A 181,630-nucleotide genomic window follows, 5' to 3' on the forward strand; every position below is an offset into this window, starting at 1 on the left:
TCGTATTCGGGGGGTTTGATACCGGAAACCAGCTGGAGGAGTTCCGGGGCGAGTGCGGGCTCGTTCCGGATCAGTTCCAGTGGCACCTCGTGATCTACGGATGGCACGCGGCGGACGCTATCGGTGTTCGTGTGGACGCGGAGGGTGAAAGTCGTTACTTGGGGTAATGGTGGGGGTTGTCGCTTGAGTCGGGGGTGTGGTGGTGGGTTGTAATTTGTCTTTCGGTGATCATGGGGGGTGCTTGGAATTGTCGTTTGGTGAGTGTTTTTTGGGTGGTGATGCGTGGGGGTGGGGTGGTGGGTTACCTTTTATTGGGCCTTTTTGGGTGAGGGGAGGGGTTAATGACGGGGACCCTCGCCGGGCGTCGTCCTGGGTCGATTCCGCCACAGGTCATCGCCATTCTGAGTGCCGAGCTGCCGTCGCTGGCCGAAGAGATCATCGCCGAGGTGCGGCGGTCGGTGCCGGAGTACGGGCGGCAGGACGGGGCGTCCAAGCCGCCCGCGTTCCGGATCACGGTCGAGCAGGCCATGGCGGCGTTCGTCGACCAGGTGTCGGGAGGCGGGGACGGTACCGAGCGGCGCGACGAGCTGTGCCGGGAGCTCGGCCGGAGCGAGGCCTACCAGGGGCGCACGCTGGACGCGTTGCAGGCGGCGTACCGGGTCGGGGTGCAGGTCGCGTGGCGGCGGGTGGCGAACGTCGCGCGGGAGAAGCGGCTGCCGGCCGGGGTCATGACGCGGCTGGCCGACGCGCTGTTCGCCTACATCGACGAGCTGGCGTCGCTGTCGGTCGAGGGCTACCTGGAGGTGCGGTCGTCGGCCGACGAACTGCCTGGTGATCATCGGCGGCTGCTGCGGCTGGTGCTGGGGCCGGGCGTGGCGAGCGGCGCGCTGGTGGAGTCCGCGGCGGCGGTGGGGTGGGAGGTGCCGAGCGCCGTGACGATGGTGGCGATACCGGCCGGGGTGCGATGCGTCCGGGAGGCGCTGGACGAGGATGTGCTCGCTGACCTCGCCGACGCCGAACCTCATCTCTTGATACCCGGGGCGTACGACGAGGAGCGTGCCGCGATGCTGGAGCGGTCGCTTCCGGATCGCCGGGCGGCGGTGGGGTTGGGCGTGCCCCTGGCGGAGGCGGGCGACTCGTTGCGGTGGGCGCGGCAGGCCTTGGCCTTGGTGGAGGCGGGCGTTCTGGAGGACGGCGGGCCGACGCTGTGCGAGCGGCACCTGCTGGAGCTGTGGCTGCTGTCGGACAGGGCTCTGCTCGATCAGCTTGCCCGGCGGGAACTGGCCGTGCTGGCGGGAATGACAAGATCACGTCGAATGCGCATGACCGAAACTCTCACCGCGTGGCTGGAGGCGCAGGGAAACGCCGTCGAGGCGGCGCGGATGCTGCGGCTGCATCCGCAGACGGTCCGCTATCGGATGCGGCAGATCAGCGAGACGTTCGACGAGCAGTTGACCGATCCGTCCGCGCGTTTCGTCCTGGACGCGGTGCTGCGGGCGCACCGGCTGCGGGAACGGAGTCCGTCCTCGAGATGAACTGTCCTTTATCGGACGCCGAGTGTCACTGCAAAGCGACAGTATGGTGATTTTACTTTCTCTTTGCATTAAGCCCTAGTTGATCTGATCTAACTTCGTTGTGGTCCGGCTCACAGATCGCGGGGGGTGTGCAGGGGTCCCCCGCTCGGCGCGCCCTCAGCGTCACGCCGTACCGCCGACCGTCCGGGAAGCCGGGTGCCCCCGCCCGGCGAAACGCCAGGACCGCGACGGCGGCGTTCTCGGAGGTGTGCCCATGACACGGACTCTGACGCCGGAGCACGCGCAGCGGCGGGCGAGGCTGCCGCGGCGGCTTGCCCTGCTGATGCGGCCGGAGCTGCCCAGTCTCTCCCAGGAGATCATCGAGGAGGTGCGCAGGTCGATCCCCGAGTACGGGCGTCCCCTGCGGGACCCGCACGTGGAGGCGCTGCGGATCGGGGTCGAGCGCGCCCTGATGGACTTCGTCGACCAGGTCGCCAACCCCCACGCCCCGCGCGAGCGCCACCACGAGACCTACCGCCGGCTCGGCCGGTTCGAGGCGCAGGAGGGCCGGACGCTCGACACGCTCCAGGCCGCGCTGCGCATCGGCGCGCAGGTCGCGTGGCGCCGCATCATGAAGGTCGGCCCGCGCCGGCGCGTGTCGCCCGAGGTGATGGCGCAGCTCGCGGACGCTCTGTTCGCCTACATCGACGAGCTGGCCGCGCTCGCGCTGGAGGGCTACATGGACGCGCGGCCGGACGGCGAGGCCGAGGAGCACCGGCGGCGGTTACTCGAACTGCTGCTACGCCGGGCCGGGTCCCGCATGCTGGCCGAGGCCGCCGAACGGGCGCGCTGGACGATCCCGGACGAGGTCACCGCCGTCGTGGCCCCGTCGGGCGCACGGTACGTCCGCGGCGCCCTGGACGATGACGTCCTCGCCGACCTCACCGCCACCCAGCCGTTCCTGGTCGTGCCCGGGAGGCCGACCCCCGAGCGGCGGCAGGCCCTGCTCCGCGTCCTGCCCGACGGGCAGCTCGTCACGGGCCTCACCGTGCCGATCACCGGGGTCGCCGATTCGCTGCGGTGGGCGCGGCACGCGCTCGGCCTGGTGGAGACGGGGGTGCTCGGGGACGCGCCGGTGACCGACTGCGAGGAGCACCTCGTCACCCTCTGGCTGCTCTCCGACCAGGCCCTCATCGACCAGCTCGCCCACCGCCACCTCGGTGAGATGGACGGCTTCAGCCCCCGCCAGCGCGACCGGCTGCTCGACACGCTCCGCGCCTCGCTGGTGACCCGCGGCACCGCCACCGACATCGCCGGCGAGCTCGGCATCCACCCCCAGACCGTCCGGTACCGGATGCGGCAGGTCGAGGGCATCCTCGGCGACCGGCTGGCCGACTCCGAGGCGCGCTTCGCGATCGAGGCGGTGCTGCGCGCGATGCGGCTGCGCGAGCGCGCCTCGCGGGCGGGCGCCGGACGGGACGACAACGCACCCGAATAATCAACCGTTGATAATCGCCAATTGTCGTCTCGGCGGGAAATGAGCACCTGACACGGACCTTGACGCGCAGGGTTGATCCGCCGATTCGGCGCATGCTTCCATCCAATTCAGTGCAATTCGGCGGGATGGGTGCGTGGAGGTGCGTTCGGTGCGCTCACGATCGGCTTCGCTCCTGGCCGGGCTCGCCGCGGTGGCGCTCATCGGCACGGTGGGCGTCCACCCGGTGCTCGCGGAGCCGACCCCCGCTCCGAGCACGACCGTTACCGATGAACCGACCGACCCGCCGACGGAGACGCCCACGGATCCGCCTACAGATCCGCCGACCGACCCGCCGACCGATTCGCCTACGGACCCACCGACCGACCCTCCGACCGACCCGCCTACAGATCCGCCGACCGACCCGCCCACTGATCCGCCCACGGACCCTCCGACCGACCCGCCTACGGATCCGCCCACGGACCCGCCGAACGAGCCGGGCACTCCCAAGACCCCGGTGCTGTCCCTCGGGCTGTCGGTCTCGTCCGCGACGATGCGTCCCGGTGGCTCGATCACCGCGACCGTGCGGGTGTCCTCGGCGAAGGCGACCGCGACCGGCACCGTCCTGCGGATGTCGGCCGCGGGTGCGGGGGTGAGCCCCCGGACGCAGAACCTCGGCAGCGTCGGGAGCGGCGGGGCGTCGGCGCTCGCGACCGTGCGGGCCCCGTCCACCGCGAAACCCGGGCTGATCACCCTGCGCGCGTCCGTCTCGGCGGCCAGGGCCAGGACGGTGTCCCGCAGTTACAAGCTGATCGTCACGGCCGCGTCCGGGGCGCTGCCGCCCGGGATCAGCCCGACGTCGCTGCCGCCCGGGGTCCCGCCGCTGACCGCGTCCGGCTTCGACCCGCTCGCGGGCATGACCGGTCCGCAGGTGGCGCTGCCGCCGATCGTGCCGGACACCCCGCAGATCGCGCCGGCCTCCGGGCCGCTCGTCCCGGTGTCGAACCTGCGCGAGCTCCCCGACGAGCGGTTCACCGTCGCGGACCTGGTCGCGCTCCAGGCGGGCTTCCTGGCCGCGCTGGCGGTCGTGGTGACGCTGCTGCTGCTCCGGCTACGGCTGGGCCGCCGGGCCGGCACCCGCGCCCGGCGGGCGGCACGCCGGCGGCTGCGCGCCGCGGGCTCGCGGCTCGCGGGCAAGCGGCCCACCGCGGCGAGGCTCCGCACGCTCCCGCCGCAGCCCGCCCGCGTCCGCACGGTCCGGCCCGCCTGGCTCCCGGCCGGGCAGGTCCGCGCCGCCCGCCCCTGAACGGGGCGACGCGGCGGCGTGGGGTCAGCGGGCGAGCCGGATCAGGATGCGGCACACCTCGTCGATGATCTCCGCGGCCTCGTCCTCGTTCTCGGCGGTGGCGATCTCCCGCCCGGCCTCGCCGATCACCGTGGTGAGCACGAGGCTCAGCACCTGCTCGGCGCGTCCGGCGGGCTCCCCGGAGGACGGGCCGCGCAGCAGCTTGGTGTTCTGCGCGATCCAGTGCTGGGCGCGGCTGCGGCGCATCAGCGACGACCCCGCCGGGCCCTCGCCGTCGAGGAAGAGCCGGGCCGCCTCCCGCCGCTCCCAGCACACCCGCAGGTAGGCCCGGGCCCCGGCGGTGAACAGCGCGATCGGGTCGGACTCGCCCTCCTTGCGGGCGGCGGACACGGCCTGCGCGGCGCTCGCCTCCTGCTCGGCGCTGAGGTCCTCCCACAGCGCCACGTACAGCCCTGCCTTGCCGCCGTAGTGGTGGTAGAGGCTGCCGACGCTGATGCCGGACCGCTCGACGATCTCGGCGATCCCCGCCGCGGAGTAGCCGCGGTCGGCGAAGACCCGCAGCGCCGCGCTCAGCAGCGCCTGGCGGGTGGCGTCGGCCCGCGCCCACTGGCGGCCGCCCCCCGCGGCGCCGCCGCCCTCCCCATTCGCCTCACCCGCGCCGCCGACCTGGCGCGCCCTGCTCGTCCGCATGCCTCCATGGTGCCAGCTCGGGCCTGCCGGGACGCGGCCGAGCGCGGGTCCGGCGGGGGCTCAGTACCAGTTGTGCGCCTGCCACCAGTCCCAGGCGCCGCACGGGTCCTTGTAACGGGCCTTGATGTAGCCGAGGCCCCACGCGATCTGGGTGGGGGAGCTGGTGCGCCAGTCGGCTCCCGCGCTCGCCAGCTTCGAGCCGGGCAGCGCCTGCGGGATGCCGTAGGCGCCGCTGGACGGGTTCTCGGCCCGCTCGTTCCAGCCGCTCTCGTGCATCCAGAGCGTCTCCAGGTCCGCCCAGCAGCGGCCCCAGCCCTTGAGCGCGTTCATCTTCTTGCCGTACGCCTTGTTCTGCGCGGCGCTCGGGTTCGACTTGGCGAGCCGCTCCCGCTCCTGCTGGGCCTTGAGCTTCGCCCGCGCCGCCGCCTCCTTCTTGGCCTTCTCCTTGAGCCGCTTCAGCTCCCGCTGGTGCTCCTCGTAGGCGCGCTTCTTCGCGGCGGCGATCGAGTCGGCCAGGATCGGGTCCATGTCGGACGCCGACGTCAGCTTGGCGAGCATGTCGTTGGTCGACAGGCCGGCGGCGGCCGCCTTCGGCGGCTTGGTGCCGTCGTCCACGAAGCTGCCGAGGTCGACCATCGTCAGCGCCGCGCCGAGCGCGCCGATGGCCACGATCATGATGGTGACGTTGCTGGTGAGCACCCGCCGCAGGCGCCCGCGTCCGCGCGGCGCGTCCGGGCGTTCCTCGGGCGATCGACGCGGCTGCGGCACCCGTGCGGAACGCCGGGTGGAGGGACGTCTGCGCGTGCCGTGACTCTGTGGCATAGGAGAAGACTGCCTTATCGCCCGGGTCTCGTGTCGTCGAAGACCAAGTACGCGGCCGGGACGCCGCGCGGTTCACCCATCGCCGCGTGCCCTGCCCTGGCCCTGGCCGGGGTTCAAGAGTTCCACATCGCCGGCCGCGAGCCGGGCGGGTTGCAGCGCCTCGAACAGGTCCCGGTGCATGCCGTCGAACGCCGCGAGGGCGCCGCCGGGGGCCTCCAGCGCCAGGCTCACCTCGTTGGCCCGCTCCCGTCCCGCGTCGGTGATCTCCACGAGGGTGGCGCGCCGGTCGCGCGGATGCCGGGCCCGGCCGACGAGCCCGGCCGCCTCCAGCTGGTCGACGGTGAGCTTCACCGTCGTCGGATGCATCATCAGGATGCGGCCCAGCGTGCTCAGCCGCGCCCGCCCGTTGACGGAGAGCGCGAGGGTGGTCAGCAGGAAGTAGCCGGTCCGGGTGAGGTCCAGCCGCTTCAGTTCGATGTCCAGGGCTTTCGTGAGCAGCTGGTTGAGCCGCCCGACCGAACAGATCGCCAGGAACGGCCACGGATCACCGCGCAGCCCCTGGTCCTTCCAGCGGTCCCGGACGCCCATGACCAGGGGGTCCACGCCGTCGTCCATGACTTCTTCGATGCCTCGTCGCGCCTTGGTCTGCACCGGCCGATCGTAGCTTCGAACAAAACCAGATGTAAGTACTCGCTTCTTAGACCTTCTTCCAATAGAGTGCCTCAAATCACAGGCGGTGCCGGTGTGCTCTGAAGGGTGCGCGGGGTCGCATGTGGTACCGGGCCGGCCGGCAACGGCGGCGCCAGCGCACGACATGGCGGCGCCGCGCACGGCGGGCTCCGGGGTTTCGGATGGGCGCCGACGTCCGAGCACAAAGGAGGCTGGAGTGAACCTTCACCAACCCCCCTTGGGGGAGGTCACCGGCTGATGGCCCTGAGCCTGACCAAGGCCCCGGACCTGGCACGCAGACGCGTCGAGCGAGCTCTCGACGAGACCGGACTGCTGTGCGTGACCCTCCTCGAAGGGCTGCGCCGCACCTGGGACCTGCGCCAGTGGTGGGGCGAGTTCATCGAGCAGTGCTGGTTCCTGGCGCGGGTCACCAGCGTGCCGGTGATGCTCATCGCGGTGCCGCTCGGCGCGACGATCTCGCTCCAGGTGGGCGACATCGCCCGGCAGCTCGGCGCGCAGTCCGGCACCGGCGCGCTGCTCACCGCGGCGATGATCCAGCAGGTGGCGCCGCTGGCCGCGGCGCTGCTGGTCTCCGGCGTCGGCGGCTCGGCGATCACCGCCGACATGGGCGCCCGCAACATCCGCGACGAACTCGCGGCCATGGAGGTCATGGGCATCAACCCGATCCACCGCCTGGTCACCCCCCGGCTGTGGGCGGCGAGCATGGTGTCCGGCCTGCTCTGCTCGGTGGTGATCCTCGCGGGCATCGTGGGCGGCTACTACTTCAACGTCATCCAGCAGGGCGTCAGCCCCGGCGCGTTCTTCGACGGCGCCACGACCCTGCTGCAGTTCTCGGACCTGATGATCACCCTGTTCAAGGCGTGGGTGTTCGGGTTCATCGCCGCCGCCGTCGCCTGCTACATGGGCATGAACTGCGACTACGGCCCGGTCGGCGTCGGCCGCGCGGTCAACCGGGCGGTGGTCGTCACCTCGATCGTGGTGTTCGCGACGAACTACATCCTCACCATGATCTACCAGGTCCTGTTCCCCCCGAGGTTCTGATGGTCGCCATATCCCCCGTCCGCAAGCTGGGCCGCGCCGTCAGGGGCCGGACCGCGGGCCTCGCCGCGTCGGCCAACCTGCCGGTGTTCCTCGGCCGGGTCCTCTACCACCTGCTCTTCGACATCGTCATCCGGCGCAAGTACGGCAAGACGCTCGCCAAGCAGGTCAGCGACATCACCGTCGGCGTCGGCGCGCTGGTCATCGGCGGCGGCATGATCTTCGTGATCGCGACGATGTCGCTCGCCACCGGCGCGATGGTCGGCCTGCAGGGCTACCCCGGGCTGGAGCGCATCGGCGCCGAGGCGTTCACCGGGCTGGTCGCGAGCTACTCCAACGTCCGCGAGGTCACCCCGATCATCGCGGGCGTCGCGCTGGTCGCCCAGGTCGGCACCGGGTTCACCGCCGAGATCGGCGCGATGCGGATCTCCGAGGAGATCGACGCGCTGGAGGTCATGGGCATCAACTCGCTGGCCTACCTGGTGTGCACCAGGGTCGCCGCCGGCGTCATCGCGCTGGTGCCGCTGTACCTGGTGTCGCTGTTCATGGCGTTCTTCGCCACCAGGTTCATCACGATCCAGTACTTCGGCCTTTCACCCGGCATCTACGACTACTACTTTCACCTCTACCTGCCGCCGATCGACGTGTTCTACAGCGTGATCAAGGTCGCGGTGTTCGCCTTCATCGTCATGTTCATCCACTGCTACCGCGGCTACTACGCGGCGGGCGGACCGGTCGGCGTCGGCGTCGCCGCGGGCCGCGCGATCCGGGAGTCGACCATTCTGATGATCCTGATGAACCTGGTCCTGTCGTACATCTTCTGGGGCCACGGCAGCACAGTGAAGTTGACCGGATGAGCGACGAGACACTCTCCAAGCGCTCCCGGACCCTCTTCGGGCTGACCGGCGCGGGCGTCATCGCGGCCGCCGCGGCGTTCGTCGCGATCGGGTCCACCCCGTCCCACGCGGGCTCCACGTACTACGACGCGACGTTCGGCAGGGCCGGGCAGGGCCTCGACCCCGGCAAGTCCGAGGTGAAGGTCCGCGGCATCGCGGTCGGCGAGGTCGACGACATCCGGCTGGCCGACAGCGGCCGGGTCACCGTCCGGATCCGGGTCGACAAGGGCGTCCGGATCGCCGACACGACGGTCGCGACGGTCGAGCCGGTCTCGGTGTTCGGCCCGAAGGACCTCTCCCTCGACCTCGGCGCGCACGAACTGTCCGGCCCCTTCCTCGACGACGGCGGCAGGATCGCGAAGACCAACGACCCGAAGGAGCTGTCCGACACCGCCTGGCCCGCCTACAACCTCACCAAGGCGATCAATCCCGACGACGTGGCGACGATCCTGCACACGTTCGGCGCCGGGCTGTCCGGCCAGGGGCCGGCGCTGCGCCGCACGATCGAGAACGGCGCGATCGTCGTCGACGCGACCTACAGGGACCGGGCGGCGATCCAGGCGCTGCTGAACGACATCAACGGCCTGTCGGGGACGTTCGCCTCCCGCGGCGACACCATCGCCCGCTTCGCCGGCGACTTCAACCAGCTCTCCCGGGTCGTCACCGCCAAGCCCGACAAGGTCTCCCAGCTGCTGGACGAGTCCGGCCGGCTCGGCGAGACCCTCGGCACGAACCTGCAGCGGCACGGCGGGAACCTCGGCAAGATCATCGACACCGGCGGCCAGGTCGTGCGGGTGGTGAACGGCCAGCGCCGCAACGTCCCGGTGCTGATCGACGGCCTGAACGGGTTCTTCGCCCTGCTGTCGCAGATCATCCGCGTCCCCGGTCCGGAGGGCACGCTGATCGCCCAGGCCCGCGACGACCTCCCGCTGGACATCTGCCAGATCATCATCGACGTCTGCCCGTCGACGCCGCGGACGACGGCGTTCGACGCGCAACTGCCCAAGGGGCAGCAGGGCGCGCCGGCCGGGAGGAGGCCGTGAGCCCGCGGATGCGCGGCAAGGCCGCGCGCGGCCCCGAATACACCACGATCCTGAAGTTCCTGGTGTTCGTGGTGCTGACCGGGCTGCTCACCTTCTACATCGGCCAGCAGATCCTCGGCACGAGCTTCAAGGCCCGGTACGAGCTGACCGCCACCTTCGACGACGTCACCGGCCTGCTGGAGGGCGACCAGGTGAAGGTCGCGGGCACGCCCGTCGGCCAGGTCAAGAGCATCAAGGTGGTGCGCGGCAAGGCCGTGGTCGGCATGGCCGTCGACAAGGAGGTCAAGGTCCCCGCCGACTCGACCGCCGCGATCCGCTGGCGCAACGTGATGGGCCAGCGGGTCGTCTACCTGGAGCCGGGAACGAGCCAGGGCAGGCTCGGCGACGGCGACCGCGTCCCGCGCACCCGGTCGGCGGTGGACCTCGGCGACATCGTCAACAGCCTCGGCCCGCTCACGAGGAACCTGGACCCGAACCAGCTCAACAAGATCCTCTTCTCCTTCTCCCAGGCGCTGGAGGGCAACGAGCAGAACATCTCGCTGCTCACCGACAACCTGGACCTGCTGCTGCAGACGTTCGCGGCCCGGAAGAAGACGATCAAGGGGATGATCGACGACTACGAGACGGTGAGCGACGCGATCGCCACCCGGGACCGGCAGATCGCCGCCAGCGTCGACAACCTGGAGTCGCTGACCAAGGTGTTCGCCGGCAACCGCAGGCTGCTGGAGAGCGCGGTCGTGGAGATCTCCGGCGTCACCACCAACCTCAACGCGGTCCTCGGCGGCAACGACGCGCAGCTCGCCCGCATCATCCAGAACCTCGGCAGATTCAGCGAGACGTTCCGGCTGAACGTCGACCAGCTGGAGAAGATGGTGCAGCAGCTGCCGCTGACGCTGCGGCAGCTGTTCTCCACCGCGAACGGCGGCCACTTCCTGCGCACCAACGCCCTCTGCCTCAACGTCGTGCAGGGCCCGTGCCCGTTCCCGATGGAGCTGCCGAAGGCCCCCGGCACGGGCCAGCCCAGCAAGGACGATCTGGACAAGCTGCGGAAGATGCTGCTGGGGGTGGGCGGCTGATGGCGCTGAAATCCCTGCGGGACGTCAACCACAAGGTCGTCGCGATCGTCACCCTGTCCGCGCTCGCCGCCGGCTGCGTGTTCGCGTTCGCCATCGGCCAGCTGCACCTGCTGGACCGCGGCTACACGATGAGCGGCGAGTTCAGCGACGCGGCCGGGCTGAAGAAGGGCCAGGACGTGCGGGTGGCCGGCGTGAAGTCCGGCCGGATCACCTCGGTCGAGCCCGACTTCCGGCACGGCAAGGTCATCGTCACCTGGCATGTGAACGCCGGCATCGACCTCGGGCCGAAGACCCGCGCCGACATCCAGACGACGACGCTGCTCGGCGGCCGGTACCTGCGGCTGTCCGGCCCGGTCTCCAAGCCCTACATGGCGGACGTGCCGGAGTCGAAACGGCGGATCTCGCTGGCGAACACCAGCGTCCCGTTCACCGTCCCGGAGGCCCTGGAGGGCGCGCAGAACATCGTCGGCAAGCTCGACCAGAAGAGCATCGACCGGCTGCTCACCCAGGTCAACCGGATCAGGTCGCCGGGCGCGGCGAAGCTGCACCGGATCCTGGTCAACATCCAGGAGCTGTCCCGGACGCTGAACGACTCCTACCCGCAGATCCAGAGGCTGATCGAGAACAGCAAGACGATCACCGGCACGCTGGCCGGGAAGGACCAGGAGCTCCGCGAGATCATCAACGCCAGCCAGGTGCTGCTGCAGACGCTGGTCCGCCGCCGCAACGAGCTGGCCGCGACGATCGGGCAGGGCAACCGCACCGTCCGGACGCTGTCCAACGTGATCTCCAAGAACCAGAAGCAGCTCGACACGCTCCTGGACAACCTGCACCTGCTGACCACGCGGCTCGCGCCGAACATGGACGCGCTGAACACCGACTTCTCGCTGCTCGGGCCGACGTTCCAGCAGGTCGCCAACCTCAAGGGCAACGGCCAGTACATCGAGGGCCTGCTCACCGGGCTCGGCCCGCTGCAGCCGCCCGGCCCGATCTCCACGCGGCGACCGCAGGGAGGCAACTGATGGCCCGCCAAAGCCGGACGAGGGGGATCGCCGTCGCGCTCGGCCTCGCCATGACCGCTTCGCTCGGCGGCTGCTCGCTCGCCCCGTCCGCGAGCGGCGACCGCACCATGGTGGTCTACGTCCCGAAGGCCCGCTCCTTCTACGAGGAGTCGAAGGTCAAGGTCATGGGCGCCGACGTCGGCCTCGTCGACAAGGTGGAGAGCCAGGGCGACAGGGTCAAGGTGACGTTCCACCTGCGCCGGGACGTCCCGCTGCCGAAGGGCGTGCAGGCGTCGATCGTCCCGCTGAACCTGATCGGCGAGCGCAACCTCGTCCTGCACCCGGCGTGGAGGCCGGGGCAGCCGAAGGAGACCGCCGACGTCATCCCGATCGAGCGCACCCACGTGCCGGTCGAGGTGGACGACGCGCTCAGCTCGTTCACCAACCTGGCGAACGCGCTCGACCCGACCAAGATGCAGCAGGCGCTCGGCACCGCCGCCGACACCGTCCGGGGCAACGGCAAGGAGTTCAACGCCACCCTCGAACAGAGCGCCCGCCTCGTCGAGAACGTCGCGGGGCAGGACAAGGAGCTGATCGAGGTCGCGCGGAACCTCAGCCGGCTGGCCGGGGTGGTGCGCGGGCGCGAGCAGGTCCTCGGCTCGGTGATCCGCGACTTCGGGACCGCGAGCCAGGTGCTCAGCTCCGAGCGCGGCGAGCTGCAGCAGCTGATCAGCGGCGTCCTGGAGCTGTCGAAGAACGGCGACAAGCTGCTGAAGAAGTACAAGGGGACGCTGCCGTACGACCTGGCCGTCCTCACCAGGACCGCGCTGGTCCTCAAGGGCAACGCCAAGCAGCTGGCCCAGCTGCTCAACGTGCTGCCCGGCATCAACGAGGCGCTCATCGGCGGCTACAACCCGAAGAACAAGTCGCTGCAGATCCGCTTCGCCACGGACGCGTTCCTGCGCACGTGGCTCAAGGGCCTGATGAACAGCGACGAGGTCGACTGCCCGCTGCCACCGCCCAACTCCAACTGTCCCTGGCAGAACGGAGGCAACTGATGGGCCGGAGCAGACTGCTGGTGGTGCTCATCACGGCCGTGGCGCTCGCCGTTTCCGGCTGCTCCTACAAGACGGCGGGCGCCCCGAAGGGCGACCTGACGCTGACCGCCACGTTCGATGACGCGCAGGGCCTCGTCGCGGGGCACAGCGTGAAGATGTCCGACATCACGATCGGCACCGTCACCAAGGTCGAGCTCGCCGGCTACCGGGCGAAGGCGACGCTGTCCATCGAGGACGACGTCAAGATCCCCAAGGGCACCCGCGCCGAGATCAAGGTGACGTCGCTGCTCGGCGAGAACTACGTCGAGCTGCAGATGGCGCCCGGCGCGAGCATGGACCGCGGGCCGTTCCTCGCGACGGGCGCCGCGATCACCGACACCAGCGTCCAGCCGGCGTTCGAGCAGGTCGTCGGGCAGGCCGGGCCGCTGATCCAGGCGCTGGCCGGGGACGACGTGGCGACCGTGGTGAACGCCGGGGCGACCGCCCTGGACGGCAACGGCACGAAGCTCAACACGACGATCGCGCAGGCGGGCGCGCTGCTGCGGATGTTCGCCGAGCAGCGCCGGGAGCTGGGCGAGTCGGTGGACCGGTTCGCCAGGCTCGGGCGGTCGCTGGCCAAGGGGAGCGACGCGCTGAGCGAGACCCCCGAGCAGCTCGAACGCACCACCCGGCTGCTGAACGACGACAAAGACAAGATCATCAAGACGGTCGACCGGCTCACCATGATGGCCCGCGAGCTGAACGACAAGGTGCTGGAGGGACGCATCGGGAGGTTCCGCGCCCTGCTGCGGGACCTCGACCCCGTCCTGCAGCAGCTCGGCGACAACCGCAAGCGGCTCACCGACCTGGTGAACAGCCTGGTGACGTTCACCGAGAAGATCCCGCGGGCCAGCTACGACGGCCAGCTGCTGCTCTACCCGATCCTCCGGATCGTCTGGCCGGACGGGACGCCGATCTTCCCCGGCCTCAGCGAGCCGCCGCGGAAGAAGAAGTCCGCCGGGACACCGGAACTCCCCGATGAGCTCCAGGGCGCCCTGCCGGACCTCAACGAGCTCCTGGAGCCGCGCCGATGACCAGACGACTGACGATCAACCTGGTGGCCTTCGGCGTGCTCGCCGCGGTGATGGTCGTGTGGGCGTTCAACAACGTCATCCGGTTCGACTTCATCGACCGGCCGTACAACATCACGGTGGAGTTCGAGTCCTCGCCCGGCCTGCACCCGAACTTCGAGGTCGACTACCTCGGCCTGCGGATCGGCAAGATCGACTCGGTGCGGCTGGAGCGGAACAAGGTCGTCGTCAAGCTCGACATCGAGCGCGGCGTCAAGATCCCGCAGGGCGTCACCGCCGCCGCGGCGCGCAAGTCGGCGGTCGGCGAGCCGGTCGTCGAGCTGACGCCGGGGGCCGGGAAGAGCGACGCCCCGGCGATGAAGCCGGGAACCGTCATCCCGGTGTCGCAGACCAAGGTGCCGCCGAAGTACGGCGACCTGTTCGGCGCGGTCATCGACTCGCTCAAGGCGATCAACCCCGACGACGCGAAGGTCCTCACCCACGAGCTGGCCGAGGGCTGGGCGGGGCGCGAGGACTCGCTCCGTCAGATCATCAACGGCGGCGACGACCTCACGCAGACGTTCGCGGAGAACACCGAGCTGCTCGACGGCCTGACCAAGGACCTCGGCCGCATCACGCACGTGCTGAACCAGAACCGCGGGTCGCTCGGCGCCGGCGTCGACAACCTCGCCGCCCTGACCGCGGCGCTCAGCCAGGTCCGCGGGCAGATCGCCGAGCTGCGCGACCGCGGGCCGGGCCTGCTGAAGACGGTCAACGGCCTGCTCGACAAGACCGCCCCCGACTTCGGGTGCACCGTGGACATGCTCGGGAACCTGGGCGTGGCGGGGTACAACCCGGACTACCTGAGCGACCTGCGGCAGATCCTCGTGCTGGCGCCGCAGTTGCGGGTCGTCCTCGACAACGTGATCGGGCGGGACCAGGGCAAGCCCGTGCTGAACGTCGTCTTCCAGGTCACGACGAAGAGGCTCGCGGCGCTGGAGTACAAGTACCCGCTCGCGCAGCCGCGGGTGAACAAGGTGCCGACCTGCCCCGGCGGGCGGACCCCGGCGGTGACCGAGCAGAAGCCGTACAAGGCCAAGAACCCGGGCGAGACGATCCCGACGCACGACCCGGCGCTCAACGAGCAGGGCGTCCAGGCCAGGAAGGCCGCGAACAACGACGGCTCTTCTGGCGGCCCGCCGGTGTGGCTGGTGTACATTCCTCCGGTCATCGCCCTGCTGATCCTGATCAGGGTCATGATGGGCTCGGTGCCCGTGGTGTCCCGCCTGTCCCGACGGCGTCGGAACAAGGACTGACCCCAACCCCGAGGAGTGCCCGAAGTGACAGCCAAGACCGGCAAGCACGACGTCGACGAGGTCGAGGCGGTCCCGGCCGGCGAGGAGACGGCGGCCGGAGAGGCGGCGGCCGAGGAGACCGAGGCCGTGGAGAGGCCGGCGAAGCCCGCCGCCAAGCGAAGGCGCCGGGTGCGGGTCATCGAGGTCATCGACGACGAGGACCTCGACGAGGTCCTGGAGGCGCTCGACGCCGAGGACGAGGCGGACGGCGAGGCGGAGGACGAGCCCCCGGCGCGTCCGGCCAAGGCCGCCAGACCGGCGGTGAAGACGACCAAGGCGACCACGACCAAGGCGACCACGACCAAGGCGACCACGACCAAGGCGGCGGCAACCGAGGCGACGACCGCCGCGAAGCCGCGTCCGTCCCGCCTCGAACCTCCGGAGGAGGAGGCCGAGGAGGAGGCGCCGAAGAAGGCCCCGGCCCGCGCGAGCGCGGTGCGGGAGGACGAGCGGCCGGGGATCCTCGGTCTCGGCGTGCCGCAGGCGGTCGTGGTGGTCGTCCTGGTCGCGCTGCTGGCGAGCCTGGCGATCTGGCAATGGAGGAGCGCGAGCTCGGCGTCCGGCAAGCAGGAGGAGCGGGACGCCGTCGCCAAGGTCGCCTCCGCCTACGGCGACGTCGCGCTGAACTACAACGCGCAGAACTACCAGACGCAGATGGACAAGGCGCAGAAGCTCATGGGCGGCGACCTGCTGGAGAGCTTCAAGAGCACGACGCTGCCCAGCCTCGGCGAGACGTTCAAGAACAACCCCGAGCTGTCGCTGACGTCCAAGACCAACCAGGTCTTCGTGGGCACCGTCGACGGGAAGTTCGCCTCGGCCGTCGTCATGGTCGACATCGACGTCCGGATGAAGGACGGCGCCACCGCCGCCCCCGCCACGCTGCTCCGGCTGGCCCTCGCCAAGATCGACGGTTCCTGGAAGGTCACCAAGCAGTACGCGTCCGGGACCAACGACCAGAACCAGAACCAGCAGGGGCAGCTTCCGGCCGTCCCGGGCGGCGGGGCGTCGGAGTCGCCGAAGGCGGAGACGAGCGAGAAGCCCAAGAACTAGGAACGCCCGCCGCGCCTCAGCGGGAGTAGTGCTCGACGACGAGCTGCTCGTCGCAGATGACGGGGATCTCGCTCCGCGCGGGCAGCCGGGTGAGCTGCGCGGCGAGCGCGTCGTGCCGAACGTCCAGGTAGGGCGGGACGGTCTCGGCGTGCCCGCCGGCCGCGGCGACCTGGAACGGGACCATCGAGCGGCTCCGCTCGGCGACCGTGATCACGTCGCCTGGGCGAAGCCGGTACGACGGGCGGTCGACGCGGCGCCCGTTCACCAGCACGTGCCGGTGCACGACGAACTGCCGCGCCTGGTAGATCGTGCGGGCGAAGCCGGCGCGCAGGACGAGCGCGTCCAGCCGGCGTTCGAGGTCGACGAGCAGGGCCTCGCCGGTCTTCCCCTCCGCCTTCGCCGCCTTGGCGAACGCGTTGCGGAGCTGCGCCTCGCGGATGTTGTACTGCGCGCGCAGCCGCTGCTTCTCGCGCAGCCGCACCTTGTAGTCGGTCTCCTGCTTGCGGGCGCGGCCGTGCACCCCGGGCGGGTAAGGGCGGGCCTCGAAGTACTTCACGCTCTTCGGCGTCAGCGGAATCCCGAGCGCCCGCGAGATCCGCACCTTGGGACGGGGGTTGTTCATCACGCTCCTTGGTGGTTAGGTATGCCTAAGTTAGGTAAGCCTAACCTCTCACGTCAAGGAGGCACGGTGCGGCGAGCGGAGACCAGGCAGGTCACGGAGGGGCCGACGGCGGCGGAGCGGGCGCGGACCCTCGCCTACGGCATGGCGGACGGGGTCCTCGTCGCGCCGGGCGTGCCCTACGCGCCCGTCCCGGCGCACACGACCGACCGCGACGGCAGGCCGCTGCTGCTCGTCCCGGCCGCCTCGCCGATCGTGGCGGCGCTCAGGGCCGAGCCGGAGGACGTCCCCGCCACGCTGCGGATCTCCGACGTCGCCCCCGTCACCTTCCCCGACCGGGTGCGCGGCCGGGCCTGGCTGCACGGCTGGCTGACCGAGGTCCCGGACGGCGAGCTGCGCGCCGCCGCCCTCCGCCTCTCGCACGCCCACCCGCGTCCTGAACTGCTCGACCTCGGCGCCGACGCCCTTCGAGGGGGGACGACCCCGCACACCCCCCGGAGCGCCTCCGGCGCCGAGAGGGACGGCGTCCGGGAGTGGACGATCCTGGCCCTCGAAGTCGCGCAGGTCGAGATCGACGACGCGTGGGGGAGCGCCACCCTGGAGCCCGAGGAGTACGCGGACGCCGCCCCCGACCCGTTCGTCGCCGTCGAGGCGGGCATCCTCACCCACCTGGACGCCGCCCACCGGGACGAGCTGCCGCGACTGCTGCCCGAGTCCGTCCCCGGCGGGCCGGTCCGGCCGCTGGCGCTCGACCGGTACGGCATGTGGCTGCGCTGCTCCGCCCCGCCACCGGACGGGCCCTCGTCGTTCGACGTGCGGCTCGCGTTCCCCTCGCCCGTCAGTGATCTCCACGGTCTGCGGTGCGTGTACCGGCGGCTGTTCGCCCGCGCGACCCCGTAACCGGTACGTAGTACTCGCGCCCGCGGCCCCGTAGGGCCCGTCCGGCATTTGGCGGTGGTACCCCGGATGGCGGGAGGGGCCCTCGCCGGGTGATGCTCGGGTCTCCGGCCGAGGGACGCCGATCGCCACCCCGTCCGGGACGACCCCGATCGCCGGTCCGCCCTCGCGGGGTGGGTGGGCAGGCGGCGGGACCGTACCGGGCGGCCGGCGGCGCCGGCGCCCCGGCCGGGCCGGTGGTCCGGCTCCGCGACGCACGGCAGCGGGGGGCGTGGTCCGGGCCACTGGTCGGAATTGGCCGTTTCCGCCGCTCGGGCGGCGGGCACAGGCTGGGACCATGACCGGACACCATCCGCAGACCCGCGCCGTCCACCCGCCCGTGATCACGCCGGAGGGCAGCCGCCCGCTCGGCGTCCCGATCTACCAGGGCCACCTGTTCTCCTTCGACGCCGCCGACGAGCTGGCCGCCGCGTTCCAGGGGCCGGACGAGGCGTTCTTCTACGCCCGGATGGGCAACCCGACCGTCCGCTCCCTCGAACGGGCGCTGACCGAGCTGGAGGGCGGCGCCGGCGCGCTCGCCACCGCGTCCGGCATGGGCGCGGTCAACGCCGTGCTGATGGGGCTGCTCCGCGGCGGCGACCACGTCATCGCGCAGACCGCCCTCTACGGCGGCACCTACGCGCTCCTCCAGGACCTCGCCGCACGCTGGGGCGTCGACATCACGTTCATCCCCGGCGACGACCCGGCCGAGGTCCGCGAGGCGCTGCGCCCCACGACCCGCCTGCTCTATCTGGAGACGGTCGCCAACCCCACCACGCACGTGACGGACCTGCCCGCGTTCACCGAGGCCGTCCGCGGGACGGGCGTCCTCACCGTCGTCGACAACACCTTCGTGCCGCTGCTCTGCCGCCCGATCGGGCACGGCGCCGACATCGTGATCCACTCGACCACGAAGTACCTCGGCGGCCACGGCGACATCATCGGCGGCGCCGCCGTCTTCGCCGACCCGGCCGTCCACCAGCGCGTGTGGGACCACGCCGTCGAGCTGGGCGCCACCGCCGACCCGTTCGCCGCCTGGCTGGCCGTCCGCGGTCTCGCCACGATGCCGCTGCGCGTGGCGCGGCAGAGCGCGTCCGCGCTGGACCTCGCCCACCGCCTCGCCGCGCACCCGTCCGTCACCCGCGTCCACTACCCGGGACTGGACGACCACCCCCAGCACGAGGTCGCGCGCCGCCTCCTCCCGGACGGCGCCGGCGGCGTCCTCGCGTTCGAGCTGACCGGGGGCCGGGACGCGGGCCGCACCTTCTCCGAGGCCGTCGAGCTGATCTCCCTCGGCCCGTCCCTCGGCGCCGTCGCCACGCTCGTCATGCACCCGGCGAGCACGTCGCACCGGCAGATGGACGCGGCGTCCCTCGCCGCCGCCGGCATCGGCGAGGGAACGGTGCGCCTCTCCGTGGGCTTGGAACACCCGGGCGACCTCTGGGCCGACATGGAGCAGGCCCTCCAGAAGGCCACCTAGCCGCTCAGAGGTAGAAGCCCGTGTCCGTGGCAGGGGCGCTCTCGGACTCGGGGCGCTTCTCGCCCTTGCGGAGGGCGGCGAGCTCGGCGAGGGTCGCGCCGTCGGCGCCGATCTCGGCGGCCGATACGTCCGTGCCGTCCAGCCAGGAGAGGGACTCGGCGCGGGTGAGGCGGCCGACCTCGATCTGCGCGAGGCAGCGGCCGGGGCGGACGACCGCCGGGTGCAGCATGGCGAGGTCCTCGTTGGTGGTGATGGCCACGAGGACGTCCCGGCCCTGGCCGAGCATCCCGTCGGTGAGGTTGAGCAGGCGCGACAGGCCCTGGCCCGTCGACTGCTTGGCCTCGCCGCGGATCAGCTCGTCGCAGTCCTCCAGGATGAGCAGCCGCCAGCGGCGGTTCTCGTCCTCGTCATCGCCGACCGCGACCTCCATGAGGTAGCTGGGCGTGCCGAACAGCGCCTCGGGATCGAGGACGCAGTCCGCCTGGCACCAGTCCTTCCAGGAGCGGGCGAGGGCGCGCAGCGCGGTGGTCTTGCCCGTTCCGGGCGGACCGTGCAGGAGCAGCAGGCGGCCGGAGACCTCGTCGCGGGTGAGGCTCATCACCTCGTCCAGCGCCTCGGCGACGGACGAGGTGTAGTTGCGCCGGATGCCGTCCCAGGAGTCGGCGGTGATGGCGCGCTCGCTGCGGACCGGGCCGTGCGTCCCCATGTGCCAGAAGCCCATCTCGACGCTGGTCTCGTCCACCTTCGGCGGCTCGGTCGCGTCCTTCACCGACGCGTCGAGGACGGTCTCGGCCAGCTCTTCGGTGACGGCGGACACCGCGACGTACGCGACGCCGCTCTTCCAGCGGTTCGTCAGCAGCGTCCAGCCGTCACCCTCGGCCAGCACCGACTCCTTGCCCTTCTCGTGCGCGACCCGCACGAGCCGGGCGTCGTCCGGGCGCAGCGGCGCCTCGGCCCGGACGTTCTCCAGCCGCGTCGACCGCGACCAGGGCTGCTCACCGGACGCGAACGGGCGCAGCGACAGCACGTCCATCACGTCGGCGGGCGAGTTGTTGTCGGACAGGTTGAAGACCACGGGCAGCGCCGGCTCCGAGCCCAGGGCGGTGCTGGGGGCCGTCGTCCCCTCAGCGAGATCCGTGACGTTCCCCCCGGGCTCGATCAGATGCAGGACCTCCTGCGGCCTCTCCCGCGACATGGTCATGGCATCGATGATCACGCGCGGTGGCGGACCGCGTCCACCGAATTAGCCGGGCGGGCCGACCGTCAGGCGCCGCCGTCCTTGTCCGCCTCGCCGGCGGCGCGGTCCGCCTTGCGGGCCTCGGCCTCCTCCATGTCGAGCTTGTCGGCCTCCTCCGGCGTCGGCGCCGTCCCGCCGAGGTAGGCGGGCTGCCACCACGTCTCGTCCGAGCGCGGGACGTCGGGGTACTCGCGCTGCGCCTTCTCCAGCAGCTCCGACATCCGCGCGCGCAGGTCGCGGGCGACCTGGTCGTAGTCGTCGCCGCGCTTGGGGTGCATCGGCTCGCCGACGAGGATCGTCACCGGTACGTTGCGCTGGAGCAGCCGGCGCTTGCGGCCCTTCGTCCACAGCCGCTGCGGGCCCCAGAGCGCGACCGGGACGAGCGGCGTCTTGGACGCCACCGCCATCCGCACCGCGCCGCTCTTGATGTCCTTCACCGTGAACGACCGGCTGATCGTCGCCTCCGCGAAGACGCCGACGACCTCGCCGCCCTTGAGCGCCTTCAGCGCCGCCGCGTACGAGGAGGCGCCCGCGTCCCGGTCCACCGGGATGTGGTGCATGCCGCGCATCAGCGGCCCGGCGATCCGGTTGTCGAAGATCTCCTTCTTCGCCATGAACCGCACCAGCCGCTTCGCCGGGTGGGCGGCGACGCCCGCGAAGATGAAGTCGAGGTAGCTGACGTGGTTGCTGACGAGCACCGCGCCACCGGTGCCGGGAATGTTCTCGGTCCCTTCGATACGGAACTTGATGTTCAGGGCCTTGAACACACCGAGGGCCGTCTTGATCACCGGTGGGTACACGATTTCGGACATGTGAGCACCGTACTTGAGCAGCTCATGATCAGCGAGTGTGAGCCGGGGATGTCGATGCATCGCACAACCGGCCCCAAACCTGAGAAGGTGGGGAGTGACGTGATCCGCCGATGGCTGAGGGAGGATGAGCCTCATGGAACCGTTGGACGCGGCGGCGGACGTGCACGCGCTCATCCGCGACGTGCTGCCCGCCCTGGCGCCCAGCGCCTGGTTCGACCCCGGCACCTCCGAGGTGGTGCTGCCCGTGGGCCGGTCGGAGGCGCGCGCCTCCAGCTGGACGGTGCTGGAGCGCTGTGCCCGCGAGCCGCGCTCGGCCTGGCCGAAGGTGGTGGACGAGTGGGTCCGCGAGGTCGGCGACCGCGCCTTCCTCGCCGTCGGTGAGATGGAGCTGTTCGGCGACGTCCGCGAGCTGCTCCGCCTCCGCATCGTGCCGAAGCTCGCGCCCCGCGACCGGGAGGGCCTGGTCGTCGTCCCGGCCGGCGACCACTTCGACGCGATGGTGATGATCGAGCACCCGCGCTACGGGGGGCCGCTCACCAAGGCCCGCGCCGGTCTCCTCGGCCTCCACAAGCTCGGCTATGTGATGACGAACACCCACGACCGGGAGCTGGCCGACGTCTCCGTCCACGACCAGCCGCTGCTGCCGGGCCGCAACGTCCGGGTCGTCACCAAGCCGGGCAGCCGCTACGTGTCGGCGCTGCTCAGCGAGGTCGACCAGTTCCTCCCGTGGCCGAACGAGCACGGCGCCCTGGTCGGCGTCCCGTGCCACAGCACGCTCCTGCTGTACCCGATCACCTCACGCTCCGTCCGCGACGTGCTTCCCGTCTTCGCCGACGTCGTGGAGGAGATGCACGCCGCCGCCGACGACCCGTGCGCTCCGGGCGTCTACTGGAGCCACGGCGAGCGCCGCCTGACCCCGCTCCCCGCCCACCTGCCCCCCGAGGGCACCGACGAGTTCGCCCTCCTCCTCCGCAAACTCCCCGAAGACTGATCCAGGCGCTCGCCCTCCCGGGCGAGCACACACTTCGCACCCTCTTGGACGAGGACAGTTCACACCCTCTTGGGGTTCGAAGCTCAGCCGGGGTCACGGGCAGGCGCGTGGAGCGAGCGCAGCGAGCGGAGCGCGCATGCCCGTCGAGCCGGGCGACCGCAGCGACACGTCACAGACCTGCACGGTCACAGAAGGCCGCACCGTGGCGTGAGGATCGACCGGCTCGCAACGGGGGTTCCAGGGGGTCGCCCCCCTGGGAGTTACGGCAACTTCCAGTCGACCGGTGGGGCGCCCTGTTGCTCCAGGAGCTGGTTGGCTCGGGAGAAGGGGCGGGAGCCGAAGAAGCCGCGGTCGGCGGACATGGGGCTCGGGTGCGGGGACTCGATGCACGGGACGTCGCCGAGCAGCGGTTTGAGGTTGCGGGCGTCGCGGCCCCACAGGACGGCGACGAGGGGGCGGCCGCGGCCGGCGAGGGCGCGGATGGCCTGCTCGGTGACCTCTTCCCAGCCCTTGCCGCGGTGCGAGCCGGGCTTGCCGGGCATGACGGTCAGGGACCTGTTGAGGAGGCAGACGCCCTGCTCCGTCCACGGGGTGAGGTCGCCGTTGGAGGGTTCCGGGTGGCCGAGGTCGGCGCAGTACTCGCGGTAGATGTTCACGAGGCTGGCGGGCAGCGGCCGGACGTCCGGGGCGACGGAGAAGCTGAGGCCGACCGGGTGGCCGGGGGTGGGATAGGGGTCCTGCCCCATGATGAGGACGCGGACGTCGTCGAACGGCTGGGTGAACGCGCGCAGGATGTGGTTCCCGGCGGGCAGGTAGCGGCGGCCGGCGGCGACCTCTGCGCGCAACCAGTCGCCGGCGGCGGCGATCGTCCCGGCGACCGGCTGCAGCGCGGCCGCCCACCCCGCTTCGACGATCTCCGAGAGTGGTCGTGCCGTCATGGCGCACCACCCTAGTGCGATGATCTTGGTGCCACCCGGAGAACACCCCTTTGAGCTGGGTTGTGAAGTTTTCTGACCACATGAGGTCGAGAGCCGGGCAAATGTTTTCAAGGCCCGCGGAAAGTGGCCGGTGAACTGGGTGAAACGCCCCGTTAAGTCGCTGTTACTTCCTGGCGGCCCACGTTGACCTGCGCTCCTGGAGCGCATAACTCTCAGAGAGGTAAGGACGGCGCAGGACGAGCGGACGGGACGAGAGCATGACCCAGCTGACAACCGTGGACGCCACCTTCCTCCATGCCGAGAACGGCACCACGCACGCCCACATCGCCGGGCTGGGCATCGTCGACGCGGCGTCCTGCACCGGGGGGCGGCTCACCGTCCCGCTCGTCGCCGAGCTGATCCGGAGCCGCGCGCACCTCGCGGCGCGGCCGCTGCGGCAGCGCCTCGTCCAGGTTCCGTTCGGGCTGGACAACCCGTACTGGGAGGACGACCCGGACTTCGAGCCCGAGCGGCACATCTCCGAGATCGGGCTGCCGCAGCCCGGAACGGCCCGGCAGCTCGGCGACATCGTCGCGATGCTGCACGAGCAGCCCCTCGACCGGTCCCGCCCGCTGTGGGAGATGGTCCTCATCCAGGGGCTCGCGGGCGGCCTGACCGCCGTCTACGTGAAGGTGCACCACGCCGCGGTCGACGGCGTGATGGCCGCCGAGACGCTCGCCGCCCTGCTCGACCTGTCGCCCGAGCCCCGCGACCTGCCCGCGGACGAGACCGCGCCCGCCCGCGCCCCCGGCACGGCGGGGATGCTCGGCACCGGGCTGCTGAGGGCCGCGCTGCATCCCGTCCGGTCCGCGGTGGCGGCCGCGCGGACCGCCCCGTACCTGGACGAGATCCCGGGGCTGTCGTCCGTCCCGGGCGTCGGGCTCGTGTCGTCGGCGATGCAGGGCGCCCTGCGCCGCCCCGAGCTGCCGAGGGCGCCCCGGGTGAGCGCGCCGCCGACGCCGTTCAACCGGCCGATCGGGCGCCGCCGCTCCGTCGCGTGCGGCGAGCTTCCGCTGGAGGAGATCAAGGAGATCCGGCGGGCGCTCGGCGGCAGCGTCAACGACGTGGTGATGGCGCTGTGCGCGACGGCGCTGCGGCAGTGGCTGGACAAGCGCGGCGACCTGCCGGAGACGCCGCTGGTCGCGGCCGTGCCGGTGTCGCTGCGGCGGCGCGCCGGCGCGGCGGCGGTGCCGGGCAACCAGGTCTCGATCATGACGGCGCCGCTGGCCACGCACGTCCCGGACCCGGCCGAGCGGTACGAGCTCGTCCGGCGCGACATGGACGTCGCCAAGCGGCGCTTCACCGGCACGTCGGGCGGCTGGGTGCGGGACATGAGCGGGCTCCTCCCGCCGCCCTTCGCCGGCGCGGTCACGCGCCTCGCGCTGCAGGCCGCGCCCGCGGTGTCGCTGCGCCCGGTCAACCTGATCATCTCGAACGTGCCGGGCCCGCAGTTCCCGCTGTACCTGTGCGGGGCGAAGGTGCGTGCCTACTACCCGATCTCCGTCATCACGGACGTCTCCGGCGGCCTGAACATCACCGTGTTCTCCTACGACGGCAAGGTGGACGTCGGCATCGTCGCCTGCCGCGACCTCGTCCCCGACCCGTCGGAGATCGTGGACCACCTGGTGGACGCGCTGGACGAGCTGAAGGCGCTCAGCCGCGCGTGAGCCCGAGCGCCGCCCGGTGCCGCCACGCCAGGCGCAGCGCGGCGGCGCCGGCCGGCTGCATCGGCCGCGGGACGGTCCCGTCGAACGCCGCCGTCGACACCTCGCCCTCGTCGTTGACCGCGACCAGGCCGCCGAAGAGGTCGGAGAACAGGGCGGCGTCCATGACGACGGCGGTCAGGAGGTCGAGCGCGAACGTGAGCGGGTCGACGCCGAGCCCGAGGAAGAAGGCGCGGATCCGCCCCTCGGACCGGGCCGTGGTGAGCGTCCGGTGGAAGGGCCACTCGTCCTGGACGAAGCCCTCGCCGTAGTCCTCCGCGCCACCGAGGAACTCCTCGGCGTACTCGCGGACCATGCACCGCCACATGTCGGGCGCCTCGTCGCCGAGCGGCTGGAAGACCCCGACCGGCATCACCTGGTAGAGCCCGCCGGCGTGCGCGACCTTCGCCGGGTCGCGCCAGTGCAGGACGTACTCCGCGGACGTCGTCACCGTCACCGTCGTGATCGCGGGCAGCGCCGCCCGCCGGGCAAGGTCGCACGGGTCGCCGACCCGGGTCCGCAGCGGCAGGCCGTCCGCCCCGGCCGCCAGCTCGTGCGCGGCGGACTCGCCCACGTTCACCGCGTCGAAGTAGCGGGCGGGTCCCAGGCGCAGCACGGAGGGAGCGGCGGCCAGCAGCCGGTAGCTCGGACGGTCTTCGAAGACTCTCGGCGGCGCGAGGGCGGCCATGGTCTCGGCGTACGTGCGGTAACCGGGCGGCAGGCCGTCGGACGGGTCGGCGACGGCCGGAGCGGAGGGACGGGCCTCCCACTCCAGCCGGACGTCCTCCAACGGAACCGGTGCGTCCGGAATCCATCCGTCCCGGCACAGCAGCGAGGTTCCCGCGACGCGCGGCACGTCCGGATACAGGCCGCTCGCGACCTCGCCGAGCCGCCCGCGACCGGCGTCGAGCGCCGCCCGCGCCCGCCGCCACCCCCGCTCGTCCACGCCGCCCACCCTAGGCGGCGATCTTGCGGGCGACCTCCTCCTCGACGAGGTCGGCGTTGACCATCGCGGCGGCCATCGCGCCGGCGGCGGCCGCCATGATGACCTGGCCCGCCGGGAGCACGACGTTGCCCGCCGCCCACACGCCCGGGACGCTGGTCCGCCCGGTCGCGTCGACCTTGACGAAGCCGTCGTCGCCCGTCTCGCAGCCGAGGTCGGTGAGCGGCCCGTCCTTGGCGACCCATTCCGGCGCGAGGAACACCGCGTCGCAGGGGAGCGCCGGCCCGCCCGCCAGTTCGAGCCCGGTGAGCCGGTCGTTCTCGACGACGGCGCGCTTCACCTCGTCCGCGACGACCGGGATGCCGCGCGCGTCCAGGCGTGCCGCGTCCTCTCCCTCGGGGGGCCGCGAGGCGACGAACGTCACGTCCGCCGACCACTGCCGCACCAGCGACGCCTGATGGATCGAGTTCGGGGACGTCCCCAGCACCACGATCTTCTTGTCGCGGACCTCCCAGCCGTGGCAGTAGGGGCACATCTGCACCTCGCGCCCCCACCTCTCCTGGAGGCCGGGGATGGCGGGCAGGACGTCGGTCACGCCGGTGGTGACCAGCAGGCGGCGGCCCTTGAGCCGGCTCCCGTCGGCCAGCGTGAGGACGAAGCCCTCCTCGGCGCCCCCCTCCGCGCGCGTGACCCTCCCCTCGACGATCTCGCCTCCGTAGCCGCGCACCTCGGTGCGGCCGGTCTCCAGCAGGAGGCCGGGCGGCATGCCGTCCCTGGTGAGGAAGCCGTGCATGTGCTCGGCCGTCGCGTTGCGCGGCTCGCCGGCGTCCACGACGGTGACGGTGCGGCGAGCGCGGGACAGGGTCAGCGCGCCGCTCAGCCCGGCGGGCCCGCCGCCGATGATCAGTACGTCTCGTTCGCTGTTGTCGGTCATGCCGCGAGCGTGCGCGGTGGGCCGCGGATTTGACAAACTTCTTTGCCGATCCTGCAATTGCCGCATGGAGACCACCGAGGACGTCCTCGCCGGGGTCGGGCCGAGGCTCCGGCGCCTGCGCCAGGAGAGAAACGTCACACTGGCCGCGCTCGCGGAGACCACCGGCATCTCGGTGAGCACGCTGTCGCGGCTGGAGTCGGGCAAGCGGCGGCCGAGCCTGGAACTGCTGCTCCCGCTCGCGCAGGCGCACCAGGTGCCGCTGGACGAGCTGGTCGGCGCCCCGAACGTCGGCGACCCGCGGATCAGGCCGCGCCCGCAGCGCATGAACGACATGATCGTGCTGCCGCTGACCAGGCGTCCCGGCGGCGTCCAGGCGTTCAAGATGATCATCCCGGAGCGGCTGCCGGAGCCCGACCCGCGGGTCCACGAGGGCTACGAGTGGCTGTACGTCCTGAACGGCCGGCTCCGCCTCTACCTGGCCGGACGCGACATGGTCCTGGAGCCGGGGGAGGCCGCCGAGTTCGACACCCGGCTGCCGCACTGGTTCGGCGGCGCCGGCGGGACCGTCGAGGTGCTCAGCCTGTTCGGGCCGCAGGGCGAGCGGCTGCACCTGCGCGCCCGGCCGCGACAGTCGTGACATACATTGGGTATCCGTGCATACCGCCCAAACCCCCCTGGCATCCCTGGAAAAAGAGAAGGCCGCCCCGATCGCGTGGGCGCTGTGGAGCGTCGGCGTCGTCGCCTACGCCGTGGCGGTACTGCACCGGACATCGTTCGGCGTCGTCGGCCTTGAGGCCGTCCACCGGTTCGACGCCTCAGCCGGGATCCTCGCGTCGTTCACCGTCCTCCAGCTGCTCGTCTACGCGGGCCTGCAGATCCCCGTCGGGCTCCTGCTCGACCGCCTCGGCCCACGCCGGATGGTCGCCGGCGGCGCGCTGCTCATGGCCGGCGGGCAGGCGCTCATGGCCGTCTCCACCGACATCGGGACGGCCGTCGCCGCCCGCGTGATGGTCGGCGCCGGCGACGCCATGACGTTCATCAGCGTCCTCGGCATCGTCGCGACCTGGTTCCCCGGCCGGTACGTCCCGGTCGTCACCCAGCTCACCGGCCAGCTCGGGCAGCTCGGCCAGGTGCTCAGCGCGATCCCGCTGGTCGCGCTGCTGCACGGGCCCGGCTGGGGCACCGCGTTCGGGTCGGCCGCCGCGCTCGGCGCCCTCATGGCGGTGCTGTCCGCCGCCTTCCTGCGAAGCGGGCCGGGCCGCGCCGAGGTGCCCACGCTGCGCCAGACGGGCGCCAACCTGGCCGCGGCGTGGCGCCACCCCGGCACCCGCCTAGGGCTCTGGTCGCACTTCGTCACCCAGTTCCCGGCCCACACGTTCGCGCTGATGTGGGGCTACCCGTACCTGGTGTCGGGGCAGGGCATGCGGCCGTCGGCGGCGTCGACGCTGCTGACGCTGTTCGTCCTCGTCAACGTCGTGTCCGGGCCGCTCATCGGACGGCTCGTCGCGCGCTACCCGCTGCGCCGGTCGTGGCTCGTCCTCGGCATCGTCGCGCTCGGCGTTGGCGCCTGGACCGCCGTCCTCGCCTGGCCGCCGCCCGCGCCGTCCTGGCTGCTGGTGCTGCTCGTCCTGTGCGTCGCGCTCGGCAGCCCCGGCTCGATGATCGGCTTCGACTTCGCCCGGACGTTCAACCCGCCCGGCCGCCAGGGCACCGCCACCGGCATCGTCAACGTCGGCGGCTTCTGCGCCTCCCTCGTCACGATCCTGCTGATCGGCATCGTGCTGGACGCGCTGTCGCCGTCCGGCGAGTTCACGCCCGGCGCGTTCCGGGCGGCCTGGACCGTCCAGTTCGCGATCTGGGCGATCGGCGTGGCGGGCGTCCTGCGCACCCGCACGCTCGCCCGCCGCCGCCTCGCCGTCGACCGGCGCTAGGAGCGCAGCTCCAGCGTGCAGCACTTGGGGCCGCCGCCCGACTTGCGCAGCTCCGACAGGTCCACCGGCACCGGCTCGTACCCGTGCTCGCGCAGCGTGCCGATCAGCCCGGCCGCCTCGGCGTTGACGACGACGTTGCGCCCGTCGGACACCGCGTTGAGCCCGAGCACCGCCGCGTCGTCCTCGCCCGCCAGGATCGCGTCGGGGAACAGCCGCTCCAGCACCGCGCGGCTCCCGGGCGAGAACGCGCCGGGGAAGTACGCCACGTTGCCGCCGTCCAGGGGGAAGAGCGCCGTGTCCAGGTGGTAGAAGCGCGGGTCGACGAGCCGGAGCGTCACCACCGGGCGGCCGAGGAACTCCTGCGCCTCCTGGTGCGCGGCGATCTCCGTCCGGAATCCCGTCCCGGCCAGGATCACGTGGTCGAGCGTGAGGAAGTCGCCCTCGCCCTCGTTCGTGTACTCCGGCTCCAGGACCTCGGAGAACCCGTTCTCCACCATCCACTTGGCGTACGCGGGGCCTTCGGCGTACCGCTCGGGATACATGAACTTCGCCCCGTACACCCGCCCCCCGACGACCAGCGCGCCGTTGGCCGCGAACACCATGTCGGGCAGCCCCTCGATCGGATCGATGAGGCTCACCTCGTGCCCGAGCGCGTGGTACGCGGCCCGCAGATCCTCCCACTGCGCGACGGCCTTCGCCGCGTCCGCCCCCGCCGCCGGATCCATCCACGGGTTGATCGCGTAGGTGACGGCGAAGTGCTCGGGCCGGCACATCAGGTAGTGCCGCCGCAACGCGGTCCGGACGGTGCTCGGCTCCGCTGCGGGCATCACGGTCATAGGTGTCTCCAGGGCTTCCGGGAAGGTGATCGCTCGATCGGAAGCCTAAGAAGAGCGAGACGGGAATCCAATGCGCCAACCTTGCGCTGACCAGGCATTTCGTTGCGTGTTCGACCGCCATCACGGCGTTTCGTTGCGCGCTCGGCCCCGGTCGAGGAGGGCGGTGAGCTGGAGGCGGAGGGCCAGGCGGGTCCGGGAGGACGAGAGGTCCGCCGGGGTCACCTCGGTCATCCGCCTCAGCCGGTGGCGGAGGGTGTTGGGGTGGACGTCCAGGGCCTCGGCCGTGCCCTTCGGGTCGCCGTAGTGGTCCAGCCAGGCGGCGAGGGTCGGGAGGAAGGCCGTTCCGTGCTTCTCGTCGTGGGCGCGCAGGGCGGGAAGCGGGCCGCCCGGAAGGTCGGCGCCCACCGCTCTCCTGGCGCGTTCGACGGTGACGGCGTCCCAGGCGTCCTCCAGCAGGACCGTTCCGGGGGAGAGGCGGCCGGCCGTGATGAGGGCGGCGAGCTCGGCGGCCTCCGCGCGGGAGCGGGGCAGGTCGGCGGGGGAGTGCGCGAGGCCGCCCGCCGCCGCGTACAGGGCGCGATCGTGCGCGCGGACGCGGGTCAGGGCGTGCCGCAGCCAGGGCATCGTCCCGGCGGTGTCGCGGCCCGGCGGTTCCGTCAGCACCGCGAAGAGGGTGCCGTCGAGGTCGGTGAGCAGCGGGCGGTGCCAGCCGAAGCGCTGCACGACGGCGTCCCACAGGTCGAGGCGCCGGCGGACGTCCTCGCTCTCGTCCCGGCCGCCGAGGACCACCGCGCGCCACGGCGGCGGTTCCGGGACGGGCCGCGTGCCGTCCCGCAGCGCGGCGCGCAGCTGGTCCGCCGACACGCGGCGCGCGACGCCCGCCTCGGCGCGCAGGCGCAGCAGGTGCAGGGCGAGGACGGACGCCAGGTCGGTGAGCCGCCCGACCCGGTCCGGCGGGATCGGCGTCCTCGCCACCACCCAGATCGAGCCGAGCCACTCGCCTCCGGCGCGGACCGGGATCACGAGGCGGGGCAGCATGCCGTCCGGGCCCTCGGGGACGAGGATCGGGTCGCTCGACCGCGCCAGCTTGCGGAACACGCCGGAGGCGCGCAGGTGCGCGATGACCTGCGGCGGGACGCGCCGCCCGACGATCGTGGACACGCGGGCGGGGTCGGTGCTGTCCTGGCGGCCCGAGTAGGCGAGCACGCGCGACCGGGCGTCCTCGACCGTGACCGGGGCGTCCGCGATCTCCGCCGCGGTGTCGGCCAGCGCGAACAGGTCGTCCTGGGGGCCGGACCGGCCGGGGAGCGCCGCGTGGGCGCGGTCGACGGCGCCGCGCACGAGCCAGATGACATGCGTCCAGGAGGCGTCCCGCTGCAGCTCGATGAGCGCAGGCCCGAGCCGCCGCGCGGCCTCGACGACCTCGGGTTCGGCGGCGAGCGGCGCCTTCAGCACGACGCCGGCCGCGCCCGCCGCGCCGGCCCGCTCCAGCAGCTCGACGGCCTCGGCCGGGCCGGTCACGCCGGCGCCGAGGACGATCTCGCCCGGCTGCCCGGCCGCCTCACCCGGCTCGGCGAGGACGACGTCGTGCACCTGGGCGTCCCGGCCGGACGCCACCGGGCGCAGCAGCCCCGGGCCCAGCGCGTCGACCAGGCCGGTCACGCTGATCATCGGCGACCTCCTCCCCTCCATTGTGCGCTTCGCAACACGACGGCCGGTCATATTGGCCGAACTGAACAGAGGCATCGGCGCGCGGGCGTACCACCATCGAGAGTGACGAGGTTCACGAGGAGAGGAGTCGCCATGGCCGCCGACGCGGCGCCGCGCCGGGTCGCCGTGGTGGGCGCCGGCATGGTCGGCCTGTCCACCGCATGGTTCTTGCAGGAGCACGGTGCCGACGTCACCGTGTTCGACAAGCGGGACGTCGCCGCCGGGGCGTCCTGGGGCAACGCCGGCTGGCTGACGCCCGGCCTCGCGACCCCGCTGCCCGAACCGGCCGTCCTCTCCTACGGCGTGCGCGCGGTGCTCAGCCCGTCGTCGCCCGTCTACGTCCCGCCGAGCGCCGACCCGAACCTGCTCAAGTTCCTCGCCGGGTTCGCCCGCAACAGCACCGCCGCGCGGTGGCGGCGCGCGATGGAGTCGCTCGTGCCGATCAACGGCCGGGCGCTGCCGAGCTTCGACGCGCTGGTCGAGGGCGGCGTCGACGCCGAGACCCGCGACGCGGCGTCCTTCTTCGCCGCCTACCGGACGGCCGGGGAGCGGCGCGTCCTGCTGGAGGAGATCGAGCACATCCGCGCGGCGGGGCAGGAGCTGGAGTACGAGGTCCTGGACGGCGACGCGGCCCGCCGGCTGGAGCCCGCCCTGTCCGAGGAGGTCGGCGCCGCGATCCTGCTGCGCGGCCAGCGCTTCATCGATCCCGGGGTGTTCGTGCACGCGCTCGCCGACTCCGTCCGGGACCGGGGCGGCAAGATCCGGACGGGCGCGGCGGTCACCGACATCGCCCACCAGAAGGGCAGCGTCTCGGTCCGCACCACGGGGAGCGACTTCGAGAAGTTCGACACGGTCGTGCTGGCGAGCGGCGTGTGGCTCGGCGACCTCGCCCGGCGGTTCGGCGTCCGCTCCCTCGTCCAGGCGGGCCGGGGCTACAGCTTCAGCGTGCCCATGGACCGCGTCCCCGACGGCCCGGTGTACTTCCCCGCCCAGCGCGTCGCCTGCACGCCGCTCGGAGACAGGCTGCGCGTCGCCGGGATGATGGAGTTCCGCCGCCCGGAGGCGCCGCTCGACCCGCGCCGGATCAGGGCGATCGTCGACGCCGCCCGCCCGCTGCTGCGCGGCGCCGACCTGGACGCCCGGCAGGACGAGTGGGTCGGGTCCCGGCCCTGCACCCGCGACGGCCTGCCCCTGATCGGCGCGACCCGCTCCCCGCGCGTCTTCGCCGCCGGCGGGCACGGCATGTGGGGCATCACCCTCGGCCCGGCGACCGGGAACCTGCTCGCCGAGATGATCGTCACCGGACGCCGCCCGCGCGAGCTGGACCCCTTCGACCCGCTCCGCTGACGCCCGGGACGGCTGGGGGATATTGCCGGTTTCGTCCCGGACGGCGCTGTACCGTCACTGGGTGATCTAGACACCCCCGTGGCGGGAGGAAGCGATGGACGAGGCGCGGACGGTCGAGCCGCTGACCCGGGCGCAGCGCGTCCTGGCCGGGGTCGGCGGCCTGTTCTTCGCCGGTCTCGCGGGCCTGGGCGGCTACGGCTCGTTCGCCTCCGTCCAGGACGTCGCCGAGCCGTGGTTCGGCGACCAGGCGTGGATCGTCCCGGCCGGGGTCGACCTCGGCATCCTGGCCCTGGTGTCGGTCGCGCTGCTGCTGGAGTGGCTGGCCATGCCGATGCCGGCGCTGCGCTGGATGGCGTTCGCGTTCACCGCCGCCACCGTCTGGCTCAACGTCTCCGCCGCGCACGGCGACGTCACCGGCATGGTCATGCACGCCGCGATGCCCGTGTTGTTCATCACGTTCATCGAGGCCGTCCGGCACGCGATCCGCCGCCGCGCCGGCATCGCCGCCGGGACCGTCCGCGAAGGCATCCCCGTCGCGCGCTGGCTGCTGGCACCGTTCTCGACGTTCCGGCTGTGGCGCCGCATGGTGCTGTGGCAGATCACGTCCTACCCGCGGGCGCTGACCGCCGAGCAGCGCCGCCGCCACGCCCTGGCGCTCCTGGAGTCGCACTACGGCCGCAAGTGGAAGGCCAGGGCGCCCGCCGACGTCGTCTGGATGCTGTCGGACGGCGTCATGCTCGACCAGGCCCTCGCCCGCGTCACCGAGCTGACGGCGCCGAAGCCGGCACCGGAGCCCGTACCGGAGCCGGCACCCAGGCCGCAGCGGCGGAAGGCGCCGCCCAAGAAGACCCAGCGGGTCCCGCGCAGCGTCGCCACCGACAACGAGGCCCGCGCCCTCGCCATCATCGACGCCGAGCCCGGCATCACCGGCGCCGAACTGGCCCGCCGCCTCGGCATCAGCTCCCGTCAGGGACAGCGCCTGCTGAGCCGGCTCGCGAGCCCGGCGCCCACGTCCTGAGCGCCACGTCCTGAGCGCCACGTCCTGAGCGGTCACGTTTCCTCCTCCTGCTCCGTCAGTGCAGTGAACGAAGGAGGAAACGTGAGCAATTACGAGTGGACCCCGATGTACGCCATGCACGATGCGCTGCGGCGGGAACTGGAGCGCCTCGCGAAGGCCACCGCCCGCATGGGCGACGACCCCCGGCGCGTCCTGGCCGCCGCCGCGGGCTGGGAGCTGTTCAAGACGGCCCTGCACGCCCACCACACCGCTGAGGACCAGGCGCTCTGGCCGGTGCTGTCCAAGTCGCTCGCAGACCGTCCCGACGACCTGGCGCTGCTGGAGGCGATGGAGGCGGAGCACGCCGCCATCGATCCCGTCATCGAGGCCATCGACACGGGCACCGGACCCGTCGCCGACCTGGTCGACGCCCTCGCCACCAACCTGACCGCGCACCTGGCCCACGAGGAGAAGGAGGCGATCCCGCTTATGGACGCCACCCTGACCCTCGAACAGTTCCAGAACTTCGGCAAGGTCCACGGCGAGCGCGTCGGACCCGACGCCCCGCGCGTGATCCCGTGGATGCTCGACGGCGCCGGCGACGCGGTGGTGGCGTCCCTGCTCGGGGTCGCGCCCCCGCCGGTGCGCGCCGCCTACGAGGGCGAATGGCGCCCCGCCTACGAGGCCCTGACCCTCTGGCCCGCCTCCTGAGAGGCCCTCCTGTAGAAGAAGGGCCGCCGCCGCGGATCCCGTCCGCGGCGGCGGCCTCTCGTCTCCGGACCTCAGAGGTTGATCATGTGCCCGGCCAGACCGTGCACGGCCTCCTTCATGGCCTCGCCCAGGGTCGGGTGGGCGTGCACGTTGCGGGCCACCTCGTGGACCGTCAGGTCCCACTGCTGGGCCAGGGTCAGCTCGGGGAGCAGCTCGGTGACCTCGGGGCCGATCATGTGGGCGCCGAGGATCTCGCCGTACTTGGCGTCGCTGATCACCTTGACGAAGCCGTCGCCCTCGCCCATGCCGAGCGCCTTGCCGTTGGCGCTGTAGGGGAACTTGGCCGTCTTGACGTCGAAGCCCTGCTCCTTGGCCTGCGCCTCGGTGTAGCCGAAGCTCGCGACCTGCGGCTGGCAGTAGGTGGCGCGCGGGATCATGATGTACTCGAGCTCCATCGTCTCGGCGTCCGCGATGGTCTCGGCCGCGACGATGCCCATGGCCTCGGCGGCGTGCGCGAGCATCAGCTTGGCGGTGACGTCGCCGATGGCGTAGATGTGCGGGACGGACGTGCGGCAGCGGCCGTCCACGTCGACGGCGCCGCGCTCGGTCAGCGCCACGCCGGTCTTCTCCAGCCCGTACCCCTCCACGTTCGGCTGGAAGCCGATCGCCTGGAGCACCTTGTCGGTCTCGATGACCTGCTGGGCGCCGTCCTTGCCGGTGACGGTGACCTTCACCTTCTCACCCGAGTCGTCGATCGCGTCCACCCGGGTCGAGGTGAGGACGTCCACGCCGAGCTTGCGGTACCGCTTCGCCAGCTCCTTCGACACGTCGGCGTCCTCGTTCGGGACCATCCGGTCGAGGAACTCGACGATCGTGACCTTCACCCCGTAGTTGTGCAGGACGTAGGCGAACTCGACGCCGATGGCCCCCGCGCCCGCGATGACGATGCTCTCGGGCAGCTCGGAGCTGAGGATCTGCTCCTCATAGGTGACGACCCGCTCCGACAGGGACGTGCCCGGCAGCAGCTTGGTGTGCGCGCCGGCCGCGATGATGCAGTTGTCGAACGTGACCGTCTCGCTCGACCCGTCCTGCCGCGCGACCTGCAGCGTGTTCGGGTCGGTGAACGTGCCCCGCCCGTCATAGGACGTGATCTTGTTCTTCTTCATCAGGAACTGGACGCCCTTGACGAGCTTCTCCGAGACCTGGCGGCTGCGCTGGTAGGCGACGCCGTAGTCGAAGGACACGCTCCCCTCGACGTTGATCCCGAACGTCTTCCGCTCCTGGGTGACGATGTGCGCCAGCTCCGCGTTGCGCAGCAGCGCCTTCGAGGGGATGCACCCGACGTTGAGGCACACCCCGCCCCAGTACCTCTCCTCGATGATCGCCGTCTTCAGCCCGAGTTGCGCCGACCGGATCGCGGCGACATATCCACCCGGGCCCGCGCCCAGGACCACGACGTCAAAGTGTTCGCTCATGTCCATGGACGATATTCGCCCCGAGCTCGTGTTCGCATCCCGGCGGTGTGAGCCGGGTGCCCGGGGCGCCGCGTGGGAGGCGAGGGTCACGCCCTGTTAGTGTTTCGAACGGTCTCCCGCCGGTCATCATGTCGCGGGAGCGGGGCGGCGCGCCGGCGGCGCGAGCCCGGGCCGTCCCGGCCGCGGAGCCCGGCGGTGCACTCAGGATCAGCGGTGCCGCGGTGTGGAACATCCTGTCGCGGCCCGCTCGTTGTTCCCGTTCTGAGCCGAGTGGAGGAGAAGGCGAGTGAGGATTCCCAAGCGCGTGAACGCCGTCCTGGACTGGATGGAGCAGCACTTTCTCGCGCTTGCGATCGTGGTCGCCCTGGTCGTGGTCGCGCTGGTGGCCCTGCTGGCGCCGACGGCCGTCGGCTTCCCGGTCGCGGGCTTCGTGCTCGGCGCGGCGGCGGGCGGCCTGCTCGTCCACGTCCGGCTGAGCCGCCGCATCGCCCGCGCCCGCGCCGACGTGGACAACCTGCTCCGCGAGAACGGCGCGCTGCGGCACCGCAACACCGTCCTCGCCAGCGGCGTCATCACCCGGGAGGCGCAGGAGACGCAGGCGCTCGTCGCCATTCCCGAGGACGACCTCCTGCTGGACGAGCCGGACGCCGACCCGCAGAAGACCGCCACCCTCGACGAGCTGCTCGACGGCGGCGACGACCCGCAGACCACCGACGAGCTGCCGGACCAGGACGCCGCCCCCGAGACGGAGGAGCCCGAGGCGGTGGAGCCCAAGGGGGAGAAGCCCGAGGGCGAGAAGTCCGAGGCGAAGGAGCTCGGCGACGGGGACCCGCAGCGCACCACCGTCCTCCCCGAACTGCCGGGCCTCCTCGGCGGCGGCGAGGAGGAAGAGGACACCGTGCGCACCCGGCGCAGGACGCGCAAGGCCTGACCTGCGCTCGGTGACCGTGCCACGGCAGGGCGTTAGCTTCGCCGATCATCGGGCAGATGCAGCGCGTGAAAAACACGGTGAACGCGGCTGCCGGACAGGGCCCCGAGGATGGTGAGGGCGTCTCCCTCTCCAAGGAGCAGAAGTCGAGCGAGCAGGCCGTGCACAAGGCCGTGATCGCCTCCGCGATGGGCAACTGCATCGAGTGGTTCGACTTCGGCGTGTTCAGCGCCGGGGTGATGACCGCGATCATCGGCACGGTGTTCTTCCCCGAGGGCGCGAGCGGCAGCGCGTCGCTGCGCTCGTTCGCGCTGATCGCGGCCGCGTTCCTCGCCCGCCCGTTCGGCGGCCTGTTCTTCGGCCCGCTGGGCGACAAGCTCGGCCGCAAGCGGGTGCTGGCCGCCACGATCATCCTGATGTCGGGCTCCACGTTCGTGATCGGCATCCTGCCCGGGTACGGCACGATCGGGATCGCCGCGCCGCTGCTGCTCCTCGCGGTCCGGCTCGTGCAGGGCTTCTCGACCGGCGGCGAGTACGGCGGCGCCGCCACGATGATCGCCGAGTACTCGCCCACGCACCGGCGCGGCTTCTTCGGCAGCTACCTGGAGCTCGGCACGCTGAGCGGCTACATCCTCGGCGCCGGGCTCGTCCTGGCGATGGACCTCGCGCTCAGCGAGGAGGCGATGAACGGCTGGGGCTGGCGGGTGCCGTTCCTCATCGCGCTGCCGCTCGGCGCCGTCGGCCTCTACGTCCGGACGCGGATCGAGGACACTCCGGTCTTCCAGCACATGGAGCAGGAGGGCAAGAAGGCCCAGTCGCCGCTGAAGGAGACCCTGGCGCGCTACTGGCGCATGATCCTGATGCTGATCGGGATCGTGTTCCTGCTGAACGTCGCGGACTACACGCTGCTGACGTTCATGCCGTCCTACCTCGTGGACTTCCTGGACATGAACGACACGACCGCGCAGCTCATCACCATCGGGGTCGAGGCGGCGATGATCGTCGTGATCCTGCCGCTCGGCGCGCTGTCCGACCGGATCGGCCGCAGGCCGCTCCTGATCACCGCCGCGGTCGGCTACCTCCTGCTCTCGTGGCCGGCGTTCGCGCTGATGCAGACCCACAGCGCGTTCGGCGTCGCCGCGGGCTACGCCATCGTCGGCGGCCTGCTGGTGCTGATCCTCGCGGTGATCGGGGCGACGTTCCCGGCGATGTTCCCGACCCGGGTGCGGTACGGGGCCTTCGCGATCGGCTACAACATCTCGACGTCGCTGTTCGGCGGGACGGCGGCCGTGCTGATCGGCTCGCTGATCGACGTGACGGGCTCCAACTACGTCCCGGCCTACTACCTGATGATCGCCGCGCTGGTGGCCCTGGTGCCGATCCTCAAGATCCCCGAGACCGCGGGGGTGCCGATCGAGGAGGCCGGGAACGAGCGCGTCCCGGAACCGGCGGGTTCCGGGACACGGTGAACGGAGCGGTCAGCGGGACCGGGCGAAGCGCCGGCGGGCCCAGCCCGCCAGCGAAGCCGCGATCACCAGGCCGGCACCGGTCTCGATCGCGAGTGCTGTCCATACCGCCGTCACTGCGGGTCTCCCTCCGGTTTCCGCCGGGCCCGTCCTGTCCGGGCCCGATGCTCTCCGTGGCTAACACCCCGGCGCGGCGGATCTTTCCTGGCCCGCGCCGCGTGGAAGGGTGATCTGCCGCACCTCGTCCATGAGGGTCCAGCCGTCGATCTCGACGCTGGAGTCGAAGCCCTCGCCGTGTGCCAGCACGACGTCCAGCAGTGCGCGGATGACTCCGGGCCGGTGCAGGTTAAGCAGGGTCTCGTCCTCGGCACGGGCGACGCCGCCGCTGTGGGTGTACGGGCCGCCGTCCGGGACGATCCTGCCGGGGCCCGCCCGGAAGACGACGGTGACGCGCCCCGGGCTCCCCTCCTTGCGGAGCAGCACGGACTCGCGGCAGTCGCGCAACCTTCCGCCCTCGCGGCCGTGCTGGTGCGCGACGCGCCAGCGGTAGGCGTCGGGGCCGACGAGGAGCCTGCGGTAGCGGCGCCGTCCCATGTCACTCTCCCGCGTCGAGGTGCCGTTCCAGGGCGTCCAGCCGGGCCTCCCAGGCGCGTCTGTACGGCGTCAGCCACGCGTCCACCTCGGCCAGGGGCTCCAGGCGGACCTCGTAGACGCGGCGCTGCGCGTCCTGGCGCGCTCGGACGAGGCCCGCGTCGCGCAGCACCCGCAGATGCTTGGACGTCCCCGGCTGGGTCAGCCCGAGGTGCTCGACCAGCTCGCCCACCGGACGGGGACGTTCCAGCAGCAGGTCGAGGATGTGGCGGCGGGTCGGCTCGGCGAGCACGGCGAACGCGGACGGCATGGCGCCAATCATAACCGCCGGTTCATATGCCATTCGAGGCATGTAGACGGGATGTCACGTACCGGTGCTACTTGTGTGGCGCAGTGGCGAAGCAGAGGTGGGGGCAATGGCCCGTTGCACACATCTGATTACCGTCTGTAGCTTCATCGTTGGCCCGACAGGGCCGCTTCCCGCAGACCCACGACGAATCGGTGGTGTGGACGTGACGGAACAGCAGCAGCAGTTGAGCCTCGGTACCGCGGCGGCACGGAACCTGGCGACCACGACCAAGTCCGTCCCGCAGATGCAGGGCATCACCTCGCGATGGCTGCTCAAACTGCTGCCCTGGGTGCAGGCGGCCGGCGGCGCCTACCGCGTCAACCGGCGGCTCACCTACACGCTGGGCGACGGCCGGGTGACGTTCGTGACGACCGGCGCCGACGTCCGCGTCATCCCGCGCGAGCTCGGCGAGCTGGCCCCGCTGCGCGGCTACGACGACGACCTGACCCTGGACGCCATCGCGGGCCGGTTCACGCAGCAGGAGTTCGAGCCCGGCGACGTCATCGTGGAGCGGGGCCGCCCGGTCGACCGCGTCGTCCTCGTGGCGCACGGCAAGCTGAGCAAGGTGGGCGCCGGGGAGTACGGCGCCGAGGCGGTGCTGGGGACGCTCGCCAACGGCGACTTCTTCGGCGAGCAGGCCCTTCTCGGCACGGAGGAGGGGGAGGAGCCGGCGACCTGGGAGCACACGGTCAAGGCCGTGACCGCCTGCACCATCCTCAGCATGAGCGACACCGACTTCCAGGAGACGCTCGGCCAGTCCGCGTCCCTCCAGGCGCACCTGGAGGAGTACCGGGCGAGCCCGTCCCGCGCGCACAACGCGCACGGCGAGGCGGCGATCGACGTGGCGTCCGGGCACGACGGCGAGCCGGTGCTGCCCGGCACGTTCGTCGACTACGAGGCCTCGCCGCGCGAGTACGAGCTGAGCGTCGCGCAGACCGTCCTGCGCGTCCACACGCGCGTCGCCGACCTCTACAACGAGCCGATGGACCAGGTCGAGCAGCAGCTCCGGCTGACCATCGAGGCGCTCCGCGAGCGGCAGGAGCACGAGCTGATCAACAACCGCGACTTCGGGCTGCTGCACAACGCCGACCTGTCGCAGCGCGTCCACACCCGCACCGGCCCGCCCACCCCCGACGACATGGACGAGCTGCTCACCCTCGTCTGGAAGGACCCGGCGTTCTTCCTCGCCCACCCGAAGGCGATCGCCGCGTTCGCCCGCGAGTGCAGCGCCCGCGGCGTCTACCCCGAGGGCGTGGACGTCGGCGGCCACAAGGTCCCCGCCTGGCGCGGCGTGCCGATCTTCCCGTGCAACAAGATCCCGGTCAGCCGGACGCGGACCAGCTCGATCCTGCTGATGCGGACGGGCGAGGCGGCGCAGGGCGTCATCGGCCTGCACCAGGTCGGGCTGCCCGACGAGTACCAGCCGGGCCTGTCCGTCCGGTTCATGGGCATCGACGACAAGGCGCTCATCTCCTACCTGGTCAGCGCCTACTACTCGGCCGCGGTGCTGGTGCCCGACGCGCTCGGCATGCTGGAGTCCGTCGAGATCGCGCACGGCGGTGCCGGCGCGTGACCGAGCGGCACGCCCTCAGCACGCAGGCCGCGCGCAACCTCGCGACGACGACGAAGTCCGTCCCGCAGATGCGGGGCATCACCCCGCGGTGGCTGATGGCGCTGCTGCCGTGGGTGCGGGCGGACGCCGGCGTCTACCGGGTGAACCGCCGGCTCACCTACCGGCTCGGCGACGGCCTGGTGACGTTCGTCAACGACGGCGCCGAGGTCAGGGTCGTCCCGCCCGAGCTCGCCGAGCTGCCGCCGCTGCGCGGCCTGCCCGACCCCGCGGTCCTGGACGCCCTCGCCGCCCGGTTCGCGCAGCGCGAGTACGTCCCCGGCGAGGCGATCGCGGTCGCGGGACGTCCCATGGACGCGGTCCACCTCATCGCGCACGGCAAGGTCGAGCAGGCCGGGCCGGGGGAGTACGACGCCGACTCCCGGATCGACGTTCTCGCGGACGGCCGGTTCTTCGGCGACCGCGCGCTCCTGGACGTCACCGAGGAGTGGGAGCACACCTTCCGCGCGCTGACCCCGGCGACCGTCCTGTCCCTGTCGCGGGAGGCGCTGGAGGAGGTGGCCGGCGGGTCCGAGGCGCTGCGCGCGCATCTCCAGCAGTTCCGGGACGCGCCGGCTCCGCCGCAGACGAGGCACGGGGAGGCGGCGATCGCGCTGGCGTCCGGGCACGACGGCGAGCCGGTGCTGCCCGGCACGTTCGTCGACTACGAGGCCTCGCCGCGCGAATACGAGCTGGGCGTCACCCAGACGCTCCTGCGCGTCCGCACGCGCGTCGCCGACCTCTACAACGGGCCGATGGACCAGGTCGAGCAGCAGCTCAGGCTGGTGATCGAGGAGGTCAGGGAGCGGCAGGAGCACGAGCTGATCAACAACCGGGACTTCGGCCTCCTGCACAACGCCGACCTCCGGCAGCGCATCCAGACCCGGGACGGCCCGCCGACCCCGGACGACATGGACGAGCTGCTCGCGCGCCGCCGCAAGACCCGGTTCTTCCTCGCCCATCCGCGGACGATCGCCGCGATCGGCCGCGAGGGCACCCGCCGCGGCGTGTACCCGTCCGTCCTGGAGATCGACGGGCGCCGCGCGCGGGCGTGGCGCGGCGTCCCCATCTACCCGTGCGACAAGATCCCGGTCACCCCGGCCGGGACCAGCTCGATCCTCGCGCTGCGCACCGGCGAGGACGACCGGGGCGTCATCGGCCTGCACCGCACCGGGCTGCCCGGTGAGGTCCGGCCGGGCCTGTCGGTCCGGTTCGCCGGGATCGACGACCGGGCGCTGCTGACCTACCTGGTCAGCGCGTACTACTCGGCCGCCGTGCTGGTCCCCGACGCCCTCGGCGTCCTGGAGAACGTCGAGATCGCCCGCTGACGAGAGGGGACGTGCCATGCCCGCCTGGAGAGAGGACCCGGCCGTGGTCCGCTGCGGCCACCGGCCGGGGCCGGACCACCGCCCCCGCACGGCGGCCGAGGTGCTCGCCCGGACCCGCCGCATGGTCGACCCCGCGCTGCGGCGCGCGGCCGAGGCCATGCCGGACGCGACGGGCCGCATCGCCGCGTTCCACTTCGGCTGGCGGGACGAGCGGGGACGTCCCGCCACGGGGGCGGGCGGCGGCAAGGCGATCCGCCCGGCGTTCACGCTCCTCGCCGCGGAGGCGGCCGGCGGGACGGCCCCGGCCGCCCTCCCGGCCGCCGTCGCGGTGGAGCTGGCGCACAACTTCTCGCTCCTGCACGACGACGTGATGGACGGCGACCGCACCCGCCGGCACCGCCCGACCGCCTGGACCGTCTTCGGGGCGAACGCCGCGATCCTCGCCGGCGACGGGATGCTCGCCGCCGCCTTCGAGCGGCTCGCCGACGAGCGCTCCGCGGGCGTGGCGGTCGGGGTCGGCGTCCTCGGCCGCGCCGTCGTCGAGCTGGTCGAGGGCCAGAGCGCCGACCTGGCGTTCGAGCGGCGCTCCGACGTCACGCTCGACGAGTGCCTGGCCATGGCGGGCCGCAAGACCGGCGCGCTCCTCGGCGCGGCCTGCGCGCTCGGCGCCGTCTCCGCCGGCGCCGGCGCCGGCCGGACCGCCCGGCTGCGCGCCTTCGGCGAGCGCCTCGGCCTGGCGTTCCAGCTCGTGGACGACCTGCTCGGCATCTGGGGCGAGCCGGCGGTCACCGGCAAGGCGGCCCAGGCGGACCTGCGCGCGCGCAAGAAGTCGCTTCCCGTCGTCGCGGCCCTCACCTCCGCCACCCCCGCGGGGGAGGAGCTGGCCGGGCTGTATCTCCGCGACGAGCCGCTCACCGGCGAGGAGGCCGCCCGCGCCGCCGAGCTGGTCGAGGCCGCCGGTGCCCGCGCCTGGGCGGCGGCCCGCGCGGAGGCGCTGCTCGGCGAGGCCCTGGACGAGCTGGACGCCGCCGCCCCGGCCCAGCCCGCCGCCGCCGAACTGCGGGCCCTCGCCCGCTTCGTCACCCGGCGGGACCACTAGAGGTTCGACAGTATGTTCGACTAGGCTGGGGGCCGTGCCGACCAGCGAGACCATGCCGACCAGCGATCACGTGCCGTTCGTGTGCCCCGCCGGGCACCGGCTCGGCCCGGGGCGGGTCATCGTCGGCTGGTCGCCGTGCGTGTGCCCGCCCTGCGACCGGCGCGGCCGGGGGCTGCGCGGCCACCGCACCTACCTGTGCCTCGCCTGCAAGGACGAGCACGTCACGACGAAGTGCTACCTGCCGCACCACGTCCCGTCCGAGGACGCCGTCTACCGCTGGCCCTAGCACGGCGGGTCGCGGTCCGGCGGCGTCCCCGGGGAGGGGCCGGCCCCTCCGTCAGCCCTTGATCTGCGTCCAGGCCTGGGCCCAGCGGGAGTACTCGACGCACGTGTTGCCGCGGTCGTCGCCGCAGTCCTTCACCGGCGTCTTCCAGAACGCGATCCGCTTGTAGAACTCCGGATCGCCGACGTGGTAGGTCGAGCAGAAGCCCTTGGCGGTGTACCTGCACGCCTTCGGGTTGGCGGGCGCCTCACCGAACCACTGCGCGATCTCGGCCTGGATCTTCGGCGTCGAGATCCAGTTCATCCACTTGTACATGCATGTCGGATGCTGGGCCTTCGACGAGATCATCCAGGTGTCGGACCAGCCCGTCGCGCCCTCGGACGGCAGCGTCGTGGCGACCGGCGCCTTGTCCGTCATGGCCAGGTTCGCGGTCACCTGCCAGGCGGTCCCGGCGTAGTTGTAGCCGCTCTTGAACGACTGGAGCTCGTCCAGGTAGTTCGCCCAGTACTGGTTGACGTTGGGGCGCTGCTGCTTCAGCAGGTCGATCGCCGCGTCGAACTGCTTCTCGTCCAGCTCGTAGACGTCGGTGATCTTCAGATCGGGGCGGTGCGTCTTCAGGTACAGCGCCGCGTCCGCGATGTAGATCGGAGAGTCGTAGGCGACGACGTGGCCGGCCGCGGGGGAGTCCTTCTCCCACACCACGCTCCAGGAGGTCGGACGTTGCGGGATCTTGTCCGTCCGGTACATCAGCATGTTGGCGCCGTAGCCGTGCGGGATGCCGTACATCTGGCCCTTGACGGAGTTGTACGGCTGGTTCTTGAGGTACTTGGCGATGTCCTCGTAGTTGCTGAGCAGGCCGGTGTTGACGGGCGCGACCGTCCCGCCGTAGATGAGCCGGAGGCTGGCGTCGCCGGAGGCCGACACGCCGTCGTACCGGCCGCTCTGCATGAGGGCGACCATCGAGTCGGAGGTGTCGGCGACCTTCGTGTACACCTTGCAGCCGGTCGCCTTCGTGAACGGGGTGACCCAGTCGACCTTCGGGTCGGTGGAGCCGTCCTCGGCGTAGCCCGTCCAGGCGACGAGGTCGAGGCGGCCTTCGGGGGTGCCGAGCTCCTGGAGCATCGGGACGTCGGGCGGCGCCGCCGCTCCCTCGGAGTCGCCGCTGCATCCGCCGGTCAGCGCCGCGGTCAGCAGTGCGCCGGCGGCGAGCAGGGTGCGGCCGGGGCGGGCCGGTCGCCACGCGCTCTTCGTCGCGTGTGGAGTACGAACCATCACGCTCAGGCATGGTAGGGGTATTTAGACCTCTTCGTGCATACAAAACGTGATGATCTGGAAACTGTCGACACACGACTGCGTACGGTTCTAGGCTCTGCTGCGTTCCACGCGTGCGGTGCCGCGCGGTCGACCCCGACCGTTCCGCGCGGTCGCCCCGAGCCGTCTCCCAGCCGTCCGCCCGAGTGAAAGTTCAGCCGCAGTGCCAAAACGAGGCCGCAACACGGACTCAGCCGCCGGCCACCGGCGGGCTCCCAAGGCCGCGCGATTTCGGTCCATCCGCTTCAAAGTCGTCCTCATGGTCACCGTCTCGGTGGTCTCCCTCGGCGTCCTGTGGGCGTTCGCCGCGAGCATCGCGCTCGGCGAGGGACTCAACCTGAGGGGTGTCAAGACCGTCCAAGACCACTACGGCTACCCGGCCGGCGCCCTCGGCAGCGCGCTGCAGGCCGAGCGCCGCCTGTCGATGGTCTACCTCGGCGGCCGAGTGGAGGGCGATCGCGCCTCCATGGAGTCCGGCCGCCTGGTCACCGACCGGCAGGCCGACCTGTTCCGTCGGCTCGCCGCCGACGACGGCGCCCGCGACGCGGCGCCGGAGAACACCCGCCGGCTCGCCGACAAGATCATCAAAGAGCTGGACGGGCTGGACGACCGGCGCCGCGCCATCGACACCCTCCGCACCGACCGCTCCCGCGCGTTCGCCGACTACACCGCGCTGCTGAACGACGTCGGCTCGCTGCAGGGCTCCCTGTCCACCCTCGACAACTCCGAGGTCGCCAAGGACGCTCGCAACGAGGCGTCGCTGAACCGGGCCCGCGAGGTCCTCGCCCAGGAGGACGCGCTGCTCGCCGGCGCGATCGCCGCCGGCCGCATGACGGCCGAGGAGCACGCCCAGTTCGTCAAGCTCGTCGGCACCCAGCGCACCCTCTACGACTACTCGGCGTCCGAGCTGCGGTCCGCCGACCAGGCCTACTACCAGCGCGTCGTCGGGATGCCCGAGTACAGCCGGTTCCGCACGCTGGAGGACCACTTCGTCGCGTCCGCGAACCTGGTCAGGACCTCCGGCCCCAACGCCGGCGTGCTGTGGAAGACCACCGCGGACTCCAACCTGACCCGGCTCCGCGGCCTGGAGCTGGCGGTGTCCGCGGGCGCCGAGAAGCGCGCCGCGCCGATCTCCGACGGCATCATCACCCGCGTCGTCCTCGCGGGCGTGCTCGGGCTGGTCGCCGTCATCGCGACCCTCGTCCTCGCGATCTGGGTCGCCCGGTCCGTCATCCGCGAGCTGGCCCGGCTGCGCCGCGAGGCGATCGACCTCGCCGACGTCCGGCTGCCGAACGTGATCCGGCGGCTGCGCCGCGGCGACGAGGTCGACGTGGCCGCCGAGGCGCCGCCGCTGGCGTTCGGCACCCGCGAGATCGACCAGGTCGGCGAGGCGTTCAACGCCGCCCGCCGCACCGCCATCCAGGGCGCGGTCGAGGAGGCGACGCTGCGCCGCAACGTCAGCGACGTGTTCGTCAACCTCGCCCGCCGCAGCCAGACGCTGCTGCACCGCCAGCTGAAGCTGCTCGACTCGATGGAGCGGCGCATCGAGACCCCCGACGACCTGGAGGACCTGTTCCGGGTCGACCACCTCGCCACCCGCATGCGCCGGCACGCGGAAGGCCTGATCATCCTGTCCGGGCAGGCGCCCGGCCGCGGCTGGCGCAGCCCCGTCGCGATCGTGGACGTCGCCCGCGCCGCCGCGTCCGAGGTCGAGGACTACACCCGGGTCAACGTCGCGCCGATGACCCGGGCGGCGATCGTCGGCCCCGCCGTCGCGGACGTCATCCACCTGCTCGCCGAGCTGATCGAGAACGCCGCCACGTTCTCGCCGCCGCACACCACCGTCCAGGTGCAGGGGCAGGCCGTCGCGCACGGCTTCACGCTGGAGGTCGAGGACCGCGGCCTCAGCATGGACGAGACGAGGCTCGCCGCCGCCAACCAGCGGCTCGCCACCTCCGCCGAGTTCGACCTGTCCGACAGCGCGCAGCTCGGCCTGTTCGTCGTCGGGCGCCTCGCCCGCCGGCACGGCATCAAGGTCACGCTGCGGACGTCCCCATACGGCGGCATGACCGCGATCGTGCTGCTGCCCGAGGACCTCGTCGTCCCGGACGAGGGCGACCCCGTGCAGGGCGCGCCCGCCCTCACCACCCGCCGCGCCGAGGACGCGCTCGTCCCCGTCGGCACGGTCGTCGGCGCCCACCACGGCGCCGGCGGCGGCCAGCAGCCGGGGCTGGAGCAGGGCTACGACCAGGGCGGCTACGACCAGGACGGCTATGACCAGGGCGGCTACGACCAGGGCGGGTCCGTGCTGCGGCTTCCGTCGGGGCGGCACGCCGCGGCGGCGCCCCCGCGGGAGGAGGACCCCCTCGCCCGCTCGCCGCAGCCCGGCAGCCCGTTCGGCCCGCCGTCCGGCGTGTCCGGCGCGTCCGGCCCGGCCCCGAGGCCTCCCTCCGGCGGCCTTCGGCCGGAGGACCCGGACGCGCTGACCGGGCCGATCCCGGTGTTCGAGGAGCCGGCGCAGGGGCCGGTGCCGACTCCGCGCGGGGCGCCGTCCCCGTGGGGCGACCCGCCGTCGGTCCCCGAGGCCCAGCCGGCGCAGCCGGCCGCGGCGCCCGCCGCGCCCGGCGTGCCGCGCTCGCCCCGCGAGGTCCGGCGCCGCCCGCCGGGCGGCTCGGGCCGCGGCCGGCCCCCGCTGCCCAAGCGCGTCCGGCAGGAGAACATGGCCTCCCAGCTGCGCGAGGACCGCTCCGCCGCGGCTCCGCCCGCCGCCGAGCCGCGGGCCGACCGGTCGCCCGAGCAGCTGCGGTCGATGATGTCGTCCATCCAGCAGGGCACCCGGCGTGGCCGCGCCGAGGCTCTCGACAACGAGGAATCGTGACGGACCATGAGTGGTCCTGGCAGCGAATGGCTCGACGACGAGGCCGGCCCGATCGTCCGCTCGTACGCGCTCACCCGCGGCCGGGCGAGGCCGGCGACCGGCGAGGCGTTCGACATGATCACGATCGTCTCGACGGCCGCGCGGCCCCGGTCGGGCTCGCCCGGCATCGGCCCGGAGCATCTCGACATCCTGGAGATGTGCGTGCAGCCGCAGCCGGTGGCCGAGATCGCGGCGCGGATGCGGCTGCCCCTGGTCGTCGTCCGCGTCCTGCTCGGTGATCTCCTGCATCACCGGCTCATCACCGCCACCCGTCCCCAACAGGAGAGCCCGCTCTCCAAGGAACGTCTGCTGAGGGAAGTGCTTCATGGTCTCCAGGCACTCTGAGAGCGCGGGGTCGCCGCCCCAGGAGGACGCCTCGCCGGTGGCCCCGGTCGCGGTGAAGATCCTCGTCGCCGGGGGATTCGGGGTGGGCAAGACGACGCTCGTCGGCGCCGTCAGCGAGATCCGGCCCCTTCAGACCGAGGAACTGCTCACCGACCGGGGCGTCGGCGTCGACGACACCGAGGGCGTCGAGCAGAAGACCACCACCACGGTCGCGATGGACTTCGGCCGGATCACGATCCGCGACGGCCTCGTCCTCTACCTGTTCGGCACCCCCGGCCAGGACCGCTTCTGGTTCATGTGGGACGAGCTGTCCTACGGCGCGCTCGGCGCCGTCGTGCTCGCCGACACCCGCCGGCTCTCGGACTGCTTCCCCGCCGTCGACTACTTCGAGAACCGCGGCCTGCCGTTCCTCATCGCGGTGAACTGCTTCGACGACGGCTACGACTACGAGCCCGGCGAGATACGGGACGCGCTGGACCTCAGCGACGCCGTGCCCGTCGTGCTGTGCGACGTCCGGGAGCGCGGGTCCGGCAAGGAGGTGCTGACCACCCTCGTGAAGCACCTTCTGGCCGTCCACGAGGCGGAGACTCGGGCGGACCTGTCGGCGCTGTAGGCTTCCGGGCGAGATGAACCGGACACGCGCACGGCTGTCGGACGGCCGCGAGATCGTCTACTACGACGAGGCGCCGGGCCGGGTCCCCGTCCCCGACCCGCGCGGCCTCCCGCCCGCCGAGCCGGTGTGCGAGACCCGCCGCGACCCGCTGACCGGCGACCACGTGACGATCACCGCGCACCGCAACGACCGCACGTTCCTGCCGCCGCCGGACCAGTGCCCGCTGTGCCCCGGCGGGCCCGCCTCGGAGATCCCGGACCCGTCCTACGACGTCGCGGTCTTCGAGAACCGGTTCCCGTCGTTCGACGTCCGCACCCCGCCGGTGCCGCCGGAGATCGACGGTGTGGAACGCGCCCGCGGCGCCGGTCGGTGCGAGGTCGTGTGCTTCACCGACGAGCACTCCACGTCGATGGCGCGGCTGCCCGTCTCCCGCGTCCGGACGGTCATCGACGCGTGGGCCGACCGCACCGCCGAGCTGTCCGCGATACCGGGCGTCGAGCAGGTCTACGTGTTCGAAAACCGCGGGGTCGAGATCGGCGTGACCCTGCACCACCCGCACGGGCAGATCTACGGGTACCCGTTCGTCGCCCCGCGCACCGGCCGCATGCTGGCGACGGCCGCCGCGCGCCCGGACCTGTTCGCCGCCGTCTTGGCGGCCGAGCGCGCCGGCGAGCGGGTGGTCCTCGCCGGCGAGCACTGGACGGCCTACGTCCCCGCCGCCGCCCGCTGGCCGATCGAGGTGCACCTGACGCCGCACCGCCACGTCCCCGACCTCACCGCCCTGGACACCGCCGAGCGCGACGAGCTGGCCGTCCTCTACCGCGACCTGCTGCGGCGCTGCGACGCCCTCGACGACGGGCCGCTCCCGTACGTCGCCGGCTGGCACCAGGCCCCGGTCGGCGCGGGCCGCGACCTCCTCCGCCTGCACCTGGAGCTGTTCTCGGTCCGGCGCGCCCCCGGCAAGGTCAAGTACCTCGCGGGCTCCGAGTCGGGCATGGCCGCGTGGATCAACGACGTCCCGCCGGAGTCGGTCGCCGGACGCCTGCGCGCCGTCACTGCCGGCTGAGCGTCCGGGTCACCCCCGCGGCGATCGTCGTCGCGAGCACCCAGCCGGTGATGATCAGCGTGTAGGCGAGCCACTGGTACCAGCCGGCCGTCTTGAACGCCTTCTCCTGCCCGAAGTCGATGATGGGCAGCAGCAGGTCCAGCGTGTAGAAGAGCGCGTTGAACGGCGGGTGCTCGCCGGCCTTCAGCGGTTCCGGCGCGTGCAAGCCGAACACAGTCGTGCCCACGGCGAGCAGGCCGGCCAGCCACGCCGCCGCCCAGCGGGGCCGGAACCCGTACCCGACCGTCACGTCCTGCAGGTAGCCCCACATCCGCGAGTACCACGGACGCGTCGAGCGGTGGCGGCGCTGCTTGGCGAGCTGGACGTTCCGCGCCGCCCGGTCGTCCCCGGCCTGCCGGTAGGCGGCGGCCAGCTGCTCGTACGCGTGCGGGACGTAGCCCTCGGCGTCCCGCTCCAGCATCGCGATGCGGACCTTCGCGGGCAGCCGGGGGGTGAGCGACCCGTACGTCAGGCCGTCCAGCCACACCTCGCCGTCGCCGAGCGCGCTCGGAGCGACATGGAGCAGGCCGAGCCTGCCGCGGAGCATGTTCACCGGCCCGTCCACCCGCGCCTCGCGGAACCAGAGCTCCCCGATCGCGGCGCTGGTCGTGCGCAGGGCGCACCCGCCCGGATCGGACAGGGACGCCTGCGTGAACACCAGCAGCCCGGGGACCGTCGCGCCGCGCAGGCTGACCTCCCCCTCGAACCGCGCCCGCGTGGCGTTGACGTCCGACCCCACGCTCAGGTTCTCGGCGTCGACCGCCCGCCCGCCCGGGTTGCGGAGGACGGCGCCGACGAGGCTGATCCGGCCCGAGACCGATGCGCCGTTCAACCGGATCTCTCCGCGCACGACCAGGCCGGGGCCCCAGACGTCGTCCTCGATCACGGAGTGGTTGAGGTGGAGGACCTCCTCCTGCGCGCCCCGCTCCCCGAGCCGTGCCCGCTCCAGGAAGAGGGCGCCGGACAACCGCGCCCCGCCGAGGCGGACCTGCCCCGGGATGCGGCAGCCGGTGATGCGCAGCACCCCGTCGACGTGCAGGGTCGCCGCGTCCAGGCCCGGCAGGTAGGAGTCGCTCAGATTCACCTGCCGGACGCGTGCCCCGTACAGGACGGGGGTCTCCTCGAACCGGCACCCCATCAGCCGGATCGGGTGCCCGACCGTCGCGTAGGCCAGGTTCAGCACCCCGGTGATCCGCGCGCCCGTCACTCGCAGCGCCGAGACCTCGCCGTCCGCCGGCGACCTCAGCAGCAGCTTCCGCAGAACCTCTGCCCGGACCGTCCGCGCGGCCCCCCACGCGTGCCCCTCCTCGGGATCGTCCGTGCCGTCCCTGAGGTCGACCGGGACGCCGGTGGGGAACGCCCGCCACACGCGCCGCTCGACGGGGGAAAGATCGATCGGCTCCACGATGAGGGAACCTACAACAGCCCCGCGGCGGCCGAAAACGTCACAGCTCGGCCGAGTTCTCGCGACCGTATAGAACGATCTCAGCGGTGTGGCCTAACCTCCCACGCATGCCGGAAAGGGTGCTGGCCGAAGGGTCCTTCGACGGGGTCGCCGCCGCGGCCGAGGGGCCGCCGCTGGCGTACGCGTCCCGGTCCGGTCAGGGCGTGAACACCGGGCAGGCGTGGGACCTGGCGGCGGGGTCGGCGCTCGGGCCGCCGATCCCCGACTTCCCGGTCGACCGCGCCGAGTGGGCGTTCGGCGTCCCGGCCGGCTCGCCGGTCGTCGCGTGGACGCACCGCGACCGCGTGCACGTCCTCGACCTGCGCACCGGCGACGAGCTGACCCTGGACGGCCGGCCCGACCTGCTCGGCCTCGCCGTCCACCACGGCCGCGCGGCGGTGGTCGCGGCCTCCGGCCCCGCGAACGACGCCGAGGTCGCCGTGTGGGACGCCCTCACCGGCGAACGCCTGGCCGACTTCACCCTCTGGCTCGGCCACCGGACCGCCCTCGGCCGCTGGATGCTCCACACGCCCCCCGCGACCGGCCCCCTCATCGGGCTGCCCGGCGACTCCGCGGTCGCCCTCTGGGACGTGGAGCGCGGCGAGGAGATCGCCGCCGTGCCGCCCGCCAGCGCGGCGCTGACCCCGTCCCCGGACGGCCTCGTCCTCATCGAGCCCGCCCCGTCGGAGCTGCGCGTCCTCGGCTTGGACGGCGACCGGCTCACGACCCTTCCCCTGCCCGCCCCGTCCGCCCACGTGGCGGCGGCCTCCGCGGGCGGCCGCCTCCTGGTCGCCGCGGCCCTCCGGGACGCCTCCGGCACGGTCCTCGTCTGGGACGCGGCGGGATCCGTCCCGTCCCACCGCGTCGAGGCGCCGGCCCACGTCAACGACCTGGCCATCTCCCCGGACGGCACCCTCCTGGCCGCGACCGACGCCGGCCTGCTGACCGTCCCATGTGGCTAGGCGACGTCCCCCGTCCCGGCACCCGCAAGGCCAGGCCACTGCTTTACCTGGACGTCGACGGCGTCCTGAACCCGGAGGAGCCGCGGCCGGGCTTCGCCGAGCACGCGGTCGGACGGCTCACCGTCCGCGTCAACCCGGTGCACGGGACGTGGCTCCAGGACCTCTCCGCCCGCTACGACCTCGTCTGGGCGACGACGTGGGAGGAACACGCCAACGAGTACATAGGTCCGCTCGTCGGCCTGCCGCCGCTGCCGCACGTGGAGATCTCCGCCTACGCGTCCCGGGACGGTGATCCCCGCACCCCGCTTCTGCAGCTTCTCCGCATGCGCAAGTGGGCGCCGATCCTCCGGCACGCGGAGGGGCGCCCCTTTGCGTGGGTGGACGACGTCATCCCGCTGACGGTCCGCAGGCAGGCGTTTCCGCACCGCCGAGCCCTGCGCCTGATCCCCGTCCGGCCCGAAGTGGGCTTGACCCGCCACCACGTGGACGCCCTCCACCGCTGGGGCGCCCGACTGGAACGGCGTGGCTTTCGCGCCTGAAGGGCCGCCGGCGCCTTGGGGGCGCCGGCGGCGTTCGATCAGTGGCGCGCGAACTTGTACTGGATGGCCGCTTCCTTGGCGGTGATGGCCCGGTTGAGGAACATCAGGCCGTCCATGCGGCAGTTGCAGGGGTTCTTCTCCTCGTCGTTCTGCGGGAAGCTGCCGCCGATCTTGATGCCGCGGGGGTCCGTGGCGGACGTGAGGTCGGGTTCCGGGGCGCCTTCGAGCTTCCAGGGGTCGCCGGAGACGGTGTAGAAGCCGGGCAGCGGCCTGCCGTCCTTGTACAGCGCCATCTGCCCGGTGTCGTAGTCGAACGTGGCCGCCAGGTGCACCCACGTGTGCTGCGGGAGGATGCTCCGCCAGTCCTCGCTCGCGGCGAACGTCTGGGAACTGCCCCCGTCCACGCGGCGGCCCAGCGCGACGACGTGCAGGGTGCCGCCGACGTCGATGATCTCCAGCAGGGCGCGCACGGCGTGGCCGTCGGAGTCGCCGGTGAGCAGGCCGGACAGGCCGATCGCGTTGTAGACGTCGTCAGGGTTGGAGGTCTCGGTGTTGGGGCTCGGGTTCGTCCCGGTCATCTTGAACCAGCCCATGAGGGTGGCGCCCTTGGCGGCGTTGAACGCGCGCAGGGACGGGACGCCTGTCGCGGAGTAGATCCCCGCCTTCCAGTCGTCGGTGCCCTTCGCGGACTGGTTCACCTGCTTGATCTGGACGGCGTGCCGCCGCGCGCCGTCCCGGACCCGCATGACCGCGCCGCCGTTGATCAGGTCGATCGCGGTGCCGGACCGGCCGCGGTCGGCCTCGCGGGACGGGTCGCCCGGCACGGGGTGCTCGAAGTCGTAGTAGGAGACCAGGTTCTTCTTCAGGGGCGGGAAGACGCCGCCGTGCCCGGACGACGCGGACGCCGGGGCGGCGACGGAGAAGGAGGCGCCGAGCAGCACGGTCACGAGTGCGGCGGGGCCACGACGGATCAGCATGTGCAGACTCCTTGGAGCCCTCCGGGCGGGCGGCGGTGCCCGTCGCCCGCCCGGAGGAGGGCCGTTACTTCGCCGGGGTCCCGCGGACCGTCAGGTCGCGGAGCCGGCCGATGTTGTCGAACGAGCCGAAGCCCACCCGGCCGGAACCGAGTGTCGTGTCGATGGCCGTGAAGACCGGGCGGGTCTTCCCGTCCACGTACACGGCCGTCTCACCGGTGCCCGCGCAGTGCGTCACGCTGACGCGGTGCCACGCCTCGTCGGTGATGGACGGGGGCGCTCCGTGCGACCGGTTGGCGTTCCACTGCTGGTCGATCCGCAGCCGGTCCGCGCCGTTCACCAGGTAGATCCCGTTGTGCGGGTAGATGGTGTTGTCGCTGGAGAGATGGGCGTAGTAGAAGTGCGTGTCGTCCTGGTAGCCGAAGACGACGATCACATCCCGGTTGCTGACCGACACCGGTGTGTCGAGCCGCACCCGCGCGTCGATCCGCGTCGAGGTGAACGCCGGCCCCTTCTTCAGGACCGCGTACTCGAACGGGCGGCGCGGCCCGGGGCGCTCCTCACCGGCCTCGGCGAGGATGACCTGGTCGCCGGGGAACTTCCACTTGGACGGGGTCACCGGCGCCCAGTTCTTCCCGGCCATGGCGTGCCCGACCCTGACCGGGCCGGCCTTGCAGTCCGCGAACCGCTTGGTCCCGACGATCTTCCAGATCTTGCCGTTGGCCTTGGCGAGCAGGTAGGGCTCGCCCTTGGCGTCCGAGCCGTAGCGCAGGTCGACCCGCTCGTCGCCGGCCAGCTCCTTCATCGTGACGGGCTTGCCGGAGGTGTCGTACGCGGTCATCTCGTAGATCTGCGCGCGGTTCCTCCCGGTCGCGTCGTGCTTCATCTCCGACTCTTCGGTGTACATGAGCCGGCCGTCCACGATGTCGGTGAACAGGTACTTGCCGCGCAGCGCGGGCAGCTTCGAGCCCCGGTAGACGTAGCCGCCGGAGATGGCGTGGCCGACGTCGCTGGAGCAGTTCCAGTCGGGCGGCGGGTCGTGGTCGTACGCCGCGAGCGGGTACTCGTAGTCGTACTTGTCGTCGTCCGCGGGCAGCGGGTACAGGTGGCAGCGGTCGTCCTTGCGGAACGTGAACGCGCCCTCCCGCTCGCTCCACCCGATGTTGGCGCCGGGGTACAGCTCGTGGATCGACTCGATCTCGTGCTCGCCGATGTGCGCGAGGAACATCCGGTGCGTCCCGCCGGTGTCCCAGCTGAACCGGTGCGGGTCGCGCATGCCGTAGGCGTAGATCTCGCCGACCTTGCCGGCCTGCCCGGCGTACGGGTTGTCGGCCGGGATGCCGTACTTGCCGTTGGCGCTGTCGTTCCCGGACGGGTCGATCCGCAGGATCTTGCCCTGCGGGACGCCGAGGTTCTGCGGGTCGCCGCCGTTGTCGCCGACGTTGCCGTTGCCGCCGTCGCCGACCGACAGGTAGAGCTTGCCGTAGTCGGCGTCGCCGGGACGCGCGTTGGGGTTGAAGTCGATCTGCTGGAGGTTGTGGATCCGCCCGGCGAACCCGATGCGCAGCAGCTCCCGGTGGGTGCCGGAGAACGTGTTCGCCTTCGGGTCGGACGCCGTCCACTCGTCGATCACGCCGTGGTAGCCGGTCTTCGGCTGCGGCGTGAGGTCGGGCTTCTTGGTCGTCAGCGCGTCCCCGGCCTCGACGTGCGCGGTGTAGAACTTCCCGTTCTTCGCGAAGTCGGGGTGGAACGCGACGAACCCGAAGCCCTGTCCCAGCCCGGCCTGGGAGAAGAAGTCGGGGGCGAACGTGGCCGCGACGTCGAGGTAGACGTGCGGGGTGCGGGTCTTCTTGTCGAGCAGGTACAGGTTGCCGTTCAGGTCGGGCACGTAGAGGCGGCCCGACCGGTCGGGGACCTCACCGACGTAGTTGATGCGGTTCCACCGCAGCAGCCGGGGGTCGGTCGGGGTGCCGGTCGGCTTCGACTTCGGCAGCTGCGCGACCTCCTGCAGCACGAGGCCGAGCCCGGAGGGGGCGGGGTCGTCGGGGATCGGGTCGAGGATCGGCGCGTCGTCGCGCGCCTGCGCCGCCGGCGGCGCGGCGAGCAGCGGCAGCAGCAGCGCCGCGATCGTGAGGAGACACCAATGAAGTTTTCTTCGCATTCCGGCCGTCCAAGGGTGGGGGTCGAGCGGGCCTGGAAAGCGCTTTCTGGAAGCGCTTTCACGAACGTACGACCGGCCTCGCCGGACGTCAAGAGACAATTCGGCCCTGCCGCATGTGGACATCGCGTCACGACCGAACCCGCCGCCGCCATCCGTGGACGGCCGTAGCGGCCGCGGACACCACGAGCCCGACGGGCGCGGCGGCCGAGTGCCCCGCCAAGGTCAGCGCCATGGCCACGACCGCCCCCGGGGCCCAGATCCACGTCGCCACCGGACGCCCCGCCCGCCCCCGCCGCCGACGCGCCGCCTCCGCCGCCATAGGCGGCACGAGCGCCGGCAACGCCGCCGCCAGCACCGTCAGCCAGTCGAGCAGCATCCGATCCACCCGCAACGCCGCCAGCACGGCCCCCGGAACCGAGATGGCCAGAACCGCCACCACCTGCCGTCCGTCAACCCGCCCCCACCACCCCCGGCCCCCATCTCCAGCAGGGCTGGGGGTGGGGAGGAAGCGGCGGACGGCGAAGACGCCGGAGTGGACGGCGGCCAGGGTGGGGGCTATGACCGAGGCGGCGACGAACAGGTTCGCGGCCGGGAGGCCGTCCGGGCCGGCCAGGACGGCGACGACGTCGGTGGAGCCGCTGGCCGCCGCGACCCCGGCGCCCACGACGGAGGCCGCGAGCGCGGGGCCGACGAGGAGGGCCACGCAGGCCGCGAGGTCGCCGCGCCCGCGCAGGCCGACGGTGAAGTCGGGGGCCCGGACGGCGAACACCGACACGTAGCCGATGTAGCCGGCGAGGTCGGCGATCAGGACTCCGGGCGGGCCCTCCCGGGAGAACGTCACCGGCGACGTCGGCGGAGCGAGCCGCACCGCGACGATGCCGATCAGCGCGATCGCGGTGAGGGTGGTGGCGACCGCGACCGCGTTCCACCGGCCCCCGCCGGCGATCAGGATCGCGACCATCGGGACGGTCAGCGCCACCACGCCGGCCGCGTCCGGGACGCCGCCCAGCGCGGCGGCGGCCGCCCCGCCGAGCCCGACATTGAACCCGAACCAGCCGACCATCGCGGCCGCCAGCAGGGCGGTGAACGCGCGCTCGGCCATGGGCGGCAGGTAGCGCGGCGCCAGGTCGGTCATGCCCGCGTCCTCACCGGCGGGCGCCCGCAGCCCGAGCCGCCCCTGCGCGGCGAGCAGCGCCGCCATGACGGCGCCGCCCACCACGAGGACGATCAGGGGCAGCGCGCCGTCGTGGCGGCCGCCGACCTGCGCGCCGAGGACGAGCGCGCCCGGCGCCGTCCCGATGCCGAGCCAGGCGCCCGACGCCGCCCGCCACGTCCGGACCTTCGATGAGCGCTGCGTCATGCCCGGCCCGCCCGTTTTGTCGGCCCGCCGCGACCGGGCGAAGGGGTGTGCCGCGGGCCGGCACGAGGTTCCGGGACGGGGTCCGCGCGCACGTTCCCGCGCGGGGTGTCGGGCCGGTCCGTCACGCGACGTGCTCGTGGTAGCGGGAGAGGGTCAGGTCCAGGGCGTCCGGGCCCGGCATGGCCCAGACGGCGTCGTTGAAGATCTCCACTTCGATCGGGCCGGTGTAGCCGGTGGCGTCGACGGCCTCGCGGAACCGCCGCAGCTCGACGCAGCCGTCGCCGAGCATGCCGCGTCCGGTGAGGACGCCCTCGGGCAGCGGCGTCACCCAGTCGGCGACCTGGAACAGCGACAGCCGGCCCTCCGCGCCCGCGCGGGCGATGCCGGTCCAGGCGTCCGGGTCCCACCACAGGTGATAGGTGTCGATCATCACGCCCACCTGGGCGGACGGGAAGGGCGCCGCGATGTCGAGCGCCTGCGCGAGGGTGGAGACCACGCACCGGTCGGAGCAGTACATCGGGTGCAGCGGCTCCAGCGCGAGCTGGACGCCGTGCTCGCCCGCGTAGGGCGCGAGCTCGGCCAGGACGTCGGCGACACGGGAGCGGGCTCCGTCCAGGTCACGGGACCCCTCCGGCAGCCCGCCGCTCACCAGGCACAGTACGGACGTACCCAGTTCGGCGGCCTCCTCGATGGCGCGGCGGTTGTTCTCCACGGCGTCCTCCCGCTGGAAGAAGCCGCCCCGGCACAGGGACGTGACCGTCAGGCCGTGCTCGCGCATCAGTTTGGACGTGCGGGCCACGCCGTACTCGCCGACGGGCTCCCGCCAGAGGCCGACGCCCGTGACCCCGGCCGACGCGCAGCCGGCGGCGAGGTCGGGCAGGGGCCAGTACCGGGTCGTCCACTGGTTGAGGCTGAACCTCATCACTCGGCTCCTTGGACGGTCAGCCAGGCGCGCATCCTGTGCGCCGCGAGACCGGGGTCGGGGAAGAGCCCCGCGGCGTCGGCGAGCTGGAAGAGACGCACCATGTGCGGGACGGAACGAGCGCCCTCCAGACCGCCGACCATCCGGAAGTGCTTCTGGTGGCCGGTCAGCCAGGCCAGGAACACCACACCCGTCTTGTAGTAGTAGGTCGGGGTCTCGAAGAGGTGGCGCGCCAGCGGGACCGTCGGCGCGAAGATCTCCTCGTAGGACGCGGTGTCGCCGCCGTCGAGGGCCCGCAGCGCCGCGGCGGCGGCCGGCGCGATGGGGTCGAAGATGCCGAGGAGCGCGTCGCTGTACCCCTCGGCGTCGCCGCGGATCAGTTCCGGGTAGTTGAAGTCGTCGCCGGTGTAGAGCCGGACGCCGGGCGGCAGGCGCCGGCGGAAGGCGATTTCCCGCCCCGCGTCCAGCAGCGAGATCTTCACCCCGTCGACGCGGGACGCGTGCTCGCCGATCAGGGCGAGCAGCGCCTCGGCGGCGGTGTCCAGGTCGGGCGAGCCCCAGTAGCCCTCCAGCGCCGGGTCGAACATCGGGCCGAGCCAGTGCAGCACCGCGGGCCGCTTGACCTGGGGCAGCAGCCGCCCGTAGACCGCGGCGTAGTCGTCCGGCCCGCGCGCCGCGGCGGCCAGGTGGCGGCTCGCCATCAGCACCGGCACCGCGTCCACCGACTCGATGACGGCGAGCTGCTCCTCGTACGCCGCCACGATCTCGTCGAGGGAGGCAGGCTCCGGCGGCAGCTGGTCGGTGCCCGCTCCGCACACGATGCGGCCCCCGACTGAAAGCGCTTCCCGGCCGCTCCGCACGATGAGCTCGCGGGTCGCCGCCCAGTCCAGGCCCATGCCGCGCTGCGCGGTGTCCATGGCCTCCGCGACGCCCAGCCCGTACGACCACAGATACCGCCGGAACGCCAGCGTCGTCTCCCAGTCGAGGAATTCGCCGCCGGCCACCACGTGCGCGGCCGCGTAGGCGACCCGGGACGTGCTGGGACCGGAAGGCGGCGGGTAGGAGCGAGGCTCGCCCATCGTGTGCGGGGTCAGCGAACCCGGCAGGTCGATCTTCACAGCTCCGGTACCTCCAGGCGCCGGCCCTCCCGCCACGCCCGCAGCCCGAGCTCGGCGAGCTGCACGCCGCGCGCGCCCGCGTAGAAGTCCCAGGGGAAGTCCCCGTCGCCGGCGATGTGCCGCAGGAACATCTCCCACTGGGTCTTGAACCCGTTCTCGAACTCGACGTTGTCCGGGATCTCCTGCCACTGCGAGCGGAAGTCCTCGGTGGCGGGCAGGTCGGGGTTCCACACCGGCTTCGGCGTCATCGACCGGTGCTGGACCCGGCAGCGCCGCAGCCCCGCCACCGCGGACCCCTCGGTCCCGTCCACCTGGAACTCCACCAGCTCGTCGCGGAACACCCGGGTCGTCCAGGACGAGTTGATCTGCGCGACGATCCCGCCGTCCAGCTCGAAGATCCCGTAGGCGGCGTCGTCCGCGGTGGCCTCGTACGGCTTGCCGCCCTCGTCCACCCGCTCGGGGATGTGCGTCGCCCCGAGCGCCTGGACGGAGCGCACCGGCGCGATGGAGTCCAGCACGTACCGCCAGTGGCAGAACATGTCGAGGATGATCCCGCCGCCGTCCTCGGCGCGGTAGTTCCAGCTCGGGCGCTGCGCCTCCTGCCAGTCGCCCTCGAACACCCAGTAGCCGAACTCGCCGCGCACCGACAGGATCCGCCCGAAGAACCCGCCGTCGACGAGGCGCTTCAGCTTGAGCAGCCCCGGCAGGAACAGCTTGTCCTGGACGACCCCGTGCCGCACCCCGGCCTCGTCCGCGAGCCGCGCGAGGGCCAGCGCGCCCTCCAGGTCGTCGGCCAGCGGCTTCTCGGTGTAGATGTGCTTGCCGGCCGCCACGGCGGCGCGGATCGCGTCCGCCCGCGCGCTGGTGACCTGCGCGTCGAAGTAGACGTCGATCTCCGGACGCGCCAGCGCCTCGGCCAGGTCGGTCGTCCAGGCGGTGAGCCCGTGCCGCTCGGCGAGGTCGCGCAGCTTGTCCTCGCTGCGCCCGACGAGCACGGGCTCCGGCCAGAGCACGGTGCCGTCGCCAGTGCGCACCCCGCCCTGCTCCCTGATCGCGAGGATCGAGCGGAGGAGATGCTGGCGATACCCCATCCGGCCGGTGACGCCGTTCATGACGATCCCGATGGACCTGCGTGCCATCCCGTTCCTTCCTAGCCTGTCGTGTAGTGGCCGTGGCCTTCGCCCGCGGTGCTCCACCGCGGGCACCGGTCAGTCCGCCGCCCCGCCCGCGCCCAGGAGCCCCCGGACGCGGTTGGTGACGCGGGCGAACTCGGGGCGGGCCATCGTGGCGGCGTAGTCGCGCTCGGCCGGCAGGTCGACGTCGATGATCTCGGCGATCGAGCCGGGCCGGTCGGTCATCACCACGACGCGGTCGGCCAGGTAGGCCGCCTCCGCGATCGAGTGCGTGACGAGCAGGACGGTCGTGCCCGTCTCCCGCCAGATCCGGTTCATCTCGACGTTGAGCTGCTCGCGGGTGAGCGCGTCGAGGGCGCCGAACGGCTCGTCCATCAGCAGGACGGGCGGCTCGTGCAGCAGCGCCCGGCACAGCGCGACCCGCTGCTGCATGCCGCCGGACAGCTCGTGCGGCAGCGCGTCCTCGAAGCCCGTCAGGCCGGTCATCTCGATCAGCTCGGCGGTCCGCCTGCGCGCCTGGTCGGACGGCATCTTGCGCATCTCCGCCTGGAGCAGGATGTTCTTGCGGGCGCTGCGCCACTCCAGCAGCGCGGCCCGCTGGAACACGTAGCCGATGTCGTGCCGCGGCCCCGCGACCGTCTCGCCGCGCAGCCGCACCCCGCCGGACGAGGGCTTCAGCAGCCCCGCGACCAGCTTCAGCAGCGTGGACTTGCCGCAGCCGGACGGGCCGACGATGGCCACGAACTCGCCCATCGCGACGTCCAGCGACACCTCGCGCAGCGCCGTGACGTCCCGCTTGCGGGTGCGGAACCGGACCGCGACCTCGTCGAGGCTGACCGCGCTCTCCCGCGCGGTCGCGCCCGGCCCGTCCGTCCCGGTGGCTGACTTGCTCATGATCCTCATCGCTCGTCCCGTCATCCCTGCGGTGCGGCCGACGCCTGCCAGTACTCCGACGGCGGCTTCGCCTCACCGATGACCCCGGCCTGCTGGAAGGTGGCGATCGTCGTCTTCCAGTCGCCCTCGGCGTTGACGCCCGGCGCCTTGCCCTGCGTCGCCGGCGTGTGCAGCAGCGTCAGCGTGGTCTTGAACTGCTCGGTGATGACCTTGTCGGGTGGGAGCTGCTCGGACGCGCCCGCCATGCTCGCGACGGCGCCCGCCTGGTCGCCCTCCGCCGCCGTCCACGACTCGCTGGTGGCGGCGACCATCTTCTTGACGACGTCGGCGTCGCTCTTCAGCTTCCGCTCGCCGACGATCAGGCCGTTGGAGAAGAAGTTCAGCCCGAAGTCGGCGTACCGCAGGTACGAGACCTCCTTGCCGGACTTCTCGGCCATCGTCGGGCCCTGGTCGTTCGCGAAGCCCATCAGCCCGGCGGTCTTGCCGGACAGCACCGCGGCCATCTTCCCGGCCGGGTCGGTGTTCTGGACGGGCACGTCGCTCTCGCTGATGCCGTTCTTCTTCAGGAACACCGGGAAGGTGCGCGCCAGCGCGTCCCCGGCCGTCCCGGCGATCTTCTTGCCCTTCAGGTCGGCGGGCTTCTTGATGCCGGCCGTGGTGAACGACTGCACCGACGCGGGCGTGGTCTGCAGGAACACCCCGACGCTCTTGACGGGCATCCCCTTGTCGACGGCCGCGAGCAGCGCGGGCGTGTCGGCCCAGCCGAAGTCGGTCTGCCCGGCGCCGGTGGCCTGGACGGTCTTCTGCGAGCCCTGGCCCGCCTTGATCTCCAGGTCGATGCCGTGCTTCTCGTAGATGCCCTTCTTCTTGCCGTAGTAGAACGGCGCGTGCTCGCCGTACGGGTACCAGTTGAGCGTCAGCGTGACCTTGGTCAGCTTCTTGCCGGACGCGCTCGTGGTCTCGTCGGAGTCCCCACCGCAGGCGGTGCCGGTGAGCGCCAGGGCCGGGACCATGGCGGCGATGGCGAGAGTGCGGAGTTTCATGAGGCGGCCCTCCGTAAAGGGGTGGGTTGTCTCGGCCGGTGGTGTCGGACGTCCCGCCCGGCGGTTCCGGGCGGACGGTTCGGTGGCGGGGGGGGGCCGGATGTCGGCGTGCGTCCGGCGTGGGGCGGTGTCGTCAGTACGTCGTGGTGACCGCGTCGCCGCGCCGGCTGGCGTGCCAGGGCAGCAGCAGCTTCTCCGCGATCTCGACGACGACGAACAGCACGACGCCGATGGCCGACATGACCAGCAGGCCGGCGAACAGCATCGGGGTGTCGAGGTTGCCGTTGGCCTGCAGGATCACGTAGCCGAGCCCCTCGTTGGCGCCGACGAACTCGCCGACGACGGCGCCGGTGACGGCGAGCGTGACCGCGACCTTCAGGCCGGAGAACAGGTGCGGGAGCGAGGCCGGCAGCCGGATCTTGGCGAACGTCGCCAGCGGGCTCGCGCCCATGGTGGCCGACAGCTGCAGCATCTCCGGGTCCACCGCCTTCAGCCCGGCCACCATCGAGATCACCACCGGGAAGAACGCGATCAGCACCGCCACGACGATCTTGGGGCCGATGCCGAAGCCGAGCCACACCACGAACAGCGGGGCGATCGCGATCTTAGGGATGACCTGCGCGAACAGCAGGATCGGGTAGAGGGTGCGCTCGACCGTCGCCGAGTAGACCATGATCACCGCGGCGAAGACCCCGATGAGCACCGCGAGCGCGAAGCCGATCAGGGTCTCGTACGTGGTGACCCAGGTGTGGTGCCAGATGTAGCCCCACTTGTCGGCCATCAGGCGCAGCGTCGCGCCGGGCGACGGGACGAGGTACGCCTCCACGATCTTGAAGGCGCTCACGGCCCACCAGGCCGCGAAGCAGGCGATCAGCAGCGCGACGGGCCGCCACGACCGTTCCAGGCCGTCGCGGACCCGCTCGCCCACGCCGGGCCGGCCGCGTTCGACGACGCCCGCCGCGTCCGCCTGGGGCGTCGCGGCCGTCGTGCCCTGACTCACCATGGGTTCCTCCGGGACGGTGGCTGGGAAAGCGCGTTCAGAAAGCGCTTTCTGATGTACCGTAAGAAGCGGCGCATGGCGCGGTCAAGAGGGTCTTCGCAGGAAACCCGCCGCGTGCACCCCGCGTCGACCGAGGGGGCGGTGATGACGGAAGCGGCCGAGGAGCAGCGCGCCGGCGACCGGGCCTACGTGACCCTGCAGGACGTCGCGCGGGAGGCCGGCGTCTCGCTGGCCACCGCGTCCCGCGTCCTGAACGGGACCTCCCAGGTGCGCGCCGACCTCCGGGAACGCGTGCTCGCCGCTGCGGCGGAGCTCAGCTACACCCCGAACGCGCACGCGCAGGCGCTCGCCAGCTCGTCCAGCAAGTCCGTCGGCGTCATCTGCCACGACGTCAGCGACCCCTACTTCGCCGCCATCGCGCACGGCGTGATGCGCACCGCCGCCGAGCACGGGATGCTCGTGATGCTCGCCAGTACGTTCCGCGACCCGTCCCGCGAGGTCGAGTACGTGGCGATGCTCCGCGCCCAGCGGGCCCGCGCGATCCTGCTGATCGGCTCCGGCTTCGAGGACCGCGACTGGGAGCGCCTGATGGCCGCCGAGCTCGACCCCTACCAGCGCACCGGCGGGCGCGTCGCGGTCCTCAGCCGGCACCGGAGCCTCAAGGTGGACGCCGTCCTGCCGCAGAACCGGGAGGGCGCCGCCGCCCTCGCCCGCGCGCTGCTCGACCTCGGCCACCGCGACTTCGCCGTGCTGACCGGTCCCCGCGCGCTCACCACCGTCGCCGACCGGCTCGGCGGGTTCACCGACGCACTCGCCGACGCCGGCGTCCCCGTCCCGCCTGAGCGGATCGTCGAGGCGGCCTTCACCCGCGACGGCGGCTACGCGGCGGCGATCGAGCTGCTCCGCCGCGGGACCCGCCCGACCTGCGTGTTCGCCGTCACGGACGTGATGGCGATCGGCGCGCTCGCGGCGTTCCGCGACAACGCGGTCTCCGTGCCGGGCGACATCTCCCTCGCCGGCTTCGACGACATCCCGATCGTCCGCGACCTGACCCCGCCGCTCACCACCGTCGCGCTCCCGCTGAACGCGATGGGGGAGCGCGTGATGGGACTGGCGCTGCGCGAGCCCGCCACCCGCCGGAGCCGCATCGAGCGCGTCGCCGGCGAGGTGGTGCTGCGCGCCAGCACGGCCCCGCCCAGCTGACCTCGCGGCGCGCCCGCCGTCCCGCCGTCCAGGGACGCCGCCCAGGCTGTTCCCGGTGACAGGGCGCGCCGCCACCTTCCGGAGGGTGCGATGAAGATCGAACGGGTCGAGACGTTCTGCGTGGCGCTGCCGACGCGGCGGTCGTTCGGCGTGTCCGGCGGCGCGGTCGCCGTGGCCGGGCGGCCCAGCCTGCGCGTCCTGGTCAAGGTCAGCGCGGACGGCGCGCACGGCTGGGGCGAGGCGACCCCCATCCCGGCCTGGACGTACGAGACCGCCGAGTCGATCGTCACCACGATCGACCGCTACCTCGCCCCCGTCCTGACCGGCCGTCCCGCCTGGGACCTGGACGGCGCCACGACCGCCTTCGACCGGGCCGTCAACCGCGGCTTCAGCATCGGCGCGCCGCTGGCCAAGAGCGCCGTGGACGTCGCCCTCCACGACCTGCTGGGTCGCGCCGCCGGCGTCCCGCTCGGCATGATGTGGGGCGCGCGGCGCCGCGAGACGATCGACCTGGCCTGGATCGTGTCCGGCCAGTCGCCGGACGAGGTGGCCGACAGCGTCGCCGAGGGCCGCGACCTCGGGTACGGCGCCTTCAAGGTCAAGATCGGCCTGCACGCCGACGACGCGGCCGTGGTCGAGGCCGTCCGCCTGCACGCGGGCGACGACGCCGACCTCTGGGTGGACGCCAACCAGGGCTACACGGTCAGCGGCGCCCTGCGCATGGCGCGGCGCCTGGAGGACCTCGGCGTCACGGCGTTCGAGCAGCCCCTCCCGGCCAACGACATCGCCGGGCTGCGCCGCCTCCGCGACACCTGCCCGATCCCCGTCGCGCTGGACGAGAGCCTCCGGCACCCGTCCGACCTGGCCACGTTCGTCCGCCTCGAAGCGGTCGACATCGCCATCGCGAAGGTCCAGCGCACCGGCGGCCTCACGCTCTCGCGCCGCCTCTGCTCGCTCGCCGAGGACGCGGGCGTCTCCCTGATGGGCTCCGGCCTCACCGACTCCGACCTGGGCCTCGCCGCGTCCCTGCACCTCTTCGCGGCGCACGGCCTGGACACCCCGGTCGACCTGAACGGCCGGCAGTTCATCGAGTCGCCGTACGCGGGCCCGACGGTGCGGGTCTCGAAGGGCACGGCCGAGGTCCCGTCCGGTCCGGGCCTGGGCGTCGAGGTGGACGAGAAGACCGTCCGCGACCTGGCGGTCTCCGTCCTCTGAGAACGAAAGAACCCGCCCGGAGCTCCGGGCGGGTCCTCATCTATCGTCAGCGCGCGGCGATCTCGTCCGTGGTCGCCTCGGTCTCCGCGGAACGTTCGGAGTCCGCATCCGCCGGGCGCCGCTCGGGCCACGCGACGATCTGGGTGCGACGGGGGTTCGCCAGGGCCTTGTCCATTGTTACCGCTGTCCTCCTGTTCGGGCCGGGCCGAATTAGACAATGGTCCCGACGTCCAGCCCGCTTTCGCAAAATGGTCTAGACCGCACCCTCTGACCAGGGCCGCGGCACTTCTCCCAACAACGCCGGTCGATCTGCCATTCCCCTCCGAAACCCGCTGGCCGGACACGTCCACCGGCTGGCACCCTCGTCCCATGGACGTCGCCGAGCTGTCCCGCCTCCAGAACGAGGGCACGCGCCTGAAGTTCCTGTTCTTCTGGGGCCACCGGACCCCCGGACCCGGCTATCTCAGCCAGTGGTGGCCGTCCCCCTTCACCGTCGACGGCACCACCTACGCCACCGCCGAGCACTACATGATGGCCGGAAAGGCCCGCCTCTTCGGCGACGAGGAAACGGCCGCCGCGATCATCGCGGCGTCCCATCCGCGCCGCGCCAAGGACCTCGGCCGCCGCGTCCGCGATTTCGACGAGCAGACCTGGCAGGACCATCGTGTGGCGATCGTCACGAAAGGCAACGAGGCCAAGTTCGCGCAGAACAAGGAACTTCGCGATTACCTCCTCGGCACCCACGCCCGCATCCTCGTCGAGGCGAGTCCTTTGGACCGCGTCTGGGGCATCGGCCTGGCCGCCACCGACCCCCGCGCCGAAGACGTCTCAGCCTGGCAGGGCGAGAACCTCCTCGGCTTCGCCCTGATGACCGCCCGCGCCACCCTGGCCTCGTAGCCCGGGCAGCGCGGCCGCGTCGTTCGTCGTCCCCTAGGGCTTCCCCGGTACTGGCGGAGCCGCGGGCGTCCCGGCGGGCTCGGTAGGCTCGGGGCCTGCGAAGAGGAGGACCTGGTTCTTGGCCCAGGGGACCGCGTCGTGCACGTACCAAGTGGCCGGGACCTGGCCAGGAAGCATCTTCTTGCTCACGTTGCCGTCCATGACGCGGTATTCGGGGACCGTGACGTTCCGCTTCTTCAAGGCGGCCAGCACTTCGCCGACGCGGTGGCCCCGGAAGGTCATGCCGTGCATGGCCTCGCCCGGCGCGGTCACGGGGGCGCTGCTGGAGTACTGCTCGCCCGGACGGGCCGCCCGGCCGAAGGTGATGTCGGCGGTGCCCTGGTAGCCGGTGCGGATCCGGACGCCGACCGGGCAGACGTCGCCTCCGCCGCCGGTCTCGCACCCGCCCATGGCGGTGATCGTCCTGATGTCGTCCTCGGTCGTGCCCTCGCTCGTGCTCATCGCGATCACCGTGCCGACGATCGACGGGGACGCCGGCACCAGGGACAGCCTGACCTTGAGGCCGTGCTCGGCGAACTCGGCCTGGTACCGCTTCGGGTCGGCCAGCGGGTCGCGGACCCGCACGTCGATGTGGTCGCCCTTCCGCGTGAAGGACAGCGCCGCCACGAGAGCGGTACGAGGGCTCGCGGTCGTGGTGCCGACCGGCGGGCGCCGCGTCCCGTCGTCCCGGACGATCACGGCCACGGCCGCGCAGGCCAGGCCCGCCGTCGCCAGCGGGAGGCCGATGAGAAGGACCGGCGAGCGCCGCCGCCTACGCCGCTCGGGCGCGACGGCGGTGGCGGTGATGCGGTCGGACAGGGCGGCCGCCGCGTCCTCGGGCAGCAGTTCCCCGGCCCGCTGGTCGGTGACGGTGGCGAGCCCGCCGATCAGCGTGTCGATCTCGCGGTTCATGTGTGCTCTCCGTTCGGGATCCGCACGGCGGCGGGCAGGGAAGGGCCGGGGCTCTCGGCGTCCAGGCGCGCCAGGGCGCGCGCGAACCGGCGGCGGGCGCGGTGCAGGCGGATCCGCAGCGCGTTGCGGGAGCAGCCGAGGACGGTCGCGATCTCGGCGTGGTCGAGCCCTTCCCAGCCGACCAGGGACAGCAGTTCGCGGTCCAGCTCGGGCAGGCTCCGGAAGGCGGCGGCGACGCCGGTGAGGTCGTTCCCTGCCGCGTCCTGGACGGGCGCGGCGGCGCGGAGCCGGGAACCGAGGTCGGCGGCCAGCGCGGACCGGCGGCGCTCGCCGCGGTGGTAGTTGGCGAGGACGCGGCGGGCCACCCCGTACAGCCACAGCCGCGCCTGGTCGCCCGGCGGGATGTCGTCGAGCCGCCGCCAGGCGGTCAGGAACGTCTCCGCCAGGACGTCGGCCGCGTCCTGCGGATCGGTGGTGCGCCGCAGCGCGTACCCGAGGAGCCGGGCGCGGTTGGCAGCGTAGATCTCCTCGAAGCGGTGCCGTCTCTCATCGGGCAGGGACTCCTCCGCGGGGGATGGCAAGCCATCTCCTCTCCTCACGCGCCGCGAGGCGCGAGCGAATCAACCGGACGCACCCCACATGTCCGCACACCCCCCAGCATTTCGAGAGAACCGAGCACCGCAGAATCCGCCCACCCGTCCAGGCCCCCTCGCCACATCCGGACGCGCACGGAGCCGCACGGACGCGGACTTGGCGGCGGGCGCGGTGGCCGGGGGCGCTGGCGGTGGCGGTGGCGGTTGGAACCGTCCCCGGCGTGGGGGAGTCGTCACCGTTGCACCCCGGACTACTGCCCCACCTGGCACACCCGTGGAGCGCAACGAGACGGCGGCGCTACGAGGCCACGCCACATCCTGTGGTCACCAGCCTGATCCCCGACGGCACCCGCGCCGCCTCGATCTTGCGGAAAGTCGACACCCCGCCGGGTGCCTGGCCGTTCACGGCCGCCGGCGAGTAGCCGGCAGGGCGTCGTCGTCCGTGGTGGTGTCGAGACCATAGAGGCGGATCCAGCCTTCGAGGTAGGTCCCCTTGACCCGGCATGTGACCCGCTCGTACTCGGAGGCGTGCATGTGGTCGGGGACGACCACCTCGTCGTAGAGGGGCCGGGACGCGATGACGCCGAGGTCGGCGCCGGTCGTGGTGAGCCGGTCCTTCAGCGGCGGGGCGTCGAGCAGCCGGGCCGCCGTGATGATGGATGATCCGGACATGCCGGGCGGATCGGGCATCGCTCGGCCGACGTGCACCGCGACCCTGAGCTGGATGCGGAGGGCTCCGCTCGACTCGCCGTTGTGCCGTCCCAGCCGCGCGGCGAGCGAGCTCAGCATCGGGTCGATCACGGCGGCGGGTACCTCGGTGGGGACGATGATGAGCGCGCCGTCGCCGCGGTCCTCGATGTGGGAGGCGTCCCAAGGGATGGCGGCGTCCTCGAACGCCTTCTTGAGGGCTCGGTACATGGCGCGGCGTAGATCGATGCGGACGACGTCGCTTTCGAATGAGCTGAAGCCCACGATGTCGGTGAAGAGGATGGTGCAGTTCGAGCCTGACCAGGGTGACCTGGCCTGGCTCGGCGAGTTGGTCGGCCTGGGCTGGGGCGGCCCGTTCTCGGACGGGTCGGTGCGCTGATCCGGCAGCGTGCTGGGAGCCGGGTGTGCCGCCGGGTCACCGATCGGCATCGGGTGAGGGATGGCGAAGCCCCGCGGCGCGTCATGCGCGGCTGGAGTGCGGTTCATCAACATCCGGTCGTACATCTCGTGTTCCAGGACGGCCACGACGCGCGGGTGGTCGCTGAGGTAGGCGACGAACTCCTGCGTGGACAGGAGCAGGGCGTGCAGCGTGTCCATCGCGACGACGGTGGCCGAGCGGCGGCGCAGCATCAGCGCGGCACGTTCGCCCAGGATGTCGCCGGGGCCGCGGATGGCGATGATCCGCTCGCGGCCGTCCCGCTCGACGCTGACCCGAGCCGAGCCCGACTTGATCACGATGATGTGGTCGGCGGACTGGCCCTCGGCCCACAGCACCGCGCCGACCGGGTGCACGACCTCCCGCGCGGACGCGAAGAGCGCGTCCTGCTCCGGGAGGGTGAGCTGCTCCAAGAAGCCTGGTTTCGGGGCATGAGCGAAGCCAGGTGTCGGCGATGGGCCGATGTCGGAGTTCTGTCGGCCCGTTGTCGCGGCGTCGGGCCGTGGACGCTGTGCGGCACTCATCCAGTCGGTCAACCGGCCGAGTTCGGCTTGGACGTCGTAGCTGGGGGGATTCTGCTGTGCCTGCTCCAGAACCCGCCGGTACAGTTCTGCGCCCCGCTCGTCGAAGGGCTCATCGGCACTCACCGGGGCCGCGGAAGCCTCGGCGGCGTGCAGGTCGCTGCCCCGTGTGTTCTCGTCGGTGCCCTTGCCGGGGAGGTAGATGTGGCCGCGGTAGACGGTGTTTTCGACAACCGTACGAATGGGGCGGAACTGCTCTGGAGGCAGTGCGCACAAGCCACTGCGGACCACGTTGCGGAAAATCAGATCGGACACGATCAGCGCGACGTTCCGCTCCGGATGGACACGCAGGTACCTGCGAAGCGGACGGGAGCTGAGCAGCCGTTGGACGACCACGTCCGCGGCGGGGCCGAGAGATGCGTCCGATGTCAAGATCTGCGGGCCGCAGTGGAGTGCGAGCCGTACGCGCGGCGAACCGGACGCGCCGGCGTCCTTGCGCATCGCCGCCAGTGTCCGTTCGAGGGCGGGAGCGAACCGGCCGACGACGGTGACAATGTCGACGTCGTGCGGCAGCACTGTCGGCTGGCCGTCACCGTTGACCTGCTGCAGCCACCGGCCTCTTTCGAGCTCGGCGTCTTCGGCCGCGGTCTCCATCGCGTTCAGCAGCGTCTGTTGCGCCTTGAGTTGCTGGCGCGGCCCCCTGGCGCTGTACCCCTCGATGTCGACCGCGAGCAGCGTCCGAAAACTCGAGCGCACAGGCGGGGCGGCGGGCTCGATACGGGATTCGATACTGCTCATGATGCCGTCCCCCTTCCCCATCCTTCTTCTTCAGAATCGTCGATGAACGGGACCTGTGGTCCCACCCTCAACAACAACTCGCTGCGCGCCTTCATTATGTGACCGCGGACCGTGCTCGCAGCGATGCCCAGCCGATCGGCGATCTCGCGAGTGGTCCAGCCCTCTCCCCAGCGCAGATGCGCCACGCGGGCACGATCCGGCGGCATCTTGGCGATGAGATTCCAGCATTCTTGGAGCGCGGCCGTACACATCACCTGATGGCCGACGTCCAGGCTGTCGTGATCGATGGGATCGTCGGTCTCGACCTCGTCCACTGGGCACACCCGCCGCTGTTTGCGCCACTCGTCGATCGCCTTGTACTTGAGGACCTGATACAGCCATCTGCGCTGTCCTTCGGTGTCTCGTGCCGCCAGGTCGGCCCAGGCCACGATCGCCGCCTGAAACGTCTGCTGGACCAGATCCCTGGCCGTCTCGGCGTCGCCTTGGGTGAGCGCGGCCCACGCGAAAGCGAACAGCCCCTCCGCCTCCGCGCGGAACAGCACGCAGACGGCGGCCTGTTCCTCCGGGCTGATCACGGTGAGCCCGGTGACGGAGGTGAGGGCGGCGGGGGCGTGTCCGGCTGGTCGCTCGCCCAGATCCGCACGCGCTGGCCGTCGGGGCCGTCCTCATACACGACCACGGTCCCGGCCGAGGCGCGCGACAGGACCTCCCGCAGCGCCGCCTGCCGTTGCCTCTGCACGACCAGCCGCCACCCGCCCCAGCTGACCAGCACACCCAGCGCCATCAGCCCCACCTGCCAGGAAACGACGAAGGTCGCGTTCGACGCTATCGCCGCAAGGACCTCCGGCGAGGTTCTACGCAGATCTCTCCATGCCCTCACGCATCAACGTCGTGTCACCCCGCCAAAGCGTTTGAAGGAGGCCGGGAAATTTGTACGGCGAGCCCGACTACCGGGCGCGTAACGATCGGGCGGCCCGCGTGTAGGACGCCGCGACCGGCATCCACGTTACGGCGAGACGATGACTTCGTCGCGGACATGCTCGCGACAGGGGGCTTGAGTCATGCCGGGCCGGGTGACCTGGCGCCCACCGACCAGCGGTCGGTGGGCTGGGTGAGCGGGGGCTTCATGATCCTGGGCTTGCGGTTCGGGGGGCCGGGACGGTCGGTGGGCTGACCGTGCGGGTGAAGAGGTGGACGGCGGAGGTGCCGAGGCCGGTGGGTTTCGGGAGGCGCGGGGTGGGCTCGCGTTCGTCGTAGCGGTCGGATTCGCGGTGCCATTTGAGGATGCCGGTCATCCAGTCGCGGAGTTCGTCGATGTAGGACGCGAGGGCCGTGCGGGCCGGGGCGTCCAGGCCGAGGTCGTCGCAGAGGGCCGGGAGCTCGGTGGTGGCCAGGTGTTCGAACTGGCGGCGGCGTGAGGTGATGAGGTCGTTGACGATGGGCAGGGCCTCGTCGCGGCCGCAGCCGAAGAAGTTCTCTACGGCGAGGATGCCGTTGTTCAGCTCGCCCTCGTACTCGATCTCCTTCTGGTAGGAGAAGCAGTCGTTGAGGAGGCAGCCGACGTCCATCGCGGAGGCGTCGATCTCGCGGAGCGTGCGGGTCTGGAAGACGTGTGCGGGGATCTCGGGTGCGCGCTCGATGCGGGACAGGCTCATCGTGAGCTGGGAGCCGAAGGTGCGGCGGCGCATCTCGATGTAGTCGACGGGGTCGGGGACGCGGGAGTGGAGGTGGTTGTTCAACTCCCACAGCCAGCTTTCGGTCATGTGCTCGACGGCGGCGCGGAACTCGCGGCGGGCGGTGTCATCCATGGGGGTGGCGGTGCGGTGCCACAGGTCGGCGAGCGCGGCCTCGAAGGGGTTCTCCGGCGGCGGGCTCGCGCCGCGGTCCAGGGGCATGAAGGACGGGACGCGGGCGTGGAACAGCTTCGCGCCGGCCATGTCGCGGTCGCGGTTGAAGACGGCGGGGAAGTAGTCGTCGCCGAAGGTTCCGCAGGCCAGCCACTGGGTCGCGAGGTCGAGCGCCTCGGGCTCCGCGTCCGGGGCCAGGGACGCGGCACAGACCTCCAGAGCCATCCCGGTGAGCCTCTCGGCGCTCCAGACCGGGACGGGCGTGCGCGGCTGCGGGTCGAACATGCCCATCTCGCGGGCCCAGGCGATGACGTTGCGGCCTGCGTTGGCGCGGTGCGGGTTCACGCGGGGCGGGTACGGGATGTCGAACTCGGGCAGGGGTGTTGGGCCGACTCGCTGGAATGGGACGTGGGGCAGGCTGATCCTTGCGGAATTCAGCAGCGCCGGGATGCGGGCGGCCGACATGCCGATGGACTTCTTGTTCATGTAGCGGCTGGAGCGCAGGTGCCACTCGTGGCCGCCGGACTGCCAGTCCTGGAGGGCCTTCACGTAGGCCGCGACGCGAGCGCGCTCGACCGGGTCGAGCGCGTGGTCCTCGACGATGTGCGGCAGTTCGGTCAGCGCGGTGTTCTCGAACTGGCGCAGGCGCGAGGTCAGCAGGTCGTTGACCGTGTCCGCGGCGACCTGGGGCGCCACCGACAGGAAGTGCTCCATCACCAGGACGCAGTTGTTCACCTCGCCCTCGGATTCGGTCTCCCGCTGGTAGGAGAAGAGGTCGTTCCGCAGGTGCACGGCGTCGGAGAAGGTGTCCTTGAGGACGCGCAGCGGGCGCGTCCCCACGACGCGTTCGGGCAGTTCGACGCCCGCCGCGAGTTCGGCGAGGTCCGCCGACCAGGGCGCGCCGCCGACCTTGCGGCGCATCTCGATGTACTCGACGGGGTTCGGGATCCGCCCGGTGCTGATGTTGGACAGCTCCCACAGCGACTCGCGCAGCAGGTTGAGGGTGCTGGCGGAGAAGCGGCGCCGCCAGGCGTCCGACCTCGACGGGACGGTCCGCGCCCACAGGTCGGCGAGACCGCGCTCGACGGCGTTCACCGGCTCCGGCGGGTCGAGCGACATGAACAGCGGCAGCCGGTCGAGGTACGACCGCGCGCCCTCCTGGTCGTGCGGCTTCTTGAAGACCTCCAGGAAATGGTCGTCGAAGTAGAACACCCAGACGTACCAGTCGGTGACGAGGTCGAGTTCGGGCCCGTCGCAGTCCGGGTGCGTGTAGGCGCACAGGAGCGGATAGTCCATGGCTTCGAGCGCGCGTTCGTCCCAGATGTCGGGGGTGCCGGGGTCCCGGTGCTCGTCCAGCATCCGCATCTCGCGCGCCCACGCCATCGTGTGCGCCCGCGCGCTCTCCAGGTGCGGGTTCAGCCGCGCGGGGTACGGGACGTAGAAGTCGGGCAGCTCGAACGGTTGCATCCACCGGCCTCTCTGTCGGGTCCGGCTCGGTAACCTACAGCACACGTAAAGTCACTTGAAGTGACACTTTGCTCGCCCGATTCTCATCCCCATCTGCGGGTAAGGCGAGGTCATGACGGAGTCGCGCGAACCGGTGGAGGCCGGCGACCCGCTGGAGCAGAACCTCGTGCTCGCCCGGCGGGTGGTCGAGGCCGCGCAGCAGGAGATGATCGACAAGGCCAGGCAGCGCGTCCCGGCGCTGCGGCTGGGCGCCGTCGCGGGGGCCTTCGGGGTCCTCGCGACCGCCGCCACCTACCGGATGAACGTGCTGCTCCTGGAGCGGAAGCTGCCGCCCGAGCTGGCGTCCTTCGTCGCCGCGGCGGTGTACGGGGGAGGGGCGGGCGCCGCGGCGGTGGCCGCGTCCCGCAAGTGGAAGGGCCTCCCGGCGCCGCTGCCCACCGAGACGGCCCGCCAGGTGGTGGAGATCCTCTCCGACTCCGACCGACCGGCCGATTGACACGGCGAGGTGATCATCAGCAGACTCGGCGGCGTGCGCATCAGCGACCTGGCCGACGTGCGGGCCGCGCGGCCGGAGGCGATCGCCGAGGCGGCGGCGCGGCGGGTGCGGCGGGACGCGCCGCCCGGCGAGTCCGGCCGGCTGATGATCATCGCGGCGGACCATCCGGCGCGCGGCGCGCTCGGCGTCGGCGGCGACCCGGTGGCGATGGCCGACCGCGCCGACCTGCTCGACCGGCTGTGCGTCGCGCTCGACCGGCCCGGGGTGGACGGCGTGCTCGGCACCCCCGACGTCCTGGAGGACCTGATGCTGCTCGGCGTCCTCGACGCCCGGCTGGCGATCGGGTCGATGAACCGGGGCGGCCTCGCCGGGACGTCCTTCGAGATCGACGACCGGTTCACCGCCTACGACGCGGACGCGATCGCCGCGGCGCGGCTGGACGGCGGCAAGATGCTGCTGCGCGTCGACGACGCCGACCCGGCGACCGCCCGGACGCTGGAGGGCTGTGCGCGGGCGGTGTCGGGGCTCGCGCGGCACCGGCTGATGGCGATGGTGGAGCCGTTCGTGGCGCACCGGATCGAGGGCCGCGTCCGGAACCTGCTGACGCCCGAGGCGATGATCCGGGCGGTGTCGGTCGCGTCCGGGCTCGGTGTGACGTCGGCGTACACGTGGCTGAAGGTGCCGGTCGTCCCGGAGATGGAGCGGGTGATGGCGGCGACGACGCTGCCCGCGCTGCTGCTCGGCGGCGAGGTCGCCGGTGACCCGCGCGCGGTGCGGGACGGGTGGCGGCGCGCGATGCGGATCCCGGGGGTGAAGGGCCTCGTCGTGGGACGGTCGCTGCTGTATCCGCCGGGCGGCGACGTCCGGGGCGCCGTGGACGCCGCCGTCGAGGTCTTGTGACCGATCGATGATCCGGGGTAGGCAGTCGGGCATGGACAGCGAAGCCACCCCGGTACACGCCGACATCACCCTGCGCGTGAACGGCACGGAGCACCGGCTGAACGTCGATACGCGGGCGTCGCTCCTGGACGTCCTGCGTGAAGACCTCGGGCTGACGGGTTCGAAGAAGGGCTGCGACCACGGTCAGTGCGGTGCGTGCACCATCCTTCTCGACGGACGCCGTGCGAACGGATGCCTTGCCCTGGCCGTCGCCCACGATGGGGCGGAGATCGTCACGGTCGAGGGGCTGGCGCAGGGCGACGGACGGCTCAGCCCCGTGCAGGAGGCGTTCGTCGAGAACGACGCGTTCCAGTGCGGTTACTGCACACCTGGCCAGCTCTGCTCCGCGACGGCAGTACTGGACGAGGCAGAACGCGGCTGGCCGAGCGCTGTGACCCGCGACCTTCGCTCCGATCCCGTCCTGGACGACGACGAGATCCGTGAACGCATGAGCGGCAACCTCTGCCGGTGCGGTGCGTACGTCGGCATCGTCGCGGCCGTGAAACAGGCCGCGCAGCGCAGGGAGGCGGCCGGAGCATGAGGCCCTTCGCCTACGAGCGCGCCACCAGTGCCGAGGACGCCCTCCAGCGGCACGAGGCCGGAGCCGTCTATCTGGGCGGCGGGACCAACCTCGTGGACCTGATGCGGCTCGGGGTGGAGGAGCCGGCGAGGCTCGTCGACGTCTCGCACCTGCCGCACGACCAGATCGAACTGCGGCCTGACGGGAGCCTCATCATCGGTGCGGCGGTGAGCAACAGCGCGCTCGCCGCGGACCGGACCGTGCGCGAGGGGCACCCCGTGCTGGCACAGGCCGTCCTCGCGGGGGCGTCCGGCCAGATACGCAACCTGGCGACCGTCGGCGGCAACCTGCTCCAGCGCACCCGCTGCTCCTACTTCCAGGACGCCTCCAAGCCGTGCAACAAGCGGAACCCCGGCAGCGGATGTCCCGCACGGGAGGGCGAGCACCGCAACCTGGCGATCCTGGGCCACTCGGAGGCGTGCGTGGCGACGCACCCGTCCGACATGGCGGTCGCGCTGGCGGCCCTGGGCGCGTCCGTCCGGGTCCACGGGCGCGGCGGGGAGAGGACCGTCCCCTTCGAGGATCTGCACAGGCTCCCCGACAACGAGCCGGAACGCGACACCACGCTCGAACCGGGCGACCTCATCACCGCCGTGGAGGTTCCTCCGCTGGGCATGCCGTCCCGCTACCGCAAGGTCCGGGAACGCGCGTCGTTCGCCTTCGCCCTGGTCTCCGTGGCCGCCGCCCTGGACGTGGACGACGGTCAGGTGCGGGACGTGCGGCTGGCCCTGGGCGGCATCGCCCACAAGCCGTGGCGGGCGCTGCGCGCGGAGGAGGCGCTCCGGGGCGCCCAGGCGACGAGGGAGTCGTTCCTGCGCGCCGCCGAGGCCGAACTGGAGGCCGCCGAGCCCCTGCGCGACAACGCGTACAAGGTGCCGCTGGCGCGCAATCTGATCGTCCGGACGCTGACCGAACTGGGGGAGGCCTCATGACCGACCGGCTGGAGAGCCGCGAGAAGGTCACCGGAACGGCGCGGTACGCGTTCGAGTACCCGGTGGAGAACGTCGCGTACGCGGCCGCGGTCCAGGCGAGCGTGGGCAAGGGCAGCGTCACGTCCGTCGACACGGAGGCCGCGCGGAGGCTGCCCGGTGTGCTCGCCGTGCTGTCCTGCGAGAACGCGCCAGAACTCGCCGACGTCTCCGACGGTGAGCTGGCCCTCTTCCAGTCGCGGACGGTCTCCTACCGCGGCCAGTTCGTCGCGGCCGTGGTCGCCGAGACCCTCGAAACGGCGAGGGAGGCGGCACGTCTCGTCCACGTGGAGTACGCGGAGGAGGAACCGGACGTCACGCTCCGCGCCGGCCATCCCGGGCTCTACAAGCCCGACAAGGTGAACCCCGTCTTCCCGGCGGACACCGAGCAGGGCGACCCCGAGGACGCCTTCGGGGACGCGGCCGTGCGGATCGACGTCACCTACACGACCCCGGCCGAGCACAACAACCCGATGGAGCCGCACACCACGATCGCCCAGTGGAACGACGACGGCACCCTCACGCTCCACGACTCGAACCAGGGGGCGTCGACCGTCCAGGCCACCATCGCCAAGATCTTCGGGCTCGATCCGGGGCAGGTGCGCGTCGTGTCGCCCCACGTCGGCGGCGGGTTCGGCTCCAAGGGGCTGCCGCGGCCGAACGCCGTCCTCGCCGTGATGGCCGCGCGCGCGGCGAACCGTCCCGTCAAGTTCGCCGTCCCCCGGCAGCAGATGTTCGCCACCACCGGCTACCGGACGCCGACCATCCAGCGCGTCAGGCTCGGCGCCGGCGACGACGGACGCCTGAACGCGATCATCCACGACGCCGTGGAGCAGACGTCCACGGTCAAGGAGTTCGCGGAGCAGACCACGACGCCGACCCGCGTCATGTACCAGGCCCCGCACCGCCGCACGACCCACCGCGTCGTCAAGCTGGACGTCCCCACGCCGTCCTGGATGCGCGCCCCGGGCGAGACGCCCGGCATGTACGCGCTCGAATCGGCGATGGACGAGCTGGCCGTCGCGGCGGGCGTCGACCCCGTCGAGCTGCGGATCCGCAACGAGCCCGACCGCGAGCCGGAGAGCGGCCTGCCGTTCAGCTCGCGCAACCTCGTCGCCTGCCTGCGGGAGGGCGCCGCCCGTTTCGGATGGGACGGACGCGACCCGCGACCGGGCGTCCGGTGGGAGGGCCGCAAGCTCGTCGGCACGGGCGTGGCCGCGTCCACGTATCCGGCGTACCAGCGCCCCAACCGGGCGACTGCCCGCGCCGAGCCCGACGGGACGTTCACCGTCCGGATCGCCGCCGCCGACATCGGCACCGGCGCCCGGACCGCCCTCGCCCTGATCGCCGCGGAGACGCTCAAGGAGGACCTCGGCAACGTGCGGATCGAGATCGGCGACAGCTCGCTCCCCAGGGCCTCCGTCGCCGGAGGGTCCGCCGGGACGGCGGGGTGGGGCACGGCCGTCGTCCGAGCCTGCGAGGCCCTTAAGGACGAGCTCAACGGCGGGGTTGCCGGGGGGCGTGGGGGGTCGTCCCCCCACAGGGAACACGGCGGGGTTGCCGGGGGGCGTGGGGGGTCGTCCCCCCACAGGGAACACGGCGGGATCCCGTCTGAGGGGGTCGAGGCGTCGGCCGACACGACCGCGGAGCTGAAGGCGCGGGACGCCTACGCCCGGCACGCCTTCGGCGCGCAGTTCGCCGAGGTCGAGGTGGACGCCGACACCGGCGAGATCCGCGTCCGCCGCATGCTCGGCGTGTTCGCCGCCGGCCGGATCATCAACCCCAAGACCGCGCGCTCCCAGTTCATCGGCGGCATGACGATGGGGCTCGGCATGGCGCTGATGGAGGAGAGCGTCATGGACGCCGAGTTCGGCGACTACCTGAACCGCGACCTCGCGCAGTACCACGTCCCGGCCTGCGCCGACGTGCGGGACATCGACGCGGCGTGGGTGGAGGAGTCCGACCCGCACCTGAACCCGATGGGCTCCAAGGGCATCGGCGAGATCGGCATCGTCGGGGCCGCCGCCGCCATCGGCAACGCGGTCCACCACGCGACCGGGATCCGCGTCCGCGACCTGCCCATCACCCCGGCCCGGCTCCTGCGCGACCTCTGACTGTTTGAAAAGTTCACTATCAAGGTGATCCGCGTCATGCGGATGGGTATCGATCATCTGCTCGGGGGCGTGCTCCCTACCCGCGAGGTGATCGCCGTGTACCAGCAGGTCCTCGATCCCGTCGCCGACTCGCTCGGCTGGAGTTCCCTGGTCGCCGCGCTGCCGCTGGCCGTGCTGTTCGTCCTGCTCGGCGGCGTCCGCATGCGCGCGTGGCTGGCGTCCCTGATCGCGCTGGCCGTCTCCCTACTGGTCGCCGTCTGGACGTACGGGATGCCCGCCGACCAGGCGTTCCTCGCCGCGACCGAGGGTGCCGCGTTCGGCTTCTACCCGATCCTGTGGATCGTCATCAACGCCCTCTGGGTCTACAACATGACCGTGACGACAGGGCACTTCGACGTGCTCCGCCGGTCGTTCGCGCAGGTCAGCGACGACAGCCGGCTGCAGGCCGTGCTGATCGCGTTCTCGTTCGGCGCGCTGCTGGAAGCGCTTGCCGGGTTCGGCACGCCCGTCGCGGTCACCTCGGTCATGCTGATCGCGCTCGGCTTCCAGCCGATCAAGGCCGCCGTCCTCGCCCTCACCGCCAACACCGCGCCGGTCGCGTTCGGCGCGATGGCGACGCCGATCCTCACCCTCGGCAAGGTCACCGGCGAGTCCAGCGACACGCTCGGCGCCATGGTCGGCCGGCAGACCCCCATCCTCGCCGTGTTCGTCCCGCTCGTGCTCGTCTACATCGTGGACGGGCGGCGCGGCTTCCGCGAGACCTGGCCCACCGCCCTGCTCTGCGGCGCCGCGTTCGGCGTCGCGCAGTACATCACCGCGAACTTCATCTCGGTGCCGCTCGCCGACGTCGTGGCGTCGCTGGTCTCGGCCGCCGCGGTCGTGCTCGTCGTCCGGCTGCGGCCCTCCGCGACGCCCGCCCAGCCCGCCCCCGTCGCCGGCGGCGCCGCCGACGAGCCCACTCCCGAGTTCGCCGCCCGCGTCGAGGGCGGCGCCAAGGACGAGCGCGCCAAGGACTCGCGCGCCGAGGTCGCCCGCGCCTACGCCCCCTACGCGATCATCATCGCGGTCTTCGTCGTCTGCCAGATCGACCAGGTCAAGGACCTCCTGGACAAGGCCACGCGGACGTTCTCCTGGCCCGGCCTGGACCTCACCGGGCCGACCGGCCGGCCGCTGACCCTGCCCACCTTCAGCTTCAACTACCTGACGACGCCCGGAACGCAGATGCTCGTCGCAGGGCTGATCAGCATGGCCGCCCTCGGGATCGGCTTCGGCAAGGCCCTGCGCGCCTACTGGACGACCCTCGTCCAGCTCAAGTGGGCGATCGTCACCGTGATGGCCGTGCTCGCCCTCGCGTTCGTGATGAACGCGTCCGGGCAGACGGTCACGCTCGGCACCTGGATGGCCGGGGCAGGCGCCGGGTTCGCGCTGCTGTCGCCGATCCTCGGCTGGCTCGGTACCGCCGTCACCGGGTCGGACACCTCGTCCAACTCGCTGTTCGGTGCCCTGCAGGTCACGGCCGCGAACAAGGCCGACCTGTCGACGGTGCTGATGGCCGCGACCAACAGCTCCGGCGGCGTCCTCGGCAAGATGGTGTCCCCGCAGAACCTCGCCATCGCCGCCGCGGCGGTGGGCCTGGACGGGCGCGAGGGGGACATCTTCCGCCGCGTCGTCCTCTGGAGCCTGCTGTTCCTCGCCGGGATGTGCCTGCTGTCGGGCCTGCAGTCGACCGGCGTGCTCGGCTGGATGGTCCCGTGAGGGGTTACCGGCAGGGTCCCGTGAGGGGTCACTGGCGGTAGTTCTCGACCTCCGCGGCGGGACGGACCTCGGCGTCGTCGGGGTTCTGTCCCGCCGCGATGCGGGCCCGCCGCTGCCGCAGGAGATCCCAGCACTGGTCGAGCGCCACCTCCAGCCGCCGCAGCCGCTGCTGCGCGTCGGCATTGCTCGTCTCGGCCCGCTCGTGCGCCTGCCGGAGCGCGTGCTCCTCCTCGATGAACTCGTTGATACGTTCCAGAATCGCCTTCTCGTCCATGAAATCCGCCCGGTGGGGTTCAGAAGGTGCCGACAGGTGAGAGCCTGGCATATACGGGGCCGCGCACGGTAGCGGCGCCCCGTCGAGGGCGAGGAGCGGATGACGGTCTGGCGGATCACCGACGGCGAGGGCGGCCTCGACTCCGGGGCGCGGGCGGCGGCGCCCCGCTACGACATCGTCGAGCACGACACGGCGCTGCTGCGCATCGCGGCCGCGTCGGCGTCGCCCCGGCTCCAGATGTCCGGCGAGATCGACGTCTCCAACGCCCCGGACGTCGGCAATGCCCTGCACGCCGCCCAGGCCCGCATGCCCGGTGACCTGCACGTCGACCTGACCGCCGTGGAGTTCGTGGACGTCGCCGGCCTGCGCGCCTTCACCAAGGCCGCCCGCGACCTCGACGAGCACGGCCGGCTGCTCGTCCTGCACGCGGTCTCGCCGCACATCGACCGGCTCTTCGCGATGATCGGCTGGCACACGTCCCCCGGCCTGCAGATCCACTGCCGTCCGCGGCGCTGACGTTCATCGGATCCCCACGTCGGTTCGAATTCTCCGTAAATGTCCCCGTTTGTACCGGGGAAAGGTGAATGTCCGACTGTTTGGTCGCCAATACCCCGGTTAGGGACGCATTTACAGCTCTCCGAATTCCACAGGGGGATCTCATGGCAAGGCGTAAAGAGCGTGCCGCCCCGCCGGCGCCCGGCGAGCACACCGGTCAGGGCGCGGCCGGCCAGGGCATGTCGGGCCAAGGCATGTCAGGTCAGGGCATGGCCGGCCAGGCGGGGGGCATGGCGACTCCCGGCGCCGCCACGGCCGCACCCGGCCGGGGCGTGGACGAACCCGGCGAGCACGCGTTCTGGGAGGACCGGACCCGCATCTTCCTGCAGCCCATCGCGGCACCGTCCATCCTCGGGCTGTTCGGGCTCGCGACGGCGACGATGATGGTCGGAGCCTGGGAGGCCGAGTGGTACGGCGGCCCCCTCACCCCGCTGATCCTGTGGCCGCTGGTGCTCTTCGCCGGCATCGCCCAGATCCTGGCGGGCATGTGGGCCTACCGGGCGCGCGACGGGATCGCCACCGCGATACACGGCATGTGGGGCGCGTTCTGGACGGCCTGGGGCCTGCTGTTCGCGCTGGTGAGCGTGGGCGCCTTCCCCGCGGCACTCGCTCCGGTCCCCGGGAACCCGAGCGAGGGCTTCGCGTTCTGGTACATCGCCCTCGCGGCGATCACCGGGCTGTGCGCGCTCGCCGCGCTGGCCGAGAACCTCGTGCTGGCGGTGCTTCTGGCGTGCCTGTCGGCCGCGGCGGGCTTCACCGCCGGCGGCTTCTGGGCCCCGTCCGACTGGGCGTCGGACGTCGGCGGCTGGCTGTTCGTCGTCACGGCGGTGCTGGCCCTGTACGCGGCGGCGGCGATGATGATGGAGAACACCTTCGGGCGGACGATCCTGCCGCTCTTCCGGGTCCGCGGCGCGGCCGAGGCCCGCGGCCGGCGAGCCGCCCGGCCACTGCAGTACCGGCAGGGCCAGCCCGGGGTGAAGATCGGGCAGTGACCCCCGGCGTTTCGCCTTGACATTCCCGTTGCCATATCCTGGGCCGAATACGAACGTACGGCTCCGGGGGGAGCGGGAATGTCATCGGCGATCCGGCGGACGTGGCGAGGCCTCGTCCAGACCTACACGCTGCTCTGCGCGCGCGACGACGCCGCCGCGCGCGGCTTCACCGTGCCGAGCGGCGTATGGGCGTGCGAGCGCTGCCACGAGCCGCACCTCGAACTGGCGACCCTCGACCTCCACCTCCGCATCGACCACGCCTGACGGTCAGGCCAGCGAGCGCCGGGCGACGAGCGCCGCGTGCAGCAGCCGGAGGTCCCCGGGGCACGACGGGTCCAGGCCGGTGAGGGCGCTGATGCGGCGGACCCGGTAGGCCACCGTGTTCGGGTGGACGTGCAGGGCCGCACCGGTCGCCCGGCGGTTCAGGTCGCAGGCCAGGTAGTGCTCCAGGGTGCGCAGCAGGTCGGGCTTGCGGTCCAGCGGCGCCAGCAGCCCGGCGAGCGCGGGCAGGGCGCCGCTCGGGCGGCTCAGCTGGTAGTCCAGCAGGACGTCGGCGAGCCGGTACAGGCCGGGCGGGCGGCCCGCGCGGCGCACCAGCTCCATGATCTCCGAGGTGCGGGTGACGGCCGCGGGGACCCCGGCGGGGCCGGTGATCTCCGCCGCCGCCGTGACGCCGATGCCGGCCGCCTTCGCCGCCGCCGTCACCAGGTCGCGCAGGACGTCCTCACCGGCGGAGAAGGGGAGCAGGGCCGTCCCGCCCGAGGCGTCCAGGGCGGTGAGGGCGGGCTCGTCGGCGACGTCGTCCAGGACGGTGCGGACGCGGCGGATCTTGCGGCGGGCCGCGATCCGGGCGCGCCGCCCCGCGCCCAGCTCGTCCGGATGCGGGGCGAACGCGAGCGTTAGGACGGCGTAGCGGGGCGCCGGCCGGTGGCCGGTGGCGTCACCGTCCAGGAGCGCGGTCATCAGGGCGTGCCGGCCGCCGTGCTCCTGGCTGTCGAGGATCTGCCGGACCTCCAGGTAGGCGGCGCTGACGGCCGAGATCAGCAGCCGCTGGAAGTCGAGGAAGTAGCCGAGCGCCTCCTGGAGGGCGGGCAGGTCGGCCGGCTCGGCGCCGGCGGTCAGCTCGTCCCACGCCATCGCCGCGCCGATCTGGTACGCGGCGAGGATCGCGTCCAGCGGCACGCCCTCCTCGGCCCGCAGCGCCGCCGAGTCGCGCTGGCGGGCGAACTCGCCGGGCGCGGCGGGCCGGCGCCGCTCCAGCACGTCCGCGAACTGCCGCAGGCTGTGCTGGACGATCCCGGCGACGTCCCCGGCGACCTCCTCCTGCGGCAGTTCCGCGTAGACGGGCAGCTCGGCGAGCAGCCGCGCGACCACGCGGCGGGTCAGCCGCGGCGCGCGGGCCCGCAGACGGGCCGCCATCGGCCGTCCGGCCATGCACAGCGGCGGCAGGTTGTCCCGCGTCACAACGGCTCCCGGAAGAGTCTGTTTTCACGCCAATTGAACGGTGTGTCCAGATTCTGGACGATCACGGCGACATCGTCCATGACGCCGGGAGTCACCATGAAGCGTCTGTTCAACGGCATGGTCGGCGCGATCGTCCTGGCCGGGGCCGCCCTCGGCGCGGTCGCGGCGCCCGTCCAGGCGGCCACCGTGGAGTACGTCGCCCTCGGCGACTCGATGGCCTCCGGGCCCCTCATCCCCGACATCACCGGTCCGATCGGATGCGGGCGCTCCACCCGCAACTACCCGCACGAGCTGGCCGCCGAGCTCGGCGCCTCCCTCCGGGACGTCACGTGCAGCGGCGCGAAGACCTCGCACATGACCGCCCCGCAGAGCACCAGCGTCGGCGGCGTCGACACCGGCACCGTCCCGCCCCAGCTCGACGCGCTCCGCCCGTCCACCACGCTGGTCACCCTCACCATCGGCGGCAACGACGTCGGCCTCGTCGGGGTCGCCGAGGACTGCGTCAATCTCGACCCGACCGCCACCCCGTGCAAGGGCGAGTTCGAGGAGCGGGTCGCCCAGCGCACCCGCGACCTCGGCCCCCGGCTCGCCGCCGTCCTGGACGGCATCCGCGCCCGCTCCCCGCAGGCCCGCGTCGTCGTCACCGGCTACGGCCTCTACATCAAGAAGGACGGCTGCTGGCCCGTCCAGCCCGTCCTGCCGGTGGACGCCAACTTCCTGCAGGGCGCCGTCAACGCCTTGAACGATGTCATCCGCCGGGAGACCGCCGCCCGCGGCGCCACCTACATCGACCTCGTCGCCCCCAGCGCCGGGCACGACGCCTGCCAGTCGGCGTCCAGGCGCTGGATCGAGGGCTACGTGCCGCTCAACGCCGCCGCCCCGCTCCACCCCAACGCCCGGGGCGAGGCCGCCTACGCGACCGTGATCGGCGGCGCCCTCGACGCCTGAGCGCCCTGGGCCGTCCCGGCCGGGCGCTCCGGCCGGGGCGGCTCTAAGCTCGTCGGGCAGATGGAGGCTGACATGACCGAGATGCAGGCCAACACCGCCGCCTACGAGCAGACGCTCCGCTCGGCCCTCGCGCTCGCGGGGACGCTCGGCGAGGCCGACTGGGACCGGCCGACCGAATGCCCCGGCTGGACGGTCAAGGACCAGTTCGCCCACCTCGCCGGGGTGGAGCACGACCTCCTCGGGGACCCCGCCCCCGAGGTCGAGCTTCCCGAGTCCGAGCACGTCCGCAACGACTTCGGCCGGTACCTGGAGATCGCGGTGCACGCGCGGCGCCCCGTCCCCGGGCCGGACGTGGCCGCGGAGCTGGCGGACGTGCTGGAGCGCCGCCTCGCCCAGCTGCCCGGCCTGGACCCCGACAAGATCGTCATGTGCCCGGACGGCAGGGAAGGCCCGTACTCGCGGCTCATGAAGTTCCGCGCCATGGACTGCTGGACCCACGAGCAGGACATCCGCCGCGCGGTCGGCCGTCCCGGCAACCTGGACGCCCCGGCGGCGCACTGCTTCTGGGAGCTGATGAGCCGCGGCCTGCCGCTCATCGTCGCCCGCCGCGCGAAGGCCGGGCCCGGCCGGTCCGTGAGCTTCGCGATCACCGGCCCGCCCGACTTCCGCGCCGCGGTCACGGTGGACGAGGACGGCCGCGGCCACCCGTCCGATCCCGGGTCGCCCACCGCCGAGCTGGCGATGGCCTGGGAGACCTACGTTCGCCTGACCGCGGGGCGCTGCGCCCCGGACGCCGTCACCGTCGAGACGAAGGGCGACGACGAGCTGGCCGCCCGCGTCCTCGCGGCCATGGCCATCACCCCCTGACGGAGCGGTTCCGCGGGGCGGGGCCGCCCCGGATCCCCCGTTTCTGACGCAGCGGCGCCGCACGGATCCGCCTGGTGACGGCTCGTCCAATACCGGCCAGTATTCCCCTGGTCGCGCACGGGTTTCGTCATGATCACCGTCGTTATGATGCGGCGATCACTGGATGGAACGTTCCCGGGGGAGTCTCATGACGGAGGTCCATCACTTCGCCTACGGGCCGCTGACACCGGCGGCCGCCTATGTCATGTCGTTCGTCGGCTCGCTGCTGGGGCTGCTGTGCACGACCCGCGCGCGGGCGTCCGCCGGCGGCTCGCGCGCCTACTGGCTGGCGCTCGCCGCGCTGGCGATCGGGGGCACCGGCATCTGGGTGATGCACTTCATCGCGATGCTCGGCTTCAGCGTCGCGCACACCGAGATCCGCTACGACGTGCCGCTCACCCTGCTGAGCTGCCTCACCGCGATCGCGGTCGTCGCCGTCGGGCTGTTCCTGGTCGGCTTCGGCGGGTCGGGGACGCCAGTGGTGATCGCCGCCGGCCTGATCACCGGGGCCGGCGTGGCGAGCATGCACTACACCGGCATGAAGGCCATGAACATGTCCGCGCACGTGGGCTACCGGCCCGCCCTGGTCGGGCTGTCGGTGGTGATCGCGCTGGTGGCGGCGACCGTCGCGCTGTGGTTCAGCGTCCGGGTCACCGGCATGGCGGCGACCGCCGGCGCGGCGGCGATCATGGGGATCGCGGTGTGCGGCATGCACTACACCGGCATGGCGGCCATGCGGGTCGAGGCGCACCACGGCACCGAGTCGCCCTCCGGGGCGGGGGCGATCGACTTCGTGCTGCCGCTCGTGGTCGGCGTCGGCGTGGTGGCGACGGTCCTGCTGCTCATCATCGCCATGTCGCCGACCGAGGAGGACGCGCGCGCCGAGGCCGAGCTCCGCGAGCGCCTCGCCTCGCGCGGGCGGCCGCAGGGCGCGCCGGACGCGGGCGGGACGCGCGACGCCGTCCCCGAGCCCCCGTCCCGCTCCGCCGGCGAATGGTTCGGCGGCGGCCGTCCATGACGCGGCGGGGCGTGCCCGCCCCGTGAGTAGGAACACGTTCTATCACCGCACACGGCCCGACCTGGGACGCGGCACGGACCGCCGGATCTCCGGCTGACCTGGACTTACGGCACCCCTTCCGTCTGGACCAAGCGATTGCTACATTCCTGGTAACAAGAATTCATTTCAGTCATGTTCCAGGAGGTGCGATGACCGAGGCCCTGACGCCGGAGGCAGCGACGCCGGAGACCATGACGGCCGGGCCGGCGCGCCGCGAGTCGCCGCCGTCGATGATCGAGCGGATGACCCTGATCCTCGACGCGTTCAACGGCCCGACCGCGCGGCTCACCCTGGAGGACGTGGCCCGCCGCACCCGGCTGCCGCGCTCGACCGCGCACCGGATCCTGGACCAGCTGGTGAAGCAGCGCTGGCTCGCGCACCACTCGTTCGGCTACGGGCTCGGCCAGCGCGCCCTCGGCCTCGGCGGCCAGGACGGCGGGCACGGCAAGATCCGCGAGGCCGCAGCGCCGCTGCTGCACGAGCTGCAGGTCACCACCGGACTCGTCGCGCACCTGGCCGTCCTGGACGGCGCCGAGGTGTTCTATCTGGACAAGCTCGGCGGGCGCCTGGCCGCCTCCGTCCCGTCGCGGGTGGGCGGGCGCGCCCCGGCGCACTGCACGGCGCTCGGCAAGGCGATGCTGGCCTGGCTGGAGCCCGAGCGGGTGGACGCGCTGCTGTCCGCCGGGATCAGCCGGTTCACCAGCCGCACCATCGGGGAGCTGGGCACGCTCCACCAAGAGCTGCACCGGGTCCGGCAGCGCCGCGGCCTGGCGTTCGAGCGCGGCGAGTCCTACCCGGGGATCTCCTGCGTGGCCGCGGCCGTCCGCGGCGCGGAGGGGCCGGTCGCGGGGATCTCGCTGGCCGGCGACATCCGCGCGCCGCTGGAGAACGTGGCGCCGCTGGTGGTGACCGCCGCGCGGGAGGCGTCCCAGATCCTGTTCCCCGGCTCGGCGCCGGGCGCCCGCGCGGGCGCCCGCGGCCGCCGGCGCGGCGGCTCCCCGGCGGGCGAGGAGGCGTCCTGGTCGCCGGAGACGATGAACCGGCTGCTCGCGGTGGACGGCCGTGGCGACTGGATGTGAGGGGCGACTGGATGTGACGGGCGACCGGAGGTGACCTCAGCCCCAGCCCCAGCGGTCGCCGATGCCCCAGGGGTCGGGGGCGATGGGCGCGTCCGGCTCGCCGACCCCGAACCTGCTGCGGAAGAACACCATCGGCCGCCGCCAGACGCCGTCCACCACCTCGTGCCGCTCCACCGCGAGCACGCGGCCGATCACCACCTCGTGGTCGCCCGCCTCGTGCACGTCGTGCACCACGGCGTGCACCGCGAGCAGCACGTCCGGCAGCGTCGGGGCGCCCCACCGCGACACCTGCCAGTCCAGGCCCTCGAACTTGGCGCCGCGGCTCGATCCGAAGCGCTCGCACAGGTCGCGCTGCTCCTCGGCGAGCACGTTCACGCAGAACCGCCCCGCCGACCGGATCCGCGGCCACGACCGGCCGCGCTTGTCGGCGCAGAACAGGATCAGCGGCGGTTCGAGCGACACCGACGCGAACGACTGGCAGGCGAAGCCGACCGGTTCGCCGTCGTCGACCGCGGTGACCACGGTGACGCCGGTGGCGAACTCCGCCATGGCCTTCCGGAAGTCCACCGGCTCCGGCGCGGCCGTGGCGGCCTCGGGGGCGGACGTGAGCGCTGGCTCGGCTGGCATCTGGTCACCTCGGGGCTGCGAACGGTTAGGGCGTCATATCAAATATGCGACATGTCCAATAGGTGGGGCGAGCGCGGGGCCGGCCAAGGAGCGGCCGGTGAGCCCCGAACGTAGGCACGTCCCGCGCCGGCCACGCGCCCGCGTCCCGATGAGTGGAAGCGGGCGCCGCGGCGGGCCGCCGGGGCCGCGCCGCACAGCACGTCCCGCTGATCGGGATCCATCGCGTGACCGTGCCGCCCCGCCGATTACGTTCCGGACAAGCCACCGTCGAAGGACTGGGAGATCATGCCTGCGGAGCTGACCTACGAGTCGACGTTGCGCGAGCTCGCCACCGACCAGGGCGTCCTGCGCTACCACGAGGCGGGTGAGGGCCCGCCGCTGCTCCTGCTGCACGGGTCCGGTCCCGGCGTGACGGGCTGGCGGAACTACCGCGGCAACCTCGCCCGCTTCGCCGAGCACTTCCGGTGCCTGGTCCTGGAGTTCCCGGGCTTCGGGGTGAGCGACCCGACCGGCGAGCACCCGATGATGGCCGCGGGCGGCGCGGTCGTCCGGTTCCTGGACGGCCTCGGCCTCGGCCAGGTGGACGTGATCGGCAACTCGATGGGCGGCATCATCGCGACGCAGGTGGCGCTGCGGCACCCGGACCGCGTCGGGCGGCTGGTCACCATCGGCGGGATCGGGACCAACCTGTTCAGCCCGGCGCCCGGCGAGGGCATCCGGCTGCTGGCCGAGTTCACCGACAACCCGACCCGCGAGGGCCTGGTCCGGTGGCTGAACTCGATGGTCTTCGACCCGCGGACGGTCACCGAGGAGATGGTCGAGGAGCGCTGGCGGCAGGCCACCGACCCCGACACGCTCGCCTCCGCCCGCCGCATGTACGGGTCGAAGGCGATGGCGGCCCGCGCGAAGGCGATGGCCGCGTCCGGCGAGCCGCCGTACTGGGCGATGCTGCACAGGCTCAAGGCGAAGACCCTCATCACCTGGGGACGGGACGACCGGGTCAGCCCCGTCGACATGGTCCTCGTGCCGATGCGGACGATCCCGGACGTCCAGGTGACCATCTTCCCGAACTGCGGGCACTGGGTGATGATCGAGGCGAAGTCCGCCTGGGAGAGCGCCGTGCTGGCGTTCCTGACCCGGAAGGACGACCTCTAAGAATGAGCGAAGCGAACCGGGGGGAGCGGGGGGTCGTCCCCCCGCAAGAGACACTGAGCGAAGCGAACCGGGGGGAGCGGGGGGTCGTCCCCCCGCAAGAGGCACTGAGTGAGTGGGACCACGAGTACGACCTGGTGATCGTCGGAAGCGGCGGCGGCGGCATGACGGCCGCGCTGACCGCGCACGACGAGGGGCTGAGCGCGCTGGTCGTCGAGAAGGGCAAGAAGTTCGGCGGCTCCACCGCGCTGTCCGGCGGCGGCATCTGGATCCCGAACAACCCGACGCTGAAGGCGCGCGGCCACGACGACAGCCGCGAGTCGGTCCGCCGCTACCTGGACCTGCTCACCGAGGGCCGCGTGGCCGCGGCGCGGCTCGACGCCTACGTCGACAACGGCCCCGCCGCCATGGAGCTCATCGGCAAGAGCAAATGGGTGAGGTTCTTCTGGACGAAGGGCTACGCCGACTACCACCCCGAGCTGGAGGGCGGGCGGCCGCTCGGCCGGTCCGTCGAGGCCAGGCCGTTCGACACCCGCAAGCTCGGCGAGGACGAGAAGTACCAGCGGCCGAACAACATGAAGGGCCCCCTCGGCCTGTGGGTCACGGCGAAGGACTACCACGACCTCGCGATGGCCAAGCGCACGTGGGCGGGACGGCGCGCGTCGCTGGTGGCGGCGTGGCGTGTCTCGTCCAACATGGTCCGGCGCCGGCACATGGCGACCGGCGGGCGCGCCCTCGTCGCCCGGCTCCGGATGGCGCTGAAGGACGCCGGCATCCCGCTCTGGCTGCGGACCGCGATGACCGAGCTGGTCACCGAGGACGGCCGCGTCACCGGCATCGTCGCCGCGAAGCGCGACGGCACGACCCTGCGCATCCGGGCCCGCAAGGGCGTCCTGCTCGCCACCGGCGGTTTCGACCACAACCAGGAGATGCGCGACAAGTACCTCCCCAAGGGCGGCCAGGAGGACTTCGCGATGGGCGCCCGCGAGAACACCGGCGACGGCATCCGCGCGGGCGAGCGCCTCGGAGCGGCGCTGGACCTGATGGACGACGCGTGGTGGATGCCCGCCGTCCGGCACCCGGCCGGCGCGACGATCCCGCTGGTGTCCGAGCGCGCGATCCCGCGGCAGGTCATCGTGTCGCACGACGGGACGCGGTTCACCAACGAGGCGGCGCCGTACGTCAACTTCGTCCACGACCAGCTGGAGGGCGGGCACGTCCCGGCGTGGTTCGTGATGGACGCCAAGGCCCGCGCCCGCTACCCGTTCGCGCAGATCCTCCCCGGCGCCCCGATCCCGAAGGCGTTCTACGACAAGGGCATCGCCTTCAAGGCGGACACGCTCGCCGAGCTCGCCGGGAAGATCGGCGTCCCCGCGGACGCGCTGGCCGAGACCGTCGAGACGTTCAACGGGTACGCCCGCGCGGGCAAGGACCCCGACTTCGGTCGCGGTGACTCCGCCTACGACCGCTACTACGGCGACCCGAACCTGAAGAACCCGAACCTGGACGTCCTGGAAACCGCGCCGTACTACGCGTTCCGGCTGGAGGTCGGCGACCTCGGCACCAAGGGCGGCCTCGTCAGCGACGAGCACGCCCGCGTCCTGCGCGAGGACGGGACGGTCATCGAGGGCCTGTACGTGACGGGGAACTCCTCGTCGTCGGTGATGGGCAACGAGTACGCGGGACCGGGCGCGACGATCGGCCCGTCCATCGTGTTCGGCTACATCGCGGCCCGGCACGCCGCGGGCGCGCCCACCGGGAAGGCCACCTGACGGTCATGACGGCACTCAAGGCGCGGGTGGTGGAGGTCGTCCACGAGACGGCCGACGCGCACTCGCTCGTCCTCGAACCCGCCGAGGGCGACCGGGACCGGTTCACCTACCGCCCCGGGCAGTTCCTCACCGTCCGGGTCCCGGCCGAGGACGGCTGGGTCGCGCGCTGCTACTCGCTGTGCAGCTCGCCGCTCACCGACGACCGGCTGAAGGTGACGGTGAAGCGGGTCGCGGACGGTCTCGGGTCCAACTGGATCTGCGACAACGTCACGGCGGGCGACGTGCTGGAGGTGCTGCGCCCGGCGGGCACGTTCACCCCGCCCTCGCTGGACGACGACCTGCTGCTCGTCGCGGGCGGCAGCGGCATCACGCCGGTCATGTCGATCCTCAAGTCGTGCCTGGCCGGCGGCACCGCGCGGGTCGCGCTCCTGTACGCCAACCGGGACGAGCGGTCGGTCATCTTCGCCGCCGAGCTGCGGGAGCTGACCGAGCGGTACCCCGAGCGGCTCACGGTCGTCCACCTGCTGGAGTCGGTGCAGGGGCTCCCGACGGCCGCGGCCGTCCGGTCCCTGGCCGGCCCGTACGCGGGCCGCCCCGTCTTCGTGTGCGGGCCCGAGGTCTTCATGGACCTGGTCACCGAGACGCTCGCCGGGCTCGGCGCGCGGGTGCACGCCGAGCGCTTCTTCTCGCTGGAGGGCGACCCGTTCGAGAACCCGGAGGCCTCCGAGGAGGCGCCCGACGACGGCGACGCGGGCGAGATCGAGGTCGAGATGGACGGCGAGACGCGGACCGTCCCCTGGCCGAGGTCCGAACGGCTCCTCGACGCGCTGCTGCGCGCGGGCGTCGACGCCCCCTTCTCCTGCCGCGAGGGCAACTGCTCGGCGTGCGCCTGCGTGAAGCTGGAGGGCGAGGTCACCCTCGACGCCAACTCGGTCCTCGACGAGCGGGATCTCGCCGACGGCCTCATCCTCGCCTGTCAGGCGAGGCCGGTCACCGACCGGCTGAAGATCACCTACGACGGCTGACGACACATACGGGAGACAGGCGATGGCGAACCGCGTGCTCGACACGATCATGGAGAGGGCGGAGCAGATCCGCGAGCTCGGCCCCGCCAACGAGGCCCTCGGCAGGCTCGACGACAAGGCCGCGCAGATCCTGAAGGACGCGGGCGTGATCCGGCTGCTCCAGCCGGAGGCGCACGGCGGCCTGGAGGTGCACCCCCGGGAGTTCGCCGAGACGGTCATGGGCATCGCCGCCCTGGACGGCTCCACCGGCTGGATCGCCGGCATCGTCGGCGTCCACCCGTGGGAGCTGGCCTACGCCGACCCGAAGGTCCGCGAGGAGATCTGGGGCGAGGACCCCGACACGTGGATCGCGTCCCCGTACGCGCCGATGGGCATCGCCCGGCCGGTCGACGGCGGGTACGTGTTCAACGGCCGCTGGCAGTTCTCCTCCGGCACCGACCACTGCGACTGGATCTTCCTCGGCGGGATGCTCGGCGACGACGAGGGCAAGATGGCGATGCCGCCCCGCTCGCTGCACCTCATCCTGCCGCGCTCGGACTACGAGATCGTCGAGGACTCCTGGGACGTCGCCGGGCTGAAGGGCACCGGCAGCAAGGACATCATCGTCCGGGACGCGTTCGTCCCCGCGTACCGGACGCTGGAGTACACCAAGGTCGTGGACGGCTCCGCGCCGCGCGAGGCCGGGCTGACCAACCCGTCCTACCTGATGCCGTTCTCCTGCGTGTTCCCGCTCGGCATCTCCGCCGCGGTGATCGGCATCGCCGAGGGAGCGCTGCACCACCACCTGGAGTACCAGCGCAACCGCGTCCAGATCACCGGCACCAAGATCAAGGACGACCCGTACGTGCTGTACGCGATCAGCGAGGCCGCCGAGGAGATCAAGGCGTCCCGCACCGCGCTGCTCGACAACTGCTCGCGGATGTACGACATGGTCGCCTCCGGGCACGTGCCGACGTTCGCCGAGCGCGCCGCCGGCCGCCGCACGCAGGTCCGCGCGGCGTGGCGGGCGGTGCAGGCGATGAACGAGATCGTCGTCCGGTCCGGCGGGAACGCGATGCGGACGGACAACCCGATCCAGCGGTTCTGGCGGGACGCGCACGTCGGGCTGGCGCACGCCATCCACGTCCCGGGCTCGGTTTACCACGTCTCCGCCTTGACGGACCTGGACATCGAGCCCCCGCAGGGCCCGATGCGCTCGATGATCTAAGGGAGTGAGAGGAATGACGCAGATCCGAGGGCTGGGCTATCTCAGGGTCCAGACCCGGCACATCGACCGCTGGCGCGAATTCGCCCTCGACGGGCTCGGGTTCGCCGAGGGGACCGGCCCCGACCCGGACGGGCTGTACCTGCGCATGGACGAGCGGCGGTCGCGCCTGCAACTGCTGCCCGGGGACGACGACCGGGTGCTGGCCGTCGGCTGGGAGGTGCGCGACCAGTACGCGCTCGCCTCCGTCCGCGAGGCCGTCGAGAAGGCCGGGACGGCCGTCACGGCGCTGAAGCCGAAGGAGGCCGCCGAGCGCGACGCCGAGGAGGTGATCGCGTTCACCGACCCGGGCGGGACGCCCGTCGAGGTGTTCTTCGGCCCGGTGCTCGACCACAGCCCCCTGCGCACCGGCTTCGCGCAGAAGTTCGTCACCGGCGCCATGGGCATGGGCCACGTCGTCCTGCCGACCCCGAACTTCGCCGAGACCACCGCGTTCTACAACGAGGTCCTCGGGTTCCTGCCGCGCGGCGCGATGAAGGTCGGCGGCAGCCCGGTCCGGATCCGGTTCATGGGCGTCAACCAGCGCCACCACAGCGCGGCCATCTGCCCGGCCCCGCACGACGGCGCGCCCGGCCTCGTCCACCTGATGGTGGAGGTCGACTCGCTGGACGCGGTCGGCATCGCGTTGGACGCCGTCACGGCGAAGGGGTTCTCGATCTCCTCCACGCTCGGCCGGCACACCAACGACAAGATGGTGTCGTTCTACGTCCGGGCGCCCGGCGGCTGGGACATCGAGTACGGCTGCGAGGGGCTGCTCGTGGACGAGGCCTACTACACCGCCGAAGAGATCACCAAGGACAGCTACTGGGGCCACGACTGGTCCGGCTCCGAGCCGCTGGCCGCGTTCACGCCGCGGAAGAAGGGCTGACGCCGGTGGCGAGGCCTTCGGTGGAACCGGTCCCCGCCGCCGAGGTGGACGTCGACCACGAGTGCGACGTGCTGGTGGTCGGCTTCGGGGCCGCCGGCGCGGCGGCGGCGTACGAGGCCGCGGCGGCGGGCGCGGACGTCCTCGTCCTGGAGCGGTCGAGCGGCCCTGGCGGAACGTCCGCGCAGTCGGGCGGGGAGCTGTACCTCGGCGGCGGCACGCGGGTGCAGAAGGCGTGCGGCTTCGACGACACGCCGGACGACATGTTCGCCTTCCTCAAGGCGGCGCTCGGCCCGCACGCCGACGAGGAGAAGCTGCGCCTGTACTGCGACGGGAGCGTCGAGCACTTCGAGTGGTTCCGCGCGCGCGGCGTCCCGTTCAAGGAGAGCCTGTTCGACGCGCCGGGCTGGATGCCGCACACCGACGACGGCCTGATGTGGCTCGGCGAGAACGCCTGGCCGTACAACACGATCGCCCGGCCCGCGCCGCGCGGGCACCGCCCGGAGACGCCGATGTTCGCCGGCGGGATCCTGATGGAGAAGCTGATCGCGGCCGTCGCCGAGGCGGGCGCCGCCACCCACCGGGACACCTACGCCACCAACCTCGTCGTGGACGGTGACGGCCGCGTGGCCGGGGTCGTCGCGCGCGCGTTCTCCGAGCGGGTCGCCTACCGGGCGCGCAGGGGCGTCGTCCTCACCTCCGGCGGGTTCGTCGACGACGAGGAGATGCTCGCCGACCACGCGCCGGTGCTGCTCGGGCACGACAAGGTCAGCGACGGCACCAGCGACGGGTCCGGCATCCGGATGGCGGCCGCGCTCGGCGCCGCGACCCGCCGGATGGCGACGGTGGAGATCGCGCTCACCGCCAACCCCGCCGTCGTCTGCCGGGGCATGCTCGTGGACGGCCTCGGCCGCCGGTTCATCAACGAGGACGTCTACCCGGGCCTGTTCAGCCACCGGGCCGTCCAGCACCAGCCCGGCCCCTACTGGGCGATCATCGACGAGGCCGGGTACGACGAGATCGCCGAAGCGGACATGTGGGGCGTCCACCCCAAGCACGCGGCGGAGACGATCGCGGAGCTGGAGGAGTCCCTCGGCCTGCCGTCCGGTTCGCTGGAGCAGACGGTCGAGACCTACAACCGGTACGCCGAGAAGGGCGAGGACCCCTACTTCCACAAGGACGCCAAGTGGCTGCGTCCGCTGAAGGGGCCGTTCGCCGCGATCGACCCGCGCGACGGGTTCTTCGGCGCGGGCAGGCACGGCGCCGGAACGGGAGCCGGCGGGTTCACCCTCGGCGGCCTGGACACCACCGTGGACGGCGAGGTCCGCGACCTCTCCGGTGAGCCGATCCCCGGCCTGTACGCGGCGGGGCGCACGGCTTCCGGCATCCACGGCGAGGGCTACGTCAGCGGGACGTCCCTCGGCGACGGCACGTTCTTCGGCCGCCGCGCCGGGCGCGCCGCCGCCGCGCGGCTCAAGGGGAGCGGGTGAGGTACGCGGTCCTGCTCCCCGTCGCGGCCGGCGTCACCGCCGATCCCGCGTGGATCGGCGAGTACGCCCGGCACGCCGAGGCCTGCGGGTTCGAGTCGGTCGGCGCGGTGGAGCACGCGGTGGTGGCGAGCGGCTACACCAGCGTCTACCCCTACGACCCGTCCGGGAGGATGGCGCTGCCGGACGACCTGGACATCCCCGACCCGCTGGACCTGCTGGCGTTCCTCGCCGGCCGGACCGCGCGGATCGGGCTCGCCACGGGCGTCCTCGTCCTGCCGGACCACCACCCGGTGGTGCTGGCGAAGCGGCTCGCGACGGTCGACGCGCTGTCGGGCGGGCGGCTGCGGCTCGTCGTCGGCATGGGCTGGATGCGGGAGGAGATCGAGGCGTGCGGCGCGGAGTTCGCCTCGCGCGGCCGGCGCGGCGACGAGCAGATCCACGTGCTGCGCGCGCTGTGGGCCGACACCGCGCCTGACGGAGCGACCCACGAGGGGGAGTTCTTCCAGTTCACCGGGGCGATGAGCTACCCGAAGCCCGTCCAGCGGGGCGGGATCCCGATCCACGTGGGCGGGCACACGAAGGCCGCCGCCCGCCGCGCCGGCCGGTACGGCGACGGCTTCCAGCCGCTCGGGGTGGCGGGGGAGGAGCTCAAGGCCCTGGTCGCGCTGATGCGCGAGGAGGCCGAGAGCAACGGCCGTGACCCGGACGCGCTCGAACTCACCCTCGGGCACTCGCTGCGGGCGGTCACGCCGGAGAAGGCGGCGAAGCTCGCCGCTCTGGGCGCGGACCGGCTCGTCCTGAGCGGCCGGCCGACGAAGGACCTGAACGAGGCCAGGGACGAGCTGTCGGCCTGCGCCGAGCGCCTGGGACTGCCATGACGCTGGACGTCGCAGACCGGCTGGCCCTGGGCGACCTGGTCGCCCGGTACGCGCTGCACGCCGACCGCCGCGAGATCGGCGCGATGGCGGGCCTGTTCGCCGAGGACGCGGTGCTCGTCCTGCCCGACGCCCCCGCCGACCTCGACCCGGTGCGCGCCTTCACCGGACGCGCGGAGATAGAGGACACGCTGGCGGTGCTGAACGGCATACCGGTCACCTTCCACGCGCTCGTGGGGCAGGTGTTCGACACAGGGCCCGAGCCGGGCACCGCCACCGGGGAGATCGCCTGCGTCGCCCACCACCTGACCGGCGCGTCGGACCTCGTCTGGCACTGCCGCTACACCGACGCCTACCGGCTCGACGCCGGGACCTGGCGTTTCGCCCGCCGCGAGCAGCGGATCGACTCGATCGAGACACGTCCCGTCCGGAGGTGGCGCGGTGACTGAGAGGACGGCCGTGCTGGGCGACGACCGGCCGGCGCGCGAGGCCGCGTTCGCCGAGCTGGTCGCGGCGCGCGGTGACGACGACCGCACGGGCCTGTGCTTCGAGGACCGGTCCTGGACGTGGCGCGAGGTCGTGGAGGAGTCCCGGCGCCGCGCCTCCCTCGTCCGCGATCTGGACGGGCACGTGGGCCTGTTCCTGGAGAACGGCCCGGAGCACCTGTTCTGGCTGCTGGGCGCGGCGCTCGCCGGAGTCCCGGTCGTCGAGCTGAACCCGACACGGCGGGGTGCGGAGCTGGCCCGCGACATCACCCACACCGGCTGCGCCCTGCTGGTCACCGAGACCTCCCGCGCGCCCCTCCTGGAAGACCTCACCGACGTCCCGTCCCTGAACGTCGACGACCTCGCGTACACCGAGCGCGTGTCGGCGCCGCCGGCCGCGATCTCCCCGGTCGCCCCGGAGACGATCTTCTCCCTGGTGTTCACCTCGGGCACCACCTCCGCGCCCAAGGCGGTGATCTGCACGCAGGGCAGGCTGGGCCGGATCGCCGTCCAGCAGCGCGACCGGCGCGGCCTCACCCGCGACGACGTGTTCTATGTCGTGATGCCGATGTTCCACTCGAACGCCCTGATGGCCGGGATCGCCCCCGCAGTCGCCACGGGCGGGCGCGTCGTCCTGCGCCGCAAGTTCTCGGCCTCGGGCTTCCTGCCGGACGTCCGCCGCTTCGGCGTCACGTTCTTCAACTACGTCGGCAGGCCGCTCAGCTACATCCTGGCCACCCCAGAGAAACCGTCCGACGCCGACAACACTCTCCGCATCGCCTTCGGCAACGAGGCGAACGAGCGCGACATCGCCGAGTTCGCCCGCCGCTTCGGCTGCACGGTCATCGACTCCTACGGGTCGAGCGAGGGCGAGATCCGGCTCAACCGCGTCCCCGGCACGCCGCCCGGGTCCCTGGGCGTCGCCGAGGCCGGCACCATCGTGGTCGACCCCGCGACCCTCCGGGAGTGCCCGCGCGCCGAGTTCGACGCCGACGGCGTGCTCCTCAACGCCGACGAGGCCATCGGCGAGATCGTCGACACGATGGGCGCCGCCAAGTTCGAGGGCTACTACAACAACCCCGAGGCGACGGCCCGGCGCGTCCGGGACGGCTGGACCTGGTCGGGCGACCTCGCCTACCGCGACGCGGCCGGCTACTGGTACTTCGCCGGCCGCGACGACGACTGGCTGCGCGTGGACGGTGAGAACATCGCGGCGGCCCCGGTCGAACGCCTCCTGTCCCGCTTCGAGGCGTTCTCGGACGTCGCCGTCTACGCCGTCCCGGACGAGCACGTCGGCGACCAGGTGATGGCGGCCGTGTCCCTGGCACCGGACCACACCTTCGACCCCCCGGCCTTCACGGCGTTTCTGGCGGCGCAACCGGACCTGGGCACGAAGTGGACGCCCCGCTACGTCCGCATCGTCGAGGAACTACCCCGCACCCCGACCAACAAGGTTCTCAAACGCTCCCTGCGCGCCGAAGCCCTCAACACCCGAGACCCCCTGTACGAACACCACAACGGCACCTACGAACACGTGCCGCGCTAGGAGTGCGGGTGCTCGGCGCATAGGCAGGCAACGCCCTTCTCTATCCAATCCCGGCCCTCCCACTCGGGGTGCCGATCGAGCATGAGGGCCCTGACCTCCTCGATGATGGTCTCCTCGCTCATCGCGGAGTCGCGGCGGACCCAGGTCTCGTCACGGAGGAGGCGCAGGTAGTCGCGGACGTCGGCCAGCAGCCGCGGGCCGCCGATGTGGCCGTGGCCGGGGACCACCGTCCGGGGCCTTGCGGCGGCCAGCCGCTCCATCACCGCGATCCAGCGGACGCCGGACACGTCGGTGTCGTGCGGCGGGAACCACGGGAAGATCGCGAACTGGCCGGACTCCACCAGGTCGCCGGTGAACATCACCCCGGCGTCCGGCACGGTGACGACCTGGTCTCCCCTGCTGTGCGCCCGGCCGGCGGCGCGCAGCTCCACGCGACGTCCGCCGAGGTCGAGGTCGTAGGAATCCCGGTAGACGACGTCCGGGGCGACCACCTCGACGCCCTCCAGGCGCCGGGCGACGGTTTCGGCGAGCCCCGTGAACATGCCGAGGTAGCCGGCGCCCTTCGTGGCGAGATCGTCGGCCTGCGCCTCGTTGGCCAGGTACATGGCCTCCTCGCCGAACACGTGGGCGCCGAACGCGTGCTCGGGGTGGAAGTGCGTCGTGGTCAGATACAGCTTGCGGCCGCCGGCGTGGTCGGCGGCGAACTTGAGGACGGCCTCGGCGTTGTCCGTGCCCAATCCGGTCTCGACGACCAGGACGGAATGCGTCCCCCCGATGACGCCGATGTTGGGCACCAGCGGGACGCGCCGGTTCGGGATGACGAGGAGGTCGCGGTCGATCTCCTCCGCTCCGGTGACCTGCACGGCGGGGTCGGGCAGCACGTATTCGGCCATGACGGACTCCTCAGAAGGCGACGCCCCGTCCACCTCATCGCGGACGGTGCCGGGGCGTCCAACACCGATCCGGCACCCCCGATACCACGCGGGTATCATCGCCGCTGATGGACCTACGTGCGCTGCGCTACTTCGTGGCCGTGGCAGAGGAGCGGCATTACGGACGCGCCGCCGCCCGCCTGCACATGACCCAGCCGCCGCTGAGCCGGGCCATCAAGCAGCTGGAGACCGATCTCGGTGCCGTCCTTCTGGAGCGCTCGCCGGCCGGTGTCGCGCTCACCGCGGCGGGGACCGTCCTCTACGGCGAGGCGCGCACGCTGCTGGAGCGGGCGGAACGGGCGCGTGCGCGGGTCGCCGCCGCGACCGGCGGCGCCGCCCTGACCATCGGCACGCTCGCCGACAGCGTCCAGCAAGGCGGTACCGGGCTCGTCGCCGCGTTCCGCCGGCGTCACCCGGAGGTGCGCGTCCGCATCCGCGAGGCCGACTTCGCCGATCCGACCGCCGGACTGCGGGGCGGCCTGGCCGACATCGCGTTCACCCGGGCGCCGTTCGACGAGAGCGGCGTCAGTACCCGCGTGCTGCGCACCGACCCCGTCGGGGTGGTCCTGCGCACCGATGACCCGCTCGCCCACCGGGAGGCCCTCCGCCTGGACGATCTGGAGGGCCGCCGATGGTTCCGGCTGCCCGAGGGGACCGATCCCGTCTGGCGTGCCTACTGGACGCCCGCCGGCGATCTCCAGGAGGGGCCGGTGGTCCGCACCGCCCACGAGTGCCTTCAGGCCGTCCTGTGGAACGGGACGATCGGGCTGATGCCGCTCACCCATCCGTCGCCCGAGGGGCTCACGGTCGTCCCCCTGGACGACATGCCGCCCAGCCGCCTCGTCGTCGCCTGGAACAGCGCCGACACCGACCCGCTCATCCGCTCGTTCGCCGGAATCGCCGCGGCGGAGTACTAGAGCGCGCCGTCCATCAGAAGGACGACCTTGCCGCGGCCGTGGCCGGTCGCGACCTCGCGGTGGGCGTCGGCGGCGCGGTCGAGCGGGAAGGCTCCGCGCACGTGGATGCGCAGCCGCCCCTCGTCGTAGAACCGGGCGGCCTCGGCGACGCGGGCGGCCGAGCGCCGGTCGGGCGTGATCCGGATGCCCAGCTCGGCGGCGCGGCCGTGCTCGACGAGCGTGATGATCCGGCTCCGGTCCTTGACCAGACTCAGGGACACGTCCAGGGCGTGGCCGCCGGCGCCGTCGAGGGCGGCGTCGACGCCGCCCGGCGCGAGGGCGCGCACGCGCTCCTCCAGACCGTCGCCGTAGGCGACGGGGGTCGCGCCGATCGACCGCACGTACTCGTGGTTGGCTTCGCTCGCCGTGCCGATGACCGAGGCCCCGGCGATGCGGGCGAGCTGGACGGCGACCGTCCCGACCGCGCCCGCCGCCGCGTGCACGAGCAGCGTGTCGCCGGGACCGACGCCCATCTCCTCCAGCGCGATGTGCGGGGTCATCACGGCGGCGGGGAAACCGCCCGCCACGTCCCACGGCATGCTCGCGGGTTTGGCGGCCAGCGCCCCGGCGGGGACGACGACGTACTCGGCGTAGGCGTTGAGCCGGCAGTTGCCGACCACCTCGTCGCCGGCCCGCACCCCGGTCACCTCCGCGCCGACCTGGTCGACCACCCCGGCGAACTCGTTGCCGGGCACGCGCGGGAAGCCCTCCGGCGTCCCCGGCGGCCTCCACCCCTCCCGCACGGCCAGATCGAACGGCTGCACCCCGGCCGCCCGCACCCGCACCCGCACCTCCCCAGGCCCGGCCTCGGGCACCGGCAGGTCAAGGATGCTCAGCACGTCCGGCCCTCCTGGCTCGGTGAACCCCGCAACCCGCATGCCGTCCCCCTTCATCGTCGATCAAGTGGAACGCTAGAACCTCAACCAATCTTGAGGTCAACCCCCTGCCGCCGCCACAGCGGAGAACCCCGGACGTCCAGGCCACCGGCCGAACACACCCGCTCGGTGTGCATCCGCAACGAAGCGGCGCAAGCGGGCCGAGCCTGGATCACCTACCGAACGGCCTGACGATCGACCGTTCCCACGCCACCTGCGGTCGACCGGTATTGCGTCGATCGACCGCAGGTGGTCGAGATCGCCTTCGCTGACCGTGGCTCTCCAGCGATCCGGGCGAGCTTCACGGCGGCCGACCAACGGGCAGCGCGTCACCTGGCCCGGGTGCGGGACGAGGCGGCGGCCCTCACCCGGCTGGATCGGGCTTCGGGTCGGATTTCGCCGGGGTGATCAGGAGGCCGATCGAGTTCGAGCTGCGCACCCAGGCGCCGGTGACCCGGCGTCCGGCGTCCGGCTGCCACCCGGCGGGCGCGTTCCGCATGTAGCCCGAGCCGTCCGCCTTGAACTCACCGAGCGAGAAGGACGCCGTGAGGCCGCGGCGGCGCAGGTCCGCCAGCGCCTCGCCGACGGTGCGGCCGGTGAGGCGGAGGCTCTCCGGGTGGTCGCCGCGCGCCGGCGTGGCGTCCGCGTAGACCTCGCCCGGACGGGCCTTGCGGCCGATGACGACCTCGCCGCCCTCATGCCGGAAGAGCGCACCGCCGAGCCGCACCCTGAGCGGGCATGTGTCACGGCCGGGCGGGCAGTCCAGGACCATGGTGAAGGTGCCGCGCACGCCTCCCGGCGAGACGGGGCCGCCGCCGGAATCGGGCAGCGAACCGACTCTGATGATCTCGCGTTCGCGAGCCGGGGACACCGGCACGATGCTCAGCCGGGCGTTGAGCCCCACCTTGGCGAACGCCTCACGGAACTCCTCCTGGCCGGCGTAGGCGTCCTTGATCTCCACCTCGTACCCGTCGCCCTCCACGTCGATCCGCACGGCGGCGTTGGCGTAGCTGCGCAGGGGCCCGGAGTCCTGACCGGACAGGACGACGACGGTCGCCGTGGCGGCACCCGCCAGCACCGCGCCGCCGATCGCGACGCGGGCCCGGCGGGGGAGGCGGCGGCGCCGCGGCGCCGGGGTCTCCCCGGTGGTGACGTCGGCGAGCAGCGCCCGCCCGGCCGCGCCGGACGGCTCGCTGGTGATCTCGTCCTCGTGCACGGGGTTCAGGCTCGCCACGAGTTCGTCGATCGGGGACGTCATGTCAGCTCACTCCTCTGCAGGACGGGCCGGGACTGCGCGGCGGCCTCGAAACGGTCGATGCCCGCGGCCCGCAGGGCGCGCGCGAAGCGCCGCCGGGCGCGGTACAGCCGGATGCTCGCCGCGTTGCGGGAGCAGCCGAGCACCGTGGCGATCTGGGCGACGGACAGGCCCTCCCAGGCGACCAGGGCGAGAAGCTCGCGGTCGCGGTCCGGCAGGGCGCGGAAGACGTCGCTCACCGGAGAGGCGTCTTGTGCCGGCGCGGCCGCGCGCAGTTCGGCGCGCAGCGCCGCCGTCTTCCGTGAGTGGCGCAGAACGCCGCGCCGGTGGTTGGCGAGGACGCGGCGGGCCACCCCGTACAGCCACAGCCGGGCCTCGTCGCCCGCCGGCATGTCGGCGACGCGCCGCCAGGCGGTCGCGAACGTCTCGGCGACGACGTCGGCGGCGTCCTCGGGGGTGTCGCAGCGGCGCAGCGCATACGCGAGCAGTGCCTTGTAGGTCGCGGCGTAGACGGCCGCGAATTCGTCCTCATCCGTCATCGGGGGTCCTCGGCATGTGGCCTCCTGTGGTCGGTGGTCACCTGCTCATGTCGGGGTGCCCCCGAATCTTTCACCTCCGCTCAGAGAAGCTCGGGCGGGGCGGCGGCCATCACGCCGTGCCGCGTCCGCCACGATTCCGGCCAGCCGTGCAGGAACAGGTACGGGTGGCCGGACGGGTCTCCCGACTTCGCGACGTGCAGGGAGAGACCCGCGACCGGGACGTGGGCATGGCGAACCGTCTAGTGGGGCCCGGTCGTCACTCCATGACCCTGATGGCGCCGGTCAGGGCCGCCTCCTGGATCGCCGAGCGGAGCGCCGGGCACGTCGCGTGCGGGTCGTCCAGGCCCGTGCACGCGGCCCTGGCCTCGGCGTTCCACTGGATGCTCGTCTGCTCCCAGGTCGACTTGCGCACCAGCACCTCGGCCGCGCAGCGGCGGCACCGGACCGGCAGCAGCGGGCCGTCCAGCAGGCGCTCGTCCTGGCGGACCGTCACGCCGAGGCTCCCTGGGCCTCCCGGCGCGCGAGGTTCTCCTGGACCTCGCGCTCCCACGACTCGACCGGGCGCGTCGTGTCGATCTCGAACTCGAACCGGTCGGTCATCTCCGGCGTGACGTCCGCGACGTCCACGTAGAACTGCCGGTACCAGCGGCGGAGCTGGTAGACCGGGCCGTCCTCCTCGCACAGGAGCGGGTTGTCGATGCGGGCCTTGCGCTTCCAGATCGCGACGTCCTGCTCGAAGCCGGTCAGGATGAACTGCGACAGCTTCTGCGCGCTCGCCTCGGCGGCCTCGGGCGACAGCCTGTCGCTGTGCTGGACGATGATGCCCGAGTGCAGCGAGAACGAGTTCTCGTCGATCGGGTAGTGGCAGTTGATCAGCACGGAGTTCAGGTCATAGCCCTCGTAGTGGTACGTCAGCTCGTCGATCATGAACGAGGGGCCGTGGTAGGACGCGACGGAGGAGTTGCCGAGCATCCGCGGCCCGCCGCCGCCGCTGCTCTCCCGGCGGGCGTCGTCCCGGCTCCGGCCCTTCATGATCTGGGTGGCGGTCTGCCCTTCGAAGATGTTCTTGAAGTACGTCGGGAACGACTGGTGGATGTAGAAGAAGTGCGCCATGTCGACGACGTTGTCGATGATCTCGCGGCAGTTGGTGTGGACGACCTGCTCCGTCCAGCGCCAGTCCGTCCAGTCGTCGCGGGTCGCGCCCTCGATCACCGGGATCGTCACGTCCGCCGGCGGCGGGTTCCCCTCCGGGTCGTTCCAGACGAACAGCAGCTGGTCCTGCTCCATCGTCGGCCACGCGGCGGTCCGGGCGCGCAGCGGGACGCGGCGCGCGTACGGGATCCGCTTGCACCGCCCGTCGCCGCCCCAGCGCCAGTCATGGAACGGGCACGCGATCTCGTTGCCCTTGACGGTGCCGTCGGACAGGTCGCCGCCCATGTGCCGGCAGTAGGCGTCCAGGACGTTCGTCGTGCCGTCCTCGCCGGTGAAGACCACGAGCTTCTGCCCGAACGCGTCGACCGTGTGGGGCTTGCCGTCCCGGTACTTCTCGGCCAGGCCGAGGCAGTGCCATCCCCGGGCGAAACGGCGGGTGATCGCCTCCGCCTCGATGGCGCGGACGGCGTCCGACTCGGTAGCGGTCACGTGGATCATCCCTTCGGCGATACATGGGTGATTCGAACATTAGGTCGCGGTCCACCGGCCCGATCGGCGAGTCCCGGTGGCCGGGACGCGCGTCCTCGCGGCGACGCGCGAGCATGGTCTCCTGCAATGGCCGGAAGAGGGAAGGAACGGGATGAGCAACGAGGTCCTGGACGCCGTGCGCGAGCTGCTGCCCGGTATCGCCGAACGGGCCCGGTCCGTGGACGAGAAGGGCGGCATCCCCGCCGAGACGATCCGCGAGCTGACCGCCGCCGGCGTGTTCCGGATGCTCCAGCCCGTCCGCTACGGCGGCGCCGAGGACGATCCCGTCGCGTTCTACGAGGTCATCCGCGCGATCTCCGGCGCGTGCGGCTCCACCGGCTGGGTCGCGGCGATCCTCGGCGTCCACTCCTGGCACGTCGGCCTCTTCGCCGACGAGGCGCAGCACGAGGTGTGGGGCGCCGGCCCGGACACCCTCGTCGCCTCGTCCTACGCCCCGATCGGCCGGCTCACCCCGGTCGACGGCGGCTACGAGGTGAGCGGGCGCTGGTCGTTCTCGTCCGGCTGCGAGTTCGCGTCCTGGGCGCTGCTCGGCGCGCTCGTCGTCGGCGCGGAGGGCCGTCCGGTCGACTTCATGACGGTGCTCGTCCCGAAGACCGACTACGAGATCCGCGAGGTCTGGGACTCGATGGGCCTGCGCGGCACCGCCAGCGACGACATCGTCGTGGAGCGGGCGTTCGTCCCGGCGCACCGCGCGATGCGCAACTTCGAGCAGGCGCAGCTCCGCAACCCCGGCCGCAAGGTCAACACCGGCCCGCTGTACCGGATGCCGTTCGGCACGATCTTCACCGCCACCGTCACCGCCAGCGTGATCGGGATGGCGGCCGGCTGCCACGACCTGTACGTGGCGCGGATGCGCGACCGGATCCGGCTCAGCCTCGGCGGCGGACGCTTCGTCGAGGACCCGTTCGCGCAGGTCGCCGTCGCCCGCGCCGCGTCCGAGATCGACGCCGCCGTCCTGCAGACCGACCGGAACGTCCGGGAGATCCACGAGTACGCGCTCCGCAACGAGAAGATCCCGATGGAGCTGCGGCTGCGCGCCCGCCGCGACCAGGTCCGCGGCACCGAGCGCGCCATCGAGGCCATCGACATCCTGTTCAAGACCGCCGGCGGCAACTCCCTGCACCGCGGCAACGTCATCGAACGCGCCTGGCGCGACGCCCACGCGGGCAGCGTCCACGTGGCGAACGACGTCGAGCACGCCCTGTCGATGTACGGCCGCGGCGAGTTCGGCCTGAAGGTCGAGGACAACCTCGTCTAGACGGCTTCCGCGGCGCGCTGGAGGGCGGTCGTCACGGCGCCGACGCGCGGGTCGCGGCCGCTGCCGGTGCGGACGGCCATCGAGATCGTCCGGGTCAGCTCCAGGCCGCTCACCCGGGTCAGGTGCACGCGGGACGCGAGCGGCTCGGTGACCAGGCGGGGGAGCAGCGACACGCCCACCCCCGCCTCGACCAGCGACATGATCACCGTGTAGTCGTCGCTGGTGTAGTCGATCCGCGGCTCGAATCCGGCCGCCTGGCAGGCGCGCTCCAGCACGGTGCGCAGTGCCGTGTCGCTGCGCGGCGCGATCCAGGCGCGGTCGCCGAGCTCCGCCAGCGCCGTCGGGCCCTCGGCCGGTGGCAGCGCCGCCAGGAGGGGCTCGCGGAGGAGGGGCCGCACCTCCACGCCCTCGTCGCGGATCCGGGGGAGCAGGTTGTACTCGTAGACCAGCGCCACGTCACAGGCGTGGTGGCGCAGGGCGTCGACCGACTCGTCGGGTTCGGTCTCGTCCAGGACGATCCGAAGGTCGGGGTGCTCCGCCCGGCAGGCGGCGATCGCGGGAGCGGCCAGCGCGACCGCCGCGCTCGGGAACGCGCCGAGCCTGACGGTGCCGCGGACCTCCCCGGTCAGCCCCGCCACCTGCGCCCGCGCCTCCTCCAGCTCGGCCAGGACCCGCTCGGTGTGCGCGACCAGCACGCGCGCCGCCTCGGTCAGGACGACGCGGCGCCCGTCCCGCAGCAGGAGCGGGGTACCGACCTCGCGTTCCAGCAGGCCGAGCTGCTGCGAGACCGCGGACGGCGTGAGATGGCATGCCTGCGCGGCCGCCGCGATGGTGCCGTGCGCCGCGAGCTCGCGGAGCAGCCTCAGCCGCCGCACCTCGTAGACCATGTAGCCACGCTAACGGCGCACATCGGAAAAGCTCGCTGGTCGCGGGACTTCCCGCCGCCCCACACTGGCGCCATGACCGCCGAACTCATCATCGCCGTCCCGCAGGACGAGCACCGGACGCGCACCGGCAGGCTCCGCCAGGTCATGCGGCGCCGGGGCCTGGCCGCGGTGGCGCTGACCAGCCCGGAGAACCTGTACTACCTGCTCGGCCTGGACCACCTGGGCTACTTCGCGTTCACCATGGCCGTCGTCCCGCTCGACGGCCCGCCCGTGCTCGTCGCGCGGCGCATGGAGCGGCACACGCTGACGGCGCAGGTGCCTTCCGCGCGGCAGGCGCTCTACGGGGAGACGCAGGACCCGGCGAAGGCGGCGGCCCGGGTCCTGGCGTCGGTGACGCCGCCCGGCTCGGCGATCGGCGTCGAGGAAGGCTCGATGACGCTGCCGCCCGCCGTCCTGGCCCGCCTCCGCCAGGCGCTGCCCGACCGCACCTACACGGACTGCACGGCCCTTCCCGCCCGGTTGCGGACGGTCAAGTCGGCGTCCGAGATCGACCTCGTCCGCTGGGCCGCCGACATCTCCGGGACGGCGATGCACGCCGCGCTCGACGCCGCCGGAACGGGCGTCAGCGAACGCACCGTCGCCGCCCGCGCCCAGTGGGCGATGACCTCCGCGGGCGGGCACCAGCCGGGCTTCGCGCCCCTCGTCCGCTCCCTTGACCGCCTGGCGCAGGAGCACGTCACCTGGCGGGAGCACCACCTCCGCCACGGCGAAGGCCTGTTCGTGGAGCTGTCGGGCTGCGTCCACCGCTACCACGCCCCGATGAGCCGAACCGTGTACTGCGGCGAGGCACCCCCGGACGCGGCCGAGGCCGCGTCGGCGGCCCATGCCGGGCTGGAAGCGGCCCGCGCGGCGTTGGTGCCGGGCAACCTCACCGGCGACGTCTACGCGGCCTGGGCCAGCACAGTGGCCGCGGCCACCGGACGGCGCCCGCGCCGCCACCACTGCGGCTACCTCACCGGCATCGGCTTCCCGCCGAGCTGGGTCGGCGGCGCGTCCGTCCCCGGCATCCGGGCGGGCGGCCGCACCCGGATCCGGGAGGGCATGGTCTTCCACCTCATGTCGTGGATCGACCGCCCCGGCCACGTCGTCTCGGACACGGCCCTCGTCGAAGCCAATGGCGCCGTCCTGCTCACCGACGCACCTCGCTCGCTGATCGTCCGTCCCTAGGAGACGCCATGCGCATCACCGCCCTCCGCGCCACTCCGGTCGCCGTCCCCTACCGGACCGACGAGGTGTGGGCCTTCGGCCGCCGCTCCGGCCTCGTCTCCGTCATCGTCGAGGTGGACACCGACGAGGGCCTCACCGGCCTCGGCGAGGCCGCCGCGTACCCGTCCGCGGACGTCGTGCTGGGCGTCCTGCGCAGCCTGGAACCCCTGGTCATCGGCTCCGACCCGCTGCGCATCGAGCAGTTGATCCAGCGCATCGACGTCGTCGGCACCTGGCACCACATCGGCTCCAGCAGCCCTGCCATCGCCGCCGTCGAAACGGCCTGCTGGGATCTCCTGGGCAAGTCGTGCGGCCGTCCGATCGTCGACTTCTTCGGCGGACGTTTCCGCGACGAGGTCGAGTTCTTCCACTACGTCGCCGCCTCCGACCCCACCGAAGTACGCACCGAGGCCCGCCGCGCCGCCAAGTCAGGCGCCCGCCTCTGCTACCTCAAGGTCGGCGCTGACACTTTGGAAGCCGACATCGAACGCGTCGCCGCCCTCCGCGACGGCGCAGGCCCCGAAATGGGCATCCGAGTCGACGCCAACGAGGCATGGTCCCCAGGCGCAGCCATTCAAGCCACACGAGCCCTGGAGCCGTACGGCTTGGAAATGGTCGAACAACCGGTGTCGGGTCGGAACCTCCCGGAAATGGCCTACGTCCGCAGCCGCCTGAACACCCCGCTACTGGCCAACGAAGCCTCATGGACGCGCACCGACCAGTTGGCCGTCATCCACCATCGGGCCGCGGACGCCCTCTCCGTCGACAACCAGATGGACGGCGGCCTCCTCAACCTCAAACGCTCAGCCGGAATCTGCGCCGCCGCGGGCCTCCCCGTCGTCAAACACAGCCTCGGCGAACTCGGCATAGCCCTGGCAGCCGCCGTCCACGTGATCGCGGCAACCCCCAACTTCCGCTACCCCAACCAGGCCTACGGCGCCCTACTAACCGACGACATCCTCCGCACCCCCTTCGCCGGCCCCCTGGAGAACTACACGAACGGCCGACTCCCCGTCCCAACGGCCCCAGGACTGGGCGTAGACCTGGACTCAGAAAAGGTGGCCCGCTACGCCGACCTCTACCGCACCTCAGCAGCCGACTTCACCTTCCACGACCCGAGGGCCCTAACTACCGCCCCAGCCCTCCCCAAGAGATGAGTCGGCGGGCGGGGTCGGCAGTCGCGCGAGTGCGGCAGGTCGCGGTCAGGCCGCCGCTGAGGAGGCCTCCTCGTGGGGGATCGAAATGACCTCCACCTCGATGCCGTAACGGGAGAGCGTCCGCGCCAGATGCGCGAGCGCGATCTGCGCGTTAGGGAAGAGCGTCGCCGGCGTCAGCGGCGTGCGGCGGTCGACCTTCATCGCGAGGACGACCTTCTCCGGGCGCCAGCCGTCCGGCAACGCGCGCCTGCCCAGGCTCGTCTGCTCGACGAGCTCGGCGAAGGACGCGCGGGCCTCGGGACGGAGGTACAGCGACTCGGCGGAGACAAGGGCCTGGCTGAACATATGGCTGAAGGGCTGGGTGCGCTTGCCGCCCTTGACGTGGATGAGTTCGTTTCCCGGCCCGAGCAGGTCGCACGGCTCGAACCCGTGCGAGCCGTGGAACTCGGTGCGGGCACCCGTCCGGTCGAGGCTGAGGAAGCGGTCGACACCGAGCGAGTCCTGGACCCACTCGTTGTAGACGGCCTCGCCGCGCTTCTTCGATCCGGGCGGCGGCTTGAGGTCGCGGCTCCAGACCGGAAGGTCAAGGCTCGGCACGGACCTGAACAGATCTGCGATCCGGCGCTGGACGGAGGTGAAGTACTCGGTTCCGCCCTCGTACCAGGTGCCCTCCACGAGGAAGTACTCGTGCTCGTCCACCCGGACGGAGGCCGCCAGCCACTTGTCGGCCGCCGCCCTGCCGAGGACGCGCTCCCCGTCGTCGTCCTCGCACATCCGCACCTCGCCGCGCCGGAGTGCCTCGATCGCAGCGAGCGCCGGGACGCGGGGCTGGAACCGGCAACGGCGGAGGACGGAGTCCACATCGAGGTCTCCCCGGTGGCGGATCAGGGCGGACCCGATCTTGATGGCGTAACCCTGAGCCTCGTGGACCTGGTCCGCGAGGTCCATCGGGACGGCGGCGGCCAGCCGCATCCCGCCGTCGTGGCCCGGCTCCGCGCGCAGCCGCGCGTCAAGGCGCCTGTCGAGGTCGGTGAGGCGCCAGTCGTCCCGGACGGGCGTGATGGCCTCGACGAAGGCGAAGTCGTCCGGCACCCGCCGAGCGCGGATCTCGGAGATCCTGCGCAGGAGCGCGACGAGGCGTCCGCGGTCGAGCGGAACCCGCAGCCGGAGCCCGGCGGACCCCTCGACGCGGATCCGCCGGGTGCCGGAGAGACCGAGGTCCGCGGGATCGACCATGCCCGCGAGCCTGCCGACGATCTCGGTGTACTCGCTGAGGCCGATGTGCCCGATGGGGATGCCGGACGGGACGTGGGTGGCGTCCTGGCGCCCGAGCCCGGTCATCGAGCGCCGGACGACGGAACGGACCTGCTCGGCGTCCACGGCCCGGATGGTGAACCCGAGCCCGAAGCGGTGGTCCTTGAACTGCTCGGGGATGGTCCGCCAGCCGCCGCCGAAGCCGATCGCGTACCTGACTCGGTCCACGTCGAGCAGCAGCAGGGCGCCGCAGTCGTTGTTCCGGTAGTCGTCGGGGAGCGGTCCGATGAGGTGTCTCGCCGCGTTCATCCAGTGCGGTGACACGGGGTCGCGCTGCCAATGGAACGCGACGGCCGTGGCGTCCGGGTACTCGGGGAACGCCATGTCACTGGACGCGGCCTCGTCCAGGTACGTCCCCTGCAGCGTTTCGAGGAACGCGGCCTCGTCAGGGGCCGCGTTGGAGATGCGGTAGATCGTCAATTCATGGGTCGACGCGGACAAGGTGAACCTCCGGGGAAGACGGCCCCGGCCAGGCGACCGTGGGCTGGAGAAGGGCGCGCGGCGGGTTCCCGCGGTGGATGCCGCGCTCGACCTGCTGTGTAAACAGAGTCGGGCATCTTGTTAGCGTTGTCAACGCGATTAATGATTGATCAAATGCTCACAGCCGTGTACGTTGCCGTTATGGCTGATGAAGAGCCGCTGGTTCCACCGGCGGAGATCGCCCGGATGGCCGGGGTGACCCGCGCGGCCGTGTCGAACTGGCGGCGCCGCCACGCCGACTTCCCGGAACCCGCGGGCGGTACGGCGTCGGCGCCCCTGTTCTCGTTGCCGGACGTCCGCCGCTGGCTGGAACGGCAGGGCAAGGGCCAAGGGGTGGCTGACGAGGTCAGGCTGTGGCACGCACTCCGCGCCGAACGCGGCGAAGACATGATCGGGGCGCTCGTCGCCGTCGCGGCCGAACTGCGCGGTGAGCGGGTGGAACGTCCGCTGAGCGGGCCCATGGCCGAACTCGTCTCCCAGATGGCGGGTGACCGAACCCCCGGACAGCTCATCCGGGATCTCGCCGCGCGGTTAGTGGCATCCGCGAGCCATAGCGGTGGAGAGCACGTGTCGACGCCCGCGCTCGTCCGAGCCGTCCGACACTTCGCGGGCGAGACGAAGGGCGTGGTCTACGACCCGGCCTGCGGGATAGGCGACCTGCTGCTGTCGGTCGGCGGCGCAAAGGTGTCAGGACGGGTCGGGCAGGACCTGGCAAGGGGGTTGCCCGAGTTCGTCATGGCACGGGCCGCGCTCGAGGAACGCTCCGGCACTGTCGAGGTCGCTCAAGGCGATACGCTCCGCGACGACCGCTTCCCCGGCCTCAAGGCCGACCTCGTGGTGTGCGATCCACCGACCGGCCAACCCGACTGGGGGCGCGACGAACTGCTCCTCGACCCACGCTGGGAGATGTCGCTACCGCCCAAGGCGGAGGGGGATCTCGCCTGGCTCCAGCACTGCCACTTCCATACCGCGCTCGGCGGGCGAGCCGTGATCGTCCTGCCGGCGTCCGCCGCCTACCGGCGATCGGGCCGCCGCATCCGCGCCGAACTGGTGCGCGGCGGCACCCTGGACACTCTGGTGGCGCTGCCCGGCGGGCTCGCCGCGGGGCATTCCGCGCCGGTGCACATCTGGGTGCTCCGACGCTCCGAACGCGCACCCGGTCCGGACGCCCCCGTCCGCATGATCGACCTCACGGACACCGACCTCCGCGGCCCGATCGATCCGTCCGCCGACCAGGTCGCCGAGGTACCGGTCATCTCCCTGCTGGACGAGGACGTGGATCTCACTCCGGGCCGCCACGTCGCCGCCGGACAGCCCGGCGCCGCCGCGTACGCGAAGGCCCGTGCCCGGTTCGAGGAGATGCTCGACGCCCTGCGCGGCGCGTTGCCTCACCTGCCCGAGGGACAGGAGGAGCTCGCCGCCGGCGTCAACGTCTCCGAGCTGATCCGCGGCGGCCTCGTCCAAGTCGAGGACGGACGCCCGGTCTCCACCACTGACCAGCTCGACACGGACTTCCTGCTCGGATTCCTCAAAAGTGCTGTCAACACCCGCAGGAACACGTCCGGCTCCGGCACTCACCGCACCGACCCGCGCGGAGCCCGCGTCCCGCAGATGGACCCGGACCGGCAGCGGACCTACGGGGCCGCGTTCAGAGAACTGGAAACCTTCGTGCAGCGCCTCGAAGAGGCGGCCAAGATGGGACGTCGTGCCGTGCGACTGGCGCACGACGGTCTCACGAGCGGGACACTCGAACCACCCGGCCAGAAAGGCGAGGGCGGCGAGTGAGCGTTCGTCGACAACTAGTTGGACGGCGGCCTCCTCAACCCCCAACGTCCGCTACTGGGGGACGGTGGAGAACTCGGCGATCTGGTCGGTGAGCTTTTGCGGTGCGTCGAGCTGGACGAAGGTGCGGGCGCCCGGCACCTCGATGAATTCCGCGTCGCGGAATGCTTTGTGGAGCCGCCGGCCGAGGCTGGGCTTGAACGCGCGGTCGGCAGTGCCCCACACGATGCGGACGGGCCCCTGGAAGTCCTTCAGTCGGCTGGAGACGTCGAGCAGGTCGCGCGGATCGGCGGCGCGCAGGAACCGCACGGCGTCGTCGCGGATGCCCTGCTGGGTGATCGCGGGCTCGATCCACGATCGGGTCAGCTCGGCGTCCAGCTCGTTCGCGAGAAGCCCGAAACCGAGCGGTGAGTGCCGGAGCAGGCGGCTGCGCATCGGAAGCAGGTTGAACCTCATCAACCGGGGGCCCTTGAGGAGCGAAAGGACGATGTTGAACGGGAAGGGCGGGAAACTGTCGAAGGCGTCGCAATTGGTCAGCACCACGCGTCCGACCCGGCCGGGGTCGGTGTCGAGGAGGAACTGGACGAGCGCGCCGCCGGTGTCGTTGCCGACCAGTGTGACGTCGTCCAGGTCGAGCGCCTCCAGGAAATTCGCGATCTGCCGGGCGACGCCCCGTGGCGATTGATCGGCGTCGGGACGCAGTGGAGTTCGGTGCGCACCCAGCGGCCAGTCCGGGGCGTACGACCGTATGCCCCGCTCGGCGAGGAGGTCGGCGACCTTCGACCACACGGCGCCGTTGACGAGGAACGCGTGGACGAACACGACCGGCGGTGCCGCGGACTTCTCGGGACCGGTGACGCGGTAGTGGACGGTCCCGCTCGGAAGATCGATCGTCTGCATGCGCGGACTCCTCTTCGCCGAGTGAAGTAACATACAGTGTGCATGTAACTTACGGGCAGAGTGTATGAAAAACTCGCGGCGAACACAAGCGGACCGGACGGCGGCGACTCGCGCCGCCCTGATCGCGGCGGGGCGCAAGCTCTTCGCCGAGCACGGCTACGCGGGTGTGGGCACCGAGACCCTGACCCGCGAGGCGGGCGTCAGCCGCGGCGCTCTCTACCACCAGTTCGGCGACAAGACCGAGCTGTTCGCCGATGTCCTGGCCGACGTGGAGGCCGACGTCACCCGATCCCTCATGGAGGCGGTGCCGTCCGGCGACACCGACCTGGTCGCCGTGATGACACGCGCCATGGAAATGTGGCTCGACGCCTGCGAGAAGGCGGAGGTGCGCCGGATCGTCCTGATCGACGGCCCCTCGGTGCTCGGCTGGGTCCGCTGGCGCGCGATCTGCCAACCGCACATCCTCGGCCTGATCGAGGCGGTCCTGGCCCAGGCCGTGGAAGAGGGCGCGCTGCTGCCATTGCCGGTGAAACCCCTGGCACACGTCCTGCTGGCAGTAGCCGACGAAGCCGCCCTATATGTGGACGCGGCCCCCAACCGCCCCGAAGCCCGCCAAGAAATGCTGGAAATCGTCAATACCCTGGTCCAAGGCCTAACCACCCCCGACAAGCGCTAAGCGATTAGCATGGGTGGAGGAGCGCAGGCATCGGGGACGGCAGCGCCCTGGGATTAGCGGTGCTTCACCGCTGGGCGCGGTCTCGGACGCGGTGTGCTGCCCGCGCCTGGTGGCCGTGAGCGTCCAGCGGTGGAACGACGTCGCTGCGGTGGTCTGTGGCCGGCTGCTCGGTGCTTACCGACGTAGCCGATGTCTGCGACGGCCATGCCGATCAAGATGATCAGCATCCACAGGGCGAGTATCGCGACGAGTGACGCGCCGGAGATCGCTAACGCGACGATCACAGCGTCTCTTCGATCTCGCGTTGGTGGGCGAGGGCCTCGCTCAGCAACTCGTAGGAGTCTTCGACGAGGGTCGCGCACAGGCCGTAGTAGATCTCCCTCTGGGTGAGAGGACGGCCGAGGCGCGTGGCCACTAGGCACTTCATCGTCGGAGGCCTGCGGATGTGCCAGGCCTTGTACTGCTCCTGGAGAAGCGCTCGTTCTTGATCGTTCATGGGTCGGGGTTCCCTGCGGGTCGGTTCGGCTTATGACAGGCGACCCTTGCAGGCAAGAGTTACTCTGAGCTACGAACCGCTCACCCCCCGGCGAGCACCCGAGCAAGTGAGGCGACACCCCCGAACCAGCGGGCCGACACCCGGGAGACACCCGATGGCACCCTCGCGTGACACCAGCCCCTCCGCGTACCAGGAAGTGTTCGTCAACGAGCTGCGTGCGCGGCGCGAAGCGTCCGGCCTCTCCCGCAACAAGCTCGCGGCGGCACTGGGCTGCACCCCGCAATGGCTCGCCAAGGTCGAGACCTTCGAGAAACCCCCGTCCGAAGGCCTCGCCGACGACCTGGACACCTACTTCGAGCTCGGCGGGACTTTTCGTCGCATGTGGATGAAGCACCAGGAGGCGCGGAAACGTGGCCTGATCCCTACGGGATTCAGACCGTTGATCAGTGCTGAGAAAGAGGCGGCACAGATCAGCATCTACGAGCCTGTGTTGATCACCGGTCTGTTCCAGACCGAGGAGTACGCCCGGCTGGTGTTCAGCAAGGGGCCAAAGCAAGACAAGATCGATGACCTGGTTGCCATCCGTATGGAGCGCCAGGCGGTCTTAACAAGTCCCAAGGCGCCGATGGTATTTCTACTCATCCGGGAGTCTGTTCTCCGGGACGTCCCATCAGAAGTTCGCGGTGGGCAGTGCAAGCGGCTGCTGGACTTGGCCGGTCTCTCGAACGTCTCCATCCAGGTACTGCCCGCCTGTGCATGTGTCTTCGAGGCAACCGGGTTTCAAATCTTGACATTCGGAGGATCGACGGACGTCGCTTATGTGGAAGGCGCGGGCGGAAATGGTCAGATGCTCTCGGACGCCACAGAGGTTCAGAAGCTTGCCGTACTCTTCAATCTGGCAAGATCTGAGGCACTGTCGGCGTCGGGATCCGCCGCCCTGATACAGAGCATCATGGAGGACACGTGAGCACCCCCGACCTGTCATCCAGCAACTGGCGTAAGAGCACGTACAGCGACTCCTCTGGGGGCAACTGCGTGGAAGTCGTGGGAGTGGCCCCAGGCGTGGCCGTCCGGGACTCGAAGGACCCGGACGGGCCGAGGTTGGCGTTCGGGCGTGCGGCGTTCGGTGCGCTGGCGCGTGACATCCGGGCCGGCCGCTACGATCGGTAAGCGGGTACGCAACGGCAGCGGTCAGGGCGGCCGTCTCAGTTGGCTGCCTGTATCAGTGGCTCAATCCGCTTGGTGATAGCCGGAACGTCATCGAGGGCGTGCGTTGCTATGTCCAGGACGGTCGCGAACAACTCGTCCTCCGCCGCAGGATCGAACCGCGCTCCGTTGAGCTTGAGGAAGACGTCGGTCACAGCGAAGGCGACCCGCTTGTTCCCGTCAGTGAACGGGTGCGAGGTGGTGAGCGAGTGCAGCAGCGCAGCGGCCTTCTCCGGCAGGGTGGGGTACGGATCCAGACCGAAGGCTTCGGTGGACGGTCGGGCTGCGGCGGACGCGACAAGGCCGAAGTCACGGACGTTAAGGTTCTCGTCCACGATCCGGCGCCCGATGGAAATGATCTCTTCAGCTGTCAGGTACCGCATGCTTATGCGTCGCCGAGCCGATCCAGCAGGCTCCGATGGTCTCGACCGGTCTCGTCGGCGAGTTCCAGCACGTGGGCGAGTTCGCGGCGCTGACGGTACTCTTCCAGCGCGGTGATCAAAATCGCGTTCTTGGACCGATGCTCGGCTGTGGCGACTTCGTCGAGCCATGCGTCCAGATCGGTGGGCAGACGTGCTGCGAAGGCCACGGTGGACTCCCTCAAGGTCTTGGATGCTGTGGTACCACAGATGGTACCAATGGCTGTGGGCTTCCGGCTTCGGCGGTGCGGCGTCGCGTTCGGGTTGGTCCTTGCGCACCGAACACGACGCCGCGTAATGCAGAAGCGTTAGGAGACCGGGGTGGTTCTGTGGGGGGATGCCAGGGCCTCTTGGTAGGCGGTTTGGAGGGCGGTCAGGATTGGGCCGGGTTTGCCGTTGCCGATCTTGCGGCCGTCTACCTCGACTACTGGTACTAGGCCGCCGGCGGTGCTGGTGAGGAATAGCTCGTCGGCGGTGTAGGCGTCGTAGAGTTCCAGGTCGGTCTCGCGTACTTGAAGTCCTCTCTCGGTGGCCAGTTCCAGGGTCGTTTCTCTGGTGATGCCGCGGAGGATGTCGTGTTGCGGGGTTTTCAGCACCTCGTCGGTGACGACGAAGATGTTGAAGCCCGGTGCCTCGCACAGGCGGCCGTGCACGTCGAGCATCAGCGCCTGGTCGGCGCCGGCGGCCTTGGCCTCGACCTTCGCCATGACCAGGTTGAGGTAGTTCAGGCTCTTCACGTGTGCGTCGAGCACTTGCCCTGGCGGGCGGCGCACCGCGACGGTTTTCACGCGGAGGCCCGCTTGCGAGGACCGGTCTATGTACGGGCGCGCCATGATGATGAGGTTCGGCACGCAGCCGGTGGGGTCCATCAGGGGCGTGCCGTTCGAACCCCTGGTGAGGATCCACTTGATGTAGGCGTTCTGCAGTTCGTTTCGGCGGACCGTCTCTATGACCAGGTCCTTCAGGTGCTTCTCGGTGACGGGGCAGTCGAGGGCGACCGCCGCGCAGGACTTCAGGAAGCGCCGCACGTGGGCGTCCAGCTTGAAGATCCGGCCCTCCCAGGCGACCACGGTCTCGAAGACGCCATCGCCGTAGAGCACCGCGTGATCCAGGATCGACACCGACGCCTGCGATTCGGGGACGAATTCGCCGCCCGCGTAGGCGATTCGTTCATCGGTGTTCATATGGGTACCTCGTTCTCGGTATTTGGGTCGGGCTATTCGCCGATTACGATCATTTCTTCGGTTCCTACGGCGTCGGAGAGGACCACCGGGGCGTCGTCGGTGATGAGGACCATGTCCTCGATCGAGAAGCCGCCGAGGTCGGGGTCCTTTCCCATGGGCTCCAGCATGATCACCATGCCGCTCTCGTACTCGCCCTCCGCGAAGGGGGTGAGGACCGGGAACTCGTGTTGCCCCACTCCGAGGGAATGGCCGATGAACGGCATGTCGCAGTGCATGCCGCGGCGCTCGTACTCGCGGACGCAGACCGAGTACGTGTCGTGTACCGGGCGTCCGGCCCGCATGGTGTCCATGGCCGCGTAGTGGACGTCGCGGTTCCTGCGCCACGCGTCCCGGAGGCGGGTGGACGGCGTGCCCGCCACCGCGGTCCGGTGGATGTCGGAGCGCCAGCCGCCCATCGTGCCGCCCATGTCGACACGGAGCATGTCCCCGCGCTGGAGGGGCGTGTCGCCCGCGACGCCGTTGAGGATGTCGCCGCGGCCCCGGGCGAGGGTGACGAATTCGAGCGTGTCGAATCCGTGCGCGAACAGCTTCTGGATCGCGCGTTGGCGTATTTCCACCTCGGTGTCGCCGATGCTTGTTTCGGCATAGCATTCCGCCAGTGCGCGCAGGGTGGCGTTGGCTCGGTCTTGCAGTTGCCGCTGCTCTTCCGGTGATTTGATGGACCGCATCTCGTGCAGGGCGGGTGTCGCATCGTCGATCGTCACGCCGGGGAGGGCGCGGGTGAGCTCCTCGTAGTAGCCGGCGCTCAGGTGGTTCTTCTCGACGAGGATGCGCCGGTTCGGGAGCCCGCGTTCCCGCAGCGCCTCGACCAGCGCCTCGATCGGCGACTGGCGGTACTCGGTGTAGACGACGAGGTCGCCGATGTGGCGGCTCTGGCGCCGGATCACGTCCCGGGTGATGTCCGCGATGACCCAGAACGGCTCCGCGGACGTGTGGAACACCGGCATCAGGAGGCGCTCGGGCAGCAGGCGCAGGGTGGGCGGGACGACGTCCGCGACCAGGAACACGTTCTGCGGCTCGCTGACGATCAACGCGTCGGCGCCGTCGAGCAGCCGGCGGATCGGCCCGTCGAGAAGGCGGTCGAAACGAGTGGTCATGGTGGCTCCTTCGTGGGTGTCAGACCGGCCGGTCTCCGGGCCGGACCTGGAGCGTGCGGTTGTCCACGCCGGGCAGCATCCGGGCGGGGTCGCGGGTCACGACGACGTCGACGACGGTCGGCGCGTCGTGGGCGGACATCGCCTGCTTCAGCGCCGGGCCGAGGTCGTCCGGGTGCTCGACCCGGTGCCCGTGGCAGCCGAAGTTCCGCGCGAGCTCGGCGTAGTTCGTCTCGATCAGGCTGGCGGACTGGTAGTTGCCCTCGCCGTAGACGGCGTGCTGGAGCGCCTTGATGTATCCGGACGCGGCGTTGTTGACGACGACGAGGGTGAAGGCGACGCCGGCGCGGCGGGCCGTCTCCAGGTCCCCGATGGTCATGTTGAGGCCGCTGTCGCCGGTGATGCTCACCACCGGGGCGGCGCTGCCGCACTCGGCCCGGACGGCCAGGGCGGCGCCGAGCGCCCCCGGCAGGCCGTAGCCGATCGAGGCGAAACCGCGGTCGGCGACGAATCCGCGTCCCGCGCGCCTGGTGTCGTGCAGGAGGCCCGCCCAATGGCTGGCGAAACCGCCGTCGGCGATGAGCACCCCGTCCTCGGGGAGTGCCCGGTTGATCTCGCCGACCACGCGGCCCATGTTGACCGGGACCTCGTCGCTCTCGTACCGGGGGCGGGCTTCGGCGTCCCAGGCGGAGCGGCGTTCGCGCAGCTCGCGCAGGTACGCCGACCGGTCGGCCGGCTTCGCCGACTCCAGCGCCGTGGCGAGGTCGGACAGGCCGGAGTGCGCGTCCCCGAAGAGCCCGACCTGCGTCGGGGCCCAGCGGCCGATCTCCTCGGCGACGATGTCGAGGTGGATGAGCGGGGTGCCCGGACGGGGGAGGGCGTAGCGTTTCGTGGCGATCTCTCCGAGCTTGCACCCCACCACCAGCAGGCAGTCGGACGACTCGATGAGCTCGTTCGCGTACCGGCTGTACCGTCCGAACAGGCCGACGGACAGGTCGTGGACGCACGGGATGGCGCCCTTTCCGCTCAACGTGTGCGCCACCGGGATCCCCGCTCCTTCGGCAAGGCGCAGGAGGGCATCGTGGGCGCCCGAGAGATGCACGCCGCCCCCGGCGAGGATCAGCGGGCGCCGGGCCTGTGCCAGCAGTGCCGCCGCGCGGTCGACCTCGAACGCGTCGGGACGGGGCCGCCGCGCCGGCACGCGGGCGGTGGCGGGATCGGCGAAGAAGTCCTCCGCGGCGAACACGTGCTCGGCATGCGCGACGTCTTCCGGAACGTCGAGCACCACGGGCCCCGGACGCCCCGACGTCGCGACCGAGAAGGCCCGCCGGACGAGTTCGGGGATGCGCTCGACGGCCTCGACGCGGATCAGTTCCTTGACGGCCGGACGCAGGATCTCCACCTGCCGGGCCTCCTGCGTCATGTTCTTCCAGGAGTGGCCGCGATGGGTGTTCCCCGTCAGCGCGATCACCGGGACGCCCGCGTTCAGCGACTCCACCAGTCCCGTGACCAGGTTGGTGGCCCCGGGCCCGAGGGTGCCGTCGCAGATCCCGGGACGTCCCGTCAGGCGGGCGTAGGCGTCGGCCGCGAACGCCCCGATCCGCTCGTCGTTCACCAGGTGGTGCTCCATGCCCAGCACCCGGACGGCCTCGTAGTACGGGAGCAGCTGGAAGCCGGCCATGCCGAACATGGGGCCGGCACCGTTGATCCGGAGCATCTCCGCCAGGGCTCGCCCCCCGGACATGGGCCCGCCGGGCGACGACCGCGGCCCTGCGTCGTCCCGTCCCTCGGTCGTCATGGTCATCGCGGTTCTCCTAGTCCAAGGTGGTCGTTTTCCAATGAAGCCAGCACGAGGCCGACGAATTCGGACGTCGGCATGCCCGGACGGGCGCCGAGGCGCGCGGCGGCCTCGTTCCGCGCCGACAGCACGCCGTCGTGGTAGGTGGAGCGCCCGTCACCCACCCGGGCGGACGTGGCGGACACCGTGGCCGCCGCGATGCCCCGCGCGTCCAGGGCCGGCAGCCGGCCCAGCCCGGCCGCGTCCCTGCCGACCCCGGCGTCGTTGAAGACGGCCGCGGCCGCCGCCGCGCGCAGGGCGGTGGCCGGCGTGCCGCCGAGCAGCCCGCCGTGGGAGCCCGTGACCAGCACGTCCCCCTCGTCATCGGGGCCGGCCAGCGAGGCGGAGTCCAGCGCCCAGACACGCGGGCGGCCGTCGCGCAGCAGGTGCCGGGCCTCCTCCGCCGGAGCGGGAGGCACCGGTGCGGCCACCGACCCGGCGAGCGTTCGGACGGCCTCCTGGCAGGGCATGCCGACCTCGCAGCCCAGCGCGCGGGCGGGCGCGTTGACGGACGAGACCGTCCCGTGCCGCAGCGTGTCGCCGCCGTCCCCGATGCGGGCGGTCACGTGGCTGACGGCCGCGGCCGGCACCCCGAGGTCGCCGAGATCGTCCAGGCCGCTGACGCCCGCCCGGTCCCGCCCGACGCCCGCGTCGTTGAACACGATCGCCCGCACTCCGGCCCGGGCCGCCAGCCGGGCCGGGTAGCGGCCCCCGTGCGAACCGACGACCGCCACCGCCGACGCGTGGCCCCGGTCCAGTTGCGTGGCGCTGTCGACGACGACCAGGTCGTCGGCGTAGCACGGCCCGCCGCTCACCGGCCCCTCCCCGCGGGGACCGGCGTCCGGGTCACCAGGAAGGTGAGCAGCGCGGCGATCATGATGAAGCCGCTCATCACCACGAGCCCGAGCCGGGTGTCGCCGGTGAGGTCGGTCAGCAGGCCCAGCACGTAGGGGCCGACCAGGCCGCTGATGTTGCCGAGCGAGTTGATGAACGCGATGGCCACCGTGCAGAGGGCGCCCGCGAAGACCGTCGAGGTCCGCGCCCAGAACAGCGGGCTCGCCGCCTGGATGCCGCCCGCGGCGAAGCACAGGCAGATCAGCGCCACGATCGGCGACCCCACGAGCGTGCTGGCGAGCAGCGTCAGGCCCCCGACCACCAGGCAGACGATCATGTGCCAGCGGACGTCGCCGGTCCGCGTCGAGGAGATGCCGACCAGGAACATGACGACGGCGGTGAAGGCCCAGGGGATCGCCGAGATGAGTCCCGCGCCGACCGTGCCGACGTCGAAGTGCTCCTTGACGACCGTCGGAAGCCAGTACGTGATCGTCCAGAACCCGACGATCATGCAGAAGTAGAGCACCGCGTAGATCCACACTCGCGGGGTGCGCATGACCTCGGCCAGCGCGCCGCGCCGGTGGGCGCCGCCCGGCTCGGACGCCTGGGCGTGCTCCAGCAGGTAGCTCCGCTCGTCCGGCTTCAGCCACTTCGCGTTCTTCGGGCCGTTCGGCAGGACGAAGAACACGATGACTCCGAGCACGATGGCCGGCAGGCCCTCGATGAGGAAGACCCATCGCCACCCGGCCATTCCCAGGGCGCCGTGCATGAGCAGGACCGCGGACGTGATCAGGCTGGTGAGCGCCAGGCCGACCGGGACGGCGAGCTGGAAGGTCGAGTACGCGCGGGCGAAGAGGCGTCCGGGGCACCAGAACGTCAGGTACAGGATGACCCCGGGGAACAGGCCCGCCTCGGCGGCGCCGAGCAGGAACCGGAGGATGTTGAGCGAGACCGGGCCCGTGACGAACATCAGGGCCACGGTCACGATCCCCCAGGTGATCATGATCCGGGCGATCCAGACGCGGGCGCCGAACCTGTGCAGCGCGACGTTGCTGGGCACCTCGAAGAGCAGGTAGCCGAGGTAGAACAGGCCCGCGGCGAGCCCGAACGCGCTGCCGCTGAGGCCGAGGTCGTCCGACATCGGGGTCGCCACGACCCCGAGGTTGGCCCGGTCCATGAAGTTCACGAACAGGATCAGGACGAGCAGGGGGAACAGGCGCACTCCCAGCCGCCTGAAGATGCGCCGTTCGAGCGCCTGGTCTTCCTTCGGCGTCATTGCCGTGTCTTCTACCGTCACTGCTTCCGTCCAATCGCCCTGACGCCGCCCTCATGGCGGTGGGCACCTCGTTGAGCTGGTCGGTTCCGTATGACGATACTGAGTTCCGAAATAGTGTCAAGAGTCGTGCGACGGACTCGGCAGCTGATCGGCCGGATGCCCCGCCACCCTCGGCAGGCGTTTCGACGGCTGTCACCGGCAGCGCCGATCGATCCGGAAGGTTCTGCCTCGTCAGGCCGTGCGAGGCCGGTGGGGGCCGGGCGCGCCGCCCGCACCGCCGGCGGCGGGCTAGATTGGGCGAGCGAGCACGGATCCAGGTGTGAGGGGGCTCGGTGGAATCGGTCCAGAGTGTGGAGCGCGCGGTGGCGATCCTCGTCTCGCTGTCACGCGGCGGCCGTGACGGCCGGAGGCTCATCGACGTCGCCGCCGACACCGGCCTGCAGAAATCGACGGCGCACCGGATCCTCAACACGCTGGCCCAGGACGGGATCGTCGAGCAGGACGAGGTCGCCGGACGCTTCCACCTGGGATTCGAGCTCTTCGCGCTGGGCTTCGCCGCGGTCAACCGCTACGGGCTCATCGACCTGGTCAACGACTCGCTGCTGCGGCTGGCGGCGGAGACGGAGGACACGGTCTTCCTGTCGGTGCGCAACGCGGCCGAGGCGATCTGCGTGGACCGTGCCAGCGGCGCGTTCCCGATCAAGACGCTCACCCTGCGCATCGGCGACCGGCGCCCGCTCGGCGTCGGCTCGGGCAGCCTCGCGCTGCTGTCATGGCTCCCGGACGACGAGGTCAAGCGCGCCCTGGACGCGAACGCCTCGAAGCTGGGCAGCTACCCCAATTTCGACGTCGACACCCTGCTCCGGCTGGTCGAGGAGAGCAGGAGCCGCGGCTACACGTTCAACGACCAGATGCTGGTCCCCGGCATGCGCGCCGTCGGCGTCCCGGTGATCGGCAAGGACGGCCGGGCCGTCGCCGCGTTGAGCATCGCCGCCATCGAGTCGCGCGTGGACGAGGACCGCCGCGCGGAACTGGCCCGGCTGCTGGCGGAGGAAGCCGAAAAGGTCGGAAAGCGCCTTGAGGAGACCACCGACGGACTGACCGAGTCCAGCATCCGCCGTCTCCTTCCCGATCTGGCATAAACCGTCCGCGACGGGGCGCCGGCGTCCTCATCCGGCCGAGGGAAGGCGGGAATACCCGGCTAGGATGCGCCATTATGAAAGCAGCGGTGCGCAGCCGGTACGGGCCGCCGGAACTGGTCCGGATCGCCGAGGTGGACACGCCCGCGATCGGTGACGGAGACGTCCTCGTGAAGGTGCACGCGACGACGGTCAACCGGACGGACTGCTCTTATCGCGCGGCCAAGCCCTTCTTTATGCGCGCGATCACCGGCCTGGCCCGCCCGCGGCGTCGCATTCTCGGCACCGAATACGCGGGAGTGGTGGAAGCGGTCGGCGCGGACGTCACGTCCTTCGCGGTGGGCGACCGTGTGTTCGGGTACAACGAGGGCCCGTTCGGAGCGCATGCCGAGTACCTGAAGGTTCCGCAGGACGCTCTCATCGCGATCATGCCGGAAGGCCTGACGTTCGAGAAGGCCGCTGCCGGTACCGAGGGCTCGCATTACGCCCTGTGGTTCGTCCAGGTGGCGGGCGTCGAGGCGGGAAATGACGTCCTCGTCTACGGCGCGACCGGCGCCATCGGTTCGGCCACGGTGCAGCTCCTGAAACACCACGGCGTCACCGTCACCGCGGTCTGTGCAACGGCGCATGTGGAGCTGGTGAAAGGCCTGGGCGCGGACCGGGTCGTCGACTACACCGTCCAGGACTTCACCCAGGATGAGCAGACCTACGACGTGGTCCTCGACGCGGTCGGCAAGAGTTCGTTCAGGCGTTGCAGAAAGTTGTTGAAACCGCGCGGAGTGTATCTGTCGTCGGAACTCGGCGCCGGATGCCAGAACGTGCTATTGCCGTTCATCACGCCCCTGTTTCGCGGCAGGCGGGTGAAGTTCCCCCTGGGAAAGACGAACCAGGAGACGATCCGGTATCTCGCGAAGCTGATGGAAACAGGAGAATTCAAGCCGGTCATTGACCGGCGGTATCCGCTGGAGCAGATCGTCGACGCCTACCGGTACGTCGAGACGGGGCAGAAGGTCGGCAACGTCGTCGTCACCATCGTCCCGCCGGATCCGAGCTGAGCGGAGACGGCCGGGTGAACCCTGGGTTCGTCCAGCCTCCGAACCGGACGTCCGAGCGCCCTGGACGTCGCGCGGCCCACCTGACCTGGAGGTTGTCCCTGGTAGAGGGGGTATGTGCTCGTCTGGCCACAAATTTTTCCCGCGATCTGGACGAGGTGATGTCGAGACGGCCGGGGCGGCTCCGACCTTCTCGTGACGGTGCCGGAAGGCGGCGCCGATGGATCGAAGGAGCACTGCGATGTCCGAAGTCCGCGTCCACAACTTCACGATCTCGATCGATGGCTTCGCGACCGGCGAGGGGCAGGCCCCGGACGCTCCGTTCGGGCACGCCGGCGAGCGCCTGCACGAGTGGATGTTCGCCACCCGGTTCTGGTACGAGATGGGCGGCGGCCAGGGCGGCAGCGTCGGTGCCGACAACGCCTTCGCCGTGATGCACGGCCACAACATCGGCGCCGAGATCATGGGCGCCGGCAAGTTCGGCCCGCCCAACTGGCAGGACGACCCCGACTACAAGGGCGCCTGGGGCCCCAACCCGCCGTTCCACACGCCGGTCTTCGTCCTCACCCACCGGCCCCGTCCCTCCATCGAGATGGAAGGCGGCACCACCTTCCACTTCCTGAACGCCTCGCCCACCGACGCGCTCAAGGCGGCCCGCGAGGCCGCCGGCGGCAAGGACGTGCGCCTGGGCGGAGGCCCCACGGTGGTCCGCGACTTCCTCACCGAAGGCCTGGTCGACCACATGCACGTGGTCCAGGTCCCGATCCTGCTCGGCCGGGGCGTCCGGCTCTGGGACGGCCTGGAGTCACTGGAAGAGGCCTACGAAATCGAAGCGGTCTCCACCCCCAGCAACGTCACCCACCTGACCTTCACCGCCAAGCGCCGGTAACGCGAGGAGCGATGAGTTCCGGGGGCGGCGCTGGTCGAACCCGATGAGCACCACGCGATGTCCAAGGAGGACCGACAATGCGAAAGATCACCGCAGGGCTGTTCATCTCGCTCGACGGGGTCGTCGAGGACCCGCAGGACTGGCATTTCCCGTACTTCAACGAGGAGATGGGCCAGGCCGTGGACGGCCAGCTCGGGGCGGCCGACACGCTCCTGCTCGGCCGCAAGACCTACGAGGGCTTCGCAGAGGCCTGGCCGGACCGGGAGGAGGCGGGTGGCGAGGACGCCGAGTTCGCCAAGAAGCTCGGAGACGCCCGCAAGATCGTGGTTTCCCACCAGGAACTGGAGCTCACCTGGCGCAACTCCGAAGTGCTCCGCGGCGACCTCGTCGAGGCGGTGACCGCGCTGAAGAACGAGCCGTCCACGTCCGACATCGGGATGAGCGGGTCGGTGTCGGTCGTCCGGCAGCTTCTGGAGGCGGGCGTCCTCGACGAGCTGCACCTGCTGGTGCACCCGATCGCCGTGCGCAAGGGCATGCGCCTGTTCGAGGACGCCGACACGCCGCTGCCACTGAAGCTCCTCTCGTCCAAGACCTTCACGACCGGCGTCCTCCACCTGGTCTATGCCCTGGACGAGGACGCCCCGACCGGCGACTACGAGAAGGCCAAGGCAAGCCTCCCGAAGACCGACGCCTAACCGCCGCCCCCCTCCGGCGCACCACCGCCGCCAGTGACCAGTCCGCCCTGAAGGACGGCGCCAAGCCGCCGGAATGGTCGATGATCGTCCGGAGCGCCGGACCCGGATTCGCGTGCCGAATCGCCGGTACGAGCACGGTGCGGAAGATCGCCGCCTTCGAGGGGGGCCACGGCATGGACGGCATATGGCGGCGGGGGATCTTGACCGCCGGCGGGGACGCGCGCACTCCCTTCGACGTGTACGCGATCCAGAGCTATCTGGCCGACGCGGTGGGCAAGGGCACGCCGCCGTTCGCCGTGGCCTCCGTGGACCGCTGGTTCCAGGGCGGCGCAGTCATCGACACCTTGATCCCGTTTCTGGCCCGGCGGGGGCTGCGGACCGCGCGTGTCGGCCTCCTCGGCTGGTCAATGGGCGGCGACGGAGTGCTGCGGCTGGCGGCCGAGCACGGCCGCTCGCTGGTGGCCGCGGTGGTGGCGACCTCCCCGGCGATCACCGACAGGACGGCGCGCTCGTACGCGCGGCGGCCGGCCGGGATTCCGGTGTGGGCGGCCTGCGGCAGCCACGACTCCTTCTCCGGCCCGACCAAGGAGTTTCTCGCGACCGTGCGCGACGGGGGCGGCCACCCGGAGGGCGGGATCTACTCCGGCTGCCATGACACGGCGTTCCGCCGGAAAATGCTCCCGCGCCAACTGGCCTTCCTCGGCTCTCACCTGACCTGAGCCGACCGCCGCGGGCGTCACCCACCACGGTGAGCCACTAGTGTCCGGCTGTGATCGATGAGCTTGTCGACCGGATCCTGCAGGGCGATGATCTCGCGGTGGAGGACCTTGAGGTTCTGATCCACGGCGACCCGGCGGTGCTGGAGCTGCTGCGTCCGCAGCTCGTCCGCCTGATCGACGCCCCGCTGTACATGCCCGAGACGCTCTTCAGCGGGGCGGATGAGGACTTCCAGCGTGAAGCCGTCCGGCGGGTCGACTCGGGTGAGGGATCCGGGCAGGATCTCGTGGCGATCCTCACGGCGATCCGCGGCCCGGTCGCGGACGAGGCGCTGCACCGCTGGTCGATGCGGCCACCGACCGGGGCGGATCCGGACGGTTTCGTCCGGTTCCTGCGCCGGTACGGCTGCGAGTTCGACGACCGCGGACGTCGGCGCGAGATCTGCGGAGATGTCGCGTACCGGCTGGTGCCCGAGCCCTTGAACGCTTCAGAGGACGCGCGATGCCCATGGTGCTCTTCCCCGCTGTGGACCGCACTCGACGGCGGCACTTCCGACGGGCGGTCCGCCGCCGCTCTCGCCCACACCGGATGGAAGGGACGGCTGAGAGTCGTCGCCTGCTTCTTCTGCTCGACCTACGCCACCGTCTTCACACAGGTGACTCCGGACGGCGCCGCGACCTGGTCCGCGTTCACGACCCGGCCGGCTCACCTGGAAGGGCGGACGTTGACGCAGGAAGATCCGCCTGCCGTGCGGCTCGTGCCCGGAGAGGAACGGCAAGGCGACTACGAGGGGCACGACTGCGAGGGCGGGTCCACGCTCGGCGGGCGTCCCGGCTGGGTGCAGGACCCGGACTACCCGGACTGCCCAGCCTGCGGAAAGCTGATGGACTACGTCGGCGCGGCGGCCGGCGGCGACACCATCGGAATTGACCACGGCGTCCTTTTCCTGTTCCTGCACGCCCCTTGTGGAATCGTGGCCGTGGTCAGCCAGTTCGACTAGAGGCTGGACGAGTCACGAAGCGCAGGCGAGGCAGGTTCGGGTGGCGGGGCGGGCGGTCAGGCGTTCTGCGGCGATCGGGGCGCCGCATTGTTCGCAGATGCCGTAGGTGCCCTGGTCGAGTCGGCGCAGTGCGTCGTCGATGTCGGTCAGGTGGGTGCGGGCGCGGCTCAGGGACGCATCGATCCGGGCGCGTTCGAAGGCGATGGTGGCGCCTTCCGGGTCGTGTTCGTCGTCCACCCCGGTCTGCGTCGACGCTTCGACGAGGCCGTCCCAGTCGCCGCTCAGCGACGCGATGAGCTTCACCGTGTCGTCGCGGTCCGCGATCAAGCGTTCCTTCGCCGTGGTCATCTCATCCCGAACGCCCACCGCCCTGCCCCCATTCCGGCGGGGCTACCCGTCGCCGGAGGCAGCCGGGTCGGGGTCCAGGCGGGCGAGGGCGATGCGGGCCCTTTCGAGCTTGTGGTCGTGCAGCTTCCGGGACAACTCGGCCTCGGGACGGTTGCCTTCCATGTCGCTGATGTAGTCGCGGAGCACCGCGATCCCGCGCGGGTCGCCGAGGTCGGCGAGCAGGTGGGCGGCGTACGTCGGGAGGTAGCCGTGGCGCAGGTGCTGGGCGAGGAGTTCCACGGCACGGTCGTCCTTCATCTGCACCAGCCCGGCGAGTGCCGCGCCGTCCTCGTGGTCGCGCAGGTGCTCGCGCGCGTACCGGACCAGCGCGTCGGCCACCCGTGGTTCGTGGAAGGCGGCCAGTGCCTCCACGGCGGCGTTCCGGAGCTTCTTGCCCGGTGCCGCACCATGCGGTCGCGTGCCGTCCAGGATTCCGAGCAACGGGTCGATCGCCTCCGTCGCGCGCAGGTCGGCGAGTACCGTGGCGGCGCGGGCGCGGATGTCGTCATCGCGATGGTCGAGCGCGCGCAGCAGCCGTCTCGTGTCCCCGGCTTCCTGCAATGCGGCCACGTCAGGCGGCCCCATCAGTCCACCGGGCGGTGGCCATCGCCGACCGGCACGCTTTTCGTGCCGGTCGGCCAGGGCCCGCAACTCGGGCGCGACCCTGCGGGACCGTTCGAGAAGGTGCCGGGTCGCGAGGAGACGCTCGTACGGTGCGAGGTACTTACCGGAGATGTAGGCCGCTCGGCGGAACACCTCGCCGTACTCGGCGTCGATCCGCGCGATGGTCTCCAAGCAGTCGGCGGCCACGGCATCGACGACGTCGGCCGCGTCCCGGAGGGCCTTCGCCGTCGCCGTGGGCCCGAGCCGGCCGTCCAGCAGCGCGCCCAGCCGGGCGCCGACATCGGCCGGATCGAGCTCCAAGCCTTCCGGACGCCGCCCCGCGTACCACAGCCGGTACTCGGCGGTGAGGGCGATGGTCCTGCGCCGCAACCGCATCCGTCCAAGATCTACGATGTGGCGCATGCCGGACAAGGGGCGTGCGCGGCGCCGGTGGTTCCCTGTGGCCGGCGTGGTCCTGCTCGTGCTCGGTGGGCTCGTGGCCGGGCAGGTGGACGCCGCGCTGGGGTTGCGAACCGCGCCTGCCGGCGTGCCGGCGGAGCGTATGGTGGCGGGGACGGCCGCACCTGCCGCCGGGCCTCCGGATCTCACCTCGATCGTGCTGCCCGCGGACGGCCCTGACCTTGACCGGCGGCGGGAGCGGCTCGCAGCCGAGGCGGTCGCCGCCGCGCTGGCCGGGCGCGGACGGCCCAGGCCCCAGGTCGGCACGGTCAGGAAGGGCACGGCGCTCCGGGTGGAGAAGGCCGCCTCACTGGCGGCACCGGCCGGCAAAGAGGATGAGGCGTTCCGGCTCCGGAAGCGGGACGGCGGGCTGCTCCTGCAAGCGTCGACGTCCGCCGGTGCGGCCAACGGGCTCTACGCGATCGCGGACCGGATCCGTTCGGGAGCCGAGGTCCTCCCTGATGACCAGGACGGACGGGTCGTCGCGCCCGCGTTGCCGCTGCGACTCATCGACCACGGGTCCGTGGGCTTGACGGCCGACGAGCCGGCGTTCGCCAAGGGAGACGACTACGGGCTCAACACCGATGTGGTCGGGCCCGCGGTGCTGAAGCGCGCGCCGTGGGTGGACGCGTCGGCGGCGGCGGCGATCGGGCACCAGTTCCGGCAGTTCGTCGACCATGCGCTGGCGGACGGCTACAACGGCGTCGTCGTGCCCGGGTTCCTGGAGTACGTCACGTTCAGCGGCGTCGGTGACGGCCACGCCGTGTACCGCGAGGGTGACCCGCACATCGCACGGGCGCAGGCGATGCGCGCCGCGTTCGGGCCGGGCTGGAAGTACGCCCACGACATGGGCATGAAGGTCTACTTCCAGACCGACATGCTGGCGCTCTCCCCGCCTCTGGAGAAATACCTCGGCGACCTCGACACATCGAGTGCCCGGCTGTGGTCGGTTTACCGGGCCGGGCTGCATGAATTGTTCACGACCATGCCCTACGTCGACGGCCTGGTGGTCCGCATCGGGGAGGGCGGCGAGGACTACAAGTTCGCCGGCTGGGACTACCGCTCCGAGATCAAGGTGACCACGGTCGAGCAGGTGCGCGCGATGCTCACCGCGTTCCTGCGCCAGGCGGGCGCGGACGGCCGCGACATCGTCTTCCGCACCTGGAGCGTCGGGGTCGGGGCGGTCGGCGACATGCACACCGATCCCGCGTCCTACCACGAGGTGCTGGACGGCATCGACGACGAGCATCTGATCGTCTCGACCAAGTACACGCTCGGCGACTTCTACAGCCACCTGCCGCTCAACACGACGCTGCTGACGGGGAAGCAGAAGAGGATCGTCGAGTTCCAGTCTCGGCGGGAGTTCGAGGGCTTCGGGGCGCTGCCGAACAATCTCGGCGGCCTCCACCAGCAGGCATTGAGGACGTTCCTCGCCAAGAACCCCAACATCGTCGGCCTGTGGAACTGGACGCAGGACGGCGGCCCCCTGCGGGCGGGCCCCATGACCCTCTACCTGCGCACCGGGTTCTGGCAGATGTGGGACGTGAACGTCTACCTGACCGCCCGCCTGGCATGGGACCCGGACCTGGACGTCGCGAAGGCCACGAACGACTGGATCCGCCGGACGTTCTCCGACGACCCCGAAACCGTGTCCGCGATCGCGCAGGTCATGGCGCTGTCCCGGACCGCCGTCGGCAAGGGCCTCTACATCGGCCCCTACGCGGACACCACGGTCAAGGCGCTCGGCCTGGAGCCGCCGCCGATGATGTGGATCTTCGAGTGGGACATCGTCACCGGGGACAGTGCGGCGCTGGACACGATCTACCGGGTGGCGAGGCCCAGGCTGGAGGAGGCGATCGGCGAGGGCGAGGACGCGGTGGGGCTGGCCCGCCGGATGCGGGCGCTCATCGACGGCACCGAGGCGGAGTCCTGGCGCGACCCCGCGCTGCGGCAGCGGTTCGCCGACACGATGGCCTACCAGGTCGACCTGTTCGGCACCCTCGCCGCGTACCGGACGATGGTGTTGCGGCACGCGCAGTGGCTCGACACCGGCTCGGCCTCCGCCCGGACGGCCTGGCGCGCGGCGGAGAAGCGCTTCAAGACGGCCGCCGCCGCGCACGTGCGCCGCTACGGCGGGAACACCGCCCTCCCCGCGTACAACTTCACCGCCGCCGAGATCGGGATGAAGCGCGCGGACCGGGACGAGGCCATGGCCTGGTTCGCGCGAACCCTCCTGGCGGGCCTCGCCGTCGTCTTCGTGCTCGGCGGTTCCCTCGGGCAGCGGCTCTTGCGGGGAGCGCCCGGATCGGCCGCGTTCCGGGGCCTCTGGCTCGGCCTCACCCGGCCCTGGCGCGTCGCATCGGTCGAGCCTGCCGGACGCCTCGACCGGGTCCTCGTGTGGCTCGTCCCCGCGGCGGTCCTCGTGCTGAGCCGGGCCGTCTACACCTGGTTCGCGGCCCCGGCTCACCTCGTCCTCGTCCTCGGCGCCTGGCTGGCCTTCGCTCTCGCGCTGCGGTGGCTCACGCGCGGCAGCGACCGGTTCGCACTGAGCGCCGCGATCGGCGGGGTCGCCCTCGGCCGGACCGTGATCCTGCTGGTCGCGCTGGCGGGACGAGGCCCCGGCCGGTACTGGTACGACTTCTGGACGGAACCCGGCCTGCGCTCGCTCTACATCACGGTCGCGTTCGCCGCGTTCTGCTGGACGTTCGCCATCGCCTACCGCGTCCTCCGCGACGCCTACGGCCTGTCCGTGCGCCGCGCGACCGGCGTGACCCTGATCGGTGCCGGAGCGCCGCCGGCCGCGCTCGGCTCCCTGGTCGCGGCGATCGGCCTGGAGGACGCCATGACGATGTGGAACGACCAGCTGGCGCTGCTGCCGTGGGGCCTGTCCCGCATCCTCGGCATCACGACGTACCTCGGCATCCCGGCCGCGCTCCCGGCGATCACGGCCGGGGCGGGCGTGGTGCTGGTGGCGTCCGGCGCGCTCCTCGCCGGGCGTACGGCGGCGCGGGCCGAACGCGCCTGAAAGGCCGGATGCGGTCTTCGCCATTCCACAAACCGACTGGCCGGTATGTAATGCGGGGGAACCGCCAGAGGAGCATCATGCGCATCCGAGCCCTCACCGCCCTCGCCGCCCTCGTCCTCGCCTCCGCCGTCCCGACGAGCTCGGCCCGGGCCGACCGCGTGCCCGGCGACCGGCCCCTCCCCGGGTACACGATCGACAACCCGCCGCTTCCGCCCGTCCAGGTGCACGGGAAGCCGTCCCGCGTGTTTCAGGGCGTCCACCGCCATGCGGCCTACGACATCGAGGTGCCGCCGCGCTGGAACGGCAGGCTCGCCCTCTGGGCGCACGGCTACGCCGGCCAGGGCTTCGTGCTCACGGTGAGCCCGCCGCCCTTCGGCCTGCGGCAGCGCCTGCTCGACCAGGGATACGCATGGGCCGCGTCGTCCTACTACCGCAACGGCTACGACGTGCGGGCGGGCGTCCTGAGCACCCGCGACGTCGCCGACCTCTTCGCCGCCAAGGTCGGACGGCCCGAGCAGCGCATCATCGTCGGCGCGTCCATGGGCGGGCACATCATCGGACGCTCGCTCGAACAGTTCCCCGGCTACTACGACGGCGCCCTCCCCATGTGCGGGGTGCTCGGCGACCACGAGCTGTTCGACTACTTCCTCGACTACAACCTCGTCGCACAGGACCTCTCCGGCGTCCGCGAGTACCCGGTCACCGACCAGTACGCGACGGTGACCGTCCCGAAGATCGAGGCGGCGCTCGGCCTGACGGACCTGCGCCCCGGCGGCCCGGACACCACCAACGAGCGCGGCAGGCAGTTCCGCTCCATCGCCATCAACCGGACGGGCGGCGCGCGTCCCGGCGACGTCCAGTCGTTCGCGTTCTGGAAGGACTTCCCGTTCACGCTCGCCACGCCCGAGCCCCCGGACGCGACTCTGGCCGAATATCCGGGCCAGTTGGCGACCAACCTGTTCACCCGGTACGAGCCGAACACGCCGGTGAACGTGAACAGGTCGGTGCAGCGCGTGCGGGTCGCCAACCTGCCGGCGCGGCTGTCGAACCGGCTGTCGCAGGTGCCGCGCGTCAACGGGCGTCCGAACGTCCCGGTCCTGAGCCTGCACGGGCTGGGGGACCTGTTCGTGCCGTTCTCGATGGAGCAGATCTACGCGAAGGAAGTCGCCCGGAACCACCGGTCGCGGCTGCTCGTCCAGCGCGCCGTCCGCACGGTGCAGCACTGCGAGTTCTCGAACGTGGAAGCGGGAGCGGCCTGGGACGACCTCGTCCGGTGGATCGACAAGGGCAGGCGTCCGGCCGGTGACGTGACCACGAAGCCGTCGACGGTGGCGCGTCCGGACTACGGCTGCCGGTTCAGCGATCGCGCCGCCTACGCGGCCGGGGCGGGGACGCGGCGGCTCTTCCCCGCCTGCCCATAGACGGTCCCACCCGAGGCCTATGGTCGGACGATGAGCATCCGACGGGCGGTACCCGACATCCACACCGACGACATGCGGGCCAGTAGCGAGTTCTACGAGCGGCTGGGCTTCCGGGTGGACATGGACATGGGCTGGGTCCGCAACCTGGTCTCCCCGTCCAACCCCACCGCGCAGGTCATCCTCTACGGCAAGGACGCCACCGCTCCCGTCAACCCCGACCTCAGCGTCGAGGTGGAGGACGTGGACGCGGTGCACGCCGCGATGCGCGCCGCGGGGGCGGAGATCGTGCATCCCCTGACCGACGAGCCGTGGGGCGTGCGGCGCTTCTTCGTGCGGGACCCGAACGGCACGGTGGTCAACGTCCTGAGCCACTGAAGACGGCCACCGAAAGACGGCCCCTGGAAGTCCGGCCACACGCGCCCGTGGCCGGATCCCGTCAGCGGGTGGTCACAGATCGGTGGCGATGATCTTCTCGATGTTGCGTTCGGCGAGGGCCGTGATGGTGACGAACGGGTTGACGCTGGTGTTGCCGGGGATGAGCGAGCCGTCGATGGCGTAGAGGCCGGGGTGGCCGTGCAGCCGGCCGTAGTTGTCGGTGGCCCGGTTCAGGACGGCGCCGCCGAGCGGGTGGTAGGTGAGGTGGTCGCCCCAGATCTTGTAGGCGCCGAAGAGGTCGGTCCGGTAGATCGTCCCCTCCTTGCTGTTGATCTTGTCGAAGATCGACTTGGCCATGGTGATGCCGGCCTGCTTCCAGGAGGTCTGCCAGCTCAGGTCGACCCGTCCCGCCGAGGCGTTCCAGGAGAACTCGGCGCGGTGCGGGGTGTTGGTGATCGACAGGTAGAACGAGGCCCACGTCTCGATCCCGGTCGGGATCGGCGCGACCTCGGCGAACGCGCCGCCGGCGTCCCAGTTGTCGATGCCCGCGGTGGGGATGGACGACTGGAGGGCCCCGGTCGGGTCCCACAGGTGGTTCGCGCGCCCGCACATGACGTTGCCGTTGTCGCCCCACCCCTTGCCGACCTCGCCGCTCAGGTTGGGCAGCCTGCCGGTCGCCCTCATCTTGACCAGCAGCTTGCTGGTGCCGACGCTGCCGGCCGCGAAGAACACCCGGTCGGCGGTGACGTTCTTGGTGGCCGTCACCGTGCCGGCCGTGTCGAGCTGCTCGATCACGACCGCGTACCGTCCGCCGGACGCGGGCGCCACCGACGTCACCCGGTGCTGCGACGAGATCGCGACCCGTCCCGTGGCCTTGGCCTGGGCGAGGTAGGTCTTCTGCAGCGACCTCTTGCCGTGGTTGTTGCCGTAGAGGATCTCCGCCTCCAGCGCGGACTTCGTGACGGTGCCCGCCGCCTCCCGCTCCATGTAGTCGAAGTCGTACACGTTCGGGACGTAGACGAACTCGAACCCCGACCGCTGGGCGTGCTTGCGCCCGACCCGCGCGTACTGGTAGCAGGCGGTGGTGTCGAACCAGGACTGGTCGATGGTGTTGACGCCGAGCGTGGCGTTGGCGCGCGGGTAGTACACGCCGTACATCTCGTCGGCGTTCACCGAGGGCAGGACGGACGCGAACCGCGACCGCTTCGGCGTGACCGCCATGCCGCCGTTGACGAGCGATCCGCCGCCGACGCCGCGTCCCTGGTAGACGGTGATGCCGGCGAAGTCCTCGGCGTCGAGGATCCCGGTGTGGCGCGGGACGTCCTTGTCGAGCGGGAAGCCGAGGAAGTTGCTGATGGGCTGCTTGGTCCGCGTCCGGAGCCAGTAGGACCGGTAGTCCGGCGTCCTGGTGTTGGCGAAGATCTTGCCGTCCGAGCCCGGGGTGTCCCAGGCCTGGCCCATCTCGACCATGTGCACGTCGACGCCCGCCTGGGCCAGCCGCAGCGCGGCCACGGACCCGCCGTAGCCGGTGCCGACGACCAGGACCGGGACGTGGGCGCCATTGCCGATGGGCGCCGGCACGGGGGCCGCCGCGGCACCGGTCCGGCCGAGCAGGCCGAGCCCGACGATAGAACCGGTTCCAACGATGAAACCGCGACGGGACACGCCATGGGGCGTGCTGGAGTCACTCATGTGACCTCCCTCACATACTAGACTGAAACGTGTTCTATATCAGAATGTGAAGTGCGTCACGTGGTCGCCACTGTCCACAAGTGGCTACCAAGTGCTTGCTTGGGATCTGTTAGATTCCGGCCATGGTCTCCGTGATCGTCTGGGGCACCGGCAACGTGGGGCGGCTGGCCGTCCGCGCGGTGCGGGCCCATCCGGCGCTGCAGCTCACCGGCGTGATCGTCCACGATCCCGGCAAGGTCGGACGGGACGCGGGGGACCTCGCCGGCCTCGGCCGCGCCCTCGGCGTCACCGCCACCGACGACGTCGGCGCCGCCCTCGCGACCGGCCCGCAGGCGGTGGTGTACGCGGCGTCCGGCGACATCCGGCCCGACGACGCGCTCGCCGACATCCTCCGCGCGATCGGCGCCGGCGCCGTCGTCGTCACGCCCGCCCTCTACGCGCTCTACGACCAGCGCAACGCGCCGCCGGAGATGCGGGACGCGGTGCTGGACGCCGTCGCCGAGGGCGGCGGCTCGCTGTTCGTCTCCGGCGTCGACCCGGGCTGGGGCAACGACGTCCTGCCGCTGCTCGTCAGCGGCGTCGCCGGCACGATCGACGTCGTCCGCTGCCAGGAGATCTTCGACTACTCCACCTACGACCAGCCCGACTCCGTCCGGTACCTGGTCGGCATGGGGCAGCCGATGGACTACGAGCCGCCGATGCTCGCGGCGACCGTCCCGACCATGGTGTGGGGCGGGCAGGTCCGGCTGATGGCCCGCGCCCTGGACGTCGAGCTGGACGAGATCCGCGAGATTCTCGACCGCCGCCCGCTCGACGAGACCGTGACGACCGCGTCCATGGGCGACTTCGAGAAGGGCACCCAGGGCGCGGTGCGGTTCGAGGTGCAGGGCATCGTCGGCGGCGAGCCGCGCATCGTCGTGGAGCATGTCACCCGCATCCACCCGTCCTGCGCGCCCGACTGGCCCGCGCCCCCGGACGGCGACGGGGCGCACCGCGTCGTCATCGAGGGGGAGCCCCGCATCGAGGTCACCGTGGAGGCCACCGACGCGGCCGGGAACCGGGCCGCGGGCGGGAACGCGACCGCCGCCGGGCGCCTGGTGAACGCGATCGACTGGCTCGTGGACGCCGAACCCGGGCTCTACGACGCGCTCGACGTCCCGGTGCGTCCCGCCGCGGGCAAGCTCGGAAGGACCCGCCCGTGAACATCGACGTCCCGGAGGGCAAGGACCCGATCCAGTACGCGTGGGGGGAGATGGTGCCGGGCATCGGCCCCGCCGCCTCGAAGCTGTCCCTCGCCGTCTACGCGCACACCACGCTCGGCCTGCGCGAGTTCGAGGCCGCCCGGCTGCGCGTCGCCCAGATCAACGGCTGCCTGTTCTGCCTCGACTGGCGCACCGAACGCGACGGCGAGAAGGTCGAGGAGGGGTTCCTCGACGCGGTGACCGAGTGGCGCACCACCGGCGCCTTCGACGACCGCACCCGCCTCGCCGCCGAGTACGCCGAGCGGTACGCCCTCGACCACCACGGCCTGGACCAGGAGTTCTGGGACCGGATGACCGCGCACTACACCCAGGCCGAGATCGTGGAGCTGAGCATGTGCATCGGCTCGTGGCTGGCGTTCGGCCGGCTCAACCACGTCCTCGGACTGGACGCCATGTGCGTGCTGCCCGAGATCCGGAAAGCCTGAGAAGGGGGCGGGCCCGGCGCCACCCCGCACCGGGCCCGGGTCCTCGGACGGGTCAGGCCGCCTTCACGGCCGGGGTGTAGCCGACGCCTCATCGCCCTCGACGCGGTAGCTCTGTTCCGCACCGAGTACACGGGCCGCACGCTGCGCGAGCACTACGGCCTGCCCCGCCCGGCCGCCTGACCTGCGGCCCACGGCTCGTCACGGCATGTCCCGGACCGGACATTCCTTGACGAGTCCCCCTCATCTGTATCATTCTAAGTCGATCAAACATGTATGAAAAGTCTGAGAGATGAAGATGTGCGCACGCAAGACCGGAGTCGTGCTGGGCCTGGCCGCGCTCGCCGCGGGAGCGGCGGCCTGCGGGGGGTCGGGCTCCTCCGGCGGCAAGGTCCGGCTCTCGCTTGTGGCCTACTCCACGCCCCAGGCCGCCTACGAAGCGATCATCAAGGAGTACCGGAAGACGCCGGAGGGCAAGAAGGTCACGTTCACCAGGTCCTTCGGCGCCTCCGGCGAGCAGAGCCGGGCGGTGGCCTCCGGCCTGAAGGCCGACATCGTCGGCTTCTCCCTGGAGCCGGACATGACCCGGCTGGTGGAGAACGGCCTGGTCGACGCGAACTGGAACAGCGGTCCGGAGAAGGGGATGATCACCAAGTCGGTGGTCGTGCTCGCGACCCGCAAGGGCAACCCCAAGAACGTCAGGACGTGGGACGACCTCGTCCGGCCCGGCGTCCAGGTCATCACCCCGAACCCGTTCACCTCGGGCGGGGCGCAGTGGAACATCATGGCGGGCTACGGCGCCAAGGCGAACAAGGGCGCCGACAAGGCGGCCGGCACCGCCTACCTGCACGCGCTCTTCAAGAACGTCCCGGTGCAGGACTCCAGTGCCCGCAAGTCGCTGCAGACCTTCTCAGGCGGGAAGGGCGACGTCCTTCTCGCCTACGAGAACGAGGCCATCTTCGCCCGGCAGAACAACCAGCCGCTCGACTACACGGTGCCCGAATCCACGATTCTGATCGAGAACCCGGTCGCGGTGACCAAGAAGAGCGCGCACCCGGCCGAGGCGCAGGCCTTCCTGAAGTTCCTGCGCGGCAAGAAGGCGCAGGAGATCTTCGTCGAGAACGGGTACCGGCCCGTCGCGGACGGCGTGCCCGGCGCCGAGAAGTTCCCGAACCCGTCCGGGCTCTTCACGATCAACGACCTCGGCGGCTGGCCGAAGGTCAAGAAGGAGTTCTTCGACCCGAAGGGCAGCATCATGGCCGACGTCGAGAAGGGCATCGGCGTCTCGGTGGAGGGCTAGATCCCTTGTCGACGATCGAGAAGACGACAGCCGCGCCGGCGCCCCCGCCCGGCCGCCGGATCGCGGCGCCCGCGTGGAGCGGCACGGCGCTCGGCGTGGGCACCGCGACCATCTTCCTGAGCGCGGTGGTCCTGATCCCGCTCGCCGCCGTCCTGTGGGAGGGCACCTCCCAGGGCCCCGCCGCCTTCTGGGACGCGATCACCACCCCGGACGCGTGGGCCGCGCTGAAGCTGACGGTCATCGCCTCATTGGTGGTGGCGCTGATCAACCTGGTCATGGGCACGCTGATCGCCTGGGTGCTCGTCCGCGACGACTTCCCCGGCAAGGGCCTGATCGACCTGCTGATCGACCTGCCCTTCGCGCTGCCGACCATCGTGGCGGGCCTGGTCCTGCTGACCCTGTACGGCGACGACAGCCCGCTCGGCGTCTCGCTGGCCTACACCCGGGCCGGCGTGGTCGTCGCGCTGCTGTTCGTGACCCTGCCGTTCGTGGTCCGGACCGTCCAGCCGGTGCTGCTGGAGCTGGACCGGGAGATGGAGCAGGCCGCCGCCTCGCTCGGCGCCGGCCCATGGACGATCTTCCGGCGGATCATCCTGCCGAACCTGGTCCCGGCGATGCTCGCCGGGACCGCGCTGGCCTTCACCCGTGCGATCTCGGAGTTCGGCTCGACCGTGCTGATCTCCGGGAACGTGCCCTTCAAGACGCAGGTGTCCGCCGTCCACATCTTCGGCCAGATCGAGAGCGACAACACCGCCGCCGCCGCGGCCACCTCGACCGCCCTGCTGGTGCTGTCGCTGGTGTTCCTGCTCGCGATCGACCTCGTCCGCCGCTGGGGGGCGCGCCATGGCTAAGTACGGGCTGCGCGTGATCGTGTTCGCCTACCTCGCGTTCCTGCTGGTCATCCCGGTCGGGTTGATCTTCTGGCGGACGTTCGGGGACGGGTTCGGCGCCTTCGCGGACGCCCTCACGACCCACTCCGCACTGCACGCGTTCAAGGTCACCCTGATCGTCGCGGGCTGGGCCGTCGTGCTCAACACGCTGTTCGGCGTGCTGGCCGCGCTGCTGCTCGTCCGGCACCGGTTCCCGGGCAGGCGGCTGTTCGACGCGCTGATCGACCTGCCGCTCGCGGTCTCCCCGGTCGTGGTCGGGCTCGCCCTGGTCCTGGTCTACGGCGCCTTCTCCCCGTTCGGCGGCTGGCTGGAGGGCAACGGCATCCAGATCATCTTCTCCATCCCGGGAATGGTGCTGGCGACGGTGTTCGTCTGCCTGCCGCTCGTGGTGCGGGCGATCGTCCCCGTCCTGGAGGAGCTGGGGGACGAGCAGGAGCAGGCCGCGCGGACCCTCGGCGCGGGCGGCTGGCAGACCTTCCGCCGCATCACCCTGCCCGGGATCCGGGCCGCCCTCGGCTACGGCATCGTCCTGTCCCTGGCCCGCGCGCTCGGCGAGTTCGGCGCGGTCGCCGTCGTCTCCGGCCGGACCGTCGACGAGACCCAGACCCTGACCCTGTTCGTCGAGGAGCGCTTCGAGAACTTCGACGTGCACGCCTCGTACTCCGCCGCGCTCGCGCTCGCGGCGATCGCGGTCGCCAGCCTGCTGGCGACCAGGCTCCTGCGACCCGAGGACGGCATCTGATGGCGATCGAGATCCGTGATGTGAACAAGTCGTTCGGGGAGGCGCCCGTCCTGCGGGACGTCTCGGTCGACATCGCGTCCGGCTCGCTGACCGCGCTGCTCGGCCCGAGCGGCGGCGGCAAGTCGACCCTGCTCCGCGTGATCGCCGGGCTGGAGCGCCCCGACTCGGGCCAGGTGCTGATCTCCGGGCGGGACGCGACGCGGACGCCGCCGCAGCGCCGCGGCGTCGGGTTCGTCTTCCAGCACTACGCCGCGTTCAAGCACCTGACGGTGTTCGAGAACGTCGCCTTCGGCCTGAAGATCCGCAAGCGGCCCAAGGACGAGATCCGCGGGCGGGTCGGCGAGCTGCTGGAACTCGTCCACCTCGACCGGTTCGCCAAGCGGTACCCGGCGCAGCTGTCGGGCGGGCAGCGGCAGCGCATGGCCCTCGCCCGCGCCCTCGCCGTCGACCCCGAGGTGCTGCTGCTGGACGAGCCGTTCGGCGCGCTGGACGCCCAGGTCCGCAAGGAGCTGCGGGCCTGGCTGCGGCGCCTGCACGACGAGGTGCACGTCACCACCGTCTTCGTCACCCACGACCAGGAGGAGGCGATCGAGGTCGCCGACTCGATCGTCGTGCTGGCCGACGGTGCCGTCCGGCAGGTCGGCACGCCCGGCGACATCTACGACAACCCGGCCACCCCGTTCGTGATGCGGTTCCTCGGGCCGGTGACCGAGATCGGCGGCCGGCTGCTGCGGCCGCACGACGTGGAGGTCTCGGCCGAGCCGGGACCGGGCACCGTCCCGGCGGTCGTCACCCGCGTGGTGCGGCTCGGGTTCGAGGTGCGGGTCGAGTTCGAGGTCCGGGGGGCCGAGGGCGGGGATCCCGCCTGGGCGCAGATGACCCGGGAGTCCGCGGGACGGCTGGGCGCCGAGGCGGGCACCGAGATCCACGTGCGGGCCGCCGGCCAGGCCGCCACCGTTCCCGCGAGCTGATGTACGTCACCGCCCGCACCACCTACGCGATGCGCGCCCTCGTCGCCATGGCCCACGCCCGGCCGGCCACGATCAGCGCGCCCGCGCTGGCGGAGGCCGAGAAGATGCCGTTCACTTTCCTGCAGACCATCCTCGGGGAGCTGCGGCGGGCCCGGCTGGTGGTCAGCCAGCGCGGCAACGACGGCGGCTACCGGCTCGCGCGGCCGGCGATCCAGATCACGGTCGGCGAGGTCGTCCGCGCCATGGACACCGCCTTCGCGCCGTTCGGGGAGGAGCGCGAGCGGCCGGCCCCGCCGGAGGCCGCCGCGCACCTGGAGGAGCTCTGGCACGCCGCGGACACCGCCCTGCGCTGGGTCCTCGACGAGACCACCCTGGAGGACCTCACCCACGGCCGCCTGCCCGCCCACGTGCGGGCGCTGGCGGACCTGGCGCGCGAGACCGGGGGACCGGCCGGCCACATCACGATCAACGTGAACTGACGCTCACTCCTCGTCGATGTGGGCGAGCTTGTCCGGGTTGGTGACGGCGTAGACGCCGCGGACGCGGTCGCCGTCCGGGGCCAGGTCGAGGACCATGACGGCGAACGGCGCGTCCTCGTCGAACAGCACCGCCGACGGGTCGCCGTTGACGGTCCGGTACCGGATCGCCAGGTCCTTCGGCCGGCGGGCGGTGGTCCCGACGATGACGCGGGCCACCCGGTCGCTGCCGTGGACGGGACGCAGGGCCGCCCGCCCCCGGGACTTCCCGCCGCCGTCCGTCCAGAGCGTCACGTCCGGCGCGAGGATGTCCATCAGCGCCTCCAGGTCGCCGCCGAGGGCGGCCTGGAGGAAGCGCTCCGTCGCCTGCCGCTGCACCTTCGGGTCCGCCTGGTAGCGGGGGCGGCGGGCGTGGACGTGCCCCCGGGCGCGGTGCGCGAGCTGCCGGACCGCGGACGGGTTGCGGTCCAGGATCGCCGCGATCTCGGTGTGCGCGTAGCCGAACACCTCGTGCAGGACGAACACCGCCCGCTCCAGCGGCGTGAGCGACTCCAGGACGACCAGCAGCGCCAGCGAGACCGCCTCCGTGCGCTCGGCGGCGTCGCCCGCGTCGCCCGCGTCGGCGTGCTCGACCAGCGGCTCGGGCAGCCACGGCCCCACGTACGTCTCGCGGCGCCGGCTGATCGCCGCCTGCCGGGACAGCGCGGTGTTCACCGCGATCCGCACCAGGTAGGCGCGCGGATTCTCGATCCCCCCGGCGCCGCCGCTGCGGGCCGCCCACGCCAGCCACGCGTCCTGCAGGACGTCCTCGGTGTCGGCGACGCTCCCGAGCATGTTGTAGACGACCGAGAACAGCAGCTCCCGATGGTCGGCGAACACCCTGGTCGCGGTGTCCTCTGCGGTGTTCCCGGCGGTGCCTTCGGGCATGGCCCGACCTCCTTTGCGCTCGCCCCCTCAGAGCGCGGCCGACCCCCAGAGTGTGACATCGCCGCCTGAAATGTGATGTGGGCCTCACTGGCGGGCCGCCACGTCACACTCGCGCGCTCCGATCCGCTCATTGGTCGCGACACAGCACCGGCACGAAGGAACGGAAATGAGCGAAGAGCGCGACCGCGTCGACGTGACGTTCATGTACGCCGTCCACGACGCGTTCCAGCGCGACCTCGGCCGCCTCGCCGCCATGGCGGACGCCGGGGACGCCGCCGGACCGGCCGTCCAGGCCGGCTGGGACCGGTTCAAGAGGTTTCTGCACATCCACCACACCGCCGAGGACACCCACCTGTGGCCCGTCCTGCGGGCCAAGGCCGCGGACCCGGCCGTCCTGGACCAGATGGAGGCCGAGCACGAGCGCCTCGACGGCCTGCTCGACGCCGTCGACGCGGCCGTCCGGGCGGGGGACGCGGCCCGGCTGGCCGTCCAGGCCGAACGGCTCGCCGACGGGCTCGGCGCGCACTGCGAACACGAGGAGGAACTGGCGCTTCCCCTCGTCCAGGACCTGCTCACCAAGGCCGAATGGGACGCGTTCGGCGGCGAGCAGCGCCGCCGGCTCGGTGTGAGCGGCGCGGCCTCGTTCTTCCCCTGGCTGCTCGACGGCGCTGGAGAGGACACCCGCCGCAAGGTCCTCGGCGTCGTCCCGCCGCCCGTCCGGTTCCTCTACCGCGCGGTGTGGCGCCCCCGCTACCTGCGCACCCCCCGCTGGCAGTCGCCGGCGCGGGCCCACTGAACGGAGACCCACCCATGACGGACTCGCAACCGTCCTTCCTCGCGACCGGGCGCGGCAAGCTGACCCTGACGCTGCTGTGCGCCATCGCGTTCCTGGACTTCATCGACGCCTCGATCGTCAACGTGGCGCTGCCCGCCATCCGCAGCGACCTGGACTTCTCCGTCCAGGACCTGCAATGGGTGCCGTCCGGGTACCTGCTCACCTACGGCGGGTTCATGCTGCTCGGCGGCCGGCTCGCCGATCTGCTCGGCCGCCGCCGCGTCGTGGTGACCGGCACCCTGCTGGTCACGCTCTCCTCGATCGCCGGCGGCCTCGCCACCACGTCCGGGATGCTGATCGGCGCGCGGCTCGCCCAGGGGGCCGGGGCGGCGCTGATGCTGCCGGGCGCCCTGTCGATCCTGACGACCATGTTCAAGGAGGGCGGCGACCGCAACAAGGCGCTCGGCGTCTGGGGCGGGGTGGGCGCCGCCGCCTCCGCCGCGGGCGTGCTGCTCGGCGGTCTCCTCACCGACGGGCCCGGCTGGCGCTGGGTGATGCTGGTGAACGCCCCCGTCTGCGCGCTGGTGATCGCCGGGCTGTTCCTGCTGGTCGAGGGCGACCGGCGCAGCGCCCGCCTGGCGAACTTCGACGTCCTCGGCACGGCGCTGGTCACCGGCGGCATGCTGCTGCTCGTCTTCACCCTGGTCAAGGCGCCGGAGGTCGGCTGGGACGCGGCCCGCACGATCGGCGGCCTGGCCGGCGCCGCCGTCGTCCTGCTGGCGTTCGTGCTCAACGAGCAGCGCTCCCGCAACCCGCTGCTGCCGCTGTCGATCTTCCGGATCAAGGGCCTCGCGGCGGCGGACGTCACCCAGCTCGTCGCGCTCGCCGGGTTCCTGTCGATGTTCTTCTTCCTCAGCCTCTACATGGTGAACGTCCTCGGCTACTCGCCGCTGGAGACCGGCTCGGCCTACCTCCCGCTCTGCCTCGGCGTCGGCATCGCCGCGGGCGGATCCTCCCAGCTCATCCCGCGCATCGGCACCCGGCCGCTGATGATCGCCGGGCTGCTCATCGCGGCGGCCGGCCTCTACTGGCTGTCGCGCATCCCCGTCGACGGCCACTACCTCCCCGACCTGCTGCCCGGCCTGATGGTCACCTCCTTCGGGCTCGGCTTCACGTTCGTGGCCGTCACCACCGCGGCCAACGCCAACGTCCCGCCGGACAAGGCCGGCCTCGCCGCGGCGCTCCTCAACGCCTCGCAGCAGATCGGCGGCGCGCTCGGCCTGGCGATCTTCTCCGCGCTCGCCACCGCCCGCACCGACGACCTGGTCGCCGGCCGGACGCCGATGCCCGAGGCGCTCACCGCGGGCTTCTCGCGGGCCCTGCTGGCCGGCTCCCTCTTCCTGGTCGGCGCCGCGGTCGTCGCCCTGTGGGCCGCCAACAGCAGGGGAGAGGCGTCCGCCGCGCAGGCGGCGGCGGAGCCCGACCCCGTACCGGTCAGGTAGGCGACACCCGCGCGGCGTCCGGGGTGCGGATCAGGAACGTCCCCAGCAGGACGATCAGCCCGGACGCCGCCAGCACGAACTGGCCCGGGGCCATGCCGAGCGGGGACGCGCCGGCCTGCCGCAGGAGGTCGGCCGCGCCCCCCGCCAGCAGCGCCGCCAGCGCCAGCCCGAACCGCAGCACGGCGTGGAACGCCGTGAGCGCCAGGTTCCGCTCCACCCCGCCGAGCGACTCCTGGAAGAACGTGATCCCGCCGACCAGGGCGCTCGTCGCCGCGGCACCGAACACCACCGCCCCGACGAACGACCACACCGGCGACCCGAGGCCCCCCATCAGGGCGATCACGATGCCCTGCGCCGCCGTCCCCGCCCGGACCTGCGTCATGAGGTCCCCCGCCTTGCGGTGGATCAGGAGCAGCCCGGCGATGGCGCCCACCCCGAACAGCACCACCAGGGCACCGAAGCCGACCGCCCCCGCGCCCAGGACGTTCCGCACGAACACCACGCCCAGCGAGAACAGCGCGCCCAGCCCGAGCGCCACGACCGCGACGCCGGGCAGCACCCCCCGCACCACCGGAAGCCGCAGCGCCGCGAGGAACCCGGCGTGCGGCGCCTCCCGCGCGGTCTCCCGCCGCTCGCGCGGACCCGGCCCGAGATCGGGGATGGACCGGATGGCGGCGTACGACACCAGATACGTGGCGGCGTTCAGCCAGAACACCAGCACGTACCGCCAGTTGCCCTCCCAGCCCGCGGAGTTCGACAGCCACAGCAGCAGCCCGAACGCCCCCGCGCCCACCGGGATCATCCCGTACGACGTCGCCATCGTGATGCCGTTGGCGATCTCCAGCGTGCCGGTGTCGTGCTCCTCCTCGTCGTCCTCGATGAGGAACGGCACCGCCGCGTCCCGGGCCGGCAGGAACACCAGGCCGACCACCTCGATCAGGAACGCCCAGAAGTACACCCACACCAGCCACGGCACGACCGGCAGCGCCAGCGCCATGCCCGTCCTGATCAGGTCCGACCACAGCATCACGCTGCGCCGCCGCCACCGCGTCACCACCCGGGCCGCGACCGGCGCGCCCAGCGCCGACGGGAGCAGCCGCAGAACCAGCACTCCACCGACCGCCGTCGTGGAGCCGCTCAGCTCCAGGACGAAGTACATCAGCGCCAGCGTGCCCATCCAGTCGCCGAACGAGGAGACCGTCTGGCCGATGATGAGCCGCCGGAAGTCGCGCCTGTTCAGCTGCTCCTTGAGTCCCATGCGGGCTCCATCCCCGGAGTGTCGTGCGGCGCGGCGAGGGCGGAGCCGTTCAGCAGGGCGGCGAGCCGGGCCGCGGCGGCGTCCCAGCTCCAGCGCTCGCACGTCCAGCGCCGCCCGGCGGCGCCCATCGCGGCGGCGCGGCGGGGGGACGCGAGCAGCCGGTGCAGGGTGAGCGCCAGCTCGTCCGGGCCAGACGCGTCGAGCAGCACGCCCGTCCGGCCGTCGACCAGAGACTCGGGGCTGCCGCCGGACCGCCCGACCACCACCGGCAGCCCCGCCGCCGACGCCTCCAGCACCGACAGGCCGAGCCCCTCGGTCTGCAACCCGCGCCGGTCGTCACGGCACGGCAGCGCGAACACGTCCGCGGCGGCGTAGTAGCGGGGCAGGTCGGCGGCGGACACGGGCCCGGTCAGCGTGACCGTCCCGGGCGCCTCCCGGTCCGCCAGCTCGGCCAGCCTCCTGCGCATCGGACCGTCCCCGACGATCACCAGCCGCGCGTCCGGGCGCCTGCGGACCACGTCGCCCCACGCCCGGATGAGCACGTCGTGCCCCTTGCGCCGGACGAGCCGGGCGACGCTCAGCACCACCGGCCCCTGCCCGAGGCCGTGCCTCCGGCGGACCGACAACCCGTCCAGGTCAGGCCGGAACCGCAGCGTGTCCACCGCGCCGGCGAGCCGCACCAGCCGCACCCTGTCGCCCACGGCGTCCGCCAGCTCCGGCAGCGTCGTCGCGCTGAGATGCGTGAGAACGTCGAACGACCGCGCCACCCCCCGCAGCGCCGCCCGCGTCGGCGGCGCCCGCAGCCACCCCAGCTCCTGCCCATGCGCCGACCCGACCAGCCGCCGCACCCCGGCCGCCCGCACCAGCGGCCCGTACAGCCCGAACGGCGCCACCGCCGTGATCCACCCGGCCTCCAGCCGATGCCGGACGACGAGCCCCCGCAGCCCCCGGAACAGCAGGTACCCGTGCCGCCGCACGACGGGAAACCCCAGCCCCGCGTCGAACTCCGCGGCCCCTGGCCACGCGGGCGCCACGACGACGAGCCGGTCGGCGGGCAGCCGCCGCACCAGCTCCCACGTGAACGTCTGCACCCCTCCGGGCTCCGGCGGAAAGTGCCCGCTCACGACCAACGTCCGCGGGATCTCCATGCCGACACGATTTCCCAGCAGAACGCGTCCCAACCAACCCCTTGCCCGCCCCGCGAACCCCCGGCATACGCCATTTACCCGCCCCTGACCAGCACTTTCAGAAAGAGGCCGCCCCATTGGTGACGATCTAGCCGAACGGCCCCTGGAAGTGCCCCGCCGTTCCCCCCACACCCACGGACTGATCAACAAGACGTCCAGTCCGCGAGGATCACGCTGTCATGGACGACGGCCCCCTGACGCCACCGGGCACGTCCGGCCCGCGCCGGGAGACGGGCCAGTTGCCGGGGTCATCTGCGAAAGGCCGAAGCGTGGGCGTGGAGCATCCCACCGGAACCGACACCAGGCCCGCGAAGCCGGACCACCCCAAGCCCCCGGCACAACCCCGGTTCCCCCGGCCAACCATCCCGCACAGAGAGCCGATCCCGCTCCCAAGAACCCGTCCAACAGCAGCCCCAGAACTATCGCTCGGGAGTGGGCCATTCCTCGGCCAGGAGCGCGTACGAGAGACCGTCGAGCCATCCCTTGGCGCGGTGGAGGGAGTCTTTCACCGTGTGCTGTTCGCGGCGCATCCCAACCCGCTCCATCAGCCGCCACGAAGCCTCGTTGTCGTAGAAACACTCCGCGTGCAGGCGGCGCAGGCCAAGACGGCGGAAGGAGACGTCGATGAGGGCGCGTACCGCTTCCGTGGCGTAGCCCTTGCCGCCGTAAGAGGGGTCCAACGTCCACCCGAGCTCTCCTTGGACGCTTTTCGCCTGGTCAGCGACCTCCTCCTGGGCCCAGGCGTCCTGGACCTGCAGCGTCAGGTCGCCGATCACCCGGCCGTCCAGCTCGATGACGAGCAGGTCTGCGAGCCGCTCCTCGCGGAGAAAGCGCTCACGGTAGTCGTCGTACGTCGTCGTGGCGGCCGTGACCCATTCATGGACCTCCGGCAGTTGCCGGAAGGCCCAGGTCGCGTCCAGGTCGTCCGGGGTAGTCCGGCGCAACAGCAGTCGGTCGGTGGCAATCGGCCAGTCCAGCGAGTCAAAAGGGTGGCGCATGAGCTTCATGCTTACAGGTAGGTGTGGTGACGCACAAAACTGATTACTGCGTGCGACGTCCCCGACAACGACGCGGGCGATCGCCCTACGCGACTCGCCTCAGCCGATCGTGGTGGTGGGCGCGGGGTGTGGATGCAGCCGAGCTTGCCCACCAACTGGCTTCGGGGCGGCTTGGAACCGAGTGCCACCTCGGAGGGTCTAACAGGGGCGAGTGGTCCTGGCGAGCCGACGACACAGGCAAGGCTTCGGCGAATGCGCAGGTCACAAGGGTAGGGAAAAAGTCGTTGACGGGTCGGGGCTATGTGCCCTTTCATGTATATAGACGTTGAGAAGAGACCAGGAAGGGATGAAGCAAGGTGATCAGGTTGACCGCCGAACCGAAGCTGTGGAACTGCGCGTTCCAACGGCGTGGCGGTTGCGTCATCTCCGGAGTCGCTTCTGGATAGGGACATTCAAGGTTCCTTCAGAGGCCGCCCCGGGAGACGTTCCCGGGGCGGCCTCTTGCATGTGGGTGAGCCAATGGTTAGGCGGCCGGTCTCCAAAACCGGCGGGATGCAGGTTCGAGTCCTGCCACCCATGCGACCCCCGCTTACGAGCGGCGGACTTGTAGCGAACTCGTTCGCATTGATAACTCCACAGTGGAGAACGCAAAGCTGGGAACACTTCCGTTCCCAGTCCGATGTCGGCTGCACCTCGGGGTGCCGCCGACGTTGAGAAACCTTGCGCCTCTCGCCTTGCGAGAGGCGCCATGGGCCGGTAGTGACAATGGGATCACGCCTGTTTTGCACACAGGAATTCCGGGTTCGAATCCCGGTTGGTCCACGTCAGGGGATCGCGTTGGGTCGGGTGGACCCGGGCTCGGCGCAGCGAGACCTGCAACGGGATGAAGGGGATGAGGTGCCCCGCCTGCCTTGGGAGCAGGAGACACGCGGTTCGAGTCCGTGCGTCCCGACGGAGCAGCCACGAGGAGGCGGATGGTCACTGGCCGGCCGGCACGGTCCTTTAGCTCATGTAGTAGAGCACCGGAGTGAAGAGCACCCGGCTCTTAACCGGGATGGTGTGGGTTCGAGCCCTACCGGAGGCGCGCGGGAGTGGCGAAATGGCGAGACGCACCGGGCTCAAACCCCGGCGAGCAGCAGCTCATGCAGGTTCGACTCCTGTCTCCCGTACTTGGCTACCAGGGGGAGCCCGGCTGGTATTCCATGAGCCAGGCCAGGTTCCCCATCGGGCCGGACGTTTGTCGGTGCCGAACTGGCCCATCGCGATGCCGGATCGTCTAATTGGTAGGACACCCGCCTCTGGAGCGGGCAGTTGCAGGTTCGAATCCTGCTCCGGCAGCTCAGCACCATGCCGCCGTGCACGGCTTGCGGCCCCGCCTTCGTACGGCGGGCGGTCCGGTTCGACACCGGGGGGCGGCTCCACGGTCCGGAAAGCCGCGACGGAGTCGGCAGCGTGACTTTGGATCACGTCCTCGCAGGTTCGAGTCCTGCTCCCGGAGCGCGTCAGGCCCTCGACGTCCCCGAGGTGGGGGCACCTCCTTGGTATGGAGGAGACGGCGGGTTCGACTCCCGCCGGGGGCTCGCATGTGGGTGAAGTGTTGTCGGTGGCACCCCGGCTTGCCATGCCGGGAGGGCGGGTTCGATTCCCGTCACCCACTCCAAGCCGTCCTAGCCCAATCTGGTAGAGGCGCCTGGGTCAGGTCCAGGAGGTTCAGGGTTCGAATCCCTGGGACGGTACGCAGCACCATTCAGGGAAAGCGTCCGGTTGGTCGAGGAGCGCCGTTGGAAGCGGCGTACGCGGTGACACGTCGCGGCGGGGTTCGAATCCCCGGCTTTCCGCCAAGGAGGAGCAAGCCGATCGGTGACGGCGCTCGTCTCGAAAACGAGTGAGCGGTGAAGGCCGCCTTATGGGTTCGACTCCCCTCTCCTCCGCGTTCTCGCCGCTCGCGCCTGTTGGGACGGGGCACCGGTCTCTTACGCCGGGGTGAAGGGGTTCGAATCCTCTGGGCGGCACGGCCCGTTGGTCTAGCCAGGTAAGGACGTCCGGTTCTCAGCCGGAAGGACGTCGGTTCGAATCCGACACGGGCTACAAGAAAGCGTGCGTCGATCGCCGATGGCCCCGTCGACCATGGGTTAGGTTGCGAGGTTTTCACCCTCGCGGAGCGGGTTCGAGTCCCGCCGGGGCTACCAGCCGCGCCCGTCGCGAGACGGGACGGGCGCGCGGTGCGGAGTGGACTGGAGGTGGTTCCAGCCGGGCCTCATAAGCCCTGCGACGCGGGTTCGACTCCCGCCTCCGCTACTGAACTCGCCGACCCGGCGGGTCATCGCCGATCCGGTGTCGCCCACTCCGGCAGGGCAGCGGGCTGTTAACCCGTCAGGCGCAGGTTCGAATCCTGCCACCGGAGCCGCACTCACCTGGATCCGCTATTGCGCACACCCTCTTAGCTCAGGGGACAGAGCGCCCGGCTCCGGACCGGGAGGCCGCAGGTTCGATTCCTGCAGGGGGTACGTGGCATCGATCGTGATGTCGGCCTGAGTCCGAAGACGTTCTCCACTGTGGAGTCTGCACGTGCATGCCGAGTCGTCTTGGCATGATGTCGGCCCAGGCCGCCTGCATCCGTGTGGCGTTGGCCCCCAGCCGCAGCAGCGCTCGGACGGCCGCCTTGCACCGCGCCAGGACACGACCTCGGGCTTGGCGCCATTATGGAAGACCACTGGCACCAGCGGGCACTCTAGAAATTGTCCGAATCATTGCCCTCCGCTGATCCTGCTGGTGTGGATTGGGGAGTCGAGATGACAGCAGCAGCGGCGCCTTCGCGGAGTGGTCATCTGCCGATCAATGGGTTGAGCCTCTACTACGAGGTGTATGGCGACCTCGGGGAGGCGGGAAGTACTCCGTTGCTGCTCATTCCGGGCTCGTTCATGGCCACTGACCCGATGAGGCCGTGGGTGTCTGCCTTTGTGGGCGAGCGTGTTGTGATCGTCTTCGATCAGCAAGGGCACGGACGCACTCCGGATACTTCCCGCAGGATGTCCTACGAGCAGTTCGGTGACGATGCCGCTGCGCTGCTGCGCGCGTTGAACGTGGAGCGCGCGGACGTGATGGGCTACTCGCAAGGCGGCGGGGTCGCGCTACAGCTCGCACTTCGTCACCCGTCGCTCGTCAATAAGCTGATCTCGCTGTCCGCCGCCTACCGTCAGGACGGCTGGTACCCGTCGGTGATGGAGGCCATCGCGGATCTCGATGCCACGGCGTTCGCCGGTACGCCCGTCGAGGAGGCGTTCATGCGCCACACGCCGGACCGTGCGGCGTTCGATGCCTATGTGGAGAAGATGAAGGTCCTGGGCATCGAAGACCAGAACATCAGCGACGCCGAGATGCGTTCGATATCCGCGAAGGCGCTGGTCGTCGTCGGTGACGCGGATGCCGTGAAGCCGGAGCACGCTCTGGCGATGTTCAAGCTGCTCGGCGGCGGAGACGAGGAGGCCGCAGCGCCGGGGACGTTGCAGGATGCTCCGGCCGCGCGATTGGTGATCCTGCCGGCGACATCGCACATCGGCGTCTTCGGGCAGTCGGCGGTACTGGTGCCGATGGTGACCGCGTTCTTCGACGACGTGACTCCGCCAACCCCGTCCCTCTTCTGAGGTCGAGTGCGGTGAGTCGCTCATGCGATGACCCCGTCCTGGATACGGTGCGTCCGTGAGTGGCGGTGACCAGCCGGACCTGGATGAGATCGAGGCTTGGCTCGCCGCCGTGGCCGGTGGGCGGGTGAGCCGCGGTGCGGCTGACTTGTGGGCCGGGCGCTGGCTCCTCGATGACGAACTCGAATGGGACGAACTGTCCCGCTGGGCGCTTGATCTCCTCTGCGGAATTGATCTGAGGGCGGGGCCCGGAGGGCCTTACCTGCATGACGACGAGCAGGTGCGGGGGTGGCTCGAAGGGTTGAGGCGGCGCCGCGTCGGGTGACACACCGCGACTGTCCTGTCCTTGCCCGCCCGTTGCCGCCAGGTTGTCCGCCTATGGCAGAGCGGGTGCGGGTGCGGGTGCGGGTGCATGAGATCGAAACGTGCAATTTCCAAGCTTTCACGCTTTCATGGTCGGCGATGTGGCCGGATGCCCGCCCCTGCTTCACCGGGCACTGCCGGTTCGTGAGAACGAGGCGAGGCCGGCCGTCGCCGGGGATCAACTGCGGAAGGGGCGAAGCGTAGGCATGGACCGTCCCACCGGGACCGACACCAAGGTTGAGAACGCCGACCAGCCCGAACCGCCTGGCAAGCCGCCCGCGCCTCCGCCTGATAAACCCGGGTCGCCCGGTCAGCCGTCCCGCCTGGAGAGCCTCGCTCGTGCCCGCCAACCCGTCCAGCAAGAGGACGGGACGCAAAAGACCGAGGACAATGACAGCAGCGCCGGGCCCGCCGGTGAACGTCGCTGCAAACCGGCACAGGCCGGGAGTGGCGAGGTGAAGACGGACGGTTCAGGTGAGCCAGGGCCCGCGTCCGAGGGTGAGAAGCAAGACGCCGTCAAATCGCTGACAAACGAAGGTGAGCGCGGCGCCGGAAAGAAATCCGATGCGGGCGGCGAGGACGCATCAGATGAGCAGCCGTCCACGTCACGGGCCGACACCCCTGGCTCTCCCAGCAGGGAGTCGCGGTTGGAGAGCCTTGCCCGAGCCCGGGAGCCCGCCCGACAAGAAGGCGGGTCGCAGGAGCCTGATGAGGTCATGGCGCCTGCTGAGGGCGGCGGCATCGCCGCCGACACTCCGGACGACTTTGACAGGAGGATCTCGGGCGATGGACCTGCCGACGACGACGGGCGCATGGCCGAGTCCGACGAAGTCGCTCTCGAACGCGGTATCTCGGATCGGCTGAAGCAGATCGCCGCCAAGTTGGAATTGAGTGATAAACACAAAGAGTTGGCAGGTACGGTCGACCGGCCAGACTTTCAGGATCCCAAGGGGGATCCACTTCTGACTCCCGATCGTTACGGCGCGCCGCTGGAGCGTGCCGATGGTACTCGCACACCGCTCTTCAAGGGAGAGCCCACGCGTGAACAGACGCAGCAGGGGACGCTCGGTGACTGCGGCATCATTTCCACGTTGGGGGCCGTCGCCGGACACAGTCCCGAGGCGATCCGCGACCGCGTTCGGGAAACCGGCGACGGCAACTATGAGGTGAGCTTGCACGAGGCGAAGTACTCGCCTTCGAAGCAGTGCTATGTGCCGACCGGACGCCCGATCACATTGACGGTCACCCCCGAACTCCCGATCAAAGATCAGGAACCTGATACGCCTTCTTTCGCCAGGACGACTTCGGCAGGTGTGGCTTGGGCGCCGGTGCTGGAGAAGGCGATCGCGGGGGCGGATCAGACCTGGAGCGCCCGGCGCCAGGCACGGGCGACCGAACTCTGGAACGTCCAGGGCCATCCCGGGGATGCGCCGACAGGCTATGTGCGACTGAATCAGGGCACTAACCCTGGCGAGCGCGCCGAACTGCTCACGCAACTCACTGGACGTCCCGCCAAGACGGTACGATTCCCTAACGGATACGACAACCAAGGCCGTAGCGCGGACCGTCGACTCCATGACGAGATCGCGGGGCAACTCTCCCAGAACAAGCCGATACTGGTCGGAAGCCGAGAGTTGCTTAAAGGTGAATCAGCGCTTCCCGCAAAGCTCGTTGCGAACCATGCCTACGAGGTGACCAGGATCGACGATCAAGGGCGGCTGCACCTGCGTAATCCTTGGAACGAGAGGCATCCTGCGCCGTTGACTCTCCAGGAGTTCAAGACTGCAATACGGCCTCGCTACACCACACTGGAGTAACTGTGGCACTAGAAGAGATTGGTGTACAGCAGGGAACCCTGGCTGAACTTGACTCGGACATGAAGATAGGCTTGGTTTATGCACGCGAAGCACGTGATGACGTACCTCCAGAGATCGTCCTTTTCATCAAGGACGACGGCGAACGTGACGTGACCCTGCACCCAGGGGATACGTTCCCCATCGGCGAGCAGACATGGCGATTCGACCGTGTCGTGAAAGCTGGAGGGAACAGGCTGGGGGCCGTGTTCGCGCGGATCGAATAGGGCATCCAGTGCATCGAGCCTCTTGTGTCACGCCCCGGTCCTCTGTCGCCTTGATAGCGTGCGGTCGCGCGCCGCCGACGTTGTGGCCAGGGGAGTGAGTCTCTGGGCGAGGAGTTCCGGGGACGGGGCTTCGATCAGGCTGTCCGGACGGCCGGGGACGTAGGCCCACCAGGACCGGGTGTAGAGCCCGTACCAGACTTGCAAGCCGGGGATCCAGCACTTCAGGCCGACGTCCGGGTTCATCGGGTCGGTGCCCCGCCGTTCGGCTGGACGGCCAGCGCCGCGCGCAGCTCGTCCTCGGAATCCGCGATGACGGTCGGGGGCAGTGTCGACCTCGGGTCACGCCGGACGGCGCCCCAATACGCACCTTTGTGGGACACCCACACCATCCACGCGGGGAAGTCCTGTTCGATCCCGGCCGTTCTCGCGTTCTTCATCGGTTGCCCTGCCCCTTCGCGGCCGAGCGGTTTCGGCCTTTGTTTCCGGTTCACGGGACAGAATGCCGTCGATTGATTACTGTCGGCTACGAAGCAGCTTTAACCGGACGTCCACCCCCGGCGTCCCCTCGTCAACCACGTGCCGGAGGCCCCCGCCATGGCCAGCGACCAGCGTGATCCCGACGCCCTGCGTGTCCACTTCGGCGAGGAACTACGGCGGATGCGCATGCGCGCGAAGCTGTCCCAGAGACGACTCGCCAGTGTCCTTGGTTGCACGCCGCAGTGGATCTGCCAACTGGAGAAGGCCGACAAGACCGTCTCCGAGCAGACGGCCCTTGACCTGGACACACACTTCAAGACGGACGGTTGGGAGCAGGAGGACGGCCACTTCCTCCGGATCTACACCACGATCCGCCGCGCCGGCCGCCACCGTGTCCTGCGACCCGGTTTCCAGGCTTACCTTCAATTCGAGCCGCTGGCCATAGGCATCCGGTGCTTCGCAGCTCAAATCCTGCCGGGCCTGCTGCAGATAGAGGACTACGCTCGCGCGATCATGGACCCGAGCGAGCCGCAAGGGACTTTGAACGTCCGGGTCGCTAGCCGCATGGAGCGGCAAGCACTCATCACCCGTGAGAAGCCAGCGATGGCAACCTTCATCCTGGACGAGTCGGTACTTCGGCGGCCCGTCGGTGGGCCGGAGGTGATGGGGAGACAGATCGACCAGCTCATCTCCATGGCGCGACTGCCCCACGTGCAGTTATTGATCATGCCGTTCGAGCGAATCACGCCCGAAGCGCTGTCGGGCGGCCTGATTCTGCTGAGCTTTGAGAAGGAGCCGGACCTCGTCTACATCGAGTCAGGGGTCATCGGCCAGCTGATCGACAACAAGGATGAGGTCTTCATGACGGGCGTATATTTCAACCGGATGATGGGCGACGCGCTGAGTCGGCTCGAGACGATCGAGTTCCTGCGCCAGGCCAAGGAGGCTTACCTATGACCACGACCGACCACGAAGCCGTGCAATGGCGCAAAAGTACCTACAGCAATGGTGTGGGTGGCGAGTGTGTCGAGATGGCCGTCCTGCATGGCCACCTCTCTATCCGAGATTCCAAGGACCCGGGTGGCCCTCAGCTTGAGCTCACCCAAGAGGTGGCGCGTGACCTGATGAGGCAGTTGCGAGGGGAGTAGCTGTGAGTCGGCCGGACCTGGGGCGTCTTCGTTGGCGCAAGAGCAGCTACAGCAACGGCATGGGTGGCGAGTGCGTTGAGGTTGCCGCAACCCCGGAAGGGCTGCTGGTCCGTGACTCTAAGGACCCTGACGGACCACGCCTGGAGCTGAACCGGGCGGCGGCACGTGACCTGATCAGCCGCCTGCGCGGAGAGTCGTTGTGAGTCGCCCGGGTCAGGTTGCTTTCGGGTGGCGTAAGAGCAGCTATAGCGATGCGACGGGTGGCGAGTGTGTGGAGCTGGCTGGCGTGCCCGGATACGTTCTGCTCAGGGACTCCAGGGATCCGGACGGGCCGGTCATCTGCCTTGACCTTGCGGCTGCTCGTGGCTTCATGAGCCGCGTGCGTCAGGCGTCCCAAAGCTAGGTGCCCTGGTGGCCTGCGTTCTTGGGCGGGGTCACTTGATGATGACGTTGTCTTTGGGGGCGTCTTTGTCTTCGGTCCAGCCGTCGTGGCCGGCCTTGGACTGCCAGTGCTTGCCGGCGTAGCGGACTTCGGTTAGGCCGTAGGGCTGGGCGTGGGTGACGGCCCAGGTGGCTACGGCCCAGCCCACGCGGGGGTTCGTCACCTTGACGGCGTTCCAGGAGTCCGGACGGGACGGGGCGTTCGCGGTGAGAGGGCCCGGGCCGCCTACGCGCAGGCGGCTGCCGAAGGCGCGGCGCATCTCGCGGAGGGCCTCCGGGCGGCGGGACGCGGTCTTCTCGTCCGGCGGGTACCAGCAGCGGGCCGTGGCGGGCTCGCGGCCGGTGAAGGCCGTCGCGAGGAGCTTGCCGTCCGGTTCGTGCTGCGCGTAGGCGTCGCCGTCGGCGCTGCGCTGGACGAGCTGGGCCGCGTCGTGCAGGTCGCGGTCGAGGTAGCCCTTCACCTTGACGAGCGCGTCGAAGAACTTGCTGGTCGACTGGACGGGGTCGCGGAGCTTGTCGGGGGTGCCCCAGCCCTGGGACGGGCGCTGCTGGAACATGCCCACCGAGTCGCGGTCGCCGCCCGGCAGGTTGTGGATGTGCGACTCCTGGATCGCGGTCGCGTAGGCGATCACCGCGGCCCGTTCGGGGAGCTGCTTGCGGAACGCGACGGCGGCGATCGTCGCGGCGTTCGCGCCCTGTTCGAGGTCGAGGGGCATCTTGCCCTGGCTCGTCCGCACCTCGCAGCCCGAGCCGTGCAAGTAGGGGCGCGCGCGGTCGAACGCGATGTAGGTGCCGACGCCCAGGACCAGCAGGACGGTGGCGACCGCGCCCATCGCCCACCACCGGCCGCGGTGGCTCCCGCCACCTTCCGTCTCCTCCTCGGGACGCGACCTCTTCCTCGACCAAACAGCCACGCGAAGAAGGTACCGGGAGATCGGCCCCACTAAGCTCAGGAGGCATGACCGAAACGTTCACCAGCCCGATCTCCGGCGACATCGACGAGCTGTGGGAGCGGCGCGCCGACCTGACGCCGGACGACGCCGGGGCGCGCGCGGCCATCGTGGCCGCCGTCGACCAGATCGACTCCGGCGAGGCCCGCGTCGCCCGCATCGACCCCGCGACCGACGAGGTGCTCGTCGACGAGCGGGCCAAGCGGGCGATCCTGCTGAGCTTCAAGGTCCTCGGCATGGCGCGTTCCCAGGTGGGCGACTTCCGGTACCACGACCGCATCCCGCTGAAGACGCGGCTGGACGGCGTCCGCGTCGTGCCCGGCGCCATCGCCCGGTGGGGGGCCTTCCTGGCGCCCGGCGTGGTGCTGATGCCGTCGTTCACCAACATCGGCGCCTACGTCGACTCCGGGACGATGGTCGACACGTGGGCGACCGTCGGGTCGTGCGCGCAGGTCGGCAAGAACGTCCACCTGTCCGGCGGGGTCGGCATCGGCGGGGTGCTGGAGCCGCCGAACGCCAAGCCGGTGGTCATCGAGGACGAGGCGATGATCGGCAGCCGCTCGATGATCGTCGAGGGGGCCCGGGTCGGGCGCGGCGCGGTCGTCGGGTCCGGGACGAACCTGTCGGCGTCCATGCCGGTGATCGACGTGGAGACGGGCGAGGAGATCGGCCGCGGCCGCATCCCCGACTGGTGCGTCGCCGTCGGCGGCACCCGCTACAAGGAGTTCAAGGGCGGCACGTTCGGCCTGCCCGCGGTGCTGATCCTCAAGCGCCTGGAGGAGGGGCAGCGCCACGACAAGGCGTCCCTGAACGACATCCTGCGCGACCACGGCGTCAATACGTGACCTCGTTGACCTTGAGGGGCCGGTCGGTGAGGACGGCCGCCGCGGCGGCGTAGCCGGGGCCCGGGGTGAGGTCGGTGAGGCGGACGGGGGAGACCGCCGCCTCACCGTCCCACGCGACGACCGCGGCGGGCTCGTCGGGCGCCGAGACGTGGATGGACGTCATCGGGGCGGCCAGGCCGTGGCCCGTCGCCTTCAGCAGGGCCTCCTTGCGGCTCCAGTAGGTGTGGAAGCCGCGTCTGCGATCGGCCATCGCGGTGAGGGCGTCGCGTTCGGCGCCGGTCAGGACCATCTCGGCGAGCCGGTCGATGTCGCGGTCGCTCTCGCGTTCCACGTCCACGCCGACCTCGGCGCCCTCGGCGAGGACGAGGACGACGCGGTCGCCGGAGTGGGAGAGCGAGAAGTCCAGGTCGCTGCCCGGCAGGCGGGGCTTGCCGTGCGTGCCGCCGCAGTGCGGGCAGCCGGTGGTGAAGCGGATGCTCTCCGGGGCGAGGCCGGTCGCCTCGGCGAGGACGGTGCGGGCCAGGTGGCGGCCGGTCACGAAGCGGGCCTTGTCCTCGGCGCGCAGGAAGCGGTCGTAGCGGGCGCGTTCCCCGTCGTCCAGGAGGGCGCGCATCTCGGGTTCGTCGACGGGACGCGCCCAGTGGACGGCGCATTCCAGCACAGGCATATCCACGATCGTGATGATAGGACTTGGGCATGGGGCTCGATCTCTTCGCGGACGTGGCGGACCTGACGGCGGCGATCGTCGACATCGAATCGGTGAGCGGCGCCGAGGGGCCCCTCGCCGACGCGGTCGAGGAGGCGCTGCGGGCGCTTCCGCACCTCAGCGTGGAGCGTGACCGCAACAACGTCGTCGCGCGGACCGATCTCGGACGCGCCGAGCGGGTCGTGCTGGCCGGGCACCTCGACACCGTCCCGCTGAACGGCAACCTCCCGTCCCGGGTGGAGGGCGACCGGCTCTACGGGTGCGGCACCACGGACATGAAGAGCGGCGTCGCGGTCGCGCTGCGGCTCGCGGCCACGGTCACCGACCCGACGCGGGACGTCACGTTCGTGTTCTACGAGTGCGAGGAGGTCGGGGCCGAGCTGAACGGGCTCCGCACGCTCGCGGCGGAGCGTCCCGAGCTGCTCGCGGGCGACTTCGCCGTGCTGATGGAGCCGACGGGCGCGCTGATCGAGGGCGGCTGCCAGGGCACGATGCGGGTCGAGGTGACCGCGAGGGGGGAGCGGGCGCACAGCGCGCGGGCCTGGATGGGCTCGAACGCCATCCACACCGCCGGGCGCGTCCTGGACGTGCTGCGCGCCTACGAGCCGACCCGCCCGGTCGTGGACGGCCTCGAATACCGCGAGGGCTTGAACGCCGTGCGCATCTCGGGCGGCGTCGCCGGGAACGTCATCCCGGACGAGTGCGTCGTCGAGGTGAACTACCGGTTCGCGCCCGACAAGTCGCCGGCCGACGCGGAGGCGTACCTCCGGGAGATCTTCGCCGGCTTCGAGGTGACCGTCACCGACAGCTCGCCCGGGGCCAGGCCGGGGCTGACGCACCCGGCCGCGGCGGCGTTCGTCTCCGCCAGCGGAGCCGAGGTCCGCGCGAAGCTCGGCTGGACGGACGTGGCCCGCTTCTCCGAGCTCGGCGTCCCGGCCGTCAACTACGGCCCCGGCGAACCCACCCTCGCCCACACCAGGGACGAGTTCGTCGAGATCCCCCTCATCGCCGAGTGCGAGCAACGTATGCGCACGTGGCTGGAGGGTCCCACTACCGTGGGCCCATGACTCTGAATCCTGATTCTCCCTCGCGCCGGCAGGGCCCGGCCATGCTGCGGGGGCGGGCGGTTCCGGCGACGACGACCGACCAGCGGCTCCTCGACAGCCGCGGCCCGGCCGACTGGGTGCACGCCGACCCGTGGCGGGTGCTGCGGATCCAGGCGGAGTTCGTCGAGGGCTTCGGGCTCCTCGCCGAGCTGCCGAAGGCCGTCAGCGTCTTCGGCAGTGCCCGCACCAAGCCCGACTCGCCGGAGTACGGGCTCGCCGTCGACATCGGCGCCCGCCTGCACGACGCCGGCTACGCCGTGATCACCGGCGGCGGTCCGGGGATCATGGAGGCGGCGAACAGGGGCTGCGACGAGCGCGGCGGGCTGTCGGTCGGCCTCGGCATCGAGCTGCCGTTCGAGCAGAAGCTCAACGACCACCTCGACATCGGGCTGGAGTTCCGCTACTTCTTCGTCCGCAAGACGATGTTCGTGAAGTACTCGCAGGCGTTCGTGGTGCTGCCGGGCGGCTTCGGGACGCTGGACGAGCTGTTCGAGGCGATCACCCTCGTCCAGACCGGGAAGATCACCCGCTTCCCGATCGTGCTGGTCGGCACCGAGTTCTGGGGCGGGCTGCTCGACTGGGTGAAGAAGTCCATGCTGACCAGCGGCAAGATCTCGCCGCGGGACATCGACCTGATCCACCTCACCGACGACCCGGACGAGGTCGTCCAGATCATCCGCGAGGGCCACACCCGGGCCGAGCAGGAGATCATCGAGGCCCGCGCCCAGGCGGAGGCCGCGGAGAGCGCCGGCGAGTGAGGGGTCACGGGGGCCCGGCGTAGCGGGGGTTGGTGGCGTGCCACTCGAAGCCGCCGCCCATCCACGCCCGCAGCCCCCGCAGGAAGCGCTGGAGTTCGGGGGAGGCCACCGGCGCGAGGTCGCGGTGGCCCGCCTCGAAGTCGCGCACGAGGTCGTTGTGGAGGGCCACGGTGATCTCGGTCGCCTCCTCGACGGTGCAGTCCCGGTCGGCGGCGATCAGCAGGACGACGTTGCAGACCGGGTTCGCGTCGGCGGCGTCCTTGGCGACCGAGTGCAGGTCGTTGACGATGACGCTCGCGGTCCCCGCCTGGAAGGCGGCGCGGCGGACGCGCGGGTCGTAGTACAGGTGGGCGGGGACCTCGTAGCCGCCGACGACGTCGATGAGCGTCATCGAGGTGTAGAAGCTGTCGTGCTGGCGTGCCGCCAGGTACTCCCAGGCGTGCGGGTGCTCACCGGTCTCGCGCCAGGCCGCGTAGGCCGTCCAGCTCACGAACATCGCGAAGGTCGAGTAGCAGATCCGCTGGACCTGCACCGGCGTGGCGTGGCGCGCGAGATGGTCGACGGCCGACTCGAACATGCGCAGGACGAGGTCGTCCTGGAGCGCCTCGCGCAGCGGCGGGGTGAACTCGCCCAGGGGCGGGACGGGGTCCATGGCCGACATCACCAGAGTCAGGCGCTCCGGTAGCCGGGCGGGCACGGCGCCGAGGGCGGTGTCGTCGGCGTAGTAGTCGTCGGCCGCCCACCACGAGGCGTTGAGCTGCGCGGCGACGAGGAGCGCGTCGGGATCGTCGGTGCCCGGGTGGGCGAGCGTCACCAGCCGTCCGAACGCCGCCTTCGCCAGCGCGTCGAGTTCGTGGTCCTCGAATCCGCGGTCGCGCGCCCAGGAGACCAGGCGGGAGTCGACCTCGCCGGCGAGGGCGTCGTCGGTGCGCTCGGGGACGGGGCAGTAGAGCGGCGAGTGCGTCCCGTCCCCCCACGAGCGTGCGACGTAGCCGGGACCGGGCGCGGGGGCCGCCCCCGAGAGGAGGTCGCCGTAGGGCACCTCGCGGCTGGGACGCGCCGCGGCGATCAGCGACGGCAAGACCGCCGCGACGGTCCCGAGGCCGGCGGGCCCCGCGGGCAGGACGCCCGCGGGCGGTGCGGACGGCCGCTGCGGGCCGCCGCAGCCGTGGTGTGTCGCTTCCATGCCTTGCTCCTGCCTGGACGGGGCCCGGGACGGGGTCAGATGCGGTCGGCGGCGATGAGCAGGTACTGGAAGCTGCCGTCGCGGTAGGCGTCCAGGAAGGCGTCCTCGATGCCGGTGGCGACCGACGACTGCCGGCGCAGCTCCCAGTACGGGATCGTGTCGGCGGTCAGGTCGACGACGGCGGCGGGCACGAGCCGGTTGGCGGCCATGGCGCGGAAGTAGGCGCTGCGCGGATGGATGTCGCAGACGTAGTGGGCGTTGATCGTGGAGACCGCCTTGGACGGCAGCCCGTACACGTCGTTGTAGCAGCCGGTGATGGTGACGTACCGGCCGCCGCGGGCGAGGAGCCGGGAGTGCGCCGCGAAGAGGTCGTCCAGGACGGTGTACATCGTCGACTCGTTGTTCCAGATCGCCTGGAACGCGCCCGCCTCGAAACCGGTGTCGAGCATGTTCTTGAAGTGGAACCGGACCTTGCCGGCGACGCCGTGCCGCTCGGCCTCGGCGTTGGCGAAGTCCACCTGGGTCCGGGAGATGGAGACGCCGTCGACCCGGCAGCCGAAGGCGGCGTTGGCCATGATGCTGGTGCCGCCGCGGCCCGACCCGGCGTCCAGCAGGCGGTGCCCGGGCGCGATGTCGCCGAGGTGGGACAGCAGCAGCCGCGCCTGGGCGTTCTCCAGCCGGTGCATCTCGGCGATGATCGCCTTCTCGCGGCCGGCCTCCGCCGTCTCCAGCACGGACCAGTCGACCTCGCCGACCCCGTAGTGGTGGTGGTAGATCCCGGACACGTCGCCCAGCCGGAGGTTGACCGGGTTGCGTTCGGAGTTCCAGTAGTCGGCGACGTCGCTCTGGTAGACGCTGGCGATGGCCGTCATATGTGATCTCCTTCGTCCGCGGTTCCTGCGCTGAGTTACGGCACGAAAGCTAACGGTGACGTTCCGTGCGCGGAAGTGGACCTGTCAGCACAGAAACCAGTCACGGCGTCCCGTGAATGTGCCGTCCCGGATAGTCGGCCGTCCCGCCCCGGGTCGGCGGGACGGCCCATGGGGTTCAATGCGGCCATGGGGAGCGAGCGCGCGGGGAGCCGGCCGGCCCGGGCGACGATCAACGACGTGGCGCGGGAGGCCGCCGTGTCGCCGGCGACCGTGTCCCGGGTGCTGCCGGGCGCCAAGGCGGTCTCCGCCGACCTGGAGCGGCGGGTCCGCGCGGCCGTCGAGCGGCTCGCCGTCGTTGCCTTCAGCGACCACGTGGCGCTGGGGGTGCTGGCCCGGCTGGACGAGCTGGGCGTCGGCGTGCCCGCCGAGGTCTCCCTGACCGGGTTCGACGACACCTCGCTCAGCCGGCTGGTCACCCCGCGGCTGACGACCGTCCGCGTCCGCAAGCAGGACCTCGGCCGGCGGGCCTGGGAGCTAAGCTGCTCACCGGGCCGGGCCGCGACGTCGTCACGGTCGTCCCGGACCTCGTCGTCCGGGCCTCCACCGCGCCGCCCGCGCGCTGATCCGGCTCAGCCGGCGCGGTGCCGCTCCGCCGCCTCGTGCAGCGCCTCCAGGGCCCGCGCGATCGGCGGCTGGCGGTCGCTGCCGCGCCGGACGATCGCGATGACGCGCCGCGACGGGACCACCTCGCCCCGCAGCGGCACCCGCACGACCGCGTCCGCCGGCGGCAGCGGGGCGAGCCGGGGCACCAGGCCGACGCCGAAGCCGGCGGCGACCAGCGCCGAGACGGCGAACCACTCGTTGGCCTCGTGGGCGATGCCGGGCGTGTAGCCGGCGGCGCCGCAGGCGGCGAGCATGAGCCGGTGCTGGTCGATCCGGGCCGGCGAGCCGATCCAGGGCTCGGCGGCGGCGTCGGCGAGCCGGGCCGTCCCGCCGGCGGCGAGCGGGTGCCCCCGCGCGACGAGGAGGTCCTGCGGCTCGTCGAGCACCGGCCACTGCGCGAACCGGGCGTCGTCCGGCGCGGGGGTGTGCCCGCCGGGGATGACCACGGCGACGTCGAAGTGCCGGGCGAGGAGCAGGTGGGCGGCGTCCTCGCTCTCCCGCTCGCTCATGTGGACGGCGACGCCTGGGTGTCGCTCGCGGAGCCGGGCGGCGGCCGGGGCCACGAGCGCGGCGAGGGCGCTGGAGACGCTGCAGAACCGCACCTGGCCGGACGTCCCGGCGCGGTGCCCGGCGAGGTCGGCGCGGGCGCGCTCCCACTGCGCGGACAGGACGTCGGCGTGCCGCAGCACCGTGTGCGCCGCGGCGGTGAGCCGCACCCTCCGCCCCTGCGCCTCCAGCAGCTCGACGCCGAGGTCGCGGGCGAGCTGGCGGAGCTGCTGCGACACCGTGGAGGGCGTCAGGTGCAGCGCCTCCGCGGTCGCGGTCACCGTGCCGCGCTCCCGCAGGACCCGAAGCGTCTGCAGGCGGTGGTCGATCATGCGGCCATTCAACACGATGGTGTGCGGATTCTTTCGATGGACGCGAACGGTCGACGCCTCGCAGGGTGGTCGTATGGCCATCGGAAAGGACGCGAGCCGGCGCGTTCCCGCTCCACTGCTGATCCTTGGCAGCGTGGTCTCGATCCAGGCGGGCCAGGCCTGCGGCAAGGCGATGTTCGGGCTCGCGGGCGCGCCGGGGGTGGTGGTGCTGCGGCTGGTGTTCGCGGCGCTCGTCTTGCTCGCCCGCCGTCCCCCGCTGCCGCGCCGGGGCTCGCTCGGCCTGATCGCCGCCCTGGGGACGGCCATCGCCGGGATGCAGCTGATCTATCCGGCGATCGAGCGGCTCCCGGTCGGGGTGGCCTCCACGCTGCAGTTCCTCGGCCCGCTGACGCTCGCGCTGGTGAGGGCGCGGCGCCCGGCCGACCTGGTGTGGGCCGCGCTCGCGGGGACCGGGGTGTTCCTGCTCTACGGGCCGTCGGGCTCGCCGGTCCCGCTCGCGGGGGCCGCGTTCGCGCTGGCCTCCGGCGCCTGCATGGCCGCCTACCTCGTCCTGAACAAGCGCGCCGGCGTGCTGGACGGGGCCCCGCTCACGTGGGCCGTGGCGTTCGCGGCGGTCCTCGTCCTGCCCCTCGCGCCGTCGGCCCCTGACGCGCTGCTGCGGCCGGAGGTATTGCTCGCGGGGCTCGGCGTCGCGCTGCTCTCGGCCGTCGTCCCGTGGTCTCTGGACATGGCGGCGCTGCGCCGGCTGCCCGACCACGTGGTCGCCGTGATGGTCAGCCTGGAGCCCGCCGCCGGGGCCCTGGCCGGTCTCGTCCTGCTGGGCGAGCACCTGTCCTGGGCGTCCTGGCTCGCCGTCGGGTGCGTGTCCGCGGCCTCGGCGGGCACCGTCCTGTCGAACCGGCCCTGTCCCGACCGGCGGGCCGGCGCAGAAGTCTTGCGACAAGGCGGCGAAAACGTGACCTCACCCGCGCCTGTTCCCCGGAGCGGGGGAAGTGTTCACCCAGGAGGTGGACATGGACGCGAAAGTGAGGGCGTGCGCGCTGGCGGCGGCGGGGACGCTGGCACTCGCCGGATGCAGCGGGAACGGTGAGGAGGCCGGCTCGGCGAGCGCGCGGACGACGGCGCCCGTCTCGGGGGCGGCGGCGGACCTGCAGCAGCAGTACGAGAAGGTCGTGGACGCCGTCCTGCCGTCGGTGGTGAAGATCCAGACCGACCAGGGGCAGGGCTCCGGCGTCGTCTTCGACGACCAGGGGAACATCGTCACGAACGCGCACGTGGTCGCCGGAGCGAAGAAGATCGAGGTCACCTCGTCCGGCGGCGGCTCCCCGCTGGCGGCCTCGCCGGTGGGCGCGTTCGCCGCCGACGACCTGGCCGTCGTCAAGGTGGACGGCGGCTCGCTGAGGCCGGCGTCGTGGGGCGAGTCGGGCAAGGCCAAGGTCGGCCAGATCGTCCTCGCGATGGGCAACCCGCTCGGGCTGGCCGGGAGCGTGACCAACGGGATCGTCTCCGCGCTGCACCGGACGGTGTCCACGAAGGGGGAGGGCGCCTTCCAGGGGTCGACGATCGCCGACGCCATCCAGACGAGCGCGGCGATCAACCCGGGCAACAGCGGCGGCGCGCTGGTGACGCTGGAGGGGCAGGTCATCGGCATCCCGACGGCGGCGGCGTCCGACCCGCAGATCGGCGCCGCGGCGGCGGGCATCGGCTTCGCGACGCCGAGCGACACGGTGAAGCGGATCGTCCCGCAGCTCGTCCGGACGGGGAAGGTGTCCAACTCCGGCCGGGCCGCGCTCGGCGTGGTGGTGCGCACGATCGTCGACCCGCAGAGCGGGCAGCGGACCGCGGTCGCCGTGGCCGAGGTCCAGCAGGGCGGCGGCGCCGCGGCGGCGGGCATCCAGGCCGGGGACCTGATCCTGTCGGTGAACGGCACGCCGACGCCCGACCAGACCGCGCTGTCGTCCGTCCTCGCGACCCTCAAGCCCGGTGGCACGGCGCAGGTCGAGGTCCAGAAGGCGGACGGTTCGAGGAAGCAGGTCCAGGTGAAGCTCGGCGAGCTGCCCGGCGGCTGACCCCGCGGCCCTCCCGCCCCGTTGACAGGGGCCTGTACCGATGTACAGTGTACAAGCGTACAGGTTACTGAACGTCGGTACAGGGGTGGAGCATGGCGCCGAGCGAGCGGGCCGAGGATCTGACCGGGCGCGCCCGCATCCGGGACGCGGCCCTGGCGGAGTTCGCCGAGCACGGGGTGAAGGGCGCGACGATCCGCGGCATCGCGAAGGCCGCCGGGGTGTCGCCCGCCCTCGTCCAGCACCACTACGGGACCAAGGAGGCGCTCCGCGAAGCCTGCGACGCCCACGTGATCGAGGTCATCCGCGAGACCAAGAGCGAGGCGCTCCGCGGCGGCATGGCCAGCCCGAACTTCCTGTCGATCGCGATGCGGACGGCCCTGCCCATCCAGCGCTACGTGGCCCGCGCCCTGACCGACGGTTCGGCGGCCGCGGCGGCGCTGTTCGACGACGCGGTGGAGTACAGCGAGGAGGTCCTCGAACGCGGGGCCCCCGGGATCGACAAGCCGCGGACCGACGACGTGCACGGCTACGCGACCGTCATGACCGGCATGAACTTCGGCCTGATCGTCCTGCACGAGCACATGTCCAGGGCGCTCGGCGCCGACATCCTCACGGGCGACGGCTACCCCCGGATGGCGCTCGCGATGCTGGACGTCCTCACGGACAGCCTCATATCGCCCGAGCTGGCGGCGCAGACGCGCGCCGCCCTGAAAGCCCTGCCCGCGGCCGGCGGGCAGTCCCCCCGCGAGGAGGACCGGTGACCACCGACACGCCCCCCGTCTCCGTCTCCGGCCTGGTCAAGAGCTTCGGCCGGACGCGCGCGCTCGACGGCCTCGACCTGACCGTCCGGTCCGGCGAGGTGCACGGCTTCCTCGGCCCGAACGGCGCGGGGAAGTCGACCACCATCCGCGTCCTGCTCGGCCTGCTGCGCGGCGACGCCGGCACCGTCCGGCTGCTCGGCGGCGACCCGTGGCGGGACGCGACCGAGCTGCACCGCCGCCTCGCCTACGTCCCCGGCGACGTGACGCTGTGGCCGAACCTGTCCGGCGGCGAGGTGATCGACCTGCTCGGCCGGATGCGCGGCGGCGTGAACCCGCGCCGCAAGGCCGAGTTGCTCGACCGGTTCGAGCTCGACCCGCGCAAGAAGGGCCGCGCCTACTCCAAGGGCAACCGGCAGAAGGTCGGGCTGGTGGCCGCGCTGGCGTCCGAGGCTGAGCTGCTGCTCCTGGACGAGCCCACCTCCGGCCTGGACCCCCTCATGGAGGAGGTGTTCCAGGAGTGCGTCAGGGAGGAGCGGCGCGACGGCCGGACGATCCTGCTGTCCAGCCACATCCTGTCCGAGGTCGAGGCGCTCTGCGACCGGGTGACGATCATCCGCAAGGGCGTCGCGGTGGAGAGCGGGACGCTCGCCGAGCTGCGGCACCTGACCCGCACGTCCATCGACGCCGAGCTGGCGTCCCCGCCGGACGGGCTCCCGCTGCCGGGCGCGCACGACGTCCGCATCGACGGCAACAAGATCCGGTTCGAGGTGGAGACCACCGCGCTGGACGCCGCCCTGCGGCAGCTCACCGAGGCGGGCGTGCGGAGCCTGGTCAGCCGGCCGCCGACGCTGGAGGAGCTGTTCCTGCGCCACTACAAGGACGAGCTCCCCGCGGAGGCCGTGCGATGACCGCGCTCACCGGGACCGGCGGCCTCGTCCGGCTGATCCTGCGGCGCGACCGGTTCGTCCTCCCGGCCTGGATCGTGGTGCTGACCCTCATCCCCGTCAACTTCGTCGAGGCCACCGAGAGCCTCTACCCGACCGCCGCGGACCGCCTCCAGTACGCGCACACCTCCGGGACGAACCCGACGTTCCTCGCGCTGTACGGGCCGTTGTACAGCCCCGACCTCGGCGGGATCATCGCCCAGCGGTGCGGGTTCATCCCCGTGATCATCGGGCTGATCAGCGCGCTCACGGTCGTCCGGCACACCCGGGCCGAGGAGGAGGCGGGCCGCCGCGAGCTGCTCGGCGCCACCGTCACCGGCCGCGGCGCCGGCCTGGCCGCCGCGCTTCTGGTGACCATGGCGGCGAACCTCGTGCTCGCCGCGCTGCTCACCGCGGGCATGGCCGCGCAGGGCCTGCCCCTCGCGGGCTCGCTGGCGTTCGGACTGCAACTGGCCGCGGCCGGATGCGTGTTCGCCGCCGTCGCGGGCGTCACCGCCCAGCTCAGCGAGGGGGCCGGCGCCGCCCGCGGGACGGCCGTCGCCGCGCTCGGCGCCGCGTTCACGGTCCGGATGGCCGCCGACGTCGGCGGCGTCGGCAACGGCCTGTCGTGGCTGGGCTGGCTCTCCCCGCTCGGCTGGGGCACCCGCGTCCGCGCCTACGGCGGGGAGCGCTGGTGGACGCTCGCGCTCGTCGCAACCCTCGTCGCCGTCCTGGTCGCCGCGGCCGGTGTGCTGTCGGCCCGGCGGGACGTGGGCGCGGGCGTGCTGCCGCCGAAGCTCGGCCCCGCCGACGGGCCCCGCCGGCTGTCGGGGCCGTTCGGCCTCGGGTGGCGGTTGCAGAGCCGTCCCCTGTACGGATGGCTCGCGGGGTTCGCCGTGCTCGGCGTCGTGTACGGCGCGGTGGCGGGCGGCGTCGGGGACATGATGAAGGACAACCCCGACCTGGAGGAGATCTTCACTCGCATCGGTGGTGAGAGGGGGTCTTCTTCCATTGAAGGCGGTGGGTGGGGGCTGGAGGACGGTGGGATCATCGACGCCTACTTCGCCTCGGTGATGAGCACGCTCGGCCTGATCGCCGCCGCCTACGCGGTCTCGGCCACGCTGCGGCTGCGCGCGGAGGAGGCCGCGCAGCGCGCCGAGCCGCTGCTCGCCACCCCGGCGGGACGGCTGCGGTGGGCGTCGAGCCACCTGGCGTTCGCCCTGCTCGGGCCGGTCGCGGCGCTCGGCGTCGCCGGCCTGGCCGCGGGGCTGGCGCACGGCCTGGACACCGGCGACCCCGGCCGCGAGGTGCCGCGCGTCCTCGGCGCCGCGCTCGCGCAACTGCCCGCCGTCTGGCTGGTCGGGGCGATCGGGCTCGCGCTGTTCGGCCTCGCGCCCCGGTTCACCGGCGGGGCCTGGGCCGCGGTCGCGGTGTTCGCGGTCGTCACCCTCTTCGGCGCCGGGCTGAACCTGGACCGGTGGGCGCTCGACGTCTCGCCGTTCACCCACATTCCGAAGCTGCCGGGCCGGTCGTTCACGGCCGCGCCGATGATCTGGCTGGTCGCGCTCGCGGCCGCGCTCTCGGCGGTCGGCCTGGCGGCCTTCCGCCGCCGCGATATCGCGTCGAGCTGACCGCCCCGAGCCGTTAGATTGGCCGGGTGACCTCTCGGAAATCCCTCGCCATCTGCGTGTTCTGCTCCTCCAGCGGCAAGATCGACCGCCGCTACGTCGATCTCGCCGCGGAGGCCGGCGCCGAGCTGGCCCGGCGCGGCCACAGCCTCGTCAGCGGCGGCGCCCAGGTCTCGTGCATGGGCGCCGTCGCGCGCGCCGCGCGGGCCGGCGGCGCCCGGACGGTCGGCGTGATCCCCGAGGGGCTCGTCAGCGTCGAGATCTCCGACGAGGACAACGACGAGCTGATCGTCACCGGTGACATGCGCTCCCGCAAGGGCGAGATGGACCGGCGCAGCGACGCCTTCCTCATCCTCCCCGGCGGCATCGGGACGCTGGAGGAGCTGTTCGAGGTGTGGACCGCCCGCGTCCTCGCCATGCACACCAAGCCCGTCGTCATCCTCGACCCGACCGGCGTCTACGAGCCGCTCCGCGAGCTGATGAGCGGCCTCACCGACCAGGGCTTCGCCCGCCCCAAGATCTGGGACGCCGTCGGCTGGACGGACTCCGTCCCCGAGGCCTTCGACCTGCTGGAGCGGTCGCAGCCCCGCATCGACTTCTCCCCGGAGGACTACGCGGAGGCCGAGCTCTAGTGCCCGCGCCCCGGCATGTTCTCGTACATGTCGGTGAGCTTCTGGCGGAAGCCGCGGGCCGCGATGCCGATCTTCTGCGGGTCCTTCATCCCGGCCTTGATCGCCTTCTTGGCCTGGTCCTTCATGATGTGCGGCGGGATCGGGGCGATCTCGCTGTCGACCACGAACTCCAGCACGACCGGACGGTCACTGGCGAGGGCCTCCCGCCACGCCTCGGTGACCTTCCCGGGCTCGTCGCAGTAGATGCCCTTCAGCCCCGCCAGCTCGGCGTACTCGGCGTACGGGAAGTCGGGGATCGACTGCGAGCCCTCGAACTTGGGGTCGCCTCCCATCGCCCGCTGCTCCCAGGTCACCTGGTTGAGGTCCTGGTTGTTGAACACCGCGAAGACCAGCGGCGCTGAACCGGCCATCCGCTCGGCGTACCGCTTCACGGTGATCATCTCGTTCATGCCGTTCATCTGGAACGCGCCGTCGCCGACGAAGCAGATCACCGGCCGGTCCGGGAAGGCGAACCGGGCCGCGATCGCGTAGGGGACGCCCGGGCCCATCGTGGCGAGCGTCCCCGACAGCGACGCGCGCATCCCGTCGCGGAGCTTGAGGTGCCGGGCCCACCAGTTGGTGGCCGACCCGGAGTCCGCGGTGAGGATCGCGCCGTCGGGCAGCAGCGGCGACAACTCGTGCGCGACCGCCTGCGGATTGATCTTGCCCTCGAAGGTCTGGCCCGCCCGCTTGTCCATCACCGCGTCCCAGGCGCGGACGTTCTCCTCGATCTCCTCCCGCCAGGACCGGTCCTCCTTGCGCCGCAGCAGCGGGATCAGCTCGCGCAGGGTCTCCTTCGCGTCCCCGACGACGTGCGCGTCCATCGGGTAGCGGATGCCGATCATGCGGCCGTCGATGTCGATCTCCACGCCCCGGCAGCTTCCCTCGTCCGGCAGCCACTCGGCGTACGGGAAGCTCGTGCCGATCATGAACAGCGTGTCGCAGTTCATCATCATCTCGTCGCTGGCCTTGGAGCCGAGCAGGCCGATCGGGCCGGTGACGAACGGCAGGTCGTCGGGCAGGACCGCGCGGCCGAGCAGCGCCTTGGCCACCCCGGCGCCGAGCAGCTCGGCGGTCTCGATCACCTCGGCCTCGGCGTCCGCGGCGCCCTGGCCGACCAGCATGGCGACCCTGCCGCCCTCGTTGAGGATGTCCGCGGCCTTCCGCAGTTCCTCCCTGTCCGGCAGCACCCGGGGCCGGCTCCACCCCACGCTGGAGTAGACCGAACCGTGCTCCTTCGGCGGCGAGGGCACCGCGTCCGCCTCCTGGACGTCCTCCGGGACGACGATCGTCGCGACGCCGCGGGTGGTCAGCGCCGTCTTGAACGCCCGGTCGATGACGTGCCGCATCTGGCCGGGATGCATCACGATCTGGCAGTACTCCGAGACGTCCGAGAACAGGTTCTCCAGGTTGACCTCCTGCTGGTAGTGCGTGCCCTGGGCGAGGCGCTTCTGCTGCCCGACGATCGCGACCACGGGCTGGTGGTCCAGCTTCGCGTCGTAGAGGCCGTTCAGCAGGTGGATCGCGCCGGGCCCGGACGTGGCGACGCAGACGCCCGCCTCGCCGGTGAACTTGGCGTGCCCGCAGGCCATGAAAGCGGCCATCTCCTCGTGCCGCGCCTGGATGAACTCGGGCCTGCCGTCGGCCCGGTCGAACGCGCCGAGCAGCCCGTTGATGCCGTCGCCGGGGTAGCCGTAGACCCGGTCCACACCCCACTCGGTCAGCCGCCCGAGCACGTAGTCGGCCACTTGCTGAGCCATCGCTCTCTCCTCTTCGTCAGGGCATCGAGCCGTCAGCGCCGCAGCAGCCTGGCCGCGCCCACCGCGGCGCCCGCGGCGGCGCCGGCGGTCGCCGCGCCGACCAGGTACTTGTGCCGCCCCGCCCACATCTGCGGGCTCCGGGCGTGAGCCTGCGCGTCGAACCGGCCGTGTCCGCCGTGATCGGTGTTCTCGTCGGCCGGCTCCCAGAGGTTCTCCGGCCGGTCGTCGCGGGCGCGCTTCTCCGTCTGCTGGGACGAGAACCCCGTCCGGGCCAGGTAGCGGTCCAGCAGCCCGGCCGCGACCCGGTCGGCGAGGATCGTCGCGACCGTGCTTGCGCCGATCCAGTACTCCCGCCGCCCCGGGTGCTCGGCGGCGTGGACGAGCGCGTCCGCCGCGATCTCCGGCTGGAAGATGGGCGGGACGGGCTGAGGGCGGCGCGGCAGCCGGTTCAGCACCCAGTCGAACTGGGGCGTGTTGACCGCCGGCATCTGCACCATCGTCACCTTCACGCCGCTGCCCTCGTGCATCAGCTCGGCCCGCAGCGAGTCGTGCAGCCCTTGGACGGCGTGCTTGGCGCCGCAGTAGGCGCTCTGCAAGGGGATCCCCCGGTAGGCCAGCGCCGACCCGCACTGGACGATCACGCCGCGGTCGCGCGGCATCATCCGCTTCAGCGCGGCCCGGGTGCCGTTGGCGTAGCCGAGGTAGGTGACCTCGGTGGTGCGCTCGAACTCGTCCGGTCCGATCTCCCAGAACGGCGCGAACACCGAGGAGAACGCCACGTTGACCCACACGTCGATGGGGCCGAGCTCGTCCTCGGTCCGCCGCGCGGCCTCGTCCACGCGGGCGGCGTCCGCCATGTCCACGCCGATCGAGAGGGCGCGCCCACCGGCGGCCTCGACGTCGGCGGCGGCGCCGTCCAGTCCCTCCGCACCGCGGGCGAGCAGGGCGACGCCGGCGCCGCGCTCCGCGAACGCCCGCGCGGCGGCGCGGCCGATTCCGCCCGTGGCGCCCGTCACCACGACGACGGTGTCCTGGCCGATCTTGTGCTTCATCTCATCCCCACGGCGGCGACGCTGCATCCGGCACTAGGACCCCACTGCCCGTGGTGAAGTCCCTGTAACGCGGGCCACGCCCGGCCCTCGACTACCGTCGACGGTGTGCGCGCCCGTGGCCTGCGGGTGCCCCGCCGTACGCACCGACAGAAGGAGCCGAATGAACGCCGACGTCCCCGCCTCGCGGGAACTGGCCGGAATCGCCGAGCTCGCCGCCCGCGCCACCGGCGACCGGCTGCGGACGGCGTTCCGCTCGCGTCCGCAGGTCGACCACAAGAGGGACTTCCACGACCCGGTCACCGAGCACGACCGCGCGGCGGAGGAGACCATCCGGGCCGTCCTCGACGAGCACACGCCCGGCAGCGTCGTCGTGGGGGAGGAGGGCGGCGTGCAGGGTGACGGGTCCGGCGGCGTCCGCTGGTACGTGGACCCCATCGACGGCACCGCCAACTTCGCCGTCGGCCTGCCGTTCTTCTGTGTGTCCATCGGCGCGGTCAGCGGCGGCGAGCTGGTGGCGGGCGTGGTGTACGACCCGGTGCGGGACGACATGTTCACCGCGTCCCTCGGCGGCGCCACCTGCAACGGCGAGCCGATCGAGAGCCGCGGGGCCTCCCGTGACCGGGGCGCCGTCGTCGCGACGTCCTACCCGAGCCCGCACGACCTGCGCGGCGGGCGCGAGGAGGTGCTTCGGCGCTACGGCCGGATCGTGGACGCCTTCGCCACCGTGCGCCGCCCCGGCAGCGCCGCGCTGACCCTCGCGCACGTCGCCGCGGGCTGGGCGGACGTCGCCTACGACTCCTCCATCAACGCCTACGACATCGCCGCGGGCCTGCTGCTGGTCAGGCAGGCCGGCGGGACGTACGTGCCGATCGGCGGCGAGCCCGGCGGCGACGACTGGGACGCCCCCGGATACCTGGCGTGCGTGGGCGGGTTCGATCTCGGTGGCTCCGTCCTCGCCGAGATCGCGGACCTGAAGGGCGCGGGCACCCGCTGACCGGAGCCGCCGCGCCCGGAAAGGCAAGATTGTCCTGGGGGTTTGCCCTCCGGACGATGATCGTTCACCGCCGGTTCAGGGGCGGCGACCAGGCTCCCGCGTGATCCCCTCACGTGAAGGAGTGCCCATGTCCGTGACCCGTCGCGGAGTCGTCAAGGGCGGCGCGGCCGGCGCCCTGTCCATCGCCCTCGCCGGAAGCCTGGACGGAATCTTCCAGACCTCCGCGGGCGCGGAGACCGGGGAGGCCTACGGCTACGGTCCGCTGATCCCCGACCCCAAGGGCGTCCTCGACCTGCCCAAAGGCTTCTCCTACAAGACGCTGTCGGTCGAAGGCGACCCCATCTCCGACGGCGTCGTCGTCCCCGGGCACCACGACGGGATGGCCACGTTCCCCGGAAGCAGGCACGGCCGGACCCGCCTGGTGCGCAACCACGAGCAGAGCGACAACGGCACCCGCGCCGTGGCGCCCCCCGAGCTGACCTACGACCCGGCGGCCAACGGCGGCACCACCACCCTGGAGGTCGACAGCCGCGGCAACCTGCTGTCGCAGTACGTCAGCCTCGCCGGGACCGCGGTGAACTGCGCGGGCGGCCGCACACCGTGGGGCGCCTGGCTGACCTGCGAGGAGACCGAGGGCTTCGGCGGCGAGACCAAGAGCCACGGCTGGGTCTTCGAGGTCGACCCGCGCGGCCGGCGCACCGAGCCCGTCCCGCTGAAGGGGCTCGGCCGGTTCGCCCACGAGGCCGTCGCCGTCGACCCGCACACGCTCACCGCCTACCTGACCGAGGACGCCTCCAAGCCGTTCGGGCTGCTCTACCGGTTCCGGCCGCGCGCCCACCGCGGCGGCTACCACGCCTACCGGTCGGGCGGGAGGCTGGAGGCGCTGTACGTGCGCGGCGTGCCGGACCTGTCGGCCGTCCAGGAGCCGGGGACGCGGCTGCGCGCCCAGTGGGTGGACGTCCCGGACCCGGCGGCGAAGCGGACGTCCGTCCGCGAGCAGTTCGACAAGATCACGCGGAGCCAGAAGCTCGAAGGCGCCTGGTGGGGGCACGGCAAGGCGTACTTCGTCTGCAGCTTCTCCAAGACCGCCGACGGCGGCGCCGCCGACCACGCCGGGCAGGTCTGGACCTACGACCCGCACCGGAACGAGATCGAGCTGCAACTGATCTTCGCGGCGGGCGGGCGCTTCGACGGCCCCGACAACATCACCGTGTCCCCGTTCGGCGGCGGCGTGATCCTGGCCGAGGACGGCGACGGCGAGCAGTACCTCGTCGGCACCACCCGCAAGGACCGGCCGTTCGCGATGGCCCGCAACGCCCTCAACGGCAGCGAGTTCACCGGCGTGACGTTCTCCCCGGACGGGCGGATCCTGTTCGCCAACCGCCAGTCGGACCCGGGCGCGACGTTCGCGATCACCGGGCCCTGGCACCGCCTGCGCGGCTGACCCGGCCGCTAGGCGAGGCCGCGGCGGGCGACCGCGGGAGGGCGGGTGCCCTGGATGGACGCGACCATGTCGAGCACCTGGCGCGTCCCGTCCGCCTGCGACTCCGGCACCCGGAACAGCGTCGCCCCGAGCCACGCGTAGACGGACGCCGCGGCGAGCAGCCCGGGATCGGGCTCCCGCGCGTCCGTCTCCAGGGTGACGAGCACGGCGCCCCCCGACGCGGCGAGCCGTTCGACGCGGTCCGCCGGGGGCGCCGTGCCGGCGTCCGCGGCGCCGGCGGGAACCGGCGCGTCCGGTGCGAGGACCTTCCGCTCTTGCAACCCCATGCCTCCAAGCGTGGCACGATCGGGGGCGGGGATTCGTCCTCCAGATGGGGTGCCGTCAGATCGGAGCGTGATCGTGGTCGTGGTTCTCGTCCTGGCCGGCGTGGCCGTGCTGGGCGCCGTCGTCGCCCTCGCCATGGGCAGGGGCGGCGAGCTGGCCGAGACCCATCCCGACTACCCGCCGCTCCGGGTGGACGCCGAGGGCCGGCCCGTCGTCGGGCCGAGGTCCTCGCCGCTGCGGTTCCCCGCGACCTTCTGGGGCTACCAGATGCAGGTGACCGACGAGGCCGTCGGGCGCCTTACCGAGGCCCTGCACGAGCGCGACGCCCGCGTCGCCGAACTGGAGCGGCAGCTCCGCGACCTCCGGCGCCGCCTGGGCGAGGCGGAGCCGTCCACTCCCATCGGGGCCCTGCACGGCATCGAGGACACCGGCAACGGGGTGCCGCTCCGCAAGGAGTCCGTGGAACCGGACGGCGCCAAGGAAGAGCACGCGTGAGCGAGGTCGCCGTCCACGCGGAGGCCGTCTCGGCGGCCCCGCCCGACCGGGTCTTCGAGGTCCTCACCGACTGGCCGAGGCACGCCGACTGGATGCCGTTCACCCGCGCCGAGGGCGGCGACCGGGTGGGCGACGAGCTGAGGGCGTGGACGGGCGTCGGCCCGGTCGGCTTCCTCGACACCATGGTCATCACCGACTGGCGGCCGGGCCGGCGCGTCGCCGTCCGGCACACCGGCCGGGTGGTGCGCGGCGAGGCCTTCTTCAAGGTCGTCCCCGAGGGGGCGGGCAGCCGGGTCATCTGGGCGGAGCGCGTCGACCTGCCCCTCGGCCCCCTCGGCCGGGCGGGCTGGCTGGTCGCCGGCCCGGTCGTGAAGGCGTTCATGGGCCTCGGGCTGCGGCGCCTCGCCGCCTTGGCGCAGGCGTAGGGCCGCACTGTCGCAGGCATGAGGTAGAAACGGCGGGGTGAGCACCGCGATTCTCGGCGAGGACGGGCTGGCCCGCTGCCCGTGGGGGCTGTCGGCGCCCGACTACGTCGCCTACCACGACGACGAGTGGGGCCGTCCCGTCCGCGACGACCAGGGCCTGTACGAGCGGCTGTGCCTGGAGGCGTTCCAGTCCGGCCTGTCGTGGCTGACGATCCTGCGCAAGCGCGCGGGGTTCCGGGCCGCCTTCCGCGGCTTCGACCTGGAGAAGGTCGCCGCGTTCGGCCCGGACGACGTCGCCCGGCTGATGGCCGACGCGTCGATCGTCCGGAACCGCGCCAAGATCGACGCCGCGATCGCCAACGCCCGCGCGGCCCTCGACCTGCCCGGCGGCCTGGCCGCGACGGCGTGGCGGTACGCCGACCCCGATTCCCCGGTCTACACCGACACGGCCGACGTCCCCGCCTACACCGACGCCTCCAAGGCCCTCGCCAAGGAGCTGAAGAAGAACGGCTTCCGCTTCGTCGGACCCACCACCGCCTACGCCCTCATGCAGGCCTGCGGCCTCGTCGACGACCACCTCAAGGACTGCCACCGCCATCGCGCCTACCGGTGACTACTCGGCCCGGGTGGCTTCGAGAACAGGGACGGCGGCGGCCCGGCGGGACGGGAGGGCCGACGTCGCCAGGGTGACGGCGGCGGCACCGCCGACGACCGCGATGAACAGCCACCACGGCGGGTGCGGCGCGAGGAACGAGCTGCCCGTGGCCAGGTGCATCAGCAGGACGGTACCGAGGGCCGTGCCGATGCCGAGGAGGCTGCCGAGCAGGACCACCGTCGCCGCCTCCCAGCGGACGATCGAGCGGATCTGCGTCACCGTCGCGCCGACCGCGCCGAGCAGCCCGAACTCCCGGGTCCGCTCGGCGACGCTCATCGAGACCGTGGTCGCCATGCCGAACAGCGCGAGGACGAGCGACATGCCGATGAAGCCGTAGATGACGCGCATCCCCGTCCGCATCGCGTCGGCCGCCGACTTCACGTAGGCGGCCTTGCCGAGCACCCTCACGCCGGGCACGTCCGCGAACGCCCGGGAGAGGGCCTGCTCGGAGCCGCCGCGGACCAGGACGACCCGCGTGGACGCGTCCGGGTCGAGGCGGTCCATCGTCGCCGCGGAGACGACGGCCTGGTCGGCGAACAGGTGGGACGGGTCGTGGTAGGCGGCGGCCACCCTCAGCGCGACCCTGCCCCGGGCCCCGCGGACGACGATCCGCCGCCCCTTCTTGATCTTCTGTGCCTTCATGACGGCGGACGTGAGGGCGATCTCGCCGTCGCCGAGGCGGGGGAGCCGCCCGCCGAGTTTGAGGACGGACGGCAGCGCGTCCTGGTCGGCGCCCGTCACGGTGAGATAGAGCGGCACGGGGTCCTCCTCGGGCGACGGCCGCTCGGGTGCGGGGGAGACGAGCTTGATGTCCGACGCCGTGAGGGCCGCCGCCGCGGACACCCCGGGAACGGCCGCCGCCCTGCCCGCCGTGTCGCGCGGGAGGGGGACCGGGCCGTTCGAGGTCACGCCGGTCGCGGCGACCGCGTGCTCGGCCCGCATCACCTCCGGCCCGACGGCGGCGAACCGCGCGTCCACCGACAGGACGATCAGGGCGGTCGCGCCGACCAGCGCGACGCCCAGCATGAGCGAGGACGCGGCCGACGACACCCGGTGCGGGCTGCGGGTGATCGTGGCGCGGGCGAGCCGGCCGGCCTCGCCGCTGACGGCCGTCCCGACGCGCCCGACCAGGCCGCCGAGGGGGCCGACGAAGAACGGGGCGAGGACGGCGAGCGCGGCCACCGTCGTCATGCAGCCCATCAGGATCAGCACGCACGTCCCGATGGTGCGGTCGGGGCCGGGCGGCTCCTCGGCGCGGATCGCGAACACCGAGCCGAAGAACACCCAGGCGAGGGCGAACACCGCGAACGCGCCGAGGAGGCGGGGCCAGCGGCGGCCGGCCGAGTCGGTGCCGGCGGCGCGCAGCGCCTGCATAGGGGAGATCCGGGCGGCGCGGCGGGCGGCCCGCCGCGCGGCGAGCTGGGTGACGAGGATGCCCGCCGCGGCGGGCACGGCGAGCGCGATCCAGCCGTACTGCGCGTCGGCGGCGGAGATGTCGAAGCCGTCCTCGGCGAACAGGCGGGTGAGCAGGGCCGACACCGGGTAGCCGGCCAGCACGCCGCCGGCCGACGCGACGGCGCCGAGCGCGAGGGCCTCCAGCCGGATCAGCCGCCTGATCTGGCGGGGCGTCGCCCCGATCGCGCTGAGCAGCGCGAGCCGCCGGGTCCGCTGCCGGACGAGCGTGCCGAACGTGTTGGCGACGACGAACAGCCCGACGAACACCGCGACGGACGACAGCATGCCGATGGCGCCGCCGATCGAGGCGCCGGAGTCCCGCAGGCCGGCCGACTGGGCGTCGCGGACGCTCGCCGCCGTCCGGACGGTGACGTCCGCGCCGAGGTCGCGGGCCAGGGCGCCGCGCAGCTTCGCGGGAGGCACGCCGCCCGCCGCCTTCACCCAGACGGCCTGCCAGGTGCCCGCGGGGAGCCCGGCCGCCCGCTGGACGGTCGCGGGCGGCGCCAGCAGCAGGTCGCCGCTCGCCACGGCGCTGCGCCCCTGCACGGTGACGATCCCGACGACCCTCATGTCCCGCGTCCGCTGCGGGAGCATCACCTTCACCGGGTCGCCGACGTCCAGCCCGCCCGCGCGGGCGACGTGCCGGGTGACGGCGACCTCGCCGTCGGCGGCGGGCGCGCGGCCCGACTCCAGGCGGTAGGGGTTGAGGCGGCCGTCGGACGTCCACGGCCGCAGCGCCGTCCCGGCCCCCGCGGGCGGCACGATCGGCGTGCGGTCCGAGCCGTACGCGGTGGCGGGGACCATCGCGTCGCCCGCCGCCGCGGCCACTCCCGGACGTCCCGCGACCTCGCCCAGCGCGACCCGGCCGTCCGGCGTCGCGTACGGGTCGTCGGGGTCGGCCTGGCCGCCCTGGACGAGCACGTCCGCACGGGAGTACTCGCTGGCGTCGCTGCCCGACACCGCCTCCTGCGCCCGCAGCCCGAACTGCAGCGAGCCCGAGATCAGCCCGATCGAGAACAGGGCCGCCAGCATCGTGGCGGCCAGCCGCATCCAGCCCTCGGCGAAGGAACGGCGCGCGATCAGCCACATGGCGCTCAGCCCTCCATCCGGCGCATCACGGCGTGGACCTGGTCGCTCGTCGGGGAGAGCAGTTCGTGCACGATCGTCCCGTCGGCGAGGAACAGCACCCGGTCGGCGTGCGCGGCGGCGCCGGGGTCGTGCGTCACCATGATCACGGTCTGCCGGTAGGCGTC

General features: G+C 71.8%; 176 protein-coding genes, 17 tRNA genes and 1 pseudogene (1 of these 194 running past the window's edge). 124 read left to right on the plus strand and 70 right to left on the minus strand.

The genetic code is table 11. The features are described from left to right. A protein-coding gene (locus BM339_RS32885; protein ID WP_075023383.1) for a hypothetical protein crosses the window boundary here: on the minus strand, positions 1-107 show its 5' end (the start). 787 nt of this gene lie to the left of the window's left edge; only the first 107 of its 894 coding nucleotides appear in the window; it begins with the start codon at positions 105-107; its stop codon lies off the left edge, out of view. A 234-nt stretch (positions 108-341) separates the two neighbouring features. Here BM339_RS32885 and BM339_RS32890 point away from each other — a divergent pair, with 234 nt between their 5' ends. The 3 genes from BM339_RS32890 (at position 342) to BM339_RS50250 (ending at position 4,294) form a co-directional block, all read left to right on the plus strand. Beyond that, positions 342-1,535 (plus strand): PucR-like N-terminal domain-containing protein, encoded by a 1,194-nt coding sequence (locus tag BM339_RS32890; RefSeq protein ID WP_075023384.1) that lies wholly within the window; start codon positions 342-344, stop codon positions 1,533-1,535. A gap of 253 nt (positions 1,536-1,788) precedes the next feature. Beyond that, complete coding sequence (locus BM339_RS32895; RefSeq protein ID WP_021597354.1) at positions 1,789-3,012, plus strand: PucR-like N-terminal domain-containing protein; 1,224 nt, start codon at positions 1,789-1,791, stop codon at positions 3,010-3,012. Between the two features lie 493 nt (positions 3,013-3,505). Next, a complete protein-coding gene (locus BM339_RS50250; RefSeq protein ID WP_024935440.1) occupies positions 3,506-4,294 on the plus strand; it encodes a hypothetical protein in 789 nt (262 codons plus the stop codon). Positions 4,295-4,318: 24 nt separating this feature from the next. Here BM339_RS50250 and BM339_RS32905 read toward each other — a convergent pair whose 3' ends face one another. From BM339_RS32905 to BM339_RS32915, 3 genes are all read right to left on the minus strand, one after another. Beyond that, positions 4,319-4,984 (minus strand): TetR/AcrR family transcriptional regulator, encoded by a 666-nt coding sequence (locus BM339_RS32905; RefSeq protein ID WP_021593634.1) that lies wholly within the window; start codon positions 4,982-4,984, stop codon positions 4,319-4,321. Positions 4,985-5,044: 60 nt separating this feature from the next. Further along, the gene (locus BM339_RS32910) at positions 5,045-5,659 is read right to left on the minus strand and encodes an aggregation-promoting factor C-terminal-like domain-containing protein (RefSeq protein WP_218163819.1); all 615 of its coding nucleotides are present in this window, start codon (positions 5,657-5,659) and stop codon (positions 5,045-5,047) included. A gap of 219 nt (positions 5,660-5,878) precedes the next feature. Further along, positions 5,879-6,457 carry a MarR family winged helix-turn-helix transcriptional regulator gene (locus BM339_RS32915; protein ID WP_235206431.1) on the minus strand — a complete coding sequence of 193 codons (579 nt, stop codon included), beginning with the start codon at positions 6,455-6,457 and terminating at the stop codon, positions 5,879-5,881. Positions 6,458-6,733: 276 nt separating this feature from the next. Here BM339_RS32915 and BM339_RS32920 point away from each other — a divergent pair, with 276 nt between their 5' ends. The 9 genes from BM339_RS32920 to BM339_RS32960 are packed head-to-tail and all read left to right on the plus strand — an operon-like array spanning position 6,734 to position 16,062. Further along, positions 6,734-7,537 (plus strand): MlaE family ABC transporter permease, encoded by an 804-nt coding sequence (locus tag BM339_RS32920; RefSeq protein WP_021593637.1) that lies wholly within the window; start codon positions 6,734-6,736, stop codon positions 7,535-7,537. Further along, positions 7,537-8,391 (plus strand): ABC transporter permease, encoded by an 855-nt coding sequence (locus BM339_RS32925; protein WP_021593638.1) that lies wholly within the window; start codon positions 7,537-7,539, stop codon positions 8,389-8,391. Before BM339_RS32920 ends, BM339_RS32925 begins: the two co-directional genes overlap by 1 nt. Further along, positions 8,388-9,473, plus strand: coding sequence for an MlaD family protein (locus tag BM339_RS32930; RefSeq protein ID WP_075023385.1), 1,086 nt, complete (start codon positions 8,388-8,390; stop codon positions 9,471-9,473). The genes BM339_RS32925 and BM339_RS32930 overlap by 4 nt, the downstream gene beginning before the upstream one ends. Further along, complete coding sequence (locus BM339_RS32935) at positions 9,470-10,549, plus strand: MlaD family protein (RefSeq protein WP_250360629.1); 1,080 nt, start codon at positions 9,470-9,472, stop codon at positions 10,547-10,549. The genes BM339_RS32930 and BM339_RS32935 overlap by 4 nt, the downstream gene beginning before the upstream one ends. Then, positions 10,549-11,571, plus strand: coding sequence for an MCE family protein (locus BM339_RS32940; RefSeq protein WP_075023387.1), 1,023 nt, complete (start codon positions 10,549-10,551; stop codon positions 11,569-11,571). Before BM339_RS32935 ends, BM339_RS32940 begins: the two co-directional genes overlap by 1 nt. Next, complete coding sequence (locus BM339_RS32945; protein ID WP_021593642.1) at positions 11,571-12,608, plus strand: MCE family protein; 1,038 nt, start codon at positions 11,571-11,573, stop codon at positions 12,606-12,608. Before BM339_RS32940 ends, BM339_RS32945 begins: the two co-directional genes overlap by 1 nt. Then, positions 12,608-13,681: an MCE family protein gene (locus BM339_RS32950; RefSeq protein ID WP_021593643.1), complete on the plus strand. Its 1,074-nt coding sequence runs from the start codon at positions 12,608-12,610 to the stop codon at positions 13,679-13,681. The genes BM339_RS32945 and BM339_RS32950 overlap by 1 nt, the downstream gene beginning before the upstream one ends. Beyond that, positions 13,678-14,973 carry an MCE family protein gene (locus BM339_RS32955; RefSeq protein WP_021593644.1) on the plus strand — a complete coding sequence of 432 codons (1,296 nt, stop codon included), beginning with the start codon at positions 13,678-13,680 and terminating at the stop codon, positions 14,971-14,973. Before BM339_RS32950 ends, BM339_RS32955 begins: the two co-directional genes overlap by 4 nt. 24 nt (positions 14,974-14,997) lie before the next feature. Beyond that, positions 14,998-16,062 (plus strand): hypothetical protein, encoded by a 1,065-nt coding sequence (locus tag BM339_RS32960; protein WP_075023388.1) that lies wholly within the window; start codon positions 14,998-15,000, stop codon positions 16,060-16,062. Between the two features lie 16 nt (positions 16,063-16,078). Here BM339_RS32960 and rpsD read toward each other — a convergent pair whose 3' ends face one another. Next, a complete protein-coding gene (rpsD, locus tag BM339_RS32965) occupies positions 16,079-16,684 on the minus strand; it encodes a 30S ribosomal protein S4 (RefSeq protein ID WP_075023389.1) in 606 nt (201 codons plus the stop codon). 66 nt (positions 16,685-16,750) lie between these two features. Here rpsD and BM339_RS32970 point away from each other — a divergent pair, with 66 nt between their 5' ends. Next, on the plus strand, positions 16,751-17,581 hold the full coding sequence (locus BM339_RS32970; RefSeq protein WP_021593647.1) for a DUF2470 domain-containing protein: 831 nt from the start codon (positions 16,751-16,753) through the stop codon (positions 17,579-17,581). Between the two features lie 334 nt (positions 17,582-17,915). Then, positions 17,916-19,097 carry a trans-sulfuration enzyme family protein gene (locus BM339_RS32975; protein WP_075023390.1) on the plus strand — a complete coding sequence of 394 codons (1,182 nt, stop codon included), beginning with the start codon at positions 17,916-17,918 and terminating at the stop codon, positions 19,095-19,097. Between the two features lie 4 nt (positions 19,098-19,101). On the opposite strand, the gene BM339_RS32980 is transcribed toward BM339_RS32975, so the two are convergent. Beyond that, positions 19,102-20,298: a DUF5925 domain-containing protein gene (locus BM339_RS32980; protein WP_256255564.1), complete on the minus strand. Its 1,197-nt coding sequence runs from the start codon at positions 20,296-20,298 to the stop codon at positions 19,102-19,104. Positions 20,299-20,360: 62 nt separating this feature from the next. After that, positions 20,361-21,146, minus strand: a complete 786-nt coding sequence (locus BM339_RS32985) for a lysophospholipid acyltransferase family protein (RefSeq protein ID WP_075023391.1) — start codon at positions 21,144-21,146, stop codon at positions 20,361-20,363. 133 nt (positions 21,147-21,279) lie between these two features. Between BM339_RS32985 and BM339_RS32990 the strand changes: the two genes are divergently transcribed. Next, the gene (locus tag BM339_RS32990) at positions 21,280-22,137 is read left to right on the plus strand and encodes a hypothetical protein (RefSeq protein WP_021593651.1); all 858 of its coding nucleotides are present in this window, start codon (positions 21,280-21,282) and stop codon (positions 22,135-22,137) included. 260 nt (positions 22,138-22,397) lie between these two features. Here BM339_RS32990 and BM339_RS32995 read toward each other — a convergent pair whose 3' ends face one another. Beyond that, on the minus strand, positions 22,398-23,075 hold the full coding sequence (locus BM339_RS32995) for a uracil-DNA glycosylase (RefSeq protein WP_075023392.1): 678 nt from the start codon (positions 23,073-23,075) through the stop codon (positions 22,398-22,400). 257 nt (positions 23,076-23,332) lie between these two features. On the opposite strand from BM339_RS32995, the gene BM339_RS33000 reads away from it, so the two are divergent. Continuing rightward, positions 23,333-24,781 carry a WS/DGAT/MGAT family O-acyltransferase gene (locus tag BM339_RS33000; protein ID WP_075023393.1) on the plus strand — a complete coding sequence of 483 codons (1,449 nt, stop codon included), beginning with the start codon at positions 23,333-23,335 and terminating at the stop codon, positions 24,779-24,781. Here BM339_RS33000 and BM339_RS33005 read toward each other — a convergent pair. Further along, positions 24,768-25,763: a hypothetical protein gene (locus BM339_RS33005; protein ID WP_218163820.1), complete on the minus strand. Its 996-nt coding sequence runs from the start codon at positions 25,761-25,763 to the stop codon at positions 24,768-24,770. The two genes, BM339_RS33000 and BM339_RS33005, sit on opposite strands and share 14 nt — an antisense overlap. A gap of 10 nt (positions 25,764-25,773) precedes the next feature. Beyond that, positions 25,774-26,694, minus strand: a complete 921-nt coding sequence (locus BM339_RS33010; RefSeq protein WP_021593655.1) for an NAD(P)/FAD-dependent oxidoreductase — start codon at positions 26,692-26,694, stop codon at positions 25,774-25,776. A 64-nt stretch (positions 26,695-26,758) separates the two neighbouring features. Between BM339_RS33010 and BM339_RS33015 the strand changes: the two genes are divergently transcribed. Then, positions 26,759-27,331, plus strand: coding sequence for a helix-turn-helix domain-containing protein (locus tag BM339_RS33015; RefSeq protein ID WP_075023395.1), 573 nt, complete (start codon positions 26,759-26,761; stop codon positions 27,329-27,331). Positions 27,332-27,347: 16 nt separating this feature from the next. Continuing rightward, positions 27,348-28,625: an MFS transporter gene (locus BM339_RS33020; RefSeq protein WP_256255565.1), complete on the plus strand. Its 1,278-nt coding sequence runs from the start codon at positions 27,348-27,350 to the stop codon at positions 28,623-28,625. On the opposite strand, the gene ddaH is transcribed toward BM339_RS33020, so the two are convergent. Together ddaH and BM339_RS33030 are read right to left on the minus strand one after the other, a co-directional pair. Further along, positions 28,622-29,461 (minus strand): dimethylargininase, encoded by an 840-nt coding sequence (gene ddaH, locus BM339_RS33025; protein WP_021593658.1) that lies wholly within the window; start codon positions 29,459-29,461, stop codon positions 28,622-28,624. The genes BM339_RS33020 and ddaH overlap by 4 nt on opposite strands. Positions 29,462-29,581: 120 nt before the next feature. Further along, the gene (locus tag BM339_RS33030) at positions 29,582-31,132 is read right to left on the minus strand and encodes a PucR family transcriptional regulator (protein WP_075023396.1); all 1,551 of its coding nucleotides are present in this window, start codon (positions 31,130-31,132) and stop codon (positions 29,582-29,584) included. A 132-nt stretch (positions 31,133-31,264) separates the two neighbouring features. Between BM339_RS33030 and BM339_RS33035 the strand changes: the two genes are divergently transcribed. The 3 genes from BM339_RS33035 (at position 31,265) to BM339_RS33045 (ending at position 34,226) form a co-directional block, all read left to right on the plus strand. After that, positions 31,265-32,518, plus strand: coding sequence for an NAD(P)/FAD-dependent oxidoreductase (locus BM339_RS33035; protein WP_075023397.1), 1,254 nt, complete (start codon positions 31,265-31,267; stop codon positions 32,516-32,518). Between the two features lie 94 nt (positions 32,519-32,612). After that, positions 32,613-33,536 (plus strand): DUF2637 domain-containing protein, encoded by a 924-nt coding sequence (locus BM339_RS33040; RefSeq protein ID WP_021593661.1) that lies wholly within the window; start codon positions 32,613-32,615, stop codon positions 33,534-33,536. An 81-nt stretch (positions 33,537-33,617) separates the two neighbouring features. After that, entirely contained in the window at positions 33,618-34,226 is a 609-nt protein-coding gene (locus BM339_RS33045) for a hemerythrin domain-containing protein (RefSeq protein ID WP_256255566.1), read from the plus strand. Positions 34,227-34,297: 71 nt separating this feature from the next. On the opposite strand, the gene lpdA is transcribed toward BM339_RS33045, so the two are convergent. Further along, positions 34,298-35,701 carry a dihydrolipoyl dehydrogenase gene (gene lpdA / locus BM339_RS33050; protein ID WP_024935433.1) on the minus strand — a complete coding sequence of 468 codons (1,404 nt, stop codon included), beginning with the start codon at positions 35,699-35,701 and terminating at the stop codon, positions 34,298-34,300. A 286-nt stretch (positions 35,702-35,987) separates the two neighbouring features. On the opposite strand from lpdA, the gene BM339_RS33055 reads away from it, so the two are divergent. Then, complete coding sequence (locus tag BM339_RS33055; protein WP_143118704.1) at positions 35,988-36,632, plus strand: hypothetical protein; 645 nt, start codon at positions 35,988-35,990, stop codon at positions 36,630-36,632. Between the two features lie 56 nt (positions 36,633-36,688). Next, positions 36,689-38,098 carry an MFS transporter gene (locus BM339_RS33060; protein WP_021593665.1) on the plus strand — a complete coding sequence of 470 codons (1,410 nt, stop codon included), beginning with the start codon at positions 36,689-36,691 and terminating at the stop codon, positions 38,096-38,098. Between the two features lie 174 nt (positions 38,099-38,272). Here the strand turns inward: BM339_RS33060 and BM339_RS33065 are convergent, their stop codons facing one another. Together BM339_RS33065 and BM339_RS33070 are read right to left on the minus strand one after the other, a co-directional pair. Next, entirely contained in the window at positions 38,273-38,689 is a 417-nt protein-coding gene (locus BM339_RS33065) for a hypothetical protein (RefSeq protein WP_075023400.1), read from the minus strand. Position 38,690: 1 nt separating this feature from the next. After that, positions 38,691-38,996 carry an ArsR/SmtB family transcription factor gene (locus tag BM339_RS33070; protein ID WP_021593667.1) on the minus strand — a complete coding sequence of 102 codons (306 nt, stop codon included), beginning with the start codon at positions 38,994-38,996 and terminating at the stop codon, positions 38,691-38,693. Between the two features lie 196 nt (positions 38,997-39,192). Between BM339_RS33070 and BM339_RS33075 the strand changes: the two genes are divergently transcribed. Genes BM339_RS33075 through BM339_RS33090 form a run of 4 tightly spaced genes read left to right on the plus strand, consistent with a single transcriptional unit; the run spans position 39,193 to position 43,357 of the window. Continuing rightward, the gene (locus BM339_RS33075) at positions 39,193-40,608 is read left to right on the plus strand and encodes a family 2B encapsulin nanocompartment shell protein (RefSeq protein WP_075023401.1); all 1,416 of its coding nucleotides are present in this window, start codon (positions 39,193-39,195) and stop codon (positions 40,606-40,608) included. Continuing rightward, entirely contained in the window at positions 40,605-41,972 is a 1,368-nt protein-coding gene (locus BM339_RS33080) for a family 2B encapsulin nanocompartment shell protein (protein ID WP_075023402.1), read from the plus strand. Before BM339_RS33075 ends, BM339_RS33080 begins: the two co-directional genes overlap by 4 nt. 16 nt (positions 41,973-41,988) lie before the next feature. After that, positions 41,989-43,071: a family 2 encapsulin nanocompartment cargo protein polyprenyl transferase gene (locus BM339_RS33085; RefSeq protein ID WP_083598255.1), complete on the plus strand. Its 1,083-nt coding sequence runs from the start codon at positions 41,989-41,991 to the stop codon at positions 43,069-43,071. 34 nt (positions 43,072-43,105) lie between these two features. Further along, positions 43,106-43,357 (plus strand): hypothetical protein, encoded by a 252-nt coding sequence (locus BM339_RS33090; RefSeq protein WP_021600366.1) that lies wholly within the window; start codon positions 43,106-43,108, stop codon positions 43,355-43,357. Positions 43,358-43,408: 51 nt separating this feature from the next. On the opposite strand, the gene BM339_RS33095 is transcribed toward BM339_RS33090, so the two are convergent. Further along, positions 43,409-44,626: an ABC transporter substrate-binding protein gene (locus BM339_RS33095; RefSeq protein WP_024935431.1), complete on the minus strand. Its 1,218-nt coding sequence runs from the start codon at positions 44,624-44,626 to the stop codon at positions 43,409-43,411. A 298-nt stretch (positions 44,627-44,924) separates the two neighbouring features. Here BM339_RS33095 and BM339_RS33100 point away from each other — a divergent pair, with 298 nt between their 5' ends. From BM339_RS33100 to galT, 4 genes are read left to right on the plus strand one after another with little or no spacing between them, the layout of a single operon-like run. Next, entirely contained in the window at positions 44,925-47,543 is a 2,619-nt protein-coding gene (locus BM339_RS33100; protein ID WP_075023403.1) for a sensor histidine kinase, read from the plus strand. Positions 47,544-47,549: 6 nt separating this feature from the next. Next, the gene (locus BM339_RS33105; RefSeq protein WP_021594975.1) at positions 47,550-47,927 is read left to right on the plus strand and encodes a DUF742 domain-containing protein; all 378 of its coding nucleotides are present in this window, start codon (positions 47,550-47,552) and stop codon (positions 47,925-47,927) included. Beyond that, positions 47,908-48,540, plus strand: coding sequence for a GTP-binding protein (locus tag BM339_RS33110; protein WP_075023404.1), 633 nt, complete (start codon positions 47,908-47,910; stop codon positions 48,538-48,540). The genes BM339_RS33105 and BM339_RS33110 overlap by 20 nt, the downstream gene beginning before the upstream one ends. Before the next feature lie 13 nt (positions 48,541-48,553). Beyond that, entirely contained in the window at positions 48,554-49,606 is a 1,053-nt protein-coding gene (gene galT, locus BM339_RS33115) for a galactose-1-phosphate uridylyltransferase (RefSeq protein WP_075023405.1), read from the plus strand. Here the strand turns inward: galT and BM339_RS51855 are convergent. Further along, the gene (locus BM339_RS51855; RefSeq protein WP_024935391.1) at positions 49,593-51,050 is read right to left on the minus strand and encodes a pentapeptide repeat-containing protein; all 1,458 of its coding nucleotides are present in this window, start codon (positions 51,048-51,050) and stop codon (positions 49,593-49,595) included. The two genes, galT and BM339_RS51855, sit on opposite strands and share 14 nt — an antisense overlap. Before the next feature lie 107 nt (positions 51,051-51,157). Here BM339_RS51855 and BM339_RS33125 point away from each other — a divergent pair, with 107 nt between their 5' ends. Together BM339_RS33125 and BM339_RS33130 are read left to right on the plus strand one after the other, a co-directional pair. Continuing rightward, a complete protein-coding gene (locus BM339_RS33125; RefSeq protein WP_075023406.1) occupies positions 51,158-52,051 on the plus strand; it encodes a WD40 repeat domain-containing protein in 894 nt (297 codons plus the stop codon). Beyond that, positions 52,042-52,590: an HAD domain-containing protein gene (locus BM339_RS33130; protein WP_075023407.1), complete on the plus strand. Its 549-nt coding sequence runs from the start codon at positions 52,042-52,044 to the stop codon at positions 52,588-52,590. The genes BM339_RS33125 and BM339_RS33130 overlap by 10 nt, the downstream gene beginning before the upstream one ends. A gap of 38 nt (positions 52,591-52,628) precedes the next feature. On the opposite strand, the gene BM339_RS33135 is transcribed toward BM339_RS33130, so the two are convergent. The 9 genes from BM339_RS33135 to BM339_RS33175 all read right to left on the minus strand — a co-directional run bounded on the left by BM339_RS33135 (position 52,629) and on the right by BM339_RS33175 (position 63,198). Beyond that, positions 52,629-53,567 (minus strand): LamG domain-containing protein, encoded by a 939-nt coding sequence (locus BM339_RS33135; protein ID WP_075023408.1) that lies wholly within the window; start codon positions 53,565-53,567, stop codon positions 52,629-52,631. A 64-nt stretch (positions 53,568-53,631) separates the two neighbouring features. Further along, the gene (locus BM339_RS33140; protein WP_075023409.1) at positions 53,632-55,725 is read right to left on the minus strand and encodes a PQQ-dependent sugar dehydrogenase; all 2,094 of its coding nucleotides are present in this window, start codon (positions 55,723-55,725) and stop codon (positions 53,632-53,634) included. A 127-nt stretch (positions 55,726-55,852) separates the two neighbouring features. Continuing rightward, positions 55,853-57,085 carry a hypothetical protein gene (locus tag BM339_RS50255; protein ID WP_075023410.1) on the minus strand — a complete coding sequence of 411 codons (1,233 nt, stop codon included), beginning with the start codon at positions 57,083-57,085 and terminating at the stop codon, positions 55,853-55,855. Positions 57,086-57,206: 121 nt separating this feature from the next. Beyond that, positions 57,207-58,007, minus strand: coding sequence for a sugar phosphate isomerase/epimerase family protein (locus BM339_RS33150; RefSeq protein ID WP_075023411.1), 801 nt, complete (start codon positions 58,005-58,007; stop codon positions 57,207-57,209). Beyond that, entirely contained in the window at positions 58,007-59,125 is a 1,119-nt protein-coding gene (locus BM339_RS33155) for a dihydrodipicolinate synthase family protein (protein ID WP_075023412.1), read from the minus strand. Before BM339_RS33155 ends, BM339_RS33150 begins: the two co-directional genes overlap by 1 nt. After that, entirely contained in the window at positions 59,122-60,264 is a 1,143-nt protein-coding gene (locus BM339_RS33160) for a Gfo/Idh/MocA family protein (RefSeq protein ID WP_021594963.1), read from the minus strand. The genes BM339_RS33155 and BM339_RS33160 overlap by 4 nt, the downstream gene beginning before the upstream one ends. A gap of 69 nt (positions 60,265-60,333) precedes the next feature. After that, entirely contained in the window at positions 60,334-61,152 is an 819-nt protein-coding gene (locus BM339_RS33165; RefSeq protein WP_052357529.1) for an ABC transporter ATP-binding protein, read from the minus strand. 20 nt (positions 61,153-61,172) lie between these two features. Then, a complete protein-coding gene (locus tag BM339_RS33170; protein ID WP_021594961.1) occupies positions 61,173-62,195 on the minus strand; it encodes an ABC transporter substrate-binding protein in 1,023 nt (340 codons plus the stop codon). Between the two features lie 133 nt (positions 62,196-62,328). After that, the gene (locus BM339_RS33175; RefSeq protein WP_021594960.1) at positions 62,329-63,198 is read right to left on the minus strand and encodes an ABC transporter permease; all 870 of its coding nucleotides are present in this window, start codon (positions 63,196-63,198) and stop codon (positions 62,329-62,331) included. A 141-nt stretch (positions 63,199-63,339) separates the two neighbouring features. On the opposite strand from BM339_RS33175, the gene BM339_RS33180 reads away from it, so the two are divergent. Continuing rightward, complete coding sequence (locus BM339_RS33180) at positions 63,340-64,398, plus strand: LacI family DNA-binding transcriptional regulator (protein ID WP_052357527.1); 1,059 nt, start codon at positions 63,340-63,342, stop codon at positions 64,396-64,398. A gap of 90 nt (positions 64,399-64,488) precedes the next feature. Continuing rightward, complete coding sequence (locus tag BM339_RS33185; protein ID WP_075023413.1) at positions 64,489-65,613, plus strand: mandelate racemase/muconate lactonizing enzyme family protein; 1,125 nt, start codon at positions 64,489-64,491, stop codon at positions 65,611-65,613. 46 nt (positions 65,614-65,659) lie between these two features. Here the strand turns inward: BM339_RS33185 and BM339_RS51860 are convergent, their stop codons facing one another. Further along, on the minus strand, positions 65,660-65,788 hold the full coding sequence (locus BM339_RS51860; RefSeq protein WP_021594957.1) for a hypothetical protein: 129 nt from the start codon (positions 65,786-65,788) through the stop codon (positions 65,660-65,662). Positions 65,789-65,982: 194 nt separating this feature from the next. Here BM339_RS51860 and BM339_RS33190 point away from each other — a divergent pair, with 194 nt between their 5' ends. Then, a complete protein-coding gene (locus BM339_RS33190; protein WP_021594956.1) occupies positions 65,983-66,510 on the plus strand; it encodes an NADAR family protein in 528 nt (175 codons plus the stop codon). Between the two features lie 33 nt (positions 66,511-66,543). Here BM339_RS33190 and BM339_RS33195 read toward each other — a convergent pair whose 3' ends face one another. From BM339_RS33195 to BM339_RS33220, 6 genes are all read right to left on the minus strand, one after another. Then, positions 66,544-67,461: a hypothetical protein gene (locus tag BM339_RS33195; RefSeq protein WP_075023414.1), complete on the minus strand. Its 918-nt coding sequence runs from the start codon at positions 67,459-67,461 to the stop codon at positions 66,544-66,546. Next, positions 67,458-68,042, minus strand: a complete 585-nt coding sequence (locus tag BM339_RS33200; protein WP_256255568.1) for an RNA polymerase sigma factor — start codon at positions 68,040-68,042, stop codon at positions 67,458-67,460. The genes BM339_RS33195 and BM339_RS33200 overlap by 4 nt, the downstream gene beginning before the upstream one ends. A gap of 414 nt (positions 68,043-68,456) precedes the next feature. Next, positions 68,457-70,517, minus strand: coding sequence for a cyclic nucleotide-binding domain-containing protein (locus BM339_RS33205; RefSeq protein ID WP_143118705.1), 2,061 nt, complete (start codon positions 70,515-70,517; stop codon positions 68,457-68,459). Continuing rightward, the gene (locus BM339_RS33210) at positions 70,514-71,092 is read right to left on the minus strand and encodes an RNA polymerase sigma factor (RefSeq protein ID WP_021594951.1); all 579 of its coding nucleotides are present in this window, start codon (positions 71,090-71,092) and stop codon (positions 70,514-70,516) included. Before BM339_RS33210 ends, BM339_RS33205 begins: the two co-directional genes overlap by 4 nt. Continuing rightward, positions 71,089-71,301, minus strand: a complete 213-nt coding sequence (locus BM339_RS33215; protein WP_024935384.1) for a hypothetical protein — start codon at positions 71,299-71,301, stop codon at positions 71,089-71,091. Before BM339_RS33215 ends, BM339_RS33210 begins: the two co-directional genes overlap by 4 nt. Positions 71,302-71,641: 340 nt before the next feature. Further along, positions 71,642-73,831: a terpene synthase family protein gene (locus BM339_RS33220; protein WP_075023416.1), complete on the minus strand. Its 2,190-nt coding sequence runs from the start codon at positions 73,829-73,831 to the stop codon at positions 71,642-71,644. Between the two features lie 112 nt (positions 73,832-73,943). On the opposite strand from BM339_RS33220, the gene BM339_RS33225 reads away from it, so the two are divergent. The 6 genes from BM339_RS33225 to BM339_RS33250 are packed head-to-tail and all read left to right on the plus strand — an operon-like array spanning position 73,944 to position 80,683. After that, positions 73,944-74,327 (plus strand): phage holin family protein, encoded by a 384-nt coding sequence (locus tag BM339_RS33225; protein WP_021594948.1) that lies wholly within the window; start codon positions 73,944-73,946, stop codon positions 74,325-74,327. A gap of 9 nt (positions 74,328-74,336) precedes the next feature. Then, positions 74,337-75,227 carry a Cgl0159 family (beta/alpha)8-fold protein gene (locus BM339_RS33230; RefSeq protein WP_412516582.1) on the plus strand — a complete coding sequence of 297 codons (891 nt, stop codon included), beginning with the start codon at positions 74,337-74,339 and terminating at the stop codon, positions 75,225-75,227. Between the two features lie 31 nt (positions 75,228-75,258). After that, entirely contained in the window at positions 75,259-75,807 is a 549-nt protein-coding gene (locus BM339_RS33235; protein ID WP_075023417.1) for a (2Fe-2S)-binding protein, read from the plus strand. Continuing rightward, positions 75,804-76,778, plus strand: coding sequence for an FAD binding domain-containing protein (locus BM339_RS33240; protein ID WP_075023418.1), 975 nt, complete (start codon positions 75,804-75,806; stop codon positions 76,776-76,778). The genes BM339_RS33235 and BM339_RS33240 overlap by 4 nt, the downstream gene beginning before the upstream one ends. Next, positions 76,775-78,928, plus strand: a complete 2,154-nt coding sequence (locus tag BM339_RS33245) for a xanthine dehydrogenase family protein molybdopterin-binding subunit (protein WP_075023419.1) — start codon at positions 76,775-76,777, stop codon at positions 78,926-78,928. Before BM339_RS33240 ends, BM339_RS33245 begins: the two co-directional genes overlap by 4 nt. Positions 78,929-78,964: 36 nt before the next feature. Further along, positions 78,965-80,683 (plus strand): L-lactate permease, encoded by a 1,719-nt coding sequence (locus tag BM339_RS33250; RefSeq protein ID WP_021597865.1) that lies wholly within the window; start codon positions 78,965-78,967, stop codon positions 80,681-80,683. Positions 80,684-80,711: 28 nt separating this feature from the next. On the opposite strand, the gene BM339_RS33255 is transcribed toward BM339_RS33250, so the two are convergent. Then, positions 80,712-80,957, minus strand: a complete 246-nt coding sequence (locus BM339_RS33255; protein WP_021597866.1) for a DUF2630 family protein — start codon at positions 80,955-80,957, stop codon at positions 80,712-80,714. Positions 80,958-81,056: 99 nt separating this feature from the next. Here BM339_RS33255 and BM339_RS33260 point away from each other — a divergent pair, with 99 nt between their 5' ends. The 3 genes from BM339_RS33260 to BM339_RS33270 all read left to right on the plus strand — a co-directional run bounded on the left by BM339_RS33260 (position 81,057) and on the right by BM339_RS33270 (position 82,768). Continuing rightward, positions 81,057-81,473, plus strand: a complete 417-nt coding sequence (locus BM339_RS33260; RefSeq protein ID WP_021597867.1) for an STAS domain-containing protein — start codon at positions 81,057-81,059, stop codon at positions 81,471-81,473. A gap of 143 nt (positions 81,474-81,616) precedes the next feature. Further along, the gene (locus BM339_RS33265) at positions 81,617-82,504 is read left to right on the plus strand and encodes an acetate uptake transporter family protein (protein WP_177287844.1); all 888 of its coding nucleotides are present in this window, start codon (positions 81,617-81,619) and stop codon (positions 82,502-82,504) included. Between the two features lie 78 nt (positions 82,505-82,582). Further along, on the plus strand, positions 82,583-82,768 hold the full coding sequence (locus tag BM339_RS33270; RefSeq protein WP_021597869.1) for a hypothetical protein: 186 nt from the start codon (positions 82,583-82,585) through the stop codon (positions 82,766-82,768). Between the two features lie 3 nt (positions 82,769-82,771). Here BM339_RS33270 and BM339_RS33275 read toward each other — a convergent pair whose 3' ends face one another. Continuing rightward, complete coding sequence (locus BM339_RS33275) at positions 82,772-83,968, minus strand: PucR family transcriptional regulator (RefSeq protein ID WP_256255569.1); 1,197 nt, start codon at positions 83,966-83,968, stop codon at positions 82,772-82,774. 96 nt (positions 83,969-84,064) lie between these two features. Between BM339_RS33275 and BM339_RS33280 the strand changes: the two genes are divergently transcribed. From BM339_RS33280 to BM339_RS33295, 4 genes are all read left to right on the plus strand, one after another. Beyond that, entirely contained in the window at positions 84,065-84,916 is an 852-nt protein-coding gene (locus tag BM339_RS33280; RefSeq protein WP_256255570.1) for an SGNH/GDSL hydrolase family protein, read from the plus strand. A gap of 72 nt (positions 84,917-84,988) precedes the next feature. After that, on the plus strand, positions 84,989-85,783 hold the full coding sequence (locus tag BM339_RS33285) for a maleylpyruvate isomerase family mycothiol-dependent enzyme (protein WP_075023421.1): 795 nt from the start codon (positions 84,989-84,991) through the stop codon (positions 85,781-85,783). Between the two features lie 187 nt (positions 85,784-85,970). Next, positions 85,971-86,840: an MHYT domain-containing protein gene (locus tag BM339_RS33290; protein WP_075023422.1), complete on the plus strand. Its 870-nt coding sequence runs from the start codon at positions 85,971-85,973 to the stop codon at positions 86,838-86,840. Between the two features lie 188 nt (positions 86,841-87,028). Then, entirely contained in the window at positions 87,029-87,958 is a 930-nt protein-coding gene (locus BM339_RS33295; protein ID WP_033331862.1) for an IclR family transcriptional regulator, read from the plus strand. 36 nt (positions 87,959-87,994) lie between these two features. On the opposite strand, the gene BM339_RS33300 is transcribed toward BM339_RS33295, so the two are convergent. Then, entirely contained in the window at positions 87,995-88,585 is a 591-nt protein-coding gene (locus BM339_RS33300) for a flavin reductase family protein (protein ID WP_021596907.1), read from the minus strand. Positions 88,586-88,870: 285 nt separating this feature from the next. Between BM339_RS33300 and BM339_RS33305 the strand changes: the two genes are divergently transcribed. Genes BM339_RS33305 through BM339_RS33345 form a run of 9 tightly spaced genes read left to right on the plus strand, consistent with a single transcriptional unit; the run spans position 88,871 to position 99,059 of the window. Further along, a complete protein-coding gene (locus BM339_RS33305; RefSeq protein WP_021596908.1) occupies positions 88,871-89,740 on the plus strand; it encodes an alpha/beta fold hydrolase in 870 nt (289 codons plus the stop codon). 2 nt (positions 89,741-89,742) lie between these two features. Continuing rightward, positions 89,743-91,509: an FAD-binding protein gene (locus BM339_RS33310; protein WP_083598263.1), complete on the plus strand. Its 1,767-nt coding sequence runs from the start codon at positions 89,743-89,745 to the stop codon at positions 91,507-91,509. 5 nt (positions 91,510-91,514) lie between these two features. Continuing rightward, positions 91,515-92,534: a ferredoxin--NADP reductase gene (locus BM339_RS33315; protein WP_075023423.1), complete on the plus strand. Its 1,020-nt coding sequence runs from the start codon at positions 91,515-91,517 to the stop codon at positions 92,532-92,534. 22 nt (positions 92,535-92,556) lie between these two features. Next, positions 92,557-93,741: an acyl-CoA dehydrogenase family protein gene (locus tag BM339_RS33320; protein ID WP_021596911.1), complete on the plus strand. Its 1,185-nt coding sequence runs from the start codon at positions 92,557-92,559 to the stop codon at positions 93,739-93,741. A gap of 13 nt (positions 93,742-93,754) precedes the next feature. Next, entirely contained in the window at positions 93,755-94,666 is a 912-nt protein-coding gene (locus tag BM339_RS33325; protein WP_075023424.1) for a VOC family protein, read from the plus strand. A gap of 5 nt (positions 94,667-94,671) precedes the next feature. Beyond that, positions 94,672-96,153, plus strand: a complete 1,482-nt coding sequence (locus BM339_RS33330; protein WP_083598266.1) for an FAD-dependent oxidoreductase — start codon at positions 94,672-94,674, stop codon at positions 96,151-96,153. Then, entirely contained in the window at positions 96,150-97,031 is an 882-nt protein-coding gene (locus BM339_RS33335) for an LLM class F420-dependent oxidoreductase (protein WP_075023426.1), read from the plus strand. Before BM339_RS33330 ends, BM339_RS33335 begins: the two co-directional genes overlap by 4 nt. Next, entirely contained in the window at positions 97,028-97,477 is a 450-nt protein-coding gene (locus BM339_RS33340) for a nuclear transport factor 2 family protein (protein WP_021596915.1), read from the plus strand. The genes BM339_RS33335 and BM339_RS33340 overlap by 4 nt, the downstream gene beginning before the upstream one ends. Further along, entirely contained in the window at positions 97,470-99,059 is a 1,590-nt protein-coding gene (locus BM339_RS33345) for an AMP-binding protein (protein ID WP_256255572.1), read from the plus strand. Before BM339_RS33340 ends, BM339_RS33345 begins: the two co-directional genes overlap by 8 nt. Here BM339_RS33345 and BM339_RS33350 read toward each other — a convergent pair. Then, entirely contained in the window at positions 99,056-99,952 is an 897-nt protein-coding gene (locus BM339_RS33350) for an MBL fold metallo-hydrolase (RefSeq protein WP_075023428.1), read from the minus strand. The genes BM339_RS33345 and BM339_RS33350 overlap by 4 nt on opposite strands. Positions 99,953-100,059: 107 nt before the next feature. Between BM339_RS33350 and BM339_RS33355 the strand changes: the two genes are divergently transcribed. Then, a complete protein-coding gene (locus tag BM339_RS33355; RefSeq protein ID WP_075023429.1) occupies positions 100,060-100,908 on the plus strand; it encodes a LysR family transcriptional regulator in 849 nt (282 codons plus the stop codon). Here BM339_RS33355 and BM339_RS33360 read toward each other — a convergent pair. From BM339_RS33360 to BM339_RS33380, 5 genes are all read right to left on the minus strand, one after another. Then, on the minus strand, positions 100,905-101,825 hold the full coding sequence (locus BM339_RS33360; protein WP_075023500.1) for an NADP-dependent oxidoreductase: 921 nt from the start codon (positions 101,823-101,825) through the stop codon (positions 100,905-100,907). The two genes, BM339_RS33355 and BM339_RS33360, sit on opposite strands and share 4 nt — an antisense overlap. Before the next feature lie 361 nt (positions 101,826-102,186). Then, entirely contained in the window at positions 102,187-103,080 is an 894-nt protein-coding gene (locus BM339_RS33365) for a hypothetical protein (protein WP_075023430.1), read from the minus strand. Then, positions 103,077-103,616 carry an RNA polymerase sigma factor gene (locus BM339_RS33370; RefSeq protein ID WP_075023431.1) on the minus strand — a complete coding sequence of 180 codons (540 nt, stop codon included), beginning with the start codon at positions 103,614-103,616 and terminating at the stop codon, positions 103,077-103,079. Before BM339_RS33370 ends, BM339_RS33365 begins: the two co-directional genes overlap by 4 nt. Before the next feature lie 256 nt (positions 103,617-103,872). Next, positions 103,873-104,109, minus strand: coding sequence for a hypothetical protein (locus BM339_RS33375; RefSeq protein ID WP_021593394.1), 237 nt, complete (start codon positions 104,107-104,109; stop codon positions 103,873-103,875). Then, positions 104,106-105,266, minus strand: a complete 1,161-nt coding sequence (locus BM339_RS33380) for a 3-ketosteroid-9-alpha-monooxygenase, oxygenase component (protein WP_021593395.1) — start codon at positions 105,264-105,266, stop codon at positions 104,106-104,108. The genes BM339_RS33375 and BM339_RS33380 overlap by 4 nt, the downstream gene beginning before the upstream one ends. Positions 105,267-105,408: 142 nt before the next feature. Between BM339_RS33380 and hsaA the strand changes: the two genes are divergently transcribed. Then, positions 105,409-106,575: a 3-hydroxy-9,10-secoandrosta-1,3,5(10)-triene-9,17-dione monooxygenase oxygenase subunit gene (hsaA, locus tag BM339_RS33385; RefSeq protein ID WP_021593396.1), complete on the plus strand. Its 1,167-nt coding sequence runs from the start codon at positions 105,409-105,411 to the stop codon at positions 106,573-106,575. On the opposite strand, the gene BM339_RS33390 is transcribed toward hsaA, so the two are convergent. Then, positions 106,572-107,462 (minus strand): LysR family transcriptional regulator, encoded by an 891-nt coding sequence (locus tag BM339_RS33390; protein ID WP_075023432.1) that lies wholly within the window; start codon positions 107,460-107,462, stop codon positions 106,572-106,574. The two genes, hsaA and BM339_RS33390, sit on opposite strands and share 4 nt — an antisense overlap. A gap of 72 nt (positions 107,463-107,534) precedes the next feature. On the opposite strand from BM339_RS33390, the gene BM339_RS33395 reads away from it, so the two are divergent. Both BM339_RS33395 and BM339_RS33400 read left to right on the plus strand, forming a co-directional pair. Continuing rightward, positions 107,535-108,689, plus strand: a complete 1,155-nt coding sequence (locus BM339_RS33395) for a M24 family metallopeptidase (RefSeq protein ID WP_075023433.1) — start codon at positions 107,535-107,537, stop codon at positions 108,687-108,689. 8 nt (positions 108,690-108,697) lie between these two features. Further along, on the plus strand, positions 108,698-109,885 hold the full coding sequence (locus BM339_RS33400) for a mandelate racemase/muconate lactonizing enzyme family protein (RefSeq protein WP_075023434.1): 1,188 nt from the start codon (positions 108,698-108,700) through the stop codon (positions 109,883-109,885). Between the two features lie 45 nt (positions 109,886-109,930). Here BM339_RS33400 and BM339_RS33405 read toward each other — a convergent pair whose 3' ends face one another. After that, positions 109,931-111,640 (minus strand): DUF6119 family protein, encoded by a 1,710-nt coding sequence (locus tag BM339_RS33405; protein ID WP_083598270.1) that lies wholly within the window; start codon positions 111,638-111,640, stop codon positions 109,931-109,933. Positions 111,641-111,820: 180 nt separating this feature from the next. Here BM339_RS33405 and BM339_RS33410 point away from each other — a divergent pair, with 180 nt between their 5' ends. Beyond that, positions 111,821-113,464, plus strand: coding sequence for an N-6 DNA methylase (locus tag BM339_RS33410; RefSeq protein ID WP_021593401.1), 1,644 nt, complete (start codon positions 111,821-111,823; stop codon positions 113,462-113,464). 51 nt (positions 113,465-113,515) lie between these two features. On the opposite strand, the gene BM339_RS33415 is transcribed toward BM339_RS33410, so the two are convergent. Then, the gene (locus tag BM339_RS33415; protein ID WP_075023436.1) at positions 113,516-114,361 is read right to left on the minus strand and encodes an alpha/beta fold hydrolase; all 846 of its coding nucleotides are present in this window, start codon (positions 114,359-114,361) and stop codon (positions 113,516-113,518) included. 64 nt (positions 114,362-114,425) lie between these two features. Between BM339_RS33415 and BM339_RS33420 the strand changes: the two genes are divergently transcribed. Next, on the plus strand, positions 114,426-115,037 hold the full coding sequence (locus BM339_RS33420) for a TetR/AcrR family transcriptional regulator (RefSeq protein WP_075023437.1): 612 nt from the start codon (positions 114,426-114,428) through the stop codon (positions 115,035-115,037). A 280-nt stretch (positions 115,038-115,317) separates the two neighbouring features. Here BM339_RS33420 and BM339_RS33425 read toward each other — a convergent pair whose 3' ends face one another. After that, positions 115,318-115,533: a hypothetical protein gene (locus tag BM339_RS33425; RefSeq protein ID WP_075023438.1), complete on the minus strand. Its 216-nt coding sequence runs from the start codon at positions 115,531-115,533 to the stop codon at positions 115,318-115,320. Positions 115,534-115,687: 154 nt separating this feature from the next. Between BM339_RS33425 and BM339_RS33430 the strand changes: the two genes are divergently transcribed. Together BM339_RS33430 and BM339_RS33435 are read left to right on the plus strand one after the other, a co-directional pair. Then, a complete protein-coding gene (locus BM339_RS33430; protein WP_021593404.1) occupies positions 115,688-116,500 on the plus strand; it encodes a helix-turn-helix domain-containing protein in 813 nt (270 codons plus the stop codon). Continuing rightward, a complete protein-coding gene (locus BM339_RS33435; protein WP_075023439.1) occupies positions 116,497-116,703 on the plus strand; it encodes a DUF397 domain-containing protein in 207 nt (68 codons plus the stop codon). Before BM339_RS33430 ends, BM339_RS33435 begins: the two co-directional genes overlap by 4 nt. 35 nt (positions 116,704-116,738) lie before the next feature. Here the strand turns inward: BM339_RS33435 and BM339_RS33440 are convergent, their stop codons facing one another. The 7 genes from BM339_RS33440 to BM339_RS33470 form a co-directional block, all read right to left on the minus strand. Beyond that, positions 116,739-117,122, minus strand: coding sequence for a type II toxin-antitoxin system death-on-curing family toxin (locus BM339_RS33440; protein WP_075023440.1), 384 nt, complete (start codon positions 117,120-117,122; stop codon positions 116,739-116,741). Between the two features lie 2 nt (positions 117,123-117,124). Further along, positions 117,125-117,328 (minus strand): ribbon-helix-helix domain-containing protein, encoded by a 204-nt coding sequence (locus BM339_RS33445; protein ID WP_075023441.1) that lies wholly within the window; start codon positions 117,326-117,328, stop codon positions 117,125-117,127. A gap of 138 nt (positions 117,329-117,466) precedes the next feature. Continuing rightward, positions 117,467-118,342, minus strand: coding sequence for a branched-chain-amino-acid transaminase (gene ilvE, locus BM339_RS33450; RefSeq protein ID WP_075023442.1), 876 nt, complete (start codon positions 118,340-118,342; stop codon positions 117,467-117,469). A 32-nt stretch (positions 118,343-118,374) separates the two neighbouring features. Beyond that, on the minus strand, positions 118,375-119,499 hold the full coding sequence (locus tag BM339_RS33455; protein ID WP_075023443.1) for a M24 family metallopeptidase: 1,125 nt from the start codon (positions 119,497-119,499) through the stop codon (positions 118,375-118,377). A 19-nt stretch (positions 119,500-119,518) separates the two neighbouring features. Beyond that, positions 119,519-121,300 carry a thiamine pyrophosphate-binding protein gene (locus BM339_RS33460; protein ID WP_218163821.1) on the minus strand — a complete coding sequence of 594 codons (1,782 nt, stop codon included), beginning with the start codon at positions 121,298-121,300 and terminating at the stop codon, positions 119,519-119,521. Then, a complete protein-coding gene (locus tag BM339_RS33465; RefSeq protein ID WP_075023444.1) occupies positions 121,297-122,148 on the minus strand; it encodes a hypothetical protein in 852 nt (283 codons plus the stop codon). The genes BM339_RS33460 and BM339_RS33465 overlap by 4 nt, the downstream gene beginning before the upstream one ends. Further along, a complete protein-coding gene (locus BM339_RS33470; protein WP_021593410.1) occupies positions 122,145-123,443 on the minus strand; it encodes an MFS transporter in 1,299 nt (432 codons plus the stop codon). Before BM339_RS33470 ends, BM339_RS33465 begins: the two co-directional genes overlap by 4 nt. Before the next feature lie 332 nt (positions 123,444-123,775). Between BM339_RS33470 and BM339_RS33475 the strand changes: the two genes are divergently transcribed. The 6 genes from BM339_RS33475 to BM339_RS33500 all read left to right on the plus strand — a co-directional run bounded on the left by BM339_RS33475 (position 123,776) and on the right by BM339_RS33500 (position 128,935). Further along, positions 123,776-124,585 carry an IclR family transcriptional regulator gene (locus BM339_RS33475; protein WP_075023445.1) on the plus strand — a complete coding sequence of 270 codons (810 nt, stop codon included), beginning with the start codon at positions 123,776-123,778 and terminating at the stop codon, positions 124,583-124,585. 74 nt (positions 124,586-124,659) lie between these two features. Continuing rightward, positions 124,660-125,637 carry an NAD(P)-dependent alcohol dehydrogenase gene (locus tag BM339_RS33480; protein WP_177287845.1) on the plus strand — a complete coding sequence of 326 codons (978 nt, stop codon included), beginning with the start codon at positions 124,660-124,662 and terminating at the stop codon, positions 125,635-125,637. Between the two features lie 238 nt (positions 125,638-125,875). Then, positions 125,876-126,523 (plus strand): dihydrofolate reductase family protein, encoded by a 648-nt coding sequence (locus tag BM339_RS33485; RefSeq protein ID WP_075023447.1) that lies wholly within the window; start codon positions 125,876-125,878, stop codon positions 126,521-126,523. Positions 126,524-126,600: 77 nt separating this feature from the next. After that, entirely contained in the window at positions 126,601-127,218 is a 618-nt protein-coding gene (locus BM339_RS33490; protein ID WP_075023448.1) for a dihydrofolate reductase family protein, read from the plus strand. 137 nt (positions 127,219-127,355) lie between these two features. Further along, entirely contained in the window at positions 127,356-127,937 is a 582-nt protein-coding gene (locus BM339_RS33495) for an alpha/beta hydrolase (protein WP_143118707.1), read from the plus strand. A gap of 50 nt (positions 127,938-127,987) precedes the next feature. Further along, complete coding sequence (locus tag BM339_RS33500) at positions 127,988-128,935, plus strand: hypothetical protein (protein WP_075023450.1); 948 nt, start codon at positions 127,988-127,990, stop codon at positions 128,933-128,935. Between the two features lie 12 nt (positions 128,936-128,947). Here the strand turns inward: BM339_RS33500 and BM339_RS33505 are convergent, their stop codons facing one another. Both BM339_RS33505 and BM339_RS33510 read right to left on the minus strand, forming a co-directional pair. Next, complete coding sequence (locus tag BM339_RS33505; RefSeq protein WP_075023451.1) at positions 128,948-129,283, minus strand: TraR/DksA family transcriptional regulator; 336 nt, start codon at positions 129,281-129,283, stop codon at positions 128,948-128,950. 42 nt (positions 129,284-129,325) lie between these two features. Then, complete coding sequence (locus BM339_RS33510; protein ID WP_143118708.1) at positions 129,326-130,321, minus strand: HEAT repeat domain-containing protein; 996 nt, start codon at positions 130,319-130,321, stop codon at positions 129,326-129,328. A 25-nt stretch (positions 130,322-130,346) separates the two neighbouring features. Here BM339_RS33510 and BM339_RS33515 point away from each other — a divergent pair, with 25 nt between their 5' ends. The 3 genes from BM339_RS33515 (at position 130,347) to BM339_RS33525 (ending at position 135,205) form a co-directional block, all read left to right on the plus strand. Beyond that, positions 130,347-133,409 carry a hypothetical protein gene (locus tag BM339_RS33515; RefSeq protein WP_075023453.1) on the plus strand — a complete coding sequence of 1,021 codons (3,063 nt, stop codon included), beginning with the start codon at positions 130,347-130,349 and terminating at the stop codon, positions 133,407-133,409. A 77-nt stretch (positions 133,410-133,486) separates the two neighbouring features. Then, positions 133,487-134,830, plus strand: coding sequence for an alpha/beta hydrolase (locus BM339_RS33520; protein ID WP_111831952.1), 1,344 nt, complete (start codon positions 133,487-133,489; stop codon positions 134,828-134,830). A 30-nt stretch (positions 134,831-134,860) separates the two neighbouring features. Continuing rightward, positions 134,861-135,205 carry a VOC family protein gene (locus BM339_RS33525; protein WP_021593421.1) on the plus strand — a complete coding sequence of 115 codons (345 nt, stop codon included), beginning with the start codon at positions 134,861-134,863 and terminating at the stop codon, positions 135,203-135,205. Positions 135,206-135,277: 72 nt separating this feature from the next. On the opposite strand, the gene BM339_RS33530 is transcribed toward BM339_RS33525, so the two are convergent. Further along, complete coding sequence (locus tag BM339_RS33530; RefSeq protein WP_024935368.1) at positions 135,278-136,897, minus strand: GMC oxidoreductase; 1,620 nt, start codon at positions 136,895-136,897, stop codon at positions 135,278-135,280. 122 nt (positions 136,898-137,019) lie between these two features. On the opposite strand from BM339_RS33530, the gene BM339_RS33535 reads away from it, so the two are divergent. The 7 genes from BM339_RS33535 to BM339_RS33565 all read left to right on the plus strand — a co-directional run bounded on the left by BM339_RS33535 (position 137,020) and on the right by BM339_RS33565 (position 142,963). Next, positions 137,020-138,099: an NAD(P)H-dependent amine dehydrogenase family protein gene (locus BM339_RS33535; protein ID WP_075023455.1), complete on the plus strand. Its 1,080-nt coding sequence runs from the start codon at positions 137,020-137,022 to the stop codon at positions 138,097-138,099. Next, on the plus strand, positions 138,096-138,584 hold the full coding sequence (locus tag BM339_RS33540; protein WP_021593424.1) for a carboxymuconolactone decarboxylase family protein: 489 nt from the start codon (positions 138,096-138,098) through the stop codon (positions 138,582-138,584). The genes BM339_RS33535 and BM339_RS33540 overlap by 4 nt, the downstream gene beginning before the upstream one ends. 289 nt (positions 138,585-138,873) lie before the next feature. Continuing rightward, complete coding sequence (locus tag BM339_RS33545; protein ID WP_021593426.1) at positions 138,874-139,881, plus strand: sulfate ABC transporter substrate-binding protein; 1,008 nt, start codon at positions 138,874-138,876, stop codon at positions 139,879-139,881. A gap of 5 nt (positions 139,882-139,886) precedes the next feature. After that, positions 139,887-140,732: a sulfate ABC transporter permease subunit CysT gene (gene cysT, locus BM339_RS33550; RefSeq protein WP_177287846.1), complete on the plus strand. Its 846-nt coding sequence runs from the start codon at positions 139,887-139,889 to the stop codon at positions 140,730-140,732. Next, positions 140,725-141,513 (plus strand): sulfate ABC transporter permease, encoded by a 789-nt coding sequence (locus BM339_RS33555; protein WP_075023456.1) that lies wholly within the window; start codon positions 140,725-140,727, stop codon positions 141,511-141,513. Before cysT ends, BM339_RS33555 begins: the two co-directional genes overlap by 8 nt. Further along, positions 141,513-142,484 carry a sulfate/molybdate ABC transporter ATP-binding protein gene (locus tag BM339_RS33560; protein ID WP_075023457.1) on the plus strand — a complete coding sequence of 324 codons (972 nt, stop codon included), beginning with the start codon at positions 141,513-141,515 and terminating at the stop codon, positions 142,482-142,484. The genes BM339_RS33555 and BM339_RS33560 overlap by 1 nt, the downstream gene beginning before the upstream one ends. Then, on the plus strand, positions 142,484-142,963 hold the full coding sequence (locus tag BM339_RS33565) for an RrF2 family transcriptional regulator (RefSeq protein WP_075023458.1): 480 nt from the start codon (positions 142,484-142,486) through the stop codon (positions 142,961-142,963). The genes BM339_RS33560 and BM339_RS33565 overlap by 1 nt, the downstream gene beginning before the upstream one ends. Before the next feature lie 3 nt (positions 142,964-142,966). Here BM339_RS33565 and sigJ read toward each other — a convergent pair whose 3' ends face one another. Further along, a complete protein-coding gene (gene sigJ / locus BM339_RS33570; protein WP_075023459.1) occupies positions 142,967-143,887 on the minus strand; it encodes an RNA polymerase sigma factor SigJ in 921 nt (306 codons plus the stop codon). 166 nt (positions 143,888-144,053) lie between these two features. On the opposite strand from sigJ, the gene BM339_RS33575 reads away from it, so the two are divergent. Both BM339_RS33575 and BM339_RS33580 read left to right on the plus strand, forming a co-directional pair. After that, complete coding sequence (locus BM339_RS33575; RefSeq protein WP_075023460.1) at positions 144,054-144,683, plus strand: hemerythrin domain-containing protein; 630 nt, start codon at positions 144,054-144,056, stop codon at positions 144,681-144,683. A gap of 14 nt (positions 144,684-144,697) precedes the next feature. Next, positions 144,698-146,164: an MFS transporter gene (locus BM339_RS33580; RefSeq protein ID WP_021593433.1), complete on the plus strand. Its 1,467-nt coding sequence runs from the start codon at positions 144,698-144,700 to the stop codon at positions 146,162-146,164. On the opposite strand, the gene BM339_RS33585 is transcribed toward BM339_RS33580, so the two are convergent. The 3 genes from BM339_RS33585 to BM339_RS33595 all read right to left on the minus strand — a co-directional run bounded on the left by BM339_RS33585 (position 146,157) and on the right by BM339_RS33595 (position 149,616). Beyond that, positions 146,157-147,422 carry an MFS transporter gene (locus tag BM339_RS33585; protein WP_075023461.1) on the minus strand — a complete coding sequence of 422 codons (1,266 nt, stop codon included), beginning with the start codon at positions 147,420-147,422 and terminating at the stop codon, positions 146,157-146,159. The two genes, BM339_RS33580 and BM339_RS33585, sit on opposite strands and share 8 nt — an antisense overlap. Next, the gene (locus tag BM339_RS33590; protein ID WP_218163822.1) at positions 147,401-148,570 is read right to left on the minus strand and encodes a glycosyltransferase family 4 protein; all 1,170 of its coding nucleotides are present in this window, start codon (positions 148,568-148,570) and stop codon (positions 147,401-147,403) included. The genes BM339_RS33585 and BM339_RS33590 overlap by 22 nt, the downstream gene beginning before the upstream one ends. 458 nt (positions 148,571-149,028) lie before the next feature. Then, the gene (locus BM339_RS33595; protein WP_200871848.1) at positions 149,029-149,616 is read right to left on the minus strand and encodes a GNAT family N-acetyltransferase; all 588 of its coding nucleotides are present in this window, start codon (positions 149,614-149,616) and stop codon (positions 149,029-149,031) included. A gap of 498 nt (positions 149,617-150,114) precedes the next feature. Between BM339_RS33595 and BM339_RS33600 the strand changes: the two genes are divergently transcribed. The 21 genes from BM339_RS33600 (at position 150,115) to BM339_RS49030 (ending at position 155,691) form a co-directional block, all read left to right on the plus strand. Then, positions 150,115-150,186: transfer RNA gene (locus BM339_RS33600), tRNA-Trp, on the plus strand. A 171-nt stretch (positions 150,187-150,357) separates the two neighbouring features. Beyond that, positions 150,358-150,429 (plus strand) — tRNA-Ala (locus BM339_RS33605). 57 nt (positions 150,430-150,486) lie between these two features. Continuing rightward, a tRNA-Pro gene (locus tag BM339_RS50260) sits at positions 150,487-150,559 on the plus strand. A gap of 133 nt (positions 150,560-150,692) precedes the next feature. Further along, positions 150,693-150,776: transfer RNA gene (locus BM339_RS33610), tRNA-Leu, on the plus strand. A gap of 96 nt (positions 150,777-150,872) precedes the next feature. Next, a tRNA-Gln gene (locus BM339_RS33615) sits at positions 150,873-150,945 on the plus strand. A gap of 84 nt (positions 150,946-151,029) precedes the next feature. After that, a tRNA-Ser gene (locus BM339_RS33620) sits at positions 151,030-151,107 on the plus strand. Positions 151,108-151,113: 6 nt separating this feature from the next. Next, positions 151,114-151,187: transfer RNA gene (locus BM339_RS50265), tRNA-Thr, on the plus strand. A 5-nt stretch (positions 151,188-151,192) separates the two neighbouring features. After that, positions 151,193-151,267, plus strand: a tRNA-Gly gene (locus BM339_RS33625). A 1-nt stretch (position 151,268) separates the two neighbouring features. Continuing rightward, positions 151,269-151,343, plus strand: a tRNA-Leu gene (locus BM339_RS33630). A 15-nt stretch (positions 151,344-151,358) separates the two neighbouring features. Next, positions 151,359-151,448, plus strand: a tRNA-Ser gene (locus tag BM339_RS50270). A gap of 1 nt (position 151,449) precedes the next feature. Next, positions 151,450-151,538, plus strand: a tRNA-Ser gene (locus tag BM339_RS33635). 7 nt (positions 151,539-151,545) lie between these two features. Next, positions 151,546-151,619 (plus strand) — tRNA-Lys (locus tag BM339_RS33640). 1 nt (position 151,620) lies between these two features. Further along, positions 151,621-151,695: transfer RNA gene (locus BM339_RS33645), tRNA-Glu, on the plus strand. Between the two features lie 26 nt (positions 151,696-151,721). Continuing rightward, positions 151,722-151,796, plus strand: a tRNA-Glu gene (locus BM339_RS33650). 35 nt (positions 151,797-151,831) lie between these two features. Further along, positions 151,832-151,905: transfer RNA gene (locus BM339_RS50275), tRNA-Met, on the plus strand. A gap of 32 nt (positions 151,906-151,937) precedes the next feature. Then, positions 151,938-152,011: transfer RNA gene (locus tag BM339_RS33655), tRNA-Asn, on the plus strand. Between the two features lie 30 nt (positions 152,012-152,041). Beyond that, positions 152,042-152,114 (plus strand) — tRNA-Arg (locus tag BM339_RS33660). 285 nt (positions 152,115-152,399) lie between these two features. Beyond that, positions 152,400-153,251 (plus strand): alpha/beta fold hydrolase, encoded by an 852-nt coding sequence (locus tag BM339_RS33665; RefSeq protein WP_075023462.1) that lies wholly within the window; start codon positions 152,400-152,402, stop codon positions 153,249-153,251. A gap of 55 nt (positions 153,252-153,306) precedes the next feature. Next, positions 153,307-153,573 (plus strand): hypothetical protein, encoded by a 267-nt coding sequence (locus BM339_RS33670; protein ID WP_075023463.1) that lies wholly within the window; start codon positions 153,307-153,309, stop codon positions 153,571-153,573. Positions 153,574-153,817: 244 nt separating this feature from the next. Next, positions 153,818-155,428, plus strand: a complete 1,611-nt coding sequence (locus tag BM339_RS33675; RefSeq protein ID WP_143118710.1) for a hypothetical protein — start codon at positions 153,818-153,820, stop codon at positions 155,426-155,428. Positions 155,429-155,430: 2 nt separating this feature from the next. Further along, positions 155,431-155,691, plus strand: a complete 261-nt coding sequence (locus BM339_RS49030) for a DUF6406 domain-containing protein (protein ID WP_143118711.1) — start codon at positions 155,431-155,433, stop codon at positions 155,689-155,691. A 239-nt stretch (positions 155,692-155,930) separates the two neighbouring features. On the opposite strand, the gene BM339_RS33680 is transcribed toward BM339_RS49030, so the two are convergent. Next, positions 155,931-156,128, minus strand: a complete 198-nt coding sequence (locus tag BM339_RS33680; RefSeq protein ID WP_075023465.1) for a hypothetical protein — start codon at positions 156,126-156,128, stop codon at positions 155,931-155,933. Between the two features lie 157 nt (positions 156,129-156,285). On the opposite strand from BM339_RS33680, the gene BM339_RS33685 reads away from it, so the two are divergent. From BM339_RS33685 to BM339_RS33700, 4 genes are read left to right on the plus strand one after another with little or no spacing between them, the layout of a single operon-like run. Further along, positions 156,286-157,125: a helix-turn-helix domain-containing protein gene (locus tag BM339_RS33685; RefSeq protein ID WP_075023466.1), complete on the plus strand. Its 840-nt coding sequence runs from the start codon at positions 156,286-156,288 to the stop codon at positions 157,123-157,125. Further along, positions 157,122-157,316, plus strand: a complete 195-nt coding sequence (locus BM339_RS33690) for a DUF397 domain-containing protein (RefSeq protein ID WP_075023467.1) — start codon at positions 157,122-157,124, stop codon at positions 157,314-157,316. Before BM339_RS33685 ends, BM339_RS33690 begins: the two co-directional genes overlap by 4 nt. Positions 157,317-157,318: 2 nt before the next feature. Beyond that, positions 157,319-157,519 (plus strand): DUF397 domain-containing protein, encoded by a 201-nt coding sequence (locus BM339_RS33695; protein ID WP_075023468.1) that lies wholly within the window; start codon positions 157,319-157,321, stop codon positions 157,517-157,519. Then, entirely contained in the window at positions 157,516-157,719 is a 204-nt protein-coding gene (locus tag BM339_RS33700; protein ID WP_075023469.1) for a DUF397 domain-containing protein, read from the plus strand. Before BM339_RS33695 ends, BM339_RS33700 begins: the two co-directional genes overlap by 4 nt. A gap of 31 nt (positions 157,720-157,750) precedes the next feature. Here the strand turns inward: BM339_RS33700 and BM339_RS33705 are convergent, their stop codons facing one another. Next, positions 157,751-158,671, minus strand: coding sequence for a hypothetical protein (locus tag BM339_RS33705; RefSeq protein ID WP_256255579.1), 921 nt, complete (start codon positions 158,669-158,671; stop codon positions 157,751-157,753). A gap of 44 nt (positions 158,672-158,715) precedes the next feature. Between BM339_RS33705 and BM339_RS33710 the strand changes: the two genes are divergently transcribed. Continuing rightward, positions 158,716-159,552, plus strand: a complete 837-nt coding sequence (locus tag BM339_RS33710; RefSeq protein ID WP_075023471.1) for a 2,3,4,5-tetrahydropyridine-2,6-dicarboxylate N-succinyltransferase — start codon at positions 158,716-158,718, stop codon at positions 159,550-159,552. Here BM339_RS33710 and BM339_RS33715 read toward each other — a convergent pair. Then, the gene (locus BM339_RS33715; protein ID WP_256255583.1) at positions 159,542-160,219 is read right to left on the minus strand and encodes a 4'-phosphopantetheinyl transferase family protein; all 678 of its coding nucleotides are present in this window, start codon (positions 160,217-160,219) and stop codon (positions 159,542-159,544) included. The two genes, BM339_RS33710 and BM339_RS33715, sit on opposite strands and share 11 nt — an antisense overlap. Before the next feature lie 29 nt (positions 160,220-160,248). On the opposite strand from BM339_RS33715, the gene dapE reads away from it, so the two are divergent. Both dapE and BM339_RS33725 read left to right on the plus strand, forming a co-directional pair. Then, positions 160,249-161,325 (plus strand): succinyl-diaminopimelate desuccinylase, encoded by a 1,077-nt coding sequence (gene dapE, locus BM339_RS33720; RefSeq protein WP_075023473.1) that lies wholly within the window; start codon positions 160,249-160,251, stop codon positions 161,323-161,325. Beyond that, positions 161,322-162,122 (plus strand): LOG family protein, encoded by an 801-nt coding sequence (locus BM339_RS33725; protein ID WP_075023474.1) that lies wholly within the window; start codon positions 161,322-161,324, stop codon positions 162,120-162,122. The genes dapE and BM339_RS33725 overlap by 4 nt, the downstream gene beginning before the upstream one ends. Positions 162,123-162,126: 4 nt before the next feature. Here BM339_RS33725 and BM339_RS33730 read toward each other — a convergent pair whose 3' ends face one another. Together BM339_RS33730 and BM339_RS33735 are read right to left on the minus strand one after the other, a co-directional pair. Further along, on the minus strand, positions 162,127-163,308 hold the full coding sequence (locus tag BM339_RS33730) for a family 2 encapsulin nanocompartment cargo protein terpene cyclase (protein ID WP_021595176.1): 1,182 nt from the start codon (positions 163,306-163,308) through the stop codon (positions 162,127-162,129). 35 nt (positions 163,309-163,343) lie between these two features. Continuing rightward, on the minus strand, positions 163,344-164,180 hold the full coding sequence (locus BM339_RS33735; RefSeq protein ID WP_021595175.1) for a geranyl diphosphate 2-C-methyltransferase: 837 nt from the start codon (positions 164,178-164,180) through the stop codon (positions 163,344-163,346). A 186-nt stretch (positions 164,181-164,366) separates the two neighbouring features. Between BM339_RS33735 and BM339_RS52730 the strand changes: the two are divergent. Beyond that, positions 164,367-164,705, plus strand: a pseudogene (locus tag BM339_RS52730) (substrate-binding domain-containing protein); the annotation flags it as partial. A 104-nt stretch (positions 164,706-164,809) separates the two neighbouring features. On the opposite strand, the gene BM339_RS33745 reads toward BM339_RS52730, so the two are convergent. Beyond that, positions 164,810-165,721 (minus strand): LysR family transcriptional regulator, encoded by a 912-nt coding sequence (locus BM339_RS33745; RefSeq protein WP_075023476.1) that lies wholly within the window; start codon positions 165,719-165,721, stop codon positions 164,810-164,812. A 73-nt stretch (positions 165,722-165,794) separates the two neighbouring features. Between BM339_RS33745 and BM339_RS48060 the strand changes: the two genes are divergently transcribed. The 6 genes from BM339_RS48060 to BM339_RS33775 all read left to right on the plus strand — a co-directional run bounded on the left by BM339_RS48060 (position 165,795) and on the right by BM339_RS33775 (position 171,734). Then, positions 165,795-166,811, plus strand: a complete 1,017-nt coding sequence (locus BM339_RS48060; RefSeq protein WP_083598290.1) for an EamA family transporter — start codon at positions 165,795-165,797, stop codon at positions 166,809-166,811. Next, positions 166,735-167,790 (plus strand): S1C family serine protease, encoded by a 1,056-nt coding sequence (locus BM339_RS33755; protein ID WP_024935361.1) that lies wholly within the window; start codon positions 166,735-166,737, stop codon positions 167,788-167,790. The genes BM339_RS48060 and BM339_RS33755 overlap by 77 nt, the downstream gene beginning before the upstream one ends. 92 nt (positions 167,791-167,882) lie before the next feature. Beyond that, complete coding sequence (locus BM339_RS33760; protein ID WP_021595170.1) at positions 167,883-168,551, plus strand: TetR/AcrR family transcriptional regulator; 669 nt, start codon at positions 167,883-167,885, stop codon at positions 168,549-168,551. Then, complete coding sequence (locus BM339_RS33765) at positions 168,548-169,459, plus strand: ABC transporter ATP-binding protein (protein WP_075023477.1); 912 nt, start codon at positions 168,548-168,550, stop codon at positions 169,457-169,459. The genes BM339_RS33760 and BM339_RS33765 overlap by 4 nt, the downstream gene beginning before the upstream one ends. Next, entirely contained in the window at positions 169,456-171,105 is a 1,650-nt protein-coding gene (locus BM339_RS33770; RefSeq protein ID WP_075023478.1) for an ABC transporter permease, read from the plus strand. The genes BM339_RS33765 and BM339_RS33770 overlap by 4 nt, the downstream gene beginning before the upstream one ends. A gap of 26 nt (positions 171,106-171,131) precedes the next feature. Next, on the plus strand, positions 171,132-171,734 hold the full coding sequence (locus BM339_RS33775; RefSeq protein WP_235206421.1) for an LOG family protein: 603 nt from the start codon (positions 171,132-171,134) through the stop codon (positions 171,732-171,734). Here the strand turns inward: BM339_RS33775 and BM339_RS33780 are convergent. Both BM339_RS33780 and BM339_RS33785 read right to left on the minus strand, forming a co-directional pair. Continuing rightward, the gene (locus tag BM339_RS33780; RefSeq protein WP_075023479.1) at positions 171,731-173,533 is read right to left on the minus strand and encodes a thiamine pyrophosphate-requiring protein; all 1,803 of its coding nucleotides are present in this window, start codon (positions 173,531-173,533) and stop codon (positions 171,731-171,733) included. The genes BM339_RS33775 and BM339_RS33780 overlap by 4 nt on opposite strands. A 32-nt stretch (positions 173,534-173,565) precedes the next feature. Further along, a complete protein-coding gene (locus BM339_RS33785) occupies positions 173,566-174,585 on the minus strand; it encodes an SDR family oxidoreductase (RefSeq protein ID WP_143118713.1) in 1,020 nt (339 codons plus the stop codon). A 160-nt stretch (positions 174,586-174,745) separates the two neighbouring features. Here BM339_RS33785 and BM339_RS33790 point away from each other — a divergent pair, with 160 nt between their 5' ends. Together BM339_RS33790 and BM339_RS33795 are read left to right on the plus strand one after the other, a co-directional pair. Beyond that, positions 174,746-175,579: an inositol monophosphatase family protein gene (locus BM339_RS33790; RefSeq protein ID WP_021598559.1), complete on the plus strand. Its 834-nt coding sequence runs from the start codon at positions 174,746-174,748 to the stop codon at positions 175,577-175,579. A 127-nt stretch (positions 175,580-175,706) separates the two neighbouring features. Next, on the plus strand, positions 175,707-177,023 hold the full coding sequence (locus tag BM339_RS33795) for an alkaline phosphatase PhoX (RefSeq protein WP_083598273.1): 1,317 nt from the start codon (positions 175,707-175,709) through the stop codon (positions 177,021-177,023). A gap of 8 nt (positions 177,024-177,031) precedes the next feature. Here BM339_RS33795 and BM339_RS33800 read toward each other — a convergent pair whose 3' ends face one another. After that, complete coding sequence (locus BM339_RS33800) at positions 177,032-177,349, minus strand: hypothetical protein (protein WP_075023480.1); 318 nt, start codon at positions 177,347-177,349, stop codon at positions 177,032-177,034. A 67-nt stretch (positions 177,350-177,416) separates the two neighbouring features. Here BM339_RS33800 and BM339_RS33805 point away from each other — a divergent pair, with 67 nt between their 5' ends. Genes BM339_RS33805 through BM339_RS33815 form a run of 3 tightly spaced genes read left to right on the plus strand, consistent with a single transcriptional unit; the run spans position 177,417 to position 178,880 of the window. After that, positions 177,417-177,842 (plus strand): hypothetical protein, encoded by a 426-nt coding sequence (locus tag BM339_RS33805; protein ID WP_075023481.1) that lies wholly within the window; start codon positions 177,417-177,419, stop codon positions 177,840-177,842. Further along, on the plus strand, positions 177,839-178,267 hold the full coding sequence (locus BM339_RS33810; protein WP_075023482.1) for an SRPBCC family protein: 429 nt from the start codon (positions 177,839-177,841) through the stop codon (positions 178,265-178,267). Before BM339_RS33805 ends, BM339_RS33810 begins: the two co-directional genes overlap by 4 nt. 37 nt (positions 178,268-178,304) lie before the next feature. Further along, entirely contained in the window at positions 178,305-178,880 is a 576-nt protein-coding gene (locus BM339_RS33815; protein ID WP_075023483.1) for a DNA-3-methyladenine glycosylase I, read from the plus strand. Here BM339_RS33815 and BM339_RS33820 read toward each other — a convergent pair whose 3' ends face one another. Continuing rightward, entirely contained in the window at positions 178,881-181,466 is a 2,586-nt protein-coding gene (locus BM339_RS33820) for an ABC transporter permease (RefSeq protein WP_075023484.1), read from the minus strand. Positions 181,467-181,630 lie beyond the last annotated feature (164 nt).

It is taken from the genome of Actinomadura madurae, assembly GCF_900115095.1.
Lineage (GTDB): Bacteria > Actinomycetota > Actinomycetes > Streptosporangiales > Streptosporangiaceae > Spirillospora > Spirillospora madurae.

Bases quoted from the DNA above. Each gene is read 5' to 3' on its own strand.
- hsaA (WP_021593396.1), top strand. From the start codon at position 105,409: ATGAGCAACGAGGTCCTGGACGCCGTGCGCGAGCTGCTGCCCGGTATC.
- ddaH (WP_021593658.1), bottom strand. From the start codon at position 29,461: ATGACCGTGATGCCCGCAGCGGAGCCGAGCACCGTCCGGACCGCGTTG.
- BM339_RS33590 (WP_218163822.1), bottom strand. From the start codon at position 148,570: ATGGAGATCCCGCGGACGTTGGTCGTGAGCGGGCACTTTCCGCCGGAG.
- BM339_RS33205 (WP_143118705.1), bottom strand. From the start codon at position 70,517: ATGAGCAGTATCGAATCCCGTATCGAGCCCGCCGCCCCGCCTGTGCGC.
- BM339_RS33725 (WP_075023474.1), top strand. From the start codon at position 161,322: ATGACTCTGAATCCTGATTCTCCCTCGCGCCGGCAGGGCCCGGCCATG.
- BM339_RS33430 (WP_021593404.1), top strand. From the start codon at position 115,688: ATGGCACCCTCGCGTGACACCAGCCCCTCCGCGTACCAGGAAGTGTTC.
- BM339_RS32995 (WP_075023392.1), bottom strand. From the start codon at position 23,075: ATGACGGCACGACCACTCTCGGAGATCGTCGAAGCGGGGTGGGCGGCC.
- BM339_RS33015 (WP_075023395.1), top strand. From the start codon at position 26,759: ATGGAGACCACCGAGGACGTCCTCGCCGGGGTCGGGCCGAGGCTCCGG.
- BM339_RS33270 (WP_021597869.1), top strand. From the start codon at position 82,583: ATGTCATCGGCGATCCGGCGGACGTGGCGAGGCCTCGTCCAGACCTAC.
- BM339_RS32945 (WP_021593642.1), top strand. From the start codon at position 11,571: ATGGCCCGCCAAAGCCGGACGAGGGGGATCGCCGTCGCGCTCGGCCTC.
- BM339_RS33320 (WP_021596911.1), top strand. From the start codon at position 92,557: ATGGCGAACCGCGTGCTCGACACGATCATGGAGAGGGCGGAGCAGATC.
- BM339_RS33040 (WP_021593661.1), top strand. From the start codon at position 32,613: ATGGACGAGGCGCGGACGGTCGAGCCGCTGACCCGGGCGCAGCGCGTC.
- BM339_RS32940 (WP_075023387.1), top strand. From the start codon at position 10,549: ATGGCGCTGAAATCCCTGCGGGACGTCAACCACAAGGTCGTCGCGATC.
- BM339_RS33160 (WP_021594963.1), bottom strand. From the start codon at position 60,264: ATGGCACGCAGGTCCATCGGGATCGTCATGAACGGCGTCACCGGCCGG.
- BM339_RS33560 (WP_075023457.1), top strand. From the start codon at position 141,513: ATGGCGATCGAGATCCGTGATGTGAACAAGTCGTTCGGGGAGGCGCCC.
- BM339_RS33710 (WP_075023471.1), top strand. From the start codon at position 158,716: ATGACCGAAACGTTCACCAGCCCGATCTCCGGCGACATCGACGAGCTG.
- BM339_RS33575 (WP_075023460.1), top strand. From the start codon at position 144,054: ATGAGCGAAGAGCGCGACCGCGTCGACGTGACGTTCATGTACGCCGTC.
- BM339_RS32895 (WP_021597354.1), top strand. From the start codon at position 1,789: ATGACACGGACTCTGACGCCGGAGCACGCGCAGCGGCGGGCGAGGCTG.
- BM339_RS33420 (WP_075023437.1), top strand. From the start codon at position 114,426: ATGAAAAACTCGCGGCGAACACAAGCGGACCGGACGGCGGCGACTCGC.
- BM339_RS33235 (WP_075023417.1), top strand. From the start codon at position 75,259: ATGGACAGCGAAGCCACCCCGGTACACGCCGACATCACCCTGCGCGTG.
- BM339_RS48060 (WP_083598290.1), top strand. From the start codon at position 165,795: ATGGCCATCGGAAAGGACGCGAGCCGGCGCGTTCCCGCTCCACTGCTG.
- BM339_RS33760 (WP_021595170.1), top strand. From the start codon at position 167,883: ATGGCGCCGAGCGAGCGGGCCGAGGATCTGACCGGGCGCGCCCGCATC.
- BM339_RS32905 (WP_021593634.1), bottom strand. From the start codon at position 4,984: ATGCGGACGAGCAGGGCGCGCCAGGTCGGCGGCGCGGGTGAGGCGAAT.
- BM339_RS32955 (WP_021593644.1), top strand. From the start codon at position 13,678: ATGACCAGACGACTGACGATCAACCTGGTGGCCTTCGGCGTGCTCGCC.
- BM339_RS33175 (WP_021594960.1), bottom strand. From the start codon at position 63,198: ATGGTGAGTCAGGGCACGACGGCCGCGACGCCCCAGGCGGACGCGGCG.
- BM339_RS33070 (WP_021593667.1), bottom strand. From the start codon at position 38,996: ATGCCGTCCGCGTTCGCCGTGCTCGCCGAGCCGACCCGCCGCCACATC.
- BM339_RS33085 (WP_083598255.1), top strand. From the start codon at position 41,989: ATGCCCGCCTGGAGAGAGGACCCGGCCGTGGTCCGCTGCGGCCACCGG.
- BM339_RS33425 (WP_075023438.1), bottom strand. From the start codon at position 115,533: ATGAACGATCAAGAACGAGCGCTTCTCCAGGAGCAGTACAAGGCCTGG.
- BM339_RS33395 (WP_075023433.1), top strand. From the start codon at position 107,535: ATGACCGCCGAACTCATCATCGCCGTCCCGCAGGACGAGCACCGGACG.
- BM339_RS33035 (WP_075023397.1), top strand. From the start codon at position 31,265: ATGGCCGCCGACGCGGCGCCGCGCCGGGTCGCCGTGGTGGGCGCCGGC.
- BM339_RS33140 (WP_075023409.1), bottom strand. From the start codon at position 55,725: ATGCGAAGAAAACTTCATTGGTGTCTCCTCACGATCGCGGCGCTGCTG.
- BM339_RS33260 (WP_021597867.1), top strand. From the start codon at position 81,057: ATGACGGTCTGGCGGATCACCGACGGCGAGGGCGGCCTCGACTCCGGG.
- BM339_RS33165 (WP_052357529.1), bottom strand. From the start codon at position 61,152: ATGAGCAAGTCAGCCACCGGGACGGACGGGCCGGGCGCGACCGCGCGG.
- BM339_RS33030 (WP_075023396.1), bottom strand. From the start codon at position 31,132: ATGATCAGCGTGACCGGCCTGGTCGACGCGCTGGGCCCGGGGCTGCTG.
- BM339_RS33480 (WP_177287845.1), top strand. From the start codon at position 124,660: ATGAAAGCAGCGGTGCGCAGCCGGTACGGGCCGCCGGAACTGGTCCGG.
- BM339_RS33585 (WP_075023461.1), bottom strand. From the start codon at position 147,422: ATGGGACTCAAGGAGCAGCTGAACAGGCGCGACTTCCGGCGGCTCATC.
- BM339_RS33415 (WP_075023436.1), bottom strand. From the start codon at position 114,361: ATGCAGACGATCGATCTTCCGAGCGGGACCGTCCACTACCGCGTCACC.
- BM339_RS33410 (WP_021593401.1), top strand. From the start codon at position 111,821: ATGGCTGATGAAGAGCCGCTGGTTCCACCGGCGGAGATCGCCCGGATG.
- BM339_RS33680 (WP_075023465.1), bottom strand. From the start codon at position 156,128: ATGAAGAACGCGAGAACGGCCGGGATCGAACAGGACTTCCCCGCGTGG.
- BM339_RS33470 (WP_021593410.1), bottom strand. From the start codon at position 123,443: ATGACGCCGAAGGAAGACCAGGCGCTCGAACGGCGCATCTTCAGGCGG.
- BM339_RS33525 (WP_021593421.1), top strand. From the start codon at position 134,861: ATGAGCATCCGACGGGCGGTACCCGACATCCACACCGACGACATGCGG.
- BM339_RS33565 (WP_075023458.1), top strand. From the start codon at position 142,484: ATGTACGTCACCGCCCGCACCACCTACGCGATGCGCGCCCTCGTCGCC.
- BM339_RS33785 (WP_143118713.1), bottom strand. From the start codon at position 174,585: ATGAAGCACAAGATCGGCCAGGACACCGTCGTCGTGGTGACGGGCGCC.
- BM339_RS33150 (WP_075023411.1), bottom strand. From the start codon at position 58,007: ATGAGGTTCAGCCTCAACCAGTGGACGACCCGGTACTGGCCCCTGCCC.
- BM339_RS33370 (WP_075023431.1), bottom strand. From the start codon at position 103,616: ATGACGGATGAGGACGAATTCGCGGCCGTCTACGCCGCGACCTACAAG.
- BM339_RS33545 (WP_021593426.1), top strand. From the start codon at position 138,874: ATGAAGATGTGCGCACGCAAGACCGGAGTCGTGCTGGGCCTGGCCGCG.
- BM339_RS33095 (WP_024935431.1), bottom strand. From the start codon at position 44,626: ATGGTTCGTACTCCACACGCGACGAAGAGCGCGTGGCGACCGGCCCGC.
- BM339_RS33365 (WP_075023430.1), bottom strand. From the start codon at position 103,080: ATGACGTCCCCGATCGACGAACTCGTGGCGAGCCTGAACCCCGTGCAC.
- BM339_RS33505 (WP_075023451.1), bottom strand. From the start codon at position 129,283: ATGACCACGGCGAAGGAACGCTTGATCGCGGACCGCGACGACACGGTG.
- galT (WP_075023405.1), top strand. From the start codon at position 48,554: ATGAACCGGACACGCGCACGGCTGTCGGACGGCCGCGAGATCGTCTAC.
- dapE (WP_075023473.1), top strand. From the start codon at position 160,249: ATGGGGCTCGATCTCTTCGCGGACGTGGCGGACCTGACGGCGGCGATC.
- BM339_RS33485 (WP_075023447.1), top strand. From the start codon at position 125,876: ATGTCCGAAGTCCGCGTCCACAACTTCACGATCTCGATCGATGGCTTC.
- BM339_RS33455 (WP_075023443.1), bottom strand. From the start codon at position 119,499: ATGACCACTCGTTTCGACCGCCTTCTCGACGGGCCGATCCGCCGGCTG.
- BM339_RS33010 (WP_021593655.1), bottom strand. From the start codon at position 26,694: ATGACCGACAACAGCGAACGAGACGTACTGATCATCGGCGGCGGGCCC.
- BM339_RS33665 (WP_075023462.1), top strand. From the start codon at position 152,400: ATGACAGCAGCAGCGGCGCCTTCGCGGAGTGGTCATCTGCCGATCAAT.
- BM339_RS33185 (WP_075023413.1), top strand. From the start codon at position 64,489: ATGAAGATCGAACGGGTCGAGACGTTCTGCGTGGCGCTGCCGACGCGG.
- BM339_RS33755 (WP_024935361.1), top strand. From the start codon at position 166,735: ATGGACGCGAAAGTGAGGGCGTGCGCGCTGGCGGCGGCGGGGACGCTG.
- BM339_RS33110 (WP_075023404.1), top strand. From the start codon at position 47,908: ATGGTCTCCAGGCACTCTGAGAGCGCGGGGTCGCCGCCCCAGGAGGAC.
- BM339_RS33580 (WP_021593433.1), top strand. From the start codon at position 144,698: ATGACGGACTCGCAACCGTCCTTCCTCGCGACCGGGCGCGGCAAGCTG.
- BM339_RS33390 (WP_075023432.1), bottom strand. From the start codon at position 107,462: ATGGTCTACGAGGTGCGGCGGCTGAGGCTGCTCCGCGAGCTCGCGGCG.
- BM339_RS33190 (WP_021594956.1), top strand. From the start codon at position 65,983: ATGGACGTCGCCGAGCTGTCCCGCCTCCAGAACGAGGGCACGCGCCTG.
- BM339_RS33800 (WP_075023480.1), bottom strand. From the start codon at position 177,349: ATGGGGTTGCAAGAGCGGAAGGTCCTCGCACCGGACGCGCCGGTTCCC.
- BM339_RS33130 (WP_075023407.1), top strand. From the start codon at position 52,042: ATGTGGCTAGGCGACGTCCCCCGTCCCGGCACCCGCAAGGCCAGGCCA.
- BM339_RS33460 (WP_218163821.1), bottom strand. From the start codon at position 121,300: ATGACCATGACGACCGAGGGACGGGACGACGCAGGGCCGCGGTCGTCG.
- BM339_RS33770 (WP_075023478.1), top strand. From the start codon at position 169,456: ATGACCGCGCTCACCGGGACCGGCGGCCTCGTCCGGCTGATCCTGCGG.
- BM339_RS33170 (WP_021594961.1), bottom strand. From the start codon at position 62,195: ATGAAACTCCGCACTCTCGCCATCGCCGCCATGGTCCCGGCCCTGGCG.
- BM339_RS33440 (WP_075023440.1), bottom strand. From the start codon at position 117,122: ATGCGGTACCTGACAGCTGAAGAGATCATTTCCATCGGGCGCCGGATC.
- BM339_RS33350 (WP_075023428.1), bottom strand. From the start codon at position 99,952: ATGGCCGAATACGTGCTGCCCGACCCCGCCGTGCAGGTCACCGGAGCG.
- BM339_RS33675 (WP_143118710.1), top strand. From the start codon at position 153,818: ATGGACCGTCCCACCGGGACCGACACCAAGGTTGAGAACGCCGACCAG.
- BM339_RS33715 (WP_256255583.1), bottom strand. From the start codon at position 160,219: ATGCCTGTGCTGGAATGCGCCGTCCACTGGGCGCGTCCCGTCGACGAA.
- BM339_RS33180 (WP_052357527.1), top strand. From the start codon at position 63,340: ATGACGGAAGCGGCCGAGGAGCAGCGCGCCGGCGACCGGGCCTACGTG.
- BM339_RS33000 (WP_075023393.1), top strand. From the start codon at position 23,333: ATGACCCAGCTGACAACCGTGGACGCCACCTTCCTCCATGCCGAGAAC.
- BM339_RS50255 (WP_075023410.1), bottom strand. From the start codon at position 57,085: ATGACGCAGCGCTCATCGAAGGTCCGGACGTGGCGGGCGGCGTCGGGC.
- BM339_RS32910 (WP_218163819.1), bottom strand. From the start codon at position 5,659: ATGATCGTGGCCATCGGCGCGCTCGGCGCGGCGCTGACGATGGTCGAC.
- BM339_RS33555 (WP_075023456.1), top strand. From the start codon at position 140,725: ATGGCTAAGTACGGGCTGCGCGTGATCGTGTTCGCCTACCTCGCGTTC.
- lpdA (WP_024935433.1), bottom strand. From the start codon at position 35,701: ATGAGCGAACACTTTGACGTCGTGGTCCTGGGCGCGGGCCCGGGTGGA.
- BM339_RS33305 (WP_021596908.1), top strand. From the start codon at position 88,871: ATGCCTGCGGAGCTGACCTACGAGTCGACGTTGCGCGAGCTCGCCACC.
- BM339_RS33780 (WP_075023479.1), bottom strand. From the start codon at position 173,533: ATGGCTCAGCAAGTGGCCGACTACGTGCTCGGGCGGCTGACCGAGTGG.
- sigJ (WP_075023459.1), bottom strand. From the start codon at position 143,887: ATGCCCGAAGGCACCGCCGGGAACACCGCAGAGGACACCGCGACCAGG.
- BM339_RS33195 (WP_075023414.1), bottom strand. From the start codon at position 67,461: ATGAACCGCGAGATCGACACGCTGATCGGCGGGCTCGCCACCGTCACC.
- BM339_RS32920 (WP_021593637.1), top strand. From the start codon at position 6,734: ATGGCCCTGAGCCTGACCAAGGCCCCGGACCTGGCACGCAGACGCGTC.
- BM339_RS32990 (WP_021593651.1), top strand. From the start codon at position 21,280: ATGGAACCGTTGGACGCGGCGGCGGACGTGCACGCGCTCATCCGCGAC.
- BM339_RS33745 (WP_075023476.1), bottom strand. From the start codon at position 165,721: ATGATCGACCACCGCCTGCAGACGCTTCGGGTCCTGCGGGAGCGCGGC.
- BM339_RS33515 (WP_075023453.1), top strand. From the start codon at position 130,347: ATGCCGGACAAGGGGCGTGCGCGGCGCCGGTGGTTCCCTGTGGCCGGC.
- BM339_RS33285 (WP_075023421.1), top strand. From the start codon at position 84,989: ATGACCGAGATGCAGGCCAACACCGCCGCCTACGAGCAGACGCTCCGC.
- BM339_RS33360 (WP_075023500.1), bottom strand. From the start codon at position 101,825: ATGCGGGTTGCGGGGTTCACCGAGCCAGGAGGGCCGGACGTGCTGAGC.
- BM339_RS33315 (WP_075023423.1), top strand. From the start codon at position 91,515: ATGACGGCACTCAAGGCGCGGGTGGTGGAGGTCGTCCACGAGACGGCC.
- BM339_RS33065 (WP_075023400.1), bottom strand. From the start codon at position 38,689: ATGGGACGGCGCCGCTACCGCAGGCTCCTCGTCGGCCCCGACGCCTAC.
- BM339_RS32980 (WP_256255564.1), bottom strand. From the start codon at position 20,298: ATGACCATGTCGCGGGAGAGGCCGCAGGAGGTCCTGCATCTGATCGAG.
- rpsD (WP_075023389.1), bottom strand. From the start codon at position 16,684: ATGAACAACCCCCGTCCCAAGGTGCGGATCTCGCGGGCGCTCGGGATT.
- ilvE (WP_075023442.1), bottom strand. From the start codon at position 118,342: ATGAACACCGATGAACGAATCGCCTACGCGGGCGGCGAATTCGTCCCC.
- BM339_RS33245 (WP_075023419.1), top strand. From the start codon at position 76,775: ATGACCGACCGGCTGGAGAGCCGCGAGAAGGTCACCGGAACGGCGCGG.
- BM339_RS33795 (WP_083598273.1), top strand. From the start codon at position 175,707: ATGTCCGTGACCCGTCGCGGAGTCGTCAAGGGCGGCGCGGCCGGCGCC.
- BM339_RS33355 (WP_075023429.1), top strand. From the start codon at position 100,060: ATGGACCTACGTGCGCTGCGCTACTTCGTGGCCGTGGCAGAGGAGCGG.
- BM339_RS33820 (WP_075023484.1), bottom strand. From the start codon at position 181,466: ATGTGGCTGATCGCGCGCCGTTCCTTCGCCGAGGGCTGGATGCGGCTG.
- BM339_RS33735 (WP_021595175.1), bottom strand. From the start codon at position 164,180: ATGACGGCCATCGCCAGCGTCTACCAGAGCGACGTCGCCGACTACTGG.
- BM339_RS33530 (WP_024935368.1), bottom strand. From the start codon at position 136,897: ATGAGTGACTCCAGCACGCCCCATGGCGTGTCCCGTCGCGGTTTCATC.
- BM339_RS33535 (WP_075023455.1), top strand. From the start codon at position 137,020: ATGGTCTCCGTGATCGTCTGGGGCACCGGCAACGTGGGGCGGCTGGCC.
- BM339_RS33250 (WP_021597865.1), top strand. From the start codon at position 78,965: ATGCGGATGGGTATCGATCATCTGCTCGGGGGCGTGCTCCCTACCCGC.
- BM339_RS32950 (WP_021593643.1), top strand. From the start codon at position 12,608: ATGGGCCGGAGCAGACTGCTGGTGGTGCTCATCACGGCCGTGGCGCTC.
- BM339_RS33510 (WP_143118708.1), bottom strand. From the start codon at position 130,321: ATGCGGTTGCGGCGCAGGACCATCGCCCTCACCGCCGAGTACCGGCTG.
- BM339_RS32930 (WP_075023385.1), top strand. From the start codon at position 8,388: ATGAGCGACGAGACACTCTCCAAGCGCTCCCGGACCCTCTTCGGGCTG.
- BM339_RS33240 (WP_075023418.1), top strand. From the start codon at position 75,804: ATGAGGCCCTTCGCCTACGAGCGCGCCACCAGTGCCGAGGACGCCCTC.
- BM339_RS33100 (WP_075023403.1), top strand. From the start codon at position 44,925: ATGGTCACCGTCTCGGTGGTCTCCCTCGGCGTCCTGTGGGCGTTCGCC.
- BM339_RS32985 (WP_075023391.1), bottom strand. From the start codon at position 21,146: ATGTCCGAAATCGTGTACCCACCGGTGATCAAGACGGCCCTCGGTGTG.
- BM339_RS33325 (WP_075023424.1), top strand. From the start codon at position 93,755: ATGACGCAGATCCGAGGGCTGGGCTATCTCAGGGTCCAGACCCGGCAC.
- BM339_RS33135 (WP_075023408.1), bottom strand. From the start codon at position 53,567: ATGCTGATCCGTCGTGGCCCCGCCGCACTCGTGACCGTGCTGCTCGGC.
- BM339_RS32890 (WP_075023384.1), top strand. From the start codon at position 342: ATGACGGGGACCCTCGCCGGGCGTCGTCCTGGGTCGATTCCGCCACAG.
- BM339_RS33220 (WP_075023416.1), bottom strand. From the start codon at position 73,831: ATGCAACCGTTCGAGCTGCCCGACTTCTACGTCCCGTACCCCGCGCGG.
- BM339_RS33060 (WP_021593665.1), top strand. From the start codon at position 36,689: ATGCAGCGCGTGAAAAACACGGTGAACGCGGCTGCCGGACAGGGCCCC.
- BM339_RS32925 (WP_021593638.1), top strand. From the start codon at position 7,537: ATGGTCGCCATATCCCCCGTCCGCAAGCTGGGCCGCGCCGTCAGGGGC.
- BM339_RS33595 (WP_200871848.1), bottom strand. From the start codon at position 149,616: ATGAAGCTCATGCGCCACCCTTTTGACTCGCTGGACTGGCCGATTGCC.
- BM339_RS33105 (WP_021594975.1), top strand. From the start codon at position 47,550: ATGAGTGGTCCTGGCAGCGAATGGCTCGACGACGAGGCCGGCCCGATC.
- BM339_RS33225 (WP_021594948.1), top strand. From the start codon at position 73,944: ATGACGGAGTCGCGCGAACCGGTGGAGGCCGGCGACCCGCTGGAGCAG.
- BM339_RS33520 (WP_111831952.1), top strand. From the start codon at position 133,487: ATGCGCATCCGAGCCCTCACCGCCCTCGCCGCCCTCGTCCTCGCCTCC.
- BM339_RS33340 (WP_021596915.1), top strand. From the start codon at position 97,028: ATGACGCTGGACGTCGCAGACCGGCTGGCCCTGGGCGACCTGGTCGCC.
- BM339_RS33310 (WP_083598263.1), top strand. From the start codon at position 89,743: ATGAGCGAAGCGAACCGGGGGGAGCGGGGGGTCGTCCCCCCGCAAGAG.
- BM339_RS33255 (WP_021597866.1), bottom strand. From the start codon at position 80,957: ATGGACGAGAAGGCGATTCTGGAACGTATCAACGAGTTCATCGAGGAG.
- BM339_RS32975 (WP_075023390.1), top strand. From the start codon at position 17,916: ATGACCGGACACCATCCGCAGACCCGCGCCGTCCACCCGCCCGTGATC.
- BM339_RS33685 (WP_075023466.1), top strand. From the start codon at position 156,286: ATGGCCAGCGACCAGCGTGATCCCGACGCCCTGCGTGTCCACTTCGGC.
- BM339_RS33690 (WP_075023467.1), top strand. From the start codon at position 157,122: ATGACCACGACCGACCACGAAGCCGTGCAATGGCGCAAAAGTACCTAC.
- BM339_RS33790 (WP_021598559.1), top strand. From the start codon at position 174,746: ATGAACGCCGACGTCCCCGCCTCGCGGGAACTGGCCGGAATCGCCGAG.
- BM339_RS33730 (WP_021595176.1), bottom strand. From the start codon at position 163,308: ATGGAAGCGACACACCACGGCTGCGGCGGCCCGCAGCGGCCGTCCGCA.
- BM339_RS33125 (WP_075023406.1), top strand. From the start codon at position 51,158: ATGCCGGAAAGGGTGCTGGCCGAAGGGTCCTTCGACGGGGTCGCCGCC.
- BM339_RS33400 (WP_075023434.1), top strand. From the start codon at position 108,698: ATGCGCATCACCGCCCTCCGCGCCACTCCGGTCGCCGTCCCCTACCGG.
- BM339_RS33380 (WP_021593395.1), bottom strand. From the start codon at position 105,266: ATGATCCACGTGACCGCTACCGAGTCGGACGCCGTCCGCGCCATCGAG.
- BM339_RS33280 (WP_256255570.1), top strand. From the start codon at position 84,065: ATGAAGCGTCTGTTCAACGGCATGGTCGGCGCGATCGTCCTGGCCGGG.
- BM339_RS33295 (WP_033331862.1), top strand. From the start codon at position 87,029: ATGACCGAGGCCCTGACGCCGGAGGCAGCGACGCCGGAGACCATGACG.
- BM339_RS51860 (WP_021594957.1), bottom strand. From the start codon at position 65,788: ATGGACAAGGCCCTGGCGAACCCCCGTCGCACCCAGATCGTCGCGTGG.
- BM339_RS33490 (WP_075023448.1), top strand. From the start codon at position 126,601: ATGCGAAAGATCACCGCAGGGCTGTTCATCTCGCTCGACGGGGTCGTC.
- BM339_RS33300 (WP_021596907.1), bottom strand. From the start codon at position 88,585: ATGCCAGCCGAGCCAGCGCTCACGTCCGCCCCCGAGGCCGCCACGGCC.
- BM339_RS33290 (WP_075023422.1), top strand. From the start codon at position 85,971: ATGACGGAGGTCCATCACTTCGCCTACGGGCCGCTGACACCGGCGGCC.
- BM339_RS33215 (WP_024935384.1), bottom strand. From the start codon at position 71,301: ATGGCGCTGGGTGTGCTGGTCAGCTGGGGCGGGTGGCGGCTGGTCGTG.
- BM339_RS33265 (WP_177287844.1), top strand. From the start codon at position 81,617: ATGGCAAGGCGTAAAGAGCGTGCCGCCCCGCCGGCGCCCGGCGAGCAC.